The organism is Streptomyces sp. NPDC051822 (assembly GCF_044452745.1).
GTDB lineage: Bacteria > Actinomycetota > Actinomycetes > Streptomycetales > Streptomycetaceae > Streptomyces.
Genome location: NZ_JBITBZ010000008.1, coordinates 83041 through 305536, shown reverse-complemented (window position 1 = coordinate 305536; position 222496 = coordinate 83041). Strand labels below are relative to the sequence as shown.

212 protein-coding genes, 1 tRNA gene, 3 pseudogenes and 1 riboswitch are annotated in these 222496 nt (G+C 72.2%); of the genes and pseudogenes, 92 read left to right on the top strand and 124 right to left on the bottom strand.

All coding sequences use genetic code 11. The features are described from left to right. Window positions 1–124: 124 nt before the first annotated feature. Both ACIA8N_RS24775 and ACIA8N_RS24770 read left to right on the top strand, forming a co-directional pair. Window positions 125–706, top strand: coding sequence for a sigma-70 family RNA polymerase sigma factor (locus ACIA8N_RS24775; protein WP_365783739.1), 582 nt, complete (start codon window positions 125–127; stop codon window positions 704–706). Continuing rightward, window positions 703–1971: a maleylpyruvate isomerase N-terminal domain-containing protein gene (locus ACIA8N_RS24770; protein ID WP_365783741.1), complete on the top strand. Its 1269-nt coding sequence runs from the start codon at window positions 703–705 to the stop codon at window positions 1969–1971. The genes ACIA8N_RS24775 and ACIA8N_RS24770 overlap by 4 nt, the downstream gene beginning before the upstream one ends. 14 nt (window positions 1972–1985) lie before the next feature. Here the strand turns inward: ACIA8N_RS24770 and purU are convergent, their stop codons facing one another. Together purU and ACIA8N_RS24760 are read right to left on the bottom strand one after the other, a co-directional pair. After that, window positions 1986–2837 carry a formyltetrahydrofolate deformylase gene (gene purU / locus ACIA8N_RS24765; protein WP_365783743.1) on the bottom strand — a complete coding sequence of 284 codons (852 nt, stop codon included), beginning with the start codon at window positions 2835–2837 and terminating at the stop codon, window positions 1986–1988. Window positions 2838–2908: 71 nt separating this feature from the next. Further along, a complete protein-coding gene (locus tag ACIA8N_RS24760; protein ID WP_030550013.1) occupies window positions 2909–3352 on the bottom strand; it encodes a hypothetical protein in 444 nt (147 codons plus the stop codon). 192 nt (window positions 3353–3544) lie between these two features. Here ACIA8N_RS24760 and ACIA8N_RS24755 point away from each other — a divergent pair, with 192 nt between their 5' ends. Next, complete coding sequence (locus ACIA8N_RS24755) at window positions 3545–4822, top strand: ABC transporter substrate-binding protein (RefSeq protein ID WP_365783745.1); 1278 nt, start codon at window positions 3545–3547, stop codon at window positions 4820–4822. A gap of 15 nt (window positions 4823–4837) precedes the next feature. On the opposite strand, the gene ACIA8N_RS24750 is transcribed toward ACIA8N_RS24755, so the two are convergent. After that, window positions 4838–6286 (bottom strand): hypothetical protein, encoded by a 1449-nt coding sequence (locus ACIA8N_RS24750; protein ID WP_365783747.1) that lies wholly within the window; start codon window positions 6284–6286, stop codon window positions 4838–4840. A gap of 108 nt (window positions 6287–6394) precedes the next feature. Continuing rightward, entirely contained in the window at window positions 6395–7723 is a 1329-nt protein-coding gene (locus ACIA8N_RS24745; RefSeq protein ID WP_399416790.1) for a transcriptional regulator, read from the bottom strand. Between the two features lie 333 nt (window positions 7724–8056). On the opposite strand from ACIA8N_RS24745, the gene ACIA8N_RS24740 reads away from it, so the two are divergent. The 3 genes from ACIA8N_RS24740 (at window position 8057) to ACIA8N_RS24730 (ending at window position 11322) form a co-directional block, all read left to right on the top strand. Next, window positions 8057–8722 carry a bifunctional DNA primase/polymerase gene (locus tag ACIA8N_RS24740; protein WP_365783749.1) on the top strand — a complete coding sequence of 222 codons (666 nt, stop codon included), beginning with the start codon at window positions 8057–8059 and terminating at the stop codon, window positions 8720–8722. Between the two features lie 75 nt (window positions 8723–8797). Then, a complete protein-coding gene (locus ACIA8N_RS24735) occupies window positions 8798–9673 on the top strand; it encodes an ABC transporter ATP-binding protein (RefSeq protein WP_365783751.1) in 876 nt (291 codons plus the stop codon). After that, window positions 9670–11322, top strand: coding sequence for a transporter (locus ACIA8N_RS24730; RefSeq protein WP_365783753.1), 1653 nt, complete (start codon window positions 9670–9672; stop codon window positions 11320–11322). The genes ACIA8N_RS24735 and ACIA8N_RS24730 overlap by 4 nt, the downstream gene beginning before the upstream one ends. A 17-nt stretch (window positions 11323–11339) precedes the next feature. On the opposite strand, the gene ACIA8N_RS24725 is transcribed toward ACIA8N_RS24730, so the two are convergent. The 3 genes from ACIA8N_RS24725 to ACIA8N_RS24715 form a co-directional block, all read right to left on the bottom strand. After that, the gene (locus ACIA8N_RS24725; RefSeq protein ID WP_399416782.1) at window positions 11340–12011 is read right to left on the bottom strand and encodes a class I SAM-dependent methyltransferase; all 672 of its coding nucleotides are present in this window, start codon (window positions 12009–12011) and stop codon (window positions 11340–11342) included. A 52-nt stretch (window positions 12012–12063) separates the two neighbouring features. Continuing rightward, on the bottom strand, window positions 12064–12450 hold the full coding sequence (locus tag ACIA8N_RS24720) for a DoxX family protein (RefSeq protein ID WP_365783757.1): 387 nt from the start codon (window positions 12448–12450) through the stop codon (window positions 12064–12066). An 82-nt stretch (window positions 12451–12532) separates the two neighbouring features. Then, the gene (locus tag ACIA8N_RS24715) at window positions 12533–13003 is read right to left on the bottom strand and encodes a carboxymuconolactone decarboxylase family protein (protein WP_365783759.1); all 471 of its coding nucleotides are present in this window, start codon (window positions 13001–13003) and stop codon (window positions 12533–12535) included. 182 nt (window positions 13004–13185) lie between these two features. Between ACIA8N_RS24715 and ACIA8N_RS24710 the strand changes: the two genes are divergently transcribed. The 3 genes from ACIA8N_RS24710 to ACIA8N_RS24700 all read left to right on the top strand — a co-directional run bounded on the left by ACIA8N_RS24710 (window position 13186) and on the right by ACIA8N_RS24700 (window position 15688). Further along, entirely contained in the window at window positions 13186–13752 is a 567-nt protein-coding gene (locus ACIA8N_RS24710; protein WP_365783761.1) for a GNAT family N-acetyltransferase, read from the top strand. 6 nt (window positions 13753–13758) lie between these two features. Beyond that, window positions 13759–14874, top strand: a complete 1116-nt coding sequence (locus ACIA8N_RS24705; protein ID WP_365783763.1) for a DUF6183 family protein — start codon at window positions 13759–13761, stop codon at window positions 14872–14874. Window positions 14875–14944: 70 nt separating this feature from the next. Beyond that, window positions 14945–15688 carry a VOC family protein gene (locus ACIA8N_RS24700; protein WP_365783765.1) on the top strand — a complete coding sequence of 248 codons (744 nt, stop codon included), beginning with the start codon at window positions 14945–14947 and terminating at the stop codon, window positions 15686–15688. 340 nt (window positions 15689–16028) lie between these two features. On the opposite strand, the pseudogene ACIA8N_RS24695 reads toward ACIA8N_RS24700, so the two are convergent. Next, window positions 16029–16159 (bottom strand): annotated as a pseudogene (locus tag ACIA8N_RS24695) (maleylpyruvate isomerase N-terminal domain-containing protein); the annotation flags it as partial. 197 nt (window positions 16160–16356) lie between these two features. On the opposite strand from ACIA8N_RS24695, the gene ACIA8N_RS24690 reads away from it, so the two are divergent. The 3 genes from ACIA8N_RS24690 to ACIA8N_RS24680 all read left to right on the top strand — a co-directional run bounded on the left by ACIA8N_RS24690 (window position 16357) and on the right by ACIA8N_RS24680 (window position 19542). After that, the gene (locus tag ACIA8N_RS24690; RefSeq protein ID WP_365783767.1) at window positions 16357–16920 is read left to right on the top strand and encodes a dihydrofolate reductase family protein; all 564 of its coding nucleotides are present in this window, start codon (window positions 16357–16359) and stop codon (window positions 16918–16920) included. 104 nt (window positions 16921–17024) lie between these two features. Beyond that, window positions 17025–17909, top strand: a complete 885-nt coding sequence (locus tag ACIA8N_RS24685; protein ID WP_365783770.1) for a GNAT family N-acetyltransferase — start codon at window positions 17025–17027, stop codon at window positions 17907–17909. 79 nt (window positions 17910–17988) lie between these two features. Beyond that, window positions 17989–19542 carry an alpha/beta hydrolase gene (locus ACIA8N_RS24680; RefSeq protein WP_365783772.1) on the top strand — a complete coding sequence of 518 codons (1554 nt, stop codon included), beginning with the start codon at window positions 17989–17991 and terminating at the stop codon, window positions 19540–19542. Window positions 19543–19782: 240 nt separating this feature from the next. Here the strand turns inward: ACIA8N_RS24680 and ACIA8N_RS24675 are convergent, their stop codons facing one another. The 3 genes from ACIA8N_RS24675 to ACIA8N_RS24665 form a co-directional block, all read right to left on the bottom strand. Next, window positions 19783–21015: an FG-GAP-like repeat-containing protein gene (locus ACIA8N_RS24675; RefSeq protein WP_365783774.1), complete on the bottom strand. Its 1233-nt coding sequence runs from the start codon at window positions 21013–21015 to the stop codon at window positions 19783–19785. A 113-nt stretch (window positions 21016–21128) separates the two neighbouring features. After that, the gene (locus ACIA8N_RS24670) at window positions 21129–22124 is read right to left on the bottom strand and encodes an alpha/beta hydrolase (RefSeq protein WP_365783776.1); all 996 of its coding nucleotides are present in this window, start codon (window positions 22122–22124) and stop codon (window positions 21129–21131) included. Window positions 22125–22727: 603 nt separating this feature from the next. Then, the gene (locus tag ACIA8N_RS24665) at window positions 22728–23417 is read right to left on the bottom strand and encodes a metal-dependent transcriptional regulator (RefSeq protein WP_030219093.1); all 690 of its coding nucleotides are present in this window, start codon (window positions 23415–23417) and stop codon (window positions 22728–22730) included. Between the two features lie 150 nt (window positions 23418–23567). Between ACIA8N_RS24665 and ACIA8N_RS24660 the strand changes: the two genes are divergently transcribed. Beyond that, window positions 23568–24323, top strand: coding sequence for an SIS domain-containing protein (locus tag ACIA8N_RS24660; RefSeq protein ID WP_365783779.1), 756 nt, complete (start codon window positions 23568–23570; stop codon window positions 24321–24323). 30 nt (window positions 24324–24353) lie between these two features. Here the strand turns inward: ACIA8N_RS24660 and ACIA8N_RS24655 are convergent, their stop codons facing one another. Continuing rightward, on the bottom strand, window positions 24354–25685 hold the full coding sequence (locus ACIA8N_RS24655; RefSeq protein WP_365783781.1) for a PAS domain-containing protein: 1332 nt from the start codon (window positions 25683–25685) through the stop codon (window positions 24354–24356). 123 nt (window positions 25686–25808) lie between these two features. Next, entirely contained in the window at window positions 25809–26456 is a 648-nt protein-coding gene (gene pdxH, locus ACIA8N_RS24650; RefSeq protein ID WP_365783855.1) for a pyridoxamine 5'-phosphate oxidase, read from the bottom strand. Window positions 26457–26730: 274 nt separating this feature from the next. Here pdxH and ACIA8N_RS24645 point away from each other — a divergent pair, with 274 nt between their 5' ends. Further along, the gene (locus ACIA8N_RS24645) at window positions 26731–27831 is read left to right on the top strand and encodes a citrate synthase 2 (protein WP_365783783.1); all 1101 of its coding nucleotides are present in this window, start codon (window positions 26731–26733) and stop codon (window positions 27829–27831) included. Here the strand turns inward: ACIA8N_RS24645 and ACIA8N_RS24640 are convergent. After that, window positions 27810–28853, bottom strand: a complete 1044-nt coding sequence (locus ACIA8N_RS24640) for an isopenicillin N synthase family oxygenase (protein WP_030550054.1) — start codon at window positions 28851–28853, stop codon at window positions 27810–27812. The two genes, ACIA8N_RS24645 and ACIA8N_RS24640, sit on opposite strands and share 22 nt — an antisense overlap. Window positions 28854–29223: 370 nt before the next feature. Here ACIA8N_RS24640 and ACIA8N_RS24635 point away from each other — a divergent pair, with 370 nt between their 5' ends. Then, a complete protein-coding gene (locus tag ACIA8N_RS24635; protein ID WP_365783785.1) occupies window positions 29224–30291 on the top strand; it encodes a M4 family metallopeptidase in 1068 nt (355 codons plus the stop codon). Window positions 30292–30381: 90 nt separating this feature from the next. Here the strand turns inward: ACIA8N_RS24635 and ACIA8N_RS24630 are convergent, their stop codons facing one another. Genes ACIA8N_RS24630 through ACIA8N_RS24620 form a run of 3 tightly spaced genes read right to left on the bottom strand, consistent with a single transcriptional unit; the run spans window position 30382 to window position 33292 of the window. Then, window positions 30382–31005, bottom strand: a complete 624-nt coding sequence (locus tag ACIA8N_RS24630; protein WP_365783787.1) for a TetR/AcrR family transcriptional regulator — start codon at window positions 31003–31005, stop codon at window positions 30382–30384. After that, entirely contained in the window at window positions 30993–31721 is a 729-nt protein-coding gene (locus ACIA8N_RS24625; RefSeq protein ID WP_365783789.1) for an enoyl-CoA hydratase family protein, read from the bottom strand. Before ACIA8N_RS24625 ends, ACIA8N_RS24630 begins: the two co-directional genes overlap by 13 nt. Further along, a complete protein-coding gene (locus ACIA8N_RS24620) occupies window positions 31718–33292 on the bottom strand; it encodes an AMP-binding protein (protein ID WP_365783791.1) in 1575 nt (524 codons plus the stop codon). Before ACIA8N_RS24620 ends, ACIA8N_RS24625 begins: the two co-directional genes overlap by 4 nt. Before the next feature lie 248 nt (window positions 33293–33540). Between ACIA8N_RS24620 and ACIA8N_RS24615 the strand changes: the two genes are divergently transcribed. After that, window positions 33541–34413, top strand: coding sequence for a sporulation protein (locus ACIA8N_RS24615; protein ID WP_365783793.1), 873 nt, complete (start codon window positions 33541–33543; stop codon window positions 34411–34413). On the opposite strand, the gene ACIA8N_RS24610 is transcribed toward ACIA8N_RS24615, so the two are convergent. The 11 genes and pseudogenes from ACIA8N_RS24610 to ACIA8N_RS24560 form a co-directional block, all read right to left on the bottom strand. Beyond that, window positions 34371–35504, bottom strand: a complete 1134-nt coding sequence (locus ACIA8N_RS24610; RefSeq protein WP_365783795.1) for an acyl-CoA dehydrogenase — start codon at window positions 35502–35504, stop codon at window positions 34371–34373. The two genes, ACIA8N_RS24615 and ACIA8N_RS24610, sit on opposite strands and share 43 nt — an antisense overlap. Next, window positions 35501–37402 carry a biotin carboxylase N-terminal domain-containing protein gene (locus ACIA8N_RS24605; RefSeq protein ID WP_365783858.1) on the bottom strand — a complete coding sequence of 634 codons (1902 nt, stop codon included), beginning with the start codon at window positions 37400–37402 and terminating at the stop codon, window positions 35501–35503. Before ACIA8N_RS24605 ends, ACIA8N_RS24610 begins: the two co-directional genes overlap by 4 nt. 19 nt (window positions 37403–37421) lie before the next feature. Then, the gene (locus ACIA8N_RS24600) at window positions 37422–39023 is read right to left on the bottom strand and encodes a carboxyl transferase domain-containing protein (RefSeq protein WP_365783797.1); all 1602 of its coding nucleotides are present in this window, start codon (window positions 39021–39023) and stop codon (window positions 37422–37424) included. A gap of 34 nt (window positions 39024–39057) precedes the next feature. After that, complete coding sequence (locus tag ACIA8N_RS24595; RefSeq protein ID WP_365783799.1) at window positions 39058–40749, bottom strand: acyclic terpene utilization AtuA family protein; 1692 nt, start codon at window positions 40747–40749, stop codon at window positions 39058–39060. Continuing rightward, window positions 40749–41537 carry a TIGR03084 family metal-binding protein gene (locus ACIA8N_RS24590; protein ID WP_365783801.1) on the bottom strand — a complete coding sequence of 263 codons (789 nt, stop codon included), beginning with the start codon at window positions 41535–41537 and terminating at the stop codon, window positions 40749–40751. Before ACIA8N_RS24590 ends, ACIA8N_RS24595 begins: the two co-directional genes overlap by 1 nt. A gap of 136 nt (window positions 41538–41673) precedes the next feature. Further along, complete coding sequence (locus tag ACIA8N_RS24585) at window positions 41674–42228, bottom strand: hypothetical protein (RefSeq protein WP_365783803.1); 555 nt, start codon at window positions 42226–42228, stop codon at window positions 41674–41676. A 20-nt stretch (window positions 42229–42248) separates the two neighbouring features. Then, window positions 42249–42431 (bottom strand): annotated as a pseudogene (locus ACIA8N_RS24580) (DUF1272 domain-containing protein); the annotation flags it as partial. Window positions 42432–42614: 183 nt separating this feature from the next. Then, complete coding sequence (locus ACIA8N_RS24575) at window positions 42615–42938, bottom strand: hypothetical protein (RefSeq protein WP_365783805.1); 324 nt, start codon at window positions 42936–42938, stop codon at window positions 42615–42617. Then, window positions 42935–43468 (bottom strand): ketopantoate reductase C-terminal domain-containing protein, encoded by a 534-nt coding sequence (locus ACIA8N_RS24570; protein ID WP_365783860.1) that lies wholly within the window; start codon window positions 43466–43468, stop codon window positions 42935–42937. Before ACIA8N_RS24570 ends, ACIA8N_RS24575 begins: the two co-directional genes overlap by 4 nt. Then, window positions 43398–44009: a 2-dehydropantoate 2-reductase N-terminal domain-containing protein gene (locus ACIA8N_RS24565; RefSeq protein ID WP_365783807.1), complete on the bottom strand. Its 612-nt coding sequence runs from the start codon at window positions 44007–44009 to the stop codon at window positions 43398–43400. The genes ACIA8N_RS24570 and ACIA8N_RS24565 overlap by 71 nt, the downstream gene beginning before the upstream one ends. Before the next feature lie 31 nt (window positions 44010–44040). Then, entirely contained in the window at window positions 44041–45015 is a 975-nt protein-coding gene (locus ACIA8N_RS24560) for a zinc-binding dehydrogenase (protein WP_365783809.1), read from the bottom strand. A gap of 110 nt (window positions 45016–45125) precedes the next feature. On the opposite strand from ACIA8N_RS24560, the gene ACIA8N_RS24555 reads away from it, so the two are divergent. Next, on the top strand, window positions 45126–45497 hold the full coding sequence (locus tag ACIA8N_RS24555; protein ID WP_365783862.1) for a helix-turn-helix transcriptional regulator: 372 nt from the start codon (window positions 45126–45128) through the stop codon (window positions 45495–45497). A gap of 21 nt (window positions 45498–45518) precedes the next feature. Here ACIA8N_RS24555 and ACIA8N_RS24550 read toward each other — a convergent pair whose 3' ends face one another. Both ACIA8N_RS24550 and ACIA8N_RS24545 read right to left on the bottom strand, forming a co-directional pair. Further along, window positions 45519–45896: a VOC family protein gene (locus tag ACIA8N_RS24550; RefSeq protein WP_365783811.1), complete on the bottom strand. Its 378-nt coding sequence runs from the start codon at window positions 45894–45896 to the stop codon at window positions 45519–45521. A gap of 68 nt (window positions 45897–45964) precedes the next feature. Beyond that, a complete protein-coding gene (locus tag ACIA8N_RS24545; RefSeq protein ID WP_399416789.1) occupies window positions 45965–46936 on the bottom strand; it encodes an EamA family transporter in 972 nt (323 codons plus the stop codon). A gap of 182 nt (window positions 46937–47118) precedes the next feature. Here ACIA8N_RS24545 and ACIA8N_RS24540 point away from each other — a divergent pair, with 182 nt between their 5' ends. Next, window positions 47119–47976: a LysR family transcriptional regulator gene (locus ACIA8N_RS24540; protein ID WP_365783813.1), complete on the top strand. Its 858-nt coding sequence runs from the start codon at window positions 47119–47121 to the stop codon at window positions 47974–47976. On the opposite strand, the gene ACIA8N_RS24535 is transcribed toward ACIA8N_RS24540, so the two are convergent. Together ACIA8N_RS24535 and ACIA8N_RS24530 are read right to left on the bottom strand one after the other, a co-directional pair. Beyond that, window positions 47963–48523: a GNAT family protein gene (locus tag ACIA8N_RS24535; RefSeq protein WP_365783815.1), complete on the bottom strand. Its 561-nt coding sequence runs from the start codon at window positions 48521–48523 to the stop codon at window positions 47963–47965. The two genes, ACIA8N_RS24540 and ACIA8N_RS24535, sit on opposite strands and share 14 nt — an antisense overlap. A gap of 87 nt (window positions 48524–48610) precedes the next feature. Next, window positions 48611–51433, bottom strand: a complete 2823-nt coding sequence (locus ACIA8N_RS24530) for an FAD-binding and (Fe-S)-binding domain-containing protein (RefSeq protein WP_365783817.1) — start codon at window positions 51431–51433, stop codon at window positions 48611–48613. Between the two features lie 51 nt (window positions 51434–51484). Between ACIA8N_RS24530 and serC the strand changes: the two genes are divergently transcribed. Further along, on the top strand, window positions 51485–52603 hold the full coding sequence (gene serC / locus ACIA8N_RS24525; RefSeq protein ID WP_365783819.1) for a phosphoserine transaminase: 1119 nt from the start codon (window positions 51485–51487) through the stop codon (window positions 52601–52603). Between the two features lie 69 nt (window positions 52604–52672). On the opposite strand, the gene ACIA8N_RS24520 is transcribed toward serC, so the two are convergent. Both ACIA8N_RS24520 and ACIA8N_RS24515 read right to left on the bottom strand, forming a co-directional pair. Beyond that, window positions 52673–53041 (bottom strand): hypothetical protein, encoded by a 369-nt coding sequence (locus ACIA8N_RS24520; RefSeq protein WP_365783821.1) that lies wholly within the window; start codon window positions 53039–53041, stop codon window positions 52673–52675. Window positions 53042–53159: 118 nt separating this feature from the next. Continuing rightward, window positions 53160–54176: a WD40 repeat domain-containing protein gene (locus ACIA8N_RS24515; RefSeq protein ID WP_365783823.1), complete on the bottom strand. Its 1017-nt coding sequence runs from the start codon at window positions 54174–54176 to the stop codon at window positions 53160–53162. 106 nt (window positions 54177–54282) lie between these two features. On the opposite strand from ACIA8N_RS24515, the gene ACIA8N_RS24510 reads away from it, so the two are divergent. Both ACIA8N_RS24510 and ACIA8N_RS24505 read left to right on the top strand, forming a co-directional pair. Next, window positions 54283–55131 (top strand): alpha/beta hydrolase, encoded by an 849-nt coding sequence (locus tag ACIA8N_RS24510; protein WP_365783825.1) that lies wholly within the window; start codon window positions 54283–54285, stop codon window positions 55129–55131. Between the two features lie 64 nt (window positions 55132–55195). Continuing rightward, on the top strand, window positions 55196–55876 hold the full coding sequence (locus tag ACIA8N_RS24505; RefSeq protein WP_365783827.1) for a GDSL-type esterase/lipase family protein: 681 nt from the start codon (window positions 55196–55198) through the stop codon (window positions 55874–55876). A gap of 6 nt (window positions 55877–55882) precedes the next feature. Here ACIA8N_RS24505 and ACIA8N_RS24500 read toward each other — a convergent pair whose 3' ends face one another. Continuing rightward, the gene (locus ACIA8N_RS24500; protein ID WP_399416788.1) at window positions 55883–56284 is read right to left on the bottom strand and encodes a carboxymuconolactone decarboxylase family protein; all 402 of its coding nucleotides are present in this window, start codon (window positions 56282–56284) and stop codon (window positions 55883–55885) included. A gap of 100 nt (window positions 56285–56384) precedes the next feature. Here ACIA8N_RS24500 and ACIA8N_RS24495 point away from each other — a divergent pair, with 100 nt between their 5' ends. After that, the gene (locus ACIA8N_RS24495) at window positions 56385–56879 is read left to right on the top strand and encodes a MarR family transcriptional regulator (RefSeq protein ID WP_365783829.1); all 495 of its coding nucleotides are present in this window, start codon (window positions 56385–56387) and stop codon (window positions 56877–56879) included. A 36-nt stretch (window positions 56880–56915) separates the two neighbouring features. Here ACIA8N_RS24495 and ACIA8N_RS24490 read toward each other — a convergent pair whose 3' ends face one another. The 5 genes from ACIA8N_RS24490 to ACIA8N_RS24470 form a co-directional block, all read right to left on the bottom strand. Then, window positions 56916–57905, bottom strand: a complete 990-nt coding sequence (locus ACIA8N_RS24490) for an aldo/keto reductase (RefSeq protein ID WP_365783831.1) — start codon at window positions 57903–57905, stop codon at window positions 56916–56918. Window positions 57906–58093: 188 nt separating this feature from the next. Continuing rightward, entirely contained in the window at window positions 58094–58690 is a 597-nt protein-coding gene (gene thpR / locus ACIA8N_RS24485) for an RNA 2',3'-cyclic phosphodiesterase (RefSeq protein WP_365783833.1), read from the bottom strand. A gap of 37 nt (window positions 58691–58727) precedes the next feature. Further along, complete coding sequence (locus tag ACIA8N_RS24480) at window positions 58728–61010, bottom strand: VCBS repeat-containing protein (RefSeq protein ID WP_365783835.1); 2283 nt, start codon at window positions 61008–61010, stop codon at window positions 58728–58730. Window positions 61011–61295: 285 nt separating this feature from the next. Continuing rightward, complete coding sequence (locus ACIA8N_RS24475) at window positions 61296–62633, bottom strand: MFS transporter (protein ID WP_365783837.1); 1338 nt, start codon at window positions 62631–62633, stop codon at window positions 61296–61298. Between the two features lie 27 nt (window positions 62634–62660). Next, a complete protein-coding gene (locus tag ACIA8N_RS24470) occupies window positions 62661–63104 on the bottom strand; it encodes a MarR family winged helix-turn-helix transcriptional regulator (RefSeq protein WP_030219227.1) in 444 nt (147 codons plus the stop codon). A gap of 202 nt (window positions 63105–63306) precedes the next feature. On the opposite strand from ACIA8N_RS24470, the gene ACIA8N_RS24465 reads away from it, so the two are divergent. After that, complete coding sequence (locus tag ACIA8N_RS24465) at window positions 63307–63561, top strand: hypothetical protein (protein ID WP_365783840.1); 255 nt, start codon at window positions 63307–63309, stop codon at window positions 63559–63561. Here the strand turns inward: ACIA8N_RS24465 and ACIA8N_RS24460 are convergent. Beyond that, complete coding sequence (locus ACIA8N_RS24460) at window positions 63531–64976, bottom strand: NCS2 family permease (protein ID WP_030550094.1); 1446 nt, start codon at window positions 64974–64976, stop codon at window positions 63531–63533. The genes ACIA8N_RS24465 and ACIA8N_RS24460 overlap by 31 nt on opposite strands. A gap of 198 nt (window positions 64977–65174) precedes the next feature. Here ACIA8N_RS24460 and ACIA8N_RS24455 point away from each other — a divergent pair, with 198 nt between their 5' ends. Together ACIA8N_RS24455 and ACIA8N_RS24450 are read left to right on the top strand one after the other, a co-directional pair. Then, window positions 65175–65471, top strand: coding sequence for a DUF2530 domain-containing protein (locus tag ACIA8N_RS24455; RefSeq protein ID WP_365783842.1), 297 nt, complete (start codon window positions 65175–65177; stop codon window positions 65469–65471). A gap of 88 nt (window positions 65472–65559) precedes the next feature. Then, window positions 65560–67968, top strand: a complete 2409-nt coding sequence (locus ACIA8N_RS24450; protein ID WP_365783844.1) for a cation-translocating P-type ATPase — start codon at window positions 65560–65562, stop codon at window positions 67966–67968. A 15-nt stretch (window positions 67969–67983) separates the two neighbouring features. On the opposite strand, the gene ACIA8N_RS24445 is transcribed toward ACIA8N_RS24450, so the two are convergent. Next, window positions 67984–68880: a hypothetical protein gene (locus ACIA8N_RS24445; protein WP_365783846.1), complete on the bottom strand. Its 897-nt coding sequence runs from the start codon at window positions 68878–68880 to the stop codon at window positions 67984–67986. A 1431-nt stretch (window positions 68881–70311) separates the two neighbouring features. Here ACIA8N_RS24445 and ACIA8N_RS24440 point away from each other — a divergent pair. Continuing rightward, entirely contained in the window at window positions 70312–70758 is a 447-nt protein-coding gene (locus tag ACIA8N_RS24440; protein WP_365782660.1) for an SRPBCC family protein, read from the top strand. A 54-nt stretch (window positions 70759–70812) separates the two neighbouring features. On the opposite strand, the gene ACIA8N_RS24435 is transcribed toward ACIA8N_RS24440, so the two are convergent. Continuing rightward, the gene (locus ACIA8N_RS24435; RefSeq protein ID WP_399416780.1) at window positions 70813–74034 is read right to left on the bottom strand and encodes a sacsin N-terminal ATP-binding-like domain-containing protein; all 3222 of its coding nucleotides are present in this window, start codon (window positions 74032–74034) and stop codon (window positions 70813–70815) included. Between the two features lie 191 nt (window positions 74035–74225). Continuing rightward, on the bottom strand, window positions 74226–75155 hold the full coding sequence (locus ACIA8N_RS24430) for a DUF3027 domain-containing protein (RefSeq protein ID WP_359211658.1): 930 nt from the start codon (window positions 75153–75155) through the stop codon (window positions 74226–74228). 537 nt (window positions 75156–75692) lie between these two features. On the opposite strand from ACIA8N_RS24430, the gene ACIA8N_RS24425 reads away from it, so the two are divergent. The 4 genes from ACIA8N_RS24425 to ACIA8N_RS24410 all read left to right on the top strand — a co-directional run bounded on the left by ACIA8N_RS24425 (window position 75693) and on the right by ACIA8N_RS24410 (window position 79281). Next, window positions 75693–77072, top strand: coding sequence for an MFS transporter (locus ACIA8N_RS24425; protein ID WP_365782656.1), 1380 nt, complete (start codon window positions 75693–75695; stop codon window positions 77070–77072). A gap of 109 nt (window positions 77073–77181) precedes the next feature. Then, complete coding sequence (locus tag ACIA8N_RS24420; protein WP_365782654.1) at window positions 77182–77661, top strand: DUF2771 domain-containing protein; 480 nt, start codon at window positions 77182–77184, stop codon at window positions 77659–77661. Window positions 77662–77668: 7 nt separating this feature from the next. Then, complete coding sequence (locus tag ACIA8N_RS24415; protein WP_365782652.1) at window positions 77669–78430, top strand: futalosine hydrolase; 762 nt, start codon at window positions 77669–77671, stop codon at window positions 78428–78430. After that, window positions 78427–79281: a 1,4-dihydroxy-6-naphthoate synthase gene (locus tag ACIA8N_RS24410; RefSeq protein WP_365782650.1), complete on the top strand. Its 855-nt coding sequence runs from the start codon at window positions 78427–78429 to the stop codon at window positions 79279–79281. The genes ACIA8N_RS24415 and ACIA8N_RS24410 overlap by 4 nt, the downstream gene beginning before the upstream one ends. Before the next feature lie 26 nt (window positions 79282–79307). On the opposite strand, the gene ACIA8N_RS24405 is transcribed toward ACIA8N_RS24410, so the two are convergent. After that, complete coding sequence (locus tag ACIA8N_RS24405; RefSeq protein WP_030550118.1) at window positions 79308–79691, bottom strand: cold-shock protein; 384 nt, start codon at window positions 79689–79691, stop codon at window positions 79308–79310. A 141-nt stretch (window positions 79692–79832) separates the two neighbouring features. Between ACIA8N_RS24405 and ACIA8N_RS24400 the strand changes: the two genes are divergently transcribed. Next, window positions 79833–80111 (top strand): membrane protein, encoded by a 279-nt coding sequence (locus tag ACIA8N_RS24400; protein ID WP_030550119.1) that lies wholly within the window; start codon window positions 79833–79835, stop codon window positions 80109–80111. Here the strand turns inward: ACIA8N_RS24400 and ACIA8N_RS24395 are convergent. Continuing rightward, window positions 80099–80788, bottom strand: a complete 690-nt coding sequence (locus ACIA8N_RS24395; protein ID WP_365782647.1) for an HAD family hydrolase — start codon at window positions 80786–80788, stop codon at window positions 80099–80101. The genes ACIA8N_RS24400 and ACIA8N_RS24395 overlap by 13 nt on opposite strands. A gap of 111 nt (window positions 80789–80899) precedes the next feature. On the opposite strand from ACIA8N_RS24395, the gene ACIA8N_RS24390 reads away from it, so the two are divergent. The 3 genes from ACIA8N_RS24390 to ACIA8N_RS24380 are packed head-to-tail and all read left to right on the top strand — an operon-like array spanning window position 80900 to window position 83825. Continuing rightward, window positions 80900–81904 (top strand): iron chelate uptake ABC transporter family permease subunit, encoded by a 1005-nt coding sequence (locus tag ACIA8N_RS24390; RefSeq protein WP_365782645.1) that lies wholly within the window; start codon window positions 80900–80902, stop codon window positions 81902–81904. Continuing rightward, window positions 81901–82983: an iron chelate uptake ABC transporter family permease subunit gene (locus tag ACIA8N_RS24385; RefSeq protein WP_365782643.1), complete on the top strand. Its 1083-nt coding sequence runs from the start codon at window positions 81901–81903 to the stop codon at window positions 82981–82983. Before ACIA8N_RS24390 ends, ACIA8N_RS24385 begins: the two co-directional genes overlap by 4 nt. Beyond that, complete coding sequence (locus tag ACIA8N_RS24380) at window positions 82980–83825, top strand: ABC transporter ATP-binding protein (protein ID WP_365782641.1); 846 nt, start codon at window positions 82980–82982, stop codon at window positions 83823–83825. Before ACIA8N_RS24385 ends, ACIA8N_RS24380 begins: the two co-directional genes overlap by 4 nt. Window positions 83826–83989: 164 nt before the next feature. Here the strand turns inward: ACIA8N_RS24380 and ACIA8N_RS24375 are convergent, their stop codons facing one another. Further along, a complete protein-coding gene (locus ACIA8N_RS24375; protein WP_365782639.1) occupies window positions 83990–84883 on the bottom strand; it encodes a hypothetical protein in 894 nt (297 codons plus the stop codon). A gap of 72 nt (window positions 84884–84955) precedes the next feature. On the opposite strand from ACIA8N_RS24375, the gene ACIA8N_RS24370 reads away from it, so the two are divergent. After that, window positions 84956–87583, top strand: a complete 2628-nt coding sequence (locus ACIA8N_RS24370) for a helicase C-terminal domain-containing protein (RefSeq protein ID WP_365782637.1) — start codon at window positions 84956–84958, stop codon at window positions 87581–87583. 57 nt (window positions 87584–87640) lie between these two features. On the opposite strand, the gene ACIA8N_RS24365 is transcribed toward ACIA8N_RS24370, so the two are convergent. Next, the gene (locus tag ACIA8N_RS24365) at window positions 87641–88219 is read right to left on the bottom strand and encodes a Uma2 family endonuclease (protein ID WP_365782635.1); all 579 of its coding nucleotides are present in this window, start codon (window positions 88217–88219) and stop codon (window positions 87641–87643) included. Between the two features lie 134 nt (window positions 88220–88353). Between ACIA8N_RS24365 and ACIA8N_RS24360 the strand changes: the two genes are divergently transcribed. Then, window positions 88354–89994: a DNA repair helicase XPB gene (locus ACIA8N_RS24360; RefSeq protein ID WP_365782633.1), complete on the top strand. Its 1641-nt coding sequence runs from the start codon at window positions 88354–88356 to the stop codon at window positions 89992–89994. Between the two features lie 18 nt (window positions 89995–90012). Here ACIA8N_RS24360 and ACIA8N_RS24355 read toward each other — a convergent pair whose 3' ends face one another. Continuing rightward, window positions 90013–90369 carry a hypothetical protein gene (locus ACIA8N_RS24355; RefSeq protein WP_365782631.1) on the bottom strand — a complete coding sequence of 119 codons (357 nt, stop codon included), beginning with the start codon at window positions 90367–90369 and terminating at the stop codon, window positions 90013–90015. Between the two features lie 49 nt (window positions 90370–90418). Further along, complete coding sequence (locus tag ACIA8N_RS24350; protein WP_365782629.1) at window positions 90419–90631, bottom strand: hypothetical protein; 213 nt, start codon at window positions 90629–90631, stop codon at window positions 90419–90421. A gap of 248 nt (window positions 90632–90879) precedes the next feature. On the opposite strand from ACIA8N_RS24350, the gene ACIA8N_RS24345 reads away from it, so the two are divergent. Then, entirely contained in the window at window positions 90880–92925 is a 2046-nt protein-coding gene (locus ACIA8N_RS24345; RefSeq protein ID WP_365782672.1) for a UvrD-helicase domain-containing protein, read from the top strand. Window positions 92926–93024: 99 nt separating this feature from the next. Continuing rightward, complete coding sequence (locus ACIA8N_RS24340; RefSeq protein WP_365782627.1) at window positions 93025–93597, top strand: dihydrofolate reductase family protein; 573 nt, start codon at window positions 93025–93027, stop codon at window positions 93595–93597. A 75-nt stretch (window positions 93598–93672) separates the two neighbouring features. On the opposite strand, the gene ACIA8N_RS24335 is transcribed toward ACIA8N_RS24340, so the two are convergent. The 3 genes from ACIA8N_RS24335 to ACIA8N_RS24325 form a co-directional block, all read right to left on the bottom strand. Then, complete coding sequence (locus tag ACIA8N_RS24335) at window positions 93673–94572, bottom strand: aminoglycoside phosphotransferase family protein (protein WP_365782625.1); 900 nt, start codon at window positions 94570–94572, stop codon at window positions 93673–93675. A 73-nt stretch (window positions 94573–94645) separates the two neighbouring features. Then, window positions 94646–95335: a copper homeostasis protein CutC gene (locus tag ACIA8N_RS24330; protein WP_365782623.1), complete on the bottom strand. Its 690-nt coding sequence runs from the start codon at window positions 95333–95335 to the stop codon at window positions 94646–94648. A gap of 52 nt (window positions 95336–95387) precedes the next feature. Then, a complete protein-coding gene (locus ACIA8N_RS24325) occupies window positions 95388–96383 on the bottom strand; it encodes a hypothetical protein (protein ID WP_365782621.1) in 996 nt (331 codons plus the stop codon). Between the two features lie 184 nt (window positions 96384–96567). Here ACIA8N_RS24325 and ACIA8N_RS24320 point away from each other — a divergent pair, with 184 nt between their 5' ends. The 3 genes from ACIA8N_RS24320 (at window position 96568) to ACIA8N_RS24310 (ending at window position 99699) form a co-directional block, all read left to right on the top strand. Continuing rightward, window positions 96568–96852 (top strand): heavy-metal-associated domain-containing protein, encoded by a 285-nt coding sequence (locus tag ACIA8N_RS24320; RefSeq protein ID WP_365782619.1) that lies wholly within the window; start codon window positions 96568–96570, stop codon window positions 96850–96852. 247 nt (window positions 96853–97099) lie between these two features. After that, window positions 97100–99364 carry a heavy metal translocating P-type ATPase gene (locus tag ACIA8N_RS24315; protein ID WP_365782617.1) on the top strand — a complete coding sequence of 755 codons (2265 nt, stop codon included), beginning with the start codon at window positions 97100–97102 and terminating at the stop codon, window positions 99362–99364. Window positions 99365–99417: 53 nt separating this feature from the next. Next, window positions 99418–99699: a metal-sensitive transcriptional regulator gene (locus ACIA8N_RS24310; RefSeq protein WP_051751649.1), complete on the top strand. Its 282-nt coding sequence runs from the start codon at window positions 99418–99420 to the stop codon at window positions 99697–99699. A 57-nt stretch (window positions 99700–99756) separates the two neighbouring features. Here the strand turns inward: ACIA8N_RS24310 and ACIA8N_RS24305 are convergent, their stop codons facing one another. Next, window positions 99757–99912 carry a hypothetical protein gene (locus ACIA8N_RS24305; protein ID WP_365782615.1) on the bottom strand — a complete coding sequence of 52 codons (156 nt, stop codon included), beginning with the start codon at window positions 99910–99912 and terminating at the stop codon, window positions 99757–99759. Between the two features lie 83 nt (window positions 99913–99995). On the opposite strand from ACIA8N_RS24305, the pseudogene ACIA8N_RS24300 reads away from it, so the two are divergent. From ACIA8N_RS24300 to ACIA8N_RS24270, 7 genes and pseudogenes are all read left to right on the top strand, one after another. Continuing rightward, window positions 99996–100343 (top strand): annotated as a pseudogene (locus ACIA8N_RS24300) (BlaI/MecI/CopY family transcriptional regulator); the annotation flags it as partial. 182 nt (window positions 100344–100525) lie between these two features. Then, window positions 100526–101437 carry a M56 family metallopeptidase gene (locus ACIA8N_RS24295; protein WP_365782613.1) on the top strand — a complete coding sequence of 304 codons (912 nt, stop codon included), beginning with the start codon at window positions 100526–100528 and terminating at the stop codon, window positions 101435–101437. A 250-nt stretch (window positions 101438–101687) separates the two neighbouring features. Then, the gene (locus tag ACIA8N_RS24290; RefSeq protein WP_365782612.1) at window positions 101688–102065 is read left to right on the top strand and encodes a GNAT family N-acetyltransferase; all 378 of its coding nucleotides are present in this window, start codon (window positions 101688–101690) and stop codon (window positions 102063–102065) included. A gap of 436 nt (window positions 102066–102501) precedes the next feature. Beyond that, a complete protein-coding gene (locus ACIA8N_RS24285; RefSeq protein ID WP_365782611.1) occupies window positions 102502–103395 on the top strand; it encodes a class I SAM-dependent methyltransferase in 894 nt (297 codons plus the stop codon). A gap of 89 nt (window positions 103396–103484) precedes the next feature. Further along, a complete protein-coding gene (locus ACIA8N_RS24280; RefSeq protein ID WP_365782609.1) occupies window positions 103485–103925 on the top strand; it encodes a transcriptional repressor in 441 nt (146 codons plus the stop codon). A 130-nt stretch (window positions 103926–104055) separates the two neighbouring features. Further along, window positions 104056–105099, top strand: coding sequence for a helix-turn-helix domain-containing protein (locus ACIA8N_RS24275; RefSeq protein WP_365782607.1), 1044 nt, complete (start codon window positions 104056–104058; stop codon window positions 105097–105099). 142 nt (window positions 105100–105241) lie between these two features. Beyond that, complete coding sequence (locus ACIA8N_RS24270; protein ID WP_365782605.1) at window positions 105242–106333, top strand: helix-turn-helix transcriptional regulator; 1092 nt, start codon at window positions 105242–105244, stop codon at window positions 106331–106333. A 113-nt stretch (window positions 106334–106446) separates the two neighbouring features. Here the strand turns inward: ACIA8N_RS24270 and ACIA8N_RS24265 are convergent, their stop codons facing one another. From ACIA8N_RS24265 to asnB, 6 genes are all read right to left on the bottom strand, one after another. Continuing rightward, complete coding sequence (locus tag ACIA8N_RS24265; protein ID WP_359215969.1) at window positions 106447–106698, bottom strand: hypothetical protein; 252 nt, start codon at window positions 106696–106698, stop codon at window positions 106447–106449. Window positions 106699–106917: 219 nt separating this feature from the next. Next, on the bottom strand, window positions 106918–108243 hold the full coding sequence (gene mshA / locus ACIA8N_RS24260) for a D-inositol-3-phosphate glycosyltransferase (RefSeq protein ID WP_399416779.1): 1326 nt from the start codon (window positions 108241–108243) through the stop codon (window positions 106918–106920). A 148-nt stretch (window positions 108244–108391) separates the two neighbouring features. Further along, window positions 108392–109957, bottom strand: a complete 1566-nt coding sequence (locus tag ACIA8N_RS24255; RefSeq protein WP_365782603.1) for a class I tRNA ligase family protein — start codon at window positions 109955–109957, stop codon at window positions 108392–108394. A gap of 46 nt (window positions 109958–110003) precedes the next feature. Then, window positions 110004–110750, bottom strand: a complete 747-nt coding sequence (locus ACIA8N_RS24250) for an SDR family oxidoreductase (RefSeq protein WP_365782601.1) — start codon at window positions 110748–110750, stop codon at window positions 110004–110006. A 91-nt stretch (window positions 110751–110841) separates the two neighbouring features. Continuing rightward, entirely contained in the window at window positions 110842–111780 is a 939-nt protein-coding gene (locus ACIA8N_RS24245; protein ID WP_365782599.1) for a hypothetical protein, read from the bottom strand. After that, the gene (asnB, locus tag ACIA8N_RS24240) at window positions 111770–113575 is read right to left on the bottom strand and encodes an asparagine synthase (glutamine-hydrolyzing) (protein WP_365782597.1); all 1806 of its coding nucleotides are present in this window, start codon (window positions 113573–113575) and stop codon (window positions 111770–111772) included. The genes ACIA8N_RS24245 and asnB overlap by 11 nt, the downstream gene beginning before the upstream one ends. Window positions 113576–113724: 149 nt before the next feature. Here asnB and ACIA8N_RS24235 point away from each other — a divergent pair, with 149 nt between their 5' ends. Next, a complete protein-coding gene (locus ACIA8N_RS24235) occupies window positions 113725–114450 on the top strand; it encodes a PIG-L deacetylase family protein (RefSeq protein WP_359215956.1) in 726 nt (241 codons plus the stop codon). Window positions 114451–114616: 166 nt separating this feature from the next. Here the strand turns inward: ACIA8N_RS24235 and ACIA8N_RS24230 are convergent, their stop codons facing one another. Further along, the gene (locus ACIA8N_RS24230; RefSeq protein ID WP_365782595.1) at window positions 114617–115291 is read right to left on the bottom strand and encodes a hypothetical protein; all 675 of its coding nucleotides are present in this window, start codon (window positions 115289–115291) and stop codon (window positions 114617–114619) included. Between the two features lie 128 nt (window positions 115292–115419). Here ACIA8N_RS24230 and ACIA8N_RS24225 point away from each other — a divergent pair, with 128 nt between their 5' ends. Next, on the top strand, window positions 115420–115584 hold the full coding sequence (locus ACIA8N_RS24225) for a hypothetical protein (protein WP_157850875.1): 165 nt from the start codon (window positions 115420–115422) through the stop codon (window positions 115582–115584). Here ACIA8N_RS24225 and ACIA8N_RS24220 read toward each other — a convergent pair. After that, window positions 115581–117674 (bottom strand): hypothetical protein, encoded by a 2094-nt coding sequence (locus tag ACIA8N_RS24220; RefSeq protein ID WP_365782593.1) that lies wholly within the window; start codon window positions 117672–117674, stop codon window positions 115581–115583. The genes ACIA8N_RS24225 and ACIA8N_RS24220 overlap by 4 nt on opposite strands. 217 nt (window positions 117675–117891) lie before the next feature. Here ACIA8N_RS24220 and ACIA8N_RS24215 point away from each other — a divergent pair, with 217 nt between their 5' ends. Then, the gene (locus ACIA8N_RS24215; protein ID WP_365782591.1) at window positions 117892–118203 is read left to right on the top strand and encodes a hypothetical protein; all 312 of its coding nucleotides are present in this window, start codon (window positions 117892–117894) and stop codon (window positions 118201–118203) included. A 57-nt stretch (window positions 118204–118260) separates the two neighbouring features. Here the strand turns inward: ACIA8N_RS24215 and ACIA8N_RS24210 are convergent, their stop codons facing one another. After that, on the bottom strand, window positions 118261–119058 hold the full coding sequence (locus ACIA8N_RS24210; RefSeq protein ID WP_365782589.1) for a helix-turn-helix domain-containing protein: 798 nt from the start codon (window positions 119056–119058) through the stop codon (window positions 118261–118263). Window positions 119059–119318: 260 nt separating this feature from the next. On the opposite strand from ACIA8N_RS24210, the gene ACIA8N_RS24205 reads away from it, so the two are divergent. The 3 genes from ACIA8N_RS24205 (at window position 119319) to ACIA8N_RS24195 (ending at window position 121836) form a co-directional block, all read left to right on the top strand. Then, window positions 119319–119990, top strand: a complete 672-nt coding sequence (locus ACIA8N_RS24205) for a DUF4097 family beta strand repeat-containing protein (protein WP_365782587.1) — start codon at window positions 119319–119321, stop codon at window positions 119988–119990. A gap of 80 nt (window positions 119991–120070) precedes the next feature. Further along, complete coding sequence (locus ACIA8N_RS24200) at window positions 120071–121048, top strand: ATP-binding cassette domain-containing protein (protein ID WP_365782585.1); 978 nt, start codon at window positions 120071–120073, stop codon at window positions 121046–121048. Next, window positions 121045–121836: an ABC transporter permease gene (locus ACIA8N_RS24195; protein WP_365782583.1), complete on the top strand. Its 792-nt coding sequence runs from the start codon at window positions 121045–121047 to the stop codon at window positions 121834–121836. Before ACIA8N_RS24200 ends, ACIA8N_RS24195 begins: the two co-directional genes overlap by 4 nt. Window positions 121837–121967: 131 nt before the next feature. On the opposite strand, the gene ACIA8N_RS24190 is transcribed toward ACIA8N_RS24195, so the two are convergent. From ACIA8N_RS24190 to ACIA8N_RS24170, 5 genes are all read right to left on the bottom strand, one after another. Next, window positions 121968–122597 carry a LysE family transporter gene (locus tag ACIA8N_RS24190; protein WP_365782581.1) on the bottom strand — a complete coding sequence of 210 codons (630 nt, stop codon included), beginning with the start codon at window positions 122595–122597 and terminating at the stop codon, window positions 121968–121970. Continuing rightward, window positions 122594–122941: a DUF2087 domain-containing protein gene (locus ACIA8N_RS24185; protein ID WP_365782579.1), complete on the bottom strand. Its 348-nt coding sequence runs from the start codon at window positions 122939–122941 to the stop codon at window positions 122594–122596. The genes ACIA8N_RS24190 and ACIA8N_RS24185 overlap by 4 nt, the downstream gene beginning before the upstream one ends. Before the next feature lie 45 nt (window positions 122942–122986). Continuing rightward, on the bottom strand, window positions 122987–123277 hold the full coding sequence (locus ACIA8N_RS24180; protein ID WP_365782577.1) for a hypothetical protein: 291 nt from the start codon (window positions 123275–123277) through the stop codon (window positions 122987–122989). 166 nt (window positions 123278–123443) lie between these two features. Next, window positions 123444–124343 carry an RNA polymerase sigma-70 factor gene (locus tag ACIA8N_RS24175; RefSeq protein ID WP_365782575.1) on the bottom strand — a complete coding sequence of 300 codons (900 nt, stop codon included), beginning with the start codon at window positions 124341–124343 and terminating at the stop codon, window positions 123444–123446. A 33-nt stretch (window positions 124344–124376) separates the two neighbouring features. After that, window positions 124377–125582: an FAD-dependent oxidoreductase gene (locus ACIA8N_RS24170; RefSeq protein WP_365782573.1), complete on the bottom strand. Its 1206-nt coding sequence runs from the start codon at window positions 125580–125582 to the stop codon at window positions 124377–124379. Window positions 125583–125785: 203 nt separating this feature from the next. On the opposite strand from ACIA8N_RS24170, the gene ACIA8N_RS24165 reads away from it, so the two are divergent. Beyond that, window positions 125786–126247, top strand: a complete 462-nt coding sequence (locus ACIA8N_RS24165; protein WP_365782571.1) for a TIGR03618 family F420-dependent PPOX class oxidoreductase — start codon at window positions 125786–125788, stop codon at window positions 126245–126247. 152 nt (window positions 126248–126399) lie between these two features. Next, entirely contained in the window at window positions 126400–127032 is a 633-nt protein-coding gene (locus ACIA8N_RS24160; protein ID WP_365782569.1) for a hypothetical protein, read from the top strand. A gap of 27 nt (window positions 127033–127059) precedes the next feature. Here the strand turns inward: ACIA8N_RS24160 and ACIA8N_RS24155 are convergent, their stop codons facing one another. The 17 genes from ACIA8N_RS24155 to ACIA8N_RS24075 form a co-directional block, all read right to left on the bottom strand. Next, window positions 127060–127563 carry a GNAT family N-acetyltransferase gene (locus tag ACIA8N_RS24155; RefSeq protein WP_365782567.1) on the bottom strand — a complete coding sequence of 168 codons (504 nt, stop codon included), beginning with the start codon at window positions 127561–127563 and terminating at the stop codon, window positions 127060–127062. A 450-nt stretch (window positions 127564–128013) separates the two neighbouring features. Continuing rightward, window positions 128014–128865 carry an NAD(P)H-binding protein gene (locus ACIA8N_RS24150; RefSeq protein WP_365782565.1) on the bottom strand — a complete coding sequence of 284 codons (852 nt, stop codon included), beginning with the start codon at window positions 128863–128865 and terminating at the stop codon, window positions 128014–128016. A gap of 198 nt (window positions 128866–129063) precedes the next feature. After that, window positions 129064–129738 (bottom strand): maleylpyruvate isomerase family mycothiol-dependent enzyme, encoded by a 675-nt coding sequence (locus ACIA8N_RS24145; RefSeq protein ID WP_365782563.1) that lies wholly within the window; start codon window positions 129736–129738, stop codon window positions 129064–129066. Next, window positions 129738–131141, bottom strand: a complete 1404-nt coding sequence (gene ahcY, locus ACIA8N_RS24140) for an adenosylhomocysteinase (RefSeq protein WP_365782561.1) — start codon at window positions 131139–131141, stop codon at window positions 129738–129740. Before ahcY ends, ACIA8N_RS24145 begins: the two co-directional genes overlap by 1 nt. Continuing rightward, window positions 131134–132003 carry a methylenetetrahydrofolate reductase [NAD(P)H] gene (gene metF / locus ACIA8N_RS24135; protein ID WP_365782559.1) on the bottom strand — a complete coding sequence of 290 codons (870 nt, stop codon included), beginning with the start codon at window positions 132001–132003 and terminating at the stop codon, window positions 131134–131136. Before metF ends, ahcY begins: the two co-directional genes overlap by 8 nt. After that, window positions 132000–135458 carry a methionine synthase gene (gene metH, locus ACIA8N_RS24130; RefSeq protein ID WP_365782557.1) on the bottom strand — a complete coding sequence of 1153 codons (3459 nt, stop codon included), beginning with the start codon at window positions 135456–135458 and terminating at the stop codon, window positions 132000–132002. Before metH ends, metF begins: the two co-directional genes overlap by 4 nt. Beyond that, a complete protein-coding gene (locus ACIA8N_RS24125) occupies window positions 135455–136438 on the bottom strand; it encodes a carbohydrate kinase family protein (protein ID WP_365782555.1) in 984 nt (327 codons plus the stop codon). Before ACIA8N_RS24125 ends, metH begins: the two co-directional genes overlap by 4 nt. A gap of 1 nt (window position 136439) precedes the next feature. Then, window positions 136440–137648: a methionine adenosyltransferase gene (gene metK / locus ACIA8N_RS24120; protein WP_365782553.1), complete on the bottom strand. Its 1209-nt coding sequence runs from the start codon at window positions 137646–137648 to the stop codon at window positions 136440–136442. Further along, window positions 137645–137920 (bottom strand): acyl carrier protein, encoded by a 276-nt coding sequence (locus ACIA8N_RS24115; protein WP_365782551.1) that lies wholly within the window; start codon window positions 137918–137920, stop codon window positions 137645–137647. The genes metK and ACIA8N_RS24115 overlap by 4 nt, the downstream gene beginning before the upstream one ends. Window positions 137921–137939: 19 nt before the next feature. Then, window positions 137940–138377 carry a holo-ACP synthase gene (acpS, locus tag ACIA8N_RS24110; protein ID WP_051751391.1) on the bottom strand — a complete coding sequence of 146 codons (438 nt, stop codon included), beginning with the start codon at window positions 138375–138377 and terminating at the stop codon, window positions 137940–137942. Window position 138378: 1 nt separating this feature from the next. Further along, on the bottom strand, window positions 138379–139278 hold the full coding sequence (locus ACIA8N_RS24105) for a hypothetical protein (protein WP_365782549.1): 900 nt from the start codon (window positions 139276–139278) through the stop codon (window positions 138379–138381). Between the two features lie 40 nt (window positions 139279–139318). Next, window positions 139319–140212 (bottom strand): diiron oxygenase, encoded by an 894-nt coding sequence (locus ACIA8N_RS24100; RefSeq protein ID WP_365782547.1) that lies wholly within the window; start codon window positions 140210–140212, stop codon window positions 139319–139321. A gap of 176 nt (window positions 140213–140388) precedes the next feature. Then, entirely contained in the window at window positions 140389–141432 is a 1044-nt protein-coding gene (locus ACIA8N_RS24095) for a class I SAM-dependent methyltransferase (RefSeq protein WP_365782545.1), read from the bottom strand. Between the two features lie 82 nt (window positions 141433–141514). Further along, window positions 141515–142366 (bottom strand): SAM-dependent methyltransferase, encoded by an 852-nt coding sequence (locus tag ACIA8N_RS24090; RefSeq protein WP_365782543.1) that lies wholly within the window; start codon window positions 142364–142366, stop codon window positions 141515–141517. Between the two features lie 84 nt (window positions 142367–142450). Further along, the gene (locus tag ACIA8N_RS24085) at window positions 142451–142990 is read right to left on the bottom strand and encodes a MaoC family dehydratase (RefSeq protein WP_365782541.1); all 540 of its coding nucleotides are present in this window, start codon (window positions 142988–142990) and stop codon (window positions 142451–142453) included. Window positions 142991–143062: 72 nt separating this feature from the next. After that, window positions 143063–144259, bottom strand: coding sequence for an aminotransferase class I/II-fold pyridoxal phosphate-dependent enzyme (locus ACIA8N_RS24080; RefSeq protein ID WP_365782539.1), 1197 nt, complete (start codon window positions 144257–144259; stop codon window positions 143063–143065). Between the two features lie 100 nt (window positions 144260–144359). Beyond that, on the bottom strand, window positions 144360–145796 hold the full coding sequence (locus tag ACIA8N_RS24075) for an MFS transporter (RefSeq protein ID WP_365782537.1): 1437 nt from the start codon (window positions 145794–145796) through the stop codon (window positions 144360–144362). Window positions 145797–146019: 223 nt separating this feature from the next. Between ACIA8N_RS24075 and ACIA8N_RS24070 the strand changes: the two genes are divergently transcribed. The 3 genes from ACIA8N_RS24070 (at window position 146020) to cpt (ending at window position 148694) form a co-directional block, all read left to right on the top strand. Next, entirely contained in the window at window positions 146020–146694 is a 675-nt protein-coding gene (locus tag ACIA8N_RS24070; RefSeq protein ID WP_365782535.1) for a hypothetical protein, read from the top strand. 218 nt (window positions 146695–146912) lie between these two features. Next, window positions 146913–148118, top strand: a complete 1206-nt coding sequence (locus tag ACIA8N_RS24065) for a Cmx/CmrA family chloramphenicol efflux MFS transporter (protein ID WP_365782668.1) — start codon at window positions 146913–146915, stop codon at window positions 148116–148118. A gap of 54 nt (window positions 148119–148172) precedes the next feature. Beyond that, entirely contained in the window at window positions 148173–148694 is a 522-nt protein-coding gene (gene cpt, locus ACIA8N_RS24060) for a chloramphenicol phosphotransferase CPT (RefSeq protein WP_365782666.1), read from the top strand. 298 nt (window positions 148695–148992) lie between these two features. Here cpt and ACIA8N_RS24055 read toward each other — a convergent pair whose 3' ends face one another. Together ACIA8N_RS24055 and ACIA8N_RS24050 are read right to left on the bottom strand one after the other, a co-directional pair. Further along, window positions 148993–149262, bottom strand: coding sequence for a DUF4031 domain-containing protein (locus tag ACIA8N_RS24055; RefSeq protein ID WP_365782533.1), 270 nt, complete (start codon window positions 149260–149262; stop codon window positions 148993–148995). 31 nt (window positions 149263–149293) lie between these two features. Then, the gene (locus ACIA8N_RS24050; protein ID WP_359212395.1) at window positions 149294–149650 is read right to left on the bottom strand and encodes a hypothetical protein; all 357 of its coding nucleotides are present in this window, start codon (window positions 149648–149650) and stop codon (window positions 149294–149296) included. 114 nt (window positions 149651–149764) lie between these two features. Here ACIA8N_RS24050 and ACIA8N_RS24045 point away from each other — a divergent pair, with 114 nt between their 5' ends. Together ACIA8N_RS24045 and murQ are read left to right on the top strand one after the other, a co-directional pair. Next, window positions 149765–150682, top strand: a complete 918-nt coding sequence (locus tag ACIA8N_RS24045) for a MurR/RpiR family transcriptional regulator (RefSeq protein WP_030218514.1) — start codon at window positions 149765–149767, stop codon at window positions 150680–150682. Between the two features lie 112 nt (window positions 150683–150794). After that, window positions 150795–151742 (top strand): N-acetylmuramic acid 6-phosphate etherase, encoded by a 948-nt coding sequence (gene murQ / locus ACIA8N_RS24040; RefSeq protein WP_365782531.1) that lies wholly within the window; start codon window positions 150795–150797, stop codon window positions 151740–151742. A gap of 15 nt (window positions 151743–151757) precedes the next feature. Here the strand turns inward: murQ and ACIA8N_RS24035 are convergent, their stop codons facing one another. Then, the gene (locus ACIA8N_RS24035) at window positions 151758–153263 is read right to left on the bottom strand and encodes an alpha/beta hydrolase (RefSeq protein ID WP_365782529.1); all 1506 of its coding nucleotides are present in this window, start codon (window positions 153261–153263) and stop codon (window positions 151758–151760) included. A 212-nt stretch (window positions 153264–153475) separates the two neighbouring features. Between ACIA8N_RS24035 and ACIA8N_RS24030 the strand changes: the two genes are divergently transcribed. Next, window positions 153476–154399 (top strand): aldo/keto reductase, encoded by a 924-nt coding sequence (locus tag ACIA8N_RS24030; protein WP_365782527.1) that lies wholly within the window; start codon window positions 153476–153478, stop codon window positions 154397–154399. Between the two features lie 11 nt (window positions 154400–154410). Continuing rightward, window positions 154411–155139, top strand: a complete 729-nt coding sequence (locus ACIA8N_RS24025; RefSeq protein ID WP_365782525.1) for a transporter substrate-binding domain-containing protein — start codon at window positions 154411–154413, stop codon at window positions 155137–155139. Window positions 155140–155210: 71 nt separating this feature from the next. On the opposite strand, the gene ACIA8N_RS24020 is transcribed toward ACIA8N_RS24025, so the two are convergent. Continuing rightward, window positions 155211–158351, bottom strand: a complete 3141-nt coding sequence (locus ACIA8N_RS24020; protein WP_365782523.1) for an FG-GAP-like repeat-containing protein — start codon at window positions 158349–158351, stop codon at window positions 155211–155213. Window positions 158352–158765: 414 nt separating this feature from the next. Here ACIA8N_RS24020 and ACIA8N_RS24015 point away from each other — a divergent pair, with 414 nt between their 5' ends. Continuing rightward, window positions 158766–159527, top strand: a complete 762-nt coding sequence (locus tag ACIA8N_RS24015; protein ID WP_365782521.1) for a class I SAM-dependent methyltransferase — start codon at window positions 158766–158768, stop codon at window positions 159525–159527. Window positions 159528–159610: 83 nt separating this feature from the next. Further along, the gene (locus ACIA8N_RS24010; protein WP_365782519.1) at window positions 159611–159934 is read left to right on the top strand and encodes a deoxyxylulose-5-phosphate synthase; all 324 of its coding nucleotides are present in this window, start codon (window positions 159611–159613) and stop codon (window positions 159932–159934) included. Between the two features lie 12 nt (window positions 159935–159946). Here ACIA8N_RS24010 and ACIA8N_RS24005 read toward each other — a convergent pair whose 3' ends face one another. The 5 genes from ACIA8N_RS24005 to thrC all read right to left on the bottom strand — a co-directional run bounded on the left by ACIA8N_RS24005 (window position 159947) and on the right by thrC (window position 164815). Next, on the bottom strand, window positions 159947–160417 hold the full coding sequence (locus ACIA8N_RS24005) for an SRPBCC domain-containing protein (protein ID WP_365782517.1): 471 nt from the start codon (window positions 160415–160417) through the stop codon (window positions 159947–159949). 147 nt (window positions 160418–160564) lie between these two features. Next, window positions 160565–162193 (bottom strand): chaperonin GroEL, encoded by a 1629-nt coding sequence (gene groL, locus ACIA8N_RS24000; protein ID WP_317873524.1) that lies wholly within the window; start codon window positions 162191–162193, stop codon window positions 160565–160567. 354 nt (window positions 162194–162547) lie between these two features. After that, window positions 162548–162751 (bottom strand): cold-shock protein, encoded by a 204-nt coding sequence (locus ACIA8N_RS23995; RefSeq protein WP_015035246.1) that lies wholly within the window; start codon window positions 162749–162751, stop codon window positions 162548–162550. A gap of 461 nt (window positions 162752–163212) precedes the next feature. Further along, complete coding sequence (locus ACIA8N_RS23990; RefSeq protein ID WP_365782514.1) at window positions 163213–163488, bottom strand: MoaD/ThiS family protein; 276 nt, start codon at window positions 163486–163488, stop codon at window positions 163213–163215. A 40-nt stretch (window positions 163489–163528) separates the two neighbouring features. Continuing rightward, complete coding sequence (gene thrC, locus ACIA8N_RS23985) at window positions 163529–164815, bottom strand: threonine synthase (protein WP_030556165.1); 1287 nt, start codon at window positions 164813–164815, stop codon at window positions 163529–163531. Window positions 164816–164832: 17 nt separating this feature from the next. Beyond that, a riboswitch (SAM riboswitch) is annotated at window positions 164833–164979 on the bottom strand. Window positions 164980–165139: 160 nt separating this feature from the next. Between thrC and ACIA8N_RS23980 the strand changes: the two genes are divergently transcribed. The 3 genes from ACIA8N_RS23980 to ACIA8N_RS23970 all read left to right on the top strand — a co-directional run bounded on the left by ACIA8N_RS23980 (window position 165140) and on the right by ACIA8N_RS23970 (window position 169480). After that, window positions 165140–166081 (top strand): glucosyl-3-phosphoglycerate synthase, encoded by a 942-nt coding sequence (locus tag ACIA8N_RS23980; protein ID WP_365782512.1) that lies wholly within the window; start codon window positions 165140–165142, stop codon window positions 166079–166081. A 129-nt stretch (window positions 166082–166210) separates the two neighbouring features. Then, complete coding sequence (locus ACIA8N_RS23975) at window positions 166211–168004, top strand: hypothetical protein (protein ID WP_365782510.1); 1794 nt, start codon at window positions 166211–166213, stop codon at window positions 168002–168004. A gap of 114 nt (window positions 168005–168118) precedes the next feature. Next, complete coding sequence (locus tag ACIA8N_RS23970; RefSeq protein WP_365782508.1) at window positions 168119–169480, top strand: trehalose-6-phosphate synthase; 1362 nt, start codon at window positions 168119–168121, stop codon at window positions 169478–169480. A gap of 9 nt (window positions 169481–169489) precedes the next feature. On the opposite strand, the gene ACIA8N_RS23965 is transcribed toward ACIA8N_RS23970, so the two are convergent. From ACIA8N_RS23965 to ACIA8N_RS23940, 6 genes are all read right to left on the bottom strand, one after another. Further along, the gene (locus tag ACIA8N_RS23965) at window positions 169490–170044 is read right to left on the bottom strand and encodes a GNAT family protein (RefSeq protein ID WP_365782664.1); all 555 of its coding nucleotides are present in this window, start codon (window positions 170042–170044) and stop codon (window positions 169490–169492) included. Window positions 170045–170057: 13 nt separating this feature from the next. Continuing rightward, entirely contained in the window at window positions 170058–170621 is a 564-nt protein-coding gene (locus ACIA8N_RS23960; protein ID WP_365782506.1) for a lasso peptide biosynthesis B2 protein, read from the bottom strand. Then, window positions 170618–172444 (bottom strand): albusnodin/ikarugamycin family macrolactam cyclase, encoded by a 1827-nt coding sequence (locus tag ACIA8N_RS23955; protein ID WP_365782504.1) that lies wholly within the window; start codon window positions 172442–172444, stop codon window positions 170618–170620. Before ACIA8N_RS23955 ends, ACIA8N_RS23960 begins: the two co-directional genes overlap by 4 nt. Before the next feature lie 83 nt (window positions 172445–172527). Continuing rightward, window positions 172528–172662, bottom strand: a complete 135-nt coding sequence (locus ACIA8N_RS23950) for an albusnodin family lasso peptide (RefSeq protein ID WP_365782502.1) — start codon at window positions 172660–172662, stop codon at window positions 172528–172530. A gap of 174 nt (window positions 172663–172836) precedes the next feature. Then, window positions 172837–173043: a hypothetical protein gene (locus tag ACIA8N_RS23945; RefSeq protein ID WP_365782500.1), complete on the bottom strand. Its 207-nt coding sequence runs from the start codon at window positions 173041–173043 to the stop codon at window positions 172837–172839. Next, window positions 173040–173216 (bottom strand): hypothetical protein, encoded by a 177-nt coding sequence (locus ACIA8N_RS23940; protein WP_365782498.1) that lies wholly within the window; start codon window positions 173214–173216, stop codon window positions 173040–173042. Before ACIA8N_RS23940 ends, ACIA8N_RS23945 begins: the two co-directional genes overlap by 4 nt. A gap of 220 nt (window positions 173217–173436) precedes the next feature. Between ACIA8N_RS23940 and ACIA8N_RS23935 the strand changes: the two genes are divergently transcribed. Continuing rightward, window positions 173437–174696 carry a helix-turn-helix transcriptional regulator gene (locus ACIA8N_RS23935; RefSeq protein WP_365782496.1) on the top strand — a complete coding sequence of 420 codons (1260 nt, stop codon included), beginning with the start codon at window positions 173437–173439 and terminating at the stop codon, window positions 174694–174696. After that, a complete protein-coding gene (locus ACIA8N_RS23930) occupies window positions 174693–175244 on the top strand; it encodes a GNAT family N-acetyltransferase (RefSeq protein ID WP_365782494.1) in 552 nt (183 codons plus the stop codon). Before ACIA8N_RS23935 ends, ACIA8N_RS23930 begins: the two co-directional genes overlap by 4 nt. A 36-nt stretch (window positions 175245–175280) precedes the next feature. On the opposite strand, the gene ACIA8N_RS23925 is transcribed toward ACIA8N_RS23930, so the two are convergent. Together ACIA8N_RS23925 and ACIA8N_RS23920 are read right to left on the bottom strand one after the other, a co-directional pair. Beyond that, a complete protein-coding gene (locus tag ACIA8N_RS23925; protein ID WP_365782492.1) occupies window positions 175281–175655 on the bottom strand; it encodes a helix-turn-helix domain-containing protein in 375 nt (124 codons plus the stop codon). 590 nt (window positions 175656–176245) lie between these two features. Then, window positions 176246–176587, bottom strand: a complete 342-nt coding sequence (locus ACIA8N_RS23920; protein ID WP_365782490.1) for a helix-turn-helix domain-containing protein — start codon at window positions 176585–176587, stop codon at window positions 176246–176248. A gap of 97 nt (window positions 176588–176684) precedes the next feature. Here ACIA8N_RS23920 and ACIA8N_RS23915 point away from each other — a divergent pair, with 97 nt between their 5' ends. After that, window positions 176685–177569, top strand: a complete 885-nt coding sequence (locus ACIA8N_RS23915) for an NAD(P)-binding domain-containing protein (RefSeq protein ID WP_365782488.1) — start codon at window positions 176685–176687, stop codon at window positions 177567–177569. Between the two features lie 153 nt (window positions 177570–177722). Beyond that, window positions 177723–180026, top strand: a complete 2304-nt coding sequence (locus ACIA8N_RS23910) for an immune inhibitor A domain-containing protein (protein ID WP_365782486.1) — start codon at window positions 177723–177725, stop codon at window positions 180024–180026. Window positions 180027–180058: 32 nt separating this feature from the next. Here the strand turns inward: ACIA8N_RS23910 and otsB are convergent, their stop codons facing one another. The 3 genes from otsB to ACIA8N_RS23895 all read right to left on the bottom strand — a co-directional run bounded on the left by otsB (window position 180059) and on the right by ACIA8N_RS23895 (window position 182565). Continuing rightward, window positions 180059–180904 carry a trehalose-phosphatase gene (otsB, locus tag ACIA8N_RS23905; protein WP_365782484.1) on the bottom strand — a complete coding sequence of 282 codons (846 nt, stop codon included), beginning with the start codon at window positions 180902–180904 and terminating at the stop codon, window positions 180059–180061. A gap of 57 nt (window positions 180905–180961) precedes the next feature. Further along, the gene (locus ACIA8N_RS23900) at window positions 180962–181219 is read right to left on the bottom strand and encodes a DUF3263 domain-containing protein (protein ID WP_365782482.1); all 258 of its coding nucleotides are present in this window, start codon (window positions 181217–181219) and stop codon (window positions 180962–180964) included. Between the two features lie 62 nt (window positions 181220–181281). Beyond that, window positions 181282–182565 (bottom strand): extracellular solute-binding protein, encoded by a 1284-nt coding sequence (locus tag ACIA8N_RS23895; protein ID WP_365782480.1) that lies wholly within the window; start codon window positions 182563–182565, stop codon window positions 181282–181284. A 219-nt stretch (window positions 182566–182784) separates the two neighbouring features. Here ACIA8N_RS23895 and ACIA8N_RS23890 point away from each other — a divergent pair, with 219 nt between their 5' ends. The 3 genes from ACIA8N_RS23890 to ACIA8N_RS23880 all read left to right on the top strand — a co-directional run bounded on the left by ACIA8N_RS23890 (window position 182785) and on the right by ACIA8N_RS23880 (window position 185936). Further along, window positions 182785–183723, top strand: coding sequence for an ROK family protein (locus tag ACIA8N_RS23890; RefSeq protein WP_365782478.1), 939 nt, complete (start codon window positions 182785–182787; stop codon window positions 183721–183723). After that, window positions 183723–184868, top strand: a complete 1146-nt coding sequence (nagA, locus tag ACIA8N_RS23885) for an N-acetylglucosamine-6-phosphate deacetylase (protein WP_365782476.1) — start codon at window positions 183723–183725, stop codon at window positions 184866–184868. The genes ACIA8N_RS23890 and nagA overlap by 1 nt, the downstream gene beginning before the upstream one ends. A 141-nt stretch (window positions 184869–185009) precedes the next feature. Next, window positions 185010–185936 (top strand): 1-phosphofructokinase family hexose kinase, encoded by a 927-nt coding sequence (locus ACIA8N_RS23880; RefSeq protein WP_365782474.1) that lies wholly within the window; start codon window positions 185010–185012, stop codon window positions 185934–185936. Between the two features lie 537 nt (window positions 185937–186473). Here the strand turns inward: ACIA8N_RS23880 and ACIA8N_RS23875 are convergent. Both ACIA8N_RS23875 and cdgB read right to left on the bottom strand, forming a co-directional pair. Continuing rightward, window positions 186474–187448, bottom strand: a complete 975-nt coding sequence (locus ACIA8N_RS23875) for a CBM35 domain-containing protein (protein ID WP_365782472.1) — start codon at window positions 187446–187448, stop codon at window positions 186474–186476. Between the two features lie 95 nt (window positions 187449–187543). Then, complete coding sequence (gene cdgB, locus ACIA8N_RS23870; protein WP_365782470.1) at window positions 187544–189268, bottom strand: diguanylate cyclase CdgB; 1725 nt, start codon at window positions 189266–189268, stop codon at window positions 187544–187546. A gap of 191 nt (window positions 189269–189459) precedes the next feature. Between cdgB and ACIA8N_RS23865 the strand changes: the two genes are divergently transcribed. After that, window positions 189460–189984, top strand: a complete 525-nt coding sequence (locus ACIA8N_RS23865; RefSeq protein ID WP_365782662.1) for a flavin reductase family protein — start codon at window positions 189460–189462, stop codon at window positions 189982–189984. A gap of 42 nt (window positions 189985–190026) precedes the next feature. Here the strand turns inward: ACIA8N_RS23865 and arfB are convergent, their stop codons facing one another. Then, entirely contained in the window at window positions 190027–190464 is a 438-nt protein-coding gene (gene arfB, locus ACIA8N_RS23860; protein WP_365782468.1) for an alternative ribosome rescue aminoacyl-tRNA hydrolase ArfB, read from the bottom strand. Window positions 190465–190590: 126 nt separating this feature from the next. On the opposite strand from arfB, the gene ACIA8N_RS23855 reads away from it, so the two are divergent. Together ACIA8N_RS23855 and ACIA8N_RS23850 are read left to right on the top strand one after the other, a co-directional pair. Beyond that, a complete protein-coding gene (locus tag ACIA8N_RS23855; protein ID WP_030218636.1) occupies window positions 190591–191166 on the top strand; it encodes a TerD family protein in 576 nt (191 codons plus the stop codon). Between the two features lie 93 nt (window positions 191167–191259). Then, complete coding sequence (locus ACIA8N_RS23850) at window positions 191260–191784, top strand: GNAT family N-acetyltransferase (protein WP_365782466.1); 525 nt, start codon at window positions 191260–191262, stop codon at window positions 191782–191784. Here ACIA8N_RS23850 and ACIA8N_RS23845 read toward each other — a convergent pair. The 3 genes from ACIA8N_RS23845 to ACIA8N_RS23835 all read right to left on the bottom strand — a co-directional run bounded on the left by ACIA8N_RS23845 (window position 191762) and on the right by ACIA8N_RS23835 (window position 194309). After that, window positions 191762–192208 carry an NUDIX domain-containing protein gene (locus tag ACIA8N_RS23845; RefSeq protein WP_365782464.1) on the bottom strand — a complete coding sequence of 149 codons (447 nt, stop codon included), beginning with the start codon at window positions 192206–192208 and terminating at the stop codon, window positions 191762–191764. The two genes, ACIA8N_RS23850 and ACIA8N_RS23845, sit on opposite strands and share 23 nt — an antisense overlap. A gap of 37 nt (window positions 192209–192245) precedes the next feature. Continuing rightward, window positions 192246–193676 carry a M1 family metallopeptidase gene (locus tag ACIA8N_RS23840; protein WP_365782462.1) on the bottom strand — a complete coding sequence of 477 codons (1431 nt, stop codon included), beginning with the start codon at window positions 193674–193676 and terminating at the stop codon, window positions 192246–192248. A gap of 87 nt (window positions 193677–193763) precedes the next feature. Further along, window positions 193764–194309: a heme-binding protein gene (locus ACIA8N_RS23835; RefSeq protein ID WP_399416778.1), complete on the bottom strand. Its 546-nt coding sequence runs from the start codon at window positions 194307–194309 to the stop codon at window positions 193764–193766. Window positions 194310–194733: 424 nt separating this feature from the next. On the opposite strand from ACIA8N_RS23835, the gene ACIA8N_RS23830 reads away from it, so the two are divergent. From ACIA8N_RS23830 to ACIA8N_RS23815, 4 genes are all read left to right on the top strand, one after another. Next, window positions 194734–195846, top strand: a complete 1113-nt coding sequence (locus ACIA8N_RS23830) for a sensor histidine kinase (RefSeq protein WP_365783217.1) — start codon at window positions 194734–194736, stop codon at window positions 195844–195846. After that, window positions 195846–196466 carry a response regulator transcription factor gene (locus ACIA8N_RS23825; protein WP_365783035.1) on the top strand — a complete coding sequence of 207 codons (621 nt, stop codon included), beginning with the start codon at window positions 195846–195848 and terminating at the stop codon, window positions 196464–196466. The genes ACIA8N_RS23830 and ACIA8N_RS23825 overlap by 1 nt, the downstream gene beginning before the upstream one ends. Before the next feature lie 118 nt (window positions 196467–196584). Continuing rightward, window positions 196585–197835: an FAD-dependent monooxygenase gene (locus ACIA8N_RS23820; RefSeq protein ID WP_365783037.1), complete on the top strand. Its 1251-nt coding sequence runs from the start codon at window positions 196585–196587 to the stop codon at window positions 197833–197835. 97 nt (window positions 197836–197932) lie between these two features. Then, the gene (locus ACIA8N_RS23815; RefSeq protein WP_030556354.1) at window positions 197933–198433 is read left to right on the top strand and encodes a hypothetical protein; all 501 of its coding nucleotides are present in this window, start codon (window positions 197933–197935) and stop codon (window positions 198431–198433) included. Window positions 198434–198459: 26 nt separating this feature from the next. Here the strand turns inward: ACIA8N_RS23815 and ACIA8N_RS23810 are convergent, their stop codons facing one another. Beyond that, entirely contained in the window at window positions 198460–199140 is a 681-nt protein-coding gene (locus ACIA8N_RS23810; protein ID WP_365783039.1) for a pentapeptide repeat-containing protein, read from the bottom strand. Window positions 199141–199239: 99 nt separating this feature from the next. Here ACIA8N_RS23810 and ACIA8N_RS23805 point away from each other — a divergent pair, with 99 nt between their 5' ends. Next, window positions 199240–200403 carry an NAD(P)-binding protein gene (locus tag ACIA8N_RS23805; RefSeq protein ID WP_365783041.1) on the top strand — a complete coding sequence of 388 codons (1164 nt, stop codon included), beginning with the start codon at window positions 199240–199242 and terminating at the stop codon, window positions 200401–200403. Between the two features lie 134 nt (window positions 200404–200537). Further along, window positions 200538–201536 (top strand): zinc-binding dehydrogenase, encoded by a 999-nt coding sequence (locus ACIA8N_RS23800; protein WP_365783043.1) that lies wholly within the window; start codon window positions 200538–200540, stop codon window positions 201534–201536. Between the two features lie 18 nt (window positions 201537–201554). Here ACIA8N_RS23800 and ACIA8N_RS23795 read toward each other — a convergent pair whose 3' ends face one another. From ACIA8N_RS23795 to ACIA8N_RS23785, 3 genes are read right to left on the bottom strand one after another with little or no spacing between them, the layout of a single operon-like run. After that, window positions 201555–201908, bottom strand: a complete 354-nt coding sequence (locus ACIA8N_RS23795; protein WP_365783045.1) for a hypothetical protein — start codon at window positions 201906–201908, stop codon at window positions 201555–201557. A gap of 10 nt (window positions 201909–201918) precedes the next feature. After that, complete coding sequence (locus tag ACIA8N_RS23790; RefSeq protein ID WP_365783047.1) at window positions 201919–202398, bottom strand: GNAT family N-acetyltransferase; 480 nt, start codon at window positions 202396–202398, stop codon at window positions 201919–201921. Window positions 202399–202444: 46 nt separating this feature from the next. Continuing rightward, the gene (locus tag ACIA8N_RS23785; protein WP_365783049.1) at window positions 202445–203353 is read right to left on the bottom strand and encodes an aminoglycoside phosphotransferase family protein; all 909 of its coding nucleotides are present in this window, start codon (window positions 203351–203353) and stop codon (window positions 202445–202447) included. A gap of 108 nt (window positions 203354–203461) precedes the next feature. On the opposite strand from ACIA8N_RS23785, the gene ACIA8N_RS23780 reads away from it, so the two are divergent. Further along, entirely contained in the window at window positions 203462–204850 is a 1389-nt protein-coding gene (locus ACIA8N_RS23780; RefSeq protein ID WP_365783051.1) for an FAD-binding oxidoreductase, read from the top strand. A gap of 118 nt (window positions 204851–204968) precedes the next feature. Here the strand turns inward: ACIA8N_RS23780 and ACIA8N_RS23775 are convergent, their stop codons facing one another. Then, window positions 204969–207023 carry a restriction endonuclease gene (locus ACIA8N_RS23775; protein WP_365783053.1) on the bottom strand — a complete coding sequence of 685 codons (2055 nt, stop codon included), beginning with the start codon at window positions 207021–207023 and terminating at the stop codon, window positions 204969–204971. Between the two features lie 311 nt (window positions 207024–207334). Between ACIA8N_RS23775 and ACIA8N_RS23770 the strand changes: the two genes are divergently transcribed. The 3 genes from ACIA8N_RS23770 (at window position 207335) to ACIA8N_RS23760 (ending at window position 209930) form a co-directional block, all read left to right on the top strand. Next, entirely contained in the window at window positions 207335–207694 is a 360-nt protein-coding gene (locus tag ACIA8N_RS23770; protein WP_365783055.1) for a metalloregulator ArsR/SmtB family transcription factor, read from the top strand. Window positions 207695–207794: 100 nt separating this feature from the next. Next, on the top strand, window positions 207795–209153 hold the full coding sequence (locus tag ACIA8N_RS23765; protein ID WP_365783057.1) for an MFS transporter: 1359 nt from the start codon (window positions 207795–207797) through the stop codon (window positions 209151–209153). A 201-nt stretch (window positions 209154–209354) separates the two neighbouring features. Next, the gene (locus ACIA8N_RS23760) at window positions 209355–209930 is read left to right on the top strand and encodes an SMI1/KNR4 family protein (protein WP_365783059.1); all 576 of its coding nucleotides are present in this window, start codon (window positions 209355–209357) and stop codon (window positions 209928–209930) included. A gap of 180 nt (window positions 209931–210110) precedes the next feature. Here the strand turns inward: ACIA8N_RS23760 and ACIA8N_RS23755 are convergent, their stop codons facing one another. Both ACIA8N_RS23755 and ACIA8N_RS23750 read right to left on the bottom strand, forming a co-directional pair. Beyond that, on the bottom strand, window positions 210111–211436 hold the full coding sequence (locus ACIA8N_RS23755) for a hypothetical protein (protein ID WP_399416777.1): 1326 nt from the start codon (window positions 211434–211436) through the stop codon (window positions 210111–210113). Between the two features lie 296 nt (window positions 211437–211732). Further along, window positions 211733–211806 (bottom strand) — tRNA-Thr (locus ACIA8N_RS23750). Between the two features lie 182 nt (window positions 211807–211988). Here ACIA8N_RS23750 and ACIA8N_RS23745 point away from each other — a divergent pair. From ACIA8N_RS23745 to ACIA8N_RS23735, 3 genes are all read left to right on the top strand, one after another. Further along, entirely contained in the window at window positions 211989–213086 is a 1098-nt protein-coding gene (locus ACIA8N_RS23745; RefSeq protein ID WP_365783061.1) for a sn-glycerol-3-phosphate ABC transporter ATP-binding protein UgpC, read from the top strand. Between the two features lie 231 nt (window positions 213087–213317). Then, window positions 213318–213728 carry a hypothetical protein gene (locus tag ACIA8N_RS23740; protein ID WP_365783063.1) on the top strand — a complete coding sequence of 137 codons (411 nt, stop codon included), beginning with the start codon at window positions 213318–213320 and terminating at the stop codon, window positions 213726–213728. Window positions 213729–213781: 53 nt separating this feature from the next. Then, complete coding sequence (locus ACIA8N_RS23735) at window positions 213782–214498, top strand: nucleotidyltransferase family protein (protein WP_365783065.1); 717 nt, start codon at window positions 213782–213784, stop codon at window positions 214496–214498. Window positions 214499–214576: 78 nt separating this feature from the next. On the opposite strand, the gene ACIA8N_RS23730 is transcribed toward ACIA8N_RS23735, so the two are convergent. From ACIA8N_RS23730 to ACIA8N_RS23705, 6 genes are all read right to left on the bottom strand, one after another. After that, window positions 214577–216184: a DoxX family protein gene (locus ACIA8N_RS23730; protein ID WP_365783067.1), complete on the bottom strand. Its 1608-nt coding sequence runs from the start codon at window positions 216182–216184 to the stop codon at window positions 214577–214579. A gap of 109 nt (window positions 216185–216293) precedes the next feature. Next, complete coding sequence (rlmB, locus tag ACIA8N_RS23725; protein ID WP_365783069.1) at window positions 216294–217259, bottom strand: 23S rRNA (guanosine(2251)-2'-O)-methyltransferase RlmB; 966 nt, start codon at window positions 217257–217259, stop codon at window positions 216294–216296. An 80-nt stretch (window positions 217260–217339) separates the two neighbouring features. Then, on the bottom strand, window positions 217340–218740 hold the full coding sequence (cysS, locus tag ACIA8N_RS23720; RefSeq protein WP_365783071.1) for a cysteine--tRNA ligase: 1401 nt from the start codon (window positions 218738–218740) through the stop codon (window positions 217340–217342). Between the two features lie 65 nt (window positions 218741–218805). Then, the gene (ispF, locus tag ACIA8N_RS23715) at window positions 218806–219330 is read right to left on the bottom strand and encodes a 2-C-methyl-D-erythritol 2,4-cyclodiphosphate synthase (RefSeq protein ID WP_365783073.1); all 525 of its coding nucleotides are present in this window, start codon (window positions 219328–219330) and stop codon (window positions 218806–218808) included. Next, the gene (ispD, locus tag ACIA8N_RS23710) at window positions 219320–220069 is read right to left on the bottom strand and encodes a 2-C-methyl-D-erythritol 4-phosphate cytidylyltransferase (protein WP_365783074.1); all 750 of its coding nucleotides are present in this window, start codon (window positions 220067–220069) and stop codon (window positions 219320–219322) included. Before ispD ends, ispF begins: the two co-directional genes overlap by 11 nt. 331 nt (window positions 220070–220400) lie before the next feature. After that, a complete protein-coding gene (locus tag ACIA8N_RS23705; RefSeq protein WP_003953493.1) occupies window positions 220401–220883 on the bottom strand; it encodes a CarD family transcriptional regulator in 483 nt (160 codons plus the stop codon). A gap of 604 nt (window positions 220884–221487) precedes the next feature. Here ACIA8N_RS23705 and ACIA8N_RS23700 point away from each other — a divergent pair. Further along, window positions 221488–222108, top strand: coding sequence for a DUF461 domain-containing protein (locus ACIA8N_RS23700; RefSeq protein ID WP_365783075.1), 621 nt, complete (start codon window positions 221488–221490; stop codon window positions 222106–222108). The last annotated feature ends 388 nt before the right edge of the window (window positions 222109–222496 follow it).

Below are 222496 nucleotides of genomic sequence, written 5' to 3'. Positions count from 1 at the left end.
TACCACCCGGACCGGCGTCAAGGGCGCACTTGCGGCAAACAGACGTGCGTTGTCGGAACCGCGCACTACTTTGGAGGAGGACCGGGGAGCCGGGAGCCGGGGACCGGGAGGGGCGGAGAGTCGGATGGCGATGGACACACCACCGCGCTGGGACCGCAGGATGCAGCAGCGGCTCGCGCGCGGGGAGGCCGCCGCGCTCGGTGAGCTGTACGACCGGTTCGCCGCCCTGGTGCACAACCTCGCCCACCGCGTCCTCGACGACGACGACGCGGCCGACCAGATCACCCGCGAGGTCTTCGGCTACATCTGGGAGAACCCCGACGCCTACGACCCCAAGCAGGGCAACATGCGCGCGTGGATCGCCCGGCTGACCCAGTCGCAGGCCGTGCACCGGCTGCGGCAGAACGAGGCGACGGCGTACGCGGAGACCGGCCGGGGCTCCGTCGAGGAACTGGAGCAGAAGGTGCGCAGGGCCTCCGTCGCGGCCCGCGCCGACTACATCGTGACGTCCATGCCGAGACCGCTCAGGGCCGCGCTCGAACTGGCGTACTTCCAGCGGCGGGACTACCGCCAGACCGCAGCCGACCTCGGCGTCACCGAGGACGAGGCACGTCGCCGCCTCCGTCTCGGCCTCCAGCTGCTCTCCTCGGCGAACACCCGGCACCCCGAGGGCGGCGGGCCGCCCGGCTACGGACGAGCGCTGTGACCGGGGCGAACGGCGACGCGGACGACGTCGCGCGCGCCCCGTGGATACCGGGACAGCGCCGGGCGGCGGACGACCACGCGGATCTGGAGAACCCCGCCGTGGGACCGGAACCCGAGCCGGAGCCCGGACCCGAGCCGGAGCCCGAGCCGGAACCCGAGGTGCCGGTCCTCACCCACGGCGTGCTCAAGTCCCTCCTCGGGGCGTGGGCCCTCTCGGCGTGTTCGGCCGGGGAGACGCGGGCCGTCGAGGACCACCTCACGGCCTGCGCGCCGTGCGCGGACGAGGCCCTGCGGCTCCGTGACGCCGTGGCGCTGCTGCACGAGGACCGCGACCTGGACCTCGACCCGCTGCTGCGGTCCCGCGTCCTGGAGAACTGCCTGGGCCGCCGCCCGGCCCGCATCCCGATCCCCGAGTGGATCACGCCGTACGACGCGGAGACCGCCCGGCTCGACGCGCTGCTCCGGGACATCGGCGAGTCGGAGTGGCACGCGCCGGTACGGCTCAAGTGGTACGAGGAGGACCGGATCGTCCGCCGGAAGGCGACGGTCGCCGGGGTCATCGGCCATCTCCTCGCCGTGGACGGCCTGGTGTCGGCCGCGCTCGGACTCGACGACCCGCTGGGCGCGGGCACGCCGGAGCTGTCACCGGCCGAGCGGACGGAGGCGCTCTGGGCGGGTCTCGACCGGCCGGCGAACCGGGCGCTGCGGGGCCCCTGGCGGGAGCAGAGCCACACCCTGATCCGTACGGTCTCGTTCGCGGGGCGCGGGGTGGCCGACCTGACCGTCACGTACAAGGACTTCGCGCTGCCGCTGCGGGACTCGCTCCTTGAACGGGCCTTCGAGTGCTGGGTGCACGCGGACGACATCGCGAACGCGGTGGCGTACCCGTACGCCCCGCCCAGCGGCCCGCATCTGCACGACATGATCGACCTGGCGGCCCGGCTGCTCCCTGCGGCCCTGGCCGGGCGGCGCCGTACGGGCCTCGCCGCGCCGGCCCGCCATCTGGTGGCGGCGGGCGCGCCGGGCCGCTCGCTCCACCTGGAGGTGGAGGGCGCGGGCGGCGGTCACTGGTACATCGCGCTCGACTCCCCGGCGGCGATCGGCTCGCCGGACCGGGCGGTGGCGCAGGTGGCGATGGACGGGGTCGAGTTCTGCCAGCTGGTGGCGGGCCACATCTCGCCGGAGGAGGCGGCCGCGGGCCAGGACGGCGACCGCGAGGCCATCCGGGACGTCCTGTCCGCGGCGGCGTCCCTCAGCCGGCTGTGAAGGACCGGGCTGCTCTACGCGAAGACGACCGTGCGGCGGCCGTTCAAGAGGATGCGGCGTTCCGCGTGCCACTTGACCGCGCGGGCCAGCGCCTGGCACTCCACGTCCCGGCCGACCGCGACGAGCTGGTCGGGGGTCACCTCGTGGCCGACGCGCTCGACCTCCTGCTCGATGATCGGGCCCTCGTCGAGGTCGGCCGTCACGTAGTGGGCCGTCGCGCCGATCAGCTTCACGCCGCGCGTGTGTGCCTGGTGGTAGGGCTTGGCGCCCTTGAAGCTGGGGAGGAAGGAGTGGTGGATGTTGATGATCCGGCCGGAGAGCTGCTTGCAGAGGTCGTCGGAGAGGACCTGCATGTAGCGGGCGAGGACGACCAGCTCGACGTCCTCCGAGCGGACGAGTTCGAGCAGCTCCGCCTCCGCCGCCGACTTGGTGTCCTTCGTGACCGGGATGTGCCGGAACGGGATCCCGTACGAGCCGACGAGCTCCTCGAAGTCCGTGTGGTTGGAGACGACCGCGACGATCTCCACGGGCAGCGCGCCGATCCGGGACCGGAACAGCAGGTCGTTCAGGCAGTGGCCGAACTTCGACACCATGAGGACGACCCGCATGCGCTCGTCGGCCCGGTTAATGTGCCAGTCCATCGCGTAGGAGTCGCCGACCGCGGCGAAGCTCGCCCGCAGCTTGTCGACGTTCACGGGGGCCTCGGCCGAGAAGTGGACCCGCATGAAGAAGAGACCGGTGTCACGGTCTCCGAACTGCTGACTGTCCTCGATGTTGCACCCCGTGATGAAGAGGTAGCTCGACACGGCGTGCACGATGCCCTGCTTGTCGGGGCACGAGAGGGTGAGGACGTACTGGTCGGTCATCCCGTCAGCCTGCCACACCCGGGCGGGCACGCAGAGCCACTGTCCGTCAGACGGAACGGCGGGGGGCCGTCTCAGGACCGGGTCATGATGCGGAGCACGTCGAGGGAGCGCGGGGGCGTGTCGGGGTCCTCGCCGTCGGCCTGGGCGAGGCGTACGTGGGCCTCGCGGGCGGCCCGTACGGCCTCGGGCCAGCCCTGGTGCTCCAGGTAGGCGGAGACGGGGGCGTCGGGCCCCACCTGGTGCATGATCCGGAGCACCCGGAGGACGGCGACGTCGACGAGGGCGGCCTCGCCGGTGTCGCGGAAGATCGAGCCGACGTACTTCTCGGCGGACCAGTTGTCGAGCCAGGTGTCCTCGACCAGGCGGTAGACGGCGTCGGTGACGTCGCCGTACCCGTCGAGGCCGGCGAGCCAGGTCGTCTCGTGGAACCCGGGGTCGGAGAGCATGTGAAGCGCCGAGCGCACGTTGCTGCGCCAGCGCCACCACGGCATGTCATTGAGCGGCATGCCGCCCATGGTGGAGGAGCGACGGCCGCGACGGGAAGAGTTAACCGAACCGGAGACTGGACTGGACACGTTTCGATCGTACGTTCCCTTGTCCGATAAGCGGAGCCGCCCCCTCTCCGCCCCCTGAATTCACCTTCACGTCACCCCCCGTTGAACCATGCTCACTCCCGCGTTACCCATGAGGCGGAAATGTGCATGCACATGACCGGTAGGCGACTGACCAATCTCCTCGCGTACGTCACGACCGCTGCGACCGGAGCCTCGCTGCTCACCGGCTGTGGCGTGCTCCCTGGGGCCACGGGGGGCTCCAGGGAGCCCGTCACGGTGATGACGTGGGCTCCCGACCAGACCCGAGCGACCAACATGCCCGGCATGCCCGCGATGGCGCAGGCATACGCCCGCTGGGTGAACTCCCAGGGCGGCATCGACGGGCACGAGCTGCGCGTCCTCACCTGCAACGAACACAACACCAGCACCGGCGCCGCCGCCTGCGCCCGCCGGGCAGTCCACGAGAAGGCGGTCGCCGTCGTCGGCTCGTACAGCCAGAACGGCCGCGCCTTCATGGCCCCCCTCGAAGCCGCCGGCATCCCGTACATCGGCGGTTACGGGATCTCGGAGGACGAGTTCACCAGCCAGCTCTCCTACCCCGTCAACGGCGGACAGGCCTCCCTCATCGCCGGACACGGCATGCAGCTCGCCGAGTCCTGCCGCACGGTCTCCCTCGTCAGGCCCGACACCCTCGCCGGCGACAAGCTTCCCGAACTCCTCAACTCCGGCCTGCGCAAGGCCAGCCAGCGCAACGCCGTCGACATCCCGGCCGTCGAGGACGCCGCCGAGTACACCGCGCAGGCCGGCCAGGCCCGCGACAAGGCCGGCGACGATGACGGCTGCGTCACCGCCGTGCTCGGCGAGCGCACCCAGACGTTCTTCGACTCCTTCCGCCGCCTCCCGGACGGCGAGAGCGGTCGCGCCACGGACGACAAGCCCGACGCCGTGCGGATCTCGTCCGTCCTCGGCAGCGTCGGCCAGCCCGTGATCGACCGCACCGGCGGCGCCCGCAGCCCCTTCGAGGGCGCGTTCGTCACCGGCTGGTACCCGGAGGCGGGCGACAAGAGCTGGGCGCCGATGCGCAAGGTCATCCAGGAGCACGCCTTCGCCGACAACCGGGTCGACCCGGCCGACGCGGGCGTCCAGACCACCTGGATCGCGTACACGGTCCTCAAGGAGGTCATCGAGACCCTCGACGAGGACAAGATCACGGCCACGAAGATCGCGCACGCCCTGGACCGGGGCGCGCAGATCGACACCGGCGGCCTGACCCCGGCCCTGCGCTGGAAGTACGAGGACCTGCTCGGCGCCCCGGGCTTCCCCCGGATCGTCAACCACGAGGTGACGTTCCAGGTGGTCCGCCAGGGGCGGCTCGTGGCGCAGAAGCCCGGCTTCGTCGACGTCGGCGAGACCGTCCTCAGCGCCCCGTAGGCCCCAGGGGGTCCGTCAGAGCTGGGAGTACGTCCGCTTCTGCAGGCCGTACTTGTCGGCCGTCGGGTTCCAGAGCGAGGCCGCCTTCTTCTTGGCGGTGGTGGCCTCGCCGCTCTTCGCGTTCGCCGCGACCAGGTGGTTGGTCGAGCGGGCCCTGCCGTCCTTGCAGGCCTTCTTGGCCTTCATCTGGACGGCCCAGGCGGCGTAGTGGTCGTCGGCGGACGCCGAGGCCTGCCAGGCCTGGGTGAGCGCCGCCGTCAGCGCCGCCTCGTCCGGGATCTTGTCGACCGAGAGCGACTGGAGCTTGGTGACCAGGGCCCGGCGCTGCTGGGCGGCGCCGCGCAGGTCGGCGGCGGCCTTGTCGAGGTTCTTGCACTGCTTGATGGACTCGACCGAGCTGATCACCGTGTCACGGCTGTCACTGCTGGTCGCGAGCAGCTTGCTCAGCTCCCGCGCCTGCGGCTCCGCCGGGTCGGCCGGCTTCTCCGTGGGCGCCTCGCCGGTGGGCGGGGCGGAGCTGGTGGCCACCACGTTCTGGCCGCCCGTCTTGGGGTCCTTCTCCTCGTCCCCGCCGCTGAGCAGCGCACCGGCGCCGAGGCCGACGACCGCGCAGCCGACGACGACGGCCGCGATCAGCGCGACCGGCGACTTGCGGCGCGGCGGCTCGGGCTCGCCGCCGTCGTAGTAGGCGTCCTGGTACGCGTACTGCTGCGGGGGCGCCGGCGGCTGGTGGTGCTGCAGGTGCTGCGGCGGCTGGTGGTGCTGCTGCTGCTGGTACGGGGCGGGTACCGGCGGCTGCTGGTACGCCTGCGTCTGCTGCTGCATGTGCGGCGGCTGCTGCTGCGGCGCCCGCGGGGCCTCCGTACGGAAGAGGCTGTCGAACTCGGCGGGCGGCTGCCGCTCACCGGGCTCCTGCGCCGGTACGGGGGCGATGTACTGGGTCGCGTCCGAGGCGCCCGCGGGCCCGGCACCGGGGCCCTGCGCCGGGAGCGGTCCCGTGCCCAGGAACTGGGTCTGGCCGCCGTCCTGCTGCTGCGGCGGCACGGGGGCTATGTGCTGGGTGGCCTGCATGTCCCCGGCGGCCGGGTGCGGGTACCCGTAGCCGGGCTGCGGAGCGGACACCGGCGGCGGGTATCCGTAGCCCGCCGGCTGCGGCGCGGAGGCCGGGGGCATCCCGCCCGGCGCCGCCTGCGGCATGCCGCCCGGCGCCGGGTAGCCGTAGCCGGGCTGCGGCTGTCCGCCCTGCGGCGGGACCGGCGGCAGGTACTGGGTGGACTGCATGTCCGCGGCGCCGCCCGGCGTCGCCTCAGGAGGCAGCGGCTGCGCGGGCGGCAGCGGCTGCCCGCCCGGCGAGGCGCCGGCGGGACCCCAGGCGCCACCCCACGGCTGTGCTCCCCCTTGGGCATCCTGCGCGGGGGGCACCGCCGGGTACTGCGGCTCCGGACCCTGTCCGTTCTGCGTCACCGGGACTCCTACTGATGGACCTACGGAATCGTCGGCTCACGCTACCGGGTGGGCACGGGCCTCCGCACATACGTGTGAGCCCGGTTACACCACCTTCTCGCACGGCGGTCAGGCCGCGAACAGTTCCATCCGCACCCCGAACTCCCGCACCACCGCCTCCCCCGCGTACGGCTCCAGGCGCTCCCTCAGATCGTCCAGGTACTCCGTGCCCCGCGACGACCGCAGCGTGCCGAGGAGTTCGAGCGCCCGCGTCCCCGTACGGCAGGCCTGCTCGACCTCCCGCTGCTGGACCTGCGCCGAGGCGAGCAGCGCCAGGCCGATCGCCCGGCGCCGCGCCCGCGTCCGCGGGTGCCCGGCGACCGCCTCCTCCGCCGCCCGCGCCGCCGCCTCCGCCTGCCCCAGGTCGCGGTAGCAGTGCGCCAGTTCGTCCGCCAGGTACGCCTGGTCGAAGTGCGCGATCCACGCCGGGTCGTCGCCCGCCTCCGGATCGGCCCGCTCCATGGCCCGCACGGCCCGCCCGGCCGCCGCCTCGAAGGCGCGGACGTCCCCGAGGAGCGCGTGGCCCCGCGCCTCGGCCGCGAGGAACATCGCCTCGGCCCGCGGCGGCACCTTCCCCCGTGCCCCCTCCTGCGCGGCCCGCGCCAACTGGGAGATCTCCCGCGGCGTTCCCAGCTGCGCGGCGAGATGGCTCATCGACGCGGCCAGCACATAACCGCCGTAGCCCCGGTCGCCGGCCGCCTGCGCGAGCCGCAGCGCCTGGATGTAGTACCGCTGGGCCAGCCCCGGTTCACCGGTGTCCACCGCCATGTACCCCGCCAGCTCGGTCAGTCGGGCGACCGCCGCGAACAGCTGTCGGCCGACGGCCTCCCGGTAGGAGCCGGACAGCATGCCCGACACCACGCTGTTGAGGTAGTGGACGACCACCGGCCGCACATGGCCGCTGCCGAACCGCCGGTCGAGGTCGACGAGGGCGCTCGTCATCTCCCGTACGGCCGCCACGTCCGCGACACCGACGCGCGCGCCCGCCATCCGGGCCACGTGCGAGTCGGGACCCGTGATCAGCCAGTCCCTGCTGGGCTCGACGAGCGCGGAGGCCGCGACGGTGGAGCCGGACAGGAAGTCGCGGCGGCCCACGTCGCTGCGCCACAGCTCGCAGACCTGCTCGATGGCCCCGGGCACGGTCGGCGCGAACTGGAGGCCCACCCCGGCGGCGAGGTTGCGGCCGTTGGCCATGCCGACCTCGTCGATCGTGACCGTACGGCCCAGCTTGCGGCCCAGCGCCTCGGCGATGATCCCCGGCGCGCGGCCGCGCGGCTGCTGCCCGCGCAGCCAGCGCGCCACCGACGTCTTGTCGTACCGCAGGTCGAGGCCGCGCTCCGCGCCGACCATGTTCACCCTGCGGGCGAGACCGGCGTTGGAGCAGCCGGCCTCCTGAATGAGCGCCTGGAGCCGTTCGTTGAGCTGGCGTGGAACCAGTGGCCTGGCTGCCATTTGTACCCCCTGAGGCCGTGCGGTGATCACCGGAGAAGGGATCACTGCCCGTCGAATATCCGGTCAATGCCGATGTGAACACGCGAAACCGGACACGTCGGCCGCGTCCTCGCCGCCGGCGCCCCCAGGTGTGCGTACCCACCCCCGCTCCCCGGCCCCCCGCGCGCCCCCGCCCGTGCACCGATGCGCCCCATGTGCAGGATCGATGCGTCAACACGTCGTCCACCGCGCCCGTAACCCCAGGTGGCGGGGGAAGTTGTGTTCACCGTGGAAGAGACCATGGGAGTCACGGAAGCCGCACAGATCCCCAAGCAGCGGGGCGAGCAGCTGCTGGACAGCGCCGTGCGGTACGCGGAAGAGCGGCACTGGGACGTGTTTCCCGGGACCTGGCTGGAGGCCGTCGAGGGCAGGGAGCGCTGTTCGTGCGGCGCGGACGCGTGCGCCGTGCCCGGCGCCCACGCGGTCAGGCCCGACTGGTCGACCCAGGCGACCGGCAGCGGGGTCGGGGCGCGGCGGATGTGGTCGAAGCAGCCGAAGTCCTCCATCCTGCTGCCGACGGGCCGCACGTTCGACGCGATCGAGGTGCCCGAGTCGGCGGGGTTCCTGGCGCTGGCCCGGATGGAGCGCATGGAGCTGACGCTCGGCCCGGTGACCTGCACGCCGGACCGCCGGATGTACTTCTTCGTCCTGCCCGGCGCCGCCGCCAAGGTGCCGGACCTCGTCCGGAAGCTGGGCTGGGTGCCCTCCTCCATCGACCTCACCACGCGCGGCGAGGGCTACTACGTGGCGGCCCCGCCGACCCGGATCGGCGGCTGCGGCGCGGTGCAGTGGGCCCGGCGCCCCACCCCGGCGAACCGCTGGCTGCCCGACGCGGAGGAGCTGATCAGCGCCCTCGCGTACGCGTGTGGCCGGGAGGCGGCGGAGGCGCGAAGCCGTACGTCATGACCCTGGGTCTCCGGCGGGCCCGCCCTTAGGGTGGGGCCCGTACTGCACACGGGGACTATGAGGGGTTGAAAGACCATGCCTGACCAGGCATTTGAAGGAAAGTTCGACAAGGCGGGCGCCGCACCCGGGGAAGGTGCGGCGCCCGCTGTGCGTGTCGAGGGGCTGTGGAAACGATTCGGCCAGCAGATCGCGGTGAGCGGGATCGACCTGGTTCTGCCCGCCGGCCGCTTCATCGGGCTCGTCGGGCCCAACGGCGCCGGCAAGACCACCACCCTCTCCATGATCACCGGCCTGCTCCGGCCGGACCAGGGCCGCATCCAGGTCGCCGGGCACGACGTGTGGGCCGACCCCGAGTCGGTCGCCCGGGTCAAGGCCCGGATCGGCATCCTGCCGGAGGGCCTGCGGCTCTTCGAGCGCCTCTCGGGCCGTGAACTCCTCGCGTACAGCGGCCGGCTGCGGGGCCTGCCGGGCGCCGAGGTCGACAAGCGGGCCACCCAGCTCCTCGACGTCCTCGACCTGGCCGGCTCGCAGCACAAGCTGGTCGTGGACTACTCGACCGGCATGCGGAAGAAGATCGGGCTCGCGGCGGCGCTGCTCCACAACCCCGAGGTCCTCTTCCTCGACGAGCCCTTCGAGGGCGTCGACCCCGTCTCGGCGCAGACCATCCGCGGAGTCCTTGAGCGGTACACGTCCTCCGGCGCGACCGTCGTCTTCTCCAGCCACGTCATGGAGCTGGTCGAGTCGCTCTGCGACTGGGTCGCCGTGATGGCGGCCGGCCAGATCCGGGCGCAGGGACCGCTCGCCGAGGTCCGGGGCGACGCGCCCTCCCTGCAGGCCGCGTTCCTCGAACTCGTCGGCGCGAACGGGCGCGAGGCGGCTGGGGACTCGCTGGACTGGCTGGGCGGCGGGGGCAACGGCGGCGTCGGCAGCGGCACCGGGACGCAGCGATGAGTGCCGTGCCGACCTCCACCTCCACCGCGCCCGCGAGCGCGCCCTCCACCGTTCCCTCGCTCACCTCCGTCTTCGTCCACCTCAAGCTGTCGCTCCTGCGCAACGGGCTGAAGCAGTCGAGCGGGCGGACGGCCGTGTACATCGTCTCGATCGTCTTCGGCGTCCTGTTCGCCGCGGCGATGGTCCTGGGCTTCGTCGTGCTGCGGGGCAGCGCCGACGCCGCCACCATCGCCGTCCTCCTCACGGGCGTCGTCGCGCTCTCGTGGGCCGTGATGCCGCTGTTCGTGCCGGGCGGTGACGAGACGCTCGACCCCTCGCGGCTCGTGATGCTGCCGCTGAACCCCCGGCCGCTGGTCCGCGCCCTGTTCGTGGCCTCGCTCGTGGGCGTCGGACCCGTACTCACCCTCTTCCTCGCGTTCGGCGCGGCCCTGTCCGTCGCGCACGGCGCGGCGGCCACGGTCGCCGCCGTCTTCGCCGTCCCGCTCACGGTCGCCGTGTGCGTGGCGCTCTCCCGGGCCCTGGCCGCCGCCAACATCCGCCTCCTGACCTCCCGCAAGGGCCGGGACCTGGCGATGCTGAGCGGTCTCGTCATCGCCGTCGGCATGCAGGCCGTCAACTTCGGCGCCCAGCGCCTCAGCCGGCCCGGCGGTCTGACCGCGCTCGAACCGGCGGCGTCCGTCGTCGACTGGCTGCCGCCCGCCGCCGCGATCGGCGCGGTCGACGCGGCCGGAGACGGCGAGTACGCGGCCGCGGCGGCGCGTCTTCTGCTGACCGCCGCCGCGCTCGCGGCGCTCGTGTACTGGTGGCAGCGGAGCCTCGTCCGTCTGATGGTCGAGCCGGACGGCTCCACGATCGGCGCGTCCTCGGGCGGGGACGCGCGGGAGAAGTCCGCCGGTTCGGGGCTCCTCGCCCGGATCCTGCCGGGCGGCCGCACGGGCGCCGTCATGGAGCGCAGCCTGCGCTACATGTGGCGCGACCCGAAGACGAAGGCCGCGTGGGTGTCCTCGCTCGCCATCGGCCTGATCGTCCCGCTCGCCAACGCCTTCCAGGGCGCGGGCTCCATCTACTGGGCCTGTTTCGCCTCCGGCATGCTCGGCCTGCTGATGTACAACCAGTTCGGGCAGGACACGTCGGCGTTCTGGATGGTCGCGCAGACCCTGTCGACGACGGCCGACGCGTACGCCGAACTACGCGCGCGTGCCCTCGCCCTGCTCCTGGTCACCCTCCCGTACGCCACGTTCGTCACGGTCCTCACGACCGCCGTCCTCGGCGACTGGGCGCGGCTCCCGGAGGGCCTCGGGCTCGCGTTCGCACTCCTCGGCGCGATGCTGGCGACGGGCGCGGTGGTCTCGGCGCTCTTCCCGTACTCGATCCCCCAGGACAGCGGCTACAAGAACGTCGCCCCCGGGCAGACCGGTCTCGCCTGGATCTCCATCTTCGGCGGCATGCTCGCGGCCCCGCTGCTGTGCGCCCCCGTCATCGGCGCGACGATCTACCTGCACCTCTCCGACCAGGGCTCCCTGCTCTGGCTCCTCCTGCCGGCCGGCACGCTCTACGGCGCGCTGCTCGTGTGGGCGGGCATCAAGGTCGCGGCTCCGCGCACGGCGAACCGACTGCCGGAGATCCTGGCGGCGGTGAGCAAGGGGTAACCAGGTCCCGTACGCGGTCAGCGGGGCAGGGTCTGGGTGACGCGCCACAGGCGGCGCGGCAGGTCGCCCTCCTCGAAGGCGTGGACCTCGTCGAGCGCCCAGCCGTCCGCGAGGGCGTCGACGAGGTCGCGGGGGAAGAAGTGCACGGCGAAGCCGCCGTGCTCCCAGATGTCGTCGCCGTGTCCCGTGCCGGCCCCGTAGTGGGCGTCGCCGGTGTGCCGGACCGTGTAGACGAACGTCCCGCCCGGCCGCAGGGCCCTGCGCACCTCGGCCACGAGGGCGTGGAGGTCGTCGGTGGACAGCGCCATGCACAGCAGCATGTGCGCGAACACCGCGTCCACGGAGGCGTCGGCGAACGGCAGCGGTTCGCGTACGTCGACGACCGTGGTCGTCACCCGGTCGCCCAGGCCCTCGGCCGCGGCCCGCTCGCGGAGCTGCTCCAGGCCCACCGGGCTGAAGTCGGCGGCACGGACGGTGAGCCCCGAGCGGGCGAAGTGCAGCGCGTCCCGGCCGTGCCCGGCGCCCAGCTCCAGGACGTCCCTGGCCCCCGCTCCCAGGAACGTCCCGGCGGCGTACACGGCCGGCGCGGAGGGCCGGTCGCCGTACATGCCGGGGTGAGCGTCGTAGGTGCGCTCCCAGTGCTCGCGCTGGGAGCGCGCCAACCGCCGACCGTCCTCGTCCGTGCCCATCGCCGACCTTTCCGCTTCTCCCGGACCTCCACCGTAGGGGGTCTGCCGTCGGTCAGCCCGTGAAGGACTCCGGGCCGAGGCGGCCCCACAACACGAACCCGATCAGGGCGATGTAGACGAGGTCCACGACCACGAGCTTCGTCTCGTGCCGACGGAGCCGGGTCACCGCCGCCCCCACCATGATGATCAGCAGGCCGAGGGCGGCGGCCGGCACGAGGCCCGGCGCGATGTCGAGCGCGGCCGGCAGGACCAGGCCTATGGCGGCCAGGACCTCCAGGGCTCCGATGGCCTTGACGGCTCCGGCGCCGAAGTCCTCGACCCACTGCCCGCTCGCGCCGGAGGCGGCGATCTTCTCCTTCGGCGTGACCAGCTTGAAGCCGCCGCCGACGAAGTAGGCGAGGGCGAGCAGTCCGGTGACGATCCACAGGGCGAGGTTCATGACGTCTCCTTCACGGCGTTACGGGGGGGGGAGGTGGGTGCCGGGGCCCGGCCGAGGCCCAGGGGGGCCGGGGCCGGGGCCGTCAGCCGAACTGGCCGGGCTGGTAGTCGCCCGCGGGCTGCTGGATCATCGCGTTCCCCCGGTTGAAGGCGTTGATGACGGCGATGGCGGCCACGAGGGCGGCGAGCTGCTCCTCGTCGTAGTGCTTGGCGGCGTTCGCCCAGACCTCGTCGGAGACGCCGCCGCCGTCGGCGAGGCGGGTGCCCTCCTCGGCCAGTTCGAGGGCCGCGCGCTCGGGCTCCGTGAAGACCTTCGCCTCCCGCCACGCGGCGACCAGGTGGAGGCGTACCGAAGTCTCGCCCGCGGCGGTGGCGTCCTTGGTGTGCATGTCGAGGCAGAAGGCGCAGCCGTTGATCTGGCTGGCGCGGATCTTCACGAGCTCCAGCGTGGCGGCCGGGACCGACGAGCTCTCCAGCGCCTTGCCCGCGGCGATGATGTGCTTCCAGACCTTGCCGGAGATCTGGCTCTCGAACATGTTCAGACGGGCGTTCATGGTGGGCTCCTCCGTGCTGGTCGGTGACTACACCCACAGGACGGAACGGCCCCGCCGGAACGTGACACCGCCGATCGTGACCTGCGTCACGCTCGGCGGGCCGGGGGCGGGGCCGGTGCGGGGGCCGGTGCGGGTGCGGAATCCCCTTGCTCCGCGCGGTCGCCGCGTACGATCCTCGCCGCATGAGCCTCCCCCGCCCCCTCGCCCTCCCGCAGCCCGTGATCACCGTCGACGACGACCTCACCCTGCGCGCGTTCGACGCCGGGGCGGACCTCCCGGAGTTCTTCCGGGTCATCGAGGAGTCGCTCGATCATCTGCGCCCGTGGATGCCGTGGGTCGCCGAGCACAGCCGCGACCGCACCACCGGCTTCCTGGCAGGACGCGCCGGACTGTGGGCGAGCGGGCAGGAGTTCAGCTACGCGATCGTCCTCGACGGCGCCATCGTCGGCGCCTGCGGCCTGATCCGGTACGAGGACACCCCCGCCGGCACCCGCGAGATCGGCTACTGGCTGCACCCCGCCGCCACCGGCCGCGGGGTCGCCACACGGGCCGCACGCGCGCTGACCGAGCAGGCGTTCCGCCTCCCGGGCGTCGACCGCGTCCAGATCCTCCACGACCCGGCCAACACCACCAGCGCCGCCGTCCCCGCCCGGCTCGGCTTCACCAAGGGCACCCGCCGCCCGGCCGAGGCCCTCGCTCCGGCCGAGACCGGCGAGGTCCAGGTCTGGCACCTGCGCGCGACGGGCTGACCTGCCGTGGCGAACGACGAAGCACGCGCGCTCGCACGGCTCGTGTGGGAGCAGGCCGCACCACGGGCACGGCAGGGCGACGCGGCGTACGTGAGGGAGTTGGGGGCGCGGCTAGCCGAGGGACTCGAAGCCGCCGCCGAACAGGTACGGCTGTACGGGGACGCCTTCGCCCGCGTGGTGCGGACCCTCGCCCTCACACCCGGCCGGGACAGCCTCGTACAACTGATCCGGCTCCTCGACGACCACGGCCCGTCAGGCCGCTCCGGAACGGATCCGCGCCTCGTCGCCTCGCTCCTCGCGGAGGCGCAGGATCCCGCCGACCTGGCCGAGCTGCTGTACGACCGCATGGAGCGGGACAGGCTCGACCAGCTGCGCGCCTGCCTGTTCCACGAACTGCTCCTGCGGGGCGTGGATCCGGACGCCCACCCGCCGCTGCGCCGCCATGCGACCGTACGGCCCGAATGGGAGGCGCTGTCGTGGCTCCCGGCTACCCTCCGCCCGTTCGAGACGGGCGCGAGTTTCCCGAGCCGCTCGGTCGACGGCGGCTCTGGCGGAGGGTGGTGGGGGCTCAGCGCCGTGGAGCGCCTGGACCCGCCGACCCCTCGTACGACGCAACGCTCGCCGCTCCGGAACATCGCGACCACCGATGTGCACGAGAGCATCGTCGCGGCCCCGGCGGCGGGCGAGTTCGGCCACTACGACGCCTGGGTCTTCGCCCCGGACGCACCTCTGGACCCGGTCCTCGTGCCCGCCCTCGTCCCCACCCTGCCGATGCCGTGCGTGGCGGACCTCGGCCCCACCGCCCGCTTCGAGATCGTGCGCCGCCCGCCGGCGGACATCTGGCGGATCCTGTTCGGCATGGCGTCGATGGGCGGCGTGTACGGCCAGGGTGCCCATGGCGCGTACGGTCGGCGATCGACCTGGTGGTCCCTCGCGGGTTTCACCGGAGCGCCTCCCGGCGCGAGCGCGGAGGAGGTGGAACGCCTCGTCCTGGAGAGCGCGTGGTTCCACTTCCAGTGCGACGCGGAGTGGTTCCACAACGAGATCCACGACTACGGCATCGCGGCCCTCTCCCCCGACGGCCTCCGGCTCGCTGTCCTGGCGGCCACGGACACGGACTAGGGAACGGACCAGGACACGGTCTAGGGCACGGGCCAGGACACGTCCCGGTCATGTACGTACGATCGCCGGTATGGCGCTGCGACCTGTTCAGGTGAACATCAAGGCCGTTGATGCCGGGGCGGTCGGGCGGTTCTGGGCGGAGGCGCTCGGCTGGCACGCGTACAGCCCCGGTGTGACCACGTACGTGGGGCCCGCCGGTGGTCTCGTCTGGCCCGATCCGGTCGCGGTCTGCGTCGACGTCGTTCCCGTACCGCGGCCCAAGACGGCGGCGAAGAACCGTACGCATCTCGATCTCGCCACCACCTCCGCCGCCCACCAGGCGGAGCTGGTCGCCCGTCTGCTGGCCCTCGGTGCCACGCCCGTCGACGTGGGCCAGGGCGACGTGCCGTGGACGGTCCTCGCCGACCCCGAGGGCAACGAGTTCTGCGTACTGGAGCCCCGGGGCGTCTACCGGGACACCGGGCCCATCGCCGCGGTGGTCGTCGACTGCGCCGACCCGCGGGCCATGGCCCGGTTCTGGGGCGAGGCGATGGACTGGACCGTGCACGACGTGACCGAGGACCAGGCGGTACTGCGCTCCGCCGGGGGCACCGGCCCGTACCTCGAGTTCCTCCGCTCGCCCGACGTGGCGACCGCGCCGGACCGCGTCCACCTCGACCTGCTGCCGTACCCCGGCGACGACAAGGACGCGGAGGTGGCCAGGCTGCGGGCCCTCGGCGCCACCGACCTCGACCTCGGCCAGGGCGTGGTGCCCTGGACGTGTCTGGCCGACCCGGAGGGCCACGAGTTCTGCGTGCTCGCCCTGTCGGAGTGATCGGGATAAGCGGATGCGGGGCTGTCCGGTGGGTCCCTAGGCTGACGCGATGGACGCCGTACGAGTCAGGCCGATGCGCGAGGACGATCTGGCTTCGGCCGAGCGGGCCTCCGCGGCGACGTTCTTCGAGGCGGAGAGCAGCACCCGGCGGGTGAACGACCCGGAGGTCGAGCCGCGTTCGGCAGCCGCCTCCAAGCAGTGGATCGACCGCATGCGGTTCTTCCTGGACGTCGATCCGGGTGGGTGCTGGGTCGCGGTCCAGGAGGACGCCGGGGACACCGGGGGCGAAGGCATGGCCGGGCCCGTGCCCGGTGAGGTGGTCGGGTTCGCCGTCTCGCAGAATCGTGGCGGCCCAGAAGCGGCCCCCTGACCCAGGTGCTGCACCAGATCGAACAGCCTCCACTCGGGGCAGGTCGGCACCTGCACGTCGAGGCTGGGCGCGGAGGCGACGGCGGCACGGAAGGCGGTCACTCCGGCTGTCTATCACCGTGCCCGGAGATCGACGAGACGATTCCCGGACCCGGTCTCCTCGCCGTGGCGGGTCGCCGGACACGAACGGGTGGGCGGGGCACGGCCGTCGGGGGTGTCGGGCGCGTGGCCGGGGTGTCGGGTGCGTGGTCGGCCGTAGGCGGTCGTAGGGTCCGTCCTGTTCCCGAGGAGGACTTCTGATGCGCGACGTGACGTACTCGATGAGCGTCTCCCTGGACGGCTACATCGTCGGGCCGGACGGCGACTTCGACTGGACGGTGCCCGGCGACGACGTCTTCCGGTTCTGGATCGACGAGATCCGCGGCGTCGGCGTCCACCTGCTGGGGCGGCGGCTGTACGAGACGATGCTGTATTGGGAGACCGCCGACCAGGACCCCTCGCTCGACGCCCCGACGCGCGAGTGGATCTCGCTGTGGAACCCGCTCCCGAAGGTGGTGTTCTCCACCACCTTGTCGACGGTGCAGGGCAACGCCCGCCTGGCCTCCGGCGGCCTGGCGGAGGAGATCGCACGGCTGCGGGCCGAGCCGGGAGAGGGCGAGATCGCGATCGGCGGCGCGACCCTGGCCGCCCAGGCGGCCGAGGCGGGTCTGATCGACGAGTACCGGACCATGGTCTACCCGGTGCTGGTCGGCGGTGGCATCCCGTACTTCCCCCGGAGCGAGCGCCGAGTGGACCTCGAACTCGTCGAGACCCGCACCTTCAACTCCAGGGTCGTCTACCTCCGGCACCGCGTGACCCGCTAGGGGGTGTCCGTCGATCAACGCCTTCCCTCCCCAGTGCTGTTCTCCGCCGCACGCTTGCCGAAAGGCGGGTGCGGACCGCCGGTGGCGTGGTGTCTGATCGGGGCATGGCGATCGTGTTGGGCAAGGCCGGAGTCGACGGGTTGGGCGAGGCCGTGGGTGCGCTGCGGGAGTGGCAGACCGACGGGGCCCCGATGCAACTGCACACGGGGGATCTGGGCTGGTTCTGGCGGTTCGGAGCAGAGGCGACGGCCGCGGCGGTCAGGACGTGGAGCCGGGACGGACGCATTCTCGCCGTCGGGCTGCTGGACGGTCCCGGCCTCCTACGGCTGACGATGGCGCCGGACGCCCAGCGGGACGAGGAACTGGCGCGGCGACTGGTCGAAGACGTGACGGAGCCGGAGCGCGGCGTGCTGCCCGAGGGGAAGGTGGACATCGAGACGCCGGCCGGTTCACTGGTCCGGGACCTGCTGTTCGAGGACGGCTGGAAGGCCGGTGAGCCGTGGACGCCGCTGCGCCGCGACCTCGCGGAGCCGTTGGGGGATCCGGGCGTGCGGATCGAGGTGGTCGGGCCGGAGACGGCGTACGTGCGGGCCGCCGTACAGCGGGCATCGTTCGACGGGTCGACGTTCACGGAGGACCACTGGCACACGATGGCGGCCGGACTGCCGTACGCCGACGCCGACGCCCGGTGTCTCGTCGCGTACGACGACCGGGACAACGCGGTCGCGGCCGTGACGGTGTGGTCGGCCGGCCCGGGCAGGCCCGGGTTGCTCGAACCGATGGGTGTGCACCGGGACCACCGCGGACACGGCTACGGCAGGGCCGTCAGCGTGGCCGCGGCGGCCGCACTCCAGGAGCTGGGCTCGTCGAGCGCGATCGTCTTCACCCCGAGCGGTAACGTCGGCGCCCTCGCCACCTACCGCTCAGCGGGCTTCCGGCAACGCCCCGAGGTCCAGGACCAACGCCGGGACGACGCCCTGGACACCTGAGATTTCTGGGGGTCGACCCTCAGCCCGTTTCGGGGTCTTCCCGGAGTTGCCGAGGTGTCCGCCGACCTAGCGTGAAGACATGGCAACTTCCGTACGCACCAAGGTCGTCGCGGCCTGCGCGGCGATGCTCGCCGTCACCGCCACCTCCGTAAGCGCCGCCACCGCCGCCACCGCCACAAGCGCCGCCGCCCGCTCGGACCCGCTCGCCCGTTTCCACGGCCAGCACCTCGACTGGCACACCTGCGCCCTCGGCGCCGACGACGAGCTCGGCCGGAGCCTGGACGCCGCCGGGGCCGACTGCGCCGACGTCACCGTGCCGCTCGACTACACCGACCCCGGCGGCCGCACCATCACCGTCGCCTTATCCCGCCTGAAGGCCACCGACACCGCCCACCGCATCGGCCCCCTGCTGCTCAACGACGGCGGGCCGGCCGGGCCCAGCCTCCACATGCCGCTCACCAAGTCCGAGGTGATGGGGGACGTCGCCGACCGCTACGACCTGATCGGCATGGACCCGCGCTTCGTCGGCCGCAGCACCCCGCTGGACTGCGGCTGGGACCTCGGCTCCGCGCTCTTCCGCTCCGCGGGCTCCGACCGGGCCGCGTACCGCGACGAGGTCGCCGTCGCGCGCGAGCTGGCCGGGCGGTGCGAGCGCGCCCACGGCGACGTGCTGCCGTACGTCACCACCCGCAACACCGCCCGCGACATGGACGTCATCCGTGCCGCCCTCAGTGAGGACGCCCTCTCCTACCTCGGCTACTCGTACGGCGGCTACCTCGGCCAGGTCTACACCCAGCTCTTCCCCGGCCGCACCGACCGCATGGTGCTCGACGGCGTCAACCCTCCGCAGCGCTACGACCAGAACCTGCTGCGCGGCGCCGAGGCCGCCAACGAGGCGGCCCTGCGCGCCTGGGCGTCGTGGACCGCCGCACGGCACGACACCTACGGGCTCGGCGCCACGCGCGCCGAGGTCCTGGCGACGGTCCGGCACATCCTCGACGCCGCCGCACAGAAACCGCTGCGGATCGGGAAGACCCACCAGCTGGACGAGCACGTCCTCCCCGCCCTCCTCATCGGCGGCCTCGGCAGCGACCTCGACAGAAACCGCACCGCCCTGGCCTCGACCGTCCGCATACTGGCGCGCGCCGCCGACCGGCAGCCGGTCGAGCCGTCCGAGGCGCTCGCCGGGCAACTGGAGTTCCTGCTGACCGGGGCGGGCTCGGCCGCCTCGAGCCAGATGACCGCGATCATCTGCGGCGACGTCGCCGAGCGGCGCGGCACAGGCAGCTACTGGCACGCCGTCCAGACGTCCCGCGAGCGGTTCCCCCTCGCCGGGCCCCTGGCCGGCAACATCACCCCCTGCGAGTTCTGGGACCGTCCCGCCGAGCCGCCGACCGTGCTCGACAACGACGTCCCGGCCCTGCTCGTCGCCGCCACCGGCGACCCCCGCACCCTTTACGTCGGCGCCCGGGCCGTACGCGAGCAGTGGCCGAGCTCCCGCCTCCTCACCGCGAACGGCGCCCGCCAGCACGGCCTGTACGGCGAGTACGGCAACACGTGCGTGGACACCCACGTCAACACGTACCTGCGCACCGGCCGACTCCCCGCACACGACCTGTCCTGCGAGGCGTAGCTCCTGGCCCGGTTCACCGGCTCAAGCACACCAGGTCGTCCAGGGCCGCGCGTGTGCCGTTGAAGACGTCCGCGTTCCCATGCAGTCGTCAAGGAACGACTTCCGGGTGTAGATGACCGGCTTCCGGTTGGGTTTCTGAGCTGGGCGGATGCCCTCGCCGCTGGGACGGGGGTGGGATGCCGTGAGGGCCCCCACCCGGACGGGTGGAGGCCCTCACAGCGCTTGACTACGACTGTCGGATCAGAAGGCGCCGTTCAGCCACCACCAGTCGGCGTCCTCCGGGAGGCCCGCGTTCAGCCCGCCGGTGCCCTTGCCGCCGTAGAGGACCAGGCAGCCCACGCCCATGCAGCCCTCGCCGCTGTAGCCGCTGGTGGTGACACCGGCGAGGTCGTTGTGGCCGTCGGCGTTGAAGTCGCCGACGGCGAGGATCGTCTCCATGACGTTCCAGCCGCCGGTGCCGATCAGCACGCGCGAGCCGAGGGCGCCGGTGCTGGTGGCGGGGTAGAACCACAGCTTGCCCGTGGAGGCCTCGCGGGCGATCAGGTCGGCCCGGCCGTCGCTGTTCATGTCACCCGGTGCTACGAGGGTGTTCATCGCGTTCCAGCCGCCGCTGCCGACCAGCTTGCGCGCGCCCAGGGTGCCCGTCGACGTGCCCGGGTAGAGCCAGAGCTTGCCGGTGGACTTCTCGACCGCGAGGAGGTCCGCCCGGGCGTCGCCGGTCAGGTCGCCGAACGCGGTGATCTTGGTCATGGCGTTCCAGCCGCCGGAGCCGATCAGCTTGCGGCTGCCGAGGGCGCCGGTACCGGTTCCGGGGTAGAGCCAGAGCTTCCCGGTGGCCGCCTCGCGGGCGATCACGTCCTCGCGGCCGTCACGGCTGAAGTCCCCGTGGCGGGTGAGGGTGTTCATGGCGTTCCAGCCGCCGCTGCCGACCATCCGGCCCGTCTCGTCACCGGGCAGGAACCAGAGGCGGCCCGCCCTGTCCCGCACGATGACGTCCGCCTTCCGGTCGCCGTTCATGTCGCCGAACCCGGCGGCCTTGGGCGCGGTGGCGGAATTCCACTCCGGGTACGCGGGCATGGAGCACTCCCGCTGGGTGGGCACGAACTTCACGGAGCTGACGGAGTAGCTTCCGGGGCCGCCCCAGTCCGTGAGTTCGGGGTCCGGGGCCCGGTCGCTGTGGTCGACGCCGTAGGGGTCGGCGTAGTTCGGCGCGTCGTACATGCAGACGAACTTGTTCGTGCGGTTGGCGATCGTGCGGAACGTGTTGTCCCAGGCGCCCAGCGTCGGCGCGTTCACGTTCGTCTTGTACATCGTGCCGGTGGCGTTGTCCGTCTTCCAGGCGCAGAAGTAGCCCCGCGGGCAGTCCTGGACCACGGCCTGCGCGGGCGCCGCGCCCGCGCCGAGAAAGCCGGCCGACGTGAGCCCCAGCGCCGTGGCCAGCGTGGCCAGGCGCCGCAGCATGGATGTGCGCATGCGTTTCCTCCCTGAGGCGGCGCGGAGTAGGCCTCGGACGCGCCGCGAGAGGGACGGTATCCGGCCGTACGATCCACGCCGACCCGGGGGTGCCCCTCGCCCGGAATGCCGGTCTACGGCGTCAGGACGCCGTTCAGGAAGGGCTCGACGGCCTCCGCCCAGGCCTCCGGGTGCTCGTAGTGGAGGAGGTGGCCGGCGTCGGGGATCTCCGCGTACTCCCCGTGGGGGAGCACCCGGACCATCTCCTGGGCCTCGGCGCGGCCCAGTTCGCCGTCCAGGCCGCGTACGACCAGGGTGGGGCAGCGGACCTGGGCGAGCGACTCCCAGTGGGCGTCGTGCACCCATGTCGCGCGGGACGTCAGCATCTGCCACGGGTCGAAGACCGGGCGCCAGCCGTCGGGGTGCTCCGTCATCACCTCGGCGAAGAAGGCGCCCCTGGCCGGGTTGGGGCGCTCCACCCACGCGTCCTCCTCGCCGAACCAGCGGCGGACGGCGTCGAGCGACGGGAAGGGGGCGGGCCAGCTGCGGAACCAGTCCTGCCAGGCGCGCTGCGAGGCGGCGCCGAGGGCCGAGGCCCGCATGTCGCAGATGACCAGGGCGCGGACCAGGTCGGGGCGCTCGGCGGCGAGTTGCCATGCGGTGAGGGCGCCCATGGAGTGGCCGACGAGGGTGACCGGGCCCAGGCCGAGCTGCTCGACGGCGGCGGCCGCGTCCGCCACGTACGCCTCGCGGGTGAAGGCGCCCGTGGCGGGCTTCTCGCTCGCGCCGTGGCCGCGCTGGTCGAGGGCGACGACGCGGTGGCCGGCGGTGAGGCGGCGCGCGGCGGGCGCCCAGTGGGCGGCGTGGCCCATCAGGCCGTGGAGGAGTAAAACACCCGGGCCGGTGGCGACCTGGGGGGCCGTGGTGCCCTGCGGGACGGTGGTGGCCCGTGGGGCGGTGTGCGGAGTGGACTGCGGTACCGGCGTCTGCGGTACGGGGACCTGGCCGCCCGTGTCCCGGGACGGCTGGCGGGCGATCCGTGCGGTCGTGGTCGTCCCGGGTCCGGGCGTGAAGTCCCAGGCCGCCAGCCTTACGCCGTCGGCCCCGGTGACGTCGAGTCGTCGCGCCATCCCTGGCACCCCCTCTGCTTCCCGTCGAACCCCGCCAGACTATCGAACTCGCATTCGAAAATGCGCTCCTGCCACCCAACACCCCTCGTTCGAGTGACAGGCCTCAAGGATTGACGGCCGCTGCCGAGGGGAGATCTTCAACGGGAGGCGGACCGCTCGGGGAAAACGGTCCGAAGGGAACGACCTTGAGAGCTCGGGGCTCCAGGTCGGATCAGGGGAGGACAGGCCCCGGCGCCCCAGGGCGCCGGGGCCCTCTGTCGTCCAGACCCGTTCACCCGCCGGGGCGTTCGGCATCCGGCGTACGGAATCCGTCCGTCGCATGACCCCCACCCCTCCCCGCATCGCACCGCTCAGTCCAGCGTGGCACGACGAGGGCGCGCGCGTGGCCATTCCGGCGTAAACGGGGCGCACGGCGGGAAGTTGACGCCCAGGGAGGCGTGGGTACGGCTCCGCGACCTCGCCCTGATCGTCTGAGCCTCAGCCAGGAGGGCGGGTAGGCGGGTGAGTACGCGAGGAACCCTCGGGCTCCTCCGGCTCGGCGTGCTGGGGATCGCCGCCCCCTTCCGCTGACGCGGAGGGACGGCCGACCCCCGGCACGACCGGTCAGCGCTTCGCCACGAACACGTGCGCCGCGACGTCCGAGTCCAGCTCGGCCGCCTCGCCGCCGCTGCCCACCAGGACACCGCCCGGCGACTCCGTCACCGACACCACGGAGCCGGGCTGCACGCCCGCCCTCCGCAGCGTGTACATCAGCTGGGCGTCCGTCTGGATCGGCTCGCCGATCCGGCGGACGACCACCGTCTTGCCGTCGCTCGCGTCCAGCTCCGCGAGCGACACCATCGAGTCGTCGAGGAAGGCCTCCGCCTCCGCCTTCTCGCCGAGCTCCTCAAGGCCCGGGATCGGGTTCCCGTACGGCGACTCCGTCGGGTGACGCAGCAGCTCCAGGACCCTCCGCTCCACGGCCTCGCTCATCACGTGCTCCCAGCGGCAGGCCTCCGCGTGCACCTGCTCCCACTCCAGGCCGATCACGTCGACGAGCAGGCACTCCGCGAGGCGGTGCTTGCGCATGACGCGGGTGGCGAGGCGGCGGCCCTCGTCCGTCAGCTCCAGATGGCGGTCACTCGCCACGGCCACCAGGCCGTCGCGCTCCATCCGGGCCACGGTCTGGCTGACCGTCGGGCCGCTCTGGTCGAGCCGCTCGGCGATCCGGGCGCGCATGGGGACCACACCTTCCTCCTCAAGCTCGAGGATGGTGCGGAGGTACATCTCCGTTGTGTCGATCAGTCCGGACATACGTGCCCCTCGATGAGTCGTGCGCTGGCCCTGCCCCAATTCTGACGCATCGCGCCGACAACCGGGCCGCACGACCGAAGGGCGGTATTGACAGAGCAATGGTCCAGACCGCACCGTGATCCGCGACCACGACGCAAAGGAGCCGCCGCCATGGGCGAGAGCAAGCTGGCCGGACAGTTCTTCGACGCCGCGATCGGCCTGCTCAAGGAGGTCCGCGACGGGGACTCCGAAGAGGTCGCCGCCGCCGGTGCCGCCATCGCCGAGGCCGTGGCGAACGGCAACCGCCTCTTCGCGTTCGGCGCGGGCCACTCCTCCCTCGCCGCCCAGGACGTCGTCTACCGGGCCGGCGGCCTCGCCCTCATGAACCTGCTCGTCGTCCCCGGCGTCGTCGGCGTCGACGTCATGCCGGCGACGCTCGGCTCCGCCCTCGAACGCGTCGACGGACTCGCCGGAGCCGTCCTGGACTCCTCCCCCGCCAAGGCCGGCGACGTCCTGGTCATCATCTCCCTCTCCGGACGCAACGCCCTGCCGGTGGAGATGGCCATGAACGCCCGCGCGCTCGGCCTCACCGTCATCGGCGTCACCTCGGTGGCGTACGCGACGGAGACCAAGTCGCGGCACGTCTCGGGGACCTACCTCAAGGACCACTGCGACATCGTCCTCGACTCCCGGATCGCCGTCGGCGACGCCGAACTCACCCACGAGGGCATCGAGGCCCCCTTCGCGCCCGCCTCCACCGTCGTCACCAGCGCCCTCATGCAGGCCACGATGGCCGCCGCCGCCGAGGACCTCGTCCGGCGCGGCATCGAGCCGCCGCTGCTGCGCTCCGGGAACGTCGACGGCGGGCACGAGTGGAACGGCCGCGTGATGACCGAGTACGGCGACCGGATCTTCTACCGGCACTAGGCAGAGGCAGTAGGCAGTAGGCAGTAGGCACTAGGCCTCCGGGCGGTCCCCCAGGTCCAGCGCCGCCGCCACCCTCGCCGCCACCGACTCCGCGAAGACCACGTCGTCCCGCTCGAAGGGCGCCCTGCGGGCGTCCCGCAGGAACGTCAGGACGCCGAGGGTCCGGCCCCGGGAGCGCAGCGCCACGCACACCGCGTGCGCGGCCTCGCCCGGCCACTGGTGGGCCTCCGCCCACACCTCGGCCGTCCGGCCCGCGCTCGCCCGTACCGTGCCCGCCCGGTCCCAGGCCTGCAGTGCCGGATGCCTCGGCCCGTACCGCAGCGGGATGCCGCCGCCCACGACCGGCGAGGCGGGGCCGGGGGCGCCCGCCGGAGTCGCCAGGGTCCGGGTCAGGCGCCGCTCCCCCGCGACCCGGTCGACCAGTGCGTGGTCGGCGAACCCGGCGAGCGCGAAGTCGAGCAGCACCGCCGCCGCCTCCGCCGGGTCCTCGCACTCCGCCGCCGCCGCGCCCGCCCGGTGCAGCTGACTCCACCGGAACCGCAGCCGGTCCGCCTCCCGCGCCGCGAGGCGCTCCTCCGTCACGTCCTGGAACAGCCAGGCCACACCCAGCGGCACCGGCTCCTCCGCCATCGGCGACGACAGCCGCAGGAAGCCGCTGCGCCAGCACCGGCGCCGCTCCCCCGTCGTCGTCCGGATGGTCACCCACACCTCGGCCGGCGCGGACGGGCTGCCCTCCGCCAGGACGTGCTGGAGCGCGCCCTCCAGCTCCTCCGCGCCCTGCACGACGACGTCACCGAGCGGGCGCCCGAGCAGGGCCGTACGGCCGGTTCCGAAGGCGCGGGCCGCGTGGCCGTTGACCATGGCGGGGCGCAGATCGGCGTCGACGAGCACGACCCCCCAGGAGGCGTCCTCGAAAAGGGCCTCGCTGAGGGCCACCGAGCGTTCCAGGTCGAGCTGGACGTGGACCTCGCTGAACGCGCAGTAGACCCCCGCGGGCCTGCCGTCCGCGCCGCGCACCCCGGCGGCCTGGCTCCGTACGAGTACCCGGCCGCCGTCCTTGCGGAGCAGCGCCAGCTCGTGGACCTGCCGCCCGGGGCCCCTCATGGCGCCCATGACCCGCCGCAGGGTCTCCTCCGCGTCGGCGCTGCGCGCCGCCCACCCTTCGAAGCCGCGCCGCCCGACGGCCTCTTCCGCGGACCATCCGAGGATCCGCTCGGCCTCGCGGTTCCAGTGTGTGACCGTCCCGTCGGCGTCGAAGGCGCAGAGCGCCGCGTCCATCCCGTCGAGCAGCGCCGCCAGCAGATCGGCCCCCGCCCCGGGAACGGAGGCGGTCTCGCTCGCGGACCCCGTGAAAGCACTCATGCCGCACCCCCCATGCTGCGGCCATTCAACTGGAACGTGACGCAGAGCACATCGGCTTCACCGAAATCGTTGCATCGCGGAAACAGAGTTGCATCGCGGAAACAGAGGGGTACGCGCGCGTGCTCAGGGCGCGAGGCGCTCCACCCGCCAGGTCACGTCGCCCTGAGCGTCCTGCACGTCCTCGCGGACGTAGCGCAGGCGGTCGTGGAGGCGGTTCTCGTGGCCCTGCCAGAACTCGACCGCGTCCGGGACGACCCTGATGCCGCCCCACTCCGGAGGCACCGGCACCTGGGTGCCCTCGGGGTAGCGCGCGGCCAGTTCCTCGTACCGGGCGAGGAGTTCGGCGCGGGAGGCGATCACCGAGGACTGGCGGCTCGCCCAGGCGCCGAGCTGGGAGCCGTGCGGGCGGGTGCGGAAGTAGGCGACGGTCTCGTCGCGGCCGACGCGCTCGGCGCGGCCCGTGACGATGATCTGCCGGGCCAGCGGGTGCCAGGGGAAGAGCAGCGAGGCGTACGGGTTGGCCGCGAGTTCCGCGCCCTTGCGGGAGTCGTAGTTGGTGAAGAAGACGAAGCCGGCCCGGTCGTAGTGCTTCAGGAGGACCGTCCGGGAGGACGGCCGGCCCTCGGGCGTGGCGGTGGAGACGATCATCGCGTTCGGCTCGTGGATCGCCGGGTTCTCGGCGGTCTCCTTGAACCATCGGGTGAACTGCGCGATCGGCTCGGGCGCGAGGTCGGCCGAGGAGAGTTCCGTGGTGCGGTACTGCTCGCGCATGTCGGCGGGATCCAGTGCGTCATTCGCGGTGTCGGTCACGGGGCCATCCTGCCGCAGCGGCTCGCCCTGCCCGGCACCGAGGCGTCCTGGCGCAGCGGCTCAGTTTGCCCGGCACCGCGTTCCATCAACCCATACTCGCCGGATCGGCGCAGTGTGCCGGATGTCACGCTTCCCCGCATCATCGGAACCGTACAGACTCTTGGGCTGGACGACTGTTGCATTCCCACCATCGACCAGCATCCGGTTGATCGATCATCGATAGAGGAGCCGCCTGATGTCCGACTTCGTACCCGGGCTCGAGGGAGTCGTCGCGTTCGAGACGGAGATCGCCGAACCCGACAAGGAAGGCGGCGCCCTCCGGTACCGCGGCGTCGACATCGAGGACCTCGTCGGTCACGTCTCGTTCGGCAACGTCTGGGGCCTGCTCGTCGACGGCGCCTTCAACCCCGGGCTGCCCGCCGCCGAGCCGTTCCCCATCCCGGTGCACTCCGGCGACATCCGTGTCGACGTGCAGTCCGCGCTCGCCATGCTCGCCCCCGTGTGGGGCCTCAAACCGCTCCTCGACATCTCCGTCGAGCAGGCCCGCGACGACCTCGCCCGCGCGGCCGTGATGGCCCTCTCGTACGTCGCCCAGTCCGCGCGCGGCCAGGGCCAGCCCATGGTCCCGCAGAGCGAGATCGACAAGGCCGAGTCCGTCGTCGAGCGCTTCATGATCCGCTGGCGCGGCGAGCCCGACCCCAAGCACGTCAAGGCCGTCGACGCCTACTGGACCTCCGCCGCCGAGCACGGCATGAACGCCTCCACGTTCACCGCGCGCGTGATCGCCTCCACCGGCGCCGACGTGGCCGCCTCCCTCTCCGGCGCCGTCGGCGCCATGTCGGGCCCGCTGCACGGCGGCGCGCCCTCGCGCGTCCTCGGCATGATCGAGGAGATCGAGCGGACCGGCGACGCCGCCGCGTACGTCAGGCAGGCCCTCGACAAGGGCGAGCGCCTGATGGGCTTCGGCCACCGCGTCTACCGCGCCGAGGACCCCCGCGCGCGCGTGCTGCGCCGCACCGCGAAGGAGCTCGACGCCCCGCGCTACGAGGTCGCCGCCGCCCTGGAGAAGGCCGCCCTCGAAGAGCTGCACAACCGCCGGCCCGACCGGATCCTGGCGACGAACGTGGAGTTCTGGGCGGCCATCGTCCTCGACTTCGCCGAGGTCCCCGCGCACATGTTCACGTCGATGTTCAGCTGCGCCCGTACGGCCGGCTGGTCGGCGCACATCCTTGAGCAGAAGCGCACCGGGCGCCTGGTCCGCCCGTCCGCCCGCTACACGGGCCCCGGCAAGCGGGACCCGCGCGACATCGAGGGTTACGCCGACATCGCCGGCTGAGCCTCCGGGTGGAGGAGGAGCTCCGCGTGGTGGCGTGCCGCCACGAGCGGATGGGCGCGGAGCTTCCCCTTCAGGGCGTTGAACCCGTACTCGGCGAACAGCGGGTTCGCCGGGTCATGGGTGACGCCGGGCGCCGTGGCCGCGTGCGGGAAGGCGAGCGGCGCGATCCGGGCGTCGAGCCGCGGGTTGTAGAAGAAGGGCACGGAGAACCGTTCCGTCGCCCCGGGCGGGGACACCACACGGTGGTTCGTCGCCAGCAGGTAGCCGTTCGTGGCCACCTCCAACAGCTCCCCCAGGTTCACGACGAACGCGCCCGGCAGCGGCGGCACGTCATGGAAGTTCCCGTCCTCCCGCTGGACCTGGAGCCCGCCCACCTGGTCCTGGAGCAGCAGGGTGAGGAAGCCGTAGTCCTTGTGCGCGCCGACGCCCTGGTCGTCGCCCTCGCCGCTGCTGCCCGGGTAGCGCACCAGCTTGAGCTGCGGGTGGGCGCGCGGCCCGAAGATGTCGTCGTAGAAGTCCGCCGGCGCGCCGATCGAGGCGAGCAGCTCGTGCAGCAGCCGCTCGGCGACGCCGCTGAGCCGGTCGATCCAGTGCAGGGCGGCGGTGCGCAGCTCGGGGAGCGCGGCCGGCCACTGGTTGGGGCCTTCGAGCCACCAGTACGGGGCTTCCCAGGGCGCGGGGGCGTGCGCGGGGCGCTCGGCGCCGATGTCGAGCTGGTCGCGCCAGTCGCGGGCGCCCTGGGTGCGCTCGTCGCCGATGCGGGTGTAGCCGCGGAAGTGCGGCGAGTTGATGTTGTCGAGGGCGAGCCGGTCGGCCTCGGGCAGCGCGAAGAAGGCGTGCATCGCGGAGGTGAGGGCCCGGGTCTCGGCCTCGGTCACACCGTGCCCGACGAGCTGGAAGAAGCCGACGTCGTGGGCGGCCGAGTGGAGCTGCGCGTGCAGCAGCCGGCGTGCCTGGGGGTCCCGGTCGGCGGCCGAGAGGTCGACGATGGGGAGCTGGGACGGGTACGAGCTGTTCGTCATGGGTGCATCCGCGGGGTGTACGGGTGCCCGGGGCGGCCGCCTGAGGATGGGGCGGGGGCCACGGGTGCCGGTCGGCTTGGGGCTCTGACGTGGGACCCGCAGGGGCGTGGAGTGGTGCCCCGGAAGGTCAGGCGGAGCGGCGACAGCTCATGGTCGTGACGCGGACGAAGTCCACGTGGCGACGGCGTACGAGCGTAGGCATGCGACCAGAGTACTGCGGGCCCGGGAGATCGACTGTGGCCCGGGTCACGTCCGGGGCGGGCCCCTCGGGGGCTGTTCAAAGTGCCGGGCGTACGCGAAGATCGCCGCCACTGCGTGTTGAGTACACGCCAAGCTTCCCGTCGCAGCATCCCATCGCAGGAGGATGTCCATGACCCGCCGCACCTCTCGTGGCCTGGTCGCCGCGGCCGCCGTCACCGTGGCCACCGCCACCGCGGCGCTGCTCCCGTCCACGGGAGCCGTCGCCGCACCGCTGCACACCGCCTCCCAGTCGGCCGCCGCGCTGCCGCAGGCCCGCGTCTTCATGGTGAACCCGGTCCAGTCCACCGGCGACCAGTCCCTCGCCGACCACAAGGACGCCGCGAGCGACGTCCCCGCCTCCGCGTACACCCTCGCCACGCTGCGCAACCTCGACGCGAGCGGCGGCCTCTCCGGCAAGTGGGCCGCCGTCCGCTCCGAGACCGGCAAGCCCGCCACGGTCGCCGCCGCCACCTCGTACGACCGCTCCGACGACGAGTTCGAGCAGGTCATGGCGTACTTCTGGGTCAACGAGGCGCAGGAGTACCTCCAGGGCCTCGGCTTCGGCACCGAGCTGCCCGGGGCCAACGACCGCGTGCAGCCGGTCCGGCTCAACCAGTGGGGCGCCGACAACTCCTACTTCACCGACAAGAAGGCCGAGATCCGCCTCGGCAAGGGCGGCGTGGACGACGCCGAGGACGCCGAGGTCGTCGTCCACGAGTACGGCCACGCCGTGCACCACGCCCAGGTCCCCGGCTTCGGCACGACCGCGGAGTCCGGCGCGATCGGCGAGGCCTTCGGCGACTACCTGGCCATGGCCGTCGGAACGCACGCCGTCGGCAGGTACGGCTGGCCGATGAAGGCCGACGCGGCCTGCGTCGCCGACTGGGACGCCACCGGCTACAGCACGGCCCCGCACTGCCTGCGCCGCCTCGACGGCACCAAGACGTACGCGGACCGGACGGGCCAGGTCCACGCCGACGGCCAGATCTGGTCCCGGGCGCTCCTCGACATCCACACCTCGCTCGGCGCGCGCACCGCCGGCCGGATCATCGTGAACGCGCAGTTCGGCTTCGCGCCCGACACCAGCTTCGAGGCGGCGGCCCGGACGACGATCGCGACGGCGGAGCGGATGTACGGGGCGGACGCGGCGGCAGCCGTACGGGACGCCTTCCGGGCCCGCGAGATCCCGGGGGTCTGAGGGGCTTGAATCCGCCAGGCCTAAGCCGTCAGGGCTAAGCCGTCAGGGCTAAGCCGTCAGGGCTAAGCCGTCAGGGCTAAGCCGTCAGGGCTAAGCCGTCAGGGCTTCGTTCACGAGTCGCGCCCACTGGGACACCACCCGTTCCCGGCGGGCGCGGTCGTCCGTCAGGAGGGTGGCGAGGCCCAGGCCCCGCGCCATGTCCAGAAGGCCCTGGACGGTCTCCCGTACACCCGGCCGGGACTCGTCGGCGCCGAGCACCTCGACGGCGATGCGGTGGGACTCGCGGCCGACACGGGCCTCCAGCTCCGCGACCCGGTCGCGGAGCTGGTCCTCGTTGGCGGCGGCGACCCACAGGTGGAGGGCGGCCCGGAAGAGGGGGCCCGTGTAGAGGTCGACGATGCCGGAGACGGCCTGCTCCCGGTTGTCGGACGGGAGGGCGCGCAGCGCTTGGGAGCGCTCCTCCGCGACGTACTCGACGGCCGCCGTGAACAGGTCCTCGCGGGTCGGGAAGTGGTGCTGGGCGGCGCCCCGGGAGACGCCGGCCCGTTCCGCGACGACGGCGACCGTGGAACCCGCCCAGCCGTGCTCGGCCAGGCAGGCCACGGCGGCCTCCAGGAGCCGCTGCCGGGTGGCGCGGCTCCGGTCCTGCTTGGGATTCCGTTCCTGCCTGGGGTTCCGGTCCGGCTGCCGGTCAGGTGCGGTCAGAGCCGCCATGCGGGGTCCCGTCGTTCGAGGAAGGCCGTCATCCCCTCGCGCGCCTCGGCGGAGGCGAAGAGCGTGGCCGACGTCCGCACCAGGTCCTCCGCGTCGCGTTCGAAGGTCTCCAGGACTCTAGCGGTGACCAGCCGCTTGGCCTCCCGCAGGCCCTGCGGGGAGGCGGCGCGCAGGGAGTCGAGGATGCCGGGAAGGTCCTCGTCGCCCGCCGTCACGAGCCCCATGGCGACGGCCTCGGGCACGCCGAACCGCTCCCCCGTCAGGTAGTGGCGGGCCGCGGCGCGCGGTTCCAGCTTCGGCAGGAGGGTGAGGGAGATGACGGCGGGCGCGACCCCGATCCGTACCTCCGTGAGGGCGAAGTCCGCGCCCTCCCCGGCCAGCACGATGTCGCAGGCACCGAGCAGCCCGAGGCCGCCGGCCCGGGTGTGCCCGCCGGCGGTGACATGGCCGACGACCGGCTTCGGCAGCTCGACGATCTGCCGGAGCAGGTCCACGAAGGTGTACGGGCTGGGCGGTGCCTTCAGGTCGGCGCCCGCGCTGAAGGTCGTCCCGGTGTGGGTGAGGACGACGGCCCGGACGTCCGGATCCTTGCCGCAGGCGGTGAGCGCGTCGGCGAGTTCGGTGACGAGCGGCGCGGACAGCGCGTTGCGGGTGGCCGGGGAGTCCAGGGCGAGGGTGGTGATGCCCCGCTCCTCGGTGACGGCGACCAGGGTCATGTGCGGTCCCTCAATTCCCTACGGAGGATCTTCCCGGACGCTGCCCGGGGGACGGTGTCGATGAACTCGACGCTGCGGACTTTCTTGTACGGGGCGACGCGGGCGGCGACGTGCGCCATGACGTCCTCGGCGGAGAGGTCCGGCGCGGCCGGCTGGCGTACGACGAAGGCCTTGGGTATCTCGGTGCCCTCGGCGTCGGTGACGCCGATGACGGCGGCGTCGGCGATGCCGTCGTGGGTGAGGAGGAGCGCTTCGAGTTCGGCGGGGGCGACCTGGAAGCCCTTGTACTTGATGAGCTCCTTGACGCGGTCGACGACGAACAGCCAGCCGTCGGCGTCGACCCGCCCGATGTCGCCGGTGTGCACCCAGCCGTCGGCGTCGATCATGGCGGCGGTGGCGTCGGGGCGTCCGAGGTAGCCCTTCATGACCTGCGGCCCCCGGATGGCGACCTCGCCCTCCTCGCCCGGGGCGGCGTCCTTCGACGGGTCGTCGAGGGAGAGGATCCGCATCTCGGTGGAGGGCAGCAGCCGGCCGACGGTGCCGGGCGGCGGGTTCGCGGCGTCGAGGGGGACGACGTGGGTGCCCGGGGACAGCTCCGTCATGCCGTACGCCTGGAGGACCGGCGGCAGCCCGAGCCGCGCCGAACAGGCCTCGGCGAGGGCCGCGTCGAGCGGGGCGGCGGCGCTGACGATGTACTCCAGGGAGGACAGGTCGTAGTCGGCGACGGCCGGGTGCTTGGCGAGGGCGAGGACGATCGGCGGGGCCACGTACAGGCCGTTGATGCGGTGCTTCTGGATGGCGGCGAGGAAGGTGTCGAGCTCGAAGCGGGGCAGGACGACGACGGTGGCGCCCTGGCGCAGCGGCGCGTTCATGAGCGCGGTGAGCCCGTAGATGTGGAAGAAGGGCAGCACGGCGAGGATGCGGTCCCCCGGTCCCATCGGGATGACCGGCTCCAGCTGTGCCAGGTTGGTGGCGATGGAGGCGTGCGTGAGCATCACGCCCTTGGGGACGCCGGTGGTGCCGGAGGAGTACGGGAGGGCGGCGACGTCCTCGTCCGGGTCGACGTCGATCTCGGGCACGGGTCCGGTGGAACCGAGGAACGCCTGCAACGACCGCACGTCTCCCGGCTCCGCCTGGTCGCAGACGAAGATCTCCTCGATCCCGCCCGCGAGTTCTGCGGCGGCGCGGGCGGAGGCGAGCAGCGGCGACACGGTCACGATCCAGCGCGCGGCGGAGTCCCGGAGCTGCTTGGCGAACTCCTCGGGCGTGGCGAGCGGGTGCACGGTGGTGACGGCGGCCCCGGCACGCGTGGCGGCGTAGAAGGCGACGGGGAACAGCACGGTGTTGGGACTGTGCAGCGCCAGCACGTCCCCCTTCCGCACCCCTGCCTCGGCGAGCCCGGCGGCCACGAGCCGGTGGAAGGCGTCGACCTGTCCGTACGTGAGGGTGAGCTCGCCGGTCCCGTCGATCAGCGCGGGCAGGTCGCCGCGCTCGGCGGCGCGGCCGAGGACGGCGTCGTGGATGGGGAGGGAGACGGTGGACACGTTCTCGTACTCACTGCGGAACACCATGCGTTGCCCCCTGAGCGGTGGAAGGTGATCGCCAGGATCGCTCGTGCCGGTACGGCTTGGGGAGACCCTGGCAGCACTCCATCGAAACAATCAAGCACGCCTGCATGATTCTTGGGAACGCCGCGTCGTCTGAGCCGTCCCGCACCGACGCTGCCGCCGGAACGGCTTCCGTCCGTGGTGAGCCGCGACGGACGGACGATGCCGTGAATGCCAACGCCTGCCGCATTGAAGCCCGTTAACCTGCGCACATGGTTTTCAAACGACTGTTCGGCAGCGGCACGGAAAGCAGCGGGATACCGCTGGAGGTCGACACCGTCCTACCGGACGAACCGGTGCGGCCGGGTGGGCTGTTGTCCGGTGAGATCGTGCTGCGCGCGACCGATCGGGACGTGTACGTACGGCGCGTCGACGTGAAGCTCGTCGCCAACGCGTCGGCCGCCGTCGGCAAGAGCGGAGACGTCGACACCGACTCCGGCGACACGATCGCGCACTTCCCGGTGGACAGTCTCTTCACCGTACGCAAGGGCGAGGAGACGCGGGTGCCGCTGCGGTACCGGCTGCGGTGGGAGACCCCCGTGTCCGAGGTGCGCGGCAGGCAGCTCGACGGCGTGCTCCTCGCCGCGTACACCTGCGTCGACGCCAGCGGCATCACGGGCCGGACGGACAGCGACCCCCTGCGCATCACGGCGACCCCGCTGCACGAGGCACTCCTCGACGGCTTCGCCGCCGCCGGGTACAGCTGTCGCAGCGCGCAGATCGACGACGACTACATCCCTCGCACCGAGCGGCACATCCTCTACATGCGGCAGGCCTTCCGGCTCGTCGCCTCCCTGGACGCGGGCAAGCAGGGGCGTCCGCAGAACATGGAGCTGTACGTCCACAGCAACGCTGTCGGCGCCGAGATCTTCCTCCGCAGGTCCGGGCTGACGGAGAAGGACTGGTGGAAGAAGCCGCCGGCCCTGCGCTACGTGGCCGCCCATCACGAGGTCGGCCACGTCGACTTCGAAGCGCGGGCCCGGCAGTGGATCGACGAGGTCGCCGCCCTGCCGGAGAAGGCCGTCGACGACCGCGTACGGGTTCAGTACGACTTGGGCAGCCCCAGGGAGTGGCTGGACACGTAGTTCAGGATCATCTCCCGGCTGACCGGGGCGATCCTGGCCACCCGGGCCGCCGTGATCAGCCGGGCCAGGCCGAACTCCTTCGTGAGGCCGTTGCCGCCGAGGGTGTGGACCGAGGTGTCGACGGCCTTCACGCACGCCTCCGCCGCCGCGTACTTCGCCATGTTCGCGGCCTCGCCCGCGCCCAGGTCGTCGCCCGCGTCGTACAGCCTCGCCGCCTTCTGCATCATCAGGCGGGCCAGCTCCAGTTCGATGTGCGCCTGGGCGAGGGGGTGGGCGATGGCCTGGTGGGCGCCGATGGGAGCCCTCCAGACCTGGCGTTCCTTCGCGTACGTCACGGCCCGTTCGAGCGCGTACCGGCCCATGCCGATCGCGAACGCCGCCGTCATGATCCGCTCCGGGTTGAGGCCCGCGAAGAGCTGGAGGAGCCCCGCGTCCTCGTCGCCGACGAGGGCGTCCGCCGGCAGGTGCACGTCGTCGAGGGTCAGCTCGAACTGCTTCTCGTCCGCCGCGAGTTCCATCTCGATGTGACGCCGCCCGAAGCCGGGGGTGTCGCGCGGCACGATGAAGAGGCAGGCCTTGAGGTTGCCGGTGCGGGCGTCCGACGTACGGCCCACGATCAGCGTCGCGTCCGCGATGTCGACGCCCGACACGAACACCTTCCGGCCGTTGAGGACCCAGCCCTCCTCGGTGCGGGTCGCGGTGGTCGTGATGCGGTGCGAGTTGGAGCCCGCGTCGGGCTCGGTGATGCCGAACGCCATCGTCTTCGTGCCGTCCGCGAGGCCCGGGAGCCACGCCCGCTTCTGCTCCTCCGTACCGAAGCGGGCGATGACCGTGCCGCAGATGGCGGGCGAGACGACCATCATGAGGAGCGGGGCCCCGGCGGCGCCCGCCTCCTCCAGGACGATCGACAGCTCGGCCATGCCGCCGCCCCCGCCGCCGTACTCCTCGGGCAGGTTCACGCCGAGGTAGCCGAGCTTCCCGGCCTCCGCCCACAGCGTCGCCCGGTCGAAACCGGCGCCGTGTCGCCGGCCGAGCGCGGAGACGGCGGCGCGGAGTTCGGTGTGTTCCCGAGGCTCTATGTCGGTGCTCATACGGGGTCTTCCTCCTGTGCTTCGGTCGTGACGTCTGCCGGTGGGGATGTCTGTACGACGGCGAGCAGGGCACCGACCTCGACCTGGCGGCCGGGGGCGGCGTGGAGCGCGGTGAGCGTGCCGGAGGCGGGAGCGATGACGCGGTGCTCCATCTTCATGGCCTCCAGCCAGAGGAGCGGCTGCCCGCCGATGACCCGGTCGCCGACGGCCAGACCGTCCGCGACCCGGACGACGGTGCCGGGCATGGGGGCGAGCAGCGAACCGGGCTCCCGCTGGTCGGCGGGGTCCGGGAAGCGGGGGCGGGCGGTGAGCCGGTACGGGCCGACGTGCACGCTCCCGCCGTACCGGGCGACGTGGAAGTCCCGTACGACCCCGCTCACTTCGAGGCGCACCCGGCCGGGCGCCGCCGACACGACCCGGACGCCCTCCGGGGCCGTGACCTCGTAGCCGCCTCCCCGGCTCGGCCGGTAGCGGACCTCGTGCTCCCCGTACGCCTTCACCTGGTCCTGCGAAGGAAGGTTCCGCCAGCCGCCGAACCTCCCTCCGGCCCCGGCGGCGTCCGCGAGCGCGGCGGCGACGGCCGCGTACGCCTCGCCGTCCCGGGGACGGGTCAGCGCCTCCAGGTTCCGCCCGTAGAAGCCGGTGTCCAGCCGGTCGACGTCCAGGAACTCCGGGTGCCGCAGCGAGGCGACGAGCAGATCCCGGTTGGTGGCGGGCCCGTGGATCACGGCCCTTTCGAGGACGTGGGCGAGCTTGCGCACGGCCTCGGCGCGCGTCGGCGCGTGCGCCACGACCTTGGCGAGCATGGCGTCGTAGTGCACCGGCACGGTGTCCCCCGAGGCGTAACCGGTGTCGACGCGCACGCCGGGACCGGCCGGGAACTCGAACCGGTGCAGGACGCCCGTCTGCGGCGTCCAGCCCGTGGCGGGGTCCTCGGCGTAGAGCCGCGCCTCGACCGCGTGGCCGGTCTCCACCACCGGGCCGGCGGGAAGCGGGGCGCCCTCGGCGACGGCGATCTGGAGGGCGACGAGGTCGACGCCGTACACGGCCTCGGTCACCGGATGCTCGACCTGGAGCCGGGTGTTCATCTCCAGGAAGTGCCAGCGGCCGTCCTCGTAGAGGAACTCCACCGTTCCCGCGCCCACGTACCCGACCCGCGACACTGCCTCCCTCACGCGCGCGTGGAGCTCGCCGGTCCCGTCGGTGTGCAGGCCGGGGGCGGGCGACTCCTCGATGACCTTCTGGTGGCGGCGCTGCAGCGAGCAGTCACGGGTGCCGAGCAGCAGGACACCGCCGTGCGCGTCCGCGAGGACCTGCACCTCCACGTGCCGGCCGTTCTCCACGTACGGCTCGACGAACACCTCGCCGTCCCCGAACGCACTCGCCGCCTCGGCCGACGCCGTCTTCAACGCCTGCTCAAGAGCGGCGAGTTCGCGGACGACCCGCATGCCGCGCCCGCCGCCGCCCGCCGCCGCCTTCACCAGGACCGGCAGGTCCTCCTCGGTGACGTCGGTGAGCGGCTCGACCCCCATGAGCCGCTTCGCCCGGGTCTTCGAGGCCATCGCCTCGATCGCCTCCGGCGGCGGCCCGATCCAGACCAGGCCCGCGTCGGTCACGGCCCGCGCGAAGCCGGCGTTCTCGGAGAGGAAGCCGTAGCCGGGGTGGACGGCGTCCGCGCCCGCCGCGAGCGCCGCCTTCACCACCAGGTCGCCGCGCAGGTACGTCTCCGCGGGCGCGGCCCCCGGCAGCCGTACCGCCGCGTCGGCCTCGCGGACGTGCAGGGCGTCGGCGTCCGCGTCGGAGTACACGGCGACGGTGGAGATGCCGAGGTCACGGCAGGTGCGGAAGACCCGGCAGGCGATCTCGCCCCGGTTGGCGACGAGAACGGAGCTGATCAAGGTGCTCACGGAAGGTGCCTCACATTCGGAAGACGCCGAAGCCGCCGCGCGCGCCCTCGACCGGTGCCGTGTGGATCGCGGAGAGGCACAGCCCGAGGACCGTGCGGGTGTCGCGGGGGTCGATGACCCCGTCGTCGTAGAGCCGTCCGGAGAGGAACATCGGCAGGGACTCCGACTCGATCTGCGCCTCGACGAGGGCGCGGAGCCCGGCGTCGGCCTCGTCGTCGTACGGCTGCCCCTTGGCGGCGGCGCTCGCCCGCGCCACGATCGACAGGACCCCGGCGAGCTGCTGCGGGCCCATGACGGCGGACTTGGCGCTCGGCCAGGCGAAGAGGAAGCGCGGGTCGTACGCCCGGCCGCACATGCCGTAGTGCCCGGCGCCGTAGCTCGCCCCCATGAGGACGGACAGGTGGGGGACGCGCGAGTTCGACACCGCGTTGATCATCATGGCGCCGTGCTTGATGATGCCGCTCTGCTCGTACTCCTTGCCGACCATGTAGCCGGTGGTGTTGTGGAGGAAGAGGAGGGGGACGTCCCGCTGGTTGGCGAGCTGGATGAACTGCGCCGCCTTCTGCGACTCCGGCCCGAAGAGCACGCCCTGCGCGTTGGCGAGGACGCCGACGGGGTAGCCGTGCAGGCTCGCCCACCCGGTCACCAGGCTGGGCCCGTACAGCGGCTTGAACTCGTCGAAGTCGGAGCCGTCGACGATCCGGGCGATCACCTCGCGCGGGTCGAACGGGGTCTTCAGGTCGCCGGGCACGATCCCGAGGAGTTCGTCCTCGTCGTACTTCGGCGGCTCGGCGAGACCCGCCGGATCGGGATGCGCCTTGCGGTGGTTCAGCCGGGCCACGATCCGGCGGGCCTGGCGGATCGCGTCCGTCTCGTCGACGGCGTAGTGGTCGGCGAGCCCCGACGTCCTCGCGTGCATCTCGGCACCGCCGAGGGACTCGTCGTCGCTCTCCTCCCCCGTCGCCATCTTCACCAGCGGCGGACCGCCCAGGAAGACCTTCGACCGCTCCTTGATCATCACGGCGTGGTCCGACATGCCGGGGACGTACGCGCCACCGGCCGTCGAGTTGCCGAAGACGACGGCGACGGTCGGGATGCCGGCCGCCGACAGCCGCGTCAGGTCGCGGAAGAGCGCCCCGCCGGGGATGAAGATCTCCTTCTGGGACGGGAGGTCGGCGCCGCCGGACTCGACGAGCGAGATGACGGGCAGCCGGTTGGCGAACGCGATCTCGTTGGCCCGCAGCGCCTTCTTCAGCGTCCACGGGTTGGAGGCGCCGCCGCGCACGGTCGGGTCGTTCGCGGTGATCAGGCACTCGACTCCCTCGACGACCCCGATCCCTGTGACCAGGGACGCGCCCACCGTGTAGTCGCTGCCCCAGGCCGCGAGCGGCGACAGCTCCAGGAACGGCGAGTCCGGGTCGACGAGCAGCTCGATCCGCTCGCGGGCGAGCATCTTCCCGCGCGCCCGGTGCCGGGCCGTGTACTTCTCGCCGCCGCCCGCGAGCGCCTTGGCGTGCTCGGCGTCGAGGGCGGCCAGCTTGTCGAGCATGGCGGCGCGGTGCGCCCGGTAGTCGGGTCCGCCGGTGTCGAGGGCGGAGGCGAGGACGGTCACGGGCGATCCCCCCGTACGGCCTTCGGTGCGACGGTCACAGCAGTCCCTCCGGGATGTCGATGTGGCGCGAGCGGAGCCACTCGCCGAGCGCCTTGGCCTGGGGGTCGAACCGGGCCTGTGAGGCGACGCCCTCGCCGAGGATTCCGGCGACGGTGAAGTTGAGCGCGCGCAGACGCGGCAGGACGTGCCGGGTGACGGTCAGGCCGGCGGTCTCCGGCAGGAGCTCCTTGAACGTGCCGACGGTGAGGGCGTGGGCGAGCCAGCGCCACTCCTCCTCCGTGCGGACCCACACGCCGACGTTGGCGTCGCCGCCCTTGTCGCCGCTGCGGGCCCCGGCGATCCGGCCGAGCGGAACCCGCCGGACCGGCCCGTACGGGAGGGGCTCGGGAAGCTCCGGGTCGGATACGGGTGCCAGGTCGAGGGTCCGTGGCGGTACGGGAACGGGGACGCGGGTCCCGTCGGGGAGCACGGCCGTGTGCGGCACCTCGGCGGCCGGTACGGACGCGGTGTCGAAGACGCCGTAGGGGGCGCCCCTTCCGGGTGGGGCGGTGACGTGGAAGCCGGGGTAGCTCGCGAGGGCCAGCTCGATCGCGGCCCCCGTCAGGGTGCGGCCGACCTTCTCGGGGTCCTGGTCCCGGACGACGAGCCGGAGCAGGGCGCTCGCGGTCTCCTCGGTGCCGGCGTCGGCCCTGTCGGTCCGCACAAGCTCCCAACGGACCTCGTCGGGGCGTGACTTCGTCAATGCGTCCTCGACCTGCTCCCGCACCAGCCGGGCCTTCGCCTCGATGTCGAGACCCGTGAGGACGAACACCACCTCGTTGCGGAAGCCGCCGAGCCTGCTGCGCCCGACCTTGAGCGTCGGAGGCGGCGCCTCGCCCCGTACACCGTCGATCCGGACCCGGTCGGGGCCCTCCTGGGCGAGCCGGACGGTGTCGAGCCGGGCGGTCACGTCCGGGCCCGGATAGCGGGCGCCGGCCGTCTCGTAGAGGAGCTGCGCCGTGACCGTACCGACGTCGACGAGGCCGCCGGTCCCGGGGTGCTTGGTGATGACCGCGCTGCCGTCCGCGCGCAGCTCGGCGACCGGGAAGCCGGGGCGGCGCAGGACCTCCGGGTCGTGCTCGCGGAAGAAGGCGTAGTTGCCGCCGGTGGCCTGGGTGCCGCACTCCAGGACGTGCCCGGCGACGACCGCGCCCGCGAGCCTGTCGTACTCCTCGGGACCCCAGCCGAAGTGCCACTGCGCGGGCCCGGTGACGAGGGCCGCGTCGGTGACGCGGCCGGTGACGACGACGTCGGCCCCGGCGGCGAGACAGGCGGCGATGCCGGCGCCGCCGAGATAGGCGTTGGCGGTGAGCGCGCCGCCCGTCGCGGGCAGCAGGTCGCCCTCGACGTACCCGATCCGGGTCGGCAGGCCGAGCTTCGCGGCGAGGGCGCGCAGGGCTTCGGCGAGTCCGGCGGGGTTGAGGCCGCCCGCGTTGGCGACGATCCGGACGCCGCGCTCGTGGGCGAGGCCGAGACCTTCCTCCATCTGGCGCAGGAACGTCTTCGCGTACCCGGCCTTCGGGTCCTTCAGCTGGTCGCGGCCGAGGATGAGCATCGTCAGCTCGGCGAGGTAGTCACCGGTGAGGACGTCGAGCGCACCGTCGGGCCCGCCGCCGGTGAGCATCTCGCGGACGGCGTCGAAACGGTCGCCGTAGAAACCGGAGGCGTTGCCGATACGGAGGACCACTAGGACCCCTCGGGGGCGCGGCCCGGACCCGCGGGACCCGCGAAGGCCTGCGCGATGGTGAGCCAGTGCTCGGCGTCGGGGCCTTCGGCGGCGAGGGCGGTGTCGTCACGGTGGACGCGCTGGGTGACGAGGAGGCAGAAGTCGAGGGCGGGCCCGGTGACCTTCTGGGCGGCGCCCTCGGGGCCGTAGACCCACACCTGACCGTCCGGTGCGACGAGTTCCACCCGGAAGGGCTCGGCGGGCGCCGGGAGGCCCCGCACCAGGTAGGCGTAGTCGCGGGCGCGGTGGCCGATCCAGGCGACGTGCCGGAGGCGGGCGGTGGGCGCGCGGACGACCCCGAGGGCGTCGGCGATGTCCTGGCCGTGCGCCCAGGTCTCCATGAGCCGGGCGGTGGCCATGGCGGAGGCGCTCATCGGCGGCCCGTACCAGGGGAAACGCGCCCCCGGCGGCACCGCGCGCAGGGCCTCCTGGAGCTGCTCGCGGCCCTCGCGCCAGCGCGCGAGCAGCTCGGCGGGCGGCAGCTTCGCACCCTCCTCGGCGCCCTCGTCGACGAAGCGGTCGGGCGCGGCGAGGGCCTTCGCGGTCTCGGCGGCGAAGGCCTCGGCGTCGGTGGCGGCGAGGAGCGCGGCGCGGTCGGTCCAGGCGAGGTGCGCGATCTGGTGGGCGACGGTCCAGCCGGGCGCGGGGGTGGGCGCACCCCACCGTTCCTGACTCAACTCACCGACGAGCAGATCGACTTCGTCGCTCTCGGCACGCAGGTCGTCGAGCACGACGACGGGGTCGGACACGGTGCGCTCCCCTCGGGGGACGGGCGTTCACGGGCCTTCGCCGAGGAGCATGACAGCGACACCAGAAACAATCAAGCGTGCTTGCTTTACTTTCGAGGGGGTCCTTTGAGGGGATCCTTTCGAGGAGGCGGTCGTGTCACGCCCACGCGTTGAAGAGCACTCCACCCAACGTGGTGACGCCGTAGGTGCGCACCTGGCGCCACTCGTCCCGCGTGAACGCCGACGTGTCCACGCCGGAGAGGGGCGTCGCGAGCCGCTCACCGCTCAGCACCACGAAGCCCGCCGCCTCGAAGACCGGGGCCCACGAAGGAGGATCGAGGAACAACCCCTCCGCGTACCAGTTCCGGCGCTCCCGGGCGAAGGCGATCCAGGGGTGATGGGCGTGGCACAGGACGACGGTCTCGCCGGTGCGATCGACGACCGACGCGATGTGGAAGGTCCGGGGGAACTCCTGGACCTCGATCTCGCCCACCTGGCCTTCGGCGGCCCGGGCGGCGGCGTGCAGAGCGCCCCGGAACGCCCGCGGATCGGCCTCCGGAAGCGGGCCGTCCTTCGCCACGAAGAAGCCGGTCGCACCGCGCGGCAGCGCGAAACCCGTGTCGCCCACGCCGCACCTCTCGTCGCCCACGCCGTACCCCTCGCCGCCCACGCCGTACCCCTCGCCGCCCACGCCGTACCCCTCGCCGCCCACGCCGTACCCCTCGCCGCCCACGCCGCGGCGGCGCGACGCGGCCTCGGCACCAGTTCACCACCGCAGTTGGGGCACACGCCCGCCATGGCGTCGGCGCAGGGAACGCAGAAGCTGCACTCGTACGAACAGATCCGCGCGGGCCCCTCGGGCGTCAGGGCCGCCGTCTCGCAGCGCTCACACCGGTCTCGCATCTCCAGAGCCATGATCGGCCCCCCTCCCTCGTACGACGACTGCGAACACCCCCATGGTCCGCAGTCGCGCCGGACTCCCTCCACCGCCGCGACGGCCAAAGATCAACAGAATCGGGTCAGCGCCGGCCGGAGCCGTGAAAAGGGTGCCCGGCCGGGACGCGCACCGGCCGGGCACCCTCGCGCGTGCGCACCGTCCTACCAGTTCACGAACTTCACCGAACCGAAGTGTTCGACGCCGTCCGTACCCGGCTGGTAGAAGGCCACGGTCTCGCTGTCGTGGCAGTCCGGGCCCCGGTACAGGATCGCCGTGCGGTCGGTGTGGTTGGTCGGGCGGTTCGCCACGCCCTGCGTGTTGTAGCAGTGACCGTCCGCGGGATCGGGCAGCTCGAATCCATGCCACCACCCCTCCACGTAATAGACGAAGCTCCCTCGTGCCGCCTGAGCGGGCGTCGCGAAGGCGGTGGACAGGGCAGCGGCGGCGGCAACGGCGACGGCCAGCGCCTTGCGGCGGTTCTTCATACGGATAGCTCCCTACAGGTGACGGCCTGTTCGGCGGACAGCATGTCCGCCCGGATACGCCCGCGGTCCGACCGCCACCCGAACGGCCCAGGAGGAAACGATCCCGCCTCACCTGCCTGAGCTATCCCTGACCGCGTAAACCCTGTTCGCACCTCCCGCTGTGTGCGGTACCGGTGGACCCGCAGGTGCAGGGTCGTCAGATCGAGCAGCGGAGTGGCGACCGGCAAGGCACGGGCACGCGCCACGAGGTCGCCGGAGACGTGCTCGACCTCGGTCGGACGACCGTCCACGACATCCCGGTACAGGGACGCCGTGAGCGGTGATCCGGCCGTGGTCACCGTCGACGCGACGACGGCGCGCCCGTCCTCCGGTACGGGGAAGCCCGCCACCGCGGACACCGCCGCGGCCTCGGCCAGGACGGCGGTCGCGAAGGCGGATCCGCCAGGGACGGCGTTGACGTCACCGACCGTGCCGCGCAGCAGGCAGGTCACCGCCGCGACGGTACTGATGAAGACCCACTTGTGCCACATCGTCGCGACGGTGTCCGTCGACACGCTCGCGTCGACGCCCGCGTCGCCGGGGACGGCACGGATCTCCTCCACGCGCGCCGACACCCTGCCGTCCTGCTCGCCGATGGTCAGGCTCGCCGGCGGCGCGAGGCGGACGATCCCCGTCGGCGTTCAAGGTGGTGACGACCTTGGCGACACCACCTTGAACCGCCTCGGCGTCGAACCGCGCGTTGAGCTGCTCCAGGTGCGCCATGCCGTTGAGCAGCGGCACGATCGCGGTCCGAGGACCGATCGCCGGCGCGATGTCGTCGACCGCCTGCCGGAGGGCGCCGGCCTTGACCGACAGCAGCACCAGATCGTACGGAGCCGACAGCTCGGCGGCGGTGACGAGCCGGGGAGCTATCGCCTCCTCCTCCCCGAGGCCGGTGACGCGCAGACCCCGCTCGCGCAGGGCGGCGGTGCGCCGCGGTCGGACCAGGAACGTGACGTCCTGCCCCGCCCGGGCGAGGCGGACACCGAAGAAGCCCCCGGTGGCTCCCGCGCCGACGAGGAGAATCCTCATGTGTGTGCACCTTCCTCGGAGGGGGAAGCGGTCAGCCGGCGATCCGCAGCAGCAGCTTGCCCGTCGAGGTGCGCCCGCCCATCAGGGCGTGGGCCGCGGGCGCCTCCGACAGCGGGAACTCCGCGGTGACCGGAAGCTTCACGGTGCCGTCGGCGACCGTGCCGAAGGCGCGCTCGGTGAGCGACCGCAGCGCCTCGGGCGCCGAACGCGCGAGCGCGAGGATGGAGAAACCGGCGACCGAACGGCCCTCCGTGTAGAGCTCGGGCTGCCCCACCTGCCACGGGGCCGCACCGCTCGCGTTGCCGAAGGACACCAGGCGCCCGAAGACGGCCAGCGCGTCGAGACCGCGGCGAAGGGTGTCGCCGCCCACCGGGTCGAGCAGCAGGTCGACGCCCCTGCCGCCGGTGGCACGACGGACCTCCTCGGGGAAGGAGTCGCCGACGAACACCTCGTCGTAGCCGTACGCGAGGGCGTGCTCGGCCTTGGCGGAGGAGACCACGCCGTACACCGCACCGGCGCCCGCCGCCCGGGCCAGTTGCCCGGCCGCGGTGCCGACGCCGCCCGCGGCGCCGTGCACCAGCACGCTCTCCCCGGCGCGCAGCCGCCCCACCTCGTGGAGCAGGGCGTACGCGGTCGGCAGCACGGTGGGGAGCGCGGCCGCGGTCCGCAGGTCCATGCCGTCGGGGAGGGTAAAGACGGTGGCGGCCTCGGCGACGACCACCTCCGCGTAGGCGCCGGCGCCGACGAGCGCGGCGACCTCCAGGCCGGGACGCAGCCCCTCGACGCCGGGGCCGACGGCGCGGATCCGCCCGGAGACCTCCAGGCCGGGGACGAAGGGCAGCGACTCCACCCGGTAGCCCTCGGCGCGCGCCTTCAGATCCGCGAAGTTCACGCCCGCGTAGGCGGTGTCGATGGTGACCTGGCCGGGTCCCGGCTCGGGGGTTTCGGCCCGCACGACCTTCAGTACCTCGGGGCCGCCGTACTCCTGGAACTGGACTGCACGCATGACGGAACGCACCCTTCGACAGGTGTTCAATGGAAAGCGAACACTCGGAGTGTATGATCGTCATCGAACACTCGGCAAGGGGACGGAACGACGAACGCGAGGAGAGCGGCATGCCGGACCAGGCGGCGAGCGGCGGACACCGTGCCGCACCCGTGCACACGGATCCCGACGAGGTCCCCCTCCTGACCGCACTGTCCGCGCTCGCCGACCCCGTACGCATCCAGCTCATCCGCGAACTGGCCGGCTCCGCCGAATGGACGCGCAGCTGCGGCAGCTTCGACGTGCCCGTCGGGAAAGCGGCGCTGAGCCATCACTTCTCGGTACTGCGCGGCGCGGGCCTGGTCGAACAGCGCGACCAGGGGCCCAAGCGGGTCAACCGACTGCGCCGCGACGAGTTCGAGGCCCGCTTCCCCGGACTGCTCGACCTGCTCCTGCGCGCCGACGACGCCGACACCTCGGACAGCGGCGTCAGCGCCGGCTGAACCTTCGAGCCGGCGACCGGGTCAGTGCCTGACCAGGCAGAACGGATGGCCCGCCGGATCCGCGTACACCCGCCACGCGCGCGTGCCCGCCCCGCCGTCGAGGAGAGTCGCGCCCCGCGCGAGGACCTCCGCCTCGGCCGCGTCCAGGTCGGCGACACCGAAGTCGAGGTGGAACTGCTGCGGGCGCTCGGAACCCGGCCAGGTCGGCGGGCGGTGGTCGGGGACGCCCTGGAAGCAGAGGACGAGACCGCCGGGCGTGTGGAGGGTGGACCAGGCCTCGTCGACCGACCAGCGCCGGTCCGGGCGGTCGACCTCGCCGCCGAGCACCGCGCGGTAGAACTCCGCGAGCACGCGAGGGGCGGGGCAGTCGAGCACGACGCACTGGAGATCGGCGGTCATGCCCGGAGTCTAGGGTCAGGGCCGACGCACGGCTCCAGGACGCCGCCGTAGGGTCGCGTCGCGCCCCGCTACTCCTTGCGCCGACGCGACTGGGTACGGACCGCACCCATGCTCGCCACGATCACGAGGGCGATGGCGACGGCGTCGGTGACGGACAGGGCCTGGCTGAGGATGAGGAAGCCGGCGGCCGCCGCGATGGCCGGCTCCAGGCTCATCAGGATCGCGAAGGTGGGCGCGGGCAGCCGGCGCAGGGCGAGGAGTTCGAGGGTGTACGGCAGCACCGAGGACATCAGCGCGACCGCGAGGGCCAGGCCGATCGTCGACGGCACGAGGAGCTTGCTCCCCGCCTCCGCGATGCCGAGCGGCAGAGTCAGCACCGCGCCGAAGGCCATGGCGAGCGCAAGCCCGTCGGCCTGCGGGAAGCGCCTGCCCGTACGTGCGCTGAACACGATGTACGCGGCCCACATGGCGCCCGCGGCGAGCGCGAAGACCGCGCCGAGCGGATCGAGACGGTCGAAGCCGCCACCACCGAGGAGGACGAGACCGCCGAGGGCGAGTCCGGCCCACAGCAGGTTCATCAGCCGGCGCGAGGCGACCACGGACAGGATCAGCGGACCGAGGACCTCAAGGGTGACGGCGGCGCCCAGCGGGATCCGGTCGGCGGCCTGGTAGAAGAGGACGTTCATGCCCGCCATGGCGGCGCCGAAGGCGGCGATCGTCCCCCAGTCGGCGCGGCTGTAGCCGCGGACCTTGGGCCGGCAGACGATCAGCAGGACGGCGGCGGCGAGCACGAGCCGCAGGGTGACGACGCCGAGGGCCCCGGCACGCGGCATGAGGAGCACGGCGACGGCGGAGCCGAACTGTACGGAGAGCCCGCCCGCGACGACGAGCGCCACCGGCCCGAGCCGGCGCCCCGCCGCCGACCCCGGCTGCGCCGGAGCGACCCGGGGGCCGGAAACGGCCGCCGCATCGGGAGGCAGAACGGAGGCCGCGACGGGGGCCACATCCTTGACCGGACTGTCCACCGACTGCTCCTCCATCACGTCACACACAAGAGTTCACGGAATCCGAGGCTCACAGACTCACCTACGGTCCATCATACTGCACCACAAGTGCATCAAACTGCACTGTCCAGCGGCCCCCCAAACCGCTCCCCTCCCACGCTACGAGCCCCCGCGCGGCACCGGAAATGCCGATTGCCCTGCGGTTATGCTCCGGACGCATGGGCATCGAGCTACGCCACCTCCGCTGCTTCCTCGCCATCGCCGAGGAGAGCAGCCTCACCAGAGCGGCCGCCCGGCTCCACCTCACCCAGCCGGCCGTCTCCCGCACGCTCGCCGCCCTGGAACAGCACCTCGGCGCCCGGCTCGTCGACCGCTCCACCCACCACCTCGCGCTCACCGCCGAGGGCCGCGCCTTCCAGGACCGGGCAGCCGCCGCACTCGCCGCGTTCGAGGCCGCCGTCGACCCGGCACGGCTGCGCCACCGCCCCCTGCGCCTCGGACACGCCTGGTCGGCCTTCGGCCCGTACACCACTCCCCTGCTCCGGCGCTGGCAGCGCGAGCACCCCGAGACACCGCTCGAACTCCTCCGCGTCGACGACCGCACGGCCGGGCTCGCCCGAGGGGAAGTGGACGCGGCCCTGCTCAGGGGAACGGTCGACACGCCGGGCCTGGTCACCGAGGAGCTCACCACGGAGGAACGGGTCGCCGCCGTACCCTCCGACAGCCCGCTCGCCGACCGGCCACGGCTCACCCTCGGCGACCTGGCGGGCGGAACCGTCGTGCTCAACACCGTCTCCGGTACGACCACCCTCACGCTCTGGCCGGCCGCCGACCGCCCGGCGGCCACGGTCACCGTCGCCAACACCGACGACTGGCTCACCACGATCGCGGCGGGCCGGGGCGTCGGCGTCTCCTCCGCGTCGACGGCGGCCCTGCACCCCCACCCGGGAGTCACGTACCGCGCACTGACGGACGCACCCGCGCTGCCGGTGGTCCTGGCCTGGCGGGACGCGTTCCCGCACCCGGCGACGGGGGCGCTGGTCGCGATGGCACGGGAGATCGTCAGCGGGGACTGAGCGCTTCCCACTCCTCGCGGAGGATGCCGTACGTCACCGAGTCACGCCAGGAGCCCCGGACGTGGACGTGCCCCCGGATCAGGCCCTCCTCGGTGAACCCGGCGGCGAGCAGGGTCCGCGCGGAGGCGGTGTTGAGGGGCGCTCGCGCGGCCCACACGCGGTGCAGGCCGAGATCGCGGAAGGCGAGGGCGAGCAGGAGGCCGACGGTCTCCCGCCCGTACCCGACGCCCCAGGACTCGGGGCGCAGGGCGAACCCGACGGTGGCGGCCCGCTGCTGGTGCGGATCGAGCGCGAGCCGCCCGAACCCGACGAGCGCGCCGGTGGCCCGCTCGACGACCGCGAGCGCGTACTCCTGCCGGGGAACGACCAGGGCGGAGACCATGGACCGCTCGACGATGCCCTGGACTTCGGGCAGGGAGCGGGAGGTGAAGCTGAGGTGCTCGGTGGCGGCCTCGGAGCCGTAGACGCCATGGACGGCAGGCACGTCACCGACTTCCAGCTCGCGCAGCACGAGCCGGGGGTACGGAGAGGGGGCGGGACGGTCCATGCGGGGAGCGTATCCGCGGGAGCGCCAAGGGCGAAGGCCTCTCGAGAGCCTCTGGTGCGGCCGCCCGACACGGCGCCCCCGCGCACCTCAGAGACCCGCCCCCGCATCCAGCCCCTCCGCGAGGAGTTCCGCCAGGTGGCGGGCCCTTGTCTTCGTGACGTGGCCGATCTGGGTCCGGCACGAGAAGCCGTCCGCCAGGACGGCCGTGTCCTGGTCCGCCGCTCGGAGTGACGGCAGCAGTTGGTCCTCCGCGCACGCCATCGAGACCTCGTAGTGGCCCGGTTCGAAGCCGAAGTTGCCCGCCAGGCCGCAGCAGCCGCCCGACAGTTCCCCCGTGAGGCCCGCGCGTTCCCTGAGGCGGCGGTCCGCCGCGTCCCCCAGTACCGCGTGCTGGTGGCAGTGCGTCTGGCCGGCCACCCGGCGGTCCAGGCGCGGCGGCTCCCACTCCGGCGCCAGGGTCTCCAGCGCCTCCGCGAAGGTGCGCACCGACGCCGCGACCCCGGCCGCCCTGGGATCGTCCGGCAGCAGCTCCGGCAGGTCGGTGCGGAGGGTCGCCGCGCACGAGGGTTCCAGTACCACCAACGGCCCCGCCCCTTCCCCCGCCCCTTCCCCCGCTCCCTCCAGCACGTCCAGCGTCCGCCGCATCACCCTCCGCGCCGCCCCCAACTGCCCCGTCGACACGTACGTCAGCCCGCAGCACACCCTTCCCTGCGGCAGCGCCACCCCGAGGCCCGCCGCCTCCAGGACGCGGACCGCCGCCCTGCCCACCTCCGGCGCCAGGTGGTTCGTGAACGTGTCAGGCCACAGGGTCAGCACCGCCTGGCGGCGCGAGCTCCGTTCGGCGAACCACGACACGAGCGTCCGGTCCGCGACCCTCGGCATCGCCCGCTCCGGCGTCACCCCCGCCAGCCTCGCCGCGAACGGCAGCCCCATCGCCGGGTTCAGCGCCCGACCGAACAGGTCGAGCCAGCGCGGCAGCCTGCCCATCGTCCAGTGCGAGCGCGGCCTGCGCAGGAAGCCCGTCGGGCCCGCGTAGTGCCGGTCCAGGAACTCCGCCTTGTACGCCGCCATGTCGACGCCCACCGGGCAGTCGCTGCGGCAGCCCTTGCAGGACAGGCACAGGTCGAGCGCCTCCCGGACCTCTTCCGAGCGCCAGCCGTCGGTGATCACCTCCCCGAGCGACATCTCGTGCAGCAGCCGCGCCCGCCCCCGCGTGGAGTGCCTCTCCTCCCCCGTCGCCCGGTACGAGGGGCACATGACCCCTGGCCCGGAACTCGGCTCTGCCACGCGGCACTTGGCGACCCCCACGCACCGGGCGGCAGCCCTCCCCACCCCCACCAACGGCAGTCCCGTGAACCGCAGCCCCTCGTCCAGCGGCTTCGGGCGGACCAGCATCCCCGGGTTCAGGCCCCCGTCCGGGTCCCACAGGTCCTTCACCTCACCGAAGACGCCGACCAGTTCCTCCCCGTACATCCTCGGCAGCAGCTCGGCCCTCGCCTGCCCGTCGCCGTGCTCCCCGGAGAGCGATCCGCCGTGGGCGACCACCAGGTCCGCCACCGCCTCCGAGAAGCGGCGGAAGTCCCGTACGCCCTTCCGCGTCCACAGGTCGAAGTCGATCCGGACGTGTACGCAGCCGTCCCCGAAGTGCCCGTACGGCGTCCCCCGCAGGCCGAACTCTGCGAGCAGCGCACGGAATTCGCGCAGGTACGCGCCCAGCCGCGCCGGCGGCACCGCGCAGTCCTCCCATCCCGGCCACGCCTCCCCGCCGTCCGGCGTGCGTGTCGCCGTCCCCGCCGCGTCCTCGCGGATCCGCCACAGCGCCCGCTGCCCGGCCGGGTCCCTGACCAGGGTGGAGTCGAGGGCGTCCGCCGCCCGGACGAGTCCCCGTGCCGCACCCTCCCCGTCCATCTCCACGAACAGCCACGCCGCGCCCCTGGGCAGCGCCCGCGCACCGCCGGGCACCAGGTCGGCGGCCATCCCCTCCAGTGTCAGCGGCCCTCCCCCACTCTCGGCTTCGCTCGAGCGGGGGGACCCCCATGCCAGCAGTCCCGCCGCCGCCTCCGCCGCCGCGCTCTCGTCGGGGTAGCCCAGGACCACGAGCACCGGGTCGGCCGGCAGCGGGACGAGCCGTACCGTCGCCTCCGTCACCACCCCGAGCGTGCCCTCGCTCCCGCAGAACGACCGGACCACGTCCACGCCCCGCTCCGGCAGCAGCGCGTCGAGCGCGTATCCGGAGATCCGGCGCGGGAGTCCGGCCGGGTAGCCGGTCCGCAGCAGGGCCAGACGGCGGTCGACGAGCTCCAGGAGTCCGGGCGGCGCGCCCTGCCCGTCACGCCCGAGCGTCAATCGCGCGCCCCGGTACGTCACCACATCCAGCGAGCGCACGTTGTCCGCCGTGGTCCCCCAGGCGACCGAGTGCGCCCCGCACGCGTTGTTGCCGATCATTCCGCCGAGGGTGCAGCGGCTGTGCGTGGACGGGTCGGGGCCGAAGGTGAGTCCGTACGGGCGTGCCGCGTCCCGCAGCCGGTCGAGCACGAGCCCCGGTCGGACGACGGCCGTGCGGCCCTCCGGGTCCAGGGAGACGAGGCCTCCCATGTGCCGTGTGAGGTCGAGCACGACCCCCGTTCCGGTGGCCTGGCCCCCGATGGACGTACCGCCGCCGCGCGCCACGACCGGCGTCCCGTGCGCCCGGCACACCTCCAGGACGGCCGCCACATCGTCGGCGTCGCGCGGGGCGACCGTACCCACCGGCACCCTGCGGTAGTTGGAGGCGTCCATCGTGGTCAGGGCCCGTGCGGCGGCGGTGAAGTCGACGTCGCCCGCCACGGCGGCGCGCAGGTCGGCGGCGAGCCCGGACGCGTGTTCCTGGTGTCTTCCCACAACGCCAGGATGTCTCAGCGCTCGTCTCATCGGGCGGACATCCGACGACCGGTCCCTTCCCGACCCGATACTCTCCGCCTCGTGGCTGATATCCAGATTCCCGCTGACATCAAGCCCGCCGACGGCCGTTTCGGCGCGGGCCCCTCCAAGGTGCGTACGGAGGCGCTGGACGCCCTGGCCGCCACCGGCACCTCACTCCTCGGCACGTCCCACCGCCAGGCTCCCGTGAAGAACCTGGTCGGCGAGGTTCGTACCGGCATCCGTGACCTCTTCTCGCTCCCCGAGGGCTACGAGGTGATCCTGGGCAACGGCGGCTCCACCGCCTTCTGGGACGTCGCGACCCACGGTCTCATCGAGAACAAGTCGCAGCACCTCACCTTCGGCGAGTTCTCCTCCAAGTTCGCGAAGGCCGCGAAGCTGGCCCCGTGGCTGGCCGAGCCGACCGTGATCTCCTCCGACCCGGGCACCCACCCGGAGCCGGTGGCCGAGGCGGGCGTCGACGTCTACGCGTACACCCACAACGAGACCTCCACCGGTGTCGCCGCCCCGATCAAGCGGGTCGCCGGCGCCGACGAGGGCGCGCTCGTCCTGGTCGACGCGACGTCCGGTGCGGGCGGCCTCCCGGTCGACATCACCGAGACCGACGTCTACTACTTCGCCCCGCAGAAGTCCTTCGCCGCCGAGGGCGGCCTGTGGCTGGCGGCCTTCTCCCCGGCCGCTCTGGAGCGGGCGAAGAAGATCCAGGAGTCGGGCCGGCACATCCCCGAGTTCTTCTCGCTGCCGACGGCGATCGACAACTCGCTGAAGAACCAGACGTACAACACCCCGGCGCTCTCGACCCTCTTCCTGCTCAACGAGCAGCTGAAGTGGATCAACGGGCAGGGCGGTCTCGACTGGGCCGTGGCCCGGACGAAGGAGTCCTCGGACGCGCTGTACGGCTGGGCCGAGGGGTCCAAGTACGCGACCCCGTTCGTCACGGACGCGGCGAAGCGCTCGCAGGTCATCGGCACGATCGACTTCGCCGACGACATCGACGCGGCGGCCGTCGCGAAGGTGCTGCGCGCGAACGGGATCGTCGACACCGAGCCGTACCGCAAGCTGGGCCGCAACCAGCTGCGGATCGCGATGTTCCCGGCGATCGACCCGGCGGACGTGCGCGCCCTGACGGCCTGCGTCGACTACGTGATCGAGAAGCTCTGACCTACCCCGTACGCGTCGGAGGGCCTTCCGTGGAGGACACGGAGGGCCCTTCGTCGTGTCCGGCGCGGCTCAGCCGCCCGACTGGGCCTTCACGTGGTCGATCACCGCGCTGAACTCGGCGGTCGGCGAGAACTCCACGACGTCGGTGTCCTCCAGGGCCTCGGGCGCGTGGCCGGGTCCCCAGTAGTAGGCCTGTCCGGCCTCGTAGATCTGCTCGCCCGAGGCGGTCCGCATCCTGATCCGGCCCTTGAAGAGGTATCCCCAGTGGGGGCACTGGCACAGGTCGCCCTCCAGGCCCTTGAGCGCAGGACCCATGTCCGTGCCCTTGGGGAGGTGGATGAAGGCGACGCTCATGTCGCCTCCGGCCTCCCGCATGCGGAAGTCCAGGCCGTCGCCTTCCATGGCGACAGGGGTGTCCTCGCGAGTGAATCCGGTCATGGCTCCTCCACGCCTCGTACGTCCCCTCCGCCCCTCCCTTCCAGTCTCGACCCGGTACCGCGTCCGGTCGACACGGGAGGCGGCACGGGGGGGGTACGGGGGGGCGGGTGGAGGTCCGTCAGTCCCGCCGCAGCAGGCGCTTGACGCCGAAGACGAGGACGAACGCGCCGGCGAGGACCAGGAAGCCGACGGTGACGTCACCCTCCTCGCCTTCGACGGCCGACGCGCCCGGCGCCCGCGTCGCGCCCGGGGTGTCCGGGGTGCCCGCCGGCTGCCCCGACGGTCTTCCGGCGTCCGGCCGGTCCACCCGGACGACCTTGCTCTCGCTGCCCTCCGAGCCGAACATGAACGCCGAGCCGTCCTTCGTGTACGTCACCGACTCCGCCTGCCCCTGGAAGGGCGCCCCGACGGACGTGCCGTCACCGTCCAGGCGGCCGTCCTTCCACGCGTACTCCCTCGCGCTGAAGTAGCCGCGCAGGACGAGCCGGCCGCCGTCCGGGGAGAACGCGCCGTCGGTCACCCACGGCACCTCGCCGATGCGCCGGAAGACGTTCGTCCCGGACGAGGAGAGGCGCTCCGGGCCCGCGTACAGCCCGCCCCCGTCCTCCTTCTTGCTGGCGATGTACACCCGGCCGGTCTTCGGATGGACCATCAGGGCCTCGGCGTTGCGCGCGCCGTCGGCGTACTTCACGACGTACTGCCGCGCCGCGACCTTCTGGTCCTTCAGCGTCTTCGGCTCGGGGAAGCGGTAGATCCAGACGTGGTCCCAGGAGCCGTCGAGGTTGTCGCCGATGTCGCCGACGTAGATGTCGCCGTCCGGGCCGACCGCGACGGCCTCCATGTCGCGGGGCGTGCCGACGCCCTGCATGGTCAGGGTCGCGACGGTCTTTCCCGTACGGGAGTCGATGCCGTAGATCAGGGGCGCGTCCTGGTCGTTGTGCGTCCAGTAGATCCCGGGGTGGGCACGGCTCGCCGCGAGGCCGCTGGACTCGGTGATCCGGGGGTCCTCGATCGTGAAGTCCCGGTCGGCCTCCTGCCCTTCGGCGCCCGCATGACCGGCCGGGAGCAGCACCAGGGCCGCCGCCGCGCCGAGGGCGCACAGTGCCGTACCGAGGCCGCGCAGAGCAGATCGCATGGGCTCAAGCCTGCCACGGCGCGGCACGGATGACCTTGAAAGCTGTCCCTGATCTGTCCCTGAAACCTGCTTGACCTGCGGTGGGGGTGCTGTCAGGGTCGCGCCCATGCCTACTTTCCCCGCTCCTGACGGCACCCTGCTCGCGTACCACGCGTCCGGTTCCGGAACCAGAGCGCCGCTGGTCTGTCTGCCCGGCGGCCCCCTGCAGGACTCCGTCTACCTCGGCGACCTCGGCGGGCTCGACGCCCGCCGGCCGCTGGTACGGCTCGACCTACGGGGGACGGGTGCGTCGGCGGTGCCGGAGGACCCGTCCTCGTACCGCTGCGACCGGCTCGTCGACGACGTCGAGGCGCTGCGCGTGCACCTCGGCCTCGACACGATCGATCTCCTCGGGCACTCGGCGGGCGCGAACCTGGCCGCGCTCTACACCGCCCGGTTCCCCGAGCGCGTCGCCCGTCTGGTCCTGGTCACGCCGGGCACCGCTGCCGTCGGGCTCGACACGGCCGGCGAGGAGCGGCTCGCGGCCGCGCGGCTGCGGAGCGGCGAGCCGTGGTTCGCGGAGGCGTACGCGGCTCTGGAGGAGCTCGCGGCGGGGCGTGGTTCGGCCGGGACGTTCAAGGCGGTCGCGCCGTTCTTCCACGGGACGTGGGACGAGGCCGCGCGGGAACGGGACGCGGCCACGGTGCGGCAGCGGAACGGGGAGGGCGCCGGGATCTACGGGAGTGAGGGCGCCTACGATCCGGCGGCCACGCGCGCGGTGCTCGCGGAGTTCGGGAGTCCGGTGCTCGTCGTCGCCGGAGAGGGCGACGCGAACACCCCGGTGCCGACGGCCACGGCGTACGCGGAGCTGTTCCCGAAGGCCGGGACGGCCGTCCTCGCGGGCGGCGGGCACTATCCGTGGCACGACGACGCGGAGTGGTTCACGGCTGCGGTCGACGGGTTCCTGAAGGGCTGACAGTCCCGGGCTCGTGTCCCGGATCACGTCGCAGGTCCGGGACGGCGTCCGCGATGATATGACCATGCGTTTTCTGTTCGTCGGCGACAGCATGACCATCGGACGCGCCGGCGACTGGACCTGGCGGTACCGCATGTGGCGGCACCTGGAGTCCACGCTTCCCGGCGGGTACGAGATCGTCGGCCCGCGCTCACGCCTCTACGTCCCCGAGGAAGACGCCGCGACCTCCGAGGCGTACGCCGACCCCGCCTTCCCCGCCCCCGCCCGGCGCCACCTGGCCGGCTGGGGCGAGGGCTGGCTGCACATGGCACCGGTGATCGGCGAGACGGTCACGGCGACCCGGGCGGACGTGCTGCTGATCTCCCTCGGCCTGATCGACCTCGGTTTCTACACCGACAGCGACCAGACCCACGACAACGTGCGGGCGTTCGTCGCGGCCGCCCGCACCGCGAACCCGCGCGTCCGGGCCGTCCTCCTGCCGGTCATACCCAACGTCCGCGCCGGCTACGACGCCCCCTTCGCGGCCGAGTGCGCCCGCTTCAACGAGCTGCTCGCGAAGGCCGTCGCCGACCTGGACACGGCGGCTTCGCCGCTGCTGCTTGCGACCGTCCCGGAGTCGTACGACCTCGACGCGGACACCTATGACGGCACCCATCCGGGCCCCACGGGCGAACACAAACTGGCCGGAGCGTTCGCCGACGCGATGCACCAGGCGTGGGGCCTCGGCGGCCCGTACGCCCGGTAGCCGGACTCAGGCCGCGCGGGTGAGGCGGTTGGCGAACGTGGAGAGGGTGTACGTGCCGACGCCGAGGACGACCTCCAGGGCGTTGCGGCGGGTGTAGCCGGCCTTCTCGAAGGCGGCCAGTTCGGCGTCGCCGACCGCTCCGGAGGTGGCGAGCACCTGGAGGGTGAACGTCCTTACCGCGTCGAGGCGTTCGGGCTCGGGCGCCGGTCCGAGGGCGGCCATCTTGGCGTCGTGCATGTCGACGCACAGGTGGCACTGGTTGCGGTGGGCGACGGTCAGGATGACGGTCTCGCGGGAGTGCGGGTCGAGGGTGGTGGACTCGAAGACCTGGCTGAGCTTCAGGAAGCCGTCGAGGGTCTCGGGCGACTCCTTGAGGAGGCTGACGGCGTTGGCGGCGCGGGCGGACATGCTTTCGGGCACGGACAAGGTCGGGCTCCCCCTGAGTGGACGTAGAATCGACAACATGGTTGACCATGCGTCGAGGGAAAACGTAAACCAGGTTGTCGATATGGGCAAGGGAGAAAGAGAGGAAAGGGCCGACGGCCCGGGGTTCGAGCTGCCCCTGCTCCTCTTCGGCGGCTTCCGCACCCTCATCGACCGGCTGCACGCCCGCCTCGCCGACGAGGGCCACCCCGACCTGCGCCCCGCCCACGGCTTCGCCATGCAGGCCATCGGCTCCCGGGGCGCCACCGCCAGCGAGATCGGGCGGCGCCTCGGCGTCTCCAAGCAGGCCGCCGGCAAGACCGTCGACCGTCTGCTCGCCCTGGGCTACGCCCAGCGCGCCGACGACCCCACCGACGCCCGCCGCAAACTCGTCCACCTCACCCCGTACGGATACGAGGCCCTCGCCCGCTCCGCCGTGATCTTCGACGAACTGCGGGCGGAATGGGTCGCGGCCCTCGGCGCCGACCGCGTCCGGGACATCGAGACGTCCCTGCGGAACGTCGTCCCCGCGGAGACGGCGTTCCGCCTGGACGCCACCAGCTGGCTCGGCGCCCCCTGACAGTCACGCCCGCTGAGTCAGGACCCCCCTACGGGGTCACCAGGCGAAGGCCTCCGGGGACGGGCCCGGGCCCGGGAAGATCTCGTCCAGGGAGGCGAGCAGCTCCTCGCCCAGCTCCACCTCCAGGGCACGCAGCGCGCTCGTCAGCTGCTCCGGCGTACGCGGGCCGACGATCGGGCCCGTCACGCCCGGCCGGGTGAGCAGCCACGCGAGCGCCGTCTCGCCCGGCTCGAGACCGTGCTTGTCGAGCAGGTCCTCGTACGCCTGGAACTGCGCCCGCACCCCCGGGTCGGCGAGCGTGGCAGCCGCGCGGCCCTCCGTGCGCCGCTTGCCCTCGGTCTCCTTCTTCAGGACGCCGCCGAGCAGACCGCCGTGCAGCGGCGACCAGGGGATGACCCCGAGGCCGTACTCCTGCGCGGCCGGGATGACCTCCATCTCGGCGCGCCGCTCGTACAGGTTGTAGAGGCACTGCTCGCTGACGAGGCCGACGGAACCGCGCCGGGCGGCGGTCTCGTTGGCCTGGGCGATCTTGTAGCCGGGGAAGTTGGAGGAGCCGGCGTAGAGGACCTTGCCCTGCTGGATCAGGACGTCGACGGCCTGCCAGATCTCCTCGAAGGGGGTCGACCGGTCGACGTGATGGAACTGGTAGACGTCGATGTGGTCGGTGCCGAGGCGCTTGAGGCTTGCCTCGACCCCGCGGCGGATGTTGAGCGCCGACAGCTTGTCGTGGTTGGGCCAGGCCTCGCCGTCGGGGCCCATGTTCCCGTAGACCTTGGTGGCGAGGACGGTCCTGTCGCGACGGCCGTCGCCCTTCGCGAACCAGGAGCCGATGATCTCCTCGGTGCGGCCCTTGTTCTCACCCCACCCGTACACGTTGGCGGTGTCGAAGAAGTTGAGCCCCGCGTCCAGCGCCGCGTCCATGATGGCGTGGCTGGTGGCTTCGTCCGTCTGCGGTCCGAAGTTCATCGTCCCGAGGACGAGTCGGCTGACCTTGAGTCCGGTGCGTCCGAGCTGTGTGTACTCCATGGGCGACAAGCCAACTGCTTCGAGTGCGCTCGAAGCAAGGGGGTTCCCACGGAGTGGCAGGCGCGCGCCTGCCGCGTCTCAGGCAGGCCCTACAGGCCTGCCACGGAGGCCAGCGCGATGATCGCGAACATCAGTACGAGCACGCCGGCCATGATTCGGTTACGGGTCTTGGGATCCACCCTTCGAGGTTAACCCGCCCGGACGCCCGGCCCGCCCCCGGCTCCCCCAAGGGGCCAGCCGCCGATCTTCTCGTACCGGGGCTGCTCGCCCGGCACCCCGCTCACCGGCAGGTTCGAGCGGACGAGCTCCAGCTCGCCCACCTGCCACCGCGTGCCCTCGAAGGTGTGGAGCTCGTCGAGGAACGGGTGGAGGTCCACGTCGTCCGTCCGCCCGCGCCCGAGCGTCAGGTGCCCCTGGTAGCGGCGGTGCTCGTCCATCGACACCCCGGCCCTGCGCGCGGCGGCGTCGGCGCGCTCGGCCAGTAGCCGCAGCTCGTCCAGGTCCCCGGCGACCCCGGTCCACAGGGCGCGCCGCCCGAAGTGCCCGCCGCCGTGCAGCCGCAGCGGGAACGGCGGCGTGCGGTGCGCGGCGCGGGCGAGCCGGACGCTCAGCTCGGGCAGCAGCTCCTCGTCGACCTCGCCCATGAAGGCGAGCGTGAGGTGCCACCCTGGCCGCGACGTCCAGCGCAGCCCGTCCGCCCCCGGGAGCCGGTGCAGCCGGTCCACGACGTGCGCGAGCTCGGCCAGCTGCTCCGGGGGCGGCAGGACACCGGCGAACAGTCTCATGGGACAAGTCTGGCAGGAGACCCGACCGGACCAGGTCTCAGAAGAGCTGGTTGTACGCCGTCTCGGCGGGGGCGACGCCGGTCTGGGTGGCGGACCGGGGCCTGAACGGGATGTTGTAGTCACCCGTGCCGGGGTAGAAGTAGGTCTCGCCCGCCGGCGTCCGGGCGTAGGCGTCGGGGCGGCCGTCCTTGTTGCCGTCGCCGATGCCGACGATGTCGGCGTACACCTGCCAGCCGCCGCCGATCTTCGTCCGCGGCGCGAACGTGCCGTCGCCCTTGCCCAGGTACAGCCAGAGGACGCCGTCCTTGTCGCGGGCGACGAGGTCCCCGGTCGGGTTGCCGCCGAACTGGCCTGTCGCGGTGAGCTGGTTGTAGATCCCCCAGCCGTACCCGATCTTCTTCCGCGGCTCGAAGGGAGCGGTCGTCGAAGCGGTCGCCTTGTAGAGGTACAGATCGCCCACCGTGTCCACGGCGACCAGGTCCGCCCGCCCGTCACCGGTCAGGTCGCTGCCCCCGGTGAACTGGGTGTACGTGTTCCACCCGCCACCGATCCGCACCCGGGACTCGTAGCCGACGCGGCTCGCGCTGCCGGTGCCACGGTGGAGCCAGAGGACGCCGTCCCGGTCACGGGCGACGAGGTCGGCGGCGTTGGAACCGGCGAGGTCGCCGACGGACTCGATCCGGTCGTAGACGTTCCAGCCGGGCAGACCGGAGATGTTGTTCGGCAGGGCGACGAGCCGTCCCGTGGCGTCGTCCCAGCGCGTACTGATCTGGTCGAGGTAGCCGTCCTTGTCCAGCGCGACGAGGTCGGGCGCCCCGTTGTCGTCGAAGTCGTGCGGCTTGGGGGCGCGGGTCACGGCGAAGGTGCCGGACGTGGTGACGGACGGCATCCCGTTCCACGGCCTGGCGGTCACCGTCCAGTCGTAGGCGCCGTTGGGGGCGGACTCCGGATACCAGTCGCCCACCTCGCCGACCCAGTCGAACCCGAGGGATCCGTCCGGGTAGGCCCCCGAGCCGGACGCCGGCCGGACGACCGTCCGGTACTTCTCGTTCGTCACCTTGCTCGTCAGCTCCACGGAGAGGTCCGCCCTCGCCGTGGAGAACTTCCAGGACAGGCGCGCCTTGGCGACTCCGTCCAGGTCGACGGTGGCCGGGGCGCCTCCGACGTACGTCAGGGGGGTGGCGCCGTCGTTCGGTTCGCCGGTGGAGGCGACCGGCTCGGCCGTCGGCCGGCCGTCCGCGCCGGTGGCCACCCGGTAGACGCCCGCGCCGTCGGCGGCGGTGACGCCGAGGACGAGCAGCGTGCCGTCGGGTCCCTGGGTGGCGTGCCTGGCGTGGTCGAGGAGCTTGACGGTCGATCCGTCCTTCAGGGAGACCGCCGAGAACGCGTGCCACGGGGTGACGTTCCCGCCGCTGACCGGGTCGGTGACGCCCGACGCGAACCAGTCGCCGACCAGACCGCCGGTGATCCGCACCGTGTCGTCGGGACCGAGCGGCGTCCGCCGGACCTCGCTCTGGCCCCGTACCGCCGAGGCGAGGACCAGCTTGCCGTCCGTCCGCTCCGTCCAGGCGACGTGGGTCGACGTGAGGAAGTGGTCCCTCGTGGAGGGCTTCGGCCAGTCGGGCTTGGGGGCCATCCGGTACGTACCCTCGACGCGCCCGCCGGCCAGGTCGACGACCAGGGCGTCGTCGTGGTTCTCAGCGACCGCCGCGCCGGGCAGCGTGGCGGACGTCCACCAGGGCTCGTAGTACGTGTCCCCCACCGTACGGACCGTCGGCGTCCCGCCGTTGACGTCGATCAGCTTCAACGTCTGGTTGCCGTCGTTCACTTGGAGCGTCGAACCCACGACCCCGTCGACGTACCCGTGGGTCTCCGGCCTCGCGGACAGGTCGAGGGTGACGGGCGCGGCTCCCGACGCCATGTCGTAGAGCTTCACGGTCGAGGTGTAGATCTCCTCGGCCCCGGCGTGATCCTCCACGCGTCCGACGACGACGATGTCCGAACCGGGCCCGGAGCCGTAGACCTTCTCGGCCTCGCTCTTGGCGATGACCGTCGAGACCCCGTCCGCGTACCGGGTCCAGCGTGCGGTGCCGTCGGTGTCCTCCGAGAGGAAGCCGGTCGCCCCGGCGCCGAGCAGCTTGCCGCCCACGACCAGGAACGGGACCTGGACGGTCGCGGCGGTCTGGGAGACGGCCGCGGCCACAACTGCGGGCGCCGGAGCGGCGGATGCGGCTGGGACGACGAGCGAGGCGGTCGTCACGGCGGCGAGCACGACGCCGACCGAGACCACGAGACGCCGAGGCGAAGAAGCAGTACGCAAGGTGAATTCCTCCCCAACCCCTGATGCTTACGCCCCTACGACTAGCGAATTCATCGAAAGGTTGTACGACTTGACTGCGGGGGATGGGGGGACGCACAAAGACGGGGGCGGCCGGACGACGGCGGGAGGGGACGGGGCCGGAGCGGGGGAGGGGGTGTCCGGACGTAAAAGCGTCTTGAACAGGCGCGAAGCGCGGTGAGACGCAGTCCGGACACCCCCTCCCCCGCGGAGGCCCCGGCCCCGGCGGGTACGCACCCACCCACCCGGCCGCCGCCCGCCCAAGGGCTACGCCGCGGTGGCCAGCCGTTCGCGCGCCACGAACCGCACCTGCGGGTGCCCGTGGCGCCAGGCCATCGCGACCTTGAGGCCGCCGATCTTCGCGAGGACCAGGCCGACGACGACCGCCGCGGCCAGGGAGATCACCCCGCCCGTGGCGAAGCCGACGCGGGCGCCGTACGTGTCGGTGACCCAGCCGAGGAGCGGCGCGCCGATCGGCGTGCCGCCGGCGAAGACCATCATGTAGAGGCTCATCACGCGGCCCCGCATGGCCGGGTCGGTCGCCATCGTGACGGCCGAGTTGGCGGTGATGTTGACCGTGAGGCCGATCATGCCGATCGGCACGAGCAGCAGCGCGAACAGCCAGAACGTCGGCGACAGGGCCGCCGCGATCTCCAGGACGCCGAAGACGCCTGCCGCGAGGACCAGCATCCGCAGCCGGGTGGAGCCGCGCCGGGCCGCCGCGAGGGCGCCCACCAGCGACCCGGCCGCCATGAGGGTGTTGAGGAAGCCGTACGTACCGGCGCCGACGTGGAAGACGTCACCGGAGAAGGCGGTGAGCCAGATCGGGAAGTTGAACCCGAAGGTGCCGATGAAGCCGACGAGGACGATCGGCCAGATCAGGTCGGGCCGCCCGGCCACGTACCGCAGACCCTCCCGCAGCTGGCCCTTGCCGCGCGGGGCGCGCTCCACCTTGTGGAGTTCGCTCGTCCGCATCAGCAGGAGGCTGACGAGGGGGGCGAGGAAGGACAGGCCGTTGAGGAGGAAGGCCCAGCCGCTGCCGACTCCGGCGATGAGGACACCGGCGACGGCGGGCCCGACGAGCCGCGCGGACTGGAAGTTCGCCGAGTTGAGCGAGACGGCGTTACGGAGCTGGTCCGGGCCGACCATCTCGGCGACGTAGGCCTGCCTGGCCGGGTTGTCGACGACGGTCACCATGCCGAGGAGGAAGGCGATCAGGTAGACGTGCCAGACCTGGATGTGGCCGGAGAGGGTGAGGACGGCCAGCGCGAGGCCGCAGATGCCGAGGGCGGCCTGGCTGATGAGCAGCAGGAGCCGTTTCGGGTAGCGGTCGGCTATGACACCGCCGTACAGGCCGAAGAGCAGCATCGGCAGGAACTGCAGGGCCGTGGTGATGCCGACGGCGGCGGCCGAGCCGGTGAGGCTCAGGACCAGCCAGTCCTGGGTGATGCGGGCCATCCACGTACCGGTGTTGGAGACGATGGCTCCGGTGAAGAACAGCCGGTAGTTGCGGATGCGGAGCGAGGAGAAGGTTTCCCCCCGCCCACGGGTCTTGAGGGTGGGTTTGTGGACGGGTGCGGAGTCTGCTCCGGGTCCCGTACTCAAAGTGCGTTCGCCTCCTCGGCTGCGGGTCTACAGATGGGCGAGCTTCTCCAGGACGGGGGCGGCCGCGCGCAGCTTGGCCCATTCGTCCTCGTCCAGGCCCTCGGCGAGGGAGGCCAGCCAGGCGTTCCGCTTGCGGCGGGACTCTTCGAGCATGGCTTCGGCCTGCTCGGTCGGGCTGACCACCTTCTGCCGGCGGTCGTCGGGGTGAGGCTCCAGCCGGACCAGTCCCTTGGCTTCGAGCAGCGCGACGATGCGGGTCATCGACGGCGGCTGGACGTGCTCCTTGCGGGCGAGCTCGCCGGGGGTGGCGGTGCCGCAGAGCGCGAGGGTGCCGAGTACCGACATCTCGGTGGGGCTCAGCGACTCGTCGACGCGCTGGTGCTTGAGGCGTCGGCCCAGTCGCATGACGGAGGAGCGGAGCGCGTTCACGGCCGCGGCGTCATCGGCGGTGCCGTGGGACAGGTCAGGCATGTTCGTTAGCCTAACTCATTACTCTGGCTAAATACCAACGGGAACGCGTCAAACGTCGCACGGATCACAGCCGTACGCGTGCACATCCCTGGCAACAGCGACGCGTCAAGGTCACGCTCCGGCATCCATGTATCACCCAAACGAGTGAGTCGGATCCAGAAAGTGACGCAAAGAGGCCCCGGCTGCCCCGACCCTGAACGGCATGGGATCGACAGTGCTCAGCCTGCGCATCGACGGTGAGCTGCTCGACCGGCTCAGAAGCCACGCCGCGAAAAGAGGAATGAGCGTCCAGGACTATGTCGCCCGGACGCTCATTCGCGAGGATTTCGACGAACGGTTCAAGACCGCCGTCGACGAGACGGAGAAGTTCTACGGGGCGGCCGACACGGCCACCGGTACGGAACCGGCGGCCGACGCGCCCCGGGATCACGTGAGGCCGAGTGCCGGCATCGCGTAGTAGAAGACGAAGACCGCCGACACGACGTACATGGCCGCCGGGACCTCACGGCCCCGGCCGGCCGCGAGCCGCAGCACGCTGAACGCGATGAAGCCGATGCCGATGCCGTTCGTGATCGAGTACGTGAACGGCATCATCACCATGGCCAGGAACGCCGGCACCGCGATGGTGAAGTCGCTCCAGTCGATGTCCTTGACCGAACCGGCCAGGATCAGGAAGCCGACCGCGAGCAGCGCGGGCGTCGCGGCCTGGGACGGGACCATGGTCGCCAGCGGCGTGAGGAACAGCGCCACCGAGAACAGACCACCGGTCACGACCGAGGCCAGACCCGTACGCGCACCCTCGCCGACACCCGCCGTGGACTCCACGAAGCAGGTGGTGGCCGAGGAGGAGGTCGCGCCGCCGGAGGCGACGGCCAGGCCGTCCACGAGCAGCACCTTGTTGATGCCGGGGAAGTTGCCGTCCTTGTCGATCAGCTTGGCCTCGTCGCCGACGCCGAGGATCGTGCCCATGGCGTCGAAGAAGCAGGACAGCAGCACGGTGAAGACGAAGAGGACGCCGGTCAGGTAGCCGACCTTCTCGAAGCCCCCGAAGAGGCTCACCTCGCCGACCAGGCCGAAGTCGGGCGACGCGACCGGGTTGCCCGGCCACTCCGGGGTGGTCAGACCCCAGGACGGGATGGTCGCGACCGCGTTGATCACCATCGCCACGATCGTCATGACGACGATCGAGATGAGGATCGCGCCCGGCACCTTGCGGATGATCAGGGCGAGGGTGAGCAGCGTGCCCAGGACGAAGACCAGGACCGGCCAGCCGGTGAGGTGGCCGTCGGCGCCGAGCTGGAGCGGGACGGTGGTGTGCGCGGCGTCGGGGATGCGGGAGACGAAGCCCGAGTCGACGAGGCCGATCAGCATGATGAAGAGGCCGATACCGATCGCGATGCCCTTGCGCAGGCCGACCGGGACCGCGTTCATGACGCGCTCGCGCAGGCCGGTCGCGACGAGCAGCATCACGACGACGCCGGCGAGGACGACCATGCCCATGGCGTCCGGCCAGGACATCTTCGGCGCGAGCTGGAGCGCGACGACCGTGTTGACGCCGAGGCCGGCGGCGAGGGCGATCGGGACGTTGCCGATGACGCCCATGAGGAGCGTGGAGAACGCCGCCGTGAGGACGGTGGCGGTGACGAGCTGGCCGCTGTCGAGCTGGTTCCCGTACATGTCCTTGGCGCTGCCGAGGATGATCGGGTTCAGCACGATGATGTAGGCCATCGCGAAGAAGGTGGCGAAGCCGCCCCGGACCTCGCGGGCGACGGTCGAGCCGCGCTCGGAGATCCTGAAGTAGCGGTCGAGTCCCGACGCGGGGGCGCCGGGGCCCTCGGGGGACGTGGCCTTGGCGGGGGCCGTGGTGCTCATGGGGTGGGGGTCCTCTTCGGAGAAGTTCCTTTTTTGGCGGTTCATACGAAGGAAACCCGCCAGAGGCAAACCGTTTCAGTATGAACACATGAACGAGGGAGCGTCTATCTCCGCGCGTAGACCTCGCCGGAGCACTCCCCCGCCGAGCGAGGTGCGCTCCCCCGCCGACCTCGTTTCCCCGCCACCTAGACTGGGCGCATGGCGAAGTGGACACCGAAGCACGAGGCACCCGAGCCCCTCGAAGGGCCCGTCGTCGCCACCATCACCGGCGGCACGATCCTCTGGTTCGTCCTCTTCCTCGTCCAGGTCCCGTTCTACGGCTGGTTCGACGACCGGGACCTCACCTGGTGGGTGTGGACCTGCCTGGCCGGCGCGGGACTCGGCCTGATCGGCATCTGGTACGTACGGAAGCGGGACGCGGCGATCAGGCGGCACGAGGCCGCGAAGGCGGGGACCGACGCCGGGGCCGATGCCGGGGCGACGCCGAGCGCGTAGCACCAGGGGACCATTCCCCTCCTCCCCTGGTCGGATCTTCGCCCTGCTCGGCAGGTGAACGCCCCGTTCCGGTCGTACCGTCGAGAACATGACTCAGCGGGCGAAGATCGACACGGACGGCAGCGAGACCGCGTCGGCCGGACCACCCGTCGTGCACCGCGCCGCCGGACTCACCTCGGCCGAGGTCGCCGAACGCGTCGCGCGCGGCGAGGTCAACGACGTACCCGTCCGAAGCTCCCGCTCGACCACCGACATCGTCCGCGCCAACGTCTTCACCCGCTTCAACGCGATCATCGGCGTGCTCTGGGTGATCATGCTGATCGTCGCACCGATCCAGGACAGCCTCTTCGGCTTCGTGATCATCGCCAACACCGGCATCGGCATCATCCAGGAACTCCGCGCCAAGAAGACCCTCGACGGACTCGCCGTCATCGGCGAGGCCAAACCGACCGTCCGGCGGGACGGCGTCACCGCCGAACTCTCCACCTCCGAGATCGTCCTCGGCGACCTGATCGAACTCGGCCCCGGCGACAAGGTCGTCGTCGACGGCGAGGTCGCCGAGGCCGACAGCCTGGAGATCGACGAGTCGCTCCTCACCGGCGAGGCCGACCCGGTGGTGAAGAAACCCGGCGACCCGATGATGTCCGGCTCCTTCGTCGTCGCGGGCGGCGGCGCCTTCACCGCGACCAAGGTCGGCCGCGAGGCCTACGCGGCCCAGCTCGCCGAAGAGGCCTCCCGCTTCACCCTGGTCCACTCCGAACTGCGCAGCGGCATCTCCACGATCCTCAAGTACGTGACCTGGATGATGGTCCCGACCGCGATCGGGCTGATCATCAGCCAGCTCGTCGTCAAGGACAACGACCTCAAGAACTCGATCGCCCGTACGGTCGGCGGCATCGTCCCGATGATCCCCGAGGGCCTCGTCCTGCTCACCTCGGTCGCCTTCGCGATCGGAGTCGTACGGCTCGGCCGCAAGCAGTGCCTGGTGCAGGAGCTTCCCGCCATCGAAGGGCTCGCCCGCGTCGACGTCGTCTGCCTGGACAAGACGGGCACGCTGACCGAGGGCGGCATGGACGTCACCGAGCTCCGCCCGCTGAACGGCAGCGACGAGACGTACGTACGGAAGGTCCTCGGCGCGCTCGGGGAATCCGACCCCCGCCCGAACGCCTCCCTCCAGGCCATCATCGACGCCTACCCGGACACGGTGGAGTGGCGGTGCACGGAGGCGCTGCCGTTCTCCTCGGCGCGCAAGTACAGCGGCGCCGCGTTCAGCGAGGGCGACGGCGAGAACTCCACGTGGCTCCTGGGCGCCCCCGACGTACTGCTCAAGGCGGCCGACCCGACGCTCAAGGAGATCGACCACCTCAACGAGCAGGGCCTGCGGGTCCTGCTCCTCGCGAGCACGCCCCATGACCTCGACTCCCCCGAGGTGGCCACCGACGCCCACCCGACGGCCCTCGTCGTCCTGGAGCAACGCCTACGGCCGGACGCGGCCGACACCCTCGCCTACTTCGCTGATCAGAACGTCGCCACGAAGGTCATCTCGGGCGACAACGCGGTCTCGGTCGGCGCGGTGGCCGGAAAGCTCGACATGGCCGGCGCGGCGAACACCGTGGACGCCCGCACCCTCCCCACCGACCGGGAGGAGATGGCGAAGGTCCTCGACGAGAACGCGATCTTCGGCCGGGTCACCCCGCAGCAGAAGCGCGACATGGTGGCGGCGCTCCAGTCCCACGGCCACACCGTCGCCATGACGGGCGACGGCGTCAACGACGTCCTGGCCCTGAAGGACGCCGACATCGGCGTATCGATGGGCTCGGGCTCGGAGGCGACACGGGCGGTGGCCCAGATCGTGTTGCTGAACAACAGCTTCGCGACCCTCCCGTCGGTGGTGGCGGAGGGCCGCCGGGTCATCGGCAACATCACGAGGGTCGCGACCCTCTTCCTCACCAAGACCGTCTACTCGGTCCTCCTGGCGGTCCTGGTGGTGGCCTCCCAGGTGGAGTACCCCTTCCTCCCCCGCCACCTCACGCTCCTCTCCACCCTGACGATCGGCGTCCCGGCCTTCTTCCTCGCGCTCGCCCCCAACAAGGAACGGGCGAAGCCGAACTTCGTACGCCGGGTGATGCGGTACGCGATCCCCGGCGGCGTCATCGCGGCGGCTGCCACCTTCACGACGTACCTCCTGGCCCGCCACCACTACAGCGGCGCGGACGCCCTGGAGGCGGAGACCAGCGCGGCCACCCTCACCCTGTTCCTGGTCTCGATGTGGGTCCTGGCGATCATCGCCCGCCCCTACACGTGGTGGCGCCTCACCCTGGTCGCCACGATGGGAGGCGCCTTCCTCCTGGTCCTGATCGTCCCCTGGCTCCAGGACTTCTTCGCCCTGAAACTGGTGGGCACGACGATGCCGTGGGCTGCGGTGGTCATCGCGGCCACGGGAGGCCTGCTGCTCGAACTCTCATGGCACTGGGTGAGCCGAAGGTTCCCGACGTAGACGCTGCCGGGCCGGTCAGGCGGCGGTCCGGCAGTCGGCGCAGCCGACGTCCGGGTCGTGGCTGCGGAAGGCTCGGTCGCAGCCGTCGCAGTTGACCAGAGGCGCGGGGCCGCCGGTCACCAGTGGCGGCGGTACGGCGGCGAGTGGAGGCGGCAGGAGGGCGGCGAGCCGGAACTCGACGAAGCGGCCGGGGTGGTGGATGGGCACGTGCGCGGGCGGGAGGGCGGCCGTGAGCGTACGGATGACCTGCTCGGGACTGGCCGCTCTGCCCAGCCACTCGTCGACGCCGGGCGCGAGCCGCAGGACGTCCCGCCAGGAGAGCAGCAGCCGCGAGTCGACGGTCCGCAGCCGCGCGAGGACGTCGGCGGCGGGCCCGTGAAGGGCGGAGGACTTCGGCGGCGGTACGGGCCGGGCCACGGACTCAGGCGCGGGGGCGGGATCGGACGGTGCGGCCCCGGGGTCGGGCTCGGGGTCGGGCTCGGGCCGTACGGGGTCGGGGGCGGCGGGCGACCGCCGGCTTCGCCGCCCCGCCGTCCCGCAGCCGGGCTTGTCGTAGGACAGCGTCCGGGTGGCGAACCGCCCGCCGCCGAGGGCTACACGACGCCGCTCGACGTACCCCTCGGCCACCAGTTCGTTGAGCGCGCGCCGGATGGTGATCTCGCCCTCGCGGAACCGCAGGGTGAGCGTCTTGACGGTGACGTCGGCGCCGCAGGGCAGCGACTGGATGTAGACCCCGAGCCCGATCGCGACGGCCGAGAGGCGCGGATGCTGGGCGAGGTGGTTGCCGACGACGGTGAACCGGTCGGTGTGCCGGTGCCGGACGTGAATCACCCCGGAGCGAGGCGCGTCGGAGGGGATCTCGAACGGAACGGGGTACGCGGGCAGGGCCGCGTTAGACTGCGGGTCAGCCATGGGAAGGGTTTCGCTTCCTTTTTGGTGAGGCCCTCGCCAGGATGCCAGTCCTGTCGGGGGCCGACTTGTCATATGCCGTTGTTGCGGCAGACCGTACCGCATCCGTCCGAACTCCGGACGCTCCTTCACCCGAACGTGTGGCAGGGCCAGTTGGGGAGCGGGAGGGGTGGGTTGGGTAGTTCTCTGCCGTTGATTAACAGGGCGTCGAGCGGCACCGAGGCGTGGCGGAGCACGCCCCGGAGACCGGGGGGTTTCCTTGGCACAGAGAGTGGCGGTGTCTGGCGGGCTTCTGGTCCGGCCGCCCTCTTTCCGAGAGTCGCACCTTCCGCCACCGCGTCAAGGGCGCCTTCGGCGTCGCTGCGCGATGGGCTGCGCCCACCCTTGACCCGGCGACGGAAGGTGCGCAACAACTCTCGGAGGGCGGCCCGGGGGGCGTGGCCACGCAGAGCCCCGGGCAGTGACGGGGGCCGGGGGGCGTCTGGAAGGCCGGTGGGTGGGGGCTTGGCTCGTTGCGGGGGCGAGTGGAGCGCTCTCCCTCGGTTCGGGGTGCGCGGAAGTTGAATGGGGCGGCCGGGCTTCGGCTTAGCGGGTCGGGGAGGTGAAGTGGCGGGGCTTCAGGCCCCGCTGGTGACTCTTGGCGGGTGGGAGAGGTAGATAACTCCGCCCTACCAGCGGTAACGGCCCCAGGAATCCCACCCAAAGGGGACAAGTCGCCCATACCGGACCACCGAGAGGAGAGTTATCTACCGGCCACCACCCCAACCACTCACCCACAATGACCAGCGGGGCCTGAAGCCCAACCACTCCACCACCCCGGGTCGCTAAGCCCTGCCGGGCCGCCCCATTCAACAACCGCGCACCACGAACCGGCCGGGAACCGCCCCACCCACCCGTCACCACCAGCCAAGCCCCCACCCACCGGCCTGGCAGACGCACGCCAAACCCCCGCCGATGCCCGGACCCCCGCGTGGCCACGCCCCCCGGCCGCCCTCCGAGTGTGAAAAGGCGGCCTCCGCCGCCGGGTCAAGGGTGGCCGAAGGCCATCGGCGAAGCCGACTTGCCCTTGACGCGGCGGTGGAGGCCGCCACACTCGGAAAGAGGGCGGCCGCACCCGACACCCACGTACCCGGATCACCCCCAGCGCCAAGGAGACCCCGTCACAAGGCCGTTCCGCGTCCACCGATTGACGCGACCAGCGCGTCCGCCACAAGGGCCGCATCCGCCTCCGCGACGTCCGCCGGGTATTCCGGCAGCAGGTCGCCCCAGACGGGCAATCCGTCCGCAAAGCCATGATCCGAAGGCTGGTTCGACCTCGACGCCCCACGCCGCCTTACCGGCAGTAACAACGAGTGCGCCGGGATGGGCGGAGCCTCGCCTCGTCGCCTTGAAGCGTGGGATGATTTTGTCCTAGGAACTACCCGAGGGGGCGTAATGTCCCGCATCGAAAAGTCCATCGACATCTCCCGCAGCCCCGAGGAGGTCTTCTCCTACCTGATGGACGCCTCGCACATGCCGGAGTGGCAGGAGAGCGCCGTCGCCGCGCGCCAGCTCAGTGACGGGCCGCTCGCGGTCGGCTCCCGCATTCACGTCAAGCGCCGCATCGGGCGCCGCGAGATGCCCATGACCATGGAGGTCACGGAGCTCGTCCCGCCGCGCAGCTGGCATTTCCACGGCATCGACGGGCCGGTCCGCGGCGACGTCCAGGGGACTCTCGAGCCGCTCGACGACGGCCGGCGGTCCCGGCTGACCCTGTCGATCGACTTCGAGTCGCACGGCATCGGCAAGGTCCTCGTCCCGCTCATGGTCAAACCGCACATCCGTAAGGAGATGCCGCGGAACGAGGAGCATCTGAAGGCGCTGATGGAGGCCGCCCACTAGGGTTCGGAAGGGGCGCCCGGCAAGGCGCCGACGCCCCCCTGCCCCTCACATCCCTCAGTCGAACCAGCGGTCCCTCGCCAGTTCCGTCGTCCTCGACGGGTCCTCAAGGAGGGCCGCCACCTCGAACCGGCGGGGCCATTGGCCCGCCGCCCAGGCCAGGCCCGCCGCCACGCCCTCCAGGGTGGAGGCGTGCACGACGCCGTCCGGGGTGTGGCGCCAGTCGAGTTCCACCCCGCCCGCCCGCAGCTCCTCGTGTTCGAGGTACGAGGTCGGCGTCGACGGGCCCAGGAGGGCGTGGACCGAGGGCGGGACCTCGTGTTCCTCGCCCACCGTCGTGACCTCCGCCTCCACCGCCTCGCTCAGGCGCCGCACCTGGAACAGTTCCGCCAGGTCAGCCGCCCGCGACGGCGCCACCGGCAGCAGCGGCAGACCCTCCGTCAGGGACAGGAGGTCCGGGGCGTCCGCCACGACGGCCTCCGACGCGTCGACCACCACCAGCTCGCCGTCGACCACCGCCCGCAGTTCGTCCGGCAGCGTCACCTGGTCCGGGTCCAGGTCCGCCAGGGCCGTGTACAGGGCGTGCAGCTGGACGCCCGTGACCGGCCTCGACGGGTCCGCCAGGCGGGTCAGGAGTTCCGCCGCGCCCCCCGGTTCGTCCAGGAGCGCCGTCACCGAGGTGCGGACGCCCAGGGCCCGGAGGACCTGTTCGTCCTCGAAGCCGGTCGCGTCGGCGGAGTCGTACAGGCCGATGAGGAGGGGGTCAGAGCCCGCCGCACGCAGTCCCGCCGGGCGCCGGCCGTCCAGGACCGGGTGGTCGCGGAGCCACCACGCCGTGTACGAGCGGACCGTCTCCGTCGTGCCGTCCGGCAGGAGGACCCGTACCGGCTGGGTGAGGGCGTCCCTGAGCGGGGGCTGCGCCAGGAGCGCGAGGGCCTGCGGCCAGGCGTCGTCGTCGACGAGGTCCAGGTCCCGTACGGCGACGATCTCCGTCGCCACCGGCGGCACCGGCGACTCGGGCAGCCGGTCGAGGACGTCCTCGCACCACACGTCGACCGCGTCGAGGAGTCCGGCGTCGTCCGGCTCCGGGTAGTCGCCCTCGCGGGGTTCGACCTCGTCCGGGTCGAGGAGCAGGTCGGTGGCGCGGACGAGCGTGAAGTTCGCGAGGACTCCGCAGGCGGCGAGGGGCTGTTCGCCCCAGCGGGCGGCCAGGTCCGCGTCCACGTAGGGCAGTTCGTCCTCGCGCATCACGGCGGCGAAGGGCGAGCCGGGGAGGACGAGTTCGCCCGCCGGGGAGAGTTCGCCGTCCTCGTCGGGGAGGGCGAGCGCGCCGAGCCAGGGCTCGTCGCCGGGGTCGAGATCCGCGTCCCTGACCAGAGCGAGGACCGTGTCCGCGAGTTCCTCCGCGTCCAGCGCCTCCTCGTCCCAGATCTCGCCCGCGTCGAGCGAGGCCGCGACCGCCGCCCGTACCTGCGGGGTCGTGAGGACCGCGCGGGGTGTGGCGGGCAGGGCGCCGAGCTTCTCCAGGAGCGGGTGGGCGGCGTCGGGGTGGGCCACCTTCAGGCCGAGACGGGTGAGTTCGGCGGGGGTCCTGTCCTGCGGGAGGAGGACCTGGCGGGGGCCGATCGCCGTACGGACGCGGGTGGTGGGGCCTCCCTCGGAGCGGGACCCCGGCTCCATGTCCGCGTCCGGCCTCTCGTCCGACCCCGCGTCCGACTCCGGCCTCGGCTCCGTGTCCCGTGCCCCGTCCGGCCGCGCCAGCGGCACCGGGAGACCCGTCAGGCGGTCCGGGTCGACGCCCGCCAGGGAGTCGTACAGACGCCACCACCACGTCGGCGGCCTGTCCACCCCGGCCAGGCGGTCGATCGCCTCCGTCAGGGGTACGCGGCCGACGCCGAGCGTGCGCAGCTCCGGCCGTCGTTCCAGGCCCGCCGGGAGGAGTGCGGGGAAGACCTCCGCGAGGACGGCGACCGTGTCCGCGCCCGCGCCCTCCGCGACCTCGGCCTCGATCGGGCGGAGTGCCGGGAGCTCCTCGGAGGGGGCCGCCGGTGCCAGGAACGCGACCCTCGGCAGCCGGTCGAGGATGGCCTCGCGCAGCGCCCCGTCGAGGGGGCCCTTGCCGAGCGGGCCGGGGACGAGGTCGAGCGTCGCGGTGGTCACCGGCTGCCATTCGGCGAGGAGTTCGGCGTACGCGTCGGCCGCGCGCTGCACCAGGAAGTCGGTGAGCGGGCCGGGCGCCGGGTGCCGTCGCGCGGTGTCCAGGGGCAGGGACGCGATGAGGAGCGCGGGGATGCCGAGGGGCTCGTCGGTGGGCGTGGGGGCGTGCACGACCGGGGTCGTACGCGGGTAGCGCGGGGCGCCCTCGGTGTCCACGGGGACGGCCCAGGTGACGGACCAGTGGGGGCGGAGGCGTTCCTCGACCGGGCGGTCCTTGAGGAGTTCGGCGTCGAGCGGGCCGCCGTGGGAGACGGTCCGCCAGCGGTGGGTGCCGGTGGCGGTGTCCTCGATGCGGACGTAGCCGTCGTCCTCGGAGCGGCGGAGGGTCCGTACGCCCTCCGCCGTCTCGACGACGATCTCCGCGAGCCCGGGGAGGGTGAGCAGCAGGGCGTCGTCGACGGAGGCGAGGAGCCGTTCGGCCAGGTCGCGGGCGGCGGTGTCGCGCAGCGGGAGGACGACGACGGTGTCGTACCCCTCGGGGGCGGTGCCCTCGGCGGGCAGCGGAAGCCGCAGGAGCGGTACGTGGCCGTCGCGGCGGCGCAGTTCGTCGCCCAGGCCGGGGCTGTAGCGGGCGGTCTCGGCGGCGAGGCCGCGGGCCTCGGCGAGGGACCAGCGGACGCCGCCGTGCCGGCCGAGGACGGCGGGCTCGTCGGTCACGGCGAGGACGGCGGCGAAGCCGACGCCGAAGCGGCCGACGGCGCCGGAGGTCTGCTCGCGCTTGGCGGAGGCGCGGAGTGTGGACAACGACTCCGCGCCGGCGGCGTCCAGCGGCGCGCCGGTGTTGGCGGCGGCGAGGACGGCGGGGCCCTCGGGGTCCGCGGGGTGGAGGGTGAGGCGGAGGCGGCCGGTGACGCCGGCGCGGTGGGCGGCGTCGGCGGCGTTCTGGGCGAGTTCGACGACGAGGCGGTCGCGGTAGCCGCCGAGGGCGAGGTCCTCCTCGGCGTTGGCGTCCTCGCGGAAGCGGGCGGGCGAGGCGCCCCAGGCGTCGAGCACGCCCCGCCGCAGCCGTGCGGTGCCGAAGGGATCGGTTCCGTCGGTCGTCGTCCGGACGCTGACGCTCACGTCTGACTCCACTCTGGGGGCGGGGCGCGGGGGGTGTCGTGCTTCCGGGACCTGAAGTCCCGGGGCCCGAAGGTACCGCGCGCCGCACCCGCCCTGCCGCCAGGGCGGGTCGCTCGTGAGGCCTGTTTCCCGCCGGCCGTACGCGTCCGGTACGTGACCGGTGAGCGTCGGGGCGGGCCGCGATTCAGGGCCTACGAGTGGCCCAGGTCCTCGAAGGAGTCGTCCGGTTCCGTCGTCGAGCCGGAGTCCTTGGCCGGACGGAGCGGGAAGGCGTCCACGGCCGTCGAGTCGAAGACCGGCGGCGCGGGACGCGGCGGCTTCGGCATGATCGCGGCCTCCGAGTGGCCGCCGCAGCCGTACGCGAGGGAGACGACGCGGCCGTCGGCCGGGGAGAACTCGTTGGCGCAGACGCCGAACGCCTGCTTCAGGGAGCCGGCGAGCGGCACCAGGAAGGCGCAGGACTCGCAGGAGGCGGGGGCCGCCTGCGCCATCGGCGTAGCGGCGCCGAAGGCCTCGTCCCATCGGTCGGCCGCCACGTGCAGGCCGTACCGGGACAGGACCCGGGCCCGGCGCATGCCGAGCTCCTCGGCGACCGCGGCGACCGTGCCCCGAGCGGGGGTACGGGTGACGATCTCGGCGTCCTCGGTGTCGAGGTGCTCCTCCAGCTCCTCCGACAGCACGGAGTTCGGCGGCGGCGCGTCCTCGCCCGTGTAGCCGGGCTCCAGGCGCAGGTCGTCCTGCTCGGTGGGGAGGAGGTCGCCGGGGCCCATGTCGCCGGGCCGGAGCCGCTCGCTCCACGGCACCCACTCGGGGGCGAGGAGGGCGTCGGAGCCGGGCAGCAGGACGGTTTCGTCAAGTGTGACGTTCTTGGCGCGGGAGGCGCGGGTGACGGTGACCGCCCAGCGCCAGCCCCGGTAGCCGGGTTCCTTCGACTCGAAGTAGTGGGTGACGACGCGGTCACCCTCCGCGACCACCTCGACGTGTGCGCCGACGACGCCGGGGGCGGCCGCCTCCTCGGCGGCCTCCCGCGCGAGGTCCACGGCCTCGGCGCACAGGCGGTCGGGGGTACGCGTGGCTCGCGGGGTACGCGGGCTACCGCTTCGCGTCGTCGCAGCACTCACAGGTATCGCTTCTCTCCTACGCCGTCTCACGGGTGCGCCGGCCGAGGGGCGGGAGCGAAGCCGCGGATGGCGGGCGGAGCGGACCTGAGGGCCGCATCGACGTCCGCGCACCCGACTTGTCTCGCATGTCTCGGGCACACCTATCGTCATCCATTCTGCGGGATGCCGAAGAGGCGCGCGGCCGAGAGCTTCCGCCGGTGACGCGCTACGCACGCTACCCCGTTCGCGGGCGTCAGCCCACCTGCCCGCCCCAAGTGGCCCGGATCGCGGACGGCCGGAGGGGGGTCGGAGGGCGTTCGGAGACCGGCCGGAGGTCATCTGGAGGGCGGCTTGAGGACCGCTGAAGAACGGCTGGACAAGAGTCGGAGGGCGGTCGCAGGACGGCTTGGAGGTGCTTCCGGTGCTGGTGGGGAGAGCGCTTCACGTCCGGCCCGAGGGCCGTCGGGGTGGCTCGGGTGGGGCTCCTGAGGCGGGCCGAAGGGCCCTTCCCCGCCGCGCCACGGTTCGTCGGGCGTGCCGGTGGGGCACTATGACGGAGTGGCAGCCGCACGGTCTCCCGCACGATCCGAAGATCATGCCGGACCGCTCCGCCGAGCGGGCCGGTCGCTCGGCCGCGCCCTGCACCTTCCCTTCACGGGGACGGCCAAGGGCATCAGGAAGGCCACCCACGCGCACGGCGCGGGCGAGTCGGGGCTCGGCAAGCTGATCGAGCTGCACGCCGTGAACGGCGCCGGGGACGTCATGATCACCGTCGCCCTCGCGTCCACCGTCTTCTTCTCCGTACCGACCGACGAGGCCCGCGGCCGCGTCGCCCTCTACCTCGCGATCACGATGCTCCCCTTCACCCTCCTCGCCCCGGTGATCGGTCCGCTCCTGGACCGCGTCCCGCACGGGCGGCGGGCGGCGATGGCCGGCGCGATGCTGACCCGGGCGGTCCTCGCGATCATGATGTCGGCGGCGGTCGCCACCGGCGGCATCGAGCTGTATCCGGCGGCGCTCGGGGTCCTGGTGGCCTCGAAGGCGTACGGGGTGGTGCGCAGCGCGGTCGTGCCGCGGCTCCTGCCACCGGGGTTCTCGCTCGTGAAGGCGAACTCCCGGGTGACCCTGGCCGGGCTGCTCGCGACCGGGATCGCCGCGCCCATCGGGGCGGGGCTGCAGATGATCGGGCCTCCGTATCCCTTGTACGGGGCGTGCGCGCTGTTCCTGCTCGGGGCGTTCTGGGCGCTGCGGATGCCGCCCAAGGTGGACTCGGCGAAGGGCGAGCGGCGGGCGCACCTGCTGACGCACGGCGAGAAGAAGCCGAGTCTGCGGACGGTCGGCCCCTCGGTGCTGCACGGGCTCCAGGCGAACGCCGCCCAGCGCATGCTGTCGGGCTTCCTGATCTTCTTCCTGGCGTTCCTGCTGCGCGAGCACCCGCTGTCGGGGCAGAGCGCCGCCGTGTCGCTGGGGATCGTGGGCGTGGCGGCGGGCGTGGGCAACGCGTGCGGTACGGCCGTCGGCTCCCTGCTCAAGGAGCGGGGCCACGGCCCCGAGGTGATCATCGCCACCATGATCAGCGTGGTCTGCGGTACGGCGATCTGCGCGGCGGTGTTCTTCGGCGGGGTGATGGTGGCCGTCCTGGGCGCGGTCGCGGGCCTCACGCAGGCCCTGTCGAAGCTGTCCCTCGACGCGCTGATCCAGCGGGACGTGCCGGAGGTGGTGCGGACCTCTGCGTTCGCGCGCTCCGAGACGGCCCTGCAGATGGCGTGGGTGGTGGGCGGCGCGATCGGCATCGCCCTGCCGCTGAACGGGACCCTCGGGATGGCCGTGGCGGCCGGGTTCCTGGCCGTGGGCGCGCTCCTCGCGGTCCGCGGCCTCCTCGCGGAGGCCCGGCGCAGGCCCGGCTCGAAGGGCCGCCCGAAGACCCCGGTGGCCTAGTCGGCACAGCGGCCTTCCCCGTACGCGATCGGGTACGGGATCCGTACCGGAAGGCGGCACGCCGTACCCCGGCGTGGCGCGGGCGCGGCGGCCCGATAGCCTTCGGCTCATGACCGTTGCGTTCTTCTCCGGCTCGGGCCGCCGGGCCGCCGTCGCCCTCGGGGCCGTCTCCGCCGGGCTCCTCGTTCTCTCCGCCTGCGACAAGCCGACTCCGCTCGCGACCGTGACGGTCGGGACCGACTCGATCCACTCCGAGGCCGCCTGCTACAACGACGGCGCCGCCATCAAGGAGTCGCAGATCCAGCAGTGCCTCAACAAGAAGGCCGAAAAGACCATCACCGTCGCGATGGACGACAAGGTCCGCTTCGGGGTCGACCCCGAGATCGCGGACAACGGCTGGACGATCTTCCTCGGCGGCCAGCAGGCCGAGCCCGAGCCGTACAAGAAGACGTACCGGACCATTCCGGCCAGCGCCTTCTTCTCCAGCCAGAGCGGCGAGGCCACCGACAAGACCCAGGTGACCATCGTCGAGAACACCGGCAAGAAGCTGACCGGTGTCTGGCACTTCCAGCTGAAGAAGGAATCCTGATCCTCCGGTGCTCCACCGGATCCTGATCGTGACGGCCGTGGCGGCGGAGGCGGACTCCGTCTCCACCGGCCTCGGCCTCGGCGGCCAGGAGCTCGTCCCGCTGCCGGGCGGCTTCGTGCTGCGCCGCCACCCGGACGGGGCAGCGCCGGCCGGTCGCGTCGACGTGCTCGTCGGCGGGGTCGGTCCCGCGGCCGTCGCCGCCGCGACGGGGACGGCACTCGCGTACGCCTCGCTGACAGAGCCCGGCGCGGGCACCCCCTACGACCTGATCGTCTCCGCCGGGATCGCCGGCGGATTCGTCCCCCTCGCGCCGCTCGGGTCCGTCGTCGTCTCGGCGTCCGTCGTCGCCGCCGACCTCGGCGCCCAGACCGCCGACGGCTACCTCACCGTCGAGGAACTCGGCTTCGGCCGGTCCGCGCACCACGTGCCGGAGGCCCTGACCGGCCGTATCGCCGCCGCCCTCGCCGCCGGGGGCCGGGCGCACACCGTCGGGCCCGTCCTCACCGTCTCGACCGTCACCGGCACCGCCGCACGCGCCGCCGAGCTCGCGGCACGCCATCCCGGAGCCGCCGCCGAGGCGATGGAGGGCTTCGGCGTCGCCGAGGCCGCCGCCGCGTACGGCATCCCCGTCGTCGAGATCCGTGCCGTGTCGAACGCCGTCGGCCCCCGCGACCGTGCCGCCTGGCGCATCGGCGAGGCCCTGGAATCTCTCGGGCAGGCCTTCGCGCTGCTCTGCAAGACCGTCTTCGCGGACCTGGAGCCGTCGTGACCAAGCTGAAGATCGCCTACTCGCCCTGCCCGAACGACACCTTCGTCTTCGACGCCTGGGCCCACGGCCGCGTCCCCGGCGCGCCCCGGCTCGACGTGACCTTCGCCGACATCGACGTCACCAACGGCTGGGCGGAGGGCGGTGACGACGACCACGACGTCCTCAAGGTGTCGTACGCCGTGCTGCCGTGGATCCTCGACGAGTACGCGCTGCTGCCCTGCGGCGGCGCCCTGGGCCGCGGCTGCGGGCCGCTGGTCCTCACGCGCGAGGACGGCACCGGGGCCGATCTTGCGGGGAAGACGGTCGCGGTGCCGAGCGAGCGGTCCACCGCGTACCTGCTGTTCCGGCTGTGGGCGGCCGAGAGCGTGCCGGGCGGGGTCGGGAACGTCGTCGTGATGCCGTTCCACGAGATCATGCCCGCCGTACGCGACGGGAAGGTCGACGCGGGGCTCGTCATCCACGAGGCCCGCTTCACGTACCTGGAGTACGGGCTGCACTGCCTCGCCGACATGGGCGAGCACTGGGAGTCCACGACCGGGCTGCCGATCCCGCTCGGCGCGATCGTCGCCCGCCGCTCCCTGGGCGCCGAGACGCTTGAGCGGCTCGCCGAGGCCGCCCGCGCCTCGGTGCGGATGGCCTGGGACGACCCGGCTGCCTCCCGCCCGTACGTCCTGGAGCACGCGCAGGAGATGGACCCGAAGGTGGCCGACCAGCACATCGGCCTCTACGTCAACGAGTTCACGGCCGACCTCGGCGAGCACGGCTATGCGGCGGTCCGCGGGCTGCTCACGCGCGCCGCGGCCGAGGGGCTCGTACCGCCCCTCGGCCCGGACGCGCTGTCGTTCCCCTGAACTTTCCGGACTACACGTCGACCCGACTACACGTCGAGCTGGTCGGCGACCGCGCGGAGCAGGCCGGCGATCTTCTTGCCCTGGGTCTTCTCCGGGTAGCGGCCCCGTTCGAGAGCCGGCGTGATGTTCTCCAGGAGCGTCGTCAGGTCCTGCACGATGGAAGCCAGTTCGTCGGGCTTGCGGCGCTGGGCCGCGGCGACGGACGGGGTCGGGTCGAGGATCGTGACGGTGAGCGCCTGGTCGCCTCGCTGACCGGCGACGACCCCGAACTCGACCCGCTGCCCCGGCTTCAGTGCGTCGACTCCGGCAGGGAGCACCGACGAGTGGACGAAGACGTCGCCGCCGTCGTCACGGGAGAGAAAGCCGAAGCCCTTCTCGGGGTTGAACCATTTGACCTTGCCGGTAGGCACGTCTGTCCTCGTCCTCGTACTCGTCGTCGGGTATGGCGAACAGCGGGTCCACCGACCCGCCGGCACCAAGGCTAATGGCCCGGAGGCCGGTGACAAGACGGTGCCGGTGTGTTCCTGTGGCCTGGGAACTACCCTGGCGGGATGCGTAGTGAAACCCCCGCCGCACCGGCGAACGACAGCGCTCCGGGTGACGGCCTCGTCAAGGCCGGTGTCGTCCTCTTCGCCGTCGGCGCGGTGGCGACGCTGGTCACCGTGGCTCCGCTGTTCCTCGGCACCGACCCGTTCCCCACCGTCGCGTACACCGTCTCCATGCTGATGGGCGTCGGATTCCTCGTCGCCGGCGCCGGTGTGCTGCGGGCCATCGCCGCCCAGCGGCGGCAGGCCAAGGCCGGGGCCGCCGCACCGGTTCAGGCCAGGTAGCCCTCCCACCAGGCACGGAAGTCCGTCAGGTCCGGCAGGACCACGTCCGCGCCGGCCTCCTTCAGCTCCTCGGGCGCGCAGGGGCCGGTCGCCACGGCCACCGACAGGGCGCCCGCCGTCATGGCGCCGCGGACGTCGCCGACGTGGTCCCCGACGTACACCCGGGCGCCGTGGGCGCGCAGGGCCTCCGCCTTGCCCTCGGCCCACAGGCCGCCCGCGACCGCGTCCGGGGTGATGCCGAGGTGCGCGAGGTGCAGCTCGGCGTGCGGGCCGTTCTTCGCGGTGACGACGATGGTGCGCCCGCCGGCCTCGCGTACCGCGTCGATCGCGTCGCGGGCGCCCGGCATCGGGTGCGAGGGCTCGATCGCGTACGTCGGGTAGAGCGCCCGGTAGCGGGCCACCATCTCCGTGACGTGCTCCTCGGGGAACCAGTACGCCATCTCGTGTTCGAGGGGCGGGCCGAGGCGGGTGACGACGAGGTCCGCGTCGATCTCGGCGCCGGTCTCGGCGGCGAAGGCCTCCCAGGCCGCCTTGATGCCGGGGCGGGTGTCGATCAGCGTCAGGTCGAGGTCGAAGCCGACGGTGAGCGGGGAGCCGGGGGCGGGCGGGGGCGTGGGGGCGGGTGCGGCGGCGGGCTCGGGTGCGGCGGCGGCGGGCGTGGCGGGCGTGGTCGTCATGCACTCATTCTGGGGGACCTCCGGGTCAGCTGTTCGAATCTCGGTGCTGCTTACACTGAGCCAAGCCTTACCGAACCCCGTACCCCCCGACGCACCACCCGATGGGTCCTGATGCCAGCCGCTTTCCGTACCAGACGGGTCCTCGCGACCTCGGCGGCTGTCGTCGCCCTGCTCCTCGCCGTCCTCCTCAGCCTCGCCGTCGGCGCCCGCGCCATCGCCCCGTCCACGGTGTTCGACGCCCTGCTGCACGGCGGTACGAGCCCCGACGCCGAGGTCGTACGGCAGCTGCGCGTCCCCCGCACCCTCATCGGGCTGATGGTCGGCGCCGCCCTCGCGCTCGCGGGCACCGCCCTCCAGGGCATCACCCGCAACCCGATCGCCGACCCCGGCATCCTCGGCATCAGCCAGGGATCCTCCGTCGGCGTCGTCCTCGCCATCGCCTTCTTCGGGGTGCACAGCCTCACCGGATACGTGTGGTTCGCCTTCGCCGGAGCCGCGCTCGCCGCGGTCGCCGTCCACGCCGTCGCCTCCGGCGGACGCGGCGGCGCCACCCCCGTGAAGCTGGCGCTCGGCGGCGCCGCGATCAACGCGCTGCTGCTCTCCGTCACCACCGGCATCCTCACGACCAGGGCCTCCGCCCTCGACGAGTTCCGGTTCTGGCAGATCGGCTCGCTCGACGGCCGCGACACCGAGATCGTCGGCCAGCTCTGGCCCTTCCTGCTGCTCGGCGCGGTCCTCGTCGTCTCCGTGGCCCGCGGACTCGACGCGCTCGCGCTCGGCGAGGACGTCGCCAAGGGGCTCGGTCAGCGCGTCGCGACCGTACGGATCGTCGGCGGGGTCGGTGCGACCGTCCTCACCGGGGCGGCCGTCGCCGCCGCGGGGCCGGTCGCCTTCGTCGGCCTCGCCGTCCCCCACATCGCGCGGGCGATCGTCGGCTCCGACCACCGCTGGGTGCTGCCGATGGCCGCCGTCATCGGCCCGGTGATGCTGCTCGTCGCCGACGTCGCCGGGCGGATCGTGTTCCCGCCGGGCGAGGTGCCGGCCGGAGTGATGACCGCGCTGATCGGCGTTCCGTTCCTCGTCACGCTCGTACGCCGGAAGGCGGTGCCCGCGTGACCACCACGACCACCGGGACCACCGGGACCACCACCGTGCGCCTGAGGCCCGCCGGGTACGGGACCCTGCGCGCCGGAAGCGCCTCCTTCCTGCTCCACCGGCGCTCCGCCCTCGTCGCCGTCGGCCTGCTGCTCCTGCTCGCCGCGGCCTCCGTCGCGTACCTCTGCGTCGGCGAACGGTTCGTCGGCCCCGGCGAGGTCGTACGGATCCTGCTCGGGCAGCCGTCGCCCTCGACGTTCGTCGTCGAGGAACTCCGCGAGCCCCGGCTCGTCGTCGCCCTCGCGGTCGGCGCCGCCTTCGGGATCGCGGGCGCGCTCATCCAGACCGTCGCCCGCAACCCGCTCGCCAGCCCCGACATCATCGGCATCAGCCAGGGCGCCGGAGCCGTCACCGTCGCCGCGATGAGCTTCGGCCTCACCTCGTACACCGTCCTGCCGTACCTCTCGATCGCCGGCGGCGTCCTCGCCGCCGCGCTCGTGTACGCCTTCGCCTGGCGCGGCGGACTGCACGCCACCCGGTTCGTCCTCATCGGCATCGGCTTCGCCATCGCCCTGCGGTCCCTCACCACCCTCTTCATGACCAAGGGCGACTACCTCGTCGCCCAGCAGGCCCAGATCTGGATGACCGGCTCCCTCAACGGGCGCGGCTGGGACGAGTCGGCGCCCATCCGCTGGACGCTGCTCCTCATGCTGCCCGCCGTGCTGTGGGCGGCCCGCGCCCAGCGGACCGTGTCCCTCGACGACGACACGGCGACCGCGCTCGGCGTACGCCTCGGCGGCGTCCGGCTCGGGCTCGTCGCCGTCGGCGTCGTCCTCGCGTCCGTCGCGACCGGCGTCGCGGGGCCCGTCGACTTCGTGGCGCTCCTCGCCCCGCAGATCGCCCGCCGCATGACCAGGACCGCGCAGATCCCGCTGCTCTGCTCGGCCCTGACCGGCGCCGCGGTCGTCGTCCTCGCCGACCTGCTCGGCAGGCGGCTCCTCTCCCCCGTCGAACTGCCGGTGGGAGTCCTCACGGCGGCGGTCGGCGCCCCGTATCTGATCTGGCTCATCGTCCGGAGCCGTACGGAAGGCAAGGCATGACGAGCAGGCTGACCGCGCGCGAGCTGACGCTCGCCTACGAGGACCGCACCGTCGTCCACGAACTCGACCTCGCGATCCCCGACGGCAAGGTGACGGTGATCGTCGGCCCCAACGCGTGCGGCAAGTCCACGACGCTGCGGGCGCTCGGGCGGCTCCTCAAGCCGGCCGGCGGCGCGGTCCTCCTCGACGGCGAGGAACTCGCGAAGCTCCCCACGAAGCGGATCGCCCGCTCCATCGGGCTCCTTCCGCAGACGCCGGTGGCGCCCGAGGCGATCACCGTCGCCGACCTGGTCTCGCGCGGCCGACAGCCGCACCAGGCCTGGTGGAAGCAGTGGTCCGAGGAGGACGAGCGGGCCGTCTCCGACGCCATGGAACGGACGGACGTCGCCGCGCTCGCCGACCGGTCCGTCGACGCGCTCTCCGGCGGGCAGCGGCAGCGGGTGTGGATCGCGATGGCGCTCGCGCAGGAGACCGACCTGCTGCTCCTCGACGAGCCCACCACCTACCTGGACATCTCCCACCAGGTGGAGGTCCTCGACCTGGTCCGCCGCCTGAACCGGCTGCGCGGCCGCACGGTCGTCCTCGTCCTCCACGACCTGAACCAGGCCGCGCGGTACGCCGACCACCTGGTCGCCATGAAGGCGGGCCGGGTGGTCGCGGAGGGCCCGCCGGGCGAGATCGTGACGGAGGAACTCGTACGGGACGTCTTCGGCCTGACATCGGTCGTGGTCCCGGACCCGGTGACGGGCTCCCCCCTGGTGGTACCGGGTGCACCGTGGCACCCGGACGCGGAGGAGGCCGGGGAGCCGGGCGCGAGCCTGTCGAAGCCGCTGCGGGGCTGATCCGGGGCCCTCTGCCACCGCGTGCGGGCTGCCCCGCCCCTGTGCGGGCCCGGCCCACCGCCGTGCGGGCCGCCCACCACCCGTGTGGGCAGTCAGTCGTCCCGCTGGGCGGGACGGGTGGGCACACGGGACGGCGCCCACAACGGGACTGGGCGAGGGCAGGGTCAGTTTCTGCGGGATCGCCACAGGAGGAAGAGGGCCGAGGCGATGGCCGCGCCTCGCAGGACCCACGGCCACGTCTCCGAGATCGCCGCTCCCAGCGCCTCGCCGCCCGCCGCCACCTCCGCTCCCCAGCGGCCCTCCACACGGCCCCACAGCCAGACCGCTCCCGACGCGGCGGCCGCGCCCGGGATCACCAGGACGGCCGCCTTGACCTCACCCGGGGTCAGGCGGCGGGAACCGTACGCCAGGAGCCAGCCCGCGGCCAGGGCGATCAGCGAGCTGAAGGCCGCCCCGCCGAGCAGCAGCAGCGCGGCGAGCAGGACGAAGGGGTTCGACAGACGGAGGCGGGGGCGGGGGGCCGGTGCCGTCTCCGGTTCCGCCGCCGGTTCCGCTGTCGCCTCCGCCTCCGCCCCCGGCCCCGGCCTGCGGCGTAGGCGGATGATCCGGGCCAGGCGGCGGCGCTTCCCGGGGGCGGGCTCCGGCTGCTCGTCCTCCTCGTCCTTCTCCGGGGGCGGCGGACTGAAGAGGTCCGGGCGTTCCACTCCTCCTACGAAGCCCGGGACGCCGTCCGCCTCGTCGGCACGCCACCAGTCCGTGACACGGCTGTCGTCGGACGGGGCCGTGTCCGGCTCCTCGCCCTTGCGGGGCTCCGGTACCAGGCCCGACGCGCCCGGGTCCGCGCGTTCCACCACCTCGTCCGGCGTGCCCAGGGCGCCGAGGATGCCGCGTACCGCCGACGGGCTCTCCTCGCCGTGCGTAGCGCGGCGGCGGTCGATCTCGTTGCGGAGTGTCGACACCAGCTTCATCCGGTCGCTCGCCGGCAGTTGCCGCTGCTGTGCCAGATCGCCGACCCGGCTCAGATAGTCGTAGACCAACTGGTCGCTCTCGATGCCCACGGTGCCCCTCCACGGCCGGTTCGCCCGGTACGGCCCGACGTTAGCGCCTGCGCAGCGGCTAACGTGGTGCGGATGGGGATCGGTGAGCTCGACCGGGAGGCGCACGTGCCCGAGGTAACTGGCGCCGCCGCGGCGCCCCGCACACTCGCGGAGGCGCTGCGCGCGCGGGGCGACGAGGGGCTCGCCGCGCTGCTGCGCGCCCGGCCGGACCTGCTGAGTCCCGTACCGAACGACCTGACGCAGCTGGCGACCCGTGCCGGTACGCGGGGGTCGGTGGTGCGGGCCATCGAGCGGCTCGACCGGTTCGCGCTCCAGACGGCCGAAGCGCTGGCCGTCGCCCCGGACCCGGCCCCGTACCCCGTACTCCTGGCGCTGCTCACCGGCGACGACGGTGATCCGGCGATCGAGGCGGCGCTGCCGGGCGCGTTGGCGCTGCTGCGCGAGCAGGCGCTCGTGTGGGGCGAGGACGAGCGGCTGAAGCTGGTGCGGACGGCCCGGGAGCTGCTCGCGCCTTCGGCGCAGCATCCGTCGCCGACGGGTCTTGGACCGACGGTCGCGGAGGCCACGTCGGGGATGTCGCCGGGCCGGGTGCAGGAGATCATCGCGGCGGCGGGGCTGCCCGCGACGCATGATCCGGTGTCGGCGGTGGCGGCGCTTACGGGCCTGTTCACGGACCGGGACCGGATGGGCGCGCTCCTCGACGAAGCGTCCCCTGAGGCGCTCGCGGTCCTGGACCGGCTGGTGTGGGGCCCGCCGTACGGGGAGGTGTCGGCGAATCCGGCGCCTCCGGTGCGCTGGCTGCGTGACCGGGGTCTGCTGCTTCCGGTGTCGGCGCGGACGATGGTGCTGCCGCGCGAGGTGGCGCTGCATCTGCGGGGCGGACGGGCACACCGGGCGCCGGAGCCGCTGCCGCCGGAGCTGGGGGTGCTGCGCGAGTACCGTCCACAGGTGGTGGACAGCGCGGCGGCCGGCCAGGCGCACGTGACGCTCGCGACGGTCGAGGAGCTGTTGAAGTCGTGGGACCGGGGCGGCCCGCCGGTGCTGCGCGCGGGCGGGCTCGCGGTGCGGGACCTGAAGCGGACGGCGGCGGCGCTGGACGTCACGGAGGAGACGGCCGCGTTCTGGCTGGAGCTCTGTCACGGGGCGGGGCTGCTCGCGTCGGACGGCGAGGCGGACGAGCGGTACGCGCCGACGCCCGCCTACGACCACTGGCTGGACCTGCCGCCCGCGGAACGCTGGGCGCTGCTCGTGGCCCCGTGGCTGACGTCGACCCGTACGCCGGGTCTTGTCGGCGGTCAGGACACGAAGGGCCGTACGCTCGCCGCCCTCGGCCCCGACCTGGACCGGGCGCCGGCGCCGGAGGTCCGGCACCGGGTCCTGTCGCTGCTCGCGACGCTGCCGCCGGGGTCGGCCGCCGACCCGGAGACGCTGTTCGCGCGGCTCCGCTGGGAGCGGCCGCTGCGGGGCGCGGCGGCGGCGGCACAGGGTGGTGACGGGAAGCCGGGTGAGGACAAGCCCGGTGACGGGAGACCGGACGGGCGGCCGGACGGGAGACCCGATGGGAGGCCCGACTCGCGGCCCGGTGGGGCGACCGACCTGCGGTCCCGGCTGGCCCGCTGGACGCTCGCCGAGGCGGAACTCCTCGGGCTCACGGGGCGGGGCGCCCTGTCGGGCCCGGCGCGGGCGCTGCTCAACCTGCCGCTCGCGGAGGCCGCGAGCCCGGCCGACCACGGCGGCGGTGTCGAGCCTGCGGTCGCCGCCGGGAGGGCCGCGACCCTGCTGGCGCCGCTGCTCCCCGAGGCCGTGGACCACGTCCTCCTCCAGGCGGACCTGACGGCGGTCGCGCCGGGGCCGCTGCGGCGCCCGCTGGCCGACGCGCTCGCCGTGCTCGCGGACGTGGAGTCGAAGGGTGGCGCCACCGTCTACCGGTTCACGCCGGGGTCGGTGCGGCGCGCGCTCGACGCCGGGCGGACCGCCTCTGACCTGCACGAATTCCTGAAGGCGCACTCCCGTACGCCGGTCCCGCAGCCGCTCGCGTACCTCATCGACGACGTGGCGAGACGCCACGGCCATCTGCGGGTCGGGGCGGCGTCCGCGTACGTGCGCTGCGACGACGACGCCGTCCTCGGCGAGATCCTCGCGGACCGGCGGTCGGCCGGGCTGGGGCTGCGGAGGATCGCGCCGACGGTCCTCGCGGCGCAGACGGACCCCGCGTCGCTGCTCGACGGGCTGCGGTCGATGGGGTACGCGCCGGCCGCCGAGTCGGCGGAGGGCGACGTCCTGATCACCCGCACCGACGCGTACCGCACGCCGGCGCGCACGGCCCCGGTTCCGGTCCCGGACGGGCCGCCCGCGCCCGACACGACGCTGCTCGGCGCCGCGGTACGCGCGATCCGGGCGGGCGACCGGGCGGCGACCGCGGTACGGAAGGAACCGGCGGCGGCCCCGGCGGCGGCGGGCGCCCTCCCGCGCACGTCCGCGGCGGAGACGCTCGCCACCGTCCAGGCGGCGGCGATGACGGGCTCGGCGGTGTGGATCGGCTACGTCAACGCGGAGGGCGCGGCGAGCCAGCGGGTCATCGCCCCGGTCCGCGTGGAGGGCGGCTTCGTGACGGGCTACGACCACACGGCGGACGAGGTCCGCACGTACCCGCTGCACCGCATCACGGGCGTCGCGGAACTGGCGGACGAGCAGGTGTAGGGCCTGTCCGACCATGATCCGCCGGACAGGCCCTAGGGCTGGTCCGCCGCACGGACCCTAGCGCCTCGGGTTCACCAGGGCGCCGGGGTCGAGCTTCAGCGGGAACGGCGCCTCGATCGCCGTCTCGCGCCCGGCCTCGGCGACGAGCCGCTCCACGTAGCGGCCGTCCCGCAACTCGGAGACGACCAGCGCCGGGGTGGGCTCCAGCTCAAGCCGCCACAGATGCTGGATTCCGGCCTCCGCGTAGTACGGCGGCTTGAGGAGCCGGTCGGTGCGGCGGCCGGAGGATGACGGGGAGACGATCTCGACGACGAGCAGTGCGGCGTCCGCGTCGTAGGTGACCGGGTTCTCGGCTGCGGCAGCGGCCTCGACGACGACGATGTCGGGAATGAAGAGCCCGTCGGGCAGGATGAGGTTGACCGCCTCCAGGACCTCGGCGGGAGCTCCGGCAGCCTGAACGGCGGCATCGAGCAAGAAGGCCAGCCGAAGCGACGCCCGCTGGTGCTTGGTTCCGGGAGCCGGTGACATCAAGAGTGCTTCCCCCATCAATTCGCGACGCTCACCACGGTCCTCCCCCAGAGCCAGGACCTCCTCTATCGTCCAAGGCCCGTAATGCGGATCGTGAGCAACACTCATCTCTCGCCACCTCCCTCGCGCGGAAACCGACGCCTTCAGTGTGGCAGCACCCACCGACAACCGCCGCGCATCAGGCAGACTGGAGGATTGGCCGTCGTTACGGGAACGGCCGGGTGTCGGAAGGACCTGATCACGTGAGTGGACCGCTCATCGTCCAGAGTGACAAGACCCTGCTCCTGGAGGTCGATCACGAGCTCGCCGATGCCTGCCGGCGGGCCATCGCCCCGTTCGCGGAGCTGGAGCGGGCGCCGGAGCACATCCACACGTACCGGCTGACGCCGCTCGGGCTCTGGAACGCGCGGGCCGCGGGCCACGACGCCGAGCAGGTCGTCGACGCGCTCGTCGAGTACTCGCGCTACCCCGTGCCGCACGCGCTGCTCGTCGACATCGCCGAGACCATGGCCCGGTACGGCCGGCTGACGCTGTCCAAGCACCCCACGCACGGGCTCGTCCTGACCAGCACCGACCGGCCGGTCCTGGAGGAGATCCTGCGGTCGCGGAAGGTGCAGCCGCTGGTCGGGGAGCGGATCGACGCCGACACCGTCGCCGTGCACCCCTCCGAGCGCGGGCAGATCAAGCAGACGCTGCTGAAGCTGGGCTGGCCGGCAGAGGACCTCGCCGGGTACGTGGACGGCGAGGCGCACCGGATCGACCTCGCCGAGGACGGGTGGGCCCTGCGCCCGTACCAGAAGCAGGCCGTGGAGGGGTTCTGGCACGGCGGTTCCGGTGTGGTCGTCCTGCCCTGTGGTGCGGGGAAGACGCTGGTCGGGGCGGGGGCCATGGCGCAGGCCAAGGCGACCACGCTGATCCTCGTCACCAACACCGTGTCCGCCCGGCAGTGGAAGAGCGAGCTGGTGAAGCGGACCTCGCTGACCGAGGACGAGATCGGCGAGTACAGCGGGACGAAGAAGGAGATCCGGCCGGTCACCATCGCCACCTACCAGGTTCTTACGACCAGGCGGAAGGGCGTCTACCCGCACCTGGAGCTGTTCGACTCCCGCGACTGGGGCCTCATCGTCTACGACGAGGTGCACCTGCTGCCCGCGCCCGTCTTCAAGTTCACCGCCGATCTGCAGGCCCGGCGGCGGCTCGGTCTCACCGCGACGCTCGTGCGCGAGGACGGCCGCGAGTCGGACGTGTTCTCGCTGATCGGGCCCAAGCGGTTCGACGCGCCGTGGAAGGAGATCGAGGCGCAGGGGTACATCGCGCCCGCCGACTGCGTCGAGGTCCGGGTCAACCTCACCGACTCGGAGCGGCTCGCGTACGCGACCGCGGAGGCCGAGGAGAAGTACCGCTTCTGCGCGACGACGGCGACGAAGCGGAAGGTCACCGAGGCCCTGGTGAAGAAGTTCGAGGGGCAGCAGATCCTCGTCATCGGGCAGTACATCGACCAGCTCGACGAGCTCGGCGAGCACCTGGACGCGCCCGTCATCAAGGGCGAGACGTCGAACGCGCAGCGGGAGAAGCTCTTCGACGCGTTCCGTACCGGCGAGATCAGCGTGCTCGTGGTGTCGAAGGTCGCGAACTTCTCCATCGACCTGCCGGAGGCGACCGTCGCGATCCAGGTGTCGGGCACGTTCGGGTCGCGGCAGGAGGAGGCGCAGCGCCTCGGCCGGGTGCTGCGGCCGAAGGCGGACGGGCACCAGGCGCACTTCTACTCGGTGGTCGCCCGGGACACCATCGACCAGGACTTCGCGGCGCACCGGCAGCGGTTCCTGGCCGAGCAGGGGTACGCGTACCGGATCGTGGACGCGGACGAGCTGCTGGCGCCGTGAACCCGGTTGGGCGGCGGCTCAGTCCATCAGGGCGAGGAACGGGCCGCCGACCGCCAGGCAGTACTGGGCGATGACGAGGGCCCTGCGGGGCACGATCAGGGCTGCCACGCCGGCGGCGGCCCCGACGGCCAGGGCCCAGAAACCGGCGCTGATGAAGACGCCGCCGCTGCCGTCGCCTTCGATCGCGTCGGCGAGGGTGATCACGAAGGTGATCACCAGGCAGGCCAGGAGGAGCAGCAGGCCGCCCGCGGCGGTGAGGCGGAGTGCGCGAGGGGTCGGGCCGGTGGTGTCCGTGGTGGTCGTGGTGTCCGTCGTGGCCGTGGTGTCCGTCGTGGCCGTGGTGTCCGTCGTGGCCGTGGTGTCCGTCGTCTCCATGTCCTGATCACATCAGGTGCGGCGGGACGACCACTATGCGCTTCGGTACTCAGTCGGGGCCGGGCGCGTACTCACGGCGCGGGCTCCCGATGTGCTGCGGGCGCGGGTTCCTCACCCCCGCCTCGGGCGGGCCGTAGTCGCCGAGGAGGACGACTCCGGCCGCCGCGCCGCCGAAGGCGCGGATCGCGCGGAACGCCGTGCTCAGCGGGCGGACGCGGGGGCGGGGGATCGTGGTCACGAGGGTGAAGGTCGTCGCGGTCATACCTCCATGATGAAATCCGGACATTCCGAACACATCGGCCTGGGGGTGGAACCCGAGTCCCCCTCACGTCGGACCTTGCCCCCTACGGGTACGAAAGGCCGGAAAGCATTCGCCCCGCGCTCCCCGCCGGAGTTACACTCGCCAGCTTCCCCGCCTCCCTCCGTGGAGAGCCGCCGTCCGGTCGGAAACCGGCGGCCACCTCGACGTGTCCGCGTATCCACCTGCCCGGAGGCTTCCCCGTGTCCGACGTGCCCGTGTCCGCTCCCGATCCGCTCGCGCGCGAGCGCGACCACCTGGCCTCGTCCCGCGCCGCCCTGCGCGCGATGCGCGAGGACGTCGAGGCGCTCGACATCACGAACGTCACGGCGAACTGGGTCAACTCCGTCGTCCTCGGGCGCCAGATCGAGGAGCGCATCAAGGCGCTCGCCGACCTCTCCCACACCCCGCTGTTCTTCGGGCGGCTCGACTACCTCCACACCACGCAGGAGGGGCAACGGTTCTACATCGGCCGGCGGCACGTCCACGACGCCGTCGGCGACCCGATGGTGATCGACTGGCGCGCGCCGGTCTCGCAGCCGTACTACCAGGCGTCGAAGAAGGACCCGCAGGACGTCGGACTCCGCCGCCGCTTCGGGTACACGGGCGGCGAGCTCACCGCGTACGAGGACGAGCACCTGTCCGACCCGGACGAGCTGGAGACCACCAGCCGGCTGCTCCAGGCGGAGATCGAGCGGCCCCGTGTCGGACCGATGCGGGACATCGTCGCCACGATCCAGCCCGAGCAGGACGGGATCGTCCGGTCCGGCCTGTCCGGGACCGTGTGCGTGCAGGGCGGCCCCGGCACCGGGAAGACGGCCGTGGGCCTGCACCGCGTCGCGTACCTGCTGTACGCGCACCGGGAGCGGCTGGCCCGCACCGGGACCCTGGTCGTCGGACCGAACCGTTCCTTCCTCCACTACATCGAGCAGGTGCTCCCCGCCCTGGGCGAGCTGGAGGTGAAGCAGGCGACGGTCGACGACCTCGTCGGGCAGGTCGAGGTGCGGGGGACGGACGAGGCGGCGACGGCGGTCGTCAAGGGCGACGCCCGGATGGCGGAGGTGCTGCGCCGGGCCGTGTGCTCCCACATCGCGCTGCCGAAGGAGCCCCTGATGGTGGTGCGCGGCTCGCGCCGCTGGCGGGTTCCCGCGTACGAACTGGAGCAGATCGTAAAGGAGTTGATGGACCGTGACATCCGGTACGGCGCGGCCCGCGAGGCGCTGCCGCAGCGCATCGCGCACGCCGTCCTGGTCCGGATGGAGCAGGCGGGCGAGGCACCCGACGACCGGGTGCAGAACACGGTCGCGCGGAACACGGCCGTCAAGGCGGTCGTGAAGGAGTGCTGGCCGCTGGTGGAGCCCGAGAAGCTCGTGCTGCGGCTGCTCGGCGACGCGGAGTTCCTCGCGGAGCACGCCGAGGGGCTGCTCACCGAGGACGAGCAGAAGCTGCTGCTGTGGGCGAAGCCCGCGCGGAGCGTGAAGACGGCGAAGTGGTCGGCGGCGGACGCGGTCCTCATCGACGAGGCCCGGGACCTGGTGGAGCGGACGCACTCGCTCGGGCACGTGGTCCTCGACGAGGCGCAGGACCTGTCCCCGATGCAGTACCGGGCGGTGGGCCGGCGCTGCACGACCGGTTCGGCGACGATCCTCGGCGACCTGGCGCAGGGCACCACCCCCTGGGCGACGGCGAGCTGGGCGGAAGCGCTCGGGCACCTGGGGAAGCCGGAGGCCGTGGTGGAGGAGCTGACCGCCGGTTTCCGCGTGCCGCGCGAGGTGATCGCGTACGCCTCCCGGCTGCTTCCGCACATGTCGCCGGGGCTCGCGGCGGTCGAGTCGGTACGTGAGAACCCGGGCTCGCTCGCCGTACGCCGCACGGAGGCGGACGCGCTCGACGCGGACGTGGTCGCGGCCTGCGTCGAGTCCCTCGCGCACGAGGGCTCGATCGGCCTGATCGCCGCCGACGCGCGGATCGCCCCGCTGGCGGAGGCGCTGACCGCCGCCGGGCTCGCGTACCTCTCCCCCGGCGAGGAGACGACGGCCGAGTCCCGGCTGACGCTGGTCCCGGCGACGCTCGCGAAGGGCCTGGAGTACGACTACGTGGTCCTGGACGAACCGGCGGCGGTCGTCGACGGCGAACCGGACGAGCGCACGGGCCTGCGCCGCCTGTACGTGGCACTGACCCGCGCGGTGTCCGGGCTGACGATCATTCACTCGGCCCCCGTGCCGAACCAGTTGGATCCGGTGTGTCACGACCGATGAGTTTCGCCGGGGCCGCCGGTCTTACTTGATAGTTACTGCGGAACACCCGGCCGGGCACCTCGGCCGGACACCGGACACGAACCTCACGGGAGAACCCAGATGCGCACCCTGATCAGCTCCGCCTTCGTCTCGCTCGACGGCGTCGTCGAGGCCCCCGGCGGCGAGCCCGGCTACCGGAACTCGGGGTGGACCTTCAAGGAGGTCGACTTCCTCCCCGAGGTCTACGCCCTCAAGGAGCGCGAGCAGGAGGAGGCCGGCGCGATGCTGTTCGGCCGGGTCAGCTACGAGGCGTTCAGCCCCGTCTGGCCGGCCATGGAGGAGTTCGCCCGCTACAAGACGCTGCCGAAGTACGTGGTCTCCACGACCCTCGGCGAGGACGGCCTCGTCGACAACTGGGGCGAGACCACCATCCTGCGCTCGCTCGACGAGGTCGCCGCGCTGAAGGAGACCGAGGGCGGCCCGATCATCGTCCACGGCAGCGCGGCCCTCAACCGTGCCCTCTCGGACGCCGGTCTGATCGACCGCTACCACCTGCTCGTCTTCCCGCTGCTGCTCGGCGCCGGCAAGCGGCTGTTCAGCACGACGGACAAGGACACGCAGAAGCTGAAGCTCGTCGAGCACGAGACGTACGCCAACGGCATCCAGATGAACGTCTTCGACGTCGTCCGCTGACCCCGCCCCCGGGCCCCTTCACGACCCCCGTCCTGCGGCGGATCGCGGCACTCGCCGACCGCCGTGGAGCAGGGCTCAGCGGTCGGCCAGGGCCTCGGACCAGGTGCGGTGGGCGACGGACGCCAGGACCGGGTTCCTGCCTCGGTAGTAGTGCTCGGTCACGAGGCCCCAGCACAGGGCCCAGCCCCGGCCGCGCGCCCAGGTGGCGTCGTCGACCCGGGCGGCCTCGCGGAACAGCGGGCGGGTGTCGGCGGTGAACAGCGTCCAGGCGGGCATCATGTCGCAGGCCGGGTCGCCGGTGCCGAGGCCGCCGAAGTCGATGACCGCGCTGAGCCGGCCGTCGCGGCCGAGCAGGTTGCCCGGCAGCAGATCGCCGTGGATCCAGACCGGCGGACCGTCCCACTGCGGGAGCCGCAGGACCGTCTCCCAGGAGGCGGTGGCGAGTTCCGCGTCGACGGCGCCGTCGGCGGCGAGGTCCCGGACGGCGCGCGGCAGGTTCCCGTCCTCCCACGCGGTGACGTGGCCGCCCCGGAAGGACGCGGGCCCGCCGGTCGCGTCGAGGGCGCGGAGGGCGGCGCCGAAGCGGCCCAGTTCCACGGCCGCGTGGGCGAGGTCGGTGAGCGGCGCGTCGTACGTGTCGTTCCCGTCGAGCCAGCGGTAGACGGACCAGGGCAGCGGGAAGTCGGCGCTCGCTCCGGCCCGTCCGGCCGGGACGGGGACGTCGAGCGGCAGGTGCGGGGCGAGCAGGGGCAGCCAGCGCTGCTCCTTCTCGACCTGGTGCGCCGCGTCCGGGACCCGGGGAAGCCGTACGACGAGGTCGTCACCGAGCCGGAACATCGCGTTGTCCGTACCGGCGGAGTCCACGGCCCGCACCGGGAGCCCGGCCCACTGGGGGAACCGCCCGGCGACGAGCCGCTCGACGAGCGCGGTGTCGATGCCGAGGTCGTCGGGTTGCGTCTTGGTGGTGGCTTCCATGGCGGGGAGGCTAGCGAGCACCCCTCACGCCGGGCCAGGCGTTTTCCCGCGCACCCCCGCCGGGCACGCGCCCCTACGCGTCCACCGCCTCGCGCCACGTCCGTACCGCCTCGGCCGAGACCGGGGCCGCCCAGCCCTGGGGGCGGGCCGCGCCGCCGATGTGGAAGGCGTCGAGGCCCGCCGCGCGGAGTCCGGGGAGGTGGTCGAGGCGGAGGCCGCCGCCGACGAGGATCCGGGCCTCGTAGCCGGGTTCGCCCGCGCGGGCGGCCTCGGCCTTGAGGGTGGCGAGGCCGTCGTCGACGCCGGTGGCGGCGCCGGCGGTGAGGTAGGTGTCGAGACCGGGCAGGTCGGCGAGGCGTTTGCGGAGCCCGTCGCGGTCGGCGGCGCGGTCGATCGCCCGGTGGAAGGTCCAGCGGGCGCCGTCGAGGACGGTGACGAGCCGCTCGACGGCCACGAGGTCGGGTTCGCCGTCGGGGGTGAGGAAGCCGAGGACGAACTCGGTCGCGCCCGCCGCGCGGAGCTCCTCCGCCCGGCGGACCAGGGCGTCGGTGTCGCCGGCCGCGAAGCCGTCGGCGAGACGGATCATCACGCGCAGCGGGATGTCGACGGCAGCCCGGATGGCGGCGAAGGACGCCGTGGACGGGGTGAGCCCGTCGGCCGCCATGTCGGTGACGAGTTCGAGCCGGTCGGCGCCGCCGGTCTGGGCGGCGACCGCGTCCTCCTCGTCGAGGGCGATCACCTCAAGGACTGCACGGTTGCTCATCGAGGCCCATTTCTCCATAAATGACGGCTACAGGTCTAGTCCAATGACCAGCCTAGCCGTGCTCGTGGCCTCCCGCATCGTGCGTCGCCTCACCGGCCGCCGGAGCGGGCGCCTCTGCCGGGGTCCCGGTCGCCGCCGTGGCCCCCGCCGTGACCGTGAAGGCCGCCGTGCGCACCTTGCCCTGGTGCTGGAAGTCGAGGAACAGACGGTACGCGCCGGCGCTGGGCGCGGTCGCCGTGAAGGAGACGTCCGGACCGGGGCCGCCCTCGTTCGGGTGCACGTGGAGGTAGGCGAGGTCGCCGTCGCGGAGGGCGACGAGGTGTCCGTACGCCCCGAGATAGGGCTCCAGGTCGGTGACGGGCTTCCCGGCCTTGGTGACGGTGAGCCGGAGCTCGCCGGCCTTGCCCGGGTTCAGGGTGCCGCCGAGCCGGACCTGGTAGCCGTCGACGGTCGCGGTCCGGTTCACGGCGGCGAGCGGCTTCGGGGCGTACGCGCCCGGGACCGCGAGGTCTGCGCCGAGCGTGACGCCCTTGGCGCCGGGCGCGGCGGGCTTGAAGTCCGCGAAGGCCTTGTAGCCGCCGGCGGCGGGGAGGTCGACGGGGGTGGTCCAGGTGCCGTCGGCGGCCTTCACGGGGTGCAGGTGCCGGAAGGTGCCGAGGTCGCGCGAGGCGACGATGAAGTGCAGTTCCTTGCCGTGCTCGGTGGTGAAGGCGGTGACCTTCCTGCCGGCCGCGTCCTTGATGGAGAACTTCAGGACGCTCTTGCCGACGGCGGGCTTCGGGGTCTCCATGGCCAGCGTGTAGCCGTCCTGGGAGACCTGGAGGCCGCCGGGGAGGTTCGCCTCGGCGGAGGCGTCCGTCGCCGCACCCTCCTCGTGGCCGGCGTGGCCGTCGGCGCTCCCGGAAGGAGCGGGCGCGGACGCGTGGTCGCCGTGCCCGGCCTTCTTCGGCTCCTCGACGGGGCCGACTCCCTTGCCGACCCCGTACGCGGTCCCGAAGGTCGCGGCGAGCGCGGCGGCAAAGGCGGTGATCTTCAGTCCGGTGTTCATGACTGCTCTCCCGTACGTGGGTGGCGTGGGTAACCGTCCGATACACCTCACCATACCCCTGGGGGGTATCAAGTCAAGTCGCGGATCCGCTTGCCTTGGATACCACCGGGGGGTATACATGGACTCGACAGCCGAATACCCCCCGAGGGTATCGGAGAAGTGGAATCCGACCGAGGAGGAAGCCATGGGCTCCTGCTGCACCCCCGACAACAGCTGCTCGACCACGGAGGCCACCGCCGTCGCGGTCGCCGACAGCACCGCCACGGTCTACGCCGTCTCCGGCATGACCTGCGGCCACTGCAAGACCGCGATCACCAAGTCCGTCAGCGCGCTCGACGGCGTCATCTCCGTCGACGTCGACGTCGCCGGCGGCCTGGTGACCGTGACCACCGGCGGCGAGCCCGACGACGCCGCGATCACCGCGGCCGTCGACGACGCGGGCTACGAGCTGACCGGCCGCCACGCCTGATCAAGAAACCACCTCGGCCGCCGGGGCCCGCCCGCCACGCCCGGGCCCCGGCCCCCGAACCCTGACCCGAGCCACCTCGGCGCGGCCGCCACTACCGGCGAGTGAGCCGAAGGGGCGCGGCCGGGGGAACAGGCCCGAGCGCGCGGAGCCTCCTGAGGAACGAAGGAGGCGAGCACGGTCGGGGCTGTGAGCCCGGCTTGAGCGCCCCGGAGGCGAACCGAGCCCTGAAAAGAGGAGAGCAGACCTCATGACAACGACGACACCTGGCACCGCCCAGGTCGAGCTCGCCATCGGCGGCATGACCTGCGCCTCGTGCGCGGCCCGTATCGAGAAGAAGCTCAACCGCATGGACGGGGTCGAGGCCACCGTCAACTACGCCACCGAGAAGGCGAAGGTCACCTTCGACGCCGACGTCGACGTCGCCGACCTCATCGCCACCGTCGAGGCCACCGGCTACACCGCCGCCGAGCCAGCGCCCCCGAAGAGCGAGGCGCCGGGCGCCGAGGGTCCCACCGACGAGGAGAAGGCCGACGAGGAGCTGCGGCCCCTCAAGCAGCGGCTGATCACCGCCGTCACGCTCGCCGTACCGGTCATCGCGATGGCGATGGTCCCGGCGCTGCAGATCGAGTACTGGCAGTGGCTGAGCCTCACGCTCGCCGCGCCGGTCGTCGTCTACGCCGCCTGGCCGTTCCACCGGGCCGCCTGGACGAACGCCAGGCACGGCGCGGCGACGATGGACACGCTGATCTCGGTCGGCACGATCGCCGCGTTCCTGTGGTCGCTGTGGGCGCTGTTCTTCGGTACGGCCGGCACGCCGGGGATGACCCACCCCTTCGAGTTCACGATCGCCCGCACCGACGGCGCCGGGAACATCTACCTGGAGGCCGCGGCCGGCGTCACCGCCTTCATCCTGGCCGGCCGCTACTTCGAGGCCCGCTCGAAGCGCAAGGCGGGCGCCGCGCTCAAGGCCCTGATGCAGCTGGGCGCCAAGGAGGTCACCGTCCTGCGGGGCGGCCGTGAGGTCACCGTGCCCACCGCCGAACTCGCCGTCGGCGACCGCTTCCTGGTCCGCCCCGGCGAGAAGATCGCCACCGACGGCACCGTCGTCGAGGGCTCCTCCGCCGTCGACGCCTCCATGCTCACCGGCGAGTCCGTCCCCGTCGAGGTCGGAGTCGGCGACTCCGTCACCGGCGCCACCCTGAACGCCGGCGGCCGGCTCGTCGTCGAGGCCACCCGCGTCGGCTCCGACACCCAGCTCGCCCGCATGGCCAAGCTCGTCGAGGACGCCCAGAACGGCAAGGCCGCCGCCCAGCGCCTCGCCGACCGGATCTCCGCCGTCTTCGTGCCGATCGTCATCGCCCTCGCGCTCGGCACCCTCGGCTTCTGGCTCGGCACCGGCCAGGGACTCACCGCCGCGTTCACCGCCGCCGTCGCCGTCCTGATCATCGCCTGCCCCTGCGCCCTCGGCCTCGCCACCCCGACCGCCCTCATGGTCGGCACCGGCCGCGGCGCCCAGCTCGGCATCCTCATCAAGGGGCCCGAGGTCCTGGAGACCACCCGCAAGGTCGACACCATCGTCCTCGACAAGACCGGCACCGTCACCACCGGCCGGATGACCCTGATCAAGGTCCACACCGCCGCAGGTACGGACGAGACCGACGTACTGCGCCTCGCGGGCGCCCTGGAGCACTCCTCCGAGCACCCCATCGCCCAGGCCGTCGCCACCGGCGCCACCGCCAAGGTCGGCGCCCTTCCCACCCCCGAGGACTTCGCCAACATCCCCGGCCTCGGCGTGCAGGGCGTCGTCGAGGGCCACGCGGTCCTCGTCGGCCGCGAGAAGCTGCTCACCGAGTGGGCGATGGAGCTGCCGCCGTCGCTGAAGACCGCGAAGGACGCGGCCGAGCAGGCCGGCAGGACCGCCATCGCGGTGGCCTGGGACGGCGAGGCCCGCGCGGTCCTGGAGGTCGCCGACGCGATCAAGGAGACCAGCCCGGAGGCCATCCGGCGGCTGCGGGCGCTCGGCCTCACCCCCATCCTGCTGACCGGCGACAACAAGGCGGTCGCCGAGTCCGTCGCCGCTGAGGTCGGCATCGACGAGGTCATCGCCGAGGTCATGCCGCAGGACAAGGTCGACGTCGTCAAGCGCCTGCAGGGCGAGGGCCGTTCGGTCGCCATGGTCGGCGACGGCGTCAACGACGCCGCCGCGCTCGCCCAGGCCGACCTGGGCCTGGCGATGGGCACCGGGACGGACGCAGCCATCGAGGCCGGCGACCTGACCCTGGTACGCGGGGACCTGCGGGCCGCCGCCGACGCCATCCGGCTCTCCCGCAAGACGCTCGGCACGATCCGCTCGAACCTGTTCTGGGCCTTCGCCTACAACGTGGCGGCCCTGCCGCTCGCCGCGGCCGGACTGCTCAACCCGATGATCGCCGGCGCGGCCATGGCCTTCTCCTCGGTCTTCGTCGTCGGCAACAGCCTCCGCCTGCGGGGCTTCCAGGCCGCCGACAGCTGACCGGCGGCCACTGAAGGACCCGCCCTTCCCCGCCAATCCCCGAGGAGCCCGCCGTGGCCGGTTACGGACAGCACAAGGAAGACATCATCAGACGCCTGCGGCGTATCGAGGGCCAGGTCAGGGGGGTGCAGCGGATGGTCGACGAGGACGTCTACTGCATCGACGTCCTCACCCAGGTCTCCGCCATCAACGCGGCCCTCCAGTCCTGCGCGGTGGCCCTGCTCGACGAGCACCTGAGCTGCTGCGTCACGGAGGCCATCGCCCAGGGCGGCGACCAGGCCAAGGAGAAGGTGAACGAGGCCTCCAAGGCCATCGCCCGGCTCATCCGGACGTAGCGCCCCCGGGCAGGGGGAGATGGACCGAAGGGCCCCGCGAGGGGCCCTTCGTCGGTGTCAACCGCCCTTGCGCGCGGGGCAGTCGGCGGACAATGTGAGGCTCATCCGGAGACAGAGGCCGAGCAGCCGGCGGAGGAGCACCAGCTCCACCGATCCGGCGGGACCGGCGTCGCAGACCTGCGCACAGGGGCGGTTCTTCATGAGGGTCGACATCCCGCCAGCGTACCCCTGGGGGGTATACCTGGGGAGGGGAGGCGGCCCGTACGATGAGCCGCTCGCAGGGGGAGGGGATGCACGTGCGCCGGCTGGGAGAGCTGGAGGCCGAGATCATGGACCGACTGTGGGCCTGGCAGCGGCCCGCCACGGTCCGCGAGATCGTCGACGACATCAATCGGGGACGCCGGGTCGCCTACACGACCGTGATGACCGTGGCGGACATCCTGCACCGCAAGGACTGGCTCCGCCGCGAGAAGGCCGGCCGGGCCTGGCTGTACGAGCCCGTCCGCAGCCGCGAGGAGTACACCGCCGGACTCATGCGGGACGCCCTCGGCGACAGCCAGGACCGGCCCGCCGCGCTCCTGCGGTTCGTCGAGGTCATCTCGGACGAGGACATGGCCGCGCTCGACGCGGCCCTGCGCGCCGCCCGCGGCGACCAGGAACCACCCCAGGAGCCACCCCAGGACCCACGCCCCGGAGCGACGCACCCCGACCCGCGTCCCGGAGCGACGTACCCCGACCCGCGTCCCGGAGCCAGGTACCCCGACCCGCGTCCCGGACCGACGCACCGGGACCCGTACCGCCTCCGCCACGACGGCGGGAGCCCCGCGTGAACCACCACGCCCTCGTGCCGCTCGGGCTCGTCGCCCTCGCCGGCTTCCTCCTGCCCCTCCTCCTCGCGCGGGCACGCTGGGCCCAGCAGGTGCCCCGGCTCGCGCTCGCCGTCTGGGCCGCGTGCGGCACGGTCTTCGCGGGCGCCTCCGCCCTGCTGCCCGCCCAGATGGTCCTGACCGGCGAGAGCAGCCACCGGCTGACCGACACGGTGCTCATGCTCCGGCCGCCCACCCCCGCCCAGCTGCTCGCCCTCGACGGGCGGGAGCTGTTCGCCCTCTCGCTCTCCCTCGCCTTCCTCTCGGTGCCCGCCGCCGCGTTCGCACGCCGCCTCGCCAGGGCCCGGCGGGTACGGGTGCGGCACGCGGGGGTGCTACGGCTCGTCGGGCGGTACGACCCGGCGCTCCGGGCCACCGTCCTCGACGACGAGCGCCCCGCCGTGTACTGCCTGCCCGGCCGCTCGCGCCGGGTCGTCGTCTCCTCGGGCGCGCTGCACACCCTGACCCCGGCCCAGCTCGCCGCGGCACTCGCGCACGAGCGGGCGCACATCGCCGGGCGCCACCATCTCCTCGTGGCGGCGGCGGAGGCCTTCGCGGCCGTCTTCCCGCGTCTCCCGCTCGCACGGCACGGCGGGTCCGCCGTACCCCTGCTCCTCGAAATGGCGGCGGACGACAGGGCGTTGCGGCGATGTACGCGGGACGCCCTGGCGACGGCGCTGTACGCGCTGGCCTCGGGGAAGGCACCCCGGTCCGCGTTCGCGGCGGGCGGCCCCTCGGCCGCGCTGCGCATGCGACGCATCCTCGCCCCGCACAGCGCGGGCCACCCGGTCCTGCGCGGGCTTCTGACCGTCACGGCGGCGGCGCTCGCGATGGCACCCCTGGTCGTCGCCTGCTGTTCGTTCCCCGGGTAATTTACTCGCTTCACCGGCCGACCTGCCGAACATCCTTATTTACTAAGCGAATTCGTAGATTTCGCATCGGTCACGGACAACTGAATTCACCGCTATCGTGGGTATCTTGGGGATCGGGCTCGGCACGTCGAAGGGTACAAAACCAATGCAGCTGGCTGGCATTCGGACGGCCGCGGCCGGCGATGCGACGACGATATCCAGGCTGCTCGCCGACGTCATTCGGAGCAGCTACGCGGGAATCCTGGACGAAATGCCGATCCGGCGCATGGTCTCGGCCCAATGCTCACTCCCCCGCATCCGCGCGGAAATTGAAATTCCCGGGGGCGCGCCCGGCTGGCTCGGCTGGCTCGTCGCGACCGACCCCGAGGGCACGCTCGTCGGCGTCGCCGCGGGCGGGGTCCCCGTACCGGGCGAGGGCGAGGTGTACGCACTCGCCGTCGCGGGCGGATCCCGCCGCCACGGAGTGGGTACGGCCCTGCTCGCGGCGGCCACGGACCGGATGCGGAACTACGGGGCCCACGACCAGCGGGTCGAACTCCCCGCGGAAGACGACCCGGCGCTCCCCTTCTACACGCACATGGGCTTCGACCCGATAGCCCCGCGCCGCCTCAGCCGCCAGCTTTTCTAAGGGCTCGGTTCGCCTCCGGGGCGCTCAAGCCGGGCTCACAGCCCCGACCGTGCTCGCCTCCCCCTCCTCTTTTGGGCTCGGTTCGCCTCCGGGGCGCTCAAGCCGGGCTCACAGCCCCGACCGTGCTCGCCTCCTTCGTTCCTCAGGAGGCTCCGCGCGCTCGGGCCTGTTCCCCCGGCCGCGCCCCTTCGGCTCACTCGCCGGGTCCTACCTGGCGGGCACGACCGGCCCCCGGCGTACCGGCAGCCCGTGCGGGGGGCGGCGCACTCCGCGGCGTGGGCGCCCCCGTGGCAGATCCACGCCATCGCGTGTTCACGCAGCCCCATCTTCTGGATCAGGGCTCGTTCCCCAGGTCAGGATGGGTCCAGCGGCGCGGTCCCGGCGGCACGGGTACCTCGTCCGGACGGCATGGACCGAGCGAGCCCCTGGAGGAGCGATGCACACACCGAGCGGCACATCCCTGCCCGTCGTGCCCGCAGCGCTCGCGCCGGTCCTGCCGTCCCGATACGACCGGGAGCGGGAGCCCGCCCCCGGAACCGGCATCCGGATCGAGTCCGACACCCTGCCGGGACTCGAATCGGTGGCCCCCGTCGACGAGGGCTCCGTCTGGCTGCACGATGCCCTGCTCGGCCCGCACAGCGCGGACATCGTCCGGTACCTCAGCCTCGCCCGCTCCACCGGCGGACCCGTCCTGGACCTCGGCTCCGGCGCAGGGCGGCTCGCCGTCCCGTTCGCCCGGCACGGCTTCGCCGTGGAAGCCGTCGACCGGGACGCCTCGGCCCTGGAGCGCCTCGAAGGCTGGGCCCGCCGGATCGGCCCCCAGGTCGCCGGGCTCGTCGTCACCCGCCGGTCCGAGCTCACCGAGCTGCGGCTCGAAGGGAGTTACCGGCTGGCCCTGCTCGCGGGCGCCATGGTCACGGCCGTACCGCCCGCGCGTCGGCCCGCGCTGCTCCGCGAGATCGCCGGCCATCTGGAGTCGGGCGGGGCGCTCGCCCTCGACTACACCGCGCACCGGCTGCCCGGACTCATCGCGGAGCCCCGCAGGACCTGGGCCTTCCAGGTGCCGCGCTTCGACGGGATCGACGAGTGGGTGGTGGCCAGGCAGGTCTTCGACCTGCCGTCGATGAGCGAGCGGATCACGTACTACACGGCCAGGACCGGCAAGCTGTCCACCGAGCGGGTGGTGCTGACCACCGACAAGTGGATCGTGGACCCCGAACGGCTCGCGACGGAGCTCCACTCGGCGGGCCTGCACATCGAGGGCCGGCGGCGCCACCGGATCGACGACAGGACCGAGAGCGTCCTGCTCGTGTGCAGGCCGGACGACTGACGAACGGCCGAAGAGCGCCTGACGAGGTTGACGAGCAACAGGTACGATGCCTACAAAAGTTTGAGCCGACCAGGTGGCAGGCGGAGAAGATGGCAGTCGTGGAAGAGCTGACGGGCCGCGAGGCGGTGATCCAGCGCCTGCGCGACGTCGGGCTGCGGGTCACGGGCCCGCGCCTCGAAGTGCTCACGGTGCTCGCCGCGGGCGGCCATCTCGACGTCGAGGCCATCACCACGACCGCGCGCGAGCGGCTCGGCACGCTGACCAGCCAGGCCGTGTACGAGATGCTGCGGCACTTCCAGGAGACGGGCCTCGTCGGCAAGTTCGACCGGCCCGGCCTGCCCGCCGTGTTCGAGATCGCGGGACCCGTGCACCAGCACGCGCTGTGCGTCGCCTGCGGCCGCGTGGAGAACGTCGACGCGACCGCGCCCGAGCCGCCCCGGGGTGCCCTGCCCGCGTGGCAGGTCGAGGACGCCGAGATCGTGTTCAAGGGCCTGTGCCCCGACTGCCGGTCCGAAGCCCCCACCGCCTGACCGGTTGCCGACCGCCCGTGAGCCCTCCTGAGCTGCGGTGAACCTCGTGCGCGCCGTTCGAATGTGTGGCAGGGTCTAGCGGGGCGATTCAACAGGATCCAGGTGGGATCCGGGGGGAGTCTGCTGCACCGTGTCCAGAAACGCCGCCGTGACCCGTACGGGCAGCGAGCAGGCCCTCGCCGTCTATCAGGCGCTCCGCGCCCGCCCCGGGGCGACCTTCGACCAGGTCGCGGACCGACTCGACCTGACCGCCGAGGAGCGGGAGCGATGTCGTGAGGAACTGGTCTCCTTAGGACTGACCGCCCCCACGACCGGTGGCGACACCGGCGCCGACGCCTCGCCTCCCGTCGTCGTCGATCCCGATGTCGCCCTGCTGCGGCTGCTGCGCCGTGAGCGCGACCGCCTCCAGGAGCGACTCGCCGCCACCAGTCGCGCGCACACCGCCCTGGAGGCCCTTGCCGGACCGTTCCTGCGGGCAGGAGCGACACCGCGCGGGGAGATCGAGGTCGAGATCGTCGACGATCCCCGGCGCATCCGGTGCAGCCTCACGAACCTGACGAACTCCGTCCGGACGGCCGTGCACTTCATGCACACCGGCTCCGTCCGCCGCGAGGAACTGCCGGCCGAACTGGCCCTCGACCGTCAGTGGGCGGACCGGGGGATCCGGATCCGGGCGATGTACAGCCGGCGGGCCGCCTCGGTGCCGGAGACGGCACAGCACCTGGAGGAGCGGGCCGCGCTGGGCGTCGAGATCCGGTTCGCCTCCGTCGTACCGATGAGCATGGTCCTCGCCGACGAGAACTTCGCGCTCCTGCCGACCGATCCGCACGACCCGTCATCCGCCGCGATCCTCGCGCGCGGCCCGGGCCTCGTCCGCTCCTATCTCGCCCTGTACGAGTACTGCTGGACCGCAGCCGCCCCGTACGGCGAGGAAGAGGCCGCGGAGAAGAGCGGCGACGGCCTCTCCGAGCAGCAGCGGGCGGCGCTCCTCATGCTCGCCTCCGGCATCAAGGACGAGCAGATCGCCCGCAACCTCGGGGTCTCGCTGCGGACCGTGAGCCGGCTGCTCTCCGAGGTGATGCAGGAGCTGGGCGCGGCGAGCCGGTTCGAGGCGGGCGTGAAGGCCTCCCGGCTCGGCCTGCTGGACGCCGAGGGGGCCGAGCGCGGAATCTGAGGACGCTGCACCGGCGGGGAGTTCGGAGTTCGGATGACGCACGATGGATGTCAGATCGGTCAGATCGGCATGACGGACGGCCGCCCAGCCGTGTGACAGGGTGACGGCGGCGCGACTCGAGGGAACAGGGGGTCACTGCGCCTTGATCACCACCGGCGGCGGCAGGGGTACGGAGAACGGAGCCGAGTGCGCGGAGGCACCCGACGCCGTGGTGAGGCTCTATCAGGAGCTGCGCAGGCGAGGGGTGTCGAGCGTCGCCGAGGTCGGTTCCGAGCTGCGTCTCTCTCCGGAGGAGTACGAGCGATGTAGGAACGAGCTCGCGGGCCTCGGGCTCATCGTGCCGACCAACCCCGCGCAGCACGGCGCCCGCGCGGAGCTCCGTGCGGGACTCCGCGGGGAGGGCGGCCCGGAGCAGGACGGCGACACGGTCGCGGTGATCGACCCGGAGATAGCACTGCTCCGGCTGCTGCACCGGGAGCGCGAGCAGCTGCGCGAGCACCTCGACGAGGCGGACCGCGCGTACGGCACCCTGGAGACGCTGGCGGGGGCGTTCCTGCGGGCCGGTTCCCTCACGCGCTCGGACGCCGATGTGGAGCTGCTCAGCGACTACCGCAGGATCCAGCAGGTCCTTGAGGACATCACGGACGTCATCCAGCACAGTCTGGCGTCGATGCATCCGACGTCGCTGGTGCGCGAGGTGGCGGAGCGGGTCCTGAACCGGGACCGGCGGCAGATCGAGAACGGGGTGCGGGTCCGCGCCATGTACAGCGAGCGGGTCGTCTCCTCGCCCGAGGTGGCGGAGATGCTGCGGCGCCGGGTCGAGGCGGGCGTGGAGGTGCGGATCACGCCGGCCGTGCCCATGACGATGATCATCGCGGACGCGCAGTTCGCGGTGGTGCCGGTCGATCCGGCGGAGCCGATGGCGGGCGCGGTCCTGGCCCGCGGGCCGGCCCTGGTCCGCTCGTACCTGGGTCTGTACGAACACTGCTGGCACACCGCGTCGCCGTACGGGGACGGCACGACGCCGGAGCAGGGCGGTGACGGGCTCTCGGAGCAGCAGCGGGCGGCGCTGACGATGCTCGCCTCCGGGATGAAGGACGAGAAGATCGCGCGGGGGCTCGGGGTGTCGCTGCGGACGGTGAGCCGCATGCTGTCCGAGCTGATGCAGGAGATGGGTGCGACGAGCCGGTTCGAGGCGGGTGTGCGGGCGCATCGGCTCGGCTGGGTCGACTGATTGCGGCCGGTCGACGGGGCCGGCGGGAACATTGTGTCCCGACCATGCGGACAAGGCTCCGCGGTCCCCCTTTCACGGGGTGACCGCGGAGCCTTATCCGCATTCCCGGCGACTCAATTGGCAGCTATCGGCGCCGGGCTGACCTTGTTCCACTCGTTTCCGTTGGACGGGGACGGCGTGGGGGTCGGGGTGGGGTCGGTGGTGGTCCCGTCGGACACGCCGTCGGCCACCACGTGCTGGGGGGCCGAGACCGCGCTCGGGGCTGTCACAAGGGCCGCGCCGCCGGCGACGGCGAGACACGCGGCCGTGGCGAGGGCGAACTGACGGAAGGCCTTGCGCATACCCGTGGCGTGCTCAGCAGACATGATTCCTCCAGGAGTTGGAATGTGAATTCCGTCTTTCGGGGGCCCGTGCCGCCGGGCGTTCCCTGAAGACATCTCCATTCTGGCCCCGGCCCCGAATGAGATCCAGAGATTGTCTCTGCGTGGACCCGCCATGGCGTGGATGCGTCAATAGGCCTTCTGGATAACGGAATTGAGCGATCCGGGGTGACCCATACCTTTGGTCGAACCAAAAAAGAGGTGCTAGACTGGTGCGACGGCCTTCTCGTTCCTCCAGGAGAGAGGGGCCGTCGGGGCAGGGGCGTGCCGCCGCCCCTGCCCCAACCCCCACCGCCCGGCCCCCCGCCTCGCCGCCTCGCCCAGCGCCCCCCGGTACACCTCGACGGTCCGGACGGCCGACGCGCGCCAGCTCATCCCCCGCGCATGGCGCACCGCCGCCTCCCCCATCGTCCCCACCGCCTCCGGGTGCGCCGCGAACCAGCGCAGCCGGCGCGCGTACTCCACCGGGTCGTGACCGCGCACCAGAAGCCCCGTCACCCCGTCCCACACCGCCGTCGGCAGCCCGCCGACCGCCGCCGCGAGCACCGGCGTCCCACAGGCCTGCGCCTCCAGGGCCACCAGGCCGAAGGACTCGCTGCGCGAAGGCACCACGAGCACGTCCGCCGCCCGGTACCAGTCCGCGAGGCGTGACTGCGGTACGGGCGGGCAGGACCGCAGCACATCGGTCACCCCGAGCTCCCGGGCGAGCCGCCAGGCCGTCCCCTCGCGCGTCGCGCCCGAATGCCCGCCGATCACCGGCACCAGGAGCCTCCCCCGCAGCTCCGGCGACTCGCGCAGCAGCTCGGCGACCGCCCGCACGAGCACGTCAGGGCCCTTCAGCGGTTGTATCCGGCCCGCGTACAGCGGCACGAACGCGTCCCCCGGAAGCCCGAGGCGGGACCGCGCCGCCGCCCGGCCGTCCCCCGGGTGGAAGGTGCGCAGGTCCACCCCGGGCCGTACGACCTCCGTGCGGGCCCCCTCCGCCCCGTACAGCGAGCGCAGTGCCTCCGCCTCGTCGGCCGTGTTGGCGATCAGCCGGTCGGCGGCGCCCACCACCTGGCGCTCGCCGCGGATCCGGAGCTCCGGTTCGGGGGTGTCGCCGGCGGCGAGCGAGGCGTTCTTCACGCGGGCCAGGGTGTGGGCGGTGTGCACGAACGGGATGCGCCAGCCCACCGAGGCGATCCGGCCCGCCTGCCCGGAGAGCCAGTAGTGCGAGTGGACCAGGTCGTAGCGCCGCTCCTCCTTGAGCAGGGCGAGCGAGAACGGCACGACGAGGTCCGGCATGGCCTCCTTGGGGAGCGCCTCGCGCGGACCCGCGTGCAGATGACGCACCCGTACGCCCGGGGCGAGTTCGACGAGCGGCGGCACGTCCTCGCCCCGGCAGCGGGTGAACAGGTCGACCTCGGCACCCTGTTCGGCCAGGGCGCGGGACAGCTCGACCATGTAGACGTTCATCCCGCCGGCGTCCCCCGTCCCGGGCTGGTGGAGCGGGGAGGTGTGGACGCTGAGCATGGCGACGCGCAGGGACACGTGGGGCTCCTGAGGAGTGGGGGCCACGTGTCCCTGCGCGTCGCTCGCGCGCACGGTCACGCGGCAGGGTGGCGGAGGTGGTGAACTACTGGAGTACTTAGTTGCTTAGTAGTAACGAAGGTCAGAGAGGTCAGAGACGTCAGAAAGATCAGAACCCGAAGACGGGACCCGACGGAGGTGCCAGACGGGTCCCGGGGAGCGGAGCCGTCAGGGCGTGCCAGTCGACCGGGCGCCCCGGCGTCACCTGGAGCGCCGCCGCGAGCCGGTCGGCGCCCTCCGGCATCACAGGCCGCGACCACGCGGACAGGGCGGAGGCGAAGGCCAACTGGGCGGCCAGCGCCGGGAGGTGACGGCAGGAGGTGCTGGGCCGGCACCGCTCGTGGGCGTTGACGTGCCCGAAGTCGGCCGCCGACCTGACCATCTCGTCGAGCACGGCCACCGCCCGGCGCGGGTCGAAGGCGTCGGGCCCGTACGCCTCGCGCAGGTCGTCCACGCCCCGGTGCAGCCGCCGCTCCAGGATCTCCCAGCCGGTGCCGCCGGGCAGCGCCTGCGGGGCGAGGCCGGCGCACTCCTCCCGTACGGCGGCGAAGAGCCGGGACAGCCAGCTGTTCCAGTTCTCGTCCAGCTCGCGCCGGGCGGCGGCGAGCCGCTCCCGGTGGAAGACGGTGCGGCGGCCGAGCGGACGGGCCTGGAGGACGTGACGGCGCAGGGTGTCGGAGCCGTACTCGGTGAGCAGGTCGAGCGCCCAGACGTTGCCCTCCTGGACGCCTTCCTCGATGACGTACGACTCGTTGACGTTGAAGTCCTGCGGGAGCTTGATGTCCTGCGCGAGCAGCAGCACCGGCAGCAGCACGGCGTGGCAGAAGGAGTGCCCGAAGCCGCAGAAGTGGATCGCGCGGCGGGGCAGCGGGCCCTTCACGTCGTAGCCGAAGAGGTGCATCGCGGCGGCCTCGAAGCAGCCGTCGATCCGGTGGTCGGGGAAGCCCTCGACCGGCACCGGCAGCCCCCACTCGGCGGGATGACCGACGGCGATGTCCGGCAGTCCGTCCTCGACGAGCGACTCGCACAGCGCGGCAAGGCGCGGCGGCAGGCCCGCCGTCGCCCAGTACTCCGCGAGCGTCTCCCGGAACGGCTCCAGGGGTACGTAGAGCCTGCGGCAGCGGCGGGCGACCGCCGGGGTGCCGCAGAGGGCGCAACGGGCGGCGATCAGGTCCCCGCCGTCGTTGGGGCGTGCGCACTCGTGGCACATGCCGCCGTCGCTGACCGCCCCGCAGTGCGGGCACGTGCCGGTCGCGTGCGCCCCGTGCAGCCAGCGGTCGCAGGGCTCGCAGTACGGCAGGAGCCGGGTGCGCGGCGCGATCACGCCCTGCGCGAAGAGCCGGGCGAAGAGGTCCTGCACCCAGCGCCCGTAGCCCTTGTCGCGGCGCGGGCGCACGATGTGGTCGAACTCGACGCCCGAGCGCAGCCAGTCGGCGGTGATCGCGGCGCGGTAGCCCTCCGCGACCTCCTCCGGCTTGCGGTGGTGGCGCAGCGCCCGGACCTCGACAGAGCTGGCGTGGTCGGCGGTGCCGGTGGTGAACCTGACCGCCTCGCCCTCGGCGCGCAGGTAGCGGGTGAGGACGTCGGCGGCGACGTACGGCCCGGCGAGGTGGCCGATGTGGAGTTCGCCGTGGGTGGCGGGAGGGGTCGCGGTGATCCAGACGGGAGTGCTCATGGGACTGGGACCTCCTTGACGCTGCGGTTCGGTGGGCTCATCGACGTCAGCGGGGCTCGAAGTGGAAGGAACGGATGAAGCAGTCACGCGGCTGCTCGACGGCGTACACGACGCATTCGAAGAGGGCCTGGGTGGTCAGCTTCTCGTCGGGCGCTATTCCGTCCGGATTGGATCCGTCCCATTCCGCGAAACGCGGATCCGACGTGGAGAAGTCGGGCGGGAAGAGGGAGAAGACCCGGACGCCGGAGGGCCGCAGCCTGCGCGAGAGGATGTCGGCGAATCCGGCCTGGGCGCTCTTCGCAGCCCAGAAGGCCTCGTGGGCGGCGCCGGCGGTCGCCGCGGAGGCGCCCTCGGCGTCGCGGACGGCGACCATGTTGACGATGTCGGGCCGCAGCGAACCGCGGAGCAGCGGCAGGAAGTGCTTCACCATGAGGACCGTGCCGCCCGCCGTCGACTCGATCGTCTCCACGATCTCGCGGTCGCTCGCCGCCTCCAGGTCCATGCCGTCGAGCCAGCGGGCGCCGTTGTTGACCAGGAGGTCGACGCGGTCGGTGTGTTCGCCGACGCGGGCCGCGAACTCGCGGATCTCTGCGGGCTTGCTGAGGTCGCAGCCGAAGGCGTGGATACGGTCGCGGGCCGAGCCCATGACTTCGGTGCGGGTGCGTTCGGCCGCCTCGACGGTCCGCGCCGAGACGTAGACCTCGGCGCCGAGATGGGCGAATCCGACGGCGAGCGCGCGGCCGAAATAGCGGGACGCTCCGGTCACGACGACACGCAGATTCTCGAATTTCATGAGTGGCTGCTCTCCCCACGGATACCGATGGCCGGTCCATTTCAGCGTGGCAGAGGAAAGGCGGTCCGGGCCTGGTGAGCGGGGTGCGCGTTCACGCCGTTGCGTGGATACGCCAGGGGAGTTCGAGCTTTTCGAGGACCTCGGCGCGCTTGCGGTGGACCCGGACACGGTCGGGCGCGGTGGAGACGGTCACGGTCCCGCCGGGGGTGCGGACGGGGCCGCTCGGGGCGGGTACGACGGTGCCGTCGAGCGCGCCGGCGGCGGCGAGGGCCGCGGCGCCCGTGACGGCGAGCCGGGGGTGCCAGCCGCCGACGGTGAGGGCGCGGACGGAGATGCCTCGGGGGGTGTCGGTGCCTCCGGGGCGGCCGGTGAAGGTGGCGATCTTGGGGAGGGCGGAGTGGGGCGGGTGTCCGAGGAGGCGGGCGGCGGCGGCGCGGAGCACGAGCAGCCTGTCGCGGAGGGCGTCCTCGGCGTCGGGCAGGTGCCGGGCGTCGACGAAGACGTACGGGTTGCCGTAGCGCACGATCGAGACGGGGACGCCGAGGAGGAGGTCGACGGGCCGGCCGGTGGGGAGGGTGCCGGGGGCGGTGGGCGGCCTGAGGAAGCTGAGCGTGTACGCGTCCCCGCCGGGCTCGGGCTCACAGAGCACGGTGTCCCCGGTGGTCACCGCCCGGACGGTGACGGGCCCCGGCCGTGCCTCGGCGACGACACAGGCGAGCAGCGAATGCCCGCAGCCGGTGCGGAAGTCGAACCGCCCGTCGGGGAGGGCCTGCACGAACCGGTAGTCGAAGGCGTGACCGGGGCGCCCGGTGGGTCCGTAGAGGGCGATCTTGTCGAGCCGGGGGTACGCCGTCCCCGCCAGCGCCTCGCGCAACCGGGCCAGCTCGTCCGCCAGGACGAGGGAGCCGACGGGCAACCGGTCGACGCGCAGGACGAGGGTGGGCCCGGGCGCGTCCTCGGCGCGGACGACGGTGGCGCCGGTCGCGGGGGCGGGTTCGGGACGCGGTGGTCCCGGGGCGTCAGGCCGCACAGCCCACCGGGATCCGCATGCCCTGGACGACCTCCGTCCACAGTTCGTGGACGGCCAGGGCCCAGAGCGTCAGGGCGTCGTGCTGCGAGGGGCGTTCGAGGTGGCGGGCGAGGAGCTTCTGGACCCGGTCGGCGCGGACCTTTCCGCCGAGGACGAGCCGGGCCGGGGAGAGCAGTTCTCGGACGGTCTCCAGGAGCGGCGTGCCGGGGGCGAGCATCGCCGCGAGGGGCAGCGTGAACGGCTGCTTCGGCCGCCGCAGGACCGAGGCCGGGAGCAGTTCGGCGCCCGCCTCGTACAGCGCGCGCTTCCCCGTCCGCGCCGCCGTCGGCAACGCGCGCGCATGCGTCACGACGGACGGCTGGCAGAACGGCATCCGCGCCTCGACGGCCCAGGCCATGGACAGGTGGTCGACGCGTCGCAGGTGGTACGCGGGCAGCCGCCAGCGCGTCTCGAACGCGGTCATCGCGGTGAGCCGGTCGGCTCCGACGGCCTCCGCCGAGCGCAGTTCCTGCTCGATGCGGTCGGCGGCCGAGCCCTGGTCGGCGATGTGGGCCCGGTAGTCGGCGGTGTAGAGGTGCTCGCGGAGCAGCCGGGGCGCGGCCGACAGGGCGTCCGCGTAGGTGCCGGCCCAGTCGGCTCCGGCGGGCGCGTCGAGGGCCGCCCGCATCCGGTCGTACCCGCCGAAGAGCTCGTCGGCGCCGTCGCCGGTGAGAGCGACGGTGAAGCCGTTCTCGCGGACGGCGCGGAAGAGCGCGTACGTGGAGAGGGTGATGGGGTCGGCGTTGGGCTGGCCGAGGTGGCGGACGGTCCGGGTGAGGAGGGAGACGAGTTCGTCGGGGTCGACGGCGACCTCGTGGTGGACGGTCCTGGTCCGGCGGGCGACGGAACGGGCGTACGCGGCCTCGGAGTCGGGCCAGCGGCCCCGGTAGGTGAGGTGGAAGCTGTGCAGCGGCGGCGCGTCGGTCTCACGGGCGTGCTCGGCGGCGAGCGCGGTGACGAGCCCGGAGTCGAGGCCGCCGCTGGTGATGGCGCAGACGGGCACGTCGGCCTCGGCGAGCCTGCGCACCTCGTGGCGCAGGACGTCCTGGGTGGCGCCGACGGGGGCGGCGCGGTGGGGGCCGCGGCGGCGTACGACGGGCGCGGCGCCGGGCCGGACGAAGGCGGTGGCGCCGGGCGGCAGGACGCTGACGCCGTCGAGCGCGGTGTGGGTGGAGAAGGAGGTCCGGGTGGCGAGGACGGTGTCGAGGGACTCCTCGCGCGGGGAGATCCGTACGCCTTCGAAGGCGAGGAGGGCGGGGATCTCGGAGGCGAAGCGGGTGGAGCCGTCGTACGGGTCGTGGTGCAGGTGGATCGGCTTCATCCCCATGTCGTCCACGGCGAGGACGAGTTGGGTGCTGCCGGGGCGCAGGTCGAGGACGGCGACGGCGAACATGCCGTCGAGGTGCTCGGCGAAGGCGGGGCCGTACTCGGCGTAGAGCGCGGGCAGCAGCGTGCCGTCGCAGCGGTCGGGGAACCGGTGACCGCGGGCGGCGAGGGCGCGGCGCAGCTCGGTGTGGTTGTAGATCTCGCCGTTGAGCACGGCGAGGACGCCGGGCAGGTGGGGCAGCCGGTAGGGCTGCTGTCCGCCGCAGGGGTCGGTCACGGCGAGCCGGTCGCAGCCGAGGGACCAGCCGGGCCCGCTGAGCACCAGGTGCTCGTCGGGCCCGCCGTGGCGCTGGCGGGCCGACACCGCCGCGAGCTGGGCCGGCTCGGGGCGGTCCGCCCCGGCGGCGAAGGAGCCGAGGATCCTGCACATACCGGTCACCCTCCAAGCACGTCATCACATCACCCGGAACACCCAATGATTTGAATCTACCAACTTTTTGAATGGCGCGTAAGTGCCATGTCCGGTTCACGCCACGAGTTGGCCTTGCGACGCCCCCATCACCCCAACAGGCTGGACACATGGAGGACTTCAACCGCGCCGCCCCCGAGTCCCTGCTGGTGGTCGCCGCACACCCGGACGACATCGAGTTCTGCGTCAGCGGCACCGTCATGCAGTGGATCGCACGCGGCACCCGCGTCACGTACTGCATCGTCACGGACGGCGGCGCGGGCGGTTACGACGAACAACTCCCCCGCCAGGCCATGGCGGACCTGCGCCGCGCCGAACAGGTCCATTCCGCCAAGCTCAGCGGCGTCGCCGACGTCCGTTTCCTCGGATACCCCGACAGCTTCGTGGAAGCCTCCGTGGAACTCCGCCGCGACCTGTGCCGGGTCATCCGCGAAGTACGCCCCCAACGCGCGATCATCCCCTCCCCCGAGATCAACTGGGCCCGGGTCGCCGACCTCCACCCCGACCACCGCGCGGTCGGCGACGCCTGCCTGCGCGCGGTCTACCCCGAGGCCCGCAACCCCTTCGCCCACGCCTCGCTGCTCAAGGACGAGGGCCTGGAACCCTGGATCGTCCATGAACTGTGGCTGATGACCGGACCCACCCCGAACCAGTACGTCGACGTCACCTCCGTCTTCGACCGCAAGGTCGAGGCCCTGCGCATCCACACCTCCCAGACCGCCCACTTCGACGACCTCGCCGGCCTGCTCCGCACCTGGCTCGGCGAACACGCGACGGCGGGCGGCCTGCCCCCCGGCCGGATGGCGGAGGCCTTCCAGGTCGTGCACATCGACTGACACCGAGGACGCCAAGGACGCCGAGGACGCCGACGGACGCTTGTGGGCGTCACGGGCCCATGAGACCGTGAGCGCCACACGAGGGGGCGCGTGCGTCAACACGCATGCGGCAGCATGGAGTTCACGTCACGACGAAGGCGGCGCCTGGCCCAGCTGGACCGGTGAGTCAGGCCCTGGCGGCAGACGTCGCCGTGCACGAGAGGTCACCGGCTTCACCGAGAAGGAACGGCGCACGGGAGGTCGTGGTGCCGTGCCGCAGGGTCAACAGCACCTCGCCCTTGGTGTAGTCAGGGAAGAACACGGCGTACAGCGTGCGCGTGCCCTTCGCCACGGTGCCGATCCGCAGGACCTTCACGGGCCTGCCACTGCAGAACGCGGCCGTGACCTCCTGGTGGTCGGCGGCGAAGACACGGCCCCAGCCGTGCGTGAACAAGGTGTCGAGGCTCCTGATCTGTCGGCCCTTCGACACGGGCGGATCGTTCGGGTTCGTCGCGCAAGCCCGCTGGAAGACCGTGTCACCGGCCACCGAGGCATGGCAGAGCCGGTGATCACCGGTCTCCCAGACCCAGGCCGCCTCGCCACTCGCCCACGCCTCGACCAGCATCGGCCCGTCGGGACCGGGCGCGTCGGGCAGGCGCGCGGTCGACTTGAGGACGGCCGTGCGGGTCCGTTCTGCGACCTCCTCACGGGTGACCTGCTGCGGGGGCGACGGGGACGGGGAGGAGGACGGTGAGGCGGAGGAAGACGGCGGTACGGCGGAAGGCCTGCCGCCGCTGCCGCCCGAACATCCCGTCAACACAGCCGCCGTCATGGCGACGGCGACCCGCAACCGGTATCGCATGAGCCCTCCCCCGTACCGACCCCGATGCCGATCATGTCCACGGCAAGGGAAGAATCGCAGCGACCTCCACCGCGGCACAACCTTCGGGGAAGCGGTTCCTCCGCGGGGCCGCCGGGTACTCGGCGTACATGTCAAAGGGCTGGCGTTGGTTCCTTGTTGCCGTCTTCGCGCTCTGGACCGTCCTCGCACTCCAGTGGACCGACCTGGGCTGCGACTACCCGGAGGCCTACCTCGCTGTGATCCGCTTCGGCACCCCCGAGGGCCTGGAGTTCCTCCCTGCTTGTGGCGGCTAGGGGGTGTCGTGCTTGGCGAGCCAGGCCACGGCCTTCGCCCGGTCCGCCTCCGTCGGTGCGGGGCTCACCTGGTCCGGGTAGCGGATGAGGTGGTGCTCGCGGGCGACGCTCAGGCCGACGGCACGGGCCTCCGGGGAGAGGCCGGGGTGCTCGGCGACCTCCTGGGCGCGCCGCCACCAGCACACGCTTCTCGGGTCGATGGCGTAGTGCCACAGGGGCTGTCCGGGATCCGCCACGCCGATCAGCACCCGGCGCAGCACGTACTCGCGGACGTCCGGGTTGCCGATGAGCCGGTCGGCGACCAGCAGCGGGTGCTCCCCGTCGAGGCGGGCCCGGACCAGCACCCAGGTCATGAGCTGGCCCACGTCGTGGGCGCGCGAGGTGACGAAGTCCCACAGTTCGGCGGCCTTGGCCTCGTCGGGGGCGCCGAGGTGGGTGAGGAGCCGCAGTTCGTCCTTCCACAGCGGCCGGGCCGCGTTCCACCAGGAGACCAGCCGCCCCGCGGCCGGATGGTCCAGGTCGAGGGCGAGGCAGGTCAGGGTGACGAGCGGGTGGCGCCATTCGGTGTACGTGGTCGGGTACTTCTTGGTGAGGTCCTTCATCCGGCGCGGCAGCAGCGCTTCGACGTCGGACTCGGTGGCCTGGCCGTGGGCGACGAGCAGTTCGAGGCAGAACCCGAGCCCCTGCAGACCGGTCGTGGGGTCGGCCACCCGGTCCCGCAGCCAGCGCACGTCGGCGTCGGTGAGCGTCCGGTACCGGTGCCAGGCGTCGGCGAGCCGGGTCTCGGAGCCGGTGAGTTCGGGGCCGGTGCCGGACAGGAGTCCGTCCCTGGCGGCCTCGTAACGGTCCACGGCGGCGAGCACCTCGGCGATGCCGACGCCGTTGAGGTCGGTCCGGCCGGGCCGGAGCGCCTCCTCCCGGATGTGCTCCACCTGTTCGCGGGCCGCGTCCGCGGCGAGGGCGCGCAGCGCCCTCGGCAGTCCGCCGTCGGTGGCGAGGCGGACCGCCGCGAGCCCGGCGTACGACCGGCCCGCGTGGTAGCCCTCCCCCGTCTCCCGGCGCCAGTCGGCGGTGACGGCCCCGATCAGCGCGCCGTACAGCCCGTGCAGCGAGGTCTCCGGCGCGTCGTGCGCGGCCAGTTCCGCCGCGAGGGCCGCCGCGGCCCGTACCGCGTCGGGCTCGCGGAGCGACCGGTGCAGCGCGAGCCAGGCGTGCACCGGGGCGCGATGGCCCGCGAGCGCGGCCTCCCGCACGACGGCCAGGCCCCGCTCCGACGGCACCCGGTGCACCACGGCGGCCACCCGGGGGTCGACGACGCCGAGGGCGTCGACCGTCTCCCACGCCTCCGCGTGGCCGTGGCGCAGCAGCGCATGGAGCAGCTCCACCCAGGCGCCCCACGCCGTGAGCCGCCCTTCGTACTCCGCACGCCAGGCGCGCAGCAGCCGGTCCGTCTCGTCGGGGGTGAGCCCCTCCCGGCGCTCCAGCGAGGCCGCGAACCGGGTCGCGGCGGCAAGGTCGGGGGCGTCGGCGAGCCGTTCGTGGAGCCAGGCGGCCTCGACCGGGGACAGGGGCCGGTACCGGAGCGGTGAAGTGCTGCGGTCCACCGGTTCGTCGAGCGCGTCGAGGAACTGCCGCACGCCGTCGGGATCAGCGGGATCAGGCAGTCCCGCCTCGTCCCGGTCGGTGATCCGGTCCAGCCGGAAGGCGCCCTGAGGCCCGCCGTCGACGACCCGGAAACCGGCCGGCCCCTCACCGAGACCGGCGGCGACGCTGGTGTGGTCGCCGCCCCAGTGCAGCAGCAGTTCGCCCCTCAGGCCGCCGGCGCGGTCGAAGGCCCGCCCGTGGGACTGCCAGTGCCAGTACGCGAAGGAGACGGGGCCGGTGAGCCCTCGCTCCGCGTGGACCTCGGCGGCGTCCTCGTGGCCGTCGGACTGCGTGTAGCGGCTGCGGTTCGGTGGCGGGAGCACGAGGAACCCGTCGCCGCCGAGCCCCTGCCACCAGGCCGTGATCAGGGCGAGGTCCGAGGGCCGTCCGCGGGCCGCGCGGCGGCGGGCGGCGGGGGCGGCCGGAGCGCCGGCGGCGTCGTTCACGTACTGCTCCCTGGGTCCTCTGGGGCTTCTCCGGGTCTTACCCGGTCTTCTCGGGGTCTTCTCCGGCCTTCTCCGGGTCTTCTACGGGTCTTCTACGGGTCTTCTCCGGGTCCGTCGAGGACGGCTCTCCCGCCCCTGGGAACCACCGTGCCACAGGGGTCTGACACGGCTTTTCCTTCGGCGGGCAGGGGACTGTGAGCCGCCCTACGATCGCCGTATGACCCCTCGCCGCGCTTCGTCCGGTTCGTGCCTGTCCCTCTGGTCGCGGGACTCGTTCCTGTCCGTCGGATCGGTCGGGTCGACGCTCTCGGTCGGCTCCGTCGGCTCGTTCCTCTCCGTCGGCTCCGTGGGCTCCGCGCTCTCCGTCGGCTCGGTGGGCTCCTGGGCGAGCGCCGGTTCGCTGCTCTCGGCCCAGTCCTGCTGGTCGGTCCTCTCCTGGCGCTCGCGCCGCGGGGTGCTGGCGGCGGGGGCGGTCCTCGCGGTGGCCGGCTCGGCGGCCCTGGCCGCGGGGGCACGAAACCACCGCTGACCAGCGGCTCACTCGACACGAGCGACCCCGCGAGCCCGGCCTGATCGGCAAGACCCCCTAGGGGGTGTCCCGGCCCTCAGGACCCGGCTCGGCGGCATCGTCGTCCGGGGCCGCCTGCACCGCCTCGTCCTCCGCCGGCGCCGGGGCCTTCGTGTGGAGGACCTCCCGGGCCTGCTCCGCGGCGCGCATGCTGCTCTCGGCGACGAAGTCGAGGAAGCGGGCGACGTTCTCCAGGCGGTTGCCGGCCGGGGTGTCGGCACCGAGGACGCCCACGCCCTGCCGCGCCGTCTCGACGATCTGCGCGATCGCCCGCGCGCTGGCGATCATCGACTGGTACCAGATGTCGTCGTCGACGATGTAGCGCTCGCGGCGGCCTTCGTCGCGCTCCCGGCGCAGGAAGCCCTGACCCTCCAGGAACGTGACCGCCTTGGAGATGGACGCCGGGCTGACCTGGAGGCGCTGGACGAGCTCGGCCGCGGTGAGGCTGCCGCTGTCGGCGAGGGTGAGGCAGGCCATGACCCGGGACATCATCGCGGGCATGCCCGAGCCCAGGAGCACGGTCATGAACGTCTCCTCGTACGCGCGCACCGCCTCCGGGTCCCGCCCGTGCTCCGGCGGCGCCGCTTCCACCGCCGCCAGGGGCGCGGCCTGCCTGCGCCGCTGAGTGCGGCGTTCGGTGGCGCGGTGGGCCAGGTCGGCGCGGTAACCGGTGGGGCCGCCGTTGCGCATCACCTCACGCGTGACCGTCGAGGTCGGACGGTCGAGACGCCTGCCGATCTCGGCGTAGGCGAGGCCGTCGGCCAGCCCGAGGGCGATCTGCTGGCGTTCCTGCTGGGTGAGCCTGCCTCCCGGCATCGCGGTCTCCTTCACGTTCCTCGGTGCGCCTTGACGCCTACGAGGGCCAGCATAGCGTTCACCTCCAGTCCATTGCAACGTGCTCACTGGCTGACGTTGCATTACCCGCAGACTCGTTGCAACAACTTTCCCCCACTGACCTGCAGTTACAACACTTATACGCAACGAACCTGTTGCCAGACTCTCGAACGCAACGTAGCTTTTCACTCATCGGAAACAGCGGGCCGACGGAGCGCACGCTGACGAGACAGGAGCACACCATGCAGAAGTTCGACACCGCCGCCGCCGTCACCGCCGTCCTCGACATCCCCGCCGGCCGCATCGTCCTCATCGCCGCCGACCGCGCCGACACCACGGTCGAGATCCGCCCCGCGGACGCCTCGAAGGGCCGCGACGTGAAGACCGCCGAGCAGACCACGGTCGAGTACGGCGACGGCGTCCTGCGGATCGAGGCGGCGGCCGGCAAGAACCGCCTCATCGGCCCGACCGGCGCCGTCGAGGTGACCGTCAAGCTGCCCGCCGGCTCCCACGTCGAGGCCAAGGCCTCCGCCACCGAGCTGCGGGGCGTCGGGCGCCTCGGCGACATCGCCTTCGAGGGCGCGTACCGCCACATCAAGATCGACGAGGCCGCGAGCGTCCGCCTCACCGCGGTCGACGGGGACGTCGAGGTCGGCCGGCTCGCCGGCCCCGCCGAGATCAGCACCACGCGGGGCGACATCCGCATCGCCGAGGCCACGACCGGCACGGTCGTGCTCCGCACCCAGAAGGGCGACATCACGGTCACCGCCGCCGCCGGCGCCTCGGCCTCGCTGGACGCGGGCACCGGCTTCGGCCGGATCCAGAACTCGCTCAAGAACGTGGACGGCGCCGCCGCCGGCCTGAACATCCAGGCGACCACGGAGTACGGCGACATCGCCGCCCGCAGCCTCTGACCGCCGTATCCGAATCGCCGTATCCGAAACGCAGTACCCGACCCGCAGTATCCGAACCGCAGCTGAGGAGCACACCCATCATGTCCAACCCGGCCATCGCGGCGAACGGGCTGCGCAAGTCCTACGGGGACAAGAAGGTCCTCGACGGCATCGATCTGACCGTCCCCGAGGGAACGATCTTCTCCCTGCTCGGCCCGAACGGGGCCGGCAAGACCACCGCCGTCAAGATCCTCTCCACCCTCCTCACCGCCGACGCCGGCGAAGCGCACGTCGGCGGCCATCACCTCACCACCGACCCGCAGGCCGTCCGCGCCGCCATCGGCGTCACCGGACAGTTCTCCGCCGTCGACGGCCTGATCACCGGCGAGGAGAACATGCTCCTCATGGCCGACCTGCACCACCTGCCCAAGGCCGAAGGGCGCCGGGTCACCGCCGAACTCCTCGCCCGCTTCGACCTCACCGAAGCCGCCAGGAAGCCCGCCTCCACCTACTCCGGCGGCATGAAGCGGCGCCTCGACATCGCCATGACCCTCGTCGGCAACCCCCGGATCATCTTCCTCGACGAACCCACCACCGGCCTCGACCCCCGCTCCCGCCACAACATGTGGCAGATCATCCGCGAACTCGTCACCGGCGGCGTCACCGTCTTCCTCACCACCCAGTACCTGGAAGAGGCCGACCAGCTCGCCGACCGCATCGCCGTCCTCCACGACGGCCGCATCGCCGCCGAAGGCACCGCCGAAGAACTCAAGCGCCTGGTCCCCGGCGGACACGTCCGCCTCCGCTTCACCGACCCCGACACCTACCGCTCCGCCGCCACCGCCCTCACCCACGCCACCCCCGACGACGAGAGCCAGACCCTCCAGATCCCCAGCGACGGCACCCAGCGCGAACTCCGCGCCATCCTCGACTGGCTCGACTCCCTCGGCATCGAGGCCGACGAGCTCACCGTCCACACCCCCGACCTCGACGACGTGTTCTTCGCCCTGACCGCGAGCGGCGCCACCGTCCCCCAGCAGAACGACCCGACCGACCAGGCCAAGGAGAACGTCCGATGAGCACCCTCGCCCTCGCCGTCCGCGACACGAACACGATGCTGCGCCGGAACCTCCTGCACGCCCGGCGCTACCCCTCCCTCACCCTGAACCTGCTGCTCACTCCCGTCATGCTGCTCCTGCTCTTCGTCTACATCTTCGGCGACGTGATGAGCGCCGGAATGAGCGGCGGCGGCGCCGACCGCGCCGACTACATCGCCTACCTCGTCCCGGGCCTGCTCCTGATGACCATCGGCTCCACCGTCGTCGGCACCGCGGTCTCCGTCTCCAACGACATGACCGAGGGCATCATCGCCCGCTTCCGCTCCATGGCGATCCACCGCGGCGCCGTCATCACCGGACACGTCATCAGCAGCGTCCTGCAGTCGATCGTCAGCGTCGTCCTCGTCGGCGCCGTCGGCGTCGCCATCGGCTTCCGGTCCACGGACGCCACGGCCCTGGAGTGGCTGGCGGCGTTCGGACTGCTCACCTTCTTCGCCCTGGCGCTCACCTGGATCGCGGTCGGCATGGGCATGGTCAGCCCGAACGCCGAGGCGGCCAGCAACAACGCCCTGCCGCTGATCTTCCTGCCGCTCATCTCCAGCACCTTCGTCCCGATCGACGCGATGCCGGGCTGGTTCCAGCCGATCGCCGAGTACCAGCCCTTCACGCCGGCCATCGAGACCCTGCGCGGCCTGCTCCTCGGCACCGAGATCGGCCACAACGGCTGGCTCGCCCTCGCCTGGTGCGTGGCACTCACCGCACTCGGCTACCGCTGGTCGAAGGCGGTCTACAACCGCGACGCGAAGTAAGAGGCAACCGGAATCACGAAGCGACCGCCGAGGGCGGCGTACCCGACACCAGGTCGGAGTACGCCGCCCTTCTCACGTCTCACGTCACGTCTCACGTCTCACGTCTCACGTCTCACGTCTCACACCAGGTCTCACCCCGCGGCGACGAGCCGCACCGCGAGCGCGACGATCAACGCGCTCGACACGAGCGCCGTCGTCAGCCTGCCGCGGGCGCCGGCCAGGGTCCGCCCGAGGAGGCTGCCGCCCAGCGCGAGGAGCAACTGCCAACTGGCGGAGGCGGCGAGGGCCGCGAGGACGAAGGCGGTGCGGTCGAGCGGGGTGGCGGGGGCGGAGGGCCCCGTCGCGAGGACCAGGGCGGCGAAGTAGACCACCGTCATGGGATTGAGGACGGTGATCCCCAGGAAGGTGAGGTAGGCGCGGCCCGGGGTGAGTGCGTTCCCGTCGTCGCGGGAGGCGAGCCCGCCCGTACGGTACGAGGCGAGGGCCAGGTGGGCGGCCCGTACCGCGAGGCCCACGAGCACCACGGCGGAGGCCCAGCGGAGCGGATCCATCACCGGGGTGAGCAGCGGGACGAGCGCGGAACCGCCCGCGACGGCGAGGAGCGCGTACACCCCGTCGGCCGTGGCGACGCCGAGGGCCGCGCCCGCCCCCGTACGCCAGCCGGTCCGGGCCGTGACGGCCACCAGATAGGCGCCGACGGCGCCGACCGGGATCGCGATGCCGTAGCCGGCCAGCAGGCCGGCCACCACCGCGGCGGTCACGCGACGGCGGGGATCGCGCCTCCGGGGGAGCCGGGCTGCTGCTGTCGGCGGTAGGTGGAGCCGTCCTTGGTCCGTCCGAGGAAGCCGCCGATCGCGAGATAGCGGCGGAGGGCGGGGAAGTCCTCGTGCACGGCGAGCAGGGCCTCGTTGACCTCGGGCTCGCGGTAGTCCCGGCCGTCCTCGAACAGGGTCGCGGCGAGGTGTGCGAGCAGCGCCTCACGGCGGGCGGGCTTACGCGGGATCGCCTTGAGGCGCCCGTCGGCGGAGAAGAGGTCCGCGACGGGGCGGGCGGGCCGGGCGCCAGGAAGGGTGCCAGGACGGGGGGCTGGATGATGACTGGTCATGGCGACGAAGCCTGACGCCGTCGGCCCCCACCCCGCAAAGGGTTTTCACTTCGGCTCGGGCCGCACCATCACGCTCACCGCCTCCTGGACGGTGGGCAGGATCGTACGGAGGCCACCGCGGTCGAAGACGGGCCTGGCCTTCTCCACGAAGGCGTGGAAGTCGTCCTCCGACTCCCAGAAGTCCACGATCCGCCACCCTCCGCTCCCGTCGGGACCGGCCGCGTGCGCGATGAACCCGGCGGGCGGCCACCACTCGGCGGCCTCGAGCAGCCGGGTGGTCTCCTCGTACTCCTCCCGCGTCCCACCGGGGATCTCGACGGTGACGATGACGGCCATGGCGCTTCTCCTGTACGTGGCGGGGGTACGGCGATCCCGACCAGCACACCAGCGGGTACGGCGCGACGCACTGCGGCGCGGACCGAACGGGCGTGCCCGGCCGAGCGGCGCAGAGGTCGTCGTGCGGCCCGCACCAAGATCCATACCCGGCTTTCCCAGGGCGAGTTCAGCGCAGGGTGAGCGGGGTCTCGGAGTCGATGCGGGACAGTTTCTCGGGATTGCGGACGATGTAGAGGCCGGTGATGCGGCCGGCCTCCACACGGGCTGCCAGGATGGCGTCCAGCTCACCGTCCAGGTGGATGACCAGCGCCGGGCTGCCGTTGACCGCGGTGGGGCCGAAGGCGACCGGGATCGTGTTCTTGCCGAGGCCACCGACCAGGAGGCGGGCCACCTTCTCGGCGCCGACGATCGGCCGCAGCGCAGCGTGCTTCACACCGCCACCGTCGCCCATGTAGACGACCTCGGGCGCGAGCACGTCGAGCAGTCCCTGCAGGTTGCCGCCCTCCAGCGCCCGCCGGAACGACTCCAGAGCCGCCCGCGTCTCGCTCTGGGAGACCACCTCGCGCGGGCGCCGGGCATCCACGTGCCGGCGGGCCCGGTGCGCGATCTGGCGGACTGCCGCCGGGGTCTTGTCGACCGCCGCGGCGATCTCGTCATAGCCGACGTCGAAGACCTCGCGCAGGACGAAGACGGCCCGCTCGGTCGGCGACAACGTCTCCAGGACCAGCATCACCGCCATCGACACACTCTCGGCGAGCTCGACGTCCTGGGCCACGTCCGGCGCGGTCAGCAGCGGCTCCGGCAGCCACGGGCCCACGTACGACTCCTTGCGCCGCGACATCGTGCGCAGCCGGTTGAGCGCCTGCCGGGTCGTGATCCGGACCAGATACGCGCGCTGGTCGCGCACCTGCTCCAGGTCGACCTCGACCCACCGCAGCCAGGTCTCCTGCAGGACGTCCTCGGCGTCGGCCGCCGAGCCGAGCATCTCGTAGGCGACGGTGAAGAGCAGATTGCGGTGGGCGACGAATGCCTCGGTCGCCCGGTCAACGGCGTGATCGTCAGTCATGACGTGATCATCTCCCCGTGGCTCGCCCCGGACCTAGGAAACCCGTTCGACGGCGACCGGCGCCCCGGCGCGCAGGGCCTCCAGCGCCTCCTTGCGCCCGGCGCCCCCCTTCATGCGGTGCAGGCTGTACCCACCGGGCTTGTGCGCCTCATCGGCCAGGTGCTTCACGACGCCCTTGCACACGGTCTCCTTCATCTTCGCGCCGAGGCGACCGTCGACGTGGAGCCACACCGCGACGTCGGACCTGTTGCCGAACTGGAAGATGCCGGTACGCCGCCCCAGGCTGATGCACTGCGCTCCGAACGACTGGTTGAGGTCCTCGGGCCGCTCCCCCGCCAGCCGGCTGAGGACCGTGTCGGCGGCGCGCGCGCCCAGCGGCATCGCGGCCTGGCAGCTCATCCGCAGCGGCAGGCCCGACGGCGCCGCCGAGTCCCCGGCCGCGACGATACGGTCGTCGTCCGCGCTCGTCAGCGTCTCGTCCGTGAGCAGGCGGCCCAGGGCATCGGTGCTCAGCCCACTGCGCGCGGCCAGGTCCGGCACGCCGAAGCCGGCGGTCCAGATGGTCACCGAGCTCGGCAGATCCCGGCCGTCAGCGAGCCGCACCGCGTCACCCGTCACCCCCGTCACCTTCGTGTCGGGGCCTTCCACGACCTCGACCCCGAGCGCCGCCAGCCGCCCGGCCACCGAACGCCGCCCCCGCCGGTGCAGGTACGGCCCGAGCACCCCGCCACAGACCAGGGTCACGCGACGGCCCTGCTCCGCCAGCTCGGCGGCGGTCTCGATGCCCGTCGGACCGGCTCCGACCACCGTCACCACGGCCGATGCGGGCGCGGCTTCGAGGACCGGCAGCAGACGCTGCACCTCCTCCAGGGCGGCGATCGGGTAGGCGAACTCGGCCGCGCCGGGCACCCGCGGGTCGGCACTGCCACTGCCCACCGCGTAGACCAGGTAGTCGTAGCCGAGCGCACCGCCGCTCGCCAGCTCCACACCGCGCCCGGCCGCGTCGATCCGCGTCACGCTGTCGACCACCAGCCGGACGCCGTCCGCCAGGACGTCCTGGTAGTCGACGACGGCGGCGTCGGTCCCGCCCACCAACTGGTGCAGGCGGATCCGGTGGACAAAGGCCGGGCGCGGGTTGATCAGCGTCACGGTCACGTCGCCGCGCCGCGTCAGGCGATTGGCCGCCATGACCCCGGCGTATCCGCCGCCGATGACAAGTACATCGGTGTTCGCAGTCATGATGTCTCCCTCGTTTCGAGCGGTTCGAGCGGTTCAAGCGGTTCAAGCGGTTCAAGCGGTTCAAGCGGTTCAAGCGGTTCAAGCACAAGACACCGCCTGGCCGATCCTTGTGACAGCCTGTGAGCCAGATCACTTCGCGCGCTGTTCCACGTGTGCGCACTCCAGCCCGGAATGCCCTACGAGCCACGGGAGTTGAGACCGTCATGACCAAAGGCCCAGCCGCACCCCGCGCCCTGTCCGACGACGCTCTGTCCGAGCTCCTGAGCTCTCAGCAGTTCGGCACCCTCGCCACGAACAAGCGCAGCGGGCATCCCCACCTCACCACCATGCTCTACAGCTGGGACGCCGAGGAGCGCGTCGTGCGGTTCTCCACCACGGCCGACCGCGTCAAGGTCAAGCAGCTCCGGCGCGACCCGCGCGCGGCCGTGCACGTCCCGGGCGGGAACGTGTGGTCGTTCGCCGTGGCCGAAGGCGAGGCCGAGGTCTCCGACGTCACGACCGCACCGGGGGACGCGACCGGCCGAGAACTGCTCGCGATGATCCCCGAGGCCGCCCGGCCGGCGGACGAGACGGCCTTCCTGGAGCAGCTCGTCGCCGAACGCCGTGTGGTCATCCGTCTGAAGGTGTCCCGGCTGTACGGGACGGCGCTCGACATCGACGGCTGAGACCGGCGACGGGGCAACTCGGCTTCTGGCCTTCGGGATCTCCCGGGTTCTGGACGAGTCCCGGCTGACAACCGACGGCGTGGTGGTCGGCACCGCGGGGTACCACTCGCCCCGAGCAGGCTCTCGGCCGTCCGATCACGGGGGCGAGCGATGTGTTCGCCCTCGGCGCGGTCCTCGTCGCGGCGTCCGGCGGCAGCGCGTTCGGCCACGGTTCGGCCCCCGGGCTGATGTTCCGGGTGGTCCACGAGGCCCCGGACGTGTCCGCCGTGCCGCCGTCGCTGCTGCCCGTGGTCCTGGACTGCCTCCTGAAGGACCCGGCCCGCCGCCCGAGCCCGCGCGAGCTGCTCGTCCGGTGCGCGGAACGTGCCGGGGGCGGGGCTGGGATCGATGGCAGGGACTCGGTGACGCATGAGGCGACGGTTGCCGACGAGGCGCCTGCGGCGTCTCCGCCTCTACCGCCGACGGAGACCGTCGGGCCGGTGCCGGCGCTGCCGCTCGCCATCTACCGCGTTCCCAGGCGGGCATGGCTCCTGCAAGTCCTGCGCCACGGAATCGCGGTGGCGGGGCCGGCTGTCGGCGCGATGGTGAGCGCCGAGCACGCCCTCCCGGTCGCGATCCCCGTGACCGCCTCGGTCGTTGCCGTGGCCGTCGGCATACGCCTCCTGGGCCTGCACGGCGCCGCCAAGGACGCCCTCACGCTCACCCCACTCGACAGCACTGCCCGACTGCCGGAGGCCCTCAGGCAGTACGCAGAACGACACCGAGTCCACGTACAGCAGCGCTGATCCCAGCCCTGGGCGGACTGCGTCGCGTCACGGCAGCGAGCGCGTGAGCCAGGCGACTTCCCCGTTGTCCTCCATGGAGACGCGGTCCCGCTCGAACCCGAGCTTCTCCAGGACACGGAGCGATGGCGTGTTCCACGTGCCGACGGTCGACCAGAGCCGTTGCCGGCCGGTCGCGACGGCGGCTTCGAGCACCGCGCGGGCCGCCTCGGTGGCGTAGCCGCGCCCGTGCGCGCGCTGGAACAGCTCGTACGCGATCTCGGGCTCCTCCAGGGTCGAACGGCCGATGATCAGACCGCAGTAGCCGATGAAGTCGCCTTCGTCGCGACGCTGGATGGGCAGCAGGGCGATCCCCGTGGTCTCCGTCGCGGCGAGCAGCTCCCCGATGGACGTCCGGATGCGCTCGACAGAGGGCGTCCCCTTGCCACGCTCGGAAAGGAGGGCACAGAACTCGGCCGCGTCCGACTCGGCCCACGGCCGCAGTATCAGCCGCTCGGTCTCAAGGTGGGACACCATCGCTTCGTAAGTAGGCACGCTCCTACCCTGCCCCACGGATCGTCACACCGGGAGCGGCTGGGCGCGACCGGCAAGAACCAGGCCCTCGGGGTGGTCGTGCCTGGTGGGCCTCGGGTGGGACCGGGGTCCCGCGAAGCCCCGGGCAGCGGCGGGGGCTTCGCGTGCGTCTGCCAGGCCGGTGGGTGGGGGCTTGGTCAGTGGTGAGGGGTGGGTGGGGCCGTTGCGGCCGGTCCGGGGTGCGCGGAAGTTGAACGGGGCGGTCGGGCGGCGCTCAGCGGGTTGGAGAGGTGGGGTGGTTGGGCTTCAGGCCCCGCTGGTCACTCCCGGTGGGTGGGAGGGGTGGATAACTCCGCCCTACTAGCGGTAACAGGCCCAAGAAGACTGGAGGAAAGGGGTGAATCGATCTTCTCGGACTGGCGAAGGGCCTGCCCCCCCTGAGCCCACCACCCCACCACCCGCCGGGGATGTTCAGCGGTCGAAGTCCGCCGCGTGGTCCGTCGCCCACTCCTGGAAGGTTCGGGCCGGGGTGCCCGTGATGCGCTCCACTTCACCGTTGACCGGCTCCGGGTTGTCGAGCATCTTCGCCTGGACCGGCAGCACGGCCTCCACCAGCTCCGCCGGATAGCCTGCGGCCTTCATCTTCTCGACGGCCTCGGGCAGCGCGATCTCCTCGAACCGCACCGGTCGCCCGATCGCCTCGCCGATCAGCTCCACCTGCCGTTCCTGGCTGACCAGTTCGGGGCCCGTGAGCAGGGGGCGCGCACCGAGCAGCGCGTCGGTCGTCAGCGCCTGGACGGCGACCGCCGCGATGTCCGCCTCGTGGATCAGGGGGCGGGCCAGCCTCGCCATCGGCGCCCGTACGGCACCGGTGGTCCGGACCTCCTCCGCCCAGCCCAGCGTGTTGCTCGCGAACCCGGTGGGCCGCAGCGCCGTCCACTCCAGGCCGGACGCCTCGACCAGCCACTCCAGCTCCGCGTGGAACGCGGTGATCGCCTCGCCGGGCTCCTCCCCGCTCCCCACGGCGGCGGACGACAGGTACACCACCCGTCGGGCACGCTTCCCGATCGCGTCGATGACGTCCGACGCGCCCTCGGCGCTCAGGAACGGCCACACCAGGAAGACCGCGTCGACGCCCTCCAGAGCCGCGCCCAGCGACGCCGGGTCACCGAGATCGCCACGTACCGCCTGCACACCCTCCGGGAGGACCGCCTCCCCTCGTACCAGCGCGCGCACGGGCACGCCCGCCGCGTGCAGCTGCGCGACCACCGCGCCGCCGACCCTTCCCGTCGCGCCGGCCACCAGGATCCTGGACTGTGTCATCGGAATCTCCTCGTCTCGCCGTTGGATGACACGACTCTCGTACATCAAGCAAGGTTGAGGTCAAGCGCCGACCGCCATCCGCAGAAGCCGGGCAGTCAGAGAAGGGCGATTCGCTGCTTTCCTTGGGCCTTCTTGGCACCCCGGCAGGGCCCCGTTGGAGCGCAGGCTCATAGCGAAGGCGGGTCCAGCCAGCCCGCATCAGCGGTAGATCAGGAGTTCCTGTTCCGTCGCGCCCGTCAGTTCGTAGCGGGTGCGAACCAGGGGGCGGCCCGCGTAGATGCGGATCAGGGTCGACGCGGCGCCCTTGAACGTCGCCGGTGGGCGGGACTCGATCTCGTTGCCCAGGGTCACTGGGGCGCCCTCCTCCAGGACTCCCACCAGGCGGGGGGTCTCCCTGCGGCGGCTCGTCACCGCGAGGAGCGGGAGGGCCAGGTCCAGGCTGGCGCCGCAGTAGGCGTCCGGTTCGCCGAAGGCCTCCCGTACGTCTCCCGCGTGGACCCACTCGCCGAGCGCGACCGCGTCAAGCCGGCCGTCCTCGCGCCCCGCGATGACCGGGCCCGCCTCCGTCAGGCCCCGTTCCAGTTCGTCGAGGATCCGGGCGAGCGGCCAGTCCTCCCGCTCGGCCACGTCACACGCGTTGGCCTCCGGGAGGAACACGCCCTCCTCCAGGCGGTCCTCCACGATCCTGACCAGGGCCGCCCCGCAGTGGGCCAGGACCTGCCTCGCCGTCCAGCCGGGGCACGCGGTACGGAGTTCGTACGCCTCCTCCGGTGTCCGGCGGAGGAGCGGCATCAGCAGGTCCCGCTCCGTCCGCAGCAGCCGGTCCGGGAGCCACGGGTCCCGGACCTCGTCGTCCGTACAGTGCGCGCTCATCAGTAGCGGTAGTGGTCCGGCTTGTACGGGCCCTCCACCGGGACCCCGATGTACGACGCCTGCTCGGGGCGCAGGGTGGTCAGCCTGACGCCGAGGGCGTCGAGGTGCAGCCGCGCGACCTTCTCGTCCAGGTGCTTCGGCAGCGTGTACACGCCCACCGGGTACTCCTCCGGCTTCGTGAACAGCTCGATCTGGGCCAGCGTCTGGTCCGCGAAGGAGTTCGACATCACGAAGGAGGGGTGGCCCGTCGCGTTGCCGAGGTTCAGCAGACGGCCTTCCGACAGGACGATGACGACCTTGCCGTCCTCGAACGTCCACGTGTGGACCTGCGGCTTGACCTCGTCCTTCACGATCCCGGGGATCGCCGCCAGGCCGGCCATGTCGATCTCGTTGTCGAAGTGGCCGATGTTCCCGACGATCGCCTGGTGCTTCATCCTCGCGATGTCGGACGCCATGATGATGTCCTTGTTGCCCGTGGTCGTGATGAAGATGTCGGCCGTCTCGACGACGTCCTCCAGGGTCGCCACCTGGTAGCCGTCCATCGCCGCCTGCAGCGCGCAGATCGGGTCGATCTCGGTGATGATCACGCGGGCGCCCTGGCCCCTGAGGGACTCCGCCGACCCCTTGCCGACGTCCCCGTAACCGCACACGACAGCCGTCTTGCCGCCGATGAGGACGTCCGTCGCGCGGTTGATGCCGTCGATGAGGGAGTGGCGGCAGCCGTACTTGTTGTCGAACTTCGACTTCGTCACGGCGTCGTTCACGTTGATCGCGGGGAAGAGCAGCGCGCCCTCGCGGTGCATCTCGTACAGGCGGTGGACGCCCGTCGTGGTCTCCTCCGTGACGCCCCTGATGGCGGCGGCGATCGTGCCCCAGTCCAGGGTCGTGTTCCGCAGGAGCTCCAGGATCACCCGGTGTTCGTCGTTGTCCGCCGTCGACGGGTCCGGGACCTCGCCCGCCTTCTGGTACTCCACACCCTTGTGGACGAGGAGCGTCGCGTCGCCGCCGTCGTCGAGGATCATGTTGGGACCTTCGGCGTTCGGCCAGGTCAGCGCCTGTTCCGTGCACCACCAGTACTCCTCCAGGGTCTCGCCCTTCCAGGCGAAGACCGGGATGCCGGCGGCGGCGATCGCGGCGGCCGCGTGGTCCTGCGTCGAGTAGATGTTGCAGGACACCCAGCGCACCTCCGCGCCGAGCGCGACGAGGGTCTCGATGAGGACGGCCGTCTGCACGGTCATGTGGAGGGAGCCGGTGATACGGGCCCCGGCGAGCGGCTGCGCCGCCGCGTACTCCTTCCGGATCGACATCAGGCCGGGCATCTCGTGCTCGGCGAGGGTGATCTCCTTGCGGCCGAAGTCCGCGAGACCGATGTCGGCGACCTTGAAGTCATGGAACTCAGACATGGACAACGCTCCTTGCGCTCAAGATGGTTCGGTGGATTTCGAGTGCCGCCGTCGACTTGTTCAGCGTGATGTAGTGCAGGCCCGGCGCGCCCTCGTCGAGCAGCCGCAGGCCCATCCGCGTGGCGTGCTCGACGCCGATGCGGTACGCCGCCGCCGGGTCGTCCTTCGCCGCCTCCAGGCGGTGCGCCAGGTCCTCGGGGAAGGCGGCGTCGCTCAGCTCGGCGAAGCGGCGGATCTGGCGGACGTCCGTCGCCGGCATGATCTCCGGGATGATCGGGGTGTCGCAGCCGGCGGCGGCGACGCGGTCCCGCAGCCGCAGGTAGTCCTCGGGGTCGAAGAACATCTGCGTGATGGCGTAGTCGGCGCCCGCCCGGCACTTGGCGACGAAGTGCGCCAGGTCGGCGGACGGGTTCGCGGACCTGGGATGGCCCTCGGGGAAGGCCGCCACCCCGATGCGGAAGTCGCCCAGCGACCTCACCAGTTCCACGAGTTCGTACGCGTACCTGAAGCCCCGCGGGTGCGGGTCCCATGCTCCGCGCGGGTCGCCCGGCGGGTCTCCGCGCAGGACGAGGACGTCCCGTACGCCCGCGTCGGCGTACGCGCCGATGATGGCCCGCAGTTCGGCGGCCGAGTGTCCGACCGCCGTGAGGTGGGCGACCGGGCGCAGGATCGTCTCGGCCGCGATCCGCTTGGTGACGTCGATGGTCCGGTCGCGGGACGAGCCGCCGGCGCCGTACGTCACGGAGACGAAGTCCGGGGACAGGGCCTCGACGCGGCGGATCGCGTCCCACAGGGTGCGTTCGCCCTTGTCGGTCTTCGGGGGGAAGAACTCGAACGAGAAGGTGGGCGGGTCGGGGTTCACAGGCGTCGGCCTCCCGCGTTGAAGTAGCTCGCCTCGGGGTGGTGGACGACGATCGCGTCCGTCGACTGCTCGGGGTGCAGCTGGTACTCCTCGGACAGCTCGACCCCGATCCGCTCCGGGCGCAGCAGGGCGGCGATCTTGGCCCGGTCCTCCAGGTCGGGGCAGGCCGGGTAGCCGAGGGAGTAGCGGCAGCCCTGGTACTCGGTGCGGAGCATGCCGTCCAGGCCGGACGGGTCCGCTTCCCCGATGCCCCAGTCGGCGCGTACCCGCGCGTGCCAGTACTCGGCGAGCGCCTCCGCCAACTGCACGGACAGGCCGTGGAGTTCGAGGTAGTCGCGGTAGGCGTCGGCGGCGAAGAGCCTGGCCGTCTCCTCGCCGATCCGGGAGCCGACGGTGACGACCTGGAGGGCGACGGCGTCGATCTCGCCGGAGTCCTCGGAGCGGTGGAAGTCGGCCAGGCAGAGGCGGCGGCCCCGCTGTTGGCGGGGGAAGGAGAAGCGGGTCCGCTCGCCTCCGTCCTCGTCCAGGACGATCAGGTCGTCGCCCTTGGACACACAGGGGAACCAGCCGTACACGACGGCCGCTTCGACCAGGTTCTCGCGTTCGACGCGGTCGAGCAGCGCGCGCAGGCGCGGCCGGCCCTCCGTCTCGATGGTGTCGGCGTCCTTGAGGCCCCACTGGCCCTTGAAGAGGGCCGTCTCGTCGAGCCAGGGGGCGTACTCGGCGAGCGGGATGCCCTGGACGACCCTGGTCCCGAGAAAAGGGGGCTCGGGGACCGGGTTGTCGGCGGCGACGTCGGATCGGCCGGCCGGTTCCGGCTCCCGGACCTCCACCGCGAGGGGTTCCCTTCGAGGGACCCGCCGCGGCTTCAGCGGCGGGAGTACGGCTCCGGGGACGCCTCGTTTGACGCCCATGAGCGCGTCCATGAGGCGCAGGCCCTCGAAGGCGTCGCGGGCGTACCGCACCTCGCCCTCGTACAGCTCGTGGAGGTCCTGTTCGACGTACGCCCTGGTGAGGGCGGCGCCGCCGAGGATCACGGGGAAGCGGGCGGCGAGGCCGCGGCCGTTCAGCTCCTGGAGGTTCTCCTTCATGATGACCGTGGACTTCACGAGGAGGCCCGACATGCCGATGACGTCGGCCCGGTGCTCTTCGGCGGCTTCGAGGATCGCGGAGACCGGCTGCTTGATGCCGATGTTGACGACGTTGTAGCCGTTGTTGGAGAGGATGATGTCGACGAGGTTCTTGCCGATGTCGTGGACGTCGCCGCGGACGGTGGCGAGGACGATCGTGCCCTTGCCGTCCGCGTCCGACTTCTCCATGTGCGGTTCGAGGTGGGCCACGGCCGTCTTCATGACCTCGGCGGACTGGAGCACGAACGGCAGCTGCATCTGGCCGGAGCCGAACAGCTCCCCCACGGTCTTCATGCCGTCGAGCAGGATCTCGTTGACGATCTCCAGGGCGGGCCGGAGCGTCAGGGCCTCGTCGAGGTCTGCCTCCAGGCCGTTCTTCTCGCCGTCGACAATCCGGCGCTTCAGCCGCTCGTCCAGCGGCAGCGCGAGCAGTTCCTCGGCCTTGCCGGCCTTGAGGGACTTCGCCGTCGCGCCCTCGAACATCTGGAGGAAGCGCTGGAGCGGGTCGTAGCCCTCCCTGCGGCGGTCGTGGATCAGGTCGAGCGCGACCTCGACCTGTTCCTTCTCCAGGCGCGCGATCGGCAGGATCTTGCTCGCGTGCACGATCGCCGAGTCCAGGCCCGCCTTCACGCACTCGTCGAGGAAGACGGAGTTGAGCACGATCCGCGCGGCCGCGTTCAGACCGAACGAGATGTTGGACAGGCCGAGGGTCGTCTGCACGTCCGGGTGGCGGCGCTTCAGCTCGCGGATCGCCTCGATCGTGGCGATGCCGTCCTTCCGCGACTCCTCCTGACCGGTGCAGATCGTGAACGTCAGGGTGTCGATGAGGATGTCCGACTCCCTGATCCCCCAGTTCCCGGTGAGGTCCTCGATGAGCCGCTCGGCGACGGCCACCTTGTGCTCGACACTGCGGGCCTGGCCCTCCTCGTCGATGGTGAGCGCCATCAGCGCCGCGCCGTGCTCCTTCGCCAACGCGGTGACCTGCGCGAACCGGGACTCGGGGCCGTCGCCGTCCTCGTAGTTGACGGAGTTGACGACCGCGCGGCCGCCGATCTTCTCCAGGCCGGCCCGCAGGACCCCGATCTCGGTCGAGTCGAGGACGATCGGGAGGGTGGAGGCGGTCGCGAAACGGCCGGCGAGCTCCGCCATGTCGGCGACGCCGTCGCGGCCCACGTAGTCGACGCACAGGTCGAGCATGTGCGCGCCCTCGCGGATCTGGTCGCGGGCGATCTCCACGCAGTCGTCCCAGCGGCCTTCGAGCATGGCCTCGCGGAACTTCTTCGAGCCGTTGGCGTTCGTGCGCTCGCCGATCGCCAGGTACGCGGTGTCCTGCCGGAACGGCACATGGCTGTACAGGGAGGACGCGCCCGGCTCCGGCACCGGGTGCCGGTCGAGGACGGCCGCGCCCCGCACCCGCTCCACGATCTCCCGCAGGTGCTCCGGGGTCGTACCGCAGCAGCCGCCGACCAGGGCAGGCCCGTAGTCGCGTACGAACGCCTGCTGCGCGTCGGCCAGTTCGGCCGGCGACAGGGGGTAGTGGGCGCCGTCGGAGGTGAGGACCGGCAGGCCCGCGTTCGGCATCACCGAGATCGGGATCCGGGCGTGCCGCGCCAGGTGCCGCAGGTGCTCGGCCATCTCCGCCGGGCCCGTCGCGCAGTTCAGGCCGATCATGTCGATGCCCAGCGGCTCCAGGGCGGTCAGCGCGGCCCCGATCTCCGAGCCGAGCAGCATCGTGCCCGTCGTCTCCACGGTGACCTGCACGATGACCGGCAGGTCCACGCCCACCCAGTCCAGGGCCCGGCGGGCGCCGACGACGGCCGCCTTCGTCTGGAGCAGGTCCTGCGAGGTCTCGATGAGGAGGGCGTCCGCGCCGCCCCGGATCAGGCCCTCCGCGTTCTGCCGGAAGGCCTCTCGCAGCGGTTCGTACGTGACGTGGCCCAGCGTCGGCAGCTTCGTGCCGGGGCCCATCGAGCCGAGGACCCAGCGGGGGCGCCCGTCGGCGGCCGTGTGCGCGTCCGCGGTCGTACGGGCGATCCGGGCGCCGGCCTCGGACAGCTCGTACACCTGGTGCTCGATGCCGTACTCGGCGAGCGCCGCCAGGTTCGCCCCGAAGGTGTTCGTCTCGACGCAGTCCACGCCGACCGAGAAGTAGGCGTCGTGGACGGAGGCGACGATGTCGGGGCGCGTGAGGTTGAGGATCTCGTTGCAGCCTTCGAGTCCCGTGAAGTCGTCCATGGTCGGATCGGCGGCCTGGAGCATCGTGCCCATCGCCCCGTCGGCCACCACGACCCGGGTCGCGAACTCGTCCCTCAGCGAAGGCCTCACGTGAGCCCCCTCAGATGCGTGACCAGGGTGGCGGTGCAGCCCACCCCGTACGTCGTCCTGATCCGGTCGAGGAGCGACTCCCGGTGCAGCCGGTACTCCTGCGTCCCCACGTAGTCGAGGACGGTCGCGGCGACCGCGCAGCCCAGCTGCGCCGCGCACCGTTCCGGCACGCCCCACAGCCAGCCCGCGAGGAACCCGGAGCGGAAGGCGTCCCCGACCCCGGTCGGGTCGACGACTCCCGCGACCTCCACCGCCGGCACCGCCAGCGGCTCCCGTCCCTCGCCCCGGATGCGGACGCCCGCCTCGCCGTGGGTGGTGACCCAGGTCCCGACCCGGCGCAGCACCTCCGCCTCCGCCCAGCCCGACTTCTCCAGGAGCAGCGCCGTCTCGTACTCGTTGGTGAACAGGAACCTGGCCCCGTCCACCAGCTCCCGCACCTGCCCGCCGTCGAGCCGCGCCAGCTGCTGCGACGGATCGGCGGCGAAGGGAATCCCGAGGTCGCGGCAGGTGCGGGTGTGCCGGAGCATCGCCTCGGGGTCGTCCGGGGAGACCAGGACCAGTTCCAGGCGGCCGGTGCGCGCGACGACGTCCCGCAGGTCGATCTCGCGCGCCTCGGCCATCGCACCCGCGTAGAAGGTGGCGATCTGGTTCTGGGCCCGGTCGGTCGTACAGACGAACCGGGCGGTGTGCAGCGACTCGCTGACGCGCACCGAGTCGGTGTCCACACCGTGCTCCTTCAGCCAGACCCGGTACGGCTCGAAGTCGGCGCCGACCGCGCCGACGAGGGCGGGACGCAGGCCGAGGACACCGAGTCCGAAGGCGATGTTCGCTGCCACTCCGCCACGCCTGACCTCCAGGTTGTCGGCGAGGAACGACAGGGAGACCCGGTCGAGCCGGTCGGCGAGCAGCTGCTCGCTGAACCAGCCGGGGAAGGTCATCAGATGGTCGGTCGCGATGGATCCCGTGACAGCGATACGCATGTCAGGCCCCCGCTGCCTTCTTCAGGGCCTCCACGCGGTCCGTGCGCTCCCACGTGAACTCGGGGAGCTCGCGGCCGAAGTGGCCGTACGCCGCCGTCTTCGCGTAGATGGGCCGCTTGAGGTCCAGGTCGCGGATGATCGCCGCGGGCCGCAGGTCGAAGACCTCGCTCACGGCCGCCTGGATCGTCTCGTCCGGCAGGGTGCCGGTGCCGAAGGTCTCCACGAAGAGACCGACCGGCTCGGCCTTGCCGATGGCGTACGCGACCTGCACCTCGCAGCGGCGGGCGAGACCGGCCGCGACGACGTTCTTCGCGACCCAGCGCATCGCGTACGCCGCCGAGCGGTCCACCTTCGACGGGTCCTTGCCGGAGAAGGCGCCGCCGCCGTGCCGGGCCATCCCGCCGTACGTGTCGATGATGATCTTCCGGCCGGTGAGTCCCGCGTCGCCCATCGGGCCGCCGACCTCGAAGCGCCCGGTCGGGTTCACCAGGAGCCGGTAGCCGTCGGACTCCAGGCTGACGCCCTCCTCGACCAGCTCCTTGAGGACGTGCTCGACGACGTACTCGCGCACGTCCGGGGTGAGCAGACCCTCGACGGAGATGTCGGCGGCGTGCTGCGAGGAGACGACCACCGTGTCGAGGCGGACCGGGCGGTCCCCGTCGTACTCGATGGTGACCTGCGTCTTCCCGTCGGGCCGCAGGTACGGCACGGTGCCGTTCTTGCGGACCTCGGTCAGCCGGCGCGAGAGGCGGTGGGCGAGCGCGATCGGCAGCGGCATCAGCTCGGCCGTGTCGTCGCAGGCGTAGCCGAACATCAGGCCCTGGTCGCCGGCGCCCTGGGCGTCGAGCTCGTCGCCCGCCCCCTCGACCCTGGACTCGTACGCCGTGTCGACGCCCTGCGCGATGTCCGGCGACTGCGCGCCGATGGACACCGAGACGCCGCAGGAGGCGCCGTCGAAGCCCTTCGCGGAGGAGTCGTAGCCGATGTCCAGGACGGCCTCGCGCACCAGCTTCGCTATCGGCGCGTACGCCGTGGTGGTGACCTCGCCGGCGATGTGCACGAGACCCGTGGTGATCAGGGTCTCCACCGCGACGCGCGAGGACGGGTCCTCGGCGAGGAGCGCGTCGAGGATGGTGTCGCTGATCCGGTCGGCGATCTTGTCGGGGTGTCCCTCGGTCACCGACTCCGAGGTGAAGAGGCGGCGGCTCATGCCTGGACCTCCACCGGGGTCTGCGCCGCGGCCTGTGCCTCGGCCGTGAAGAAGTGCTGCTCGATGGCGCCGAGGGTGCGGATGGACTCGACCTCCAGGGTCTCCATCTGGATGGCGGTGCCGCTCTCCTGCTCCAGCAGGAAGACGAACTCGACGAAGGACAGCGAGTCGATGAGCCGGTTCTCGATCAGGTCGAGGTCGGAGGCGATGTCCTCGCGCTCCGGGTGACGCTCGAGGATCCAGTTCTTCACCGTCTGCAGGCCGTCGGCCATGGTTGCTCTCCTTTAGCTGCTACTGGATGGGGGTTACGGGGGCGATGATCGGGGCCGCCACCGCCACCGCGTAGTCCACGTCGTGGCTGATGGACACGGTGATCTCGGTGATGCCGGACTCCGCGGCCATCTCGGCGGCGGACCGGTGCAGCTCCACGAGCGGCCAGCCGCCCTCGGAGCGCCGCACCACGATGTCCGGCCAGGGCAGGAACCTGCCCCTGACCCGTAAGGTCTTGAAGGCCGCCTCCTTGGCCGCGATCCGCCCGCACAGGCTCAGTACGTCGAGCCCGGAGGAGGTGCGGCAGTCGGCGAGCTCGCCGGGGGTGAGCATCCGCTCGAAGAACTGCTCCCCGTACTGGGCGAGGAGCCTGCGGACACGGTTGACGGACACGATGTCCATGCCGAGGTTCGCCCACCCCAGGCCGCCCGCCGGCGGGGCGGCGGGACGGGCCGGCACGTCAGATCACCGGCCCGGCCGCGCCGCTCGCATCGGCCCGCATGAGGGCGTTCGCGTCGAGCACCGCCCGGCGGGCGGACTCCCAGCTGCCGTGGCGCCGGGTCAGTGCGGACAGCCATCGCTCCAGGCCGAAGGCGACACAGCTGGTGAAGGCCGGGCCGCCGGTGGACTCCAGGGTGATGTCGCAGCGGTCGCCGAAGAAGTTCCGGTGCGTGTTGACCGAGGCGATGGCCAGGTCCTCGTACAGGAACTCGTACTTCACCGGGGTGAGCCGCTGGAGAACCGCCTTCGAGCCGCCCTTGTCGAAGAACGGGTCGCAGGCGGCCTCCTTGCGCAGCGGCAGGTCGAGCGCCGCGGCGAAGGCGTGGATGCGGGCCGTGAAGTCGGCGAGGTGCGTCTCGGCGTGCTCGCGGCCGCCGATGGCGACGACCTCGCGCATCCGGAAGCCGAGCTGGCGCCGCATGCCCTCGTAGTGGGTCTCCTTGCGGAAGCACCAGGAGCAGATCGTGACGAGGGTGTCGTCGGCGACCTGGGTGCCCTGGTGGTCGAGGTAGACGGCGTAACACGACGCGGAGGGCAGTCCGAGCGCGGCCGGTTCGAGTGCGGCGGCGGGCCAGCGCCCGTGCTCGCCGTCGAACGGCGCGGTGAGGCGCCCCTCCAGGTCGAGCGGGGCGGCGAGGACGGCCTGGTGCGGGAAGTTGTCGTAGTAGTCGAGCTTCGCCAGGTCGGCGGCCGGCAGGAGCGGGGGCATGGTCATCGGGCGGGCGCCCGCGGTCACTCCCCAACTCTCGAAGGTGTCGTCGAGGAGCCGCAGCAGGCGGGTCCCCTCCGGGCCGAGCGAGGGCAGGCCCCTCGCCTGCCCCTGGGCTGCCCCGGCGGTCGCGGGGGTCGTCACGGTCATGGTGGCTTCACCTCTCGGGTGGGAGGTCTCGCGGGCACGCTCAGACGACGGGCAGGGTGTCGTCGGAGAAGATCCCGGTCTTCAGGAAGAAGGAGAGCGGCTTGCGGATCGCCTTGCGCTCGTGGGCGCGGCGGTTCGGGTCGGCGACCAGCGCGTTGCGCAGGGCCAGCGGGTCGGGGATGCCGGCGTCGCGGTACACGTGGGGGTTGTAGAGCGAGTTGGTGCTGTAGACGACGTACCGCTTGAGGTACGCCTCGACCTCGCGGACCCGTTCGGCGCCGACCGCCTGGCACATCCGGCCGTACAGGAGGGAGACCAGCTCGCGCCCGAAGGCGATGTGGCGGGACTCGTCCTGGTGGTGGATGCGGTTGACCTCGCGGATGGTGTGGCAGAGGGAGGTGTCCTTCGCCATCCGGGCGTTGTAGTGGTCGACGAGCTCCTCGAAGAAGAGGATGCGGGTGAAGACGAGGAAGTTCTCGACCTCCGGCTCCCAGGCGGCGTCGGCGCGCATGGCGGTGGAGCCGTAGATCTTGTGGCCGTAGCGGCGGCAGAACTCGGAGAAGAACCACATGTGTTCGTTCTCCTCACCGATGAAGTGGTGGAAGAAGTCCGAGGGGACCTCGAAGCCGGGCATGTGGATGCGGCCGACGACCTCGATGAGCAGTTCGCGGATGCCGTGCACGTTGAGGCTGTAGAAGTTGACGGACTCCCACTTCGACAGGCGCTGAAGCGTTTCCTCACCGAGGGTGTCGTAGTGCTCGGTGCCGTAGACGGTGAGCAGTTCCGGCGTCATCCAGAAGCGGTTCTCCTCCAGCGTCTCGGGCCACTGGAAGGTCTGGTACGGGTTGTAGTAGTCCTCGACGGAGCGCTCGCTGAGCCGCTCCAGGACCTCCATGAACCGGTCGGTCACGGGCAGGGGGGCGGTCACGCCCATGGTCTCGCTCCTCTTTTTCATGGCTCGGTTCGCCTCCGGGGGCCTTGAGTCGGGCTCACGCGTCCGTGCGTGCTCGCTCCCTCGTCCCTCGGGAGCTCCGCGCGCTCGGACGCGTTCCCCCGACGGCCCCCTTCGGCTCACTCGCCGGTCGCAGGGGGACCGGGCCCCGGCGGCTTTCAGGGACGGACTTCGTAGACCGCGTTCACCGGGGTCTCCGTCGCGCGCCGCCAGCGGGTGAAGCCGGCCTCCTCCGCGATGGCCCGGAAGGCCTTCTCGCCGGAGTGGTTGCCGAGGGCGTGCGGGCCGCGCTGGGCGACCGCGACGGGCAGGCACATCACGGCGGACAGGGCCATGAACATGCGGGCCGCGGGCGTCTGGGCGTCGACGTCCTGCGGGGAGACGTTGGACTCGACGAGCATCCAGGTGCCGTCCGCGTCGAGCGACTTGTGGACGTGCTGCGCGGCGGCGACCGGGTCGCCCATGTCGTGCAGGGCGTTGAAGAAGCACACCAGGTCGTAGCCGGAGCCCGGGTAGTCGTCGGCCGAGGCGACCTCGAAGACGACCCGGTCGGAGAGACCGGCCTCCTCGGCGAGCTCCCGTGCGATCGAGATGGCCTCCTCCGAGTAGTCGAAGCCGTGCACGGTGGCCTGCGGGAAGGCCTTGGCGATGAGGAGGGTGGTGTGGCCGACACCGCAGCCGACGTCGGCGACGGTGCCGCCGGCGGCGAGCTTGTCGGTGACCTGGTGGAGGGCGGGCAGCCAGTCGGGGACGAGCTTGTGCTCGTACGTCGGCTGGAAGAAGGAACCCATGCCGGTGTCGAGGGCCGCGTCGTGCTCGGCCCAGCCGACGCCGTCACCGGTGCGGTACGCGTCGACGAGCAGGTCCTCGGTGGCGTACAGCGCCTTGAGGGCGGTGAAGAACCCGGCGGCGTACGTGACGGCCTTGGGGTCGGCGAGCACCTCGACGTGGTCGGCGGGGAGCGTGTACGTGAGGGAGCTGGGGTGCCGCTCCACGTACCCGGCGGAGAGCTGGGCGTGCAGCCACTCCTCGATGTACCGCTCGCTGGTGCCGGTCTTCCCGGCGAGCTGCGCGGCGGTCAGGGGTCCTTCGGCCGCGAGCGCCTTGTACAGGCCGAGGCGCTCGCCGAGGGCGACGGTCAGGCCGCGGACGGCCGCGCCCGCGTCTGTGATGACCCTCTGGTGGAAGTCGTGGGCGCTCATGCCGCCGCCTCCTGTCGATGGGTGGGCAGGTCGCACGTACTGCGCTGACCCGGGGGACGCCCCCCGGACCCCCGGCGGGCGGTCATGCGGCCACCCCCGAGTCGACACCGGTCGCACCCGGCAGGTCGCAGGTGAAGAGGAACGAGCGGGGCACGCGGGGGACGTCGCGGGCCGGCACCGGGTAGGGCCAGCGGTCGAAGTCGGCGCCCGGTTCACCGGGCTGCCTGACCTCCCGTACGTCCCAGCCGCAGTCGGCGAGCAGCGCCTCGGGCTCCTCCGTGCCGAAGAGCCACGGGTTGCCGTCCTCCTTGAGCGCGCTCATGAAGGTGCGGGCGAGCGGGTTCTCCAGGGCGGACTTCGAGATGACGTCGCCGAGCAGCACGGAGCCGGGGGCGGCGTGCGCGGAGAGCGTGGAGATCAGGGTCCGCACGGCCTGCTCGGGCAGGAAGAACAGCAGGCCCTCGACGACCCACAGGACGGGCTCCTCGCTCTTCCAGCCCGCCTCCTTGAGGGGGCCGGTCCACTCCTCGGTCAGGTCGACGGGGACGGTGGTCCGGGTGCGGCCGGCGGGCTGCGGCTCGTCCTTCAGCATCTCGGCCTTGGCCTCCAGGAGGGCCGGGCGGTCGAGCTCGTAGACGGTGACGCCGTCGGGCCAGGGCAGCCGGAAGAAGCGGGTGTCCATGCCGGCGGCGAGGAAGACGACCTGGCGGATGCCCCGCTCCTCCACGGCCCGGACGATCGCCCGGTCGAGGTAGGTGGTGCGGATGGCGAGGAACGGCACGATGCCGCCGCCGTCGTAGCGGTCGAGCAGCTCGAAGCCGATCTCGTCGGCGACGGTGCGCGCGTAGGGATCGGCGAACAGCCGGTCCTCGCGCTCGGTCTCCAGGGCGCGCGCGGCGGCGGTCCACTGGGCGGTGCGGGATACGGCCTCCACAGGAGGTCCCCCTTCGGTTTGGTTTCCGGTGATGTCCGGTGTTTCGGACGGCCGTGTTCAGGGCCTGACGGAAGGACGGTTCCGTCAGGCGCTCATGACCGGGACACAGGTCTTGGCCGGTCGCGCGCACGCGACGGGGTCCTCGGCCGCGGGCATCGACGACAGATGGTCGGCCTCGGAGTCGGCGGGGCGCCGGCGGAAGATGCTGTGCAGGATCATGCTGAACACGGCCGTCCCGTCTGCGGCCACGAGCGTGCACCGCGGTTTGACGGTGCCGGTGGCGGGATTGAACGGCGACGGGGTGGATCCGAGGATCTCGACGCGCGCGGTGAGGACGTCTCCCGGGCGGACGGGCCGCAGGTAGCGGACCTCGTCGATGCCGGGCGAGCCCATACAGGCGCTGTAGGCGAGCAGTCCGTCGACGTAGCGGCGCATGAATATCGCCTGGGTGTGGAACCCGCTCGCGATCAGGCCGCGGAACTGTGACTGCTCCGCGCGCGCGGGGTCCGTGTGGAAGGGCTGCGGGTCGAAGCGCCTGCCGAACTCCAGCACCTCCTCCGTCGTGACGGTGACGGTGCCCAGCTCGTGGACGTCGCCGGGCCGGAAGTCCTCGAAGTAGCGCATCGCGCGCCCCCCTTGACCTAGGAGTGGTGTTTCCCTGGCAGCACCCAATCTACGAACCAGCCATTTATTTTGTCAACCCAAAAGAAGCGTGGACTGCCTTCGGGCGAGGGCCTGTTCGGCATCACGCCAGAGGTCCTCGACGTCCTCGATGCCGACGGACATCCGTACGAGCCCCGGAGCGATCCCGGCGGCGGCGAGCGCCGCCCCGTCCAGCTCCCGGTGGGAGGTGGACGCCGGATGCGTCACGAGCGTCTCCACCCCGCCGAGGGAGAGCGCGAGCCGGGCCACCCGTACGCGCTCGATGAAGTCCCGGCCGGCCTCCCGGCCGCCCGCCAGCTCGAAGGAGAGCAGCCCGCCGCCGCCCGACAGCACCTTCCGGGCCATGCCGTACGAGGGGTGGCCCTCGAGCCAGGGATAGTGGACGGCCGTGACGCCCGCGTGGCCTTCGAGCCGCTCGGCGAGGGCGGCGGCGTTGGCGCAGTGCTCCCGCATCCGCAGCGGCAGCGTGGCGATGCCGCGCAGCGTCAGCCAGGCCGCGAACGGGTCGGCGCAGGCACCCAGTTCGACCGTGCGGGGCCAGACGCGGCGGCGCAGCTCGTCGTCCGCGAACACCGCGGCGCCGCCGAGGACGTCCGAGTGCCCGGAGAGGTACTTGGTGGTCGAGTGGACGACGATGTCGGCGCCGAGTTCGAGGGGGCGGCAGAGGACGGGCGAGGCGAGCGAGTTGTCGACGACGCTCGTCACCCCGAGCGCGCGGGCGGCGGCGAGCAGCCCCGGCAGGTCGGGCACCTGGCCGGTGGGGTTGGCTATGGTCTCCAGGAGCAGGAGCCGGGTCGCGGGGTGCACGGCGGCGGCCTCGACCTCGGCCGGGTCGTCGCCCGATATCCGTACGACCTCGATCCCGTACCGCTCGGCCAGGTCCGACAGGACGGCGTGACTGCCCCCGTACAGGCAGCGCTGGGCCACCACCCGGTCGCCGGGGCGCAGGAGGGCGAGCAGCACCCCGCTGATGGCCCCCATGCCCGAGGCGAAGGCGAGGGCGCCGGCGCCCTGTTCGAGCCCGACGAGGGTCTGTTCGAGGGCCCGTACGGTCGGGTTGCCTCGGCGGCTGTAGACGTACTGCCCGTCGGGCCCCGCCATGGCCTCGGCGAGTTCGGCGGCGGAGTCGAAGGCGAAGGCGGAGGACTGCACGAGGGGCACGGAGAGCGGCCAACTACCTCCCTGGAACGGCTCGTTGAACACGTGCACGGCACGGGTGTTCAGTTCCATGACTTTCCTTCCCTGATACGGCACCTGATACGAAGCCTGATACGAAAAAGGGGCCGCCCGACGTCCGGCGACGGACATCGGGCGGCCCCTTCGGGGCGGTTCAGGCGTCGACCTTGTCGCCCTGCGGCGCCGGGGCGGGGGCCTCGGCGGCGACCGCCTTGTCGCTCTTCATGACGAGCAGGGTGATCACACCGCCGAGGGCGGCGACGACGGCGGCGCCGATGAAGGCGGCCGAGAACCCGTCCGTCAGCTTCGGCAGGTTGCCGAGCTGGTCGGCGCCCTGGGACATGGCGACGGCGGTCAGCGCGGCGAGACCGAGGGCGGAGCCCACGTTGTACGTGGTGTTGACGATGCCGGACGCGAGACCGGCCTGCTCCTGCGGGGCACCGGACATGGCGGCGATCATCGCCGGGATGTAGGCGAGGGACATGCCGAGCGCGGCGACGAGCGAGGCCGGCAGGACGTCGACGAGGAAGCTGCCGGTCGGCGGGACGGCGGCGAGCCAGACCAGGCCGGCGGCGAGGACGAGCAGACCGCCCGCGATGAGCGGCTTGGCGCCGACCTTCATCATCAGCCGGGAGGTGATGGCCGTCATGAAGATCATGAGGAGCACGGTCATCGGGAGCAGCGCGGCACCGGACTCGAAGGCGCCGAAGCCGAGGACCTGCTGCAGGTACAGGTTGAGGAAGTACCACATCGGGATCCAGGCGGCACCGAGCAGCGTCATGGCCAGGTTGGCGGAGCCGAGGCGCGGGACCCGCCAGACGCTGAGCGGCATGAGCGGCTCGCTGATGCTCTTCTGGATCACGAGGAAGAGGCCGAGGAGGACGGCGGCGCCGATCAGCTGGAGGATCGTGCCGGTGGAGCCCCAGCCGACCTCGGGGGCGCGGACCACGGCGAAGACGGCGAGCGCGAGGCCGGCGGTGACGGCGACGGCGCCGAGGATGTCGACGGAGCCGCGGCGGGACTCGACGTTCGGGAGCAGCTTGGTGGCGGCGAGGGTGGCGAGGCCGATCGGGATGTAGATGATGAAGACCCACTGCCAGCTCATCCACTCGGTGAAGACACCGCCGAGGAAGACGCCCGCGGTTCCGCCGGCGGGGGCGGCGGCGCCATAGAGCGCCATCGCCTTGCCGAGCTCCTTCGGGTCGTGCATGAAGAGCATCATGAGCAGGGTCATGGCGGAGGGCGCGATGAGCGCACCGCCGACGCCCTGGACGGCGCGGCCCACGATCTCGACCCAGGCGGTCTGCGCGGCGGCGGCCACGACGGAACCGGCGATCATGACGGCCCAGCCGGAGACGAAGATCTTGCGGGCTCCGACGAGGTCGGAGAGGCGTCCGCCGAGGAGCAGCAGACCGCCGAAGACGATCACGTAGGCGTTGAAGATCCACTGGAGCTCGCTCTGCGAGAAGCCCAGGTCCTTCTGCATCTCGGGGAGTGCGACTCCGATGATCGAGGTGTCCATGATGACCATGAACTGTGCGGCGGCGAGCACGACAAGTGCCCACCAGCGCCGGGGATTGACGGTTGACATTGCCCTGACCCTTCGCTCGCGACGAACCCCGAGACGAACCCGGGGCATACCCCTAGGGGGTACCTGTGCGGTGCACCGTAGCATACCCGTGGGGGGTATGTAAGGGCGAGGTGAGGGCGCAGTCACGGGCGGCGCGAGGCCCCGTGGGACACCCGGCGAGACGCCCGGCGAGGCCCCCGACGGAAGTGCCCCTTCCGCCCCACCCGCCGGGCAGAATGCCCCCATGACCGCAGACCAGGACCCCGCACTCCTCCAGCGCTGGAACGCCACCCTGCTCGCCGCCCGCTCCGGCCACGAGGGCCCCGACCCCGCCCCGTACGGCCGGAACCTGCTGTCCCGCTGGGCCGAGCCCCAGCGCCGCTACCACACGGTCGACCACCTGCGGGCGGTTCTCGACCGCATCGACGAACTGGCCGACCAGGGCGGCGAGGGCGGCGAGTTGGAGCTCGTACGACTGGCCGCCTGGTTCCATGACGCGGTCTACCGCCCGGACCGCTCGGAGAACGAGGAACGCTCGGCGGTCCTGGCCGAAAGAGCCCTCACCGAGGCGGGGCTCACCCCGCACGAGGTCGCGGAGGTGGCCCGCCTGGTCCGCCTCACCGTCACCCACGAACCCGAGGCCGGCGACCTGAACGGCGATACCCTCTGCGACGCCGACCTCGCCATCCTCGCCACCGCCCCCGATACCTACAGGGGGTATACGGAGGCGATTCGCGAGGAGTACGCCTTCGTCCCCGAGGACGCCTTCCGCGAGGGCCGCGCCACCGTCCTCCGCCAGCTGCTCTCCCTCCCCCGGCTCTTCCACACCCCGTACGGGGCGGCGGCGTGGGAGGAGAAGGCACGGGAGAACATGGGGAGGGAACTGAAGGAGCTGACGGCGCCGCGCGGCATGGGCTGAGACACGGCACGGGCGGAGACGGTGCCATCGGCGTCTCGTATCGCGAGAAATCCCCGCATCACGGAATGACAGGAACGAACCACAGGTTGACGCATGTCATGCCGTCTCCCTCCGCCGAGCCCGCCCAGCCCACCGAGCCCGCCCAGCCCGGCAAGCCCTCGACCCCCGGGACCGGGCGCGCCGCGTCAGCCACCGGGCCGCTCGCCGCCGGCGCCCGCATGCCGCTGGCCGTCTACATCCTGGGGCTCTCCGTCTTCGCACTCGGCACGAGCGAGTTCATGCTGTCCGGGCTGCTGCAGCCCATCGCGGACGACATGAACGTCTCCATCCCCCGCGCCGGCCTCCTCATCTCGGCCTTCGCGATCGGCATGGTCATCGGCGCCCCCCTGCTCGCGGTGGCGACGCTCCGGCTCCCCCGCAAGACGACCCTGATCGCCCTCATCACCGTCTTCGGGCTCGGCCAGATAGCGGGCGCGCTCGCCCCGAACTACGCCGTCCTCTTCGCCTCGCGCATCGTGAGCGCCCTCGCCTGCGCCGGCTTCTGGGCGGTCGGCGCCGCCGTCGCCATCGCCATGGTCCCGGTCGGTTCGCGTGCCCGCGCCATGGCGGTCATGATCGGCGGCCTGTCCATCGCGAACGTCCTCGGCGTCCCGGCGGGCGCTTTCCTCGGCGAGCACCTCGGCTGGCGCTCCGCGTTCTGGGCCGTCGGCGCGGCCTCCGCCCTCGCGCTCGTGGGCGTGGTGACCCGCATCCCCCGCATCCCCCTCCCCCAGGAGAAGCCCCGCCTCAAGCGGGAACTGGCCATCTACCGCGACCGCCAGGTCCTCCTCTCCGTCGTCGTCACCGCACTCGCGGCAGGCGGCGTCTTCTGCGCCTTCTCCTACCTCGCCCCGCTGCTCACCGACGTCTCCGGCCTCGACGAGAAGTGGGTCTCCGGCGTCCTGGGGCTCTTCGGCATCGGCGCGGTCGTCGGTACGACGATCGGCGGCCGGGTCGCCGACGCCCACCTCTTCGGCGTGATGCTCACCGGCATCGCCGCGTCCACCGTCTTCCTGGTCGCCCTGGCCCTCTTCGCGACCAGCCCGACCGCGACGATCGTCCTGACGTTCCTCCTCGGCGTCTCCGCCTTCTACACCGCCCCGGCCCTCAACGCCCGCATGTTCAACGTCGCGGGCGCCGCCCCCACCCTCGCCGGCGCCACCACCACCGCCGCCTTCAACCTCGGCAACACGGGCGGCCCCTGGCTCGGCGGCACCGTCATCGACGCCGACCTCGGCTTCGCCTCCACGGCGTGGGCGGGCGCGGCGATGACGGCGGCGGGCCTGGCGACGGCGGCGGTGGCCCTGAAGCTGCACAGGTCGCCGTCGCGCGTGGTGACGTCCGGCTCGCCGGTGGAGCAGGCGACCATGTCGTCGGCCCGCTGAAACTCCGTTTACCCGGGGCCGTCACCGCCCTACTGTGGCGCGGTGACGACTCGGATGATCATCCTCAACGGCGCCTCCAGCTCGGGAAAGTCCGGCATCGTACGGTGCCTGCAGTCCGTACTGCCCGACCCGTGGCTGACGTTCGGCTGCGACTCGTTCGTCGACGCCCTGCCGGCGAGGATGCGGGACGCGGACGGCGGGATCGTGATCGACGCGGACGGCGGGGTCAGCGTCGGCGAGGACTTCCGGACCCTGGAGGCGGCCTGGGCTCAGGGCGTGGTGACGATGGCCCGCGCGGGCGCCCGGATCATCATCGACGACGTCTTCCTGGGTGGCGGCGCCTCCCAGACCCGCTGGCGCGAGACACTCGGCGACCTGCCCACCCTGTGGGTCGGCGTCCACTGCGACCCCACGGTGGCGGCGGGCCGCGAGATCGCCCGGGGCGACCGCACGCCCGGCATGGCCGCCCAGCAGGCCCGGATCGTCCACGAGGGTGTCGAGTACGACCTCACGATCGACACCACCCACACCGAGTCCCTGGCCTGCGCACGCACGATCGCCGCCCGCCTCGCCTGAACGGCCCGATCCCGCTCCGGGAACGACTGAGGGCCCGGCCGTGGGACGGCCGGGCCCTCCTTGACGCACTCACTCAGGTGCTCAGTACAAGCCCTTGAACTGCCGAGGCCACCGTGCACGTGCTTGGTGTCGGAAACGACAGCGAGGGCGCGCAGGCAAGGCACGGAGTACGCGCACATGCCGGGGTCGCGGGCCGGCCCGATGCCCCCACCTGTCGGCAGCCGGATCGCACAGCCGTACGAAACCCCGCGCGCCACCAGGCACCAGGAATCCGGTGCGAGGAATCCGGCGCGAGGGCTCAGGCAACCGGCCGGCTCTTCGGGCGCCGGAGGCCCGCGTCCGTGAGGCGGCGGAGCAGTTCCTTCGAGCCGACCTCGACCGCGCCGCCCGCCACAGCGTCCGCGTACCGGTCGGACGGGATGTCGTAGTGGTCGCGCTCGAAGGCGCGGGGCGGGGCGCCGATCGAGGCGGCGAAGGCGTGCAGCTCCTCGAAGGAGACGTCGCTGACCAGGTGCGACCACATGCGGCCGTGGCCCGGCCAGGTCGGCGGGTCGATGTAGAGGGTCACGTCGGACTCCCCGCCAGGTCGATGTGGAGGGTCACGTCAGACCGCCCACCGGCGCGACCACCACGCCCTGCTTGCCGCAGACCCAGTGCGGGTCCGGGCCCAGCTCCGGTTCGACGTCGAGGGCGTGTGGGTCCCCCGAGGCGCAGACCGGGCAGATCGGCCAGCGGCCGTACCGTTCGAGCAGGGCGTCCTGGACGTCCTGGGCGACGAGACCGGCCACGTACGTCACGCCCTCGGGCCACTGCTCGACCCACCAGCGCCGGTGGGTCACCGCGTCCTCCACCATCGACACGACCTCGGCGGCGGCCACCTCTCGGGCCGCGAGGTCGGCCAGTACCAGCGCGCGAGCGGCGTGCAGCGCCTGCTCTACGGGGTCGATGTCGTCCATGGACTCATTGTCACCCGCCGCGTGCCCACCACACGAGACAAGGCGGGGGTCCGAGCCCGATCCGGGACCCACGGGGTCTTGTCGCCCCCGCACCGCCGAAAGTATCTTTCAAAGGTGACCAATGATGTGAAGGAAAGTTTCACGAGCGGGGCGCCGCCCGCGCCCGCCGCCCTCGCGGCCAAGGTACGGACCCTCGCGCCGTCCATGACCCGCTCCATGCAACGGGTCGCCGAGGCCGTCGCCGGAGACCCGGCCGGCTGCGCCGCGCTCACGGTCACCGGCCTCGCCGAACTCACCGGCACCAGCGAGGCGACCGTCGTCCGCACCGCCCGCCTCCTCGGCTACCCCGGCTACCGCGACCTGCGCCTCGCCCTCGCCGGGCTCGCCGCCCAGCAGCAGTCCGGCCGCGCGCCCGCCGTCACCGCCGACATCGCGGTCGACGACCCGATCGCCGACGTCGTCGCCAAGCTCGCCTACGACGAACAGCAGACCCTCGCCGACACCGCCGCCGGACTCGACACCGTGCAGCTCGGCGCCGCCGTCGCCGCCCTCGCCACCGCTCGCCGCATCGACATCTACGGCATCGGCGCGTCCGGACTCGTCGCCCAGGACCTCGGCCAGAAACTCCTCCGCATCGGCCTCATCGCGCACGCCCACAGCGACCCGCACCTCGCCGTCACCAACGCCGTGCAGCTCCGCTCCGGCGACGTCGCCATCGCCATCACCCACTCCGGCTCCACCGGCGACGTCATAGAACCCCTGCGGGTCGCCTTCGACCACGGCGCCACCACGGTCGCGATCACCGGCCGCCCGGACGGGCCCGTCACGCAGTACGCCGACCACATCCTCACCACGTCCACGGCCCGCGAGAGCGAACTGAGACCCGCGGCCATGTCGTCCCGTACCAGTCAACTCCTGGTCGTGGACTGCCTGTTCACCTGCGTCACCCAGCGCACGTACGAGACGGCTGCTCCCGCCCTCGCCGCCTCGTACGAAGCCCTCGCCCACCGCCACTCACCCCGCACCCGCTGACGAACGCCACCGCACCGACCACGCCACCCACCGCACCGCACCGCACCGCACCGCACCGACGACACCGACCACGGCACCCGCAGCGCCGACCACCGCATCGAAAGAGCCGCACGTGTCTGCTACCTACTCCGAACTCCGCGCCCAGCTCGCCACCCTCACCACCGAGGCGTTCCGCCCCGAACTCGCCGAGATCGACCAGCTGCCGACCGCCGAGATCGCCGCGCTCATGAACGGCGAGGACCAGACCGTCCCCGCCGCCGTCGCCCGGCAGCTCCCCGCCATCGCCGCCGCCATCGACGCCACCGCCGCACGCATGGCCCGCGGCGGACGGCTCATCTACCTCGGCGCCGGCACCGCGGGCCGCCTCGGCGTCCTCGACGCCAGCGAGTGCCCGCCCACGTTCAACACCGACCCGTCCCAGGTCGTCGGCCTCATCGCGGGCGGCCCCTCCGCCATGGTCAAGGCCGTCGAGGGCGCCGAGGACTCGAAGGAACTCGCCGCCGAGGACCTGACCGCGCTCGGCGTCACCGCCGACGACACCGTCGTCGGCATCTCCGCCTCCGGCCGCACCCCGTACGCCATCGGCGCCGTCGAGCACGCCCGCACCCTCGGCGCCCTCACCATCGGTCTGTCCTGCAACGCCGACAGCGCCCTCGCCGCAGCCGCCGAACACGGCATCGAGGTCGTCCCGGGCCCCGAGCTGCTCACCGGATCGACCCGGCTCAAGGCGGGCACCGCCCAGAAGCTCGTCCTCAACATGATCTCGACGATCACGATGATCCGGCTCGGCAAGACCTACGGAAACCTGATGGTCGACGTCCGCGCCTCCAACGACAAGCTCCAGGCCCGCTCGCGGCGGATCGTCGCCCTTGCCACCGGCGCCCCCGACGAGCAGATCGAGGCCGCCCTCGCCGCCGCCGACGGCGAGGTGAAGAACGCGATCCTCATGATCCTCGCCGACGTCGACGCCCCCACGGCCGCCGAACGGCTGACCGCCTCCCAGGGCCACCTGCGCGCGGCTCTGCACGCGACACTGCACGCGACCGAGCCCACCGCGTAACCACCCCTCTGGCCGTCAACGGCAGAGAACGTCCTCGGCCGGCCGCACGCCCTCGGTCAGGAAACGGGTCACCGCCCGGTCCCCGCACGCGTTCCCGTTCCCCAGGTAGACCCCGTGCCCGCCGTGGTCGACGGAGACGAGCCGCGCCCGCTCGCCGAGCGCCTCGCGCATGCGCAGCCCGTTGGCATACGGAGTCGACGGGTCACGCAGGTTCTGGATCATGAGGATGTTGGAGGGCCCCCGGTCGGTGACGCGCACGGGCTTCTCCACCGCACCGCCCTTCCAGTACGCGCAGGGCGTGACGTTCACCGGCAGGCCCGCCGTCAGCGGATGACGCTCCCGGTCGGCGGCGACGCTTCGCTCGAAGGTCCGCATGGACGACCGGGGCCAGTCGACGTCGTTGCAGATCACGCCGACGGTGATGGCGGCGACGTCATCGGGCATGGCGCCCGAGAGTTCGCGCGGCAGCACGGGATCGCCCGCCGGGGCGAGGGCCTCGGTCACGAGCCGCGCGAAGGCCGGGAAGGAAGCATCGGAGTAGAGGGCCTGCTGAAGGGCCTGGAGCAGCATGGCCCCGGTCAGCGGCACGCCGGGCGTCGCGGACGCGCGCGGCTCCCGGTCGAGACGAGCGGCGAGGTCGAGCACCAACGGACGCACGTCACCGGCGCGTTCGGCGAGCCGCAGCCCGTCGTCGGCGCGGTCGGGGTGGGAGGCCCACGCGGCGAAGTCGGGGAAGCGGTCGTCGGCGCCCTGGGCCATGCCCTCCAGCCAGCCCCGGGCGACACGCTTCGGGTCGGGGTCGTTGCTGCTGTCGAGGACCCAGCGGTCGGTCCGCCCGGGGAACTTCTCGGCGTAGGCGGCGGCGACGTACGTCCCGTAGGAGACGCTCCACGCCGAGAGCTTGCGCTCGCCGAGCGCCTGCCGCAGCCGGTCGAGGTCGCGCACCTGGTTGGCGGTGGTGAGGCTGCGGAGCATGGGGCCACCGTTACGGGCGCAGGCCTCGGCGATCCGCCGGGACCGGGCGACGTTGTCGTCGATGCGGCCGTCGGCGCCGGGCCAGGACCGCAGGGTGACCATCCACCGGTCGGCGTCGGCGAGCCCGCACCGGGCCTTGGCGGAACCGCCGACGCCACGGGGGTCGAAGGCGACGAGGTCGTAGGCACCGTCCATCTCGGCCGAGAGGGCGGCGCCCTTCTGCGCGAGCCGCTGCACACCGGAACTGCCGGGCCCACCGGGAATGACCATGAGCGTCCCGCGCCGCGCCTCGGGCCGGGCGGAGGGAAGGCGGGAGACGGCGAGTTCGATCTGAGGCCCGTCGGGATCGGCGTAGTCGAGGGGTACGGAGAGCAGGGCACAGCGCTGCCCCGGAAGCGGCTTCAGGGCGAGGTCACAGTCGCCCCAACCGAGCCCGGCCGCAGCGGCGGGAGCGACAGCGCCACCGGTGAGGGCGACGCCGGCGACGACGGCGGCGGAGAGGGAGAGGGCGAGGAGCAGGGGCCGACGGCCACGGTTCGTTGTCATGCGCACAGCCTCGCGGACCGACACCGCGCCCCCCATCCGGCAGCCAGGCGCTTCGGGGGTGGGGCCAACCCCCGGAGGGGGGAGGGGTGTTCGTGCGAGGTCTCCTTGGTACGGGGGGTGGCGGTGTCTGGCGGGCTTCTGGCCCGCCCCCAGCGCCGAGGAGACCCCCCTCAACGTGACGCCACCCCCGCCCCCGGGAGATCATCCCGGGCATGACTACCACCACCCCCAGCACTTGGACCCTCGGCGGTGACCTCACCGTCAACCGCCTCGGCTTCGGCGCCATGCGCCTTCCCCAGTACGGCCCGGCCCTCATTCCGGACGCCGTCCCGATGGAGCGCGACCGCGCGATAGCCGTTCTCCGCAAGGCCGTCGAGCTCGGCGTGAACCACATCGACACGGCCGCCTTCTACTTCTCCTCCCTCCGCTCCGCGAACGAGCTGATCAACAGCGCCCTCGGCGGCCCCTACCCCGACGACCTCGTCATCGCCACCAAGGTCGGCCCCGCCCGCGACGCCTCCGGCGAGTGGAGCGAGCACGCCCGCACCCCGGCCGCCCTGCGCGCCCAGGTCGAGGAGAACCTGCGCCAGCTCGGCCGCGACCACCTCGACGTCGTCAACCTCCGCGTCCTCGGCGAGGACTCGATCGCCGAGCGTTTCGGCGCCCTCGCCGAACTCCGCGACGCGGGCCTCATCCGCCACCTCGGCCTCTCCAACATCACTCCCGCCCATCTCGCCGAGGCCCAGGCCATCGCCCCCGTCGTCTGTGTGCAGAACATGTACGGGATCGGCGTCCGCCCCGAGTACGCGGATTTCGTCCGCCTCTGCGGCGAACAGGGCATCGCCTTCGTCCCCTTCTACGCGATCGCCGCCGCCGGCCGCGAGACCGGAGCCACCGCCCCGGAGTCCGAAGAGGTCCTCGCCGTCGCCCGGGCCCACGACGCCACCTCCGCCCAGATCCGCATCGCCTGGACCCTCCACCAGGGCCCCCACCTCCTCGCGATCCCCGGCACCGGCAACCCCGAGCACCTCGCCGCCAACATCGCCGCCGGCGACCTCCGCCTCACCCCGGACGAGCTGGCCCTCCTCGACCGCGTCCACCAGGACGCCGCCGCTTCCGCCGCCAAGCCTGCCTAGACTCCACCCCCATGACGACCACCCCGGCCTCCCCGAACCCCGCCATCGCCGCCGACCTCGCGCCCACCGGAACCCTCCGGGCCTCCGTCAACCTCGGCAATCCCGTACTCGCGCAAGGCACCCCCGAGGCGCCGTCGGGAGTCACCGTGGACCTGGCGCGGGAGATCGGGGCGCGCCTCGGGCTCCCCGTGGAGCTGCTCTGCTTCGACGCGGCGCGGAAGTCCTACGAGGCGATGGCGGACGGCCGGGCCGACCTCTGCTTCCTGGCCGTGGATCCGGCACGGGAGGCGGAGGTGGCGTTCACGGCCCCGTACGTCGTCATCGAGGGCGTGTACGTCGTGGCGCGCGGCTCGGCGTACACCACCGTGGAGGACGTGGACGCGCCCGGCGTGCGGATCGGGGTCAAGAAGGGTTCGGCGTACGACCTGTTCCTGTCGAGGACCCTCGCCCATGCGACCGTCGTGCGCGGGGGCGAGGGCGTCGACACGTTCCGGGCCGAGGGTCTTGAGGTGGGCGCGGGGATCCGGCAGCCGCTCACCGCGTACGCCGATGCGCACCCGGACGTGCGGCTGATCGAGGGGCGGTTCATGGAGATCCGGCAGGCCGTCGGGACGACGGTCGGCCGGGCGCCCGAGACCCTCGCGTTCCTCCGCGACACGGTCGAGGAGCTGAAGGCGAACGGCTTCGTCGCGGACGCTCTGCGCCGCTCGGGCCAGGACGCGGGCCTGCTGGCCCCGTAAGCCGGGGAGCGACTGAGGGCCCGGCCGTGGGACGGCCGGGCCCTCGATCACTCACTCAGGTGCTCAGGTGCTCAGTACAGGCCCTTGAACGTGTGCCAGCCGCTCGTACCGATGGTCACACGCGCACCGTACAGGCCGGTCCCGGTACCGCTGTAACGCCACAGCTTCCCAGCCGCGTCACGCGCCACCAGATCCGTACGACCATCGCCCGACAGGTCACCCACACCGACCAGTGACGTATACACCCCCCAGCCGCCGCCGACCTGCACCCGCGCCGACACACCACCGGTCGCCGTGCCGTAATACCGCCACAGCACACCCGCCGCGTCGACACCCAGCAGGTCACCCCGCCCGTCACCGTTCAGGTCACCGGCACCGACCAGCTTCTTGTACAACTTCCAGTTCGTGCCGATCCGCACCCGCGACTTCACCCGATGATCAGCCGTACCCCCGTAGAAGTACATGTCACCCGTCGACGCCTGCCGCACCACCAGATCCGCGAACCCATCCCCGTTCACATCACCCGGCGACGTCAGCACGTCGTACTGACCCCAACCCGAACCCACCAACGTGTACGGCGAAGAAGCAGAAACCACCTTCCCGCAACCCGGCCGGTACGCGCGCAGCTGATCACCGACACGGACATACACATCCGCACACCGGTCACCGTTCAGATCGCCCACCGGCACGAACACCGACGACGTCGCGAACTTCGACCCCGTACCCGCGATCCGCGCCGACACCGCACCCGTACCAGTCCCCCGGTACAGCGACACCAGCCCAGCCGTGTCCATCACCAGCAGATCCCCGAAACCGTCGTCCCCGGCCATGTCACGCCACACCGCAGCGCCACCACTCACCGAGACCGCACCGGACACCGCGAGATCCAGACCCTGACCGTCGGCGGCCTTCGCGGTGAGCGCCCACGTGTAGGCACCGTTCGCGACCAGCTTCCCAGCCGCGTCCTTCCCGTCCCACGAAGGAGCCACGAGACCGCGCGCCTCGCCTCCGCTCAGGCTGCGCACGACCTTGCCGGTCGCCTTGTGCCTGAGGGTCAGGGACCAGGAGGCGGCGGGCTTGGACAGCCACCAACGCGGCTTCCAAGAAGCCGACTTGAGGTTGACCGCGGGGGTGTCGGAGTCGAGGACGGCCAGGCGGCCGGTGACCCCGCCGAGGCCGACGACGTGGATCTTCCGCAGCGAGTCGACGAAGGCGACGGCCCCGCCGAAGCGGTCGACCGCCCAGACCTGGTCCGGGTACGAGACGTTGGCGCGCGCGAGGTAGCCGAGGAAGCGGTCCACCGCCTCACCGGAGCGGACGTCGGTCGCCATCAGGGTGTATCCGTAGGCGCCGTAGTAGGGCGTGACGAGGAATCCCTCGCCCAGATGGGACTCGCTGTTCCGGTCCACCCGGACCTTGACCGCGACCTTCCTCTCGCGGTCGTACACCACCGCGGCCGACGAGTCCGACGAGCAGAGCGAGTAGATCCACTTGCCGACGACCTCCAGGCGGGACGACCGGCAGCCGGTCCCGAGGTCGTGGGTCTCGACGTTCGCGCCCGTCCGCAGGTCGATCGCGGAGACGGTGTCGTCCGTAGCGGACGCGGTCCAGAGCAGGTTGCCCCACAGGGCCTGCCGGGAGGTGGCGGCGGAGTTCCGGAGGATCTTCCCCGTCTCGATGTCGGCGACGATCGAGCGCACCCCGGCGGTCGTGCTGCCACGGAAGTGCACGTAGCGACCGGAGACGCTGTCGACGAAGTCCACCTGGAGCTTGCCCGTGTGGGCGAGCGTGACCGTGCGCGTGGTTCCCGCGGATCCGGGCGCGGTCACGTGTGCCTTGACGATGCAGTCGGTGCACGACGTCGTCGCGCCGGACGGCGTGCCGTTCGCCTCTTCCAGGATGACCAGCCGGCCGTCGCCGGTGTCGTGCCACCACTTCCCGGTGCCGGTCGACTTGAGGAGCGACGGGCAGTTCGGCGCCGTGCCGGACAGCGCGTCGCAGGTCCAGGACGGCGCCGCCGTGGGCGCTCCGGCGAGGGACAGGCCGAATCCGCGGAGGGTGTGGGTCTCGGTCCGCGTCTCCGTCACCACGCGGCCGTTGGCCATGGTCACCGCGGCGTACGGGACGGTCGCGGGAGCGGCCAGGACCTGGGAGGTGACAGGGGCGCCGTCGGCGCCCGGGGCGATGCGCCGTACACCCCAGTGAGCGGGGTCGGTGCCGCCCAGGGCGTACAGGGCGCCGTCCGTTCCGGTCTCCACCGGTTCGCCCTTCTGGGCGACGATGCCGAGGTCACGCGTGGTACCCCCGGCGATCGGCGTGGCGACGACGGGGAAGTACGCGAACTCCCAGGGGTCCGACGGCCCGTCGTAGCGGCCGACGATCCAGTCGCCGACGACGCCGAGCCGCGCGTCGGTGTCGTCCCGGTCGTTCGGCAGCTTCACCGTCCGGCCCGTGTCGCCGTGGTCCGTGCGGGAGACGACGAACGCCTGGTCGGTGCCGGTGGCGTCGTACTGGACGATCCAGTCGGCGCTGAGGACCGCGCTGCGGGAGGACGTGGAGAACGGCAGCTCGGGCACAGCGGTGAGCGTGCCCGTGGCGAAGTCGATCAGGGCGGTGTGCGGGGACGCGGCGCCGCCGTAGGAGATGAGCGCACCGGCGTCGTCGTAGGCGACGAGGGAGGGCGGCCCGTCGGCGCCCGGGACGAGCACCTCCAGGTCGGCGGGGGCGTCCGGGCCGTGGCCCAGCAGGTGCAGGACGGCACCGCCCCCGCTCCCTGAGTCGGCGGCGATCAGCCGGTCGGCGGAGACGGCGGGGTACACGTGCTCGTACGCGAGGGGCAGGGTGAAGGTGGTGCCGCTCGCGAAGTCGTGGACGGACGCCTCGTCTCCCATCGCGGAGAAGCAGGCGACCCTGTCGCCGTGGAAGACCGCGTCCTCCGACCAGCATCCCGGGCCGTGGGCGACCCGCCCTCCCTGGAGACTCTGCCAGGAGGTGTACGCGGCCTCTTCGGAGCGGACCAGCTGGACGCCGGTGCCGGCCGCGACGAGGAGCGTGGAGAGCATCCCGTCGGGATCGGCCGGCGCCGGGATCGTCACCTCGTACGGCGCGTCGGACGCGGCAGCGGTGGCGGCGGATGCGGTCGCGGTGGCCGTCAGGCCGGTGAGGCCCAGGGTCGCGCTCAGTGCGAGCGCGACGGCTCTTCGGACGGACAAGTACGTGTCCCCTCGTACGGGTGGGCATGCGGGTACGACGCGGGAGGGCGAGCAGGCCGGGCACGACAGGCATGACGGGCGCGACAGGCACGACAGGCACGACAGGCACGACATGGCAGGGCGGAGTCAGAGCCGCGGCGGCCGGGGGCCGGCGGGACCCCCCCTGTCGGCAGCCGGATCGTACATCCACTCGAATCCAAGGCGCCAGAAACCTGCGCTGGCGGGGCCCCGGAAGGCCTCTTCCCGGCCCTGGAGGCCCTCCTCCGGCGGCCCACACACTCCGCCCGCCCCCGAGCCCTCGCCCTCCGGTCGCAGCCCCGCCACGCCCCGCACGGCACCTCCGCACACTATCCCTGACCTGGGCTTTTACCTCAACTCCCCCTATCCTTAAGGGACTCGGAGGGGAGATTCCACATGCACGAGGCCGACCGCGACATCCGCACCGTCGACGACGTCCTGAACCTGCTCGACGGACTGTTCGCCCCAGGCGCCGACCGCTGGACCGACGGTGGCGCCGACTGGTGGGACGGGTTCTACGCCGACCGGGACAAGCCGGTGCCGTTCTTCGTCGCGAAGCCCGACGAGAACCTGGTGTCGTACGTCGAGCGGGGCCTGCTCCCGGCCGGCGGCCGGGCCCTCGACCTCGGGTGCGGACCCGGACGGAACTCCCTGTACCTCGCCTCGCTCGGGTACGACGTGGACGCCGTCGACCTCTCGCCGACCGCCATCGCCTGGGCCGGGGAACGGGCCGAAGAAGCGGGCGCCGGCAACATCCGGTTCATCTGCGGCGACGCCTTCAAGGGCGCCGCACCGGACGGCCCGTACGACCTGATCTACGACTCCGGCTGCTTCCACCACCTGCCCCCGCACCGCCGCGTCAGCTACCTCGCGCTCCTGGAACGCGCCCTCGCGCCCGGCGGGCACTTCGCGCTCACCGCGTTCGCGGCCGGCGAGGGCGGCATGGGCTCGGAGCTGTCGGACGCCGAGTTCTACCGGAAGGGCCGCCTGGAGGGCGGTCTCGCGTACACCGAGGAGTCGCTGCGTACGATCTTCGCGGACGCCACGAACCCGAACGGCCTGACCGCGATCGACCTCCGCCGTATGCGCGACGAACCCGCCGACTACCCCGCCTTCGGCGAGTCCTTCCTCTGGACGGCCCTCTTCCGCCGCGCGTGACCGGACGGGGGATGACTCCACCGCCGGTCACCCCGCCGGTAATTCACGAGCAGCACCGGGGCCACGCCCCCTAACCTGCCCCCATGGGACACGCCAAGACCTCGTACGTCTGTCTGCCGTGCCGCGCCTCGTACAAGCAGCCGTACGACCGTGAGCGCGAGCGGCGGTGTCCGCGCTGCGCGCGCGTCCTCATCCACGCGGGATCGGCCTTCGCACCGCCCCGCCGCCGGGACGTCTCCGGCTGGCGGGCGCTGTCGGTCGTCCTGAACGCCGGCATCCGCTTCCACAAGTCCTGCTGCGGGGGCCCGGGTTACCGCCCCCGGACCCTCTCCGAGGTGAAGTCCGGCCTGGCGCGCGCCCGTCGGACCGGAGAGCCGATCGCGCACGCACTGCTCCGCGTCACGTGAGAGGCCGCCGGGTCACATGGTCTTCAGGTGCTCCGCGAGCCGGTCGTACTGCTCCCGCACCCCCGTCTCCATGCCCGCGTCCAGCGCCTGGTCCCTGATCTCGTTCGAGGGCCAGACGGACGTGCTGGTCAGGGCGGTTCCCCCGTCGGGGGTGGCGTCGAAGGTGAGGGTGACGCGGACCGGTTCGGCGTCCGGCATCTGCTCGAAGGTCTCCGTGTAGTCGAGGCGTTCCACCGGGACGATGTCCTCGTACGTGCCCGAGAAGACGATCTCCTGCCCGTCGGGTGCGGTCTGGCCCCAGCGCCACGCACCGCCCACCCGCAGATCGATGTCGACGACCGTCGTGGTCAGCCCGGACATCCCGTACCACTCCCGCACGTGCTCGGGGACCGTCCAGGCCTCCCAGACGCGGGCCGGTGGGGCGTCGAAGGTGCGGGTGACGACCAGCTCACGGTCGGCCGGTGTGGTGAGGAGGGTGACCATGGTCCGTTCCCTTCACGAAGGGGCACTTCCAGGATCCGTTAAACGCCCGAGGGCGGCACCCCCTGGTGGGGGTGCCGCCCTCGTTCTTCGCGTTCGGCTCGCGCGTTCAGCTCACGCGTCCGGCGATGAACCACCGATCCCGGAGGATCAGAAGTCCATGTCACCGCCCGGCATGCCGCCGCCGGCCGGCGCGGACGCCTTCTCCGGCTTGTCGGCGATGACGGCCTCGGTGGTGAGGAACAGCGCGGCGATCGACGCGGCGTTCTGCAGCGCGGAGCGCGTGACCTTCGCCGGGTCGATGATGCCCTCGGCGATGAGGTCGACGTACTCGTTGGTCGCGGCGTTGAGGCCGTGGCCGACGGGCAGGTTGCGGACCTTCTCCGCCACGACGCCGCCCTCGAGGCCGGCGTTGATCGCGATCTGCTTCAGCGGGGCCTCAAGGGCCAGCTTCACGATGTTCGCGCCCGTGGCCTCGTCGCCCGCGAGGTCGGCCTCGAGCTTCTCGAAGACCGAGGAGGCCTGGAGCAGGGCCACGCCGCCGCCGGCGACGATGCCCTCCTCGACGGCCGCCTTCGCGTTGCGAACGGCGTCCTCGATGCGGTGCTTGCGCTCCTTGAGCTCGACCTCGGTGGCGGCACCGGCCTTGATGACCGCAACACCGCCGGCGAGCTTCGCCAGGCGCTCCTGCAGCTTCTCGCGGTCGTAGTCGCTGTCCGAGTTCTCGATCTCGGCGCGGATCTGGTTCACGCGACCGGCGACCTGCTCGCTGTCACCGGCACCGTCGACGATGGTGGTCTCGTCCTTGGTGATGACGACCTTGCGGGCGCGGCCCAGCAGGTCGAGGCCCGCGTTCTCCAGCTTGAGGCCGACCTCCTCGGAGATGACCGTGCCGCCGGTGAGGATGGCGATGTCGTTCAGCATGGCCTTGCGACGGTCGCCGAAGCCCGGGGCCTTGACCGCGACGGACTTGAAGGTGCCGCGGATCTTGTTGACCACCAGGGTCGACAGGGCCTCGCCCTCGACGTCCTCGGCGATGATCAGCAGCGGCTTGCCCGACTGCATGACCTTCTCCAGGAGCGGGAGCAGGTCCTTCACGGAGGAGATCTTGGAGTTGACGATCAGGAGGTACGGGTCGTCGAGGGACGACTCCATGCGCTCCATGTCGGTGGCGAAGTACGCCGAGATGTAGCCCTTGTCGAAGCGCATGCCCTCGGTGAGCTCAAGCTCGAGACCGAAGGTCTGCGACTCCTCGACGGTGATGACGCCTTCCTTGCCGACCTTGTCCATCGCCTCGGCGATGAGCTCGCCGATCTGGGTGTCGGCGGCGGAGATGGAGGCCGTCGAAGCGATCTGCTCCTTGGTCTCGACATCCTTCGCCTGCTCGAGGAGGGCGCCGGAGACGGCCTCGACGGCCTTCTCGATGCCGCGCTTCAGGGCCATCGGGTTGGCACCGGCGGCGACGTTGCGGAGGCCCTCGCGGACGAGCGCCTGGGCGAGGACGGTGGCGGTGGTCGTACCGTCGCCGGCGACGTCGTCCGTCTTCTTGGCGACTTCCTTGACCAGCTCGGCGCCGATCTTCTCGTACGGGTCCTCGAGCTCGATCTCCTTGGCGATGGAGACACCATCGTTGGTGATCGTGGGGGCGCCCCACTTCTTCTCGAGGACGACGTTGCGGCCCTTGGGGCCGAGGGTGACCTTGACGGCGTCAGCGAGCTGGTTCATGCCGCGCTCGAGACCGCGCCGGGCCTCCTCGTCGAACGCGATGATCTTGGCCATGTGAAGTGGTCCTCCCGGACATGGGGTGGATAACGCTCCAGGACCGCGCCGACGCCCGCGACGGACGGCCTCCGCGTGTTCCGTGTGGTTCCTTGCCCCACCCGGCCGGCGGCCTCGTCTGCCCGATCCTCGTAGCACTCTCACCTTCCGAGTGCTAACGCCAATGATTAGCACTCGACCTAGGAGAGTGCAAGCGACTCTCGATGATCGGGACGTGAACCGGCCGGGGCGGAGGCGGGGTGGAAGCGGGCCGGAAGCGGCGCGGAAGCCGACCGGAACGCAGCGAGGGGCCCGCGTCCCCTCAGGGATACGGGCCCCTCGACGGCGTTGCGTCGGTGGCCGATCGCGCCGCGCTCAGACGGCGAGCTTGACCATGTCCGCCTGCGGACCCTTCTGGCCCTGCGAGATCTCGAACTCGACTCGCTGTCCCTCTTCGAGGCTGCGGTAACCATCCATCTGGATCGCGCTGTAGTGGACGAAAACATCCGCACCACCGTCGACCGCGATGAAGCCGTAGCCCTTCTCCGCGTTGAACCACTTGACGGTGCCCTGAGCCATGCCTAACTCCCCTATTACTGGCCCTTGCGCGGGACCGCACTTCGCGGACCCGGGTCAGACCCTGCGCCGGAACGCGTCGACCGCGGCTGAATGTATCTGCCCAACTGCCCTCTGCAACAGGTCATTCGAGCGAGAATTCTGGGCGCGACGGAAAGGCGAATTAGGGAGAATCCCCAGGATGACGGGGCAAGTCGGGCCCGGCAAAGCGTGCAGAAGGTACACAACGCGCACACACTTTGGCTGCTTCTTGTCGCGCAGGGACGCATTCTCATATGCGTCCGGCATGAGCAGCGGCGGGGACTTCCCCAACTCTATCGCGTTCAACCCTGCAGAATTGCCCCCTCCGCTTATTGGCGCGGAAGGGGCAATTCGAGAGTTTCGAGAAAGATGGGGCAGCTGATAAGGCTCGGCAGCCTCCGGCACTGGGCGCGACGCTCAGCCTCCGGCACTGTGCCCGACGGTCAGCCTCCGGCGACGGCCGGGATGATCGAGACGCCGGCGCCGGCCGGGGTGGCCGTCTCCAGGCCCTGCTCGAAGCGCACGTCGTCGTCGTTCACGTAGACGTTGACGAAGCGGCGCAGCTTGCCCTGGTCGTCCAGGACGCGGGCGGAGATGCCCGTGTGGTTCTTCTCCAGGTCCGCGATGACCTCGGCGAGGGTCGCGCCCTCGGCCTGGACCTCGGACTTCCCGCCCGTGTAGGTGCGGAGGATGGTGGGGATGCGGACGTTCACGGCCATGTCTTCGTAACCTTTCGGAGAGCCGGGAGAGTGGGTCGGCTCAGAGGGCCAGGCCGGCGTCGCGGAACGCGTCCAGGCTCGGGCGGATGGTGACGGTCGCCTGAGAGGTGTCGGCCACCGCGTCCAGGGTCTTGAGTCCGTCGCCGGTGTTGAGGACGACGGTGGTGAGGTTCGGGTCGATGAGACCGGCCTCGACGAGCTTCTTCGTGACGCCGACGGTCACGCCGCCCGCGGTCTCGGCGAAGATGCCCTCGGTCTGCGCGAGCAGCCTGATCGCGTCGACGACCTGCTCGTCGTTCACGTCCTCCACGGCGCCGCCGGTGCGGCGGGCGATGTCGAGGACGTACGGGCCGTCGGCCGGGTTGCCGATCGCGAGCGACTTGGCGATGGTGTTCGGCTTCTGGGGCCGTACGACGTCGTGGCCGGCCTTGAAGGCCACCGACACCGGGGAGCAGCCCTCGGCCTGGGCGCCGAAGATCTTGTACGGCTTGTCCTCGACGAGGCCCAGCTTGATGAGCTCCTGCAGACCCTTGTCGATCTTCGTGAGCTGCGAGCCGGACGCGATCGGGATGACGAGCTGGTCGGGGATGACCCAGCCGAGCTGCTCGCAGATCTCGTACGCCAGCGTCTTGGAGCCCTCGCCGTAGTACGGGCGGAGGTTGACGTTGACGAAGCCCCAGCCCTCGCCGAGCGGGTCGCCGATGAGCTCCGAGCAGAAGCGGTTGACGTCGTCGTAGTTGCCCTCGATGGCGACGAGGTCACCGCCGTAGACACCGGCCATGACGACCTTGCCCTGCTCCAGGTCGTGCGGGATGAACACGCAGGAGCGGAAGCCGGCGCGGGCGGCGGCGGCGCCGACGGCGCCGGCCAGGTTGCCGGTGGAGGAGCAGGAGAGCGTGGTGAAGCCGAAGGCGCGGGCGGCCTCGATGGCCTGGGCGACGACCCGGTCCTTGAAGGAGTGGGTCGGGTTGCCGGAGTCGTCCTTGACGAAGAGCTTGCCGGGGGCGACGCCGATCTCGCGGGCGAGGTTGTCGGCCTGGACGAGCTTGGTCCAGCCCGGGTTCAGGTTCGGCTTGTCGGCGACGTCGGCGGGTACGGGCAGCAGGGGGGCGTAGCGCCAGATGTTGGCGGGGCCGGCCTCGATCTGCTTGCGCAGCGCCTCGGGGTCACCGGTGGGGAGGTCGTACGCGACTTCGAGCGGTCCGAAACAGAGTTCGCAGGCGAAGATCGGGCCGAGTGCGAAGACTTCACCGCATTCGCGACACGAAAGCCCGGAAGCGGGACCGAGGTCGACGGTGGTGGCGGGGGTAGCGGTCTGTACAGCCATGGAGGCGAGGCCCTTTCTCCTCATCTTTCCCATGACGAATTTTTCGCCATGAGACGGATTTGGCACCTTCCCTAGTCGGGGGCCTCGCTGGAGGACGAGACGAACCGACTGGAGGGTTGCCGGGGCTTCAACGGGCCGTTTCCCTCTGCCCCTCTGGATGAGCGGTATTCGATTGTGAAGCGGGGTGAAGTTCCTTGCGGGCTTCGTTCCTGCGCTCCGACGCGGTCGGCACCCCGACGTGCATCGGGGATCCGCGTTGTTCAAGACTGTAACCGAAGGCCCGGACCCTTGGACCGGCCGTCCGAACCGCGAGATGGAGATCACGTGCTGGAAGAGGTGGAGCGCTGGCTGGCCCGGCGGTCCTGGTCCGTGGCGGACCGGCCGCTGGAGCGGATCCTCGCCGCCAAGCGTTCGACGCGCGTCAGCGTGGTGCTGCCGGCGCTGAACGAGGAGGCGACGGTCGGGGACATCGTCGCCGTGATCCGGCGTGAGCTGATGAGCGAGTCGGTGCCGCTGGTGGACGAGCTGGTGGTGATCGACTCGGGCTCCACGGACCGTACGGCGGAGGTGGCGGCGGCGGCCGGGGCGCGGGTGGTGGCGCGGGACGCGATCCTGCCCCGGATTCCGGCGGTGCCGGGCAAGGGCGAGGTCCTGTGGCGGTCGCTGATGGTGACGAGCGGGGACGTCGTCTGTTTCGTGGACGCGGACCTGCGGGACTTCTCGGCGGACTTCGTGACGGGGATCGTGGGCCCGCTGCTCACGGATCCGGACGTCCACTTCGTGAAGGCGATGTACGACCGCCCGTTCGGTGACACTCCTGGTCAGGGGGGTCGGGTGACGGAGCTGGTGGCGCGCCCGCTGCTGAACCTGCACTGGCCGCAGCTGGCCGGTTTCGTGCAGCCGCTGGGCGGCGAGTACGCGGCGCGGCGCTCGCTGCTCGAACGGCTGCCGTTCCCCGTCGGTTACGGAGTGGAACTGGGGCTGCTCGTGGACGCCCTGCACACGGTGGGCCTGGACGCTCTCGCGCAGGTGGACGTGGGGGTGCGCAAGCACCGGCACCAGGACGGGCAGGCGCTGGGCCGGATGGCGGCGGCGATCTACCGGACGGCGCAGCTGCGGCTGTCGCGGGGGCATCTGGTGCGGCCCTGGCTGACGCAGTTCGAGCGGGGAGAGGCGGGGTTCATACCCCGGACGTACGCGGTGGACACGGAGGAGCGGCCGCCGATGGCGGAGATCGCGGAGTACGCGCGCCGCCGCGTGGCGTAAGGCGCGGGGCGCGGGGAGGCGGGGCACGAGGAGGCGGGGCGCCGCCGCGTGGCGTAACGCTCGGGGAGGACGGCGGCACCGCGTGGCGTAACGCCCGATGATGATCTGTTTTGCCTACATTGCCCTTTTATGCGCTTCAGACAACACCACCTGGGCAGAGTGCTCGCGGCCATCGGGCTCGCGGCGGGCTCGCTCGCGTTCACGGCGGCGGGACCGGCCGTCGCGGACGTGGTCGAGCCGTTCGGCAAGCGGTACGACGAGTCGCTGTACGGCGACTTCACCACGATCGGCAACACGGTCATGGGCTGTCCCACGGCCCCCGCGGACCTGGCCGCCCGCTGCGCGACGGCGGCGGGCGGGCAGGGCTCCGACAACAACAACACCTTCGTGATGCGGCGGATCGACACGGTAGGCACGGGCGGCGGCCACGGTTCGAGCACCGGCAGGGTCACGGTCCCGGCGGGCGCGGAGGTCGCGTACGCCCGGCTCTTCTGGGGCGGCAACGACGGCACGTACAAGGGCCCGAGCGGCGCCCAGCTGAAGCGCTGCGACATCTCGGGCGCGGACGTGGACCCGTCCCCCGGCGACCCCACGACGACCGCCCCGGTGATCAAGGTGGGCGCGGGCCCCGTGACGCCCGTCTCGATCGACAGCATGGTCGCCGACCCGGCCGACGCCAACGGCCCGCACTACTACACGGGCGAGTCGGACGTGACGGCCGCGTTCGCGGGCGTCTCGGGTACGGACGCGCAGGTGGCGGTAGGGAACGTCTGGGCGCCGAGCGGCAAGGGCTGCGTGGCGGGCTGGTCCCTGACCGTGGTCCACAGGTTCCCCGGCCCGGACCCGGTCCTCGCCCCCGAACGGCGGAACGTGTACGTGTACGGCGGCCACGTCCTGCAGCGCTCGACCTCCCCCGCCACGACGATCACCGTGGACGGCTTCCACCGGGGCCCGGGCACGGTGCGGGCGAGTGTGACCGCGTACGAGGGCGACTGGAACACGCCGGGCGACAAGTTCCTCGTCGACGGCAGGAACGTCACCGAGTCGCACACCGGGAACACCGACAACTTCTTCGTCAGCGAGGACGACGGCGCCGTCGCCCCGAAGCTGGTGAACAACCTGAGCATCGACGCCAAGGCCTTCGACCTCCCGGCCGGCGCCGTCCCGGCGGGCGCGACCTCGGCCGACCTGACGTTCTCCACGAGCGGCGACACCTACGTGCCGTCGGCGCTGGCGTTCTCCGTCCCGGTGCCCGACCTGGAGATCACCAAGACGGCGAGTGCGCGCACGGTGAAGCCGGGTGACACGCTCACGTACACGATCACCGCCAGGAACATCAGCGCGCTCGACTACCCGAACGCCACGTTCAGCGACGACCTCACGGGGAACCTGGACGACGCCGACTACGCCGGTGACGTCCGTACGAAGCTGGGGACGGTGACGTACACGGCACCGAAGATCACGTACACGGGGACCATCCCGGCCGGGAAGACGGCGACCGTCACCTACTCGGTGAAGATCAAGGACCCGCCGAGCGGGGACGGGAAGCTCCGCAACAGCGTGGAGGTGGAGACCCCCCGCTCCAACTGCGGAAAAGGCAGCGAGGACCCGTCGTGCGCGGTGACGCCGGTGATCGAGAAGCCGACGCCGACCCCGACACCGACCCCCACGCCCACCCCGACCCCGGTGGATCCCACGCCGACACCGACCCCGACGCCTCCGGTGACGAGCGAGCCGCCCGTGCCCGCCGCTCCCCCCGCGCCCCCGGCTCCTGGCCCTCACGGAGGCGCCCCGTCCGGCGGCTCGATGGCGGAGACGGGCGGCAACGGCGAGCGGCTGTGGCTCCTGGGCGCGCTGGGCGTGGCCCTGGCGGCGACGGGCGTCGTGGCGAAGGCGGCGATGCGCGGCCGGCGCGAGAACTGACGCCGGAACCGACGGGAGCGCCGGGCCCGGGCCGGGCGCTCACTGACCGTGGCCGAATCGGCTCGTCTCGTATACGTACGTTTGAGCGTTTACGGGACGGGCTAGGTTCGCCACATGGCTACTGTGCTGGTCGCATCAAACCGGGGCCCGGTCTCGTACGTGCTGGGCGAGGACGGTTCGCTCGCCGCGCGCAGAGGCGGTGGCGGCCTGGTCTCGGGCCTGAGCGCCGTGTCCTCGCAGGAGAGCGTGTGGGTGTGCGCGGCGCTGGGCGAAGGTGACCGGGAGGCGGTCAGACGCGGAGTGGGCGAGCCGGGCGTCCGCATGCTGGACATCGCCCCGGACGTGTACGCGGACGCGTACAACGGCATCGCGAACTCGGTGCTGTGGTTCCTCCACCACCACCTGTACGACATCCCGCGCGAGCCGGTCTTCGACGCGGAGTTCCGGCGCCGCTGGGAGTCGTACCGCAGCTACAACCACGCGTTCGCCGAGGCGCTGGCGGCGGAGGCGGCGGAGGGCGCGGCGGTCCTGGTCCAGGACTACCACCTGGCCCTGGTGCCGGGCCGGCTGCGCGAGCTCCGCCCCGACCTGCGGATCTCGCACTTCACGCACACCCCGTGGGCGTCGCCGGAGTATCTCGGCATGCTCCCCGACGACATCCGCGAGGAACTGCTGCGGGGCATGCTCGGCGCGGACGAGGTGGGCTTCCACACGCACAGGTGGGCCGCGGCCTTCACGGACTGCGCGGAGCCCTCCGGCCTCGGGGACACCCGGGTCGCGGTGTACCCGCTCGGCGTGGACGGCGACGACCTGCGGGCCCTCGCGTACCGCCCGGAGGTGGACGAACGACTGTCCGGGCTCCGCCGCGACGTCGGCGACCGCAGGACCATCGTCAGGGTCGACCGCACGGAACTGTCGAAGAACATCCTCCGCGGCCTGCAGGCCTACCGGGAGCTCCTCACCACCCACCCCGAGTGGCGCGACCGGGTGGTCCACCTGGCGTCCGCGTACCCCTCGCGCCAGGACCTGGAGTCGTACCGCGCGTACACGGCCGCGGTGACGGCCATGGCGGACGAGATCAACACGGACTTCGGCACGGCGGACTGGCAGCCGGTCCTGGTCTCGGTCCAGGACGACTTCCCCCGCTCCCTCGCCGCCTACCGCCTCGCGGACGTGGCCCTGGTGAATCCGGTGCGCGACGGCATGAACCTGGTGGCGAAGGAGATACCGGTGGTCTCGGAGGCGGGCTGCGCACTGGTCCTGTCGACGGGCGCGGGCGCGTACGAGGAGCTGAAGGAGGACGCCCTGACGGTGAACCCCTTCGACGTCTCACAGACGGCGGAGGCTCTCCACAAGGCCCTCTCGATGCCCCCGGCCGAACGCACGGACCGCACGAAACGCCTCACGGCGGCGGCCACGGCCCTCCCGCCGCAGCGCTGGTTCCTGAACCAGCTGGAGTCGCTGCGGAACACCTGACCGCCACTACTACCGATCGGGATCGACGAGGGCACGCACGGCGGACGGCCCGGTGAACTCGCGGGCGAGGGCGTCCATGACCAGTTCGTCGCACACCTCACCAAGCCAGTACCCCGCCTCGCGCAGGGTGCCGGCGATCCGGAATCCCCCCTTCTCGTACGCCTTCACACCGCCCACGTTCGGCGCCAGGACCTTCAGCCAAACCATCCGCACGTTGACGACATGGAACGCGTAGTCGAGAACGAGGCGTGTGGCCGCGCTCCCCAGACCACGCCCGCGTGCCTCCGGGGCGATCATGACGACGTACTCGGCGGTCCGCACCTGGTGGTCGGGAAGGAGCGTCGCGACCCCGACGGGGACGGGTTCGGCACCGCCTACGTCGTAGAGGGTGAAGCGGATGTTCTCACCACGCAGCTGGTGAGCCATGCCCTCGGTACGTGCCACCAGGGATTCGGGACTCTGACGCCCATACCCCACGAGAAGGGCCGGGTCTTGCTCCCACTCCCAGTAGGTCTCGACGAGGTCGGGCCGGAAGGGGCCGAGGCCGCAGGTGTCGTCCTTGATCCACAGAACCGGGTCAGCGGTCACGACGGTCTCCGATCACGAGAACGGGGGTGTAGGCACGGGTCGATTCGGGCTCGGCCGCGAGCGTGCCGTCCTCAGTCTGGACCCACGCGTGCAGGCGAACGGGGTCTGGCGCGACGCCGTGGCACCAGGTGACGGACAGACCCCGTGCGGCGAGGAGCATTACGACTGCGGCTGACTCCTCCAGACAGGCCGTGCGACCGGGTGACAGCCAGGCGGCGTGGCGTACGGCGAGCACGGCGGATCCGGCCTGCTCGGGGGTGGCGGGACGACGACATGCCCACGCGGCGGCGCGGATCACCATCGCCACACGGTGCATGGCGGTCGCCCTGCCTCCCACCCTCTTGATCGCGAAGACAGCCGCGAGGGCGGCGACGGCCGCAAGACTCCACGCCCCCCGGGGCCGCTCGATTCCAGCGGGGTGCTCGGCACTGCCCCAGCTGGCGGCCGGTGCGACGACGGGCAGCGGGCTCCGCCCCGGGACCTGGCAGCGGACGCGGCCCGTGCGGTAGTCGACGACGACCAGGACGTGCCCGAAGTCCACGGACCTCTTCACCTGATCGTCCTGATGGGGACGTTGTCGACCCAGGTCGGGAACGGGTCGCGATGGTGGGCATGCAGCCAGGCTTCCACCATGAGGGCCTGTTCGAGGGTGGCGAGCGGCATCGGGACACCGGCGGCTGCGTGCCGAAGGCAGCGGCGGAAGCGCGTGGGGTCGAGGAGCCCGAGGGATGCCAGACGTCCGTCACCGAGGGCCAGGAGATCGTCCAGGTTCTCGCGCATCCCGGTGAAATGGTCGGCTTCGAAGCTCCCCTTGGTGGTGCGTGCGGCCACGGCAGGCGGCAGCAGGTCGCCGACAGCACGCACGAGGAGCGGCTTGTATCCGTGGACAGACGGCCGGCGCTCCAGCGGATTGCGCAGCACGGCGTCAATCACGGACGGGTCCAGGAAGGGATTGTGGAGGTCGACGCCACAGGACGCCGCGAGTTCGGCATCGGCTCTGGCGGTACGCGCGACTTCCCGGATCTCGTCCACAAGTGTGTGGAGGGAGGCGTCGAGCTTGTGGAGAGGGTCGGAGGCGGCGGCGGCCTGCGCGGCAGCTTCGGCGACACGGCCGACGGCAGCAGGGGCTGCCCACCCCGGGATCGGCAGAGGTGTGAACCAGCGGACGTTCCCCCGGTCGTGGCTCGGTGGCGTCTCACCGGAGAAGTGTCGGGCGAGGAGGGCGAGAGCGTCAGGTCGGCTGATGCGGGCCATCGCGGCAGCACCACGCAGCAGGGGCACGACGGGGGTGTGGCGCAGGCGAGCCCAGCCCTGCGCCTCGCGCACAGCCCGACGCCACCGTCCGGCGCGCATGAGGTCACAGAGTTGTGCCGGGGGCTGGAACAGGACGCTGTCCCCACCGTCGCCGGTCAGGTGGGCTCGCGTGCCGAGCTCGCGGTGCATCCAGCGGAACTGACCGAGGAGTCGGGCCTGAGTGAGGGTCGAAGGGGCCGGCTCGTCGGTGGCCGGTACCGATGTGATCCCGCTGTAGGGCAGATGCTCCGTACCCAGCGGAAGAAGGCGGTGGGTGATCCGGCCCGCCGAGGCCGCAGCGGTCAACCGCGCGTAGTGGAGGTCCGCTCCGTCCAACCGTCCCTCCGGATGGATGGTCACCGCGTTGAGGACGTGTGAGCCGCTGAGGGCGCGTGCGGCAAGGACTGCCACGGTGGTGGAGTCCAGACCGCCGGACAGATCGGAGGAGAGCGTGGGGTCCGCTTGCGCGCGTAGCGCCACTGCGTTCGTGAGGGTCCGGCGGAGCTGCCGGTGTGCCATGCGCCCGGGTTCCGATTCGGGGCGCCACGTCGTGATGCAGCGGAGGACTCCCCCGTCCCGAGGCAGCTCGATCCGGCTGCCGGGCGGAAGCTGCTGGATTCCCGTGAAGAAGGTCCTGTTGCCGGCCAGCGCGGGGACCGAGGGGGCCAGGACGGCACACCCCACCCGACGCACATCGACATCGGCCCTGGTCAGCGAGGCGAGAACACGGGCAGACGTCGACCACGCCCAGCCACCACCCCACCGTGTGCCATACAGCGGGAAGGCTGCCGCCGGGTCGGTGTGTACGAGCACGCCCTCCGTGCGCTCCTCGATCACGGCGTACAGGCCGGGCCAGCGCCACGTCACGTCAGCGGGCACCGGCCCGTCGGAGAGAACACGCAGTTGTCCGTCCGTCGCACCGCAGGATCCGATCACCAGAACGCGTGATCGGCCCTCGCCGGCGGTCACGGTGCGGACCGGAGTCTTCCCAAGCCGCCAGAGCGCGCTTGGGGCAGCCGGGAAATGAGCGCCGAGAAGGCGCGGGAAGTCGTCCGATGTCGTACTGAATCCACCGAGGGGCACGGGTCCTCCAGTCTCGGGGCGGGCCGGGTACGAGGTGTGCGGCCCCGACCGAGGACGGGGCCGCACACCACACGGGCGGGCGATCAGCAGTTGTACGCGCGCCGCTTGTCCTCGGACTGACCGCCGCCCTGCCCCTCGGTCAGTTCGGCGATGTCGCCGACATCGACCATGTCCGGCTCGGGCGTCGGGATGTACTCCTTGCGGAGCGGTTCGTTCATGGCGGTGCCTTTCTCCAGATGGGTGAGGTGTTGGACAACCCGCTTCGCGCCGACTTCCGAGAAGGAGACGGAGCGGGAATCTGTGTGCCTACGTGCCGGGCGTCCCCGCCACAGCCAAGGCGATGACGAGGGCGCCGGTGACGACGGCATGGAACAGGACGACGAAGTGCTGCCTCACTGGACGGCCCGGACGTTGGCGAAAGCCGTCGACCACTCCACTCCGGACAGGGGCCGGATGTAGGCGACCCGCACCACACGGCCGTCGTTGTGGATCTCGTGCGTGACGGCCATGAGTTCGCCCTCGCCCCGGGACGCGATGTCCCGAACTCGATGTCCGAGCAGCTCGTGCTGCTCGTACCCGTCGTGGTCGACGGTGTTCACGCCTCGCCCTCCTGCTCGGGCTGCTCGCCCGCGAAGCGGCGCAGGAACCTCTCCCAGCCGCCAGCCGCCCGTTCCCGCAGCTCACGGCTCGGAACGCCGTACTCCGGACTCGGCTTCCCGGGCTCGTGCCCGCTCGCTCCTGGCGTGCGGCGAGGAAGGAGAGGACCGTCCATCGCGTGCTCCTGCCGTCGGTGGATTCGACGGCCGTCCGGGCTGGTAGGGGAGCCTGCGTTGATCGGCCCTCGCCCGGACGGCCTGTACTCAGTGAACGGCCCGATCTCGTTATGGAACAGGAAGGGTTGCCGACCGAGGCAGGGCATGCGACCGGAAGACTTTGCGAGCGCTTTGCGAAGCTGCTGGCCCCGAAGATGAGCTGGGTCTACGTTCTGCCTCGTGGCAGTCAACGCCGTGCTGAAGCAGCGGATGGCCGACTTAGGCCTCACGCAGGAGGAGTTGGCAGGTCGGATGAACGCCGCCCTGCTGGAGATCACCGGCAGGCCCGGCGAGGTGTCGGACCGGACCGTCCGGAACCTGATCAACGGGGCAACCCGGCGTCCCATCGGCCGCACGAGTAGGGCGCTGGAGGCAGTGTTCCGCTGCCCGTTACGAGATCTGGGGTTCGAGCCCCCCAGCACCCCAGCACCGCCGGAGGACCCCGTGAAACGCCGCCAGTTCATCGCCGCCGGGACCGCCCTGGCCTTCACGTCAGCCGCCCCGGCCTTCGGCGCCCCTCGCCGCATCGGCGTCAGCGACATCGAACGCCTCCAGCGCAAGTTCGCGGACATCATCGCCAAGGACCACCGCCACGGCGGACAACTCGGCATCGAGCAGCAGGCCGCCGCTCTCGCGGACGAAGCACTCTCCCTCCAGGACTCCGCCAACGCCAGCCAGCGCATCAGGAAGCAGGTCTACGCCTCGGCTGCCGCCTTCCGGTCCTCCGCCATGTGGGCGGCCGTCGACGGCCGCCGGTTCGACGATGCCACCCGCCACATGCGTGTCGCCCAGGAGCTCGCGGAGATGGCCGGCGATCCGTACATCAAGTTCCGCATCTGGTCCCACGCGGGCACGATGTTCCGACACATGGGCCGTCCAAACGACGCCGCTGCGGCCAACGATGTGGCCCGCAGACTCGGAATCACCCGCCAGGACCCCATGTTCGCCTCCCTCGGCCTGGCCAGACAGGGTGCGATCCACGGCGCGGCCGGAGACGGCACGGCCACTCGCCGCGCCTTGGAGCAGGCACAGGACGCCCTGTTGCGCGCCGACCCAGGAGCCCAGCGCCCCGTTTGGATGAACGCCTTCTACGACCAGGCCGAGCTCGACAGCCTCGCCTTGTCCGCGAACCTCGCGCTGGGCGACTTCGAGCAGGCCGAGGCCCACGGCCACCGATGCCTCGCGGCTCTGCGCCCTCACATGCACCGCTCGAAGGCCATCGCCACGACCCGCGTTGCGCGGGCGCAGCTCGAACAGGGCGAGGTGGAACCCGCCGTCGCGACCGCCATGTCCGTCTCTGTCGACGCCGCTGTCCGTCACCCGCGAGTCGTGGGGATGCTCCGCACGTTCGGCAGCCGCTTGGAGATCATCGCTCCAGACGCCGCACTCACCCACAGCTGGACCCAGTATGCCCGCGACACCTGGAGGCAGCCCGCATGACCCCACGACTGCGCCACTTCACCGACATAGAGCAGGTCATCGCTCCACTGATCGCGGTGTACGCGCAGGTACGCGAGCCCCTGCTGCACCTACCGAACTACGCGGTCCCCACGTTCACCACGCGAGTCGAACGTCACGGGATCGAGCCGGGATTCGAAGCGGTGCTGGCATTCGACGCCGAGGACCGGCCGGTGGGCTACGCGTACGGAAACGCCGTGGAAGGCGATGACCGGTGGTGGACGAGGATGGGTGAAGTCGACGCCGCATTCACGCGCTCTCCGTCCCTGGCCCTGAAGGAGATCGGCGTGACAGTCCCCCATCGCGGTACCGGGCTGGCACGGCGCATCCATGACGAGCTGCTCGCCGGTCGCGGCGAGACGTACGTGTCGCTCATGGTCAACGCGGCAGCGGGTGACGGGAAGGTCCAGAGGGTCTACGAGTCCTGGGGATACGCGGTGATCGGCACGAGCCGACCGTCTCCCGATTCCCCCCTCCTTACCGCGATGATCAGGCCGATCGCGGCGGCGGCCGAGGAACGCGACCGTTAGCCGAGGAGATGGAGCACGGACGGTTCGTCCGGTACCTCAGGCGTCGCTGTCGTTGCCGCCGTCGATGACTGTCAGCTCGGCGCCCTTCCTGGCGTACGGGTCGGGGGTGCCGGCGGGGATGTTCTGCACGGCCTGGCCCTGGGCGGCGCCGTTGCCGTTGAACGCGAAGTCGGGCCGGATCCGCCAGTCACGCCCATCGGGGTAGATGAACCCTGCCTCAGCGAGCTGCCGAAGAGCCCGCGACACCGTCGACTGGGACATGCCCACCTGCTCGGCGAACTTGACCTGGGTCTCCACCCGGACAAGGCCGTGGTCCTTGCGGTTCTGAAGGGCGCACATCTTGTGGAACAGCTTGTAGGACGCCCCGCTGAGGTCCGCCTCGGCGAGGGCGTCATGCGCGTCGTATCCCATCGTGGTGAACCCACCTCCCCGGAACCAGAGTCCATGCGCGACGCCGATTGACGAATGCACAGTGAGGTCCTGCATCTCGCCAGTGGCCCGGTTGACAGTCTCGATCTTGGTCACTCGTCGGGCCGCACGCACAGGGTACCTCCGGGCTGAATGAGGTCATCCAGGACTGGATGAAGAATTCACATTCGCATAGCCCAAGCGGCTTCCGCAGAGTTTCTATTCAATTTCGCATGGCCCGTGAGCATGGCTGCAACGTGATCCGCTCATACAGGCAGGTCAGAAGCTCGCCCTGGTCGGCCTGTCTTAATAGGTAAAGGGCACCCGCCGTACGGGAGCCCCTGCGGTACTCGCGATGCTCCGTTCCTCGGGGGTGCCCCACCCTCGCCCAGGGATCCTGTGGGCCGCCGCGGGCCTAGGTAGTGACATCAGAGGGAAGCGTGGCTGGGGCCGGTGGGTGGTTGCCGTGCACACGTGGCGCACGCCCGCCCGGCTTCCCCGCCGTCTGGGCGGGCTTTCGTGGGTCGAGGCCACGACGGGGCTCCTCAGGGGCCTCGCCGGACCGTCAAGCGCAGGCCCGTCCGGAGGCGGGCTCAGGGACCGGACACCCGCTCCCTCCCCCACGCCGCCAGAGGCTCCAGGGCGTCATTGAGGCGGATGCCGTCCTTCGTGAGGGCGTACTCCACGCGGGGCGGGACCTCCTCGTAGGAGACGCGGTCCACGACGCCGTCCGCCTCCATCTCGCGGAGGTGCGAGGCGAGGACCTTCTCCGTGATGCCCGGGACCAGTCGGCGCAGTTCGCCGAAGCGGCGGTGGGGCTGCTCGTGGAGGGCCCACAGAATGAGCACCTTCCACTTGCCGCCGATCACCTCCATCGCCGTGTCGATGCCGCAGATGTGGCCGTCGTCCGCTCCGGGCCGGTTCAGCGTCGTCATGTGTCCACCCTTCTGACCTGCTCGCTGACCTCAGGGTAACTGCCCACTTGGAAGTGGGTACTTGAGCAGGTCAAAGGCCTGCAGCAGCCTTGTGGTCATGGCACAGAACACCGCAGAGAAGTCCCCCGTCACCCTCCTCGGCCTCGGCGCGATGGGCACCGCCCTCGCCCGTACCTGGCTCGACGCCGGCCACCCCCTCACCGTCTGGAACCGCACCCCGTCGCGCGCCGAGGCGCTCGTCTCCGAGGGCGCGAAGGCCGCCGACAGCGCGGCCGCGGCCGTCGCGGCGAGCAGCCTCGTCATCGTCTGCCTGCTCGACGACGCCTCCGTCGGCGCCGCCCTGGACGGCGTCGACCTGGCGGGCAAGGACCTCGTCAACCTGACCACCACGACCCCCGCCCAGGCCCGGGCCCGCGCCGCGTGGGCCACGGAGCGGGGTGCCCGCTACCTGGACGGCGGGATCATGGCCGTACCGCCGATGGTCGGTGTCCCGGAGGCCGGCGGGTACGTCTTCTACAGCGGTTCGCGTGAGCTGTTCGAGCTCCACCAGGAGGCCCTGGCGGTGCCGGTCGGCACGGTCTACGTCGGCGAGGACGCCGGTTTCGCGGCGCTGCACGACGTGGCCCTGCTGAGCGCGATGTACGGCATGTTCGGGGGCGTCGCGCACGCCTTCGCCCTGATCCGCAGGGAGGACATCGACCCGTCCGCGTTCGCCCCGCTGCTCTCCGGCTGGATCGCGGCGATGGCGGGTCCCTCCGTGCTGCAGACCGCCGCCCAGCTGAAGAGCGGCGACTTCACCACGGACGTGGTCTCCAACCTGGCGATGCAGGTGGCCGGCACGCCGACGTTCGAGACGACGGCCGAGGAGCAGGGTGTGAGCCCCGAGCTGATCCAGCCGTACTTCGAGCTGATGCGCCGCCGGCTCGCGGTGGGCAGCGGCGAGGAGGACCTGACGGGCGTGGTGGACCTTCTTCTCAAGTAGCAGGGGCCCGATCACCGGTAGCCGGTCAATCGGCTACCGGTAATCGGTGCGACCCCCTCCTCCTGAGGGGTGCTCTCGTGTCAGACTCTGCGGCGATCGTTCCCCCAGGCGATCCGTTTTCCCCCTCAGGCAAGCGGAAGGATCGCAACAGACGTGAAGAAGATTGTCGTGGGCATGACCCTCGGGTCGGCGCTCACCGCCCTTCTCGCCGCGGGGCTCACCCCCGCCACCGCGCAGGAGGCCCCGGACGCCCCGGCCGGCGCCGCCGCGCACCGGCCGGACAACCGTCCCGGACCGCTCACGAAGCAGCGCACCGAGCTGCGGGAGAAGGCGATCGACCTGGTCGCCAAGGGCAAGGCCAAGGCGAACGCCGAGGGCGTCGTCGAGGTCGCGCCCGGCAAGTTCACCGAGATCGAGACCACCACCGCCGACCGGCAGGAGAAGATCTTCACGATCCTCTCCGAGTTCGGCACGGACGGCGCCGGCAAGTACGGCACCGTCCCCGGCCCGCTCCACAACGAGATAGCCCAGCCCGACCGGAGCGTGGACAACTCCAACGCCTGGACGGCGGACTTCAACAAGGCGTACTACGAGAACCTCTTCAACGGCTCCGGCGAGTCGATGAAGACGTACTACGAGAAGCTCTCGGGCGGCCGCTACTCGGTCACCAACACCGTCGAGGACTGGGTCAAGGTCCCCCACAACGCCTCCTTCTACGGCGACAACGCCATCGAGGACAACGGCGGCTCGTGGGCCTTCGTCCAGGACACCGGCGACGCCTGGTGGAATGCGCAGCTCGCGGCAGGAAAGACCCCCGCCGAGATCGACGCCTACCTCGCCCAGTTCGACGTCTGGGACCGCAACGACTGGGACCACGACGGCAACTTCGACGAGGCCGACGGCTACATCGACCACTTCCAGGCCGTCCACGCCGGCATGGGCGAGGACGCGGGCGGCGGCGCCCAGGGCGAGGACGCCATCTGGTCGCACCGCTGGTACGTCAACGGCGACGACTACGGCCTCACCGGGCCCGACGTCTCCGGCACCCAGAACAAGGCGGGCGGCGCCCGCATCGGCCAGTCCAAGTACTGGCTCGGCGACTACACCACCGAGGGCGAGAACGGCGGACTCGGCGTCTTCTGCCACGAGTTCGGACACGACCTCGGCCTGCCGGACTACTACGACACCGACGGCGGCGAGAACTCCACCGCCTTCTGGACCCTCATGAGCTCCGGCTCCTGGCTGAGCCACGGCGCCGCCGCGAACGCCGGCATCGGCACCCACCCGGGCCTCATGGGCGCCGAGGAGAAGCTCTTCCTCGGCTGGCTGGACTACACCGACGCCCCGCTCGGCACCTCCGGCACGTACACCCTCAACCCGGCGCAGCTCCAGGTCACCGGCAAGGACCAGGCGGTCCGCGTCGCGCTCCCGGACAAGGCGAGCAGCACCACCTACACCACGCCCACCTCCGGCACCCACGCCTGGTGGACCGGCTCGGCCGACGGCCTCAACCAGTCCCTCACCCGCTCGGTTCCGGCCGCCTCGCGCGTCACCGTCAAGGCGAGCGCCTGGTACGAGATCGAGGCCGACTTCGACTACCTCTTCGCCGAGTACTCCCTCGACGGCGGCGCCAACTGGGCCCGCGCGGGCGCGGCCGTCGACGGCTCCTCCGCCGGGAAGTGGACGACCCTGCGGTACGCGTACGACTCCGCGGGCAAGCCCTCCCTCTTCCGGTTCCGCTACCAGACGGACGGCGGCGTGCACTATGCCGGCGCGTTCCTCGACGACATCTCGCTGACCTCGGGCGGTACGACCCTGGCCACCGACGACGTCGAGCAGGGCGCGGGCGCCTGGACCGCCACGGGCCGCTGGAACATCTCCACCGGCACCGAGACCGCCACCTACCCGCGCTACTACCTCCTGGAGAACCGCGAGTACGTCGGCTCCGACGCGCTCCTCGCCGAAGGCCCGTACCAGTTCAGCAAGGGCGTCACCGCGCCGGACTGGGTCGAGTACTTCCGCTACCAGAACGGCATGCTCGTCTGGTACGTCGACCGGTCCTTCGACGACAACAACGTCAGCGCCCACCCGGGCGGCGGCCAGGCCATGGCCGTCGACGCCCGCCCGGCCCCGTTCCGGTACTCCGACGGGACCGCGCCCAGCAACCGGCGCCAGCCCTTCGACGCGACCTTCGGCCTGGAGGCCACGGACGCGACCTGCCTCCACAAGGAGGTCCTGGTGGGCAAGGGCGGCGGCCAGACCGTCGAGACGCAGGCGGCCTGCGCCCCCTCCGTCCCGGGCATCCCGGTCTTCGACGACACGGACCCGAACGCGTACTACGACACGTCGGCCCCGCAGGCCAGCGTGAAGGTCGCAGGACACGGCGTCCGCGTCACGGTCACCGGCGACGCCGGTGACGACCTGACGATCAGCGTGACCAACCCGGCCGCGCACTGATCATCTGCTGAGGGGGCGGTACGGGAGGGGCCTCAGGCCTCCTCCCGTACCGCCCTCGCCAGTTCCGCCAGGAACGCGACCACGCCCGCCGGGCCCCGGACCGCGAGGTCGGCGCGTTCGGCAAGCTCCGGGACCTCCGTGGAGCCGCTGCACACCAGCAGGCCCGGGGTGCCGTCGGCGCGGAGCTTCTCCACGGCGGCGAAGGCGGGCAGGTCGCCCAGGTCGTCACCCGCGTAGAGCACGGACCCGGCGCCGACCTCCCGTACGTACGCGGCCAGGGCCACGCCCTTGTCCATGCCGGGCGGCCGCAGCTCCAGGACCATGCGGCCGGGCTCCAGGACGAGGCCGTGGTGGGTGGCCAGCTCGCCGAGGGGGCCCTTCAGCGCCTCGAAGGCGCGCTCCGGGTCGAGGGCGCGGCGGGTGTGCACGGCGACCGCGCGGCCCTTCTCCTCGATCCAGACGCCCGGCCAGGCCCCTGCCCGGTCCAGGAAGCCGGGCAGCTCGGCGCGGACGGAGGCCACGCCCGGGTGCGGGGCGGCGGCCTGCACGGTGCCGGTGACGGCGTCCCAGCGCTCGGCGCCGTAGTGGCCGAGGACCACGAGGCGCTCCAGGCCGGGGACCCCGGCGAAGCCGCCGTAGCGGACGGCCACGCCGGCGGGGCGGCCGGTCACGACGGCGATCGAGGCGACCTCGGGGGCGAGGGCCGCGAGCGCGGCGACGGCGCCGGGGTGGGCGCGGGCCTGTTCGGGGTCGGGCACGATCTCGGCGAGGGTGCCGTCGAAGTCGAGGGCGACGACGGCCTTCGCGGGCCGCGCGAGCAGCGCGGCCATGCCGTCGCGGCCGGTGGACGTGGTCGGGTGCGGAAGGCTGTTGACCATGCCTCCGACCCTACCCAGGCGGGGCGCCCGCGTCAGGAGGGCCGGAGACGTGGCCGACTACCGCCGTCCCTGCTTCTCCTCCCGGACCCGGCGGAGCCGGTTGACGGTCACCGGGTCGTGGGCGAGGGCGCGCGGGTCGTCGAGGAGGGCGTTGAGCAGCTGGTAGTAGCGGGTCGGCGAGAGGCCGAGCCGCTCGCGGACGGCCCGCTCCTTGGCGCCGGGGCCGGGCCAGGAGCGGCGCTCCACGGCCAGAACGGCCCGCGCGCGCTCGCCGAGCCCGCCCTCCGTGACTTCCTCTTCCTGCTCGTCGGTCATAGGACCAACTTATTACTCGGCGTTCCCGGCCGCCGTCCCACTCGGCGGCCTCGGCAGCCGTCCTACTCGGCGGCCTCCGCCGTCGTCGCCATCCGGCCGATCGAGCCGAGGACGTCGGCGGGGCGCCCGGCCGGGGTGACGGCCTTGCCGATGTTCTGCTTGACGTTCTCGCTGACCTTGGCCCAGGACGTCTTGCCGACCGGCGGGAGCTGGCTGTCGGGGAGGGTCTTGAGGAAGACGCGCAGGTCGGCGTGTTCGGGCTCGGTCTCCATGCGGCTGGAGGCGCTGACGGTGACCGGCAGGAGGTCGTTGTCGCCGGCGAACTTCAGGACGTTGTCGTCGGCGAAGACGAAGTTGAGGAAGGCCCCGATCTCCTTGCGGTGACCGTTCTGCTTGAAGCCCATGATCCAGTCGGCGACGCCCATGGCGGCCTTCGGCGGGCCCTCGACGCCGGGAAGCGGGACCTGGCCGACCTTGACGCCCTTCTTGGCGGCCTCCTGGAGGAGCGAGGGGTGGCCGTTGAGCATGCCGACCTCGCCCTTCGCGAAGGCGGCGAAGGCGGCCTTGCGGTTGAGCTTGCCGGGGGCGACGGGCCCGGTGAGCCCCTTGCCGACGAGGTTCTTCTTGAGCCAGTCGAAGGTCTTGATGTTGGCGTCGGAGTCGACGGCGTAGCGGTCGGTGGCGTCGGTCCAGCCGCCGCCACCGCTGAGCAGCCACATCAGGGCCTCGGCCTGGGCCTCCTCGGGGCCGAGCGGCAGCGCGAAGGGGGTGCGGACACCGTTGTCCTTCAGCTTCTCGGCGGCTTCGGCGAGCTCGGCCCAGCTGGTGGGGGCCTCGATCCCGGCCTCGTCGAAGAGGGTCTGGTTGTAGAAGAGGGGCCGGGTGGAGGCCACGAAGGGCAGCCCGTACTGGGTGCGCTTGTACTCGCCCGCCTCGACGAGCGGGGCGAGGAAGTTGGCCTGTACGGGGATGGTGAGGAGTTCCTCCGCGGCGTACAGGTCGCCGGCGGCGGCGTAGTCGGCGTAGGCGCCGATCTGCGCGATGTCGGGGGCCTTGTCGGCCTCGACCATCTCGGCGACCTTGCGGTCGACGTCGTCCCAGGACTCGATGCTGATCTCGACCTTGATGCCGGGGTGCTGGGCCTCGAAGGCGGCGACGAGGTCGGTCCAGTACTTCTCGGTGGTGTCGCCACCGGTGAGGTCGTAGTCGGCCGCGACCAGTCTGAGGGTCACGTCGCCGGAGTCGCCTCCGAGTGAGCCGCAGCCGGTCATGGTCGCCGTCAGGCCGAGTGCGGCGGCGGCCGCGGTCAGTCCAAGGAATCGTCGCCGCTCCACGGCTTCATCCACCTTTTGCTCGTCGTTGAGCTGCTTCGAGCCCCAGGTTTGCTCTGCGCAGGGCCGTAAGTCTCTCTCGCGCGCGTGCATGAGGTCTACACCACTCGGGTATCACTTCCGCAACGCCGGGGGGACCATGAGGCCATGACGGGTCCCGGATTTGTATCCGTACGCAACAATCCTCGGCAGTGGACTAGACCTTTTGGGTGCCCGCGCGCCAGACTGTCCCCCGTGAGACACGTCATCGCCCTGGATGTGGGCGGCACCGGCATGAAGGCCGCCCTCGTCGGGGCGGACGGCACCCTGCTCCACGAGGCCCGCCGCGCCACCGGGCGCGAGCGCGGCCCCGAGGCCGTCGTGGAGACGATCCTCGACTTCGCCGCAGACCTCCGCACCCTCGGCCACGAGCGGTACGGCGAGCCCGCCGCGGCCGCCGGAGTCGCCGTCCCCGGCATCGTCGACGCGGAGAACGGCATCGCCGTCTACGCCGCCAACCTCGGCTGGCGCGACGTTCCCATGCGCGAACTCCTCAGCCGCCGCCTCGACGGCGTCCCCGTCGCCCTCGGCCACGACGTCCGCACCGGCGGCCTCGCCGAAGGCCGCATCGGCGCGGGCAACGGCGCCGACCGCTTCCTCTTCGTCCCCCTCGGCACCGGCATCGCCGGTGCCATCGGCATCGGCGACCGCATCGAGGCCGGCGCCCACGGCTACGCCGGCGAGATCGGCCACATCGTCGTCCGCCCCGGCGGTACGGAGTGCGGCTGCGGCCAGCGCGGCTGCCTGGAGCGGTACGCCTCCGCGTCCGCCGTCTCCCAGGCCTGGGCCGAGGCGAGCGGCGACCCGGAGGCCGACGCCGCCGACTGCGCCAAGGCCGTCGAATCCGGCGACGCCACGGCCCTCCGGGTCTGGCAGGACGCCGTCGACGCCCTCGCCGACGGACTCGTCACGGCCCTCACCCTGCTCGACCCGCGCACCCTCATCATCGGTGGCGGACTCGCCGAGGCCGGGGAAACCTTGTTCACACCACTACGGGCCGCGGTGGAGGAACGAGTCACGTTCCAGAAGCTGCCCGCCATCGTGCCGGCAGCCCTCGGGGACACCGCCGGATGCCTGGGCGCGGGCCTCCTCGCCTGGGACCTTCTCTCCCTCGACTCGGAGGTTTCCGCCTGATGGCCGATCACAAGGTTCTCACCGGCGCACGCGTCGTGCTGCCCACCGGGACGGTCGAGAACGGACGCGTGATCGTCGCGGGCGACCGGATCACGGGCTCCGCCCCCGAGGGCGCCCCGGCCATCGACCTGACCGGCCACTGGCTCGTCCCCGGCTTCGTCGACATGCACAACCACGGCGGCGGCGGCGCCTCCTTCACCTCCGGCACCGTCGACGAGGTCCTCAAGGGCATCCACACCCACCGCCTGCACGGCACCACCACCGTCGTCGCCTCCTTCGTCACCGGCGAGATGGACTTCCTCAGCCGACGGGCCGGACTGCTCTCCGAGCTCGCCGAGCAGGGCGAGCTCGCCGGCCTCCACTTCGAGGGCCCGTTCATCTCCCCCTGCCGCAAGGGCGCCCACGACGAGACGCTGCTCCGCGACCCCGACCCCGCCGAGGTCCGCAAGCTGATCGACGCCGCCCGCGGCCAGGCCAAGATGGTCACCCTCGCCACCGAACTGCCCGGCGGCCTCGACTCCGTACGGCTGCTCGCCGAGCACGGAGTGATCGCCGCCATCGGCCACACCGACGCGACGTACGAGCAGACCGTGGCGGCCATCGACGCGGGCGCCACCGTCGCCACCCACCTCTACAACGCGATGCCCGGCCTCGGCCACCGCGCCCCCGGCCCCATCGCCGCCCTCCTGGAGGACGAGCGGATCACCGTCGAGCTCATCAACGACGGCACCCACCTCCACCCCGCCGCCCTCGAACTCGCCTTCCACCACGCGGGCCCCGAGCGCGTCGCCTTCATCACCGACGCCATGGACGCCGCCGGCTTCGGCGACGGCCGCTACATGCTCGGCCCCCTGGAGGTCGAGGTGAAGGACAGCGTCGCCCGCCTCGTCGAGGGCGGCTCCATCGCAGGCTCCACCCTCACCCTGGACCGCGCGTTCAAGCGCGCCGCCACCATCGACGGCCTGCCCGTCGAAGCCGTCGTCCAGGCCATCTCGGCCAACCCGGCCCGCCTCCTCGGCGTGTACGACCGCGTCGGCTCCCTGGAGCCCGGCAAGGACGCCGACCTCGTCGTCCTCGACGCCGGGTTCGACGTCAGGGGCGTCATGCGCAAGGGCGAGTGGATCGTCGACCCGACGGCGGTCTGATCAGGAGTCACACGGAAGGGCGGTCGGCCGCGGGTCTGGGCCAACCGCCTTTCGTTTGGCATGATCAGTGCCCGTCGGAACACACGTTCCGCGGCACTTCACACGCCATACGCATGACGGACGACGGAGGGTGGACAGGTCGTGATCCTCACGGTCACCCTCAACACGGCCCTTGACCTGACCTACCGGGTCCCCGCCCTCACCCCGCACGCCTCGCACCGGGTCACCCAGGTCATCGAACGCCCCGGCGGCAAGGGCCTCAACGTGGCCCGCGTCCTCGCCGCCCTCGGGTACGAGACCGTCGCCACCGGCTTCTCGGGCGGCGCCACGGGCGGCGTGCTGCGGGACCTGCTCGCGGCGACCCCGGTCCGGGACGAACTGGTCGGGACGGCGGGCCCCACACGCCGCACGGTCGCGGTCGTCGACACGACGACGGGCGACACCACCCAGCTCAACGAACCCGGGCCCACCGTCACGGCCGACGAGTGGGCCGCCTTCCGCACCCGCTTCACGGAGCTCCTGGACGGCGCCACGGCGGTCGCCCTCTGCGGCAGCCTCCCGCCGGGCATCCACGTCGGCGCGTACGCGGAACTCGTCCGCCTGTCCCGCGCGGCCGGAGTCCCCGTCCTCCTCGACACCAGCGGCGAACCACTGCGGCGCGGCATCGCCGCCCGCCCCGACCTGGTCAAGCCCAACGCCGACGAACTCGCCCAGCTCACCGGCTCCCGCGACCCGCTGCGCGCGACCCACGACGCACGGGGCCGGGGCGCCCGCGCGGTCGTCTCCTCGCTCGGCCCCGAGGGCCTGCTCGCCGCGACCCCCGAGGGCCTGTGGCGCGCGACCCCGCCCGCCGCCGTGAAGGGCAACCCCACGGGCGCGGGCGACTCGGCCGTCGCAGGCCTCCTGTCGGGCCTGGTGGACAAGGCCCCCTGGCCCGAACGCCTCACCCGGGCGGTCGCCCTCTCGGCGGCGACGGTGCTCTCCCCGGTGGCCGGCGAGTTCGACCCGACGGCCTACGGGGAGCTGCTGCCCCGGGTGAAGGTGACGGCGGAGTCGGGCTCCCAGTAAGCCTCACTCCATCGCGCGCCCGCCGTCAGCAGCGCTCCGCCGACTGGGACCTCAGGCAATGCGACCGAGCGTCACGCACCTGTCGGCGACCCACCTCTTCGTCCCGTTGTAGTTGAGGGGAGTCCAGGTGTTGTACGTGGCAGTCTCATTGGAGCACCGGTAAGAGCCACCGGTCACCCGTCCTGTGCACGTGGCCGTCCAGCAAGGGACCGTGTCGGGGGTCCCGGTACCCAGAGCGTGAATCCGGGCGATCACGGTAGAGGTAGTCGAGGTCGACGCGCGAACGTTCCAGTCGACTCCTGCGTAGGCTCCCGATACGGCTGCAGATGCCGAAGGTGTCGCCCCGAGGAGCAGACTCGACGCCAGCACAGCGATCGAGGCGATCTTCCCTACAACACGCACCTTTGGGCCTCCCCGACAGTCCGGCGCACCCTCACGTCCAGCGAGAAGGTGCTTGATCGGTAACCGATCCTACGGACTGCAAATGGGGAGGTAAACGAACTTTCGGCCATGTGCAGGAACGAACGAGGCGAGTCCTCAGTCCGCCTGAGCCTGCGTGACCTCGAGCCAGTCGAGCAGCACGTCACACTGGTTGCCCGCCTCGCACGAGATCCGGATCTCGTTGTCGCCCTTCTGGAGGGTGACCGGCGCCCAGGTGGTCTGCCAGTTCTTCTCCAGGTTCGGGTCCGAGGAGTGGATGAAGTTCTTCAGTCCGATCGGCTGCGAGTTCGCCTTGCCGTTGACCGTCAGGGTCGCGTTGGCGTCGACGGCCGGGATGGCGTAGCGCACGGTCAGACGATAGTTGCCCTTCACCGGCATGTTCGCCTTCCAGGTCACCGAGGAACCGACCTGGTTGAAGCCCGCGACGTACGTGCCGTTCGAGCCCTCGGCGCCCTTCACGTCCTTGGCGAGGGCCGCGGTGCCGCCCAGCTTCAGCGTGGCCGCGTCCTGCTTCGGGAGCTCGACGGAGGTCTCGGCCGCGCTGGGCCCGGTGCTCGGCTCTTCGGAGGGCTTCACAGGCGCGGTCGACGGCGTGCCGCCACCCGCCTGGCCGCCCTTGTCGTCCTCGTTGCCGTTGTTGTTGATCACGGCCGCGGTGATGCCGATCACGACGACCGCGACGACCGCGACCGCGCCGATCAGAAGGCCCTTGGTGTTCGGGCCGCGGCCGGAGCCGCCGCCGCGCTGGGGCGGGATCGAGGACTGCGGGCGGGTCTGCTGCCCGCCGTACGTCTCGGGCGCGGCGTACTGCGCCTGCGGCTGGCCGTACGGGGCCTGCTGCTGCGGCGGCACGTACGGCGGCTGCTGCTGCTGGCCGTACTGGCGCTCGCCGACCGTCCTGACCTGGTTGTACGAGGTCCGGGGCACGCCGGGCTGAGCCGCCGCGGGGCCGGGGTAGCCGTAGCCGCCACCGCCCGGGGGCTGGGCGCCCGCTGCCTGACCGTCCGCGTACAGGTAGCCGAACGGGTCGTCGTTCTCGGGCTTGTTCGCGCCGTCGTTACCGGCAGCCATCCGGGTTCCTCTCCATGCTCGCCAGCCGTCGCCGACCGGCCGAGCCTACCTCGAACGGACCAGCCCCCGAAGCGGCCCCGGGCGTGTCAAGGGCCTCAGCCGGCGCGGCGGTGGACCTTGGCGCGGGAGCGTTTCTCCACGTACATCCGCTGGTCGGCGGAGTTCAGGACCTCTTCCACCGTCATCCCGCACTCGGCCCATCCGATGCCGAAACTCGCGCCGACCCGGACGGCCCGCCCGTCCACCCTGATGGGCGGGATGATCGCGTTGCGGAGGCGTACGGCCAGGTCGGCGGCGTCGGCCGCGCCGAGGCCGTCGGCGAGGACGACGAACTCGTCCCCGCCGAGCCGGGCCACGGTGTCCCCGTCGCGCACGCCGGTGGTGAGCCGGCGGGCGACCTCGATGAGGACGGCGTCACCGGTGTGGTGGCCGAAGCGGTCGTTGATCGACTTGAAGCCGTCGAGGTCGCAGAAGAGGACGGCGAGCCCCTTGGTGCCGTCGTCGGTCTCGCCGCTGGAGGGGGCGACGGTGTGGACGTGGTGGTCGTAAGGACCGGCACCGCCCGCCGGCTCGAAACCGAAGCCGTGCTCGTGCGCGGGCTCGTACGGCCGCGGTTCGTAGCCGGAGTCGTACGACGGGTCGTAGCCGCCGCCGTGACCGGTCTCGTACGTGCCGCCCTCCCGCTGGGCCTCGTAACCGGCGTAGGGGGCGTACGTGGCCTGGTCCCCCGCCGCCGCCGGGCGCTCGCAGAGCCGGGCGGAGAGCCGGGAGCGCAGTTCGGCGCTGTTCGGGAGGCCGGTGAGGGCGTCGTGCGAGGCACGGTGGGCGAGCTGGAGCTCGTGGCGCTTGCGCTCCTCGATGTCCTCGACGTGGGTGAGGAGGAAGCGGGGGCCGTCGGCGGTGTCGGCGACGACGGAGTTGCGGAGGGACACCCACACGTAGGTGCCGTCGCGCCGCCCGAGCCGCAGCTCGGCGCGGCCGCCCTCGGCGGAGGTCCTGAGCAGGGTCCCTATGTCCTCGGGGTGGACGAGGTCGGCGAAGGAGTAGCGCCGCATGACGGAGGCGGGCCGGCCGAGGAGCCGGCACAGGGCGTCGTTGGTGCGGAGCAGCCGGCCGTGCTGGTCGCCGCCCATCTCGGCGATGGCCATGCCGGAGGGCGCGTACTCGAAGGCCTGCCGGAAGGACTCCTCGCTGGCGCGGAGGGCCTGCTGTTCCCTTTCGAGCCGGACGAGGGCCCGCTGCATGTTGGAGCGGAGCCGTGCGTTGCTGATGGCGATGGCCGACTGCGAGGCGTACATCTGGAGCGCCTCCTGGCCCCAGGGGCCGGGGTGCCGGCCGTTGCGCGGACGGTCGACGGATATGACGCCGAGGAGTTCGCGGCCGGAGCCGGAGGCGTACATGGGGGCGTAGAGGCGGTCGTGGGGGTGCCACTCGTCCTCGAAGCGGGGCGCGGGGCCGTCGGTGTGCCACTGGGGGACGTCGTCCTCCATCAGGACCCAGCCCTCGGTGTGCGGGATGAACCGCAGGTCGCCCCAGGCGTCGGCCATGGAGAGGCGCCGCTCCCAGGCCTCGCGGGAGCCGACGCGGCCGGTGATCAGGGCCTCGGCGGCGGTGCTTCCGGCGAAGGCGGCGACGACGAGGTCACCGTCGGGGCGTACGAGGTTGACGCAGGCCAGCTCGTAGTTGAGACCGGCGACGACACCGTCGGCGACGGTCTGCAGGGTGTCCGCCAGGCTGCGCGCAGTGTTGAGATCCGCCACGACCTGATGCAGCTGCCGCAGGGTCGAGAGACGGACGTACGGCTCCGACTCGGTCTCCATCGCTCGCTCTCCCCGAGACCTCGACAGCAACTCCAGGGTTCTCATCGGCTTCGTGTTGCACTGTCCCTGCCACTGAATCACAGCGAGCTGCGCACCCGGTACACAGGGTCAGCAAATACTCGCCTCTGTGACTCAAGTCACAGCAGTTCAGGGCGGGTCGCGCGAACCCTCCGGGGACGGGCGTCGCTCGCATCCCGATCCCTCATGCTGAGGGGGTGAGCAACGACGATTTCCGGGCGGCGATGTCCCGCCTCGCGGCGGGCGTGGTCCTGGTGACCGCGCACGATCCCGACGACGGCCCGCGCGGCGAGGACGTCGGCATGACCGCCACCGCCTTCATGTCGGTCTCCCTCGAACCACCCCTGGTCCTGGTCAGTCTCCGCGAGGGCTCCCGCATGGACGACCTGCTCACCGACGTCCCCGTCTGGGCGGTGTCGATCCTCTCCGAGGGCCAGCGGCACATCGCGGGGCGCTTCGCGATGAAGAACCGGGTCAGCGACCGGCTCCTCTTCGCCGACCTGCCGTACACCCGCGGCGAGGTGAGCGGCGCCCCGCTCATGGGCGGCGCGCTCACGACCCTGGAGTGCCGCACGGAGAGCCGTGTCGTGGCCGGCGACCACACGCTCGTCGTGGGCCGGGTCCTGACGGTCGGCGCCGTGACCGCGACCGGCGGCCCGCTGACGTACTACCAGGGGAAGTACCGGCACCTGTCCTGAAGGTCTGACGATCCTGAAGCTCCTGAAGCTCCTGAAAAGTGCTCAGCCCCAGTCGCGGGACTGGCGGGTGCGCTTGGTCTCCGACCGCTGCTTCTTCTCGCGCAGCCGCCGCTCGTTGATGCCGCGCGGGATCTTCGTCGCCCTGCGGGGCTTCGGCGGCGGGGCCGTCGCCTCGGCGAGCAGCGCGGCCAGGCGGACCGCCGCCGTCTCGCGGTTGCGCCACTGGGAGCGGTGCTCGGACGCGCGGACCGTCACGACGCCGTCGACCAGGCGGGAGGCGAGCCGCTCCAGGGCGCGCGCCTTCCACACCTCGGGCAGCGCGGACGTGGCCGCGAGGTCGAAGCGCAGCTCGACCTGCGTGTCGCTGGTGTTCACATGCTGTCCGCCCGGGCCCGACGAACGCGAGAAACGCCACTGGAGCTCGGCCTCGGGGAGCGAGACGGAGCCGCGAACGGGATAGGGACCGGACATGCCCTCCATGTTCCCCGCAGGGGGCCATCGGAGTCATCCTGTTTTCGCCACACCCCCGACGGGAACATTCGGGAACCGCCGGAGGCGCGCACGCGTTCCTCCAGGCGACGGACATCACGATGAAAGGGACTTTCCATGGCTGTGAGCCTGTCCAAGGGCGGCAACGTCTCTCTGACCAAGGAGGCCCCGGGCCTCGCCGCTGTCACCGTGGGCCTCGGCTGGGACGTCCGCACGACCACCGGCACCGACTTCGACCTCGACGCCTCCGCGATCGGCGTGGACGGCGCGGGCAAGGTCGCGTCCGACGCGCACTTCGTCTTCTTCAACAACAAGTCGACGCCGGACCAGACCATCGTCCACACCGGTGACAACCGCACCGGCGAGGGCGGCGGCGACGACGAGCAGATCAACGTCAACCTCGCGGCCCTCCCGCCGAACGTCGACAAGATCGTCTTCCCGGTCTCCATCTACGACGCGGTGAACCGCTCGCAGAACTTCGGCCAGGTGCGCAACGCGTACATCCGCATCCTCAACCAGGCCGGCGGCGCCGAGCTCGCGCGCTACGACCTCTCCGAGGACGCCGCCGTCGAGACCGCCATGGTCTTCGGCGAGCTGTACCGCAACGGCGCGGAGTGGAAGTTCCGCGCGGTGGGCCAGGGCTACGCCTCGGGCCTGGAGGGCATCGCCCGCGACTTCGGCGTCAGCCTCTGACGTATCCGTAGGACGCGTCAGCTCCTGACGTATCCGTAGGACACCCCGTAGAGCCCCGGCCGGGATCGCCCGCCGGGGCTCTACCCTTGCCGCGTGATCGTCGAAGCCCTCGTGCCCAAGGCCCTGGAGGACGGTGCGGCGCTGCCCGGCGCGCTGCTCACCGAAATCACCGCGCTCTACGCGTCCGACGAGGAGTTCCAGCAGCTCAGCGGCGACTTCCCGGACCCCTCCGACATCCGTCCCGAGCAGGTCGCGGCGGCCCTCGCCGACGAGCTCTCCCGGCCCACCGCCGAGGTCCTCCTCGCCCGCTCCGAGGGCCGGCTCGTGGCCCTCGCCGTGATCCTCGGCCGCCACCCCGACCCGGCGGAACCCGAGCCGTGGCTCGGGCTGCTCATGGTCCACGCGGACGAGCGGCGCGCGGGCCACGGACGCCGGCTCGCCGCGTACGCCGAGGACCGCTTCCGCGCCGAGGGCCGCACCGGCCTCCGGCTCGCCGTCCTGGAGAACAACCCGAAGGCGCTCGCCTTCTGGTCCTCCCTCGGTTACGAGGAGACGGGCCGCCGCCCCGACCTGACGCACGGCCGCCCGTGCGTCGTCATGCGCAAGAGCCTGCGCTGACACCGATCAGGGACAGCGCGTCGGCCGCCGCCGGGGACAGTTCGGCCGCCGTGAGCCCGGCGAGCGGACGCCACGCGACGGCCTCCGTGCTGCCCTCCGTCTCGGTGACGACGAGCGGGCCGCCGGGCGCGAGCTCCACCGCGTAGAAGAGGGCCACCAACTGCCAGGACACGCCGTTGCGGTGGGCGGCGTACGTCCGGGCGTCGACGAGCCGGGCACCGGCGAGAGCGCGGCCCGTCTCCTCGTACAGCTCGCGCGCCAGCGCCTCCACCGGCTGCTCGCCGGGGTCTATGCCGCCGCCGGGCAGGTGCCACAGTCCGGGTTCGAAGACGGGCGAGGCCTCCGAGAGCCGGGCCAGGAGCAGCCGGTCGCGCTCGACGGCCATCGCGTAGGCCGAGACGCGCTTCTGTACGGACGTTTCCACGGGGTCCCTCCGGGGTTCGGTGCTGTCGGGCGGGCGGCTAAGGCTTCTTCGGCTTCCCGTCGCCGTACAGCCACACCTTCCACAGCCCGTCGAGGTCCTTCCCGGCGACGCTCTCCGCGTAGGCCGTGAAGTCGGCGGTGGAGGCGTTGGCGTGACGGTACTTCGCGGGCCAGCCGCGCAGGATCTCGTCGAAGGTCTTGTCCCCGACGGTCTCGCGGAGTTTGTGGAGGACCATGGCGCCGCGCTGGTAGACGGGCGGGTCGAAGAGGTTCTCGGCGGAGGGCGGGGCGGCCGGCGGGAAGGACCAGTTGATGTCCTGGGCGAACTCCCGGGCGAAGGTGGCACGCGCGGGGACGTGCTCGTACTCCTCCGCGTACAGCCATTCGGCGTAGGTCGCGAAGCCCTCGTTCAGCCACAGGTCCCGCCAGCTCGCGGGGGTGACGGAGTTGCCGAACCACTGGTGGGCCAGCTCGTGGACGAGGGTCGTCCGGTCGAAGGAGGCGGCGGGGAAGACGGGCCGGGTCTGGGTCTCCAGTGCGTAGCCGAGGGTCCCGTCCTCGGCGACGATCGCCCCGGCGGCCGAGAAGGGGTACGGGCCGAAGCGGCGGGTCTGCCGGGCGAGGATCTTCGGGATCTCGTCGAGGAGCGCGGCACTGCGGGCGGCGACGGACCGCTCGGCGGCGGTCAGGACGGGGAGGGAGCCGGACGGGGCGGGGGCCGCCGAGCCCTGGGCGGTCGAGGCCTCCGTCCTGTACCGGCCGATCGCGACCGTCGCCAGGTAGCTGGCCATCGGCTCGGGTGCGTGCCACTCAGTCGTCACGCGGCCGTCCTTCCCCGTCCGGCGGGCGGTTCGCACGCCGTTGGAGAGTGCTTCGAGACCGGCGGGGACGGTGAGGGTGATCTCGTACGCGGCCTTGTCGGAGGGGTGGTGGTTGCCGGGGAACCAGGTCATCGAGCCCGACGGCTGGCCGACGGCGACCGCCCCGTCGTCGGTGCGCAGCCAGCCCTCGCGGGTGCCGTCCGCGTCCGTGACGGGCTCGGGCACGCCCGCGTACGTGACGGTCGTCCGGAACTCCCTGCCCTCGGGGATCTCCTGGCGCGGCCGGAGCGTCAGCTCGTTCCCCGCTCGGTTGACCGCGGCCGTCGTGCCGTCGACGGACGCCCCGTCGACCGTGAGCCCGGCGAGGTCGAGGTTGAAGGCGCTGAGGTCCTGGGTGGCGCGGGCGGTGATCTCGGCGGTGCCGTCGAGCCGTCCGCTGCGCGGGTCGTAGGAGAGGGTCAGGGCGTACTGCCGCACGTCGTAGCCGCCGTTCCCGAGCTTCGGGAAGTACGGGTCGCGCAGCCCGGCGGCCCCGGGCGCCCCCCGGACGCCGCCGGTGGCCCCGGCGGTGCAGCCGCCCGCGAGCAGCGCGAGGGCGGTGAGGGCGGCGGCCAGGGACGCGGCCGCTCGGGGCCGGCTGTGGTTCACACATCGATCCTAAGCAGGCCGGATGCGGAAAAGGCGATGGCGCCCGGCGGGGGATCCGGGCGCCATCACCAGTCGTGGGGCCGTGGGTCAGTTCGCGAGGGCGGCGACTCCGGCCTGGGCGAACTTCTCGTCGAGGTCGCCGGAGGGGGCGCCGGCGACGCCGATGGCGGCGATGGGGGCGCCCTGAGGATTGCCAGTGGCGACGGGGGCGCCGCCGGCGAGGAAGAGGGTGCCGGGGATGTCCTTGAGGGTGGGCGCGTTGGTGAGGCGCTTGACCAGCTCGGAGGTGGGGGCGTTCCAGGAGACGGCGGTGAAGGCCTTCTTCACGGCGGACTCGTAGGACTGCGGGCCGGCGCCGTCGCCGCGGAGGGTGACGAGGGTGTTGCCGTTGCGGTCGACGACGGCGACGGAGACGCGCTGGTTCTCCTTCTCGGCGGCGTCCAGAGTGGCCTGCGCGGCCTTCGTGGCGGCCTCGATCGTCAGGTGCGTCGACTGCTGCAGGTTGCCGTTGGCGGCGTCGGCCATGACGGCCGCGGGGGCGGCGGCCGGGGCGGAGGCGTTCGCGGAGACCGCGCCGAAGGTGCCGGCGGCGAGGACGGCGGCGGCGGTGGCGCCGAAGAGGATCTTCTTCATGAGGAACTCCGTGAGGGTGAGGAGGTGGGGCGGGTGAGGCGGCAGGCCGTGGGGCCGTGAGCCGGAGGCTTGAGCGCCGTGACCGGGCCTTGAGGCCCGGGGGCCGAGCGGTGGGGCGGCTCGTCCGCCTCGTTCGCTCTGACATCCATCCTGTGGCCGGAACCAGGGCCGTCCGGTCCACGGTCCGGCTGCCCTCCTCGCGCACACTGGAGGACGGCCGGGTCAGCCGATCGGCTGATGCCGTCGTGGTCCCTCCGGGCCAGGATGGACTGATATCCCCAGGTCAAAGGGGGGGGAAAGCACCAGAAGGGCAGAAGGACAGGAGGGCGACGACGTGACACGGCCGAAGGCACAGCGCGGCGGCACCGCGGCCCGCCCGGCGGAGACCGAGCGGGACCCCGACGCCCCCTGGCTGGCACGGGTCATGCACATCGCGTTCTTCCTCCTCCTCGGCGCCTCGCTCGCCCGCTTCCTGCTGCGCCACCCCTGGGAGGACCGCAGCCCCTGGATCGTCGCCCTCTCCGGCGCCCTCGCCTCCCTCTACCTCCTCGGCCCCGTCGTCGGCACCCGCGCCGCGCCCCGCCGGATCGCCTGGCTGAGTACGGTCGTCGCCGTCTGGATCCTCCTGGTCGTCCTCGCCCCCAGCTTCGCGTGGTGCGCGGTGCCGCTCTTCTACACGGGCCTGCGCACCCTCCCGGCGCGCGCCGCGCTCGGCCTGGTCACGCTGCTCACCGCGTTCGTGGTGTTCGCGCAGGTGCAGCTGGCGCACGGCGGCTGGGACCCGAACCTGATCGTGGCGCCGCCGGCCGTCGCCGCCATCGCCACCGGGGTGTTCGTGTACTCCGACCGGCAGGCGGCCCGCCAGCGGGCGCTGATCGACGCCCTGATCCGCACCCGGCGCGAACTGGCCGCGATCGAGCGCCGCGAGGGCACCCTCGCCGAGCGCCAGCGGCTCTCCATGGAGATCCACGACAGCCTCGCGCAGGGCCTGTCGAGCCAGCAGATGCTGCTCCAGGCGGCCGACCGCACCTGGGACAGCGACCCGTCGACCGCCCGCCGTCATGTCCGTACCGCCGAGTCCATCGCCGAACGCAACCTGGCGGAGGCCCGCCGTTTCGTGCACGACCTCGCGCCCGCCGACCTCGCCGGGGGCGGCGGCCTCGAAGAGGCCCTGCGGGGCCTCGCCACCCGCGAGTCGGCGGCCTTCCGGGTCGACGGGGCCGCCGTGCCGCTGCCCGAACGGGTGCAGTCGGCGCTGCTCCGCATCGCGCAGGGCGCCCTCGCGAACATCCGCGAGCACGCCGGAGCCGAATCCGCCGCCGTGACCCTCACGTACCTCGACGACCAGGTGGTCCTGGACGTCGCCGACGACGGCCGCGGCTTCGACCCGGCCGCGAAGCCCGGCGGGGTGCGCGGCCACGGACTGCCCGCGATGGGCGTGCGCGCGCGGCAGCTCGGCGGCACCCTGACAGTCGAGTCCACCCCGGGCGAGGGCACGGTGCTCTCGGCCGCGATCCCGCTCTCCCTGGAGTCCTGATGTCCGTACGGATCCTGCTCTGCGACGATCACGTCGTCGTCCGCGCCGGGCTGCTCGCGCTGCTCGGCAGCACCCCCGACATCGAGGTGGTCGGCGAGGCGGGCAGCGGTGAGGAGGCGGTGGCGATGGCGGCGAAGCTGAAGCCCGACGTCGTCCTGATGGACCTCCAGCTGGGCGCGGGCATCGACGGCGTGGAGGCGACCCGCCTGATCGCGCCGACCGGCGTCCACGTCCTCGTCCTCACCACGTACGACACGGACGCCGACATCACGCGCGCGATCGAGGCGGGCGCGACCGGCTACCTCCTGAAGGCGGAACGGCCGGAGGAGCTGTTCGCCGCGATCCACTCGGCCGCCCAGGGCCGCACCGCCCTCTCCCCGCCGGTCGCCAGCCGGGTCATGGACCGGATGCGGGGCGCGGCGGCCCCGAGCCTCACGGACCGGGAGCGGGACATCCTCGGCCAGCTGGGACGCGGCCTCGGCAACCGCGAGATCGCGCGGGCGCTGTTCATCAGCGAGGCGACGGTGAAGACGCACCTGGGCCGGATCTACGCGAAGCTCGGCGTCGACACGCGGGCGGGCGCGGTCGCGGTCGCCAAGGAGCGCCGCCTGCTGCCGTAGGGAGCGCCGCCTGCTCCCGTAGGACGTGTCATACGGATCGCCGGGCTCGCGGCGTCCGGCACGCGCCGCCTCCGCCACTGCTACTGTGCGCTACTGCTCGACCGCATGGCGTCATGCCATGCCCCGGTTCTCAGTGGGAGCGCACGTGAAGCTCGCGATCGTCGGCGGCGGCCCCGCCGGCCTCTACCTCTCGATCCTGCTGAAGCGGCAGGATCCCTCGCACGACGTCACCGTGTACGAGCGGAACCCGGCGGGCTCCACGTACGGCTGGGGCGTGACGTACTGGGCGGGGCTCCTCGACAAACTGCGCGCGGGCGACCCCGAGTCCGCGGCGGCGGTCGCCGAGGCGTCCGTGACCTGGAACGACGGGGTCGCGATCGTCCGTGACGAGCGGACCGTCCACCGGGGTGACGCGGGCTTCGGCATCGGCCGCCGGCGGATGCTCGCGCTGCTCGCGGACCGGGCCGGGGAGCTGGGCGTACGGGTGGAGTTCGAGCACGACATCTCCGGCCCCGACGCTCCCGAACTGGCCGGGGCGGACCTGGTCGTCGCCGCCGACGGCGTGAACAGCGTGCTGCGCGAGGCGCACGCCGGGCACTTCGGCAGCGAGGTCACGAGCGGCCGCAACCAGTACATCTGGCTCGGCACCACCAAGGTCTTCGACTCGTTCAGCTTCGCCTTCAAGGAGACCGAGCACGGCTGGATCTGGTGCTACGCCTACGGGTTCAGCGGCGAGCGTTCCACCTGTGTCGTCGAGTGCTCGCGGGAGACGTGGACCGGTCTCGGTCTCGACACGCGCGGCGAGGGCGACAGCCTGCGCCTCCTGGAGAAGCTGTTCCACGACCTCCTCGACGGGCACGAGCTGATCGGCCGGGAGCGGGCCGACGACGCCGCCCAGTGGCTCACCTTCCGCACCCTCACCAACCGGGTCTGGCACCACGGCAACCTGGTCCTCCTCGGCGACGCCGCCCACACCACCCACTACTCGATCGGCGCGGGCACCACCCTGGCCCTGGAGGACGCCCTCGCCCTCGCGGAGGCCCTGCGGGGCCCGGGAGGCGGCCACGACGCGGCCTCCCTCGACGCCGCCCTCACCACGTACGGCAGGCGGCGCCGCGCCGAACTCGTCTCCGCCCAGAGCGCGGCCCGCTACAGCGCCCGGTGGTACGAGAACCTCCCCCGCTACATGGGCCTCGAACCGGCCCGGATGTTCGCCCTCCTCGGCCAGCGCCACTCACCGCTGCTCCCGCACATCCCGCCGCAGCTCTACTACCGGATCGACCGGGCGGCCGAACAGCTCGAACCGCTGCGCCGCCTCAAGCGCTGGCTCGGCCCCCGGGTGGCGAGGGCGGTCCACGGCCGCCGCTGAAGCGAGCCGATGCCCCCGCGGCCTCGCGTACGAGCGCGGCCCGACGCCTCCGGCCTCGCGTACGAGCGCGGCCCGGGGGCGTGACACCATCAATCCCGTGCTCGACATCGGCTACTCCCTCTCGCGTCGCTTCCCCGACCCGCCGCAGACCGACTACCGCCACGCGGACGTCCACGCCCTGCGGCACGACCTGTTCTGCGGGGACGTGTACCTCGCCGACACCGAGGCGGACCGCGAGGTGTCCACAGCCTGGGGATGGGTGCCGGTGCTCGACTTCGCGTGGGCCCTGTGCGACATCGTCGAGCAGCTCGACCAGGACCCGCGCGGCAGCCGCGCCTCCCAGCCCCAGTACGCCGAACTCGACTTCACCGAGTCCTCGGACCGCATGCTCTTCGAGCGCCGCTTCGGCTGGGTGGACGTCGAGGCCGACTGGATGCCGGGCGACGAACCCCCCGTCACCTTCAGCCACGCCGCACTGCGCCGCGAGGCCCGCGACTTCCTGCACGACCTGATCGCCGACCTCACCGACATGCACGAGGGCCTCGCCGACAACCCGGCCGTCTGGTCCCTCCAGGCCCGCTTCCCCCGCCTGCCGTAGGGGCCCCTCAGGGCCCGTCCCCGGCGTCACTCCTCCACCCGCACCCCCAGCCGCGCCGCGAGCACCGGCGCGAGGTCGAGGAGCTGCGCCGTCGAGATCACGGCCCCCGCGAGCGACTCCACCCCACGCTCGATCTCCAGGCGCTGCACCCCTCTCAGGTCCACGTCCTTCAACCGCGCCCCGGTGAAGTCGACCCCGGTCAGGACACAGTCCACGAACTCCACCCGTTCGAGCACCGCGCCCCCGAAGTCGAGATCGCTCAGCACGCACCCCTCGAAGACGACGTCCCTCAGCTTCGCCGACCGCAGGTTCAGATAGTCGCTCTTGCCTCCCCGCACCACGACTCTCTCCAGGACCGCCCCGTGCAGCTGCGCCCCGCCGAGCCGCGCGTCCACCACCTCCACGTCCCGCAGCTGCGCCCCGGCCAGGACCGTCCCCACCCCCTTGACCCCGGTCAGCACCGAGTCGAGGAACCGGGCCCCCGACAGCCGCGCCTCGTCGAGCCCGCACTCCCGCAGCGCGCAGTCCAGGAACCGCGCGCCCTCCCCCGACTGCCCCGCCAGGTCGAGTCCGGCCAGTTCCAGCCCGTCGTAGTCCCCGTCGGGCTCGAGCCCGCCCCCGTACGCCTCCAGCGGCGGCAGCCGCACCTCCGGCCGCCGGGCCCCCGCCACCCGCGCCCGCTTCTTCGGATCCCGCGTCGTCGCCATGCCCCCATGGTGATGTACACCACTGACAATGCCCCCGATGTCACGAACGCGACCCCGCCGCCCGTCGCACCCTCGGAACCCGACACGAGGGAGACGGACATGCGGAAGCTCACGATCATCGGCGCCGGCTTCGCCGGACTGACCGCGGCCATCACCGCCGCCGAGGCCGGCACCCGGGTCACCGTGCACGAGGCGCACCGGACCCCCGGCGGCCGGGCGCGCACGGCCGAGGGCCCGTACCGCACGAACGAGGGCCCGCACGCGATCTACAGCGGCGGCCCCCACTGGACCTGGCTCAAGCAGCGCGGCCTCCTCGGCCCGCTGGCCCCGCTGCCCGCCGCGGAGGGCCTCCGGTTCCGCTTCCACCGCGCCGGCGCCCTGCGCCGCACCCCGCCGCTCGGCATGCTGCGCCAGTCCCTCCGTACCGCCCAAGACGCCCCCGTGGACCTCGACTTCCACACCTGGGCCGCCGGGATCGCGGGCGAGCGGGTGGCGCGGGAGGCCGCCTCGTACGCCGGGGTCGCGCTCTTCCACCACGACCCCGGCGCGCTCTCCGCGCGCTTCGTCCAGGAACGGCTGCACCGGGCCGCCGCCCTGCCGCCCGAGGCGCACTACGTGCGGGGCGGCTGGGGTCAGCTCATCGAGCGGATGATCGCCCGCGCCTGGGAGACGGGCGTACGGATCGAGACGTCGTCGCGCGTCGACGGCCTGCCGCTCGGCGAGGGGCCTGTGATCGTCGCCACCGCCCTGCCGGCCGCGGCCCGGCTCCTCGGCGACCCGTCGCTGACCTGGGAGAGCGGCCGTACGGTCCTGCTCGACGTGGCGCTTCGCGGCCGGCGGGGCGACCCGTTCGTGATCTCCGACCTGGACGCGCCCGGCTGGATCGAACGGTTCACGGCACAGGACCCGACGCTCGCCCCGGCCGGACAGCAGCTGATCCAGGCCCAGCTGCCGATCGGCCCCGGCGCGGCCAAGGCGGACGGCGTCGCCCACGCCGAACGCCTCCTCGACCTCGGCTTCCCCGGCTGGCGCGAACGGACGGTGTGGCGGCGGGAGTCGGTGTCCCAGGGCCGTACGGGCGCGGTGGACCGCCCCGGCACGACCTGGCGCGACCGGCCGGCCGTCGACAGGGGCGACGGCGTGTACCTGGTGGGCGACCAGGTGGCGGCGCCCGGTGTCCTGTCGGAGGTGTCGTTCACGAGCGCGGTGGAGGCGGTGTCCCTGGCGCTGCGCGCGGACAGCCGCGCCCTGAGGAGGGCTTGACCTCAAGCCCGCTTGAGGTCGGAGGCTTTCCCCTGGCACCACCGCCCATGCTCCACCGGGACTCGGGCGCGACCCACGCACGACCACGACCACGATCACGACCCGCGCTCGCCGCCGATGACAGGGGAACCGTCATGCACGCCATCCGCCTCCACGCCTTCGGACCCGCCGAGAACCTCACGTACGAGGAGACGCCCGACCCCGTGCCGGGCCCCGGCCAGGTCCGTATCCGGGTCGCGGCGGCGGGCGTGCACCTCCTCGACACCGCGCTCCGCGAGGGGATGCCGGGCCCGTTCCCCGCGCCCACCGCGCTCCCCACCGTCCCCGGCCGCGAGGTCGCCGGCACCGTCGACGCCCTCGGCGAGGGCACCGACCCCGGCTGGCTCGGCAGGCGGGTCGTCGCCCACCTCGGCATGGCCCCCGGCGGTTACGCCGAACTCGCCGTCACCGACGCCGCCCGCCTCCACGCCCTGCCCGACCACGTCGGCGAGGCGGAGGCCGTCGCCATGATCGGCACCGGCCGCACCACCCTCGGCATCCTGCAGTTCACGGCGCTCGGCCCGGACTCGATCGCGATCGTCCCGGCCGCCGCCGGAGGCATCGGCACCCTGCTCGTCCAGTACGCCAAGAACGCCGGCGCCACCGTCATCGGCCTCGCCGGCGGCCCCGCGAAGGTCGCGCTCGTCCGGGAGAACGGCGCCGACCTGGCCGTCGACTACAAGGAACCCGACTGGGCGGAGAAGGTCCGCGCGTACCTGGACGGCCGCACCGCCACCGTCGTCTACGACTCGGTCGGCGGGGACACCGGCCGGGCCGCCGTCGCCCTGCTCGGCAAGGGCGGCCGGCACGTCGTCTTCGGCTGGTCCGGCGCCGGTCTCCGCGACGGCGAACCGCTCACGTTCACGCCGGAGGAGCTCGCCGCCCGTGGCATCACCTCGGAGTCGGTCCTCGGCCCCGTCATGATCCAGAAGGCGGGCGGTGATGTCCGCAACCTCGAACTCGCCGCCCTCGAAGCGGCGGCCACCGGCACCCTCCGCCCGGCGGTCCACCGCTTCCCGCTCTCCGACGCGGCGGGCGCCCACCGCGCCCTGGAGACCAGGGGCACGACGGGCAAGGTGGTCCTGGTGCCGTGAGGCGGCACCGGGACGGGATCAGACCCCGACCACGTCCCAGGAGTGCGCCTTGAACTCCTTCAGGAAGTCGGGGTGGTCCTCCCACATCCGGGCGACGGAACGCAGCACGTCCCAGTTCTGCTCCAGCGCCTGGTCCACGACCTGGCGCAGCTCCGGCGCCGACCCCCGCTTCTCCACGAGGCCGTTGACGGCCGCCGCGGCCTGCACGGTGTAGCGCGTGGCACGCAGGGCCCGGGAGGTGTCGTCCATCCCGAACCCGTGGTCACTCCCGTTCGCCGGGTCGAAGAGCGGGGTCAGCCGCGCCTCGATGAAGGCCGTGATCCGCTGGAACCGCTGCTCGATGTCCGTACCCATGTCATTCGTGTCATCCATGGGCTCTTTCCTACACCCCGCCCCCGCCCAGCTCCGCCAGCGCCCCGTCCGTCAGGCGGTAGACCGTCCACTCGTCCTGCGGGCGGGCGCCGAGGGACTCGTAGAACGCGATCGACGGCTCGTTCCAGTTCAGTACGGACCACTCCAGGCGCTCGTACCCGCGCTCCACGCAGATCCGGGCCAGCTCGCGGAGCAGCGCCTTGCCATGGCCGCCGCCCCGGGCCTCCGGGCGGACGTAGAGGTCCTCCAGGTAGATGCCGTGGACCCCGCGCCAGGTGGAGAAGTTGAGGAACCAGAGCGCGAAGCCGACGGCCTCGCCGTTCTCGTCCGTCGCGAGGTGCGCGTAGGCGGCGGGCCGGTCGCCGAAGAGGGCCTCGTGGAGCTGCTCGGGGGTCGTACGGACCTCGTCGAGGGCCTTCTCGTACTCCGCTAGGTCGCGGATCAGGGCGTGGATGACGGGAACGTCGGCGGGCGTGGCTGTACGGATCATGCGGGCAGCCTGCCAAGGACAGGGCCCTCCTGGCGAACGGAATCCCTCACGAGGACCGCCTGAAGCCCCCGGCCCTCCCGTCCAGCAGGATCCGCGCCACGGCCATCTGTTCCTCGTCGAGGCCCGGTTCGCCCTCCGCCAGTTCCCACAGGCCGTTCTGCAGGACCCGGCCAAGCGTCCACGCCACCGCGCGCCCCCGGTCGCCGACGACCTCGGTGAGCAGGTCGAACCTCCACAGGACGTCGTCGGGGTCGAAGCGGTCCATGAGCAGCGGCAGCAGTTCGAAGCCCGGGTCGCCCGCGAGGGGCTTCGGGTCGATGGCCAGCCACGGTTCGCGCCCGCCCGCGAGGACGTTCCCCAGGTGCAGGTCCCAGTGCAGCAGCCGGTCCCCGGGTTCGCCCGCCACCTCCCGTACGGCCGCCACGCAGTCCCGGAGCACCGCCGCGTCCTCCGCTCCGAGGCGTACGAGCGCGTCCGGCACCCTGGCGAGCATTCCGGCCGCGATGTCACCGAGCGTCCGCAGTCCCGCCGGCGCGGGGACGGCCACGAGGCGCGCGAGGAGCCCGGCGGCGACGCTCACGGCCGCGCGGGTGTCGGCGAGTGCCGTCAACGGCCTTGCCTCGTCGAGGCGTTCCAGGAGCATCGTCCCCGTACCGGCATCGTGGTCGAGGAGCCGTACGGCCCCGGCCCCGTCCCAGGCGCGCAGGGCGACGGGTTCGCCTTCGGTCTCGTGGTCGGGAAGCTGCATCTTCAGCGCGGCCGGCGCGCCGTCCGCGGCCCGTTCGACGGGCAGCACGAGGGACGCGACCCCGTGGAGGGAGGGGCCGGTGACCCGCAGCCCCCACCGGCCGAGGAACTCCCCTGCGAGCCCCGGAAGCCGGGCGACGAACGCCCGCCCGGCCTCCCCGTTGTACTTCACCTGCGAACGGACCAGTTCCTCCGGTACCTGAATCACCCCACGACCCTAGACAGCGGCCTCCCGGAGGAGCACCTGCGGCGGCCGTATCCAGGGGACCGAGGCCCCGGGTAACGTCCCGCCCACGCACCCGGAAGAGGGATACACATGAGTACGGTCAACGGCGGCATCTCGTTCTGGTACGCGCAGGACGGCACCCCCGCTCCCCGCGAACCGCTCCCCGGCGACAGCAGCGCCGACGTCTGCATCGTCGGCGGCGGCTACACAGGCCTGTGGACCGCCTACTACCTCAAGAAGGCCGTCCCGTTCCTCAACATCACCGTCCTCGAGGCCAAGTTCTGCGGGTACGGAGCCTCCGGGCGCAACGGCGGCTGGCTCTACAACGGCATCGCCGGACGCGACCGCTACGCGAAGCTGCACGGCCACGAGGCCGCCGTCCGCCTCCAGCAGGCCATGAACGCCACGGTCGGCGAGGTCGTCGACGTCTGCGAGCAGGAGAAGATCGACGCCGACGTCCACCGGGGCGGAGTCCTGGAAGTCGCGCTCTCCCCCGCCCAGCTGGCCCGCCTGAAGGCCTTCCACGCCGCCGAGATCGCGTTCGGCGAGACCGATCGGGAGATGTACGGGGCCCGCGAGACCGCCGACCGCATCCGCGTCACCGGCGCCGTCGGCTCCTCCTGGACCCCGCACGGGGCCCGCCTCCACCCCGTGAAGCTGGTCAAGGGCCTCGCCGCCGCGGTGGAGGCGCTCGGCGTCACGATCCACGAGTCGACCCCGGTCACCGAGATCAAGCCGAAGCACGCGGTCACCCCGTACGGCACCGTCCGTGCCCCGTACGTGCTGCGCTGCACCGAGGGCTTCACCGCCTCCCTCACCGGCCAGCGCCGCACCTGGCTCCCGATGAACTCCTCGATGATCGCCACCGAGCCGCTTGACGACGCCCAGTGGGAGTCCATCGGCTGGGACGGCCGCGAGACCCTCGGCGACATGGCCCACGCCTACATGTACGCGCAGCGCACCGCCGACGGCCGGATCGCGCTGGGCGGCCGGGGAGTCCCGTACCGCTTCGGCTCGAAGACGGACAACGACGGCCGCACCCAGCCGCAGACGATCGAGGCCCTCCGCGACATCCTCACCCGCTTCTTCCCCCAGCTGGCGGGGGTACGGGTGGACCACGCCTGGTCCGGCGTCCTCGGCGTCCCGCGCGACTGGTGCGCCACGGTCACCCTGGACCGCTCGACCGGCCTGGGCTGGGCGGGCGGCTACGTCGGCTCGGGCGTCGCCACGGCCAACCTCGCGGCCCGCACCCTGCGCGACCTCATTCAGCAGGACTCGGGCCAGTCGGGCCCCACCGACCTCACCGCCCTCCCGTGGGTCAACCACAAGGTGCGCAAGTGGGAACCGGAACCGCTGCGCTGGCTCGGCGTCCAGACCATGTACGCGGCCTTCCGCGGCGCGGACCACCGCGAGTCGACGGGCCACGCGGCGACGACGGACCGGGTGGCGGTCCTGGCGAACCGGCTCAGCGGCCGCTGACGAGGACCGGGGGGCGGGGGCAGGCGGGCGGGGGCAGGCGGGCGGGGGCAGGCGGGGCGGGCGTGCGGGCGGGCGTGCGGGCGGGCGTGGGCACGACAGCGACCACGCCCGCCGACGCTCACTCCACCTGGATGCCGAAGTCCCCGACCAGCTCCTCAAGGCCGCCCCGGTAGCCCTTCCCGCCGAGGACGAAGTCCCAGTCGCCCCCGGCGCGCCGCCGGAACGACCCGAGGACGAGCGCCGTCTCCCCCGGCCGCCCGTCCGAGACGACGAGCCGGTCGAGCTCGCCGCCGGCGTCGTCCCGCAGCCGGATCGCGGCGTCCGTGAACCCGCTCAGGTCCGCGTCCGGATTCACCTCGGGGTCGACCGCGGCCACGAGCACGAGGCGGTCGGCCCGCGACGGAAGCGCGTCGAAGCCGACCCGCACCGCTGCCCGGTCGCCGGGCGCGGCGGCCGCCATCGCCACCGATCCGTCGGGGGTCGCCGGGTTGTTGAAGAAGACGAACCACTCGTCGCCGAGGACCCGGCTGCCCGCGCAGACCAGGGCGCACACGTCGAGCGCGGCCGCGCCGGACCACACCATGCCAAGGAGATTGAAGTCGGCGTCGGCCTCGACGGGGGTGTCCACGAGCGTGTCCACGGCGGTGGTCCGCGACGTCCCCGGCCCCAAGCGCCCCCGGAGCCCGTGCTGATGGAGCAGGTCGACCAGCTCGGTCCCCGAGATGAGGGTCAGGGGCTTGCCGTTGGCGAAGGTGTAGGAGCCGGGCCCGAAGCCGGACGTGGTGACGAGGACGCCCTTGTTGGCGCCGGCGCCCTGCACGGTGCCGAAGAGGTCCCGTACGGCGGAGGGCGGCACGGTGTTCCGGTACCGCTTCACCTGGACGAGGATGGAGCCGCCGCTGATCGGGTCCGGATCGAGGGCCTCGACGTCGACACCGCCGTCGTTGGACCGGCGCGTGGTCACGGCCTGGAGCCCCCGGGCCCGGAAGAGCTCGGCCACGAGCCCCTCGAACGCGATCGGGTCCATGGCGAGCAGGTCGGGTTCCTCACCGTCGCCCTGCACGACGACGTCCGGGCCGACCTGGTCGGGAGTCGCCATCGGCGCCACGGCCACCCGCTCGTCGGGCTTGGCGGAGAGCCGCCCGGCGAGGGCCCCGGTGAGACAGTCCACGGCGGCGACGCGTTCCAGATTGAGGCGGTCGAAGTCCCGGCGCTCCACCACGGCGGAGGCGACGCACGTCCTTCCGGCGAGTCCGGTGGCCGGGTCGACCCCACCGACGTACCCGTTGAGGGTCACACGGTCGAGGAGGCCGAACCGGTCGGCGGCGAACAGCTCCCGCACGGCGAGGAGCACGCTCTGGGCGAGGACGTCCCGGTACAGCGCCCGCCGCTGCGTCACGGGCCGCGGGACTTCCTTCTCCTGGTCGGTACTGGGCAGGTACTTGACGCCCTTGGCCGCGGGCACGACGTCGTACGCGGGAAGGCCCCAGTCGAGGACGAGCGTGCGCCGGACCCGGTCGTAGGCGGCGGACACCTCGCGGGGGAACCCCTCGGGCCAGGCCGTGGAGGCGAAGAGGACGGCGGAGAAGAAGTCGACGACGGTCTCGGGCTCGGCGTCCCGCAGGGCGTCGGCGGTCCCGGCGACGCCGGCGTTGTGCGCCCGGATCTCCGCGAGGCGGCCCGCCGCCCACTCGTCGTACGCCCGCCGGTAAGCGGTCAGTTGCTCGACCCGCCGGGCCTCGGCGGCCTGCGCCGCGTACCAGTCACGCTCGAACCGGGCCCGGCCGCCGTGCTCCTGGTAGTACCGCTGATCGGGCATGGGCACCGGCTCGCCCAGCGGCCCCGGCGCGAACGGCTCGATCCGCTCGGCCCGCCGCAGCGCCTCCACACCGAACGCCGGCGCCTGGCACCCCGCCGCGAGCAGCCCCTCCAGCACGGCGACCCGCTCGTCGAGCTCCCGCGTCTTCCGCAGCGCGTCCGCGTCCCGATGCTGCCGGTACGCGGCCCGCTGCTCCCGCTGCATCCGCGAGACGTCCCGCTCGTACGCCCGCTGCGCCCGCTCGGCATCCCGCTGCTGCCGCAGCACCGCCTGCTGCTGCCCCTCCCGCTGCCGCTGCGCCACCCGCTGCTGCTCGGCCCACACTCCGATCAGCCCCCCGGAACGCCGACTCATCAGCCCCACCCCTCCCGCAGAACACCCCACGCCACCGGTACACCCCGTAACGCACAAGTGTCCCGGACCGACGGGGCCCGGAACACAAGAACGCCGGACCGTCCTGACCGTCCTGACCGTGGAGCAAAGTCAGTACTCGGCGCACCTGGGTGCCGTGAGGTCCACCCAGATCCAAGGCTTCCGGTGCCACGCGCGCACTTCCCCCACGACGAGGTCGACGGTCGCCCCCACGAGGGGCGGTTCCTGGGCACGCCGCCGCACTCCGGGTTCGCCGCCTCGGCGTATCACGTCTCGCCGCCTACCCTTTCCTCATGGCTTCAGGCGACACACCCCCAGCTGCGACCGGTACGCATCAGCGCACCCCCGGCCCTCGCGAGCTCGTGTCGGCGGCGGGTGTCTTCGCTCTGCTCGCCGATGCCACGCGGCTGCATCTGGTGTGGCTGCTCGCGCGCGGGGAGTCGGACGTGAGCGCCCTCGCCGAGGCGGTCGGCGCGGCGCGGCCCGCGGTCAGTCAGCATCTGGCCAAGCTCCGGCTCGGGGGTCTCGTCGAGTCGCGCAAGGAGGGGCGACGGGTGGTCTACTCGCTGCCGGACGGGCACCTGAAGCGCCTGGTCGTCGAGGCGATCAGTCACGCCGATCACCAGGTGAGCGGCGAGCCCTGGCACGACTGAACCGGGCCGGTCGGGCAGACCCCGCAAATCAACAGGTGCGCACCTATGCACGCATCGGCTACCGTGGAAACGCCTCTGTAGCCGACCGAGGGCGTGCCCCATGCTGTCCGTGCTGCGCAACCGTACGTACCGGCACCTCTTCACCGCGCAGGTCGTCGCCCTCGTCGGCACCGGCCTCGCGACCGTCGCGCTGAGCCTGCTCGCGTACGACATCGCCGGCGGGAACGCCTCCGCCGTCCTCGGCACGGCGCTGGCCATCAAGATGGTCGCGTACGTCGGGACAGCACCGCTGATCAGCGCGTTCGCCGACCGAATACCCCGGCGGGCGCTGCTCGTCACCATGGACCTCACCCGGTCAGGCGTCGCGCTCGCGCTGCCGTTCGTCACCCAGGTGTGGCAGGTCTACGTGCTGATCTTCCTGCTCCAGGCCGCGTCCGCCGTCTTCACCCCCACCTTCCAGGCGACTCTTCCCGAGGTCCTGCCCGACGAGGACGAGTACACCCACGCGCTGTCGCTCTCCCGCCTCGCCTACGACCTGGAGAGCCTCTTCAGCCCCGTACTCGCCGCCGCGCTGCTCGCCCTCGTCTCGTACAACTGGCTCTTCGCCGGCACCGCAGCCGGCTTCCTCGCCTCCGGCGCCCTGGTCGTCTCCGTCCTCCTGCCGAAGCCGCGGCCGGTCGATCGCACGGGAGGCACGTACGCGAAGGCCGCCTTCGGAACCCGGCTCTTCCTGGCCACTCCCCGGCTCCGCGCCCTGCTCGCCCTCGACCTCGTGGCCGCCGCCGTCGGCGCCATGGTCCTGGTCAACACGGTCGTCCTGGTCCGGGACACCTTCGGCCGCTCGGCCGGCGACGTCTCCCTGGCCCTCGCCGCCTACGGCGCGGGCTCCATGGTCGTCGCCCTCCTGCTGCCCCGGATCGTCGGGCGCGTCGGCGACCGGGCCCTGATGCTGCCCTCCGCGTTCCTCATGACCGCCACGCTCGGCCTCCTCACGGCAGGGCTCGGCACGGGCGGGCTGTCCTGGCCGGCGCTGCCGGCCGCATGGCTGGTGATCGGGGCGGCGACGTCGGCGATCCTCACTCCGGGCGGGCGCCTGCTGCGCCGTTCGGCCGCCGCACCGGATCTTCCGGCGGCCTTCGCCGCCCAGTTCTCCCTCACCCATGCCTGCTGGCTGATCACCTACCCGCTCGCGGGCTGGCTCGCCTCGCAGGCCGGGCTCGCCGTCTCGGCTGCCGTGCTGACCGCGCTCGCGCTCGCCGCCGCCGTGACCGCCGTACGCCTGTGGCCGCGCGAGGACCCGGCCGAGCTGGACCACGTGCACCCGGAACTGGCGCCGGATCACCCCCATCTGGCCGGCGCCGGAGGCCGCAGCCACCGCCACGACTTCCACATCGACGCCCTTCACCGCCGGTGGCCGACCGGGGAGCGGGAGCCCACCCAGGAGAAATCCGCCGCCTGACCGGACAGATGCCGGTGGGCTGTGCGCCTCGGTTGCCGTATCCGTAGGACCGCCCCAAACCTCCCATCAACCCAGCTGCCAGGCGCGCGACCGACGGCCGGACTGAAGCACGCTGTGCGTCTGACGGCAACGTGCAGGGAAAACGGTCAGTTTGGCCGCCAGGACGGCTCTTTGTCGTACGCGCCTGACAGGATCCCGACCGTGATAGCGATCGAAGATCTCATTCCCCGCGTGGCGGCGCAGGCCAGGGCCACTTCGACGACGTTGCCTCCCGCCGCCACTGCCGCGGAGGTTGCCGAGGCGGAGGCAGCTCTCGGCTTCGCCCTCCCGCCCCTGCTGGCGAGCCTGTACAGGGAGGTGGCCAACGGCGGCTACGGACCCGATTACCAGCTTCTTCCGCTGGTTGGGCCTGGGCGTACGGCGCTGAGCGAGTACCGGTCCGAACGATCCGGCTCGGCCGAGGACGAGACACCGTACTGGCCGGCGGGCGTGCTGCCGATCCTCGACTGGGGCTGTGCGATGTACGCCGCGGTGGACTGCCACAGCGAGACCGCCACGGTCCTCCTCTTCGACCCGAACGCCATGACGGACGACGGAGCCGCCGCCTGGTTCGTCGACGCCGGGAGTCTGGCCGAGTGGCTCGAAACCTGGCTCGCCGGAACAGGGTGGTACCGGGAAGACGCCGACGAGTACGAAGACGTGGCAGAGCCGACCCCGTGGGAGATGGCCGCCTCCCGCATCGCGGAACAAGTAGACCGACCGCGGGATGACCGCTGAGCTCGCTCGATGGAGCGGCCCCTCACGCGACGGCGCCCAAGGCCCGACCGCCCCTGACCGCAGCCGTCGATACCACCCGTAGACGTCGAAGACCCCCGGCCAAGAGAGGTCGGGGGTCTTCGCCTTGTTCTGCCTGGCCCCCTGTCGGGTTCGAACCGACGACCCTTTACGAGAGGAAGCTCAGAAGATCAGGTCGTAGGTGTTCCAGCCGCCGCCGACGAGGGAGCGGGAGGAGCCGGGGACGAGGCCGGACAGGGGCTTGCTCACGCCCTGGTAGAGCCAGAGCTTGCCGGCGCCGTCCCGTGCGACGAGATCGGGGCGATCGTCACGTCCGAGTTCGGCGGTGCCCGCGATCGCCGTGTACGTGTTCCACCCGCCGCCGACCCGCTGGCGCTGCTGGAAGGGCGGGGAGGGATAGAGGCCGTAGCGGTTGTACTTCCACAGCACGCCGTCCTTGTCACGGCCCAGGGCCCCGTCGCGGGCGCCCGACATGGTCAGGGCGGTGTAAGTGTTCCAGCCGCCGCCCACCCGCTGCCGCGGTCCGTACAGCGTGTTGTACTCCGCCTTGTAGCGCCACAGCACGCCGTCCCTGTCCCGGGCGACCAGACTGCCGTCACCGACGCCGACGAGGGCCGTGTAGGTGTTCCAGCCGCCGCCGACCCGCTGCCGCGGCGCGAAGGGCGCGGAGGGCTTGCCGGTGCCCTGGTAGTACCAGAGGACCCCCGCCTTGTCGCGGGCGACGAGGTCGCCCCGGCCGTCCGCCGTGGCGGTCGTGAGCGGGGCGACGGCGGTGTAGGCGTTCCAGCCGCCGCCGACCCGCTTGCGCGTCGCGAACGGCCGGGAGACGTCGCCCGTGCCCTCGTACCGCCACAGCACGCCGTCCTTGTCCCGCGCGTGGACGGCGCCGCGCTTCCCCGGCGGAGGCGTCCCGGGGACGAAGTCGAGCCCGATCGTGCCCCGGGCCACCTCCGCTCCCATGCTGTCCCTCAGCGTGACCAGGGCGTCCGTGCGGCCCAGGACGATCGCGGTCCGGTCGGCGTCCAGGGTGACGGTGTAGGTGAGGGTCTCGGCGGCCGGCGCCGCGGGAAGGTCGAGGGAGGGCCGAGCGGGCGGATCATTCAGGACGGGCGGGTTGAAGGGCATGTCCCACGCGCACTCCCCGTACGAGACGCCGTTGACCGCGCAGACGGAGCGGATCACGTCCTGGCTCACCGGCGAACTGCCCGGCTCGTCCTCGGTCAGCCATGTGCCCAGTTGGAAGGAGGCGGTCACCGGCCCCTGGACGCCCGCCGGCAGTGTGGCCGTGAACCGCAGCGTCACCGGCCCTTCCTCGCCCGCAGGAACGGCCAGCCGGCCGCCCTCCTGGACGACCGTCCCGACCTCGGCGGCGGTCCCGGCGGAGGTTGCCGCCGGGGACGCGGCGAAGGCCGCCGATCCCCCGAACGTCACCGGCGCCAGCGCGGCGATCACCGCCGCCGCCACCACTGCCGAACGCATACGTGTCACGAAGTCCTCCTCGGCCCCCGGATGCGGGAGCACTTGGTGCTGACGGAAGCGCCGACCCGCTTCCCATGCACCCGTTCGACCCCGTGACGCCGCAAAAGGTTGCAGGAGCCCTTCAACAGGATTTCGAAGTGCGCACCACCTTCGACACGAGGACGGACTCCGACGCCTGGCCGGCCACCTGTTCCAGGGTCCGGGGGCAGCCTCCTCCGACGGAGCAACCACGTAGGTGGCACGGCCGTGATCACGCGAAAGGGCCGGCGCCGGGGAAACATCCCCTGCGCCGGCCCTTTGCCGTGAGCCCCCTGTCGGGTTCGAACCGACGACCCCCGCTTTACAAGAGCGGTGCTCTGGCCAGCTGAGCTAAGGAGGCAGCGAGTGCAGTGTATCCAACGGCGTGCGGGGACCGGTCGGAAATCTCGTTGCCGTTCGACTGCTGACAGATCCCCGTTCGGCAGGTAGCGTCGCCTGGAGTTCATCTCGGTGGACTAGACCTCAATCCTTCCTTTACTCGGATCGTCCGGCACGTTCCTGCCGGTGAAGGGACACATCACCATGGCTTCCGTCACTTTCGACAAGGCGACCCGGGTGTACCCCGGTGCCACCAAGCCCTCCGTCGACCAGCTCGACATCGAGATCGAGGACGGCGAGTTCCTCGTCCTCGTCGGCCCCTCGGGCTGTGGCAAGTCGACCTCCCTGCGCATGCTCGCGGGTCTCGAGGACGTCAACGCCGGCTCCATCCGCATCGGCGACCGCGACGTCACGCACCTGCCGCCGAAGGACCGGGACATCGCGATGGTGTTCCAGAACTACGCGCTGTACCCGCACATGACCGTCGCGGACAACATGGGCTTCGCGCTCAAGATCGCCGGCGTCAACAAGTCCGAGATCCGCGCCAAGGTCGAAGAGGCCGCGAAGATCCTCGACCTCACCGAGTACCTGGACCGGAAGCCGAAGGCTCTCTCCGGCGGTCAGCGGCAGCGTGTCGCCATGGGTCGCGCCATCGTGCGTGAGCCGCAGGTCTTCCTCATGGACGAGCCGCTGTCGAACCTCGACGCCAAGCTGCGTGTCTCCACCCGTACGCAGATCGCCGGCCTCCAGCGCCGCCTGGGCATCACCACGGTCTACGTCACCCACGACCAGACCGAGGCCCTCACCATGGGCGACCGCGTCGCCGTCCTCAAGGACGGTCTGCTCCAGCAGGTCGACTCGCCGCGCAACATGTACGACCGGCCCGCCAACCTCTTCGTCGCCGGCTTCATCGGCTCCCCGGCCATGAACCTGATCGAGGTCCCGATCGTCGACGGCGGCGTGAAGTTCGGCAACAGCGTCGTCCCGGTCACCCGTGACGCCATCGCCGCCGCGTCCGCCAACGGCGACACCACCGTCACCGTCGGCGTCCGCCCCGAGCACTTCGACATCTCGGGCGCGACGAGCAAGGACGGCCTGGCCGTCACCGTCAACGTCGTCGAGGAGCTCGGCTCCGACGGCTTCGTGTACGGTGCCACCCGCGTCGGCGGCGAGGACAAGGACCTGGTCGTCCGCGTCGGCGGCCGTGACGTCCCCGCCAAGGGCACCACGCTGCACGTCGTGCCGCGCGCCTCCGAGCTCCACGTCTTCTCGACCTCCACGGGCGCGCGCCTCAGCGACTGACCCCCGGTCCCGACGACCTCTCCTCGGCCCCGTGTCCCTCGTGGACGCGGGGCCGTTGGTCCATGTGGCAGCCTCCCGGGTGGTTTACCCGGCGAAACCCCGACATGCCCCGGCATTCGGGGCCCGCCGACACCCCCGCGTCAACACGGGATTCGAAAAGTCGCCTCGAACCATCCCCCGCGAGAGTGACTAAATGTCGCCATATCACTACCGGCCGCTACGCTCGCCTGCGTGACGCACACTGCCCGCCGAATCGGCCGCTCTCTCGCCCTCGTCCTGCCCGTCGTCCTGGTGCTCTCGGGAACGCTCGCGGTGTCCGCCGTACCGTGGGCCGGCAAGGACGCCGGGACCCAGCTCACGGCGTCCTCCTCCGAGGTCTCCCTCCGGGCCAAGTCCCGTGCCCCGCAGGACGTCCTGCGCGACCAGCTCCTCGCCGAGCTCCAGGAGAAGGACCCCGGCACGGCTCTCACCCACCTCCAGCGCGAGGTGGAGAACCGGCCCTCCCTCGCCAAGCACTGCATGTCCATCGCCCGTTCCCTCGGCCGTGCCGCCGTCGAGCAGTACGGCCCCTCCCGCGCCCAGTCCTTCTCCCGACCGGTCTGCGACACCTCGTACGCCACCGGCGTGATGCGCGCGAGCTGAGGCGCCGTCGCGCGTCCGGCCGTCGGGCTTACGGGGCCCCTATCGTTCCCCGTATGCACACCACTCCGACGCAGGCCGTGGTCCTGGCGGGCGGCCAGGGCTCACGGCTCCGCCCGTACACCGACGACCGCCCCAAGCCGATGGTCGAGATCCCGGGCACCGGGACCCCGATCATCGGCCATCAGCTTTCCTGGCTGGCCGCCGAGGGCGTGACCGACGCCGTCGTCTCCTGCGGCCATCTCGCCGAGGTGCTCCAGGAGTGGCTCGAAAGCGCCGACCTCCCCCTCAAGGTGACGACCGTCGTCGAGACCGAGCCGCTGGGCCGCGGCGGCGGCCTGAAGTACGCCGCCGCCCGCCTGCCCGCGCCGGACCAGCCGTGGTACGCCACCAACGGCGACATCTGGACCCGTTTCTCGCTCCGCGAGATGGCCGCCTTCCACGCGGAGCGCGACGCCCTCGCCACGCTGGCCCTCGCCCGTCCCCGGATCCCGTGGGGCGCCGTCGAGACCGACACCTTCGGGCACATCACCGACTTCATCGAGTCGCCGCCGTCGCCGTTCCTGATCAACGCCGGCGTGTACGTCTTCTCCGCGGCCTTCACCGAGCTCCTCCCGGACCTCGGCGACCACGAGCGGACCACCTTCCCCCGGCTCGCCCGCGAGCGGCGCCTCGCGGGCTTCCCGCTCCCCCAGGGGGCTTACTGGCGGGCGATCGACACCGCCAAGGACCTCACCGAGGCCGCCAAGGAACTGGCCCTCCACAGGGGCTGAGAGCCGGCGGGCTCGGAGCAGCGGAAAGGGCGGCACCGCTTACTGCGGTGCCGCCCTTGCTCAGTTCCCTACGGGCCCTCAGCCCAGCAGGCCGCCGATCGGGTTCCTCGCCCCGCCCGACGTCGAGCCGCTCTCCGGGGGCGTGTCCGTCGAACCGCCGGTGGAACCGCCGCTCGACGTGCCGCCCGTGCTGGTCGGGGTGTCGCTGGTGGTCGGCGGGGGCTCCGGCCGCGACTCCGTGGGCCCACTGCTCGTGGCGCCGGTGCTGCTGCCCTGGGTGGCGGTCGGGCGCTGCTCCTGGGTCCGGCTCGCCTCGCGGGTCGTCTCGGTGGGCCGGGTCGCCTCCCGCGTCTCCTCGCGCTCGGCCGGGGCCTCGCTGGTCGCGGACGGCCGGGGCGCGGTGGACGCGGACGTGGAGGGCGCGCGGCTCGTGGTCTCCGTGGAGAGCGGCCGGCCGGGGAGGTGGTTGATCGGGTCGTCGTTGGGGCCGGGCACGGTGACCATCTCGGTGGAGCGGACGGCGCCGCCGAGAACGGAGCCGATGAGGAGGGTGAGGCCGACGACGACGGAGGCGACGAGGGTGCTGCGGCGCATGACGCGGCGGCGGAGCTCCCAGAGGTCGGCGCGGGGACCGAGGGTGCGCCAGGCCTCGCCGGCGAGGCGGCCGTCGAGGGAGTAGACGGGGGCTCCGGCGATGATCAGGGGCGACCAGGCGGCCAGGTAGATGATGTCGGCGGAGTCGTAGACCGGGACGGTCCTCCAGCTGACGGTCAGCAGGAGCGCGGCCGAGAGCAGGGCGCCGACGACGGCCGCGGCGCGCTGCCAGAGGCCGAAGACGGTGAGGACGCCGACGACGACCTGGAGGAAGGCGACGGTGAGTCCGGCGCCGACGGGGTGCTGGAGGGCGAAGTCGCGGAGGGGTTCGGCGAGGGCCCAGGGGTGCAGGGAGTTGAGCCACTTCACCATGGAGCCGCGCTCGCCGCCGTCGAAGTAGACGGGGTCGCAGAGCTTGCCCATGCCCGCGTAGATGGAGATGAAGCCGAGGAATACGCGGAGCGGGAGCAGGACGACGCCGAGGTTCATCCGGCGGCCGGGGTAGTAGGCGTGTCGGACGCTGTCCTGCCCGTGGCGCTGCGGAGCCCGGTCGTGCGCCGCGTCGTCGTCCTCGTACGCTCCCGGGCCGCCGGTCTCGGGGCGGAGCTCGTACAGCTCGTCGTACGCGCCCTCGGCTCGGCGCATCGGCGGCAGCAGGGGTCCGGAAGCGGCGGTCACCACGGGGGTGGGCATGGTGTCGTCGATGCGCGGGATGGCCTGGGTGGCGCCCGCGTCGAGCCCGGAGTCCCCCGGGTGGCCCGGATGCCCCGGGTGGCCCGGATGGCCGATGCCGGGTTCCAGGGTGGAGACCGAGGACTCGCGGACGGCCTGGAGGAGGCCGGTCGCGCCTGGTGAGGACTTTCCGGTCCACACGACGGGACGGCGGCGGGCGCCGCCCGCTCCGGCCGCTGCCCCGGAGAGGGCTGCGGTGCGGGCGCCGGCGCCGAACTTCGGCTGCGGGGCGGGTGCGAGCCGCACACGGAAGCTGGCGTGGTTCACGATCACCTGGGCGGGATCGGAATCCACCTTGACCATGCTCAACGCGGGCTGATCGTCGAACCCCGGCCGGGGCGTTCTGGTGTCCACACTCATCTAACCGAGTGATCTGGGTTTAGGACACTGCCTTGACGGCTCGCAAATGTCCGAGACCCGTCAAGATCACGCCACGGCCGGGGCCGAAAGTACTACAGCGCCGGAAGTACTACAGCGACGTGCCCATCCGGCGGCGGGCCGCCTCGTAGAGCACGACACCGGCGGCGACACCGGCGTTGAGCGACTCGGCGCCGCCCGGCATCGGGATGCGGACGAGGAAGTCACAGGTCTCGCCGACGAGTCGGGAGAGGCCCTTGCCCTCGGAGCCCACGACGATGACGACCGGGCCGGACAGCGCCTCCAGGTCGTGGATGTCGTGGTCGCCGTCGGCGGCGAGGCCGACGACCGCGAGACCGGCCTTCTGGTACGCCTCCAGGCAGCGCGTCAGGTTGGTGGCGCGTGCGACCGGGGTACGGGCGGCGGTGCCGGCCGAGGTCTTCCAGGCACCGGCGGTCATACCGGCGGCGCGGCGCTCGGGGACGACGACGCCGTGGCCGCCGAAGGCCGCGACGGAACGGACGACGGCGCCGAGGTTACGCGGGTCGGTGATGCCGTCGAGGGCGACGATCAGCGGCTCCTCGTGGTGGTCGTAGGCCGACGCGGCGAGGTCCTCGGGGTGCGCGTACTCGTACGGCGGGACCTGGAGGACGAGACCCTGGTGGTTCAGGTTGTTCGTCATCCGGTCGAGCTCGGGGCGCGGCGCCTCCATGATGTTGATGTTGCCGCGGCCGGTGGCGAGGTTGAGGGCCTCGCGCACGCGCTCGTCGTTGTCGATGAACTGCTGCACGTACAGGGTCGAGGCGGGCACGCCGTCGCGCAGGGCCTCGAAGACCGGGTTGCGGCCGACGACCATCTCGGACGTGCCCTTGCCGCCGCGGCGCGCGACGGGCTTGCGCTTGGCCGCCTGCCGGTTCATCGCGTTGGTCACGCGGAACGCCTTGTGGCCCTTGCGGTTCTCGGCCTTGGGTGTCGGGCCCTTGCCTTCGAGGCCCTTGCGCCGCTGGCCACCGCTGCCGACCGTCGCACCCTTCTTGTTGGACGTGCGACGGTTCCTGCGCTGGCTGTTCCCGGCCATGACTACCTGTTTCCTCTATTGCCTGCGTACATAAGTCTGTAATTGAAGTGTGCCGCCCGGAGTCCCGAGCGGCACGTCTTCTAACGGTTGCCCAGCGTCCAGCGGGGGCCGTCGGGGCTGTCCTCGATGGCGAGACCGGACTGGTTGAGCTGGTCGCGGATCGCGTCCGCGGTCGCCCAGTCCTTGCGCTCGCGGGCCGATTCGCGCTGCTGGAGCACGAGCCGTACGAGGGTGTCGACGGCGCCGTGGAGCTCTTCGCCGCCACCGGTCTCCTCGGCCCAGTGCGGGTCGAGCGGGTCCAGGCCGAGGACGCCGAGCATGGCACGGACCTCGGCGAGGCGGGCGATGGCCTCGTCCTTGTCGTCCGCGGCGAGGGCGCTGTTGCCCTGGCGGACGGTGGTGTGGATGATCGCGAGCGCGTGCGGCACGCCCAGGTCGTCGTCCATCGCCTCGGCGAAGGCCGGCGGCACCTCGTCGGCGGGGGCGACGGTCGTCCCGGCCTTCTCGGTGGCGCGCTGGACGAAGCCCTCGATACGGGCGAACGCCGACTCGGCCTCGCGCAGGGCCTCCTCGCTGTACTCGATCATCGAGCGGTAGTGAGGGGTGCCCAGGTAGTAGCGCAGGACGATGGGACGCCAGCTCTTCACCATCTCGGACACGAGCACGCTGTTGCCGAGCGACTTCGACATCTTCTCGCCGCTCATGGTGACCCAGGCGTTGTGCACCCAGTACCGCGCGAACTCGTCGCCGAAGGCCTTGGCCTGGACGATCTCGTTCTCGTGGTGCGGGAAGATCAGGTCGAGGCCGCCGCCGTGGATGTCGAAGGCGGAGCCGAGGTACTTGTGGGCCATGGCCGAGCACTCCAGGTGCCAGCCGGGACGGCCGCGGCCCCACGGGGTCTCCCAGTCGGGCTCGCCCGGCTTGGTCGCCTTCCACATCGCGAAGTCACGCGGGTCGCGCTTGCCGGTGATGCCGTCCTCTGCGGGCTGCCGCAGGTCGTCGATGTCCTGGTTGGACAGCTCCAGGTATCCCGGGAAGGAGCGCACGTCGAAGTAGACGCTGCCGTCGGCCTCGTACGCGTGACCGCGCTCGATGAGGCCGCGCATCATCTCGATCATCTCGGGGACGTGCCCGGTGGCGCGGGGCTCGTAGGTGGGCGGCAGGCAACCGAGCGCGTCGTAACCGGCGTTGAACGCGCGCTCGTTCTCGTAGCCGATGGACCACCAGGGGCGGCCCTGGTCCGCGCCCTTGGCGATGATCTTGTCGTCGATGTCGGTGACGTTCCGGATGAACGTGACGTCGTAGCCGCGGTACGCGAACCAGCGGCGCATGATGTCGAAGTTCAGCCCCGAACGGATGTGCCCGATGTGCGGGGCCGCCTGGACGGTGGCGCCACAGAGGTAGATCGAGACGCAGCCCGGCGTGAGCGGGGTGAAGTCAAGGATCTGCCGGGCGCTGGTGTCGTACAGGCGAATAGTCACCACTCCAGGGTAGTGGGCGTGTGGTAGTGCCCCGCGACCTCTCGCGGTATCGCGGGGCACGTTTTTCACGGCCTCTGGGGCGATACGGGGTAGACGAGGGCGGTCGCGAGGGCGGCGAGGCCCTCGGCGCGTCCCGTCAGGCCCAGTCCGTCGGTGGTCGTGCCGGAGACGGAGACGGGTGCTCCGGCCGCCGCGCTCAGCGCCTTCTGGGCCTCGTCGCGCCGCTTGCCGACCTTGGGTCGGACGCCGACGACCTGGACCGCGATGTTGCCGATCTCGTACCCCTCGGCGCGGACGATCCGGGCGGCCTCCGCGAGGAGGGTGACGCCGGAGGCGCCGGACCACTCGGGGCGTGAGGTGCCGAAGTGGGCGCCGAGGTCGCCGATGCCGGCAGCGGAGAACAGCGCGTCGCAGGCGGCGTGGGCGGCGACGTCGCCGTCGGAGTGCCCCGCGAGGCCGTACCCGCCGCTGTCGGAGTCCTCCCAGAGGAGGCCGGCGCACCAGAGTTCGCGGCCCTTCTCGAAGGCGTGGACGTCGGTGCCGATGCCGGTACGGGGGATCAGGGGCTGGTCCATCGGCTCAGAAGCCATCGTTGGCCCTCCTGCGGGCGAGTACGGCCTCGGCGAGGACGAGGTCGAGGGGGCGGGTCACCTTGAAGGCCTCTTCGTGGCCGGGGACGACGACGACGGGCGCGCCGAGCCGCTCGACCATGCCGGCGTCGTCGGTGGCGCCCTCACCGGTGAGGGCGATGGTCGCGTGGGCGTTGACCAGCGTGTCGTGGTCGAAGCCCTGGGGGGTCTGGACGGCCCGGAGCCGGGCGCGGACCGGCGTGGCGACGACCTGTTCGGGGTCGCCCGGCTTCTCGGCCGGCTCGACCTCCTTGACGGTGTCCGCGACGGGCAGCGCGGGGACGACGGCGACGGCCCCGTCCCGTACGGCCTCGATGACCGCGTCCACGGTGTCGACGGGGACGAGCGGGCGGGCCGCGTCGTGGACGAGGACGGTGGTGACGCCCTCGGGGAGCGCTTCGAGGCCGAGGCGCACGGACTCCTGGCGGGTGTCCCCGCCGGGGACGACGAGGTAGTCGGTCCGTTCGGGGAGGGCGTGGGCGTCGAGGAGGTTCTTGACCTCGGCGGCGCCGTTGGCAGGGGCGACCACGACCACGAGCGAGACCGCGCGGGAGGCGGCCATCGCGCGGACGGCGTGGATGAGGATGGGGGTGCCGCTCAGCGCGCGCAGCGCCTTGGGGGCGCCCGGCCCGAGGCGTACGCCCCGTCCTGCGGCCGGGATCACCACGGCGGTACGGCTGGGACGCGCTTCGTCTGACATCGGTTGCACTCCGGCAGGTTTGTTTCCGCGGCCGACATGGGTAGGGCCTCACCGTGCCGGACGCTCCGCCTTGGCCGGGCCCTTTCCGTGACGACGGTCGAGGCGTTGCCGCCCGAGCACAGGGGTTCGGACGTAACAGGGGGTGCGGGTACTTTCTCGTCAGTGGACACACGTGACGCATGACGGTGTGCGTGCCACCGCGCGTACGCTCCGCATACGTACGCGAACATGCCGCAGCGCCCGGCGACGGCACTGTGTGGATCACAGCACGCCAACGGGCACCGCGGCATCGCTTCACTTGGTAACGCGCTCGGATGTCGTCAGAGCACGCTCAGGACGCGAGGACCTCGTCGAGGAGAGCCTCGGCCTTGTCCTCGTTCGTGTTCTCCGCGAGGGCCAGCTCGCTGACCAGGATCTGCCGAGCCTTGGCGAGCATGCGCTTCTCGCCCGCGGAGAGACCCCGCTCGCGCTCGCGCCGCCAGAGGTCGCGGACTACTTCGGCGACCTTGATGACATCGCCGGAGGCGAGCTTCTCGAGATTTGCCTTGTAGCGACGGGACCAGTTCGTAGGCTCTTCGGCGTACGGCGCGCGAAGCACCTCGAAGACCCGGTCCAGCCCGTCCTGACCGACTACGTCGCGAACACCGACGAACTCCGCATTGTCCGCCGGCACACGAACCGTCAGGTCGCCCTGGGCGACCTTGAGCACCAAGTAGGTCTTGTCCACGCCTTTGATCTGGCGAGTTTCGATGGCCTCGATCAGCGCGGCCCCGTGATGGGGATAGACCACGGTGTCGCCAACCTTGAACGTCATGTGACAGGTACCCCTTCCGTGGCTATCCAGGGTAACACGGATAGAGCTTCTTCTGAATGGCGTTTTCGCAGGTCAGGGCATATCTCGGGGCTTGACAACAGCATCACGAACGTGCTGCGGAGGGCTTCCGGAAGGCGGTATTCGCAGGTCGGAGCGGCTACGTGGACGCAGAGAAACCCGCACGTTACACCTACCCGAGGGCCCGCCACGGAGGGGCGATGCCCCGTTTTGTCGGGTTCGGAGCCGCCTTCTTCGCCTACTCCGTTCGAGGATCGTCCACCCGTACGGATGCATCACGCGGTGATTCCGCAATTGATCAGCCGACCCGGCTCCGTGATTTTCCGGAGGCCCGGCTCGCCGGAATGCGAGGCGACCCTCGAATTGATCAAGGCGGTTATGTGAACAACAGGTCAATGAGTCGTGATCCGGCCACGACTGCCGGTGACGGGTGCGCGACGGAGACGGTGGGAGCCGGTTAGGGGCGGGTCGGGTGCGGGACGGAGAGTAGGGCTCGGTAACCTAAGCGCGCTGACGCACCCTTAGCTGGTCCTTAGCTCACAACCTGTCCTTAGCCTGTCCGTACGTCCTAGGAGATGCCGCCGCCGTGAGCCGCAGCCTTCGACGCGGCGCCCTCGCCGCCACCGCCATCGTGTTCTCCATCGCCGCGCTGTCCGCCTGCGGGGCGGGCAACGACGCGCAGACGCTCGGCGTCCGGCCGGACAACGCCGCCGTCACCGTGGACGACGTCAAGATCCAGAACGCGCTCGTCATCACCCAGCCCGAGGCCGCCTCCAAGGGCCCGGCCGCCGTCTCCGCCACCCTCTTCAACAACGGGGACCAGCCGCAGACCCTCGACTCCATCAGCCTGCCGGGCAGCAACGCGACCGTGAAGCTGAAGGCGGCCGAGGGCACCGGCCCGATCACCGTCCCGGCCAACGGCTCGGTCGTGATCGGCGGCGCGGGCAACGCCTCCGCCCTCATCGAGAACGGCTCCGAGGCCGCGCGCGTCGGCGACGCCCAGAAGGTCACGTTCAAGCTGAGCGAGACCGGCGACGTGAGCCTGAGCGCCTTCGTCGTCCCGGCGACGAGCTACTTCAAGGACTTCGGCCCCGAGGTCGTCCCGGCTCCCCCGGGCAGCTCCCCCACCGCCTCGGCGTCGCCGACGGGCGAGGCGGAGCACGGCGCGGAGCACGGCGGCGAGGAGAGCCCCGCGGCCGGCCACTGATCGTGTACGCCTGAAGGGGCGCCCCCGGCCCGGGGGCGCCCCTTCACGTACGTCCAAGGCGGTTTACGGCTCGAACCGGGCTACGGCTCGAACCGGGCTCCCGTCCGGTCTACGGCTAGAACTTGTAGCCCAGGCCCCGGACCGTCACCAGGTAGCGCGGGGCGCCCGGGTCGGGTTCGAGCCCCCTCCCCGTGCGACCCTCGCGACGCTCGGCCCCGGAGGGCCTCCCGGGCTTCGGGGCGCTGTGCCGGACGCCGTCCGGCCTGCGGGGCTCCCGTCCGTTCTACGGCTCGAACTTGTAGCCCAGGCCCCGGACCGTCACCAGGTAGCGCGGGGCGCCCGGGTCGGGTTCGAGCCCCCTCCCCGTGCGACCCTCGCGACGCTCGGC

Excerpts from the sequence above, each read along its gene's own strand:
- ACIA8N_RS24775 (WP_365783739.1), top strand. The coding sequence starts at position 125 with ATGGCGATGGACACACCACCGCGCTGGGACCGCAGGATGCAGCAGCGG.
- purU (WP_365783743.1), bottom strand. The coding sequence starts at position 2,837 with ATGACCGACCAGTACGTCCTCACCCTCTCGTGCCCCGACAAGCAGGGC.
- ACIA8N_RS24760 (WP_030550013.1), bottom strand. The coding sequence starts at position 3,352 with ATGGGCGGCATGCCGCTCAATGACATGCCGTGGTGGCGCTGGCGCAGC.
- ACIA8N_RS24755 (WP_365783745.1), top strand. The coding sequence starts at position 3,545 with ATGACCGGTAGGCGACTGACCAATCTCCTCGCGTACGTCACGACCGCT.
- ACIA8N_RS24740 (WP_365783749.1), top strand. The coding sequence starts at position 8,057 with ATGGGAGTCACGGAAGCCGCACAGATCCCCAAGCAGCGGGGCGAGCAG.
- ACIA8N_RS24735 (WP_365783751.1), top strand. The coding sequence starts at position 8,798 with ATGCCTGACCAGGCATTTGAAGGAAAGTTCGACAAGGCGGGCGCCGCA.
- ACIA8N_RS24730 (WP_365783753.1), top strand. The coding sequence starts at position 9,670 with ATGAGTGCCGTGCCGACCTCCACCTCCACCGCGCCCGCGAGCGCGCCC.
- ACIA8N_RS24725 (WP_399416782.1), bottom strand. The coding sequence starts at position 12,011 with ATGGGCACGGACGAGGACGGTCGGCGGTTGGCGCGCTCCCAGCGCGAG.
- ACIA8N_RS24720 (WP_365783757.1), bottom strand. The coding sequence starts at position 12,450 with ATGAACCTCGCCCTGTGGATCGTCACCGGACTGCTCGCCCTCGCCTAC.
- ACIA8N_RS24715 (WP_365783759.1), bottom strand. The coding sequence starts at position 13,003 with ATGAACGCCCGTCTGAACATGTTCGAGAGCCAGATCTCCGGCAAGGTC.
- ACIA8N_RS24710 (WP_365783761.1), top strand. The coding sequence starts at position 13,186 with ATGAGCCTCCCCCGCCCCCTCGCCCTCCCGCAGCCCGTGATCACCGTC.
- ACIA8N_RS24700 (WP_365783765.1), top strand. The coding sequence starts at position 14,945 with ATGGCGCTGCGACCTGTTCAGGTGAACATCAAGGCCGTTGATGCCGGG.
- ACIA8N_RS24690 (WP_365783767.1), top strand. The coding sequence starts at position 16,357 with ATGCGCGACGTGACGTACTCGATGAGCGTCTCCCTGGACGGCTACATC.
- ACIA8N_RS24685 (WP_365783770.1), top strand. The coding sequence starts at position 17,025 with ATGGCGATCGTGTTGGGCAAGGCCGGAGTCGACGGGTTGGGCGAGGCC.
- ACIA8N_RS24680 (WP_365783772.1), top strand. The coding sequence starts at position 17,989 with ATGGCAACTTCCGTACGCACCAAGGTCGTCGCGGCCTGCGCGGCGATG.
- ACIA8N_RS24675 (WP_365783774.1), bottom strand. The coding sequence starts at position 21,015 with ATGCGCACATCCATGCTGCGGCGCCTGGCCACGCTGGCCACGGCGCTG.
- ACIA8N_RS24670 (WP_365783776.1), bottom strand. The coding sequence starts at position 22,124 with ATGGCGCGACGACTCGACGTCACCGGGGCCGACGGCGTAAGGCTGGCG.
- ACIA8N_RS24665 (WP_030219093.1), bottom strand. The coding sequence starts at position 23,417 with ATGTCCGGACTGATCGACACAACGGAGATGTACCTCCGCACCATCCTC.
- ACIA8N_RS24660 (WP_365783779.1), top strand. The coding sequence starts at position 23,568 with ATGGGCGAGAGCAAGCTGGCCGGACAGTTCTTCGACGCCGCGATCGGC.
- ACIA8N_RS24655 (WP_365783781.1), bottom strand. The coding sequence starts at position 25,685 with ATGAGTGCTTTCACGGGGTCCGCGAGCGAGACCGCCTCCGTTCCCGGG.
- pdxH (WP_365783855.1), bottom strand. The coding sequence starts at position 26,456 with ATGCGCGAGCAGTACCGCACCACGGAACTCTCCTCGGCCGACCTCGCG.
- ACIA8N_RS24645 (WP_365783783.1), top strand. The coding sequence starts at position 26,731 with ATGTCCGACTTCGTACCCGGGCTCGAGGGAGTCGTCGCGTTCGAGACG.
- ACIA8N_RS24640 (WP_030550054.1), bottom strand. The coding sequence starts at position 28,853 with ATGACGAACAGCTCGTACCCGTCCCAGCTCCCCATCGTCGACCTCTCG.
- ACIA8N_RS24635 (WP_365783785.1), top strand. The coding sequence starts at position 29,224 with ATGACCCGCCGCACCTCTCGTGGCCTGGTCGCCGCGGCCGCCGTCACC.
- ACIA8N_RS24630 (WP_365783787.1), bottom strand. The coding sequence starts at position 31,005 with ATGGCGGCTCTGACCGCACCTGACCGGCAGCCGGACCGGAACCCCAGG.
- ACIA8N_RS24625 (WP_365783789.1), bottom strand. The coding sequence starts at position 31,721 with ATGACCCTGGTCGCCGTCACCGAGGAGCGGGGCATCACCACCCTCGCC.
- ACIA8N_RS24620 (WP_365783791.1), bottom strand. The coding sequence starts at position 33,292 with ATGGTGTTCCGCAGTGAGTACGAGAACGTGTCCACCGTCTCCCTCCCC.
- ACIA8N_RS24615 (WP_365783793.1), top strand. The coding sequence starts at position 33,541 with ATGGTTTTCAAACGACTGTTCGGCAGCGGCACGGAAAGCAGCGGGATA.
- ACIA8N_RS24610 (WP_365783795.1), bottom strand. The coding sequence starts at position 35,504 with ATGAGCACCGACATAGAGCCTCGGGAACACACCGAACTCCGCGCCGCC.
- ACIA8N_RS24575 (WP_365783805.1), bottom strand. The coding sequence starts at position 42,938 with ATGAAGAACCGCCGCAAGGCGCTGGCCGTCGCCGTTGCCGCCGCCGCT.
- ACIA8N_RS24570 (WP_365783860.1), bottom strand. The coding sequence starts at position 43,468 with ATGTGGCACAAGTGGGTCTTCATCAGTACCGTCGCGGCGGTGACCTGC.
- ACIA8N_RS24565 (WP_365783807.1), bottom strand. The coding sequence starts at position 44,009 with ATGAGGATTCTCCTCGTCGGCGCGGGAGCCACCGGGGGCTTCTTCGGT.
- ACIA8N_RS24560 (WP_365783809.1), bottom strand. The coding sequence starts at position 45,015 with ATGCGTGCAGTCCAGTTCCAGGAGTACGGCGGCCCCGAGGTACTGAAG.
- ACIA8N_RS24555 (WP_365783862.1), top strand. The coding sequence starts at position 45,126 with ATGCCGGACCAGGCGGCGAGCGGCGGACACCGTGCCGCACCCGTGCAC.
- ACIA8N_RS24550 (WP_365783811.1), bottom strand. The coding sequence starts at position 45,896 with ATGACCGCCGATCTCCAGTGCGTCGTGCTCGACTGCCCCGCCCCTCGC.
- ACIA8N_RS24545 (WP_399416789.1), bottom strand. The coding sequence starts at position 46,936 with ATGGAGGAGCAGTCGGTGGACAGTCCGGTCAAGGATGTGGCCCCCGTC.
- ACIA8N_RS24540 (WP_365783813.1), top strand. The coding sequence starts at position 47,119 with ATGGGCATCGAGCTACGCCACCTCCGCTGCTTCCTCGCCATCGCCGAG.
- ACIA8N_RS24535 (WP_365783815.1), bottom strand. The coding sequence starts at position 48,523 with ATGGACCGTCCCGCCCCCTCTCCGTACCCCCGGCTCGTGCTGCGCGAG.
- ACIA8N_RS24530 (WP_365783817.1), bottom strand. The coding sequence starts at position 51,433 with ATGAGACGAGCGCTGAGACATCCTGGCGTTGTGGGAAGACACCAGGAA.
- ACIA8N_RS24520 (WP_365783821.1), bottom strand. The coding sequence starts at position 53,041 with ATGACCGGATTCACTCGCGAGGACACCCCTGTCGCCATGGAAGGCGAC.
- ACIA8N_RS24515 (WP_365783823.1), bottom strand. The coding sequence starts at position 54,176 with ATGCGATCTGCTCTGCGCGGCCTCGGTACGGCACTGTGCGCCCTCGGC.
- ACIA8N_RS24510 (WP_365783825.1), top strand. The coding sequence starts at position 54,283 with ATGCCTACTTTCCCCGCTCCTGACGGCACCCTGCTCGCGTACCACGCG.
- ACIA8N_RS24505 (WP_365783827.1), top strand. The coding sequence starts at position 55,196 with ATGCGTTTTCTGTTCGTCGGCGACAGCATGACCATCGGACGCGCCGGC.
- ACIA8N_RS24500 (WP_399416788.1), bottom strand. The coding sequence starts at position 56,284 with ATGTCCGCCCGCGCCGCCAACGCCGTCAGCCTCCTCAAGGAGTCGCCC.
- ACIA8N_RS24495 (WP_365783829.1), top strand. The coding sequence starts at position 56,385 with ATGGGCAAGGGAGAAAGAGAGGAAAGGGCCGACGGCCCGGGGTTCGAG.
- ACIA8N_RS24490 (WP_365783831.1), bottom strand. The coding sequence starts at position 57,905 with ATGGAGTACACACAGCTCGGACGCACCGGACTCAAGGTCAGCCGACTC.
- thpR (WP_365783833.1), bottom strand. The coding sequence starts at position 58,690 with ATGAGACTGTTCGCCGGTGTCCTGCCGCCCCCGGAGCAGCTGGCCGAG.
- ACIA8N_RS24470 (WP_030219227.1), bottom strand. The coding sequence starts at position 63,104 with ATGCCTGACCTGTCCCACGGCACCGCCGATGACGCCGCGGCCGTGAAC.
- ACIA8N_RS24465 (WP_365783840.1), top strand. The coding sequence starts at position 63,307 with ATGGGATCGACAGTGCTCAGCCTGCGCATCGACGGTGAGCTGCTCGAC.
- ACIA8N_RS24460 (WP_030550094.1), bottom strand. The coding sequence starts at position 64,976 with ATGAGCACCACGGCCCCCGCCAAGGCCACGTCCCCCGAGGGCCCCGGC.
- ACIA8N_RS24455 (WP_365783842.1), top strand. The coding sequence starts at position 65,175 with ATGGCGAAGTGGACACCGAAGCACGAGGCACCCGAGCCCCTCGAAGGG.
- ACIA8N_RS24450 (WP_365783844.1), top strand. The coding sequence starts at position 65,560 with ATGACTCAGCGGGCGAAGATCGACACGGACGGCAGCGAGACCGCGTCG.
- ACIA8N_RS24445 (WP_365783846.1), bottom strand. The coding sequence starts at position 68,880 with ATGGCTGACCCGCAGTCTAACGCGGCCCTGCCCGCGTACCCCGTTCCG.
- ACIA8N_RS24440 (WP_365782660.1), top strand. The coding sequence starts at position 70,312 with ATGTCCCGCATCGAAAAGTCCATCGACATCTCCCGCAGCCCCGAGGAG.
- ACIA8N_RS24420 (WP_365782654.1), top strand. The coding sequence starts at position 77,182 with ATGACCGTTGCGTTCTTCTCCGGCTCGGGCCGCCGGGCCGCCGTCGCC.
- ACIA8N_RS24400 (WP_030550119.1), top strand. The coding sequence starts at position 79,833 with ATGCGTAGTGAAACCCCCGCCGCACCGGCGAACGACAGCGCTCCGGGT.
- ACIA8N_RS24395 (WP_365782647.1), bottom strand. The coding sequence starts at position 80,788 with ATGACGACCACGCCCGCCACGCCCGCCGCCGCCGCACCCGAGCCCGCC.
- ACIA8N_RS24390 (WP_365782645.1), top strand. The coding sequence starts at position 80,900 with ATGCCAGCCGCTTTCCGTACCAGACGGGTCCTCGCGACCTCGGCGGCT.
- ACIA8N_RS24380 (WP_365782641.1), top strand. The coding sequence starts at position 82,980 with ATGACGAGCAGGCTGACCGCGCGCGAGCTGACGCTCGCCTACGAGGAC.
- ACIA8N_RS24370 (WP_365782637.1), top strand. The coding sequence starts at position 84,956 with ATGGGGATCGGTGAGCTCGACCGGGAGGCGCACGTGCCCGAGGTAACT.
- ACIA8N_RS24365 (WP_365782635.1), bottom strand. The coding sequence starts at position 88,219 with ATGAGTGTTGCTCACGATCCGCATTACGGGCCTTGGACGATAGAGGAG.
- ACIA8N_RS24355 (WP_365782631.1), bottom strand. The coding sequence starts at position 90,369 with ATGGAGACGACGGACACCACGGCCACGACGGACACCACGGCCACGACG.
- ACIA8N_RS24350 (WP_365782629.1), bottom strand. The coding sequence starts at position 90,631 with ATGACCGCGACGACCTTCACCCTCGTGACCACGATCCCCCGCCCCCGC.
- ACIA8N_RS24340 (WP_365782627.1), top strand. The coding sequence starts at position 93,025 with ATGCGCACCCTGATCAGCTCCGCCTTCGTCTCGCTCGACGGCGTCGTC.
- ACIA8N_RS24335 (WP_365782625.1), bottom strand. The coding sequence starts at position 94,572 with ATGGAAGCCACCACCAAGACGCAACCCGACGACCTCGGCATCGACACC.
- ACIA8N_RS24330 (WP_365782623.1), bottom strand. The coding sequence starts at position 95,335 with ATGAGCAACCGTGCAGTCCTTGAGGTGATCGCCCTCGACGAGGAGGAC.
- ACIA8N_RS24325 (WP_365782621.1), bottom strand. The coding sequence starts at position 96,383 with ATGAACACCGGACTGAAGATCACCGCCTTTGCCGCCGCGCTCGCCGCG.
- ACIA8N_RS24320 (WP_365782619.1), top strand. The coding sequence starts at position 96,568 with ATGGGCTCCTGCTGCACCCCCGACAACAGCTGCTCGACCACGGAGGCC.
- ACIA8N_RS24315 (WP_365782617.1), top strand. The coding sequence starts at position 97,100 with ATGACAACGACGACACCTGGCACCGCCCAGGTCGAGCTCGCCATCGGC.
- ACIA8N_RS24305 (WP_365782615.1), bottom strand. The coding sequence starts at position 99,912 with ATGTCGACCCTCATGAAGAACCGCCCCTGTGCGCAGGTCTGCGACGCC.
- ACIA8N_RS24290 (WP_365782612.1), top strand. The coding sequence starts at position 101,688 with ATGCCGATCCGGCGCATGGTCTCGGCCCAATGCTCACTCCCCCGCATC.
- ACIA8N_RS24285 (WP_365782611.1), top strand. The coding sequence starts at position 102,502 with ATGCACACACCGAGCGGCACATCCCTGCCCGTCGTGCCCGCAGCGCTC.
- ACIA8N_RS24280 (WP_365782609.1), top strand. The coding sequence starts at position 103,485 with ATGGCAGTCGTGGAAGAGCTGACGGGCCGCGAGGCGGTGATCCAGCGC.
- ACIA8N_RS24265 (WP_359215969.1), bottom strand. The coding sequence starts at position 106,698 with ATGTCTGCTGAGCACGCCACGGGTATGCGCAAGGCCTTCCGTCAGTTC.
- ACIA8N_RS24255 (WP_365782603.1), bottom strand. The coding sequence starts at position 109,957 with ATGAGCACTCCCGTCTGGATCACCGCGACCCCTCCCGCCACCCACGGC.
- ACIA8N_RS24250 (WP_365782601.1), bottom strand. The coding sequence starts at position 110,750 with ATGAAATTCGAGAATCTGCGTGTCGTCGTGACCGGAGCGTCCCGCTAT.
- asnB (WP_365782597.1), bottom strand. The coding sequence starts at position 113,575 with ATGTGCAGGATCCTCGGCTCCTTCGCCGCCGGGGCGGACCGCCCCGAG.
- ACIA8N_RS24235 (WP_359215956.1), top strand. The coding sequence starts at position 113,725 with ATGGAGGACTTCAACCGCGCCGCCCCCGAGTCCCTGCTGGTGGTCGCC.
- ACIA8N_RS24230 (WP_365782595.1), bottom strand. The coding sequence starts at position 115,291 with ATGCGATACCGGTTGCGGGTCGCCGTCGCCATGACGGCGGCTGTGTTG.
- ACIA8N_RS24225 (WP_157850875.1), top strand. The coding sequence starts at position 115,420 with ATGTCAAAGGGCTGGCGTTGGTTCCTTGTTGCCGTCTTCGCGCTCTGG.
- ACIA8N_RS24215 (WP_365782591.1), top strand. The coding sequence starts at position 117,892 with ATGACCCCTCGCCGCGCTTCGTCCGGTTCGTGCCTGTCCCTCTGGTCG.
- ACIA8N_RS24210 (WP_365782589.1), bottom strand. The coding sequence starts at position 119,058 with ATGCCGGGAGGCAGGCTCACCCAGCAGGAACGCCAGCAGATCGCCCTC.
- ACIA8N_RS24205 (WP_365782587.1), top strand. The coding sequence starts at position 119,319 with ATGCAGAAGTTCGACACCGCCGCCGCCGTCACCGCCGTCCTCGACATC.
- ACIA8N_RS24200 (WP_365782585.1), top strand. The coding sequence starts at position 120,071 with ATGTCCAACCCGGCCATCGCGGCGAACGGGCTGCGCAAGTCCTACGGG.
- ACIA8N_RS24195 (WP_365782583.1), top strand. The coding sequence starts at position 121,045 with ATGAGCACCCTCGCCCTCGCCGTCCGCGACACGAACACGATGCTGCGC.
- ACIA8N_RS24185 (WP_365782579.1), bottom strand. The coding sequence starts at position 122,941 with ATGACCAGTCATCATCCAGCCCCCCGTCCTGGCACCCTTCCTGGCGCC.
- ACIA8N_RS24180 (WP_365782577.1), bottom strand. The coding sequence starts at position 123,277 with ATGGCCGTCATCGTCACCGTCGAGATCCCCGGTGGGACGCGGGAGGAG.
- ACIA8N_RS24175 (WP_365782575.1), bottom strand. The coding sequence starts at position 124,343 with ATGACTGACGATCACGCCGTTGACCGGGCGACCGAGGCATTCGTCGCC.
- ACIA8N_RS24170 (WP_365782573.1), bottom strand. The coding sequence starts at position 125,582 with ATGACTGCGAACACCGATGTACTTGTCATCGGCGGCGGATACGCCGGG.
- ACIA8N_RS24165 (WP_365782571.1), top strand. The coding sequence starts at position 125,786 with ATGACCAAAGGCCCAGCCGCACCCCGCGCCCTGTCCGACGACGCTCTG.
- ACIA8N_RS24150 (WP_365782565.1), bottom strand. The coding sequence starts at position 128,865 with ATGACACAGTCCAGGATCCTGGTGGCCGGCGCGACGGGAAGGGTCGGC.
- ACIA8N_RS24145 (WP_365782563.1), bottom strand. The coding sequence starts at position 129,738 with ATGAGCGCGCACTGTACGGACGACGAGGTCCGGGACCCGTGGCTCCCG.
- ahcY (WP_365782561.1), bottom strand. The coding sequence starts at position 131,141 with ATGTCTGAGTTCCATGACTTCAAGGTCGCCGACATCGGTCTCGCGGAC.
- ACIA8N_RS24125 (WP_365782555.1), bottom strand. The coding sequence starts at position 136,438 with ATGCGTATCGCTGTCACGGGATCCATCGCGACCGACCATCTGATGACC.
- metK (WP_365782553.1), bottom strand. The coding sequence starts at position 137,648 with ATGAGCCGCCGCCTCTTCACCTCGGAGTCGGTGACCGAGGGACACCCC.
- ACIA8N_RS24115 (WP_365782551.1), bottom strand. The coding sequence starts at position 137,920 with ATGGCCGACGGCCTGCAGACGGTGAAGAACTGGATCCTCGAGCGTCAC.
- ACIA8N_RS24105 (WP_365782549.1), bottom strand. The coding sequence starts at position 139,278 with ATGACCGTGACGACCCCCGCGACCGCCGGGGCAGCCCAGGGGCAGGCG.
- ACIA8N_RS24100 (WP_365782547.1), bottom strand. The coding sequence starts at position 140,212 with ATGGGCGTGACCGCCCCCCTGCCCGTGACCGACCGGTTCATGGAGGTC.
- ACIA8N_RS24095 (WP_365782545.1), bottom strand. The coding sequence starts at position 141,432 with ATGAGCGCCCACGACTTCCACCAGAGGGTCATCACAGACGCGGGCGCG.
- ACIA8N_RS24085 (WP_365782541.1), bottom strand. The coding sequence starts at position 142,990 with ATGCGCTACTTCGAGGACTTCCGGCCCGGCGACGTCCACGAGCTGGGC.
- ACIA8N_RS24080 (WP_365782539.1), bottom strand. The coding sequence starts at position 144,259 with ATGGAACTGAACACCCGTGCCGTGCACGTGTTCAACGAGCCGTTCCAG.
- ACIA8N_RS24075 (WP_365782537.1), bottom strand. The coding sequence starts at position 145,796 with ATGTCAACCGTCAATCCCCGGCGCTGGTGGGCACTTGTCGTGCTCGCC.
- ACIA8N_RS24070 (WP_365782535.1), top strand. The coding sequence starts at position 146,020 with ATGACCGCAGACCAGGACCCCGCACTCCTCCAGCGCTGGAACGCCACC.
- ACIA8N_RS24065 (WP_365782668.1), top strand. The coding sequence starts at position 146,913 with ATGCCGCTGGCCGTCTACATCCTGGGGCTCTCCGTCTTCGCACTCGGC.
- cpt (WP_365782666.1), top strand. The coding sequence starts at position 148,173 with ATGATCATCCTCAACGGCGCCTCCAGCTCGGGAAAGTCCGGCATCGTA.
- ACIA8N_RS24050 (WP_359212395.1), bottom strand. The coding sequence starts at position 149,650 with ATGGACGACATCGACCCCGTAGAGCAGGCGCTGCACGCCGCTCGCGCG.
- ACIA8N_RS24035 (WP_365782529.1), bottom strand. The coding sequence starts at position 153,263 with ATGACAACGAACCGTGGCCGTCGGCCCCTGCTCCTCGCCCTCTCCCTC.
- ACIA8N_RS24030 (WP_365782527.1), top strand. The coding sequence starts at position 153,476 with ATGACTACCACCACCCCCAGCACTTGGACCCTCGGCGGTGACCTCACC.
- ACIA8N_RS24025 (WP_365782525.1), top strand. The coding sequence starts at position 154,411 with ATGACGACCACCCCGGCCTCCCCGAACCCCGCCATCGCCGCCGACCTC.
- ACIA8N_RS24015 (WP_365782521.1), top strand. The coding sequence starts at position 158,766 with ATGCACGAGGCCGACCGCGACATCCGCACCGTCGACGACGTCCTGAAC.
- ACIA8N_RS24010 (WP_365782519.1), top strand. The coding sequence starts at position 159,611 with ATGGGACACGCCAAGACCTCGTACGTCTGTCTGCCGTGCCGCGCCTCG.
- ACIA8N_RS24005 (WP_365782517.1), bottom strand. The coding sequence starts at position 160,417 with ATGGTCACCCTCCTCACCACACCGGCCGACCGTGAGCTGGTCGTCACC.
- groL (WP_317873524.1), bottom strand. The coding sequence starts at position 162,193 with ATGGCCAAGATCATCGCGTTCGACGAGGAGGCCCGGCGCGGTCTCGAG.
- ACIA8N_RS23995 (WP_015035246.1), bottom strand. The coding sequence starts at position 162,751 with ATGGCTCAGGGCACCGTCAAGTGGTTCAACGCGGAGAAGGGCTACGGC.
- ACIA8N_RS23990 (WP_365782514.1), bottom strand. The coding sequence starts at position 163,488 with ATGGCCGTGAACGTCCGCATCCCCACCATCCTCCGCACCTACACGGGC.
- thrC (WP_030556165.1), bottom strand. The coding sequence starts at position 164,815 with ATGGCTGTACAGACCGCTACCCCCGCCACCACCGTCGACCTCGGTCCC.
- ACIA8N_RS23975 (WP_365782510.1), top strand. The coding sequence starts at position 166,211 with ATGCGCTTCAGACAACACCACCTGGGCAGAGTGCTCGCGGCCATCGGG.
- ACIA8N_RS23970 (WP_365782508.1), top strand. The coding sequence starts at position 168,119 with ATGGCTACTGTGCTGGTCGCATCAAACCGGGGCCCGGTCTCGTACGTG.
- ACIA8N_RS23950 (WP_365782502.1), bottom strand. The coding sequence starts at position 172,662 with ATGAACGAACCGCTCCGCAAGGAGTACATCCCGACGCCCGAGCCGGAC.
- ACIA8N_RS23940 (WP_365782498.1), bottom strand. The coding sequence starts at position 173,216 with ATGGACGGTCCTCTCCTTCCTCGCCGCACGCCAGGAGCGAGCGGGCAC.
- ACIA8N_RS23930 (WP_365782494.1), top strand. The coding sequence starts at position 174,693 with ATGACCCCACGACTGCGCCACTTCACCGACATAGAGCAGGTCATCGCT.
- ACIA8N_RS23925 (WP_365782492.1), bottom strand. The coding sequence starts at position 175,655 with ATGGGATACGACGCGCATGACGCCCTCGCCGAGGCGGACCTCAGCGGG.
- ACIA8N_RS23920 (WP_365782490.1), bottom strand. The coding sequence starts at position 176,587 with ATGACGACGCTGAACCGGCCCGGAGCGGACGACGGCCACATCTGCGGC.
- ACIA8N_RS23915 (WP_365782488.1), top strand. The coding sequence starts at position 176,685 with ATGGCACAGAACACCGCAGAGAAGTCCCCCGTCACCCTCCTCGGCCTC.
- otsB (WP_365782484.1), bottom strand. The coding sequence starts at position 180,904 with ATGGTCAACAGCCTTCCGCACCCGACCACGTCCACCGGCCGCGACGGC.
- ACIA8N_RS23900 (WP_365782482.1), bottom strand. The coding sequence starts at position 181,219 with ATGACCGACGAGCAGGAAGAGGAAGTCACGGAGGGCGGGCTCGGCGAG.
- nagA (WP_365782476.1), top strand. The coding sequence starts at position 183,723 with ATGGCCGATCACAAGGTTCTCACCGGCGCACGCGTCGTGCTGCCCACC.
- ACIA8N_RS23875 (WP_365782472.1), bottom strand. The coding sequence starts at position 187,448 with ATGGCTGCCGGTAACGACGGCGCGAACAAGCCCGAGAACGACGACCCG.
- cdgB (WP_365782470.1), bottom strand. The coding sequence starts at position 189,268 with ATGGAGACCGAGTCGGAGCCGTACGTCCGTCTCTCGACCCTGCGGCAG.
- arfB (WP_365782468.1), bottom strand. The coding sequence starts at position 190,464 with ATGGAGGGCATGTCCGGTCCCTATCCCGTTCGCGGCTCCGTCTCGCTC.
- ACIA8N_RS23855 (WP_030218636.1), top strand. The coding sequence starts at position 190,591 with ATGGCTGTGAGCCTGTCCAAGGGCGGCAACGTCTCTCTGACCAAGGAG.
- ACIA8N_RS23835 (WP_399416778.1), bottom strand. The coding sequence starts at position 194,309 with ATGAAGAAGATCCTCTTCGGCGCCACCGCCGCCGCCGTCCTCGCCGCC.
- ACIA8N_RS23830 (WP_365783217.1), top strand. The coding sequence starts at position 194,734 with ATGCACATCGCGTTCTTCCTCCTCCTCGGCGCCTCGCTCGCCCGCTTC.
- ACIA8N_RS23825 (WP_365783035.1), top strand. The coding sequence starts at position 195,846 with ATGTCCGTACGGATCCTGCTCTGCGACGATCACGTCGTCGTCCGCGCC.
- ACIA8N_RS23820 (WP_365783037.1), top strand. The coding sequence starts at position 196,585 with ATGCCCCGGTTCTCAGTGGGAGCGCACGTGAAGCTCGCGATCGTCGGC.
- ACIA8N_RS23810 (WP_365783039.1), bottom strand. The coding sequence starts at position 199,140 with ATGGCGACGACGCGGGATCCGAAGAAGCGGGCGCGGGTGGCGGGGGCC.
- ACIA8N_RS23805 (WP_365783041.1), top strand. The coding sequence starts at position 199,240 with ATGCGGAAGCTCACGATCATCGGCGCCGGCTTCGCCGGACTGACCGCG.
- ACIA8N_RS23800 (WP_365783043.1), top strand. The coding sequence starts at position 200,538 with ATGCACGCCATCCGCCTCCACGCCTTCGGACCCGCCGAGAACCTCACG.
- ACIA8N_RS23795 (WP_365783045.1), bottom strand. The coding sequence starts at position 201,908 with ATGGATGACACGAATGACATGGGTACGGACATCGAGCAGCGGTTCCAG.
- ACIA8N_RS23790 (WP_365783047.1), bottom strand. The coding sequence starts at position 202,398 with ATGATCCGTACAGCCACGCCCGCCGACGTTCCCGTCATCCACGCCCTG.
- ACIA8N_RS23780 (WP_365783051.1), top strand. The coding sequence starts at position 203,462 with ATGAGTACGGTCAACGGCGGCATCTCGTTCTGGTACGCGCAGGACGGC.
- ACIA8N_RS23775 (WP_365783053.1), bottom strand. The coding sequence starts at position 207,023 with ATGAGTCGGCGTTCCGGGGGGCTGATCGGAGTGTGGGCCGAGCAGCAG.
- ACIA8N_RS23770 (WP_365783055.1), top strand. The coding sequence starts at position 207,335 with ATGGCTTCAGGCGACACACCCCCAGCTGCGACCGGTACGCATCAGCGC.
- ACIA8N_RS23765 (WP_365783057.1), top strand. The coding sequence starts at position 207,795 with ATGCTGTCCGTGCTGCGCAACCGTACGTACCGGCACCTCTTCACCGCG.
- ACIA8N_RS23745 (WP_365783061.1), top strand. The coding sequence starts at position 211,989 with ATGGCTTCCGTCACTTTCGACAAGGCGACCCGGGTGTACCCCGGTGCC.
- ACIA8N_RS23735 (WP_365783065.1), top strand. The coding sequence starts at position 213,782 with ATGCACACCACTCCGACGCAGGCCGTGGTCCTGGCGGGCGGCCAGGGC.
- ACIA8N_RS23730 (WP_365783067.1), bottom strand. The coding sequence starts at position 216,184 with ATGAGTGTGGACACCAGAACGCCCCGGCCGGGGTTCGACGATCAGCCC.
- rlmB (WP_365783069.1), bottom strand. The coding sequence starts at position 217,259 with ATGGCCGGGAACAGCCAGCGCAGGAACCGTCGCACGTCCAACAAGAAG.
- ispF (WP_365783073.1), bottom strand. The coding sequence starts at position 219,330 with ATGGCTTCTGAGCCGATGGACCAGCCCCTGATCCCCCGTACCGGCATC.
- ispD (WP_365783074.1), bottom strand. The coding sequence starts at position 220,069 with ATGTCAGACGAAGCGCGTCCCAGCCGTACCGCCGTGGTGATCCCGGCC.
- ACIA8N_RS23705 (WP_003953493.1), bottom strand. The coding sequence starts at position 220,883 with ATGACGTTCAAGGTTGGCGACACCGTGGTCTATCCCCATCACGGGGCC.